The sequence below is a fragment of the Streptomyces sp. NPDC043996 genome (assembly GCF_056435225.1).
On sequence record NZ_JBWKEY010000009.1, the window covers coordinates 114,076 to 318,163 of the forward strand.

General features: G+C 72.1%; 185 protein-coding genes, 7 tRNA genes and 3 pseudogenes (1 of these 195 cut by a window edge). 43 read left to right on the top strand and 152 right to left on the bottom strand.

Annotated features, from left to right (window positions below; all coding sequences use genetic code 11):
• The 4 genes from AC07A4_RS23695 to rpe form a co-directional block, all read right to left on the bottom strand.
• Window positions 1–47, bottom strand: the 5' end (the start) of a protein-coding gene (locus tag AC07A4_RS23695) for a barstar family protein (protein WP_478601930.1). Its footprint begins 391 nt before the window's first position; the window shows 47 of its 438 coding nt (coding positions 1–47); the start codon lies at window positions 45–47; its stop codon lies off the left edge, out of view.
• Between the two features lie 28 nt (window positions 48–75).
• A complete protein-coding gene (locus AC07A4_RS23700; RefSeq protein ID WP_478601933.1) occupies window positions 76–492 on the bottom strand; it encodes a guanyl-specific ribonuclease in 417 nt (138 codons plus the stop codon).
• A 58-nt stretch (window positions 493–550) separates the two neighbouring features.
• Window positions 551–1,603 carry a sugar-binding transcriptional regulator gene (locus AC07A4_RS23705; protein WP_478601936.1) on the bottom strand — a complete coding sequence of 351 codons (1,053 nt, stop codon included), beginning with the start codon at window positions 1,601–1,603 and terminating at the stop codon, window positions 551–553.
• Window positions 1,604–1,714: 111 nt separating this feature from the next.
• Window positions 1,715–2,401 (bottom strand): ribulose-phosphate 3-epimerase, encoded by a 687-nt coding sequence (gene rpe / locus AC07A4_RS23710; RefSeq protein WP_478602444.1) that lies wholly within the window; start codon window positions 2,399–2,401, stop codon window positions 1,715–1,717.
• Window positions 2,402–2,564: 163 nt separating this feature from the next.
• Here rpe and AC07A4_RS23715 point away from each other — a divergent pair, with 163 nt between their 5' ends.
• On the top strand, window positions 2,565–4,718 hold the full coding sequence (locus AC07A4_RS23715; RefSeq protein ID WP_478601939.1) for an MMPL family transporter: 2,154 nt from the start codon (window positions 2,565–2,567) through the stop codon (window positions 4,716–4,718).
• 58 nt (window positions 4,719–4,776) lie between these two features.
• Here the strand turns inward: AC07A4_RS23715 and AC07A4_RS23720 are convergent, their stop codons facing one another.
• Window positions 4,777–6,234, bottom strand: a complete 1,458-nt coding sequence (locus tag AC07A4_RS23720) for an RsmB/NOP family class I SAM-dependent RNA methyltransferase (protein ID WP_478601942.1) — start codon at window positions 6,232–6,234, stop codon at window positions 4,777–4,779.
• Window positions 6,235–6,307: 73 nt separating this feature from the next.
• A complete protein-coding gene (gene fmt, locus AC07A4_RS23725) occupies window positions 6,308–7,252 on the bottom strand; it encodes a methionyl-tRNA formyltransferase (protein ID WP_478601944.1) in 945 nt (314 codons plus the stop codon).
• A 542-nt stretch (window positions 7,253–7,794) separates the two neighbouring features.
• Here fmt and AC07A4_RS23730 point away from each other — a divergent pair.
• Window positions 7,795–8,340: a hypothetical protein gene (locus tag AC07A4_RS23730; protein ID WP_478601947.1), complete on the top strand. Its 546-nt coding sequence runs from the start codon at window positions 7,795–7,797 to the stop codon at window positions 8,338–8,340.
• A gap of 151 nt (window positions 8,341–8,491) precedes the next feature.
• On the opposite strand, the gene AC07A4_RS23735 is transcribed toward AC07A4_RS23730, so the two are convergent.
• The 14 genes from AC07A4_RS23735 to pyrR all read right to left on the bottom strand — a co-directional run bounded on the left by AC07A4_RS23735 (window position 8,492) and on the right by pyrR (window position 25,488).
• Window positions 8,492–10,642, bottom strand: coding sequence for a primosomal protein N' (locus tag AC07A4_RS23735; protein ID WP_478601948.1), 2,151 nt, complete (start codon window positions 10,640–10,642; stop codon window positions 8,492–8,494).
• Window positions 10,643–10,765: 123 nt separating this feature from the next.
• Window positions 10,766–11,974 (bottom strand): methionine adenosyltransferase, encoded by a 1,209-nt coding sequence (gene metK / locus AC07A4_RS23740; RefSeq protein WP_478601950.1) that lies wholly within the window; start codon window positions 11,972–11,974, stop codon window positions 10,766–10,768.
• Between the two features lie 539 nt (window positions 11,975–12,513).
• On the bottom strand, window positions 12,514–13,719 hold the full coding sequence (coaBC, locus tag AC07A4_RS23745; protein ID WP_478601951.1) for a bifunctional phosphopantothenoylcysteine decarboxylase/phosphopantothenate--cysteine ligase CoaBC: 1,206 nt from the start codon (window positions 13,717–13,719) through the stop codon (window positions 12,514–12,516).
• Between the two features lie 110 nt (window positions 13,720–13,829).
• On the bottom strand, window positions 13,830–14,102 hold the full coding sequence (gene rpoZ, locus AC07A4_RS23750; protein WP_005319902.1) for a DNA-directed RNA polymerase subunit omega: 273 nt from the start codon (window positions 14,100–14,102) through the stop codon (window positions 13,830–13,832).
• 38 nt (window positions 14,103–14,140) lie between these two features.
• Window positions 14,141–14,698: a guanylate kinase gene (gene gmk, locus AC07A4_RS23755; protein WP_478601955.1), complete on the bottom strand. Its 558-nt coding sequence runs from the start codon at window positions 14,696–14,698 to the stop codon at window positions 14,141–14,143.
• A 61-nt stretch (window positions 14,699–14,759) separates the two neighbouring features.
• Window positions 14,760–15,083: an integration host factor gene (locus tag AC07A4_RS23760; RefSeq protein ID WP_016638838.1), complete on the bottom strand. Its 324-nt coding sequence runs from the start codon at window positions 15,081–15,083 to the stop codon at window positions 14,760–14,762.
• A 364-nt stretch (window positions 15,084–15,447) separates the two neighbouring features.
• Window positions 15,448–16,293: an orotidine-5'-phosphate decarboxylase gene (gene pyrF / locus AC07A4_RS23765; RefSeq protein WP_478601957.1), complete on the bottom strand. Its 846-nt coding sequence runs from the start codon at window positions 16,291–16,293 to the stop codon at window positions 15,448–15,450.
• Entirely contained in the window at window positions 16,290–17,402 is a 1,113-nt protein-coding gene (locus tag AC07A4_RS23770) for a quinone-dependent dihydroorotate dehydrogenase (protein WP_478601959.1), read from the bottom strand. The genes pyrF and AC07A4_RS23770 overlap by 4 nt, the downstream gene beginning before the upstream one ends.
• A 56-nt stretch (window positions 17,403–17,458) precedes the next feature.
• On the bottom strand, window positions 17,459–20,767 hold the full coding sequence (gene carB / locus AC07A4_RS23775) for a carbamoyl-phosphate synthase large subunit (protein ID WP_478601961.1): 3,309 nt from the start codon (window positions 20,765–20,767) through the stop codon (window positions 17,459–17,461).
• The gene (gene carA, locus AC07A4_RS23780; protein ID WP_478601962.1) at window positions 20,760–21,917 is read right to left on the bottom strand and encodes a glutamine-hydrolyzing carbamoyl-phosphate synthase small subunit; all 1,158 of its coding nucleotides are present in this window, start codon (window positions 21,915–21,917) and stop codon (window positions 20,760–20,762) included. The genes carB and carA overlap by 8 nt, the downstream gene beginning before the upstream one ends.
• Window positions 21,914–22,507 (bottom strand): PH-like domain-containing protein, encoded by a 594-nt coding sequence (locus AC07A4_RS23785; RefSeq protein ID WP_478601964.1) that lies wholly within the window; start codon window positions 22,505–22,507, stop codon window positions 21,914–21,916. Before AC07A4_RS23785 ends, carA begins: the two co-directional genes overlap by 4 nt.
• Entirely contained in the window at window positions 22,504–23,790 is a 1,287-nt protein-coding gene (locus AC07A4_RS23790; protein ID WP_478601966.1) for a dihydroorotase, read from the bottom strand. Before AC07A4_RS23790 ends, AC07A4_RS23785 begins: the two co-directional genes overlap by 4 nt.
• 3 nt (window positions 23,791–23,793) lie before the next feature.
• On the bottom strand, window positions 23,794–24,771 hold the full coding sequence (locus tag AC07A4_RS23795) for an aspartate carbamoyltransferase catalytic subunit (protein WP_478601968.1): 978 nt from the start codon (window positions 24,769–24,771) through the stop codon (window positions 23,794–23,796).
• 147 nt (window positions 24,772–24,918) lie between these two features.
• Window positions 24,919–25,488, bottom strand: coding sequence for a bifunctional pyr operon transcriptional regulator/uracil phosphoribosyltransferase PyrR (pyrR, locus tag AC07A4_RS23800; RefSeq protein ID WP_478601970.1), 570 nt, complete (start codon window positions 25,486–25,488; stop codon window positions 24,919–24,921).
• 240 nt (window positions 25,489–25,728) lie between these two features.
• Between pyrR and bldD the strand changes: the two genes are divergently transcribed.
• Entirely contained in the window at window positions 25,729–26,229 is a 501-nt protein-coding gene (gene bldD / locus AC07A4_RS23805) for a transcriptional regulator BldD (protein WP_016638847.1), read from the top strand.
• A 316-nt stretch (window positions 26,230–26,545) separates the two neighbouring features.
• On the opposite strand, the gene nusB is transcribed toward bldD, so the two are convergent.
• The 13 genes from nusB to AC07A4_RS23870 all read right to left on the bottom strand — a co-directional run bounded on the left by nusB (window position 26,546) and on the right by AC07A4_RS23870 (window position 39,649).
• The gene (gene nusB, locus AC07A4_RS23810) at window positions 26,546–26,977 is read right to left on the bottom strand and encodes a transcription antitermination factor NusB (RefSeq protein WP_478601972.1); all 432 of its coding nucleotides are present in this window, start codon (window positions 26,975–26,977) and stop codon (window positions 26,546–26,548) included.
• 2 nt (window positions 26,978–26,979) lie between these two features.
• Window positions 26,980–27,546, bottom strand: a complete 567-nt coding sequence (efp, locus tag AC07A4_RS23815; protein ID WP_138958567.1) for an elongation factor P — start codon at window positions 27,544–27,546, stop codon at window positions 26,980–26,982.
• 46 nt (window positions 27,547–27,592) lie between these two features.
• Window positions 27,593–28,717: an aminopeptidase P family protein gene (locus AC07A4_RS23820; protein WP_478601975.1), complete on the bottom strand. Its 1,125-nt coding sequence runs from the start codon at window positions 28,715–28,717 to the stop codon at window positions 27,593–27,595.
• Window positions 28,718–28,903: 186 nt separating this feature from the next.
• Window positions 28,904–29,890 carry an AAA family ATPase gene (locus tag AC07A4_RS23825; protein WP_478601977.1) on the bottom strand — a complete coding sequence of 329 codons (987 nt, stop codon included), beginning with the start codon at window positions 29,888–29,890 and terminating at the stop codon, window positions 28,904–28,906.
• A 158-nt stretch (window positions 29,891–30,048) separates the two neighbouring features.
• On the bottom strand, window positions 30,049–31,140 hold the full coding sequence (gene aroB / locus AC07A4_RS23830) for a 3-dehydroquinate synthase (protein WP_478601979.1): 1,092 nt from the start codon (window positions 31,138–31,140) through the stop codon (window positions 30,049–30,051).
• Window positions 31,137–31,619, bottom strand: coding sequence for a shikimate kinase (locus AC07A4_RS23835; protein ID WP_478602446.1), 483 nt, complete (start codon window positions 31,617–31,619; stop codon window positions 31,137–31,139). Before AC07A4_RS23835 ends, aroB begins: the two co-directional genes overlap by 4 nt.
• Window positions 31,620–31,669: 50 nt before the next feature.
• The gene (gene aroC, locus AC07A4_RS23840) at window positions 31,670–32,854 is read right to left on the bottom strand and encodes a chorismate synthase (protein ID WP_478601981.1); all 1,185 of its coding nucleotides are present in this window, start codon (window positions 32,852–32,854) and stop codon (window positions 31,670–31,672) included.
• 139 nt (window positions 32,855–32,993) lie between these two features.
• Window positions 32,994–33,836 (bottom strand): shikimate dehydrogenase, encoded by an 843-nt coding sequence (locus tag AC07A4_RS23845; protein WP_478601984.1) that lies wholly within the window; start codon window positions 33,834–33,836, stop codon window positions 32,994–32,996.
• A complete protein-coding gene (gene mltG / locus AC07A4_RS23850) occupies window positions 33,817–35,574 on the bottom strand; it encodes an endolytic transglycosylase MltG (RefSeq protein WP_478601987.1) in 1,758 nt (585 codons plus the stop codon). The genes AC07A4_RS23845 and mltG overlap by 20 nt, the downstream gene beginning before the upstream one ends.
• Window positions 35,575–35,699: 125 nt before the next feature.
• Window positions 35,700–36,173, bottom strand: coding sequence for a Holliday junction resolvase RuvX (gene ruvX / locus AC07A4_RS23855; RefSeq protein ID WP_478601989.1), 474 nt, complete (start codon window positions 36,171–36,173; stop codon window positions 35,700–35,702).
• Window positions 36,173–38,842, bottom strand: a complete 2,670-nt coding sequence (gene alaS / locus AC07A4_RS23860; RefSeq protein WP_478601991.1) for an alanine--tRNA ligase — start codon at window positions 38,840–38,842, stop codon at window positions 36,173–36,175. The genes ruvX and alaS overlap by 1 nt, the downstream gene beginning before the upstream one ends.
• Window positions 38,842–39,213 (bottom strand): DUF6167 family protein, encoded by a 372-nt coding sequence (locus AC07A4_RS23865; protein ID WP_478601993.1) that lies wholly within the window; start codon window positions 39,211–39,213, stop codon window positions 38,842–38,844. Before AC07A4_RS23865 ends, alaS begins: the two co-directional genes overlap by 1 nt.
• Window positions 39,214–39,220: 7 nt before the next feature.
• On the bottom strand, window positions 39,221–39,649 hold the full coding sequence (locus tag AC07A4_RS23870) for a DUF948 domain-containing protein (RefSeq protein WP_478601995.1): 429 nt from the start codon (window positions 39,647–39,649) through the stop codon (window positions 39,221–39,223).
• A 210-nt stretch (window positions 39,650–39,859) separates the two neighbouring features.
• On the opposite strand from AC07A4_RS23870, the gene AC07A4_RS23875 reads away from it, so the two are divergent.
• On the top strand, window positions 39,860–42,061 hold the full coding sequence (locus AC07A4_RS23875; RefSeq protein WP_478601996.1) for an ATP-binding protein: 2,202 nt from the start codon (window positions 39,860–39,862) through the stop codon (window positions 42,059–42,061).
• Window positions 42,062–42,083: 22 nt separating this feature from the next.
• On the opposite strand, the gene rpsD is transcribed toward AC07A4_RS23875, so the two are convergent.
• The 3 genes from rpsD to AC07A4_RS23890 all read right to left on the bottom strand — a co-directional run bounded on the left by rpsD (window position 42,084) and on the right by AC07A4_RS23890 (window position 45,082).
• Complete coding sequence (gene rpsD, locus AC07A4_RS23880) at window positions 42,084–42,698, bottom strand: 30S ribosomal protein S4 (RefSeq protein ID WP_478601998.1); 615 nt, start codon at window positions 42,696–42,698, stop codon at window positions 42,084–42,086.
• Between the two features lie 329 nt (window positions 42,699–43,027).
• Complete coding sequence (locus tag AC07A4_RS23885; protein ID WP_478602000.1) at window positions 43,028–44,383, bottom strand: replication-associated recombination protein A; 1,356 nt, start codon at window positions 44,381–44,383, stop codon at window positions 43,028–43,030.
• 57 nt (window positions 44,384–44,440) lie between these two features.
• On the bottom strand, window positions 44,441–45,082 hold the full coding sequence (locus tag AC07A4_RS23890; protein WP_478602002.1) for a vitamin K epoxide reductase family protein: 642 nt from the start codon (window positions 45,080–45,082) through the stop codon (window positions 44,441–44,443).
• A 150-nt stretch (window positions 45,083–45,232) separates the two neighbouring features.
• Here AC07A4_RS23890 and AC07A4_RS23895 point away from each other — a divergent pair.
• Together AC07A4_RS23895 and AC07A4_RS23900 are read left to right on the top strand one after the other, a co-directional pair.
• Window positions 45,233–45,478 (top strand): annotated as a pseudogene (locus tag AC07A4_RS23895) (ATP-binding cassette domain-containing protein); the annotation flags it as partial.
• A 164-nt stretch (window positions 45,479–45,642) separates the two neighbouring features.
• A pseudogene (locus AC07A4_RS23900) lies at window positions 45,643–46,090 on the top strand (ABC transporter permease); the annotation flags it as partial.
• Here AC07A4_RS23900 and AC07A4_RS23905 read toward each other — a convergent pair.
• From AC07A4_RS23905 to AC07A4_RS23920, 4 genes and pseudogenes are all read right to left on the bottom strand, one after another.
• Window positions 46,054–46,272, bottom strand: a pseudogene (locus AC07A4_RS23905) (protein kinase domain-containing protein); the annotation flags it as partial. The pseudogenes AC07A4_RS23900 and AC07A4_RS23905 sit on opposite strands and share 37 nt — an antisense overlap.
• On the bottom strand, window positions 46,269–46,427 hold the full coding sequence (locus AC07A4_RS23910) for a hypothetical protein (RefSeq protein ID WP_478602467.1): 159 nt from the start codon (window positions 46,425–46,427) through the stop codon (window positions 46,269–46,271). The gene AC07A4_RS23910 and the pseudogene AC07A4_RS23905, both read right to left, overlap by 4 nt.
• A gap of 228 nt (window positions 46,428–46,655) precedes the next feature.
• Window positions 46,656–47,918, bottom strand: a complete 1,263-nt coding sequence (gene hisS, locus AC07A4_RS23915) for a histidine--tRNA ligase (protein WP_478602004.1) — start codon at window positions 47,916–47,918, stop codon at window positions 46,656–46,658.
• Between the two features lie 14 nt (window positions 47,919–47,932).
• Complete coding sequence (locus AC07A4_RS23920) at window positions 47,933–48,646, bottom strand: MBL fold metallo-hydrolase (RefSeq protein ID WP_478602006.1); 714 nt, start codon at window positions 48,644–48,646, stop codon at window positions 47,933–47,935.
• Between the two features lie 203 nt (window positions 48,647–48,849).
• Here AC07A4_RS23920 and AC07A4_RS23925 point away from each other — a divergent pair, with 203 nt between their 5' ends.
• Both AC07A4_RS23925 and AC07A4_RS23930 read left to right on the top strand, forming a co-directional pair.
• Window positions 48,850–49,686, top strand: coding sequence for a peptidylprolyl isomerase (locus AC07A4_RS23925; RefSeq protein WP_478602008.1), 837 nt, complete (start codon window positions 48,850–48,852; stop codon window positions 49,684–49,686).
• A 132-nt stretch (window positions 49,687–49,818) separates the two neighbouring features.
• Window positions 49,819–51,051, top strand: a complete 1,233-nt coding sequence (locus AC07A4_RS23930; protein ID WP_478602010.1) for a DUF349 domain-containing protein — start codon at window positions 49,819–49,821, stop codon at window positions 51,049–51,051.
• A gap of 67 nt (window positions 51,052–51,118) precedes the next feature.
• Here AC07A4_RS23930 and AC07A4_RS23935 read toward each other — a convergent pair whose 3' ends face one another.
• The 12 genes from AC07A4_RS23935 to pdxS form a co-directional block, all read right to left on the bottom strand.
• Window positions 51,119–53,638, bottom strand: a complete 2,520-nt coding sequence (locus AC07A4_RS23935; protein WP_478602012.1) for a RelA/SpoT family protein — start codon at window positions 53,636–53,638, stop codon at window positions 51,119–51,121.
• A gap of 327 nt (window positions 53,639–53,965) precedes the next feature.
• Window positions 53,966–54,409: a hypothetical protein gene (locus AC07A4_RS23940; RefSeq protein ID WP_478602013.1), complete on the bottom strand. Its 444-nt coding sequence runs from the start codon at window positions 54,407–54,409 to the stop codon at window positions 53,966–53,968.
• Window positions 54,410–54,648: 239 nt separating this feature from the next.
• The gene (locus AC07A4_RS23945) at window positions 54,649–55,188 is read right to left on the bottom strand and encodes an adenine phosphoribosyltransferase (protein ID WP_478602015.1); all 540 of its coding nucleotides are present in this window, start codon (window positions 55,186–55,188) and stop codon (window positions 54,649–54,651) included.
• Window positions 55,185–56,330 carry a protein translocase subunit SecF gene (gene secF, locus AC07A4_RS23950; protein WP_478602016.1) on the bottom strand — a complete coding sequence of 382 codons (1,146 nt, stop codon included), beginning with the start codon at window positions 56,328–56,330 and terminating at the stop codon, window positions 55,185–55,187. Before secF ends, AC07A4_RS23945 begins: the two co-directional genes overlap by 4 nt.
• A gap of 1 nt (window position 56,331) precedes the next feature.
• Window positions 56,332–58,200, bottom strand: a complete 1,869-nt coding sequence (gene secD / locus AC07A4_RS23955) for a protein translocase subunit SecD (protein WP_478602018.1) — start codon at window positions 58,198–58,200, stop codon at window positions 56,332–56,334.
• Between the two features lie 171 nt (window positions 58,201–58,371).
• A complete protein-coding gene (gene yajC / locus AC07A4_RS23960) occupies window positions 58,372–58,839 on the bottom strand; it encodes a preprotein translocase subunit YajC (protein ID WP_478602020.1) in 468 nt (155 codons plus the stop codon).
• A gap of 177 nt (window positions 58,840–59,016) precedes the next feature.
• A complete protein-coding gene (ruvB, locus tag AC07A4_RS23965) occupies window positions 59,017–60,090 on the bottom strand; it encodes a Holliday junction branch migration DNA helicase RuvB (RefSeq protein WP_478602022.1) in 1,074 nt (357 codons plus the stop codon).
• 88 nt (window positions 60,091–60,178) lie between these two features.
• A complete protein-coding gene (gene ruvA / locus AC07A4_RS23970) occupies window positions 60,179–60,790 on the bottom strand; it encodes a Holliday junction branch migration protein RuvA (protein WP_478602024.1) in 612 nt (203 codons plus the stop codon).
• Window positions 60,787–61,371 (bottom strand): crossover junction endodeoxyribonuclease RuvC, encoded by a 585-nt coding sequence (ruvC, locus tag AC07A4_RS23975; RefSeq protein ID WP_478602026.1) that lies wholly within the window; start codon window positions 61,369–61,371, stop codon window positions 60,787–60,789. The genes ruvA and ruvC overlap by 4 nt, the downstream gene beginning before the upstream one ends.
• Before the next feature lie 104 nt (window positions 61,372–61,475).
• Entirely contained in the window at window positions 61,476–62,228 is a 753-nt protein-coding gene (locus AC07A4_RS23980) for a YebC/PmpR family DNA-binding transcriptional regulator (RefSeq protein WP_144002402.1), read from the bottom strand.
• Window positions 62,229–62,277: 49 nt separating this feature from the next.
• Window positions 62,278–62,889, bottom strand: a complete 612-nt coding sequence (gene pdxT, locus AC07A4_RS23985) for a pyridoxal 5'-phosphate synthase glutaminase subunit PdxT (RefSeq protein ID WP_478602029.1) — start codon at window positions 62,887–62,889, stop codon at window positions 62,278–62,280.
• Window positions 62,890–62,892: 3 nt separating this feature from the next.
• Window positions 62,893–63,816, bottom strand: coding sequence for a pyridoxal 5'-phosphate synthase lyase subunit PdxS (pdxS, locus tag AC07A4_RS23990; RefSeq protein ID WP_478602031.1), 924 nt, complete (start codon window positions 63,814–63,816; stop codon window positions 62,893–62,895).
• Between the two features lie 254 nt (window positions 63,817–64,070).
• Here pdxS and AC07A4_RS23995 point away from each other — a divergent pair, with 254 nt between their 5' ends.
• Entirely contained in the window at window positions 64,071–64,319 is a 249-nt protein-coding gene (locus AC07A4_RS23995) for a hypothetical protein (protein WP_478602032.1), read from the top strand.
• A gap of 33 nt (window positions 64,320–64,352) precedes the next feature.
• Here the strand turns inward: AC07A4_RS23995 and AC07A4_RS24000 are convergent, their stop codons facing one another.
• The 4 genes from AC07A4_RS24000 to pgsA all read right to left on the bottom strand — a co-directional run bounded on the left by AC07A4_RS24000 (window position 64,353) and on the right by pgsA (window position 67,955).
• Window positions 64,353–64,898: a LemA family protein gene (locus AC07A4_RS24000; RefSeq protein WP_478602034.1), complete on the bottom strand. Its 546-nt coding sequence runs from the start codon at window positions 64,896–64,898 to the stop codon at window positions 64,353–64,355.
• 245 nt (window positions 64,899–65,143) lie between these two features.
• Window positions 65,144–66,304 carry a glycosyltransferase family 4 protein gene (locus AC07A4_RS24005; RefSeq protein ID WP_478602036.1) on the bottom strand — a complete coding sequence of 387 codons (1,161 nt, stop codon included), beginning with the start codon at window positions 66,302–66,304 and terminating at the stop codon, window positions 65,144–65,146.
• Window positions 66,301–67,260, bottom strand: coding sequence for a phosphatidylinositol mannoside acyltransferase (locus AC07A4_RS24010; RefSeq protein WP_478602038.1), 960 nt, complete (start codon window positions 67,258–67,260; stop codon window positions 66,301–66,303). Before AC07A4_RS24010 ends, AC07A4_RS24005 begins: the two co-directional genes overlap by 4 nt.
• Window positions 67,257–67,955: a phosphatidylinositol phosphate synthase gene (gene pgsA / locus AC07A4_RS24015; RefSeq protein WP_478602040.1), complete on the bottom strand. Its 699-nt coding sequence runs from the start codon at window positions 67,953–67,955 to the stop codon at window positions 67,257–67,259. The genes AC07A4_RS24010 and pgsA overlap by 4 nt, the downstream gene beginning before the upstream one ends.
• A 260-nt stretch (window positions 67,956–68,215) precedes the next feature.
• On the opposite strand from pgsA, the gene AC07A4_RS24020 reads away from it, so the two are divergent.
• Window positions 68,216–70,432 (top strand): elongation factor G-like protein EF-G2, encoded by a 2,217-nt coding sequence (locus AC07A4_RS24020; RefSeq protein ID WP_478602042.1) that lies wholly within the window; start codon window positions 68,216–68,218, stop codon window positions 70,430–70,432.
• 225 nt (window positions 70,433–70,657) lie between these two features.
• A complete protein-coding gene (locus AC07A4_RS24025) occupies window positions 70,658–72,313 on the top strand; it encodes a hypothetical protein (protein ID WP_478602044.1) in 1,656 nt (551 codons plus the stop codon).
• A gap of 63 nt (window positions 72,314–72,376) precedes the next feature.
• Here the strand turns inward: AC07A4_RS24025 and AC07A4_RS24030 are convergent, their stop codons facing one another.
• From AC07A4_RS24030 to AC07A4_RS24045, 4 genes are all read right to left on the bottom strand, one after another.
• Window positions 72,377–72,937 (bottom strand): HIT family protein, encoded by a 561-nt coding sequence (locus AC07A4_RS24030; RefSeq protein WP_478602046.1) that lies wholly within the window; start codon window positions 72,935–72,937, stop codon window positions 72,377–72,379.
• Between the two features lie 138 nt (window positions 72,938–73,075).
• Window positions 73,076–75,055: a threonine--tRNA ligase gene (gene thrS / locus AC07A4_RS24035; protein ID WP_478602048.1), complete on the bottom strand. Its 1,980-nt coding sequence runs from the start codon at window positions 75,053–75,055 to the stop codon at window positions 73,076–73,078.
• A 120-nt stretch (window positions 75,056–75,175) separates the two neighbouring features.
• Complete coding sequence (locus AC07A4_RS24040; protein WP_478602049.1) at window positions 75,176–76,411, bottom strand: hypothetical protein; 1,236 nt, start codon at window positions 76,409–76,411, stop codon at window positions 75,176–75,178.
• Window positions 76,411–76,977 (bottom strand): DUF4365 domain-containing protein, encoded by a 567-nt coding sequence (locus AC07A4_RS24045; protein ID WP_478602051.1) that lies wholly within the window; start codon window positions 76,975–76,977, stop codon window positions 76,411–76,413. Before AC07A4_RS24045 ends, AC07A4_RS24040 begins: the two co-directional genes overlap by 1 nt.
• 167 nt (window positions 76,978–77,144) lie before the next feature.
• Between AC07A4_RS24045 and AC07A4_RS24050 the strand changes: the two genes are divergently transcribed.
• The gene (locus tag AC07A4_RS24050) at window positions 77,145–77,870 is read left to right on the top strand and encodes an exonuclease domain-containing protein (RefSeq protein WP_478602052.1); all 726 of its coding nucleotides are present in this window, start codon (window positions 77,145–77,147) and stop codon (window positions 77,868–77,870) included.
• Between the two features lie 75 nt (window positions 77,871–77,945).
• On the opposite strand, the gene AC07A4_RS24055 is transcribed toward AC07A4_RS24050, so the two are convergent.
• The 4 genes from AC07A4_RS24055 to AC07A4_RS24070 all read right to left on the bottom strand — a co-directional run bounded on the left by AC07A4_RS24055 (window position 77,946) and on the right by AC07A4_RS24070 (window position 79,356).
• Window positions 77,946–78,017 (bottom strand) — tRNA-Val (locus AC07A4_RS24055).
• Between the two features lie 73 nt (window positions 78,018–78,090).
• Window positions 78,091–78,561, bottom strand: coding sequence for an SRPBCC family protein (locus AC07A4_RS24060; protein ID WP_478602054.1), 471 nt, complete (start codon window positions 78,559–78,561; stop codon window positions 78,091–78,093).
• 180 nt (window positions 78,562–78,741) lie between these two features.
• Window positions 78,742–78,813 (bottom strand) — tRNA-Val (locus AC07A4_RS24065).
• Window positions 78,814–78,909: 96 nt separating this feature from the next.
• Window positions 78,910–79,356, bottom strand: a complete 447-nt coding sequence (locus AC07A4_RS24070; RefSeq protein ID WP_478602056.1) for a TIGR02611 family protein — start codon at window positions 79,354–79,356, stop codon at window positions 78,910–78,912.
• A 191-nt stretch (window positions 79,357–79,547) separates the two neighbouring features.
• On the opposite strand from AC07A4_RS24070, the gene AC07A4_RS24075 reads away from it, so the two are divergent.
• Both AC07A4_RS24075 and AC07A4_RS24080 read left to right on the top strand, forming a co-directional pair.
• Window positions 79,548–79,961, top strand: a complete 414-nt coding sequence (locus AC07A4_RS24075; RefSeq protein WP_003959770.1) for an SsgA family sporulation/cell division regulator — start codon at window positions 79,548–79,550, stop codon at window positions 79,959–79,961.
• Between the two features lie 206 nt (window positions 79,962–80,167).
• Window positions 80,168–80,758: a CGNR zinc finger domain-containing protein gene (locus AC07A4_RS24080; RefSeq protein ID WP_478602057.1), complete on the top strand. Its 591-nt coding sequence runs from the start codon at window positions 80,168–80,170 to the stop codon at window positions 80,756–80,758.
• Window positions 80,759–80,884: 126 nt separating this feature from the next.
• On the opposite strand, the gene AC07A4_RS24085 is transcribed toward AC07A4_RS24080, so the two are convergent.
• Window positions 80,885–81,055: a hypothetical protein gene (locus tag AC07A4_RS24085; RefSeq protein WP_478602059.1), complete on the bottom strand. Its 171-nt coding sequence runs from the start codon at window positions 81,053–81,055 to the stop codon at window positions 80,885–80,887.
• A gap of 232 nt (window positions 81,056–81,287) precedes the next feature.
• Entirely contained in the window at window positions 81,288–81,737 is a 450-nt protein-coding gene (locus AC07A4_RS24090) for a hypothetical protein (protein WP_478602061.1), read from the bottom strand.
• A gap of 168 nt (window positions 81,738–81,905) precedes the next feature.
• On the opposite strand from AC07A4_RS24090, the gene AC07A4_RS24095 reads away from it, so the two are divergent.
• Window positions 81,906–82,427, top strand: coding sequence for a DsbA family protein (locus tag AC07A4_RS24095; RefSeq protein ID WP_478602063.1), 522 nt, complete (start codon window positions 81,906–81,908; stop codon window positions 82,425–82,427).
• A gap of 109 nt (window positions 82,428–82,536) precedes the next feature.
• Here AC07A4_RS24095 and AC07A4_RS24100 read toward each other — a convergent pair whose 3' ends face one another.
• From AC07A4_RS24100 to AC07A4_RS24110, 3 genes are all read right to left on the bottom strand, one after another.
• The gene (locus AC07A4_RS24100; protein WP_478602065.1) at window positions 82,537–83,361 is read right to left on the bottom strand and encodes a GNAT family N-acetyltransferase; all 825 of its coding nucleotides are present in this window, start codon (window positions 83,359–83,361) and stop codon (window positions 82,537–82,539) included.
• A gap of 76 nt (window positions 83,362–83,437) precedes the next feature.
• Window positions 83,438–84,259 carry an aminotransferase class IV gene (locus AC07A4_RS24105; protein ID WP_478602066.1) on the bottom strand — a complete coding sequence of 274 codons (822 nt, stop codon included), beginning with the start codon at window positions 84,257–84,259 and terminating at the stop codon, window positions 83,438–83,440.
• A complete protein-coding gene (locus AC07A4_RS24110; protein ID WP_478602068.1) occupies window positions 84,256–85,308 on the bottom strand; it encodes a chorismate-binding protein in 1,053 nt (350 codons plus the stop codon). The genes AC07A4_RS24105 and AC07A4_RS24110 overlap by 4 nt, the downstream gene beginning before the upstream one ends.
• A gap of 156 nt (window positions 85,309–85,464) precedes the next feature.
• Here AC07A4_RS24110 and AC07A4_RS24115 point away from each other — a divergent pair.
• The 5 genes from AC07A4_RS24115 (at window position 85,465) to AC07A4_RS24135 (ending at window position 85,959) form a co-directional block, all read left to right on the top strand.
• Window positions 85,465–85,537 (top strand) — tRNA-Gly (locus AC07A4_RS24115).
• A 40-nt stretch (window positions 85,538–85,577) separates the two neighbouring features.
• A tRNA-Cys gene (locus AC07A4_RS24120) sits at window positions 85,578–85,651 on the top strand.
• Between the two features lies 1 nt (window position 85,652).
• Window positions 85,653–85,724, top strand: a tRNA-Val gene (locus AC07A4_RS24125).
• A 45-nt stretch (window positions 85,725–85,769) separates the two neighbouring features.
• Window positions 85,770–85,841: transfer RNA gene (locus AC07A4_RS24130), tRNA-Val, on the top strand.
• Between the two features lie 43 nt (window positions 85,842–85,884).
• A tRNA-Val gene (locus AC07A4_RS24135) sits at window positions 85,885–85,959 on the top strand.
• A gap of 71 nt (window positions 85,960–86,030) precedes the next feature.
• On the opposite strand, the gene AC07A4_RS24140 is transcribed toward AC07A4_RS24135, so the two are convergent.
• The 4 genes from AC07A4_RS24140 to AC07A4_RS24155 all read right to left on the bottom strand — a co-directional run bounded on the left by AC07A4_RS24140 (window position 86,031) and on the right by AC07A4_RS24155 (window position 88,406).
• A complete protein-coding gene (locus tag AC07A4_RS24140; protein ID WP_478602070.1) occupies window positions 86,031–86,336 on the bottom strand; it encodes a TFIIB-type zinc ribbon-containing protein in 306 nt (101 codons plus the stop codon).
• Between the two features lie 69 nt (window positions 86,337–86,405).
• The gene (locus tag AC07A4_RS24145; RefSeq protein WP_478602072.1) at window positions 86,406–87,368 is read right to left on the bottom strand and encodes a phosphotransferase; all 963 of its coding nucleotides are present in this window, start codon (window positions 87,366–87,368) and stop codon (window positions 86,406–86,408) included.
• A gap of 350 nt (window positions 87,369–87,718) precedes the next feature.
• Window positions 87,719–87,922: a hypothetical protein gene (locus tag AC07A4_RS24150; RefSeq protein ID WP_478602074.1), complete on the bottom strand. Its 204-nt coding sequence runs from the start codon at window positions 87,920–87,922 to the stop codon at window positions 87,719–87,721.
• Between the two features lie 217 nt (window positions 87,923–88,139).
• Window positions 88,140–88,406 (bottom strand): hypothetical protein, encoded by a 267-nt coding sequence (locus tag AC07A4_RS24155; RefSeq protein ID WP_478602076.1) that lies wholly within the window; start codon window positions 88,404–88,406, stop codon window positions 88,140–88,142.
• A 196-nt stretch (window positions 88,407–88,602) separates the two neighbouring features.
• Here AC07A4_RS24155 and AC07A4_RS24160 point away from each other — a divergent pair, with 196 nt between their 5' ends.
• Complete coding sequence (locus tag AC07A4_RS24160; protein ID WP_478602448.1) at window positions 88,603–89,946, top strand: serine/threonine-protein kinase; 1,344 nt, start codon at window positions 88,603–88,605, stop codon at window positions 89,944–89,946.
• An 89-nt stretch (window positions 89,947–90,035) separates the two neighbouring features.
• Here the strand turns inward: AC07A4_RS24160 and AC07A4_RS24165 are convergent, their stop codons facing one another.
• The 10 genes from AC07A4_RS24165 to AC07A4_RS24210 all read right to left on the bottom strand — a co-directional run bounded on the left by AC07A4_RS24165 (window position 90,036) and on the right by AC07A4_RS24210 (window position 104,007).
• Window positions 90,036–90,863 (bottom strand): TrmH family RNA methyltransferase, encoded by an 828-nt coding sequence (locus tag AC07A4_RS24165; RefSeq protein ID WP_478602078.1) that lies wholly within the window; start codon window positions 90,861–90,863, stop codon window positions 90,036–90,038.
• 111 nt (window positions 90,864–90,974) lie between these two features.
• Window positions 90,975–92,216: a uroporphyrinogen-III C-methyltransferase gene (gene cobA, locus AC07A4_RS24170; protein WP_478602080.1), complete on the bottom strand. Its 1,242-nt coding sequence runs from the start codon at window positions 92,214–92,216 to the stop codon at window positions 90,975–90,977.
• 190 nt (window positions 92,217–92,406) lie between these two features.
• Window positions 92,407–96,870: a nicotinate-nucleotide--dimethylbenzimidazole phosphoribosyltransferase gene (cobT, locus tag AC07A4_RS24175; RefSeq protein WP_478602082.1), complete on the bottom strand. Its 4,464-nt coding sequence runs from the start codon at window positions 96,868–96,870 to the stop codon at window positions 92,407–92,409.
• Between the two features lie 311 nt (window positions 96,871–97,181).
• Window positions 97,182–98,393, bottom strand: a complete 1,212-nt coding sequence (gene cbiE / locus AC07A4_RS24180; protein WP_478602084.1) for a precorrin-6y C5,15-methyltransferase (decarboxylating) subunit CbiE — start codon at window positions 98,391–98,393, stop codon at window positions 97,182–97,184.
• Between the two features lie 127 nt (window positions 98,394–98,520).
• Window positions 98,521–99,168, bottom strand: coding sequence for a GNAT family N-acetyltransferase (locus tag AC07A4_RS24185; protein WP_478602086.1), 648 nt, complete (start codon window positions 99,166–99,168; stop codon window positions 98,521–98,523).
• A gap of 173 nt (window positions 99,169–99,341) precedes the next feature.
• Window positions 99,342–100,169: a MetQ/NlpA family ABC transporter substrate-binding protein gene (locus tag AC07A4_RS24190; protein WP_478602088.1), complete on the bottom strand. Its 828-nt coding sequence runs from the start codon at window positions 100,167–100,169 to the stop codon at window positions 99,342–99,344.
• A 1-nt stretch (window position 100,170) separates the two neighbouring features.
• The gene (locus AC07A4_RS24195; RefSeq protein ID WP_478602090.1) at window positions 100,171–101,004 is read right to left on the bottom strand and encodes a MetQ/NlpA family ABC transporter substrate-binding protein; all 834 of its coding nucleotides are present in this window, start codon (window positions 101,002–101,004) and stop codon (window positions 100,171–100,173) included.
• A 124-nt stretch (window positions 101,005–101,128) separates the two neighbouring features.
• Window positions 101,129–101,911 carry a methionine ABC transporter permease gene (locus tag AC07A4_RS24200; protein ID WP_478602092.1) on the bottom strand — a complete coding sequence of 261 codons (783 nt, stop codon included), beginning with the start codon at window positions 101,909–101,911 and terminating at the stop codon, window positions 101,129–101,131.
• Window positions 101,908–102,960, bottom strand: a complete 1,053-nt coding sequence (locus AC07A4_RS24205) for a methionine ABC transporter ATP-binding protein (RefSeq protein ID WP_478602094.1) — start codon at window positions 102,958–102,960, stop codon at window positions 101,908–101,910. Before AC07A4_RS24205 ends, AC07A4_RS24200 begins: the two co-directional genes overlap by 4 nt.
• 399 nt (window positions 102,961–103,359) lie before the next feature.
• Window positions 103,360–104,007 (bottom strand): HAD-IA family hydrolase, encoded by a 648-nt coding sequence (locus AC07A4_RS24210; RefSeq protein ID WP_478602096.1) that lies wholly within the window; start codon window positions 104,005–104,007, stop codon window positions 103,360–103,362.
• A gap of 91 nt (window positions 104,008–104,098) precedes the next feature.
• Here AC07A4_RS24210 and AC07A4_RS24215 point away from each other — a divergent pair, with 91 nt between their 5' ends.
• Window positions 104,099–104,458 (top strand): hypothetical protein, encoded by a 360-nt coding sequence (locus tag AC07A4_RS24215; protein ID WP_478602098.1) that lies wholly within the window; start codon window positions 104,099–104,101, stop codon window positions 104,456–104,458.
• A gap of 1 nt (window position 104,459) precedes the next feature.
• Window positions 104,460–104,909: a hypothetical protein gene (locus AC07A4_RS24220; RefSeq protein ID WP_478602100.1), complete on the top strand. Its 450-nt coding sequence runs from the start codon at window positions 104,460–104,462 to the stop codon at window positions 104,907–104,909.
• A gap of 123 nt (window positions 104,910–105,032) precedes the next feature.
• Here AC07A4_RS24220 and AC07A4_RS24225 read toward each other — a convergent pair whose 3' ends face one another.
• From AC07A4_RS24225 to AC07A4_RS24235, 3 genes are all read right to left on the bottom strand, one after another.
• On the bottom strand, window positions 105,033–105,590 hold the full coding sequence (locus tag AC07A4_RS24225; RefSeq protein WP_478602102.1) for a GNAT family N-acetyltransferase: 558 nt from the start codon (window positions 105,588–105,590) through the stop codon (window positions 105,033–105,035).
• A gap of 40 nt (window positions 105,591–105,630) precedes the next feature.
• The gene (locus AC07A4_RS24230) at window positions 105,631–106,155 is read right to left on the bottom strand and encodes an RNA polymerase sigma factor (RefSeq protein WP_478602104.1); all 525 of its coding nucleotides are present in this window, start codon (window positions 106,153–106,155) and stop codon (window positions 105,631–105,633) included.
• A gap of 74 nt (window positions 106,156–106,229) precedes the next feature.
• Window positions 106,230–107,426, bottom strand: a complete 1,197-nt coding sequence (locus AC07A4_RS24235; RefSeq protein WP_478602106.1) for a glycerophosphodiester phosphodiesterase — start codon at window positions 107,424–107,426, stop codon at window positions 106,230–106,232.
• A 509-nt stretch (window positions 107,427–107,935) separates the two neighbouring features.
• Here AC07A4_RS24235 and AC07A4_RS24240 point away from each other — a divergent pair.
• Window positions 107,936–108,541, top strand: a complete 606-nt coding sequence (locus tag AC07A4_RS24240) for a lysophospholipid acyltransferase family protein (RefSeq protein WP_478602108.1) — start codon at window positions 107,936–107,938, stop codon at window positions 108,539–108,541.
• Window positions 108,542–108,620: 79 nt separating this feature from the next.
• Here the strand turns inward: AC07A4_RS24240 and AC07A4_RS24245 are convergent, their stop codons facing one another.
• From AC07A4_RS24245 to AC07A4_RS24265, 5 genes are all read right to left on the bottom strand, one after another.
• Window positions 108,621–110,165 (bottom strand): MFS transporter, encoded by a 1,545-nt coding sequence (locus AC07A4_RS24245; protein WP_478602110.1) that lies wholly within the window; start codon window positions 110,163–110,165, stop codon window positions 108,621–108,623.
• Window positions 110,162–110,713, bottom strand: coding sequence for a TetR/AcrR family transcriptional regulator (locus tag AC07A4_RS24250; protein ID WP_478602111.1), 552 nt, complete (start codon window positions 110,711–110,713; stop codon window positions 110,162–110,164). The genes AC07A4_RS24245 and AC07A4_RS24250 overlap by 4 nt, the downstream gene beginning before the upstream one ends.
• A 126-nt stretch (window positions 110,714–110,839) precedes the next feature.
• On the bottom strand, window positions 110,840–111,811 hold the full coding sequence (locus AC07A4_RS24255; protein ID WP_478602113.1) for an aldo/keto reductase: 972 nt from the start codon (window positions 111,809–111,811) through the stop codon (window positions 110,840–110,842).
• Between the two features lie 124 nt (window positions 111,812–111,935).
• Window positions 111,936–113,366, bottom strand: a complete 1,431-nt coding sequence (gene argH, locus AC07A4_RS24260) for an argininosuccinate lyase (protein WP_478602115.1) — start codon at window positions 113,364–113,366, stop codon at window positions 111,936–111,938.
• Between the two features lie 94 nt (window positions 113,367–113,460).
• Window positions 113,461–114,654 carry an argininosuccinate synthase gene (locus AC07A4_RS24265; protein WP_478602116.1) on the bottom strand — a complete coding sequence of 398 codons (1,194 nt, stop codon included), beginning with the start codon at window positions 114,652–114,654 and terminating at the stop codon, window positions 113,461–113,463.
• 192 nt (window positions 114,655–114,846) lie between these two features.
• Here AC07A4_RS24265 and AC07A4_RS24270 point away from each other — a divergent pair, with 192 nt between their 5' ends.
• The gene (locus tag AC07A4_RS24270; RefSeq protein WP_478602118.1) at window positions 114,847–115,797 is read left to right on the top strand and encodes a bile acid:sodium symporter family protein; all 951 of its coding nucleotides are present in this window, start codon (window positions 114,847–114,849) and stop codon (window positions 115,795–115,797) included.
• A 151-nt stretch (window positions 115,798–115,948) separates the two neighbouring features.
• On the opposite strand, the gene AC07A4_RS24275 is transcribed toward AC07A4_RS24270, so the two are convergent.
• The 6 genes from AC07A4_RS24275 to AC07A4_RS24300 form a co-directional block, all read right to left on the bottom strand.
• A complete protein-coding gene (locus tag AC07A4_RS24275) occupies window positions 115,949–116,494 on the bottom strand; it encodes an arginine repressor (RefSeq protein ID WP_478602120.1) in 546 nt (181 codons plus the stop codon).
• 7 nt (window positions 116,495–116,501) lie between these two features.
• Window positions 116,502–117,668 (bottom strand): acetylornithine transaminase, encoded by a 1,167-nt coding sequence (locus AC07A4_RS24280; RefSeq protein ID WP_478602450.1) that lies wholly within the window; start codon window positions 117,666–117,668, stop codon window positions 116,502–116,504.
• 98 nt (window positions 117,669–117,766) lie between these two features.
• Window positions 117,767–118,684, bottom strand: coding sequence for an acetylglutamate kinase (gene argB, locus AC07A4_RS24285; protein WP_478602122.1), 918 nt, complete (start codon window positions 118,682–118,684; stop codon window positions 117,767–117,769).
• 89 nt (window positions 118,685–118,773) lie between these two features.
• A complete protein-coding gene (gene argJ, locus AC07A4_RS24290; RefSeq protein WP_478602124.1) occupies window positions 118,774–119,925 on the bottom strand; it encodes a bifunctional glutamate N-acetyltransferase/amino-acid acetyltransferase ArgJ in 1,152 nt (383 codons plus the stop codon).
• 136 nt (window positions 119,926–120,061) lie between these two features.
• Entirely contained in the window at window positions 120,062–121,090 is a 1,029-nt protein-coding gene (gene argC, locus AC07A4_RS24295; protein ID WP_478602126.1) for an N-acetyl-gamma-glutamyl-phosphate reductase, read from the bottom strand.
• Between the two features lie 276 nt (window positions 121,091–121,366).
• Complete coding sequence (locus AC07A4_RS24300) at window positions 121,367–123,586, bottom strand: NADP-dependent isocitrate dehydrogenase (protein ID WP_478602128.1); 2,220 nt, start codon at window positions 123,584–123,586, stop codon at window positions 121,367–121,369.
• Between the two features lie 311 nt (window positions 123,587–123,897).
• On the opposite strand from AC07A4_RS24300, the gene AC07A4_RS24305 reads away from it, so the two are divergent.
• On the top strand, window positions 123,898–124,860 hold the full coding sequence (locus AC07A4_RS24305) for an SDR family NAD(P)-dependent oxidoreductase (RefSeq protein ID WP_478602130.1): 963 nt from the start codon (window positions 123,898–123,900) through the stop codon (window positions 124,858–124,860).
• Window positions 124,861–124,899: 39 nt separating this feature from the next.
• On the opposite strand, the gene AC07A4_RS24310 is transcribed toward AC07A4_RS24305, so the two are convergent.
• Window positions 124,900–126,450, bottom strand: coding sequence for an alpha/beta hydrolase (locus tag AC07A4_RS24310; protein WP_478602132.1), 1,551 nt, complete (start codon window positions 126,448–126,450; stop codon window positions 124,900–124,902).
• A 299-nt stretch (window positions 126,451–126,749) separates the two neighbouring features.
• Between AC07A4_RS24310 and AC07A4_RS24315 the strand changes: the two genes are divergently transcribed.
• Both AC07A4_RS24315 and AC07A4_RS24320 read left to right on the top strand, forming a co-directional pair.
• Window positions 126,750–127,739, top strand: a complete 990-nt coding sequence (locus AC07A4_RS24315; protein ID WP_478602134.1) for an aldo/keto reductase — start codon at window positions 126,750–126,752, stop codon at window positions 127,737–127,739.
• A gap of 43 nt (window positions 127,740–127,782) precedes the next feature.
• On the top strand, window positions 127,783–128,292 hold the full coding sequence (locus AC07A4_RS24320) for a DUF6314 family protein (protein WP_478602136.1): 510 nt from the start codon (window positions 127,783–127,785) through the stop codon (window positions 128,290–128,292).
• On the opposite strand, the gene AC07A4_RS24325 is transcribed toward AC07A4_RS24320, so the two are convergent.
• Together AC07A4_RS24325 and AC07A4_RS24330 are read right to left on the bottom strand one after the other, a co-directional pair.
• Window positions 128,243–128,764, bottom strand: coding sequence for a GNAT family N-acetyltransferase (locus AC07A4_RS24325; RefSeq protein WP_478602138.1), 522 nt, complete (start codon window positions 128,762–128,764; stop codon window positions 128,243–128,245). The two genes, AC07A4_RS24320 and AC07A4_RS24325, sit on opposite strands and share 50 nt — an antisense overlap.
• Window positions 128,761–130,197, bottom strand: a complete 1,437-nt coding sequence (locus AC07A4_RS24330; protein ID WP_478602139.1) for an aminotransferase-like domain-containing protein — start codon at window positions 130,195–130,197, stop codon at window positions 128,761–128,763. The genes AC07A4_RS24325 and AC07A4_RS24330 overlap by 4 nt, the downstream gene beginning before the upstream one ends.
• On the opposite strand from AC07A4_RS24330, the gene AC07A4_RS24335 reads away from it, so the two are divergent.
• A complete protein-coding gene (locus AC07A4_RS24335; RefSeq protein ID WP_478602141.1) occupies window positions 130,196–131,212 on the top strand; it encodes a DMT family transporter in 1,017 nt (338 codons plus the stop codon). The genes AC07A4_RS24330 and AC07A4_RS24335 overlap by 2 nt on opposite strands.
• An 80-nt stretch (window positions 131,213–131,292) precedes the next feature.
• The gene (locus AC07A4_RS24340) at window positions 131,293–131,487 is read left to right on the top strand and encodes a DUF1918 domain-containing protein (protein WP_478602143.1); all 195 of its coding nucleotides are present in this window, start codon (window positions 131,293–131,295) and stop codon (window positions 131,485–131,487) included.
• Window positions 131,488–131,516: 29 nt separating this feature from the next.
• Here AC07A4_RS24340 and AC07A4_RS24345 read toward each other — a convergent pair whose 3' ends face one another.
• Entirely contained in the window at window positions 131,517–132,740 is a 1,224-nt protein-coding gene (locus AC07A4_RS24345; protein WP_478602145.1) for a glycoside hydrolase family 10-like protein, read from the bottom strand.
• A gap of 184 nt (window positions 132,741–132,924) precedes the next feature.
• Between AC07A4_RS24345 and AC07A4_RS24350 the strand changes: the two genes are divergently transcribed.
• Window positions 132,925–133,785 carry a 3-hydroxybutyryl-CoA dehydrogenase gene (locus AC07A4_RS24350; protein WP_478602147.1) on the top strand — a complete coding sequence of 287 codons (861 nt, stop codon included), beginning with the start codon at window positions 132,925–132,927 and terminating at the stop codon, window positions 133,783–133,785.
• Between the two features lie 273 nt (window positions 133,786–134,058).
• Window positions 134,059–134,316, top strand: coding sequence for a hypothetical protein (locus AC07A4_RS24355; protein ID WP_478602149.1), 258 nt, complete (start codon window positions 134,059–134,061; stop codon window positions 134,314–134,316).
• Between the two features lie 20 nt (window positions 134,317–134,336).
• On the opposite strand, the gene AC07A4_RS24360 is transcribed toward AC07A4_RS24355, so the two are convergent.
• The 10 genes from AC07A4_RS24360 to infC all read right to left on the bottom strand — a co-directional run bounded on the left by AC07A4_RS24360 (window position 134,337) and on the right by infC (window position 145,626).
• Window positions 134,337–134,879, bottom strand: a complete 543-nt coding sequence (locus AC07A4_RS24360; protein WP_478602151.1) for an NUDIX hydrolase — start codon at window positions 134,877–134,879, stop codon at window positions 134,337–134,339.
• Window positions 134,880–135,032: 153 nt separating this feature from the next.
• Window positions 135,033–136,382, bottom strand: coding sequence for a transcriptional regulator (locus AC07A4_RS24365; RefSeq protein WP_478602153.1), 1,350 nt, complete (start codon window positions 136,380–136,382; stop codon window positions 135,033–135,035).
• A 270-nt stretch (window positions 136,383–136,652) separates the two neighbouring features.
• On the bottom strand, window positions 136,653–137,798 hold the full coding sequence (locus AC07A4_RS24370; RefSeq protein WP_478602155.1) for a PP2C family protein-serine/threonine phosphatase: 1,146 nt from the start codon (window positions 137,796–137,798) through the stop codon (window positions 136,653–136,655).
• A gap of 231 nt (window positions 137,799–138,029) precedes the next feature.
• On the bottom strand, window positions 138,030–140,576 hold the full coding sequence (gene pheT, locus AC07A4_RS24375; protein ID WP_478602156.1) for a phenylalanine--tRNA ligase subunit beta: 2,547 nt from the start codon (window positions 140,574–140,576) through the stop codon (window positions 138,030–138,032).
• Entirely contained in the window at window positions 140,576–141,700 is a 1,125-nt protein-coding gene (gene pheS, locus AC07A4_RS24380) for a phenylalanine--tRNA ligase subunit alpha (RefSeq protein WP_478602158.1), read from the bottom strand. The genes pheT and pheS overlap by 1 nt, the downstream gene beginning before the upstream one ends.
• A 160-nt stretch (window positions 141,701–141,860) precedes the next feature.
• On the bottom strand, window positions 141,861–143,009 hold the full coding sequence (locus AC07A4_RS24385; protein WP_478602160.1) for a sensor histidine kinase: 1,149 nt from the start codon (window positions 143,007–143,009) through the stop codon (window positions 141,861–141,863).
• 76 nt (window positions 143,010–143,085) lie between these two features.
• The gene (locus tag AC07A4_RS24390) at window positions 143,086–143,943 is read right to left on the bottom strand and encodes a TrmH family RNA methyltransferase (RefSeq protein ID WP_478602162.1); all 858 of its coding nucleotides are present in this window, start codon (window positions 143,941–143,943) and stop codon (window positions 143,086–143,088) included.
• Window positions 143,944–144,147: 204 nt separating this feature from the next.
• Entirely contained in the window at window positions 144,148–144,531 is a 384-nt protein-coding gene (gene rplT, locus AC07A4_RS24395) for a 50S ribosomal protein L20 (protein WP_478602164.1), read from the bottom strand.
• 109 nt (window positions 144,532–144,640) lie between these two features.
• Window positions 144,641–144,835 (bottom strand): 50S ribosomal protein L35, encoded by a 195-nt coding sequence (gene rpmI / locus AC07A4_RS24400; RefSeq protein WP_004944288.1) that lies wholly within the window; start codon window positions 144,833–144,835, stop codon window positions 144,641–144,643.
• 107 nt (window positions 144,836–144,942) lie between these two features.
• On the bottom strand, window positions 144,943–145,626 hold the full coding sequence (gene infC, locus AC07A4_RS24405; RefSeq protein ID WP_478602452.1) for a translation initiation factor IF-3: 684 nt from the start codon (window positions 145,624–145,626) through the stop codon (window positions 144,943–144,945).
• Between the two features lie 333 nt (window positions 145,627–145,959).
• On the opposite strand from infC, the gene AC07A4_RS24410 reads away from it, so the two are divergent.
• Window positions 145,960–146,349 (top strand): DUF1844 domain-containing protein, encoded by a 390-nt coding sequence (locus AC07A4_RS24410; RefSeq protein ID WP_478602168.1) that lies wholly within the window; start codon window positions 145,960–145,962, stop codon window positions 146,347–146,349.
• Between the two features lie 3 nt (window positions 146,350–146,352).
• On the opposite strand, the gene AC07A4_RS24415 is transcribed toward AC07A4_RS24410, so the two are convergent.
• From AC07A4_RS24415 to AC07A4_RS24425, 3 genes are all read right to left on the bottom strand, one after another.
• A complete protein-coding gene (locus AC07A4_RS24415) occupies window positions 146,353–147,081 on the bottom strand; it encodes an SseB family protein (RefSeq protein WP_478602170.1) in 729 nt (242 codons plus the stop codon).
• Window positions 147,082–147,130: 49 nt separating this feature from the next.
• Window positions 147,131–148,189, bottom strand: a complete 1,059-nt coding sequence (gene mycP / locus AC07A4_RS24420) for a type VII secretion-associated serine protease mycosin (protein ID WP_478602171.1) — start codon at window positions 148,187–148,189, stop codon at window positions 147,131–147,133.
• A 314-nt stretch (window positions 148,190–148,503) separates the two neighbouring features.
• Window positions 148,504–149,814 carry a hypothetical protein gene (locus AC07A4_RS24425; RefSeq protein ID WP_478602173.1) on the bottom strand — a complete coding sequence of 437 codons (1,311 nt, stop codon included), beginning with the start codon at window positions 149,812–149,814 and terminating at the stop codon, window positions 148,504–148,506.
• Between the two features lie 1,030 nt (window positions 149,815–150,844).
• On the opposite strand from AC07A4_RS24425, the gene AC07A4_RS24430 reads away from it, so the two are divergent.
• On the top strand, window positions 150,845–152,059 hold the full coding sequence (locus AC07A4_RS24430) for an amino acid deaminase/aldolase (RefSeq protein WP_478602175.1): 1,215 nt from the start codon (window positions 150,845–150,847) through the stop codon (window positions 152,057–152,059).
• 59 nt (window positions 152,060–152,118) lie between these two features.
• On the opposite strand, the gene AC07A4_RS24435 is transcribed toward AC07A4_RS24430, so the two are convergent.
• From AC07A4_RS24435 to AC07A4_RS24460, 6 genes are all read right to left on the bottom strand, one after another.
• On the bottom strand, window positions 152,119–153,057 hold the full coding sequence (locus AC07A4_RS24435) for a DUF2510 domain-containing protein (RefSeq protein ID WP_478602177.1): 939 nt from the start codon (window positions 153,055–153,057) through the stop codon (window positions 152,119–152,121).
• Window positions 153,058–153,111: 54 nt separating this feature from the next.
• Window positions 153,112–154,410 carry an HAD family hydrolase gene (locus AC07A4_RS24440; RefSeq protein WP_478602179.1) on the bottom strand — a complete coding sequence of 433 codons (1,299 nt, stop codon included), beginning with the start codon at window positions 154,408–154,410 and terminating at the stop codon, window positions 153,112–153,114.
• 22 nt (window positions 154,411–154,432) lie between these two features.
• On the bottom strand, window positions 154,433–155,737 hold the full coding sequence (locus AC07A4_RS24445; RefSeq protein ID WP_478602181.1) for an HAD family hydrolase: 1,305 nt from the start codon (window positions 155,735–155,737) through the stop codon (window positions 154,433–154,435).
• Window positions 155,738–155,814: 77 nt separating this feature from the next.
• Complete coding sequence (locus AC07A4_RS24450; protein WP_478602183.1) at window positions 155,815–156,603, bottom strand: 3-oxoacyl-ACP reductase; 789 nt, start codon at window positions 156,601–156,603, stop codon at window positions 155,815–155,817.
• Entirely contained in the window at window positions 156,600–157,997 is a 1,398-nt protein-coding gene (locus AC07A4_RS24455) for an aldehyde dehydrogenase family protein (protein ID WP_478602185.1), read from the bottom strand. The genes AC07A4_RS24450 and AC07A4_RS24455 overlap by 4 nt, the downstream gene beginning before the upstream one ends.
• 8 nt (window positions 157,998–158,005) lie before the next feature.
• The gene (locus tag AC07A4_RS24460) at window positions 158,006–159,370 is read right to left on the bottom strand and encodes a glutamine synthetase family protein (RefSeq protein ID WP_478602187.1); all 1,365 of its coding nucleotides are present in this window, start codon (window positions 159,368–159,370) and stop codon (window positions 158,006–158,008) included.
• A gap of 78 nt (window positions 159,371–159,448) precedes the next feature.
• Here AC07A4_RS24460 and AC07A4_RS24465 point away from each other — a divergent pair, with 78 nt between their 5' ends.
• The 3 genes from AC07A4_RS24465 to AC07A4_RS24475 all read left to right on the top strand — a co-directional run bounded on the left by AC07A4_RS24465 (window position 159,449) and on the right by AC07A4_RS24475 (window position 162,536).
• Entirely contained in the window at window positions 159,449–160,174 is a 726-nt protein-coding gene (locus AC07A4_RS24465; protein WP_478602189.1) for a FadR/GntR family transcriptional regulator, read from the top strand.
• A gap of 184 nt (window positions 160,175–160,358) precedes the next feature.
• The gene (eat, locus tag AC07A4_RS24470; RefSeq protein WP_478602191.1) at window positions 160,359–161,813 is read left to right on the top strand and encodes an ethanolamine permease; all 1,455 of its coding nucleotides are present in this window, start codon (window positions 160,359–160,361) and stop codon (window positions 161,811–161,813) included.
• A 24-nt stretch (window positions 161,814–161,837) separates the two neighbouring features.
• A complete protein-coding gene (locus AC07A4_RS24475; protein WP_478602193.1) occupies window positions 161,838–162,536 on the top strand; it encodes a gamma-glutamyl-gamma-aminobutyrate hydrolase family protein in 699 nt (232 codons plus the stop codon).
• A 61-nt stretch (window positions 162,537–162,597) separates the two neighbouring features.
• Here the strand turns inward: AC07A4_RS24475 and AC07A4_RS24480 are convergent, their stop codons facing one another.
• Window positions 162,598–163,554: a LysR family transcriptional regulator gene (locus tag AC07A4_RS24480; protein ID WP_478602195.1), complete on the bottom strand. Its 957-nt coding sequence runs from the start codon at window positions 163,552–163,554 to the stop codon at window positions 162,598–162,600.
• Between the two features lie 70 nt (window positions 163,555–163,624).
• Between AC07A4_RS24480 and AC07A4_RS24485 the strand changes: the two genes are divergently transcribed.
• On the top strand, window positions 163,625–164,737 hold the full coding sequence (locus tag AC07A4_RS24485) for a TDT family transporter (RefSeq protein WP_478602197.1): 1,113 nt from the start codon (window positions 163,625–163,627) through the stop codon (window positions 164,735–164,737).
• Here AC07A4_RS24485 and AC07A4_RS24490 read toward each other — a convergent pair.
• The 4 genes from AC07A4_RS24490 to AC07A4_RS24505 form a co-directional block, all read right to left on the bottom strand.
• Window positions 164,706–165,434, bottom strand: coding sequence for a helical backbone metal receptor (locus AC07A4_RS24490; protein WP_478602198.1), 729 nt, complete (start codon window positions 165,432–165,434; stop codon window positions 164,706–164,708). The two genes, AC07A4_RS24485 and AC07A4_RS24490, sit on opposite strands and share 32 nt — an antisense overlap.
• Window positions 165,435–166,010 carry a helix-turn-helix domain-containing protein gene (locus tag AC07A4_RS24495; RefSeq protein WP_478602200.1) on the bottom strand — a complete coding sequence of 192 codons (576 nt, stop codon included), beginning with the start codon at window positions 166,008–166,010 and terminating at the stop codon, window positions 165,435–165,437. It lies immediately after the preceding gene.
• A gap of 245 nt (window positions 166,011–166,255) precedes the next feature.
• Entirely contained in the window at window positions 166,256–168,871 is a 2,616-nt protein-coding gene (locus AC07A4_RS24500) for an ABC transporter permease/substrate binding protein (protein WP_478602202.1), read from the bottom strand.
• Window positions 168,864–170,057 carry a quaternary amine ABC transporter ATP-binding protein gene (locus AC07A4_RS24505; RefSeq protein ID WP_478602204.1) on the bottom strand — a complete coding sequence of 398 codons (1,194 nt, stop codon included), beginning with the start codon at window positions 170,055–170,057 and terminating at the stop codon, window positions 168,864–168,866. Before AC07A4_RS24505 ends, AC07A4_RS24500 begins: the two co-directional genes overlap by 8 nt.
• A gap of 442 nt (window positions 170,058–170,499) precedes the next feature.
• On the opposite strand from AC07A4_RS24505, the gene AC07A4_RS24510 reads away from it, so the two are divergent.
• Together AC07A4_RS24510 and AC07A4_RS24515 are read left to right on the top strand one after the other, a co-directional pair.
• Window positions 170,500–171,414, top strand: a complete 915-nt coding sequence (locus AC07A4_RS24510) for a 5'-3' exonuclease (RefSeq protein ID WP_478602454.1) — start codon at window positions 170,500–170,502, stop codon at window positions 171,412–171,414.
• Window positions 171,415–171,464: 50 nt separating this feature from the next.
• Entirely contained in the window at window positions 171,465–172,301 is an 837-nt protein-coding gene (locus AC07A4_RS24515; protein ID WP_478602206.1) for a siderophore-interacting protein, read from the top strand.
• Window positions 172,302–172,395: 94 nt separating this feature from the next.
• Here AC07A4_RS24515 and AC07A4_RS24520 read toward each other — a convergent pair whose 3' ends face one another.
• Window positions 172,396–172,995, bottom strand: coding sequence for a GNAT family N-acetyltransferase (locus AC07A4_RS24520; RefSeq protein WP_478602208.1), 600 nt, complete (start codon window positions 172,993–172,995; stop codon window positions 172,396–172,398).
• 81 nt (window positions 172,996–173,076) lie between these two features.
• On the opposite strand from AC07A4_RS24520, the gene AC07A4_RS24525 reads away from it, so the two are divergent.
• Window positions 173,077–174,057 carry a pseudouridine synthase gene (locus tag AC07A4_RS24525; RefSeq protein ID WP_478602210.1) on the top strand — a complete coding sequence of 327 codons (981 nt, stop codon included), beginning with the start codon at window positions 173,077–173,079 and terminating at the stop codon, window positions 174,055–174,057.
• On the opposite strand, the gene AC07A4_RS24530 is transcribed toward AC07A4_RS24525, so the two are convergent.
• From AC07A4_RS24530 to AC07A4_RS24610, 17 genes are all read right to left on the bottom strand, one after another.
• Window positions 174,051–175,571, bottom strand: a complete 1,521-nt coding sequence (locus AC07A4_RS24530; RefSeq protein ID WP_478602212.1) for a cytochrome P450 — start codon at window positions 175,569–175,571, stop codon at window positions 174,051–174,053. The genes AC07A4_RS24525 and AC07A4_RS24530 overlap by 7 nt on opposite strands.
• Window positions 175,572–175,606: 35 nt before the next feature.
• Entirely contained in the window at window positions 175,607–176,236 is a 630-nt protein-coding gene (locus AC07A4_RS24535; RefSeq protein ID WP_478602214.1) for a GTP-binding protein, read from the bottom strand.
• On the bottom strand, window positions 176,217–176,645 hold the full coding sequence (locus AC07A4_RS24540; protein WP_478602215.1) for a DUF742 domain-containing protein: 429 nt from the start codon (window positions 176,643–176,645) through the stop codon (window positions 176,217–176,219). The genes AC07A4_RS24535 and AC07A4_RS24540 overlap by 20 nt, the downstream gene beginning before the upstream one ends.
• Window positions 176,642–177,049, bottom strand: a complete 408-nt coding sequence (locus tag AC07A4_RS24545) for a roadblock/LC7 domain-containing protein (RefSeq protein WP_478602217.1) — start codon at window positions 177,047–177,049, stop codon at window positions 176,642–176,644. The genes AC07A4_RS24540 and AC07A4_RS24545 overlap by 4 nt, the downstream gene beginning before the upstream one ends.
• Complete coding sequence (locus AC07A4_RS24550; protein ID WP_478602219.1) at window positions 177,046–178,683, bottom strand: ATP-binding protein; 1,638 nt, start codon at window positions 178,681–178,683, stop codon at window positions 177,046–177,048. Before AC07A4_RS24550 ends, AC07A4_RS24545 begins: the two co-directional genes overlap by 4 nt.
• A gap of 621 nt (window positions 178,684–179,304) precedes the next feature.
• Window positions 179,305–182,112 carry a DEAD/DEAH box helicase gene (locus AC07A4_RS24555; protein WP_478602221.1) on the bottom strand — a complete coding sequence of 936 codons (2,808 nt, stop codon included), beginning with the start codon at window positions 182,110–182,112 and terminating at the stop codon, window positions 179,305–179,307.
• A 72-nt stretch (window positions 182,113–182,184) separates the two neighbouring features.
• Entirely contained in the window at window positions 182,185–183,075 is an 891-nt protein-coding gene (locus tag AC07A4_RS24560; protein ID WP_478602222.1) for a diacylglycerol kinase, read from the bottom strand.
• Window positions 183,076–183,167: 92 nt separating this feature from the next.
• On the bottom strand, window positions 183,168–184,064 hold the full coding sequence (tatC, locus tag AC07A4_RS24565) for a twin-arginine translocase subunit TatC (protein WP_478602456.1): 897 nt from the start codon (window positions 184,062–184,064) through the stop codon (window positions 183,168–183,170).
• Between the two features lie 96 nt (window positions 184,065–184,160).
• Complete coding sequence (gene tatA, locus AC07A4_RS24570; RefSeq protein WP_478602224.1) at window positions 184,161–184,451, bottom strand: Sec-independent protein translocase subunit TatA; 291 nt, start codon at window positions 184,449–184,451, stop codon at window positions 184,161–184,163.
• Window positions 184,452–184,709: 258 nt separating this feature from the next.
• A complete protein-coding gene (locus AC07A4_RS24575) occupies window positions 184,710–184,907 on the bottom strand; it encodes a hypothetical protein (protein WP_478602226.1) in 198 nt (65 codons plus the stop codon).
• Window positions 184,908–184,916: 9 nt separating this feature from the next.
• The gene (locus tag AC07A4_RS24580; RefSeq protein WP_478602228.1) at window positions 184,917–185,171 is read right to left on the bottom strand and encodes a hypothetical protein; all 255 of its coding nucleotides are present in this window, start codon (window positions 185,169–185,171) and stop codon (window positions 184,917–184,919) included.
• A gap of 484 nt (window positions 185,172–185,655) precedes the next feature.
• Entirely contained in the window at window positions 185,656–186,807 is a 1,152-nt protein-coding gene (locus AC07A4_RS24585) for a helix-turn-helix transcriptional regulator (RefSeq protein WP_478602230.1), read from the bottom strand.
• A gap of 17 nt (window positions 186,808–186,824) precedes the next feature.
• Window positions 186,825–187,850 (bottom strand): helix-turn-helix transcriptional regulator, encoded by a 1,026-nt coding sequence (locus tag AC07A4_RS24590; protein WP_478602232.1) that lies wholly within the window; start codon window positions 187,848–187,850, stop codon window positions 186,825–186,827.
• 260 nt (window positions 187,851–188,110) lie between these two features.
• A complete protein-coding gene (locus AC07A4_RS24595) occupies window positions 188,111–188,485 on the bottom strand; it encodes an FKBP-type peptidyl-prolyl cis-trans isomerase (protein WP_478602234.1) in 375 nt (124 codons plus the stop codon).
• A 58-nt stretch (window positions 188,486–188,543) separates the two neighbouring features.
• Entirely contained in the window at window positions 188,544–189,539 is a 996-nt protein-coding gene (locus AC07A4_RS24600) for an FKBP-type peptidyl-prolyl cis-trans isomerase (RefSeq protein WP_478602236.1), read from the bottom strand.
• A 173-nt stretch (window positions 189,540–189,712) separates the two neighbouring features.
• Window positions 189,713–191,074, bottom strand: a complete 1,362-nt coding sequence (gene pafA / locus AC07A4_RS24605; RefSeq protein ID WP_478602238.1) for a Pup--protein ligase — start codon at window positions 191,072–191,074, stop codon at window positions 189,713–189,715.
• 9 nt (window positions 191,075–191,083) lie between these two features.
• Entirely contained in the window at window positions 191,084–192,358 is a 1,275-nt protein-coding gene (locus AC07A4_RS24610) for an MFS transporter (protein ID WP_478602240.1), read from the bottom strand.
• Between the two features lie 153 nt (window positions 192,359–192,511).
• Here AC07A4_RS24610 and AC07A4_RS24615 point away from each other — a divergent pair, with 153 nt between their 5' ends.
• Window positions 192,512–193,573, top strand: a complete 1,062-nt coding sequence (locus tag AC07A4_RS24615; RefSeq protein ID WP_478602242.1) for a LacI family DNA-binding transcriptional regulator — start codon at window positions 192,512–192,514, stop codon at window positions 193,571–193,573.
• Window positions 193,574–193,611: 38 nt separating this feature from the next.
• On the opposite strand, the gene prcA is transcribed toward AC07A4_RS24615, so the two are convergent.
• From prcA to arc, 6 genes are all read right to left on the bottom strand, one after another.
• A complete protein-coding gene (gene prcA / locus AC07A4_RS24620; RefSeq protein ID WP_478602244.1) occupies window positions 193,612–194,427 on the bottom strand; it encodes a proteasome subunit alpha in 816 nt (271 codons plus the stop codon).
• 60 nt (window positions 194,428–194,487) lie between these two features.
• Window positions 194,488–195,333: a proteasome subunit beta gene (gene prcB / locus AC07A4_RS24625; RefSeq protein WP_478602246.1), complete on the bottom strand. Its 846-nt coding sequence runs from the start codon at window positions 195,331–195,333 to the stop codon at window positions 194,488–194,490.
• Complete coding sequence (locus AC07A4_RS24630; RefSeq protein ID WP_478602248.1) at window positions 195,285–195,797, bottom strand: endonuclease VII domain-containing protein; 513 nt, start codon at window positions 195,795–195,797, stop codon at window positions 195,285–195,287. Before AC07A4_RS24630 ends, prcB begins: the two co-directional genes overlap by 49 nt.
• A gap of 113 nt (window positions 195,798–195,910) precedes the next feature.
• Window positions 195,911–196,129 (bottom strand): ubiquitin-like protein Pup, encoded by a 219-nt coding sequence (locus AC07A4_RS24635; RefSeq protein ID WP_006350198.1) that lies wholly within the window; start codon window positions 196,127–196,129, stop codon window positions 195,911–195,913.
• A 131-nt stretch (window positions 196,130–196,260) separates the two neighbouring features.
• Window positions 196,261–197,772: a depupylase/deamidase Dop gene (gene dop / locus AC07A4_RS24640; protein WP_478602251.1), complete on the bottom strand. Its 1,512-nt coding sequence runs from the start codon at window positions 197,770–197,772 to the stop codon at window positions 196,261–196,263.
• Window positions 197,773–198,031: 259 nt separating this feature from the next.
• Window positions 198,032–199,798 (bottom strand): proteasome ATPase, encoded by a 1,767-nt coding sequence (arc, locus tag AC07A4_RS24645; protein ID WP_478602253.1) that lies wholly within the window; start codon window positions 199,796–199,798, stop codon window positions 198,032–198,034.
• 255 nt (window positions 199,799–200,053) lie between these two features.
• Between arc and AC07A4_RS24650 the strand changes: the two genes are divergently transcribed.
• Window positions 200,054–200,368: a ferredoxin gene (locus tag AC07A4_RS24650; RefSeq protein ID WP_478602255.1), complete on the top strand. Its 315-nt coding sequence runs from the start codon at window positions 200,054–200,056 to the stop codon at window positions 200,366–200,368.
• Window positions 200,369–200,540: 172 nt separating this feature from the next.
• Here AC07A4_RS24650 and AC07A4_RS24655 read toward each other — a convergent pair whose 3' ends face one another.
• From AC07A4_RS24655 to AC07A4_RS24665, 3 genes are all read right to left on the bottom strand, one after another.
• The gene (locus AC07A4_RS24655; protein ID WP_478602257.1) at window positions 200,541–201,122 is read right to left on the bottom strand and encodes a hypothetical protein; all 582 of its coding nucleotides are present in this window, start codon (window positions 201,120–201,122) and stop codon (window positions 200,541–200,543) included.
• A gap of 317 nt (window positions 201,123–201,439) precedes the next feature.
• Window positions 201,440–202,342: a tRNA (adenine-N1)-methyltransferase gene (locus AC07A4_RS24660; protein ID WP_478602259.1), complete on the bottom strand. Its 903-nt coding sequence runs from the start codon at window positions 202,340–202,342 to the stop codon at window positions 201,440–201,442.
• Window positions 202,343–202,396: 54 nt separating this feature from the next.
• Window positions 202,397–204,079, bottom strand: coding sequence for a site-2 protease family protein (locus tag AC07A4_RS24665; RefSeq protein WP_478602458.1), 1,683 nt, complete (start codon window positions 204,077–204,079; stop codon window positions 202,397–202,399).
• Window positions 204,080–204,088 lie beyond the last annotated feature (9 nt).

Consider the following 204,088-nt stretch of genomic DNA (forward strand, 5'->3'; position numbering starts at 1 on the left):
TCCGGCGCGTCCCGGCCCTCTCGTCCCTCCCGGTCAGGCGTGGTCACGTGGGAGCCTCCGTCCTCTCGCGCCGCGTCATCGCAGCACCGCCCTGAACGACGCGTAGTGGTCGTCCGTGTAGTACGTCTCGCCCTCGCGTCCGGTGACGAGACGGCGGGCGCCGCGGTCGCGTTCGCCCGGGGTGCGGACGGTGTACTCGCGGTAGTAGCCGCGGCGCTCGCGCGGCAGCTCGCCCTCGAAGTTGCCGAAGACGGAGCCGTCCTTGGCGTACGGGAAGGGCCCGCCCCGGTCGATGAGGCGCAGCGTGCCGCGGGCCTCGGCGGGCAGCTGGTCGACGGTGACGGTCCGCATGCCGCGCGCCCACGCGGGGGTGGAGACGCCCGCGGCGGGGCTCCGCTCCGTCGTGTCCGTCGTGCCGCCGCAGCCCGTCACGAGGACCGCGAGGCAGACGAGGAGCGCGCACAGCAGGCGCCCGGCGGGCCTGAGGATCATGGAACCGATGCTGCCACAGGGTCCGCGCCCCCGCCGCCGGGGCCTCAGTCAGCCGCCGTCAGCCGCCGTCGGGGTCCGCGCGGTCGAGGGCGGGCCGGGGAGCGGACCCGGCGGCCAGCAGGTGGTCGGCCGCCGCCGTGTCCGTGACCAGGCTCGTCACCAGGCCGGAGCGGAGCACCGCGTCGATCGCGGCCGCCTTGCGGGCGCCCCCGGCGATCGCCACGACCTCCGGGATGCGGCGCAGCCGGTCCGCCTCGACGGTGATGCAGCGCTCGCCGAGGTCACGGCCGACGCGGCGGCCCTCCGCGTCGAAGAGGTGCGCGGACATCTCCGCGGCGACGCCGAGCGAGGCGTAGTGCGCGCGCTCCTCGTCCGTGAGCATGTCGTGCACCGTGGAGATGCCGGGTTCCCAGGAGCCGATGGACACCGCCGCGACGGTCACCTTGTCGAAGTACTCGAAGGCCCGCGCGATCCCGGTCTGGTGGCGCAGCGCGGCCGCCGTCGCCGCGTCCGGCAGGAGCATCGGCGCGTAGATGGGGTGGGCGTCGCCGCCGGAGACCTGGGCGGCGCGGCGCACCGCCTCGACCGAGCCGCGCTCGGCGGTCCCGGCGTCGTACACGCCCGTGAGCTGGACGACCGTGCACGGCGGCAGCGACTCCAGGGCCGCCGCCATGGTGATGGTCGAGCGGCCCCAGGCGAGGCCGAGCACATCGCCCTCGGCGACGAGCTCGCCGAGCAGGCCCGCCGCGACCTCGCCGAGGTTCTCCGGGTCGGGCGACTCCTCGCCCTCGTCCGTGGAGGTCGGCGACTCGACGACGACCGCGTGCCGGAGGCCGTAGCGGGCGCGCAGCGCGTCGGAGCGCTCGGCGTCCAGCTCCGCGGGCACCCGGATCTCGATCCGTACCAGATCACGTTCGAGAGCCGTCTCCAGGACCCGGGCCACCTTGAAGCGGCTGACGCCGAACTCCTCGGCGATCTGGATCTTGGACTTGCCCTCGAGATAGAAGCGGCGGGCCATGGCCGCCGCCTGCACCAGCTCCGCGGGTCCCATCCGCATGGCTGACCGACCCGCCGACATGGCCGACACGGCGCTCTCCTCACTGCTGTTCACGACATTCGTACACCTGGGTGCGCTGTTCATCCTCGCAGATCCGGCGTACTTGATCAGCCTTGATGGACTGCGTTCACGTTCCCGTGGCCAAGCCGTCGGCCGCGGGGCGGCTCAGTGGCCGCACGCCCACCCGGCGGTCGCCGTGGCGGAGGCGGCCCGCTCCCGCAGCGCGGCGACCGCCCGTGCCGGGTCCTCGGCGCCGTAGACGGCGGACCCGGCGACGAAGACGTCGGCGCCCGCTTCGGCGCACCGCTCGATGGTGGCGGCGGAGACTCCGCCGTCGACCTGGAGCCAGAGGTCGAGGCCGTGCTTGCTGATGAGGTCACGGGTGCGGCGGATCTTGGGGAGCATGACGTCGAGGAAGGCCTGCCCGCCGAAGCCGGGCTCGACCGTCATGATCAGCAGCATGTCGAGCTCGGGGAGCAGGTCCTCGTACGGCTCGATGGGCGTCGCGGGCTTCAGCGCCATGGCGGCGCGCGCGCCCTTGGCGCGGATCTCGCGCGCGAGCCGGACGGGCGCCGCGGCCGCCTCCGCGTGGAAGGTGACCGAACCCGCACCCGCTTCGACGTACTGCGGGGCCCAGCGATCCGGGTCCGCCATCATCAGATGGCAGTCCAGCGGGGTGTCCGTCGCCCGGGCCAGGGACTCTACGACCGGCACCCCGAGGGTGAGGTTCGGTACGAAGTGGTTGTCCATGACGTCGACATGGAGCCAATCTGCGCCGTCCACGGCCTTCGCCTCCTCGGCGAGGCGGGCGAAGTCGGCGGACAGGATGCTGGGGTTGATCTGCACGGCCATGCCCCAAGCCTGCCATGCCCCGCGGCACTGCCCCGCCCCGGTCCCGCCATGCTCGGCGAGGAGCGCCGAAGCGGCCTCCCGCAGCCGTACCACGCGTGCCATGCTGGCCGTCCACCGGCAGCGCGCGGGGCGGCAGGGGGCGGCTATGCCAAGGACGCCGGGCATGCGTACGGGCCGCGAGCGGCAGGCACACCAGGGGGTGGCGCGGCTCGTCTGCGGGCCGCGGACCAAATGGCTGGTGCTCGTGTTCTGGCTGGTGGTCCTGGTGCTCGCGGCGCCGTTCGCGCAGAAGCTCTCCGACGTACAGGACAACACCACCTCCTCCTGGGTGCCGCGCTCGGCGGAGTCCACCCAAGTCCTCGACGCCTCCGAGGGGTTCAGGCCCGAGACGCTGCCCCTGGTGGTCCTGTACGCGCGCGAGGACGGCCCGCTGACGGCCGCGGACCGCGAGCGGATCGACGACGGCGTGGCCGGGATCAGACAGCTGCGTTCGCACTGGATCCGCGGCGACGAGACCCGCGGTCCCGTCTTCGACGCGAAGTTCGAGGAGCCGGAAGAGGCGCGGGCCGCGCAGGTGTACGTGCCGCTGACGATGAGCCACGACACCTGGAACGACCTCCCGGACGCCGTCGACGACGTCGAGGACGAGGTGGGCGGGAGCGGCGGCGGCCTCGATGTGTACATCACGGGCACGGTCGGGGTGTCCGCCGACTTCGCGGAGGCCTTCGCCGACATCGACTCGACGCTGCTGCTCGCGGCGGGCGGCGTCGTCGTGGTCGCCCTGCTCATCACGTACCGCAGTCCGGTCCTGATCCTGATCCCCCTGTTCTCCGTGTTCGTCTCGCTGTACGGCGCGCAGGCGCTGATCTATCTCCTCGCCCGCCACGCCGACCTGACGCTCAACGGCCAGAGCGCGGGCATCCTGACGGTGCTCGTCTTCGGCGCGGGCACGGACTACGCGCTGCTGCTCGTGGCCCGCTACCGCGAGGAGCTGCGCCGCCACGAGGACCGGCACGAGGCGATGGCGCTCGCCCTGCACCGGGCCGGGCCCGCGGTCATCGCCTCCAGCGCGACCGTCGGACTGAGCATGCTGGTGCTGCTCGCGGCGGAGATGAACTCCACCCGGGGCCTCGGTCCTGTCGCCGCGATCGGCGTCGCCGTGGCCCTGCTCGCCATGCTGTCGCTGTTCCCGGCCCTCCTGGTGATCCTCGGCCGCTGGCTGTTCTGGCCGCGGATCCCGCACCTGGGGTCCGCCGATCCCGCGGAGACCGGCGTCTGGGCGCGCACCGGCCGCCGCATCGCCCGGCGCCCCCGGCTGACCTGGTCCGTCACCGCCGTGGCCCTGGCCGCCCTGTCCTTCGGCCTGGTCCAGCTGCACGCGGAGGGCGTGAGCAACGAGGACGCCTTCCTCGACAAGCCCGCCTCCGTGGTCGGCCAGGAGGTGAAGGCCGACTACTTCCCCGCGGGCGCCGGGGACCCGATGGTCGTGGTCGTGGACAAGGAGCGGGCCGCGGACGTCACCCGCGCCGTCGAGGGGATCCGCGGCGTGGACCGCGCCAGCGTCGGCGTTCCGCCGGGCACGAAGCCCGAGCACGAAGGCAAGGTCCTGTTCGAGGCGACCCTCACCGACCCTTCCGACAGCGAGGCGGCCAAGGACACCATCGAGCGCGTCCGCACCGCGGTGCACGACGTGCCGGACGCGGACGCCGTCGTCGGCGGCAGCACGGCGACGCTGCTCGACATGGACAAGGCGACCGTGCACGACGACAAACTGGTCATCCCCCTGGTCCTGCTCGTGGTCCTGCTGATCCTCGCCGCCCTGCTGCGCGCGATCCTCGCGCCGCTGCTGCTGATCGCCACGGTCATCCTGCCGTTCACGGCGGCCCTCGGCGCGAGCGCGCTCGTCTTCCGCCACGTCTTCGACTTCCCCGGCGTGACCACGGACTTCCCGCTGTTCGTCTTCGTGTTCCTGGTGGCGCTCGGCATCGACTACAACATCTTCCTCGCGACCCGTATCCGCGAGGAGGCGGCCCTCCAGGGCTCCCGCCCCGGCGTCCTGACGGGCCTCGCCGCGACGGGAGCGGTCATCACCTCGGCGGGCCTGGTCCTCGCGGGCACCTTCGCCGTCCTCGGCACGATCCCGATGGTCGCCTTCGTGGAAATCGGCTTCACGGTCGCCCTGGGCGTCCTCCTGGACACGTTCATCGTCCGCTCGATCCTGGTGACGGGCCTGTTCCTGGACGTGGGGAAGAGGGTGTGGTGGCCCCACGCCTTGTCCAGGAAAGGCGAGCCGGAAAAAAGCCCGTCCGGCGTTTGAGGACGAGCCGCGAAGCGGCAACAATCGGGGACCAGGGCCCAGGGGCGAAGCCCCAGGCTCACCCCGTCCGCCGCATGACCGCCAAGTACATCGCGTCGGTGCCGTGCACATGCGGCCACAGCTGCACGTCGGGCCCGTCCCCGAGCGCCGGTACCCCGGGCAGCAGCGGCCGCGCGTCGATGAGTTCGACGCCGTCGCGCTGCTTGAGCACGTCGTCCACGACGGCCCGCGTCTCCGCGAGGTGGGGCGAGCACGTGGCGTACCCGACGACGCCGCCCACGCGCACGGACTCCAACGCCGTGTGCAGCAGCGCACGTTGCAGCGGTGCGAAGCCCTCCAGGTCATCGGGCCGTCGCCGCCAGCGCGCCTCGGGCCGTCGGCGCAGGGCGCCGAGTCCCGTGCAGGGCACGTCCATCAGGACGCGGTCGAAGCTGCCGGGCCGCCACGGCGGGCGGGTGCCGTCGGCGGCGATGACCTGGTACGGGCCGGGGTTCCCCGCCAGTGCCTTGGCCACGAGACCGGCGCGGTGCGGCTGCTTCTCGGAGGCGAGGAGGACCGCGCCGCGCTCGGCGGCGAGCCCGGCGAGCAGCGCGGCCTTGCCGCCGGGGCCCGCGCAGCCGTCGAGCCACTTCGTGTCCGGGCCCTCCAGGGGAGCGTTCGCGAACGCGAGCGCCACCAGCTGGCTGCCCTCGTCCTGCACCCCGGCCCGGCCCTCGCGCACCGCGTCGATCCGCCCGGGCTCACCGCCGTCGGTGAGCCGCGCCGCGTACGGCGACCAGCGGCCCGCGAGCGCGGCCTCAGGGCCGAGCGTGTCCAGGAGCTCGGCGGCCGTGGAGCGGCCCGGCCTGGCCACGAGCGTGACCTCGGGCCGCTCGTTGTCCGCTTCGAGGAGGTCCTCGATGCCCGCGCGCCCGCCCCCGAGCGAGTCCCACAGCGCGGAGACGACCCAGCGCGGGTGCGAGTGCACCACCGCGAGATGGTCCTCGGGGTCGTCGTCGTAGGGCGGCGCCACCTTCTCCAGCCAGCCGTCGAGGTCGTCGCCCGCGACCTTCCGCAGCACCGCGTTGACGAACTTGGCCCGCCCGTCACCGAGCACCACGCGCGCCAGCTCCACGGAGGCGGACACGGCGGCGTGCGGCGGGATGCGCGTGCCGAGCAGCTGGTGCACGCCCAGGTTCAGCACGTCGAGCACCGGCGGGTCGACCTCGCGCAGCGGCCGGTCGATACAGGCCGCGACGATCGCGTCGTACGTGCCCTGCCTGCGCAGCGTGCCGTACACCAGCTCGGTGGCGAGGGCCGCGTCCCGGGCGTCGAAGTCGCCCTTCTCGCGGGCCTTGCGCAGCAGCGGGGGCAGCACGAGGTTCGCGTACGCGTCGCGTTCGTCCACGGCCCGCAGCGCCTCGAAGGCCAGCATCCGGACGGGGTCCTTCTCCGGACGGCGGTAGGGCTTGCCAGACCTGCCCGGCTTCCCGGACTTGCCCTGGGTGCGGGGACGTCGGCTCGGCTGGTCGTTCAAAGGTGCTCCGCTGCTCACAGTTCTGACGTCCGCCAAGGCCAGGGGCCCGCTGCGGGCCCGAGGGCGGACCAGTTCAGCGTACGTCGCCCGCGCCCAAGGTCTCACCCGGGGCGATCCGCACGCCGCGCGCCCAGTCGGCGGCCGCCATCGGCTTCTTGCCCTGCGCCTGCACCCACAGAAGCTCCACGGCGTACGAGCCCGTGCCGACGTACAGGTTCTTCTTGCCGACGGACAGCTCGCCCGGGGCGAGGTCGGTGCGGTCGGGCACCGGCACGGCCTGGACCAGCTTCAGGCGCTCGCCGCGGAAGACGGTCCACGCGCCGGGCGCGGGCGTGCAGCCGCGCACGACGCGGTCCACGCGGAGCGCCGGGGCCGCCCAGTCCACGCGCGCGTCCTCGACCGTGATCTTCGGGGCGAGGCTGACGCCGTCGGCGGGCTGCGGCACGGCGGTGAGCGCGCCGTCCTCGATGCCGTCCATCGTCGCCGCGAGCAGCCCGGAGCCCGCGAGCGCGAGCCGCGTGAGCAGGTCGCCGCTGGTGTCGGTGGCCCGGATCTCCTCGGTGACCGTGCCGTAGACGGGGCCCGAGTCCAGGCCCTGCTCGATCAGGAAGGTGGAGGCACCGGTGATCTCGTCCCCGGCCATGATCGAGTGCTGCACGGGGGCCGCGCCGCGCCACGCGGGCAGCAGCGAGAAGTGCAGGTTGACCCAGCCGTGGGCCGGGATGTCCAGGGCCACCTTGGGCAGCAGCGCGCCATAGGCGACCACCGGGCAGCAGTCCGGCGCGATCTCCCGCAGCCGCTCCAGGAACGCCTCGTCCCGGGGCTTCGCGGGCTTGAGCACCTCGATCCCGGCCTCCTCCGCGCGCTCGGCCACCGGGCTCGCGACCAGCCTGCGGCCCCGGCCCGCGGGGGCGTCGGGACGCGTGACGACGGCGGCCACCTCGTGCCGGCCGGAAGCGATCAGGGCGTCCAGGGCGGGGACGGCGACCTCGGGGGTGCCTGCGAAGACCAGCTTCACTGGGTGCTACCTCGGTTCTCTCGGGGGCGGCGACGCACCAGTCTATGGGGCCAGGGCCCTGACCTCCCCCGGGCCTTGGCCAGGCCCTCGCGGGGCCAGCGCCGGGCCGTCGCCAGGCATTCTCCGGGCGCGCGACCGGCACGCCACCGGCACGCGGCGGACACACGGCGAGCACGTCGAGGAAGAAGCTCGGGGGCGTACGCACCCCCGCGCGCCCTGCGCATATGCGGATACGCCCTGGGACCGTGACCCCTTACGACGTAGCGCGTTGGTCAAGAAAAGGTTGACCAGAACGGGCCGCCCACGCGGCCCGCTCCTCATTCCCGCAGTTCCCGCAGCACCCGTACTCCTCATAGTTCCCGCAGTACCCGCAGCTCCCCGTCGCTCTTGACGCTCCTGACCCTTCCTTCCCTCCTCCACCCCTCCTCCACCCCTCCTCCACTCCCCCGTCCCCGCACCGCCTCACCCCCTCCCCAGCCCTCCCCACCCCTCCCCGACTACTCCGATCCCGATCCCTCAACGCCGGTTCGAGAGGCTTGTTCATGGCCGACCACGCAACCCACGACGCCCAGGCACGGGCCAGCCTGCACCTGCTGGTGCGGGACATCGAGCGGGTCCGCCGGCAGGTGGACGCACTGCGCACCCTCACCGCCCAGCTCGGCAACGTCTACCGCCCGCGCCGCTCCAGCCCCTCCGCGGGCTTCGTCGTGTACGGACGGGCACCCGCTCCGACCGTCCGCCTCGCCCAGGAACTGCGGGACAGCGTCGAGACGCTGGTGACCGCCGCCGTCGACTTCGACCGCTCACTGGGCTTCTCGTGGGACGCGGTGGGCTCCGCGCTCGGCGTCACCAAGCAGGCGGTCCACCGCCGCTACGGCGCCCGCAGGACCACGGCCCAGACCCCCGCCGCGACCGCCGAAACGGACCGCGCCACCGAGCCGACCGCCACCACCCGCACGGTCCCCGTGGGCGCCCCCCTCCCCTCGGTCCCCGCGGCCCGCACCATGCCGACCCAGCCGACAGCGGGCAGCCCCGGCCTCCGCGACGACGTCCGGCCCGGCGCCTTCCCCGGCCCGCGCAACGGCTGACCCGGCGAGTGCCCCCTGGCCCGCAGAGGGCAGGGGGCACTCGTGCGTCGAGGACGGGAGGCACTCGTGCGCCACACGGACGAGCACGCCCACCCGCCGCCTCAGCCGACGTCAGGCGATGTCAGCTGACGTCGGCCCATGTCAGCTGACGTCAGCCGATGTCCGCCGGGTCGATCCGCACCCGCACCCCCTGAGCCGCCCCCACCCCCCGCGCCATCCGCGCTGCCTGCGCCGTCTTCAGGGCCCGGGCCAGGGCCGCGCCGCTGCCGGGGCGGACGCGCACAAGGACCCGCTCCCAGTGCTCGCCGGGCGGCACGTCGCCCGCGCGGCGCGGACGGCCCGGGTCCGCGGCGGGCACCGGCACCGGGCCAAGGACCTCGGCGTCCGCGGGCAGCTCGGTCTGGCCCAGGAACTCGGCGAGCGCCTCCGGCGCACCCGTGACGGACGCCATCCGGGACACCGGCGGGAACCCGAGCTCCGCCCGCTCCGACAGCTCCCGGACGGCGTGGCCCACCGGATCCCACCGCACCAGCGCCTGCACCGGGCGCAGCGTCGGCTCCGCGACCACCACCACCGTGCCGCCCGCGCCCTGGTCACGGACCAGGGCCGCCGCCCCGATCCACCGCCGCAGCGCGTCCTCACCCGCCCGCAGATCAGGGCGCCCGAGCATGGCCCAGCCGTCAAGCAGCAGCGCCGCGGCATAACCGCCCTCCGCCACCGGCTCCGCCCCCGGCGTACTGACCACCAGGGCGGGCGCGCCCCCCACCGTGTCCAGGACCTGCTCGCGCCCGGACGTGCGCACCGGCACCGCCGGAAACGCCCGCCCCAGCTCCTCGGCGGTCCGCCGCGCCCCCACGACCCGCGCGCGCAGCCGGAAGCCGCCGCACTCCTGACAGTGCCAGGCGGCCTCGTCACGCCCGCACCAGCCGCACACCAGGGCACCGGCGTCCCGGGCCTCCAGCGGCCCCGCGCAGTGCCGGCACCGGGCGGGCTCCCGGCACCGCTCACAGGCGAGCCGGGGCACATACCCGCGCCGGGGCACCTGCACGAGCACCGGGCCGTGCTTCAGCCCCTCGCGGGCGACCCGCCAGGCCAGGGTCGGCAGGCGGGCGGCGCGGGCCGCCTCGTCCCGCGCGAGATCGCCATCGCCCACCGTGCGCACCAGCGCGGCGGCGGCCCGCACCTGCTCCCGGTCGGCACCGACGGGCACCGCCCAGCCGCTCTCCACGAGCTGCGCGGCCTCCACCGTGCAGCTCCAACTACCCAGCAAAAAGGCGCACTTGTCGCGCGAGGCCCGCAGTTCGAGCACTTCGCGGACGTGCGGGAAGGGGGCGTTGTCGTCGGCGTGGCTGGCGTCGCCGTCGTCCCAGACCACGACCAGCCCAAGGTTCCTGACCGGCGCGAACATCGCGGCCCTGGTCCCCACCACCGCCCGCACCGCGCCACGCCGCACGGCGAGCCACTCCCGGTACCGCCGCTCCTGCCCGGCGTCGGCGGTCAGCAGGGCGTGCTGCCCCTCGCCGAGCAGGGCGCGCAGGGCGGCGTCCACGCGCGCGGCCGGACGCCCGGCGGGGACGACGACGAGGGCGCCGCGCCCCGAGGCGAGCGTCGCCGCCACGGCACGGGCGATCTCCTCGGCCCACAGCGGCCCCGGCAGCGCGGTCCACACGGCCCGCGGGGACGCGCCCGCCGCCAGCGCGCCGATGAACTCGGCGCCCCGCGCATACCGCCGCCACGTCCCCGCGTCCGGCGCCGGGGGCGGCGCGGGGGCGGGCGGCGAAGGCCGCGACTCGGCCCGCCCGTGCCGGGGCGGCACGGCCAGCTGCAGCACGTCCGCGAGGCTGCCCGCGTACCGGTCCGCCACGGCGCGGGCGAGCCCGAGCAGCTCCGGGTCGAGCACCGGCTCCGGCGAGACGACCTGGGCGAGCGCGGCCAGCGGGCCGCTGTAGTCCGACTCGGCGACGCGCTCGACCAGGAACCCGTCGATCAGGCCGCCGCCCTCGCGCCGCCCGCCCCGCACCGTGCGCGCCCCGGCCCCGAACCGCACCCGCACCCGCACGCCCGGCTGGGCCTGCGCGTCCAGCTCCCGCGGCACCGCGTAGTCGAAGTACCGGTCGAGGTGCAGCACGCCCTTGTCCACGACGACCCGCGCCACCGGCAGCTCCTCGGCAAGCGCGGCCCCCCGCCACGTACGCGGCTTGGCCTTGGGCTCCTTCGCCTTCCGCACGCTCTCCCTGATGAGCGCGAGCTGCTCGTGCTCCGCCCCGCCACCCGGCCCGGCCCCCTCGTTCTCGCTGCTCACAGCAGCATTCCTACCAGACGGGTCAGACACTCCACCCGCACGGGACGTGCCCCTGGACGCACCGAGGCCCGGCGCCCCCTCCAGGGACACCGGGCCTCGGTGGCGAAGCGTGGGGCAGGCCGGTTACAGGCCGGCCGCCTTGCGCAGGGCCTCGACGCGGTCCGTCCGCTCCCAGGTGAAGTCCGGCAGCGCGCGGCCGAAGTGGCCGTACGCGGCGGTCTGGGAGTAGATCGGGCGGAGCAGGTCGAGGTCGCGGATGATCGCGGCCGGGCGGAGGTCGAAGACCTGGGCGATGGCCGTCTCGATCTTGTCCGTGTCGACGGTGTTGGTGCCGAAGGTCTCCACGAACAGACCGACCGGCTCGGCCTTGCCGATGGCGTAGGCGACCTGGACCTCGCAGCGCGAGGCGAGGCCCGCGGCGACCACGTTCTTGGCGACCCAGCGCATCGCGTACGCGGCGGAGCGGTCGACCTTGGACGGGTCCTTGCCGGAGAAGGCGCCGCCGCCGTGGCGGGCCATGCCGCCGTACGTGTCGATGATGATCTTGCGGCCGGTCAGTCCGGCGTCGCCCATCGGGCCGCCGATCTCGAAGCGGCCTGTGGGGTTGACCAGGAGGCGGTAGCCCTCGGTCTCCAGCTTGATGCCGTCGTCGAGGAGGGCCTTCAGCTCCGGCTCCACGACGAACTCGCGGATGTCCGGGGCGAGCAGGGACTCCAGGTCGATGTCCGACGCGTGCTGCGAGGAGACGACGACCGTGTCGAGGCGGACGGCCTTGTCGCCGTCGTACTCGATGGTGACCTGGGTCTTGCCGTCCGGGCGGAGGTAGGGGATGGTGCCGTTCTTGCGGACCTCGGACAGGCGGCGCGAGAGGCGGTGCGCGAGGTGGATCGGGAGCGGCATGAGCTCCGGGGTCTCGTCGCAGGCGTAGCCGAACATCAGGCCCTGGTCGCCCGCGCCCTGCTTGTCGAGCTCGTCCTCATCACCCTCGACACGGCTCTCGTACGCCGTGTCGACGCCCTGCGCGATGTCAGGGGACTGCGCGCCGATGGACACCGAGACGCCGCAGGAGGCGCCGTCGAAGCCCTTCTTCGAGGAGTCGTAGCCGATCTCGAGGATCTTCTCGCGCACCAGCTGCGCGATCGGCGCGTACGCCTTGGTCGTGACCTCACCGGCGACGTGCACGAGGCCGGTCGTGATGAGCGTTTCGACGGCGACCCGGGACGTCGGGTCCTCGCGCAGAAGCGCGTCGAGAATGGTGTCGCTGATCTGGTCAGCGATCTTGTCGGGGTGACCCTCGGTCACGGACTCCGAGGTGAAGAGACGGCGGGACACATCGCTCCCTGTGGTTGCAGCGGCTGCTGGCTGATCATTGGCGGACGGGCCGAGAGCTGCGCTCGACGTCGTCCGAGACCAGTTTATCGGTCACACTCGGCCGCGCGGTCACGTGTCTCGCCACATGGGAGGCCTGTGACCTGCGGCACTGCATTGTGCGATACGACGATCACTCTCCACCAGAGGGCCCTGGGCCCGATTTCGACGGGTTTGGGGCGTCCGGCGAGGTGAACGTCGCCGTTCAGACTAGTTCAGCGACCACCCGGTTCCGGCCCGTTTGCTTCAACGTTCCGTCCGTCTTTGCCGCGCCGCTGTCGCGCCGCGGTCGCGGCGCCGCGGCGGCCCCGCGTGTCCTGCGGCCAGGACGGCCGCGTTCCGAATGAAGGACTCCCTGTTCCAGATGACGGACGCCTCCGTTCCGGATAGTGGACGGCCCCGTTCCTGATCAGGAACGGGGCCGGGAAGGGCTCATCGGGGCCGCGCCGAGGTGTCCACATGCCGGACATGCGGCAGACGCATGCCGGGCGCGGGGGGGGGCGTCAGCCCAGGCGGGGCACCACCAGGTCCCAGACCGTGTCCGCGAGGTCGTCCTTCGGGCCGTAGGGCACGGGGGTCTCGCTGCCGTCGGAGCCGAGCACCACGGCCTCGTTGCGCTCGGAGCCGAAGGTCTTGCGCTCGCCGACCTCGTTCACGACGAGGAGGTCGCAGCCCTTGCGGGCGAGCTTGGCGCGGCCGTTGGCCAGCACGTCGTCCGTCTCGGCCGCGAAGCCCACGACCACCTGGCCCGCGCGCGGGCGCGTCCCCGCGACCTCGGCCAGGATGTCGGGGTTGCGGACGAGGGCGATGGGCGCGGGCTCCTCGCCGTCCTTCTTCTTGATCTTCCCGGCCGCGTACACGGCCGGGCGGAAGTCGGCCACGGCGGCCGCCATCACCACGGCGTCGGCGTCCGCGGCCGCCTTCAGGACGGCCTCGCGCAGCTGGACGGCGGTGCCCACCGGCACGATGTCGACGCCCGCCGGGTCCGGCAGCGCGGTGTTCGCCGCGATGAGCGTGACGCGGGCGCCGCGCGCGGCGGCGCTGCGGGCGAGCGCGTAGCCCTGCTTGCCGGAGGAGCGGTTGCCGAGGAAGCGCACGGGGTCGAGGGGCTCGCGGGTGCCGCCCGCGCTGACGACGACGTGGCGCCCGGCCAGGTCCTGGGCGGCGCGCTCGCCGCGCGCGAGGACGCGGCGGACGACCTCGAAGAGCTCCGTGGGCTCCGGGAAGCGGCCCTTGCCGGTGTCGACGCCGGTGAGGCGGCCGACGGCGGGCTCGACCACGAGGGCGCCCCGGCGGCGCAGGGTGGCGACGTTCTCCTGGGTGGCCGGGTGCTCCCACATCTCCGTGTGCATGGCCGGGGCGAAGACGACCGGGCAGCGGGCGGTGAGGAGCGTGTTCGTCAGGAGGTCGTCGGCCAGGCCGTGGGCGGCCTTGGCGAGGATGTCGGCGGTGGCGGGCGCCACGATCACGAGGTCGGCGCCCTGGCCGATGCGCACGTGGGGCACCTCGTGGACGTCGGACCAGACCTCGGTGGAGACGGGGTGGCCGGACAGCGCGGACCAGGTGGCGGCGCCGACGAAGTGCAGCGCCGACTCCGTCGGCACGACGCGGACGTCGTGGCCGGATTCCGTCAGCCGCCGCAGCAGCTCGCACGCCTTGTAGGCGGCGATTCCGCCACTGACCCCCAGAACGACCTTCGGCTTGTCCACCGTGCCTCCCCGCACTCCGTTGTGTGCGCGCTGTCGCGCGCGCAGGACTCCATGACACACCACAGGCCCGGCAGCTGCTCTGCCGGGCCTGTGGTGAACGTATGACGTGCTTACTGCGCCGGGCCCTCGATGGCCTCGGACGTCAGCAGGCCCGCGTTGATCTCGCGGAGCGCGATCGACAGCGGCTTCTCGTGCACGTGGGTGTCCACGAGCGGGCCGACGTACTCAAGAAGGCCCTCGCCGAGCTGCGAGTAGTACGCGTTGATCTGACGGGCGCGCTTGGCGGCGTAGATCACGAGGCTGTACTTCGAGTCGGTGGCCTCGAGCAGCTCATCAATCGGCGGGTTGATGATGCCCTCGGGCGCGGTGATGGAAGAGGACACTCTCTGCCTTCCGAAGGGGGTGAAGAAAGGGGTGAAGATCAAACAACTTTCATCAAGGCTAGCAGCTCGCGCGCTACGTCCTCGACCGAGGTGTTGACCAGGGTGGTGTCGAATTCGGGCTCGGCGGCCAGCTCCACGCGCGCGGCCTTGAGCCTGCGCTCGATGACCTCGGCGGCCTCGGTGCCCCGCCCGGTGAGGCGGCGCACCAGCTCGTCCCAGCTCGGCGGGGCCAGGAAGACCAGCTGGGCGTCGGACATCGACTCGCGGACCTGTCGCGCGCCCTGGAGGTCGATCTCCAGGAGGACGGGCTCGCCCGCCTCCAGGCGCTCCATGACCGCGCGGCGGGGCGTCCCGTACCGGTTGCCCGCGAATTCCGCCCACTCCAGGAGCTCGCCATTGGCGATGAGCTTGTCCATCTCCTCGTCCGAGACGAAGAAATAGTGCACACCGTGGCGCTCGCCGGGGCGCGGCTTGCGGGTCGTCGCCGAGACCGAGAGCCAGACCTCGGGGTGTTCCTTGCGCATATGGGCGACGACCGTGCTCTTACCGACCCCGGAGGGGCCGGAGAGCACGGTCAGCCGCGGACGTTCACTCATGCAGCGATTATCCAGGATCTCAGGGGTGCCCGAGACCAGGTCCGCGCGACGGCCGGGGCCGTCAGGCGCCGCTGCCGCCGAACTCGCGCTCCAGGGACGCGATCTGGTTGGAGCCGAGCCCGCGGACGCGGCGGCTCTCGGAGATGCCGAGGCGCTCCATGATCTGCTTGGCGCGGACCTTACCCACGCCGGGCAGGGACTCCAGGAGGGCGGAGACCTTCATCTTGCCGATGACGTCGTTCTCCTGGCCCTGCTTGATGACCTCGTGAAGGGAGGCGCCGGAGTGCTTGAGTCGATTCTTGACCTCGGCCCGCTCCCGGCGAGCCGCGGCGGCCTTTTCGAGCGCGGCTGCGCGCTGTTCAGGGGTAAGGGGCGGAAGAGCCACGCCTACGTCACCTCGAAGATCGAACTGTCGGATACGGACCGGTGAGGAACCTAGTCGCCCCACACCAGGGGAGCAACGTGCAACGCGCTTGCCCGTTGGCTCTCGTCGGAGACTAGCGGCCATGGCCGCTGGAGTCAGCGAGAACAAGCGAAAAGTCCTGGTCAGCCTCCGTTGAGCCGGGCATATAGGGCAATTCACCCCTGTTTTGGCCGGGTGTCGCGTAAGCAACGCATCAGTTCTGCGGCCCGATGCCCTCGGTGCGGGACTTGCGCGAGGTCGCGCGCGGTGCCGAAGCACACATGCAACCGCCCCGGCACCGGCTCTCCGGTACCGGGGCGGACACGGCGGGTCCGAGGGCGGCGCGCTACCCGCCGACCGCCTCCCGCACCTCGTCGGCGAAGCGCGCCGCGGCCGCCCGCAGCGCGGCGGCGTCGGGCCCCGCCTTGAGCACCGCGCGGCTCACGTTCGGCACCACGTTGCGCACGGCGGTGCCGAAGACGCGGGGCAGGTCGGCGGGCGTCGCGCCCTGCGCCCCGATGCCCGGCGCGAGCAGCGGGCCGTTGATGTCGAGGGCGAAGGAGGACAGGTCGCCGAGCGTGGCGCCGACCACCGCGCCGAAGGAGCCCATGGGCGCGGCGTCGGCGTTCTCGCGCGCCAGGTGGGCGAGCATGGTGGCGCCGATGGTGGCGCCGCCGTCGGCGCGGACGGCGCGCTGCACCTCGGCGCCCTCCGGGTTGGACGTCAGGGCAAGCACGAAGAGCCCGGCGCCGCTCTGGCGGGCCAGTTCCACGGCGGGGCGCAGGGACTCGTAGCCAAGGTACGGCGAGACCGTTAGGGCGTCCGAGAACAGGGGCGCGTCCGGGTGCAGGAAGGCCTCCGCGTACGCGGCCATGGTGGAGCCGATGTCACCGCGCTTGGCGTCCATGACGACGAGCCCGCCCGCCTGCCGCAGGTCGGCGACGGCCCGCTCCAGGACGGCGACGCCGCGCGAGCCGAAGCGCTCGAAGAACGCCGCCTGCGGCTTGAAGACGGCGACCTGGTCGGCGAGGGCGTCGACGACGGTGCGGGTGAAGGCCTCCAGGCCCTTGATGTCGTCGTTCAGGCCCCACGCCGACAGGAGAGCGGCGTGCGGGTCGATGCCCACGCAGAGCGGGCCTCGGGTGTCCATGGCGTGGCGCAGGCGCGCGCCGAACGGTTCCGGGGTGCTCATGCGGCGGGAGCCTTTCGGGTGTCGGCGCCGATCGCTTCGGCGAGCGTGGCGTAGGGGGAGGTGGCGAGCCGGGCGGCGAGCCCCTTGTGGATCGCGCGCTGCCAGAACGGGCCTTCGTAGATGAACGCGCTGTAGCCCTGCACCAGCGTGGCGCCCGCGAGGATGCGCTGCCAGGCGTCCTCGGCGTTCTCGACGCCGCCGACGCCCACCAGGGTGATCCGGTCGCCCACGCGCGCGTAGAGGCGGCGCAGGACCTCCAGGGAGCGCTCCTTCAGGGGCGCGCCGGAAAGGCCGCCGGTCTCCTTGACGAGCTCGGGGTCGGAGGCGAGCCCGAGGCCCTCGCGCGCGATGGTGGTGTTCGTGGCGATGATGCCGTCCAGGCCGAGCTCCACGGCGAGGTCGGCGACCGCGTCGACGTCGGCGTCGGCCAGGTCGGGGGCGATCTTCACGAGCAGCGGGACGCGGCGGCCCTCGACGCTGCGGTCGGCGGCCTCGCGCACGGCCGTGAGCAGCGGCCGCAGCGACTCGGTGGCCTGGAGGTTGCGCAGACCGGGCGTGTTCGGCGAGGACACGTTCACGACGAGGTAGTCGGCGTGGCGGGCCAGGCGCTCGGTGGACTTCACGTAGTCGGCGACGGCGTCGGCCTCCGGCACGGCCTTGGTCTTGCCGATGTTGACGCCGACGACGGTCCTGAAGACCTCGTCGCGGGCCGCGAGGCGCTCGGCGACGGCCGCCGAGCCATCGTTGTTGAAGCCCATGCGGTTGATCAGGGCCCGGTCCTCGACGAGGCGGAACAGGCGCTTCTTGGGGTTGCCGGGCTGCGGTTCGCCGGTGACGGTGCCGATCTCGACGTGGTCGAAGCCGAGCATGGCCATGCCGTCGACCGCGGCGGCGTTCTTGTCGAACCCGGCGGCGAGCCCGAAGGGTCCGTGCATGCGCAGGCCGAGGGCCTCGGTGCGCAGCTCCTTGTGGCGGGGGGCGAGGGCGGCGGCGACGAAGGTGCGCAGGACCGGGATCCGCGCGATGAGGCGGATCCAGCCGAAGGCGAGGTGGTGGGCGCGCTCGGGGTCCATGCGCCTGAAGACGAGCCGGAAGAAGAATGCGTACATGCTGGTGTCCTCATGAGGAGGGGGACACCGTTTCCGGTGTCCCCCTCGTGGGCTGTCTAGTCGCGGGCCGCGGTCAGGTGCTGTGCGTGTTCCTGGAGCGAGCGGACGCCCACTCCCCCGTGGTGGAGCGCGTCGATGCCCTGGACGGCGGCGGCGAGGCCCTGGACCGTCGTCAGGCAGGGCACGGAGCGGGCGACGGCCGCGGTGCGGATGTCGTAGCCGTCGAGGCGGCCGCCGGTGCCGTACGGGGTGTTGACGATGAGGTCGACCTGGCCGTCGTGGATCAGCTGGACGATGGTCTTCTCACCGTTCGGGCCCTCGCCCTCGGACTGCTTGCGCACGACCGTGGCGTTGATGCCGTTGCGCTTGAGCACCTCGGCCGTGCCGGAGGTGGCGAGCAGCTCGAAGCCGTGCGCGACGAGCTCGCGCGCCGGGAAGATCATCGAGCGCTTGTCGCGGTTGGCGACGGAGATGAACGCGCGGCCCTTGGTCGGCAGCGGCCCGTAGGCGCCCGCCTGCGACTTGGCGTACGCCGTGCCGAAGACGGAGTCGATGCCCATGACCTCGCCGGTGGAGCGCATCTCCGGGCCGAGCACGGTGTCGACGCCGCGGCCCTGGATGTCGCGGAAGCGCGACCAGGGCATGACGGCCTCCTTGACGGAGATCGGCGCGTCGAGCGGCAGCTCGCCGCCGTCGCCGACCGCCGGGAGCAGCCCCTCCGCGCGCAGCTCGGCGATGGTCGAGCCGAGCGAGATCCGGGCGGCGGCCTTGGCCAGCGGCACCGCGGTCGCCTTCGAGGTGAAGGGGACGGTGCGCGAGGCGCGCGGGTTGGCCTCAAGGACGTACAGGATGTCCCCGGCCATCGCGAACTGGATGTTGATCAGGCCGCGCACGCCGACGCCCTTGGCGATGGCCTCCGTGGAGGTGCGCAGGCGCTTGATGTCGTGGCCGCCGAGCGTGATCGGGGGCAGCGCGCACGCCGAGTCGCCGGAGTGGATGCCGGCCTCCTCGATGTGCTCCATGACGCCGCCCAGGTACAGCTCGTGGCCGTCGTAGAGCGCGTCCACGTCGATCTCGATGGCGTCGTCGAGGAAGCGGTCGACGAGGACCGGGCGGTCGGCGCTGATCTCGGTGGACTCGGCGATGTACGACTGGAGGCGGGCCTCCTCGTACACGATCTCCATGCCGCGGCCGCCGAGGACGTACGAGGGCCGTACGAGGACGGGGTAGCCGATCTCGTCGGCGATGGCCTTGGCCTCGGCGAAGGTGGTGGCGGTGCCGTGCTTGGGCGCGGGCAGGCCGGCCTCGTCGAGCACGCGGCCGAAGGCGCCGCGGTCCTCGGCGGCGTGGATGGCCTCCGGCGAGGTGCCGACGACAGGCACGCCGTTGTCCTTCAGAGCCTGGGAGAGGCCGAGCGGGGTCTGGCCGCCGAGCTGGACGACGACGCCCGCGACCGGGCCCGCGAGGGACTCGGCGTGCACGATCTCCAGGACGTCCTCCAGGGTGAGCGGCTCGAAGTAGAGCCGGTCGGAGGTGTCGTAGTCGGTGGAGACGGTCTCCGGGTTGCAGTTGACCATGACGGTCTCGTAGCCCGCGTCGCTGAGCGCGAACGACGCATGGACGCACGAGTAGTCAAATTCGATGCCCTGGCCAATACGGTTGGGTCCCGAGCCCAGAATGATCACCGCGGGCTTCTCGCGCGGCGCGACCTCGGTCTCCTCGTCGTAGGAGGAGTAGAAGTACGGCGTCTTCGCGGCGAACTCGGCGGCGCAGGTGTCGACCGTCTTGTAGACGGGACGGACGCCGAGCGCGTGCCGCACCTCGCGGACCACGTCCTCGCGCAGGCCGCGGATCTCGGCGATCTGCGCGTCGGAGAAGCCGTGCCGCTTGGCCTCGGCGAGCAGCTCCGGGGTGAGGTCGGCGGCCTCGGTCAGCTCGTCGGCGATCTCCTTGATCAGGAAGAGCTGGTCGACGAACCACGGGTCGATCTTCGTGGCGTCGAAGACCTCCTGCGGGGTCGCGCCCGCGCGGATGGCCTGCATGACGGTGTTGATGCGCCCGTCGGTGGGCCGCACGGCCGCGCGCAGGAGCGTGTACTTGTCACCGGGCTTGCCGGTGAAGGAGAACTGGCTGCCCTTCTTCTCCAGGGAGCGCAGCGCCTTCTGCAGGGCCTCGGTGAAGTTGCGGCCGATGGCCATGGCCTCACCGACCGACTTCATGGTCGTGGTCAGCGTGGAGTCCGCCTGCGGGAACTTCTCGAACGCGAAGCGCGGGGCCTTGACGACGACATAGTCGAGGGTCGGCTCGAACGAGGCCGGGGTCTTCTCGGTGATGTCGTTGGGGATCTCATCGAGGGTGTAGCCCACGGCCAGCTTCGCGGCGATCTTGGCGATCGGGAAGCCGGTGGCCTTCGACGCGAGCGCGGAGGACCGCGAGACGCGCGGGTTCATCTCGATGACGATGACGCGGCCGTCGACCGGGTTCACCGCGAACTGGATGTTGCAGCCGCCGGTGTCGACGCCGACCTCACGGATGATCGCGATGCCGACGTCCCGCAGGATCTGGTACTCGCGGTCGGTGAGCGTCATCGAGGGCGCCACCGTGATGGAGTCGCCGGTGTGCACGCCCATCGGGTCGAAGTTCTCGATGGAGCACACGACCACGACGTTGTCGTGCTTGTCGCGCATCAGCTCCAGCTCGTACTCCTTCCAGCCGAGGATGGACTCCTCCAGGAGCACCTCGGTGGTCGGCGAGAGCGTGAGGCCCTGGCCCGCGATGCGGCGCAGCTCGTCCTCGTTGTGCGCGAAGCCGGAGCCCGCGCCGCCCATGGTGAAGGACGGGCGGACGACGACCGGGTAGCCGCCGAGCTCGTCGACGCCCTTGAGGACGTCGTCCATGGAGTGGCAGATCACCGAGCGCGCGGACTCGCCGTGGCCGATCTTGGCGTTGACGGCCTCGACGACGCCCTTGAACAGGTCGCGGTCCTCGCCCTTGTTGATGGCCTCGACGTTGGCGCCGATCAGTTCGACGCCGTACTTCTCCAGGACGCCCTGCTCGTGCATGGAGATGGCCGTGTTGAGGGCCGTCTGACCGCCGAGGGTGGGCAGGAGCGCGTCGGGGCGCTCCTTGGCGATGATCTTCTCGACGAACTCCGGGGTGATCGGCTCGACGTACGTGGCGTCGGCGATCTCCGGGTCGGTCATGATCGTCGCGGGGTTCGAGTTGACGAGGATGACGCGCAGGCCTTCGGCCTTGAGGACGCGGCACGCCTGGGTGCCGGAGTAGTCGAACTCCGCGGCCTGGCCGATGACGATCGGGCCTGAGCCGATGACCAGGACGGACTGGATATCGGTGCGCTTAGGCACGCTGGCCCTCCATCAGGGTGGTGAAGCGGTCGAAGAGGTACGCGGCGTCGTGCGGGCCGGCGGCCGCCTCGGGGTGGTACTGGACGCTGAACGCGGGCTGGTCGAGGAGCTGGAGGCCCTCGACGACCTGGTCGTTGAGGCACACGTGGGAGACCTCGGCGCGGCCGTAGGGGGTGTCGGAGACGCGGTCGAGCGGCGCGTCGACGGCGAAGCCGTGGTTGTGCGCGGTGACCTCGACCTTGCCCGTGGTGCGGTCCTGCACCGGCTGGTTGATGCCGCGGTGGCCGTACTTCAGCTTGTACGTGCCGAAGCCGAGCGCGCGGCCGAGGATCTGGTTGCCGAAGCAGATGCCGAACAGCGGCGTCTTGCGCTTGAGGACCTCCTGCATGACGGCGACGGGGCCGTCGGCGGTCGCCGGGTCACCGGGGCCGTTGGAGAAGAACACGCCGTCCGGGTTGACCGCGTACACGTCCTCGGCGGTGGCGGTGGCGGGAAGGACGTACACCTCGATGCCGCGCTCGGCCATGCGGTGCGGGGTCATGCCCTTGATGCCGAGGTCCACGGCGGCCACGGTGAACTTCTTCTCACCGATCGCCGGGACGACGTACGCCTCCTTGGTGGCGACCTCGGCGGACAGGTTCGCGCCCTTCATCTGCGGCTGCGCCCGCACCTTGGCGAGCAGCTCGGCGTCGGCGGCGACCGCGTCACCGGAGAAGACGCCGACGCGCATCGCGCCGCGCTCGCGCAGGTGGCGGGTCAGGGCGCGGGTGTCGACGCCGCTGATGCCGACGACGCCCTGGCTCCCCAGCTCCTCGTCGAGGGAGCGCCGGGAGCGCCAGTTGGAGGGCGTCCGGGCGGGGTCTCGGACCACGTAGCCCGCGACCCAGATGCGCGCCGACTCGGGGTCCTCGTCGTTGACGCCCGTGTTCCCGACGTGCGGGGCGGTCATCACCACGACCTGGCGGTGGTACGACGGGTCGGTGAGGGTCTCCTGGTAGCCGGTCATGCCGGTGGAGAAGACGGCTTCGCCGAAGGTCTCCCCCACCGCTCCGTAGGCGCGGCCGCGGAAGACGCGGCCGTCCTCCAGGACGAGTACGGCGGGAGGCGCCACCTTCCTCTGCGAGGCGGTCTCCTGGCTGGAGGTGGTCATCGTGCGCCTTCCGTTTCCGTCGTGCTGTTGATCATTTTGTTCAGGGTGTCGACCCATTCGGCCTGCTCGGCGGCGTGGTCGGAGCGGAAGCCGGAGTCGATCAGCTTCTCGCCGTGCGCCCAGGTGACGATCAGCAGACCGCCCTCGGCGAGGACCTTGCCCGCGATGCCCTTGTCGAGCCGGGCCTCGCGCAGGGCCGCCTTCGGGACGAAGAAGTCCCGCGCTCCGGGGCGTACGACGTCCAGGCCCGCGTCGCTGAGGGTGAGCTCCACGCGGCTGCGGGTGCCGAGGCCGTGCGCCACGATGCGGTCCAGCCACTGGCCCGCGGTGGTCGAGCCGTGGTAGCGGCCGGTCAGCTCAAGTCTCGTCGCACCGGGGTCGGACGGCGCGCTGGGGAGCTCCGGCAGGTCGCCCTGGAGCGTGCCGCGCCACTTCCAGCCCTCGCGCATCAGCCAGTAGACGAGCGCGATGAAGAGCAGGAGGCCGACGACCCAGCCGGCGCGCGCGGCCCAGTCGGTGACCTGCGCCGACTTCTCCTCCGCTGCGAGCGGGGTCAGGGCGGGGTGGGCGAGGAGGTGTGTAGCAGTCACTGAAGCTTCCCGTCGACGAGCGTGGCCCGGCCCCGGAGCCACGTGTGCGTGACGCGTCCCGGCAGCTCACGACCCTCATACGGGGTGTTGCGGCTCCGGGAGGCGAAGCCCGCGGGGTCCACCGCTCCACGGTATGCCGGATCGACGAGGGTGAGGTTCGCGGGCTCGCCGGGCGCGACGGGGCGGCCCTGGCCCGCGGCCTGCCCGATCTCGGCGGGCTTGACCGACATCCGCTCGGCGACCCCGGCCCAGGTGAGCAGGCCGGTGTCGACCATCGTGTGCTGGACGACGGACAGGGCGGTCTCCAGGCCCACCATGCCCATGGCGGCCGCGGCCCACTCGCAGTCCTTGTCCTCGTGCGGGTGCGGGGCGTGGTCGGTGGCGACGATGTCGATGGTGCCGTCGGCGAGGGCCTCGCGCAGGGCCATGACGTCGGCCTCCGTGCGCAGCGGCGGGTTGACCTTGTAGACCGGGTTGTAGGAGCGCACCAGCTCGTCGGTGAGGAGCAGGTGGTGCGGGGTGACCTCGGCGGTCACGTCGATGCCGCGGGACTTGGCCCAGCGGACGATCTCGACGGACCCGGCCGTGGACAGGTGGCAGATGTGCACCCGCGAACCGACGTGCTCGGCGAGAAGCACGTCCCTGGCGATGATCGACTCCTCGGCGACGGCGGGCCAGCCGCCGAGGCCGAGCTCGGCGGAGACGACGCCCTCGTTCATCTGGGCGCCCTCGGTGAGCCGCGGCTCCTGGGCGTGCTGGGCGACGACGCCGCCGAACGCCTTCACGTACTCCAGGGCGCGCCGCATGATCACGGCGTCGTCGACGCACTTGCCGTCGTCGGAGAAGACCGTGACGCCGGCCGCCGACTCGTGCATGGCGCCGAGCTCGGCGAGCTTCTTACCCTCGAGGCCGACGGTGACGGCGCCGATGGGCTGCACGTCGCAGTAGCCGGACTCCTTGCCGAGCCGGTAGACCTGCTCGACGACGCCCGCGGTGTCGGCCACCGGGAAGGTGTTGGCCATCGCGAACACGGTGGTGTAGCCGCCGCTGGCGGCCGCGCGGGTGCCGGTGAGGACGGTCTCGGAGTCCTCGCGGCCGGGCTCGCGCAGATGGGTGTGCAGGTCGACCAGGCCGGGCAGCAGCACCTTGCCGTCGGCCTCGACGACGGTGGCGCCCTCGGCGCTCAGGCCCGCGCCCACGGCCTCGATGACCGCGCCGTCGATGAGGACGTCCTGCGGCTCGCCGCCGAGCACCTTCGCACCGCGGATCAGGATCTTGCTCATGTGTTACTTCTCCTCGGTACGAGAGTGGGTGACGGCGGGCTCGTTGCCGCCCAGAAGCAGGTAGAGGACGGCCATGCGGATGGAGACGCCGTTGGCGACCTGCTCGATCACCGTGCAGCGGTCGGAGTCGGCGACCTCGGCGGTGATCTCCATGCCGCGGACCATCGGTCCGGGGTGCATCACGATGGCGTGCTCGGGCATCTTCGCCATGCGCTCGCCGTCGAGGCCGTAGCGGCGGGAGTACTCGCGCTCGGTGGGGAAGAACGCGGCGTTCATGCGCTCGCGCTGCACCCGCAGCATCATCACGGCATCGGACTTCGGCAGGGTGGAGTCCAGGTCGTAGCTCACCTCGCACGGCCAGTTCTCGACGCCGACCGGGATCAGCGTGGGCGGCGCGACCAGCGTGACCTCGGCGCCCAGGGTGTGCAGCAGGTCGACGTTGGAGCGGGCGACGCGGCTGTGCAGGACGTCGCCGACGACCGTGACGCGCTTGCCGTCCAGGCCCTGGCCGAGGCCCGCGTCGGGGCCGGTCAGGCGGCGGCGCATGGTGAACGCGTCGAGCAGGGCCTGCGTCGGGTGCTGGTGGGTGCCGTCACCGGCGTTGATGACGGGGGCGTCGATCCAGCCGGAGGTGGCGAGCCGGTAGGGGGCGCCGGAGGCGCCGTGCCGGATGACGACGGCGTCGACGCCCATGGCCTCAAGGGTCTGGGCGGTGTCCTTCAGGGACTCGCCCTTGGAGACGCTCGATCCCTTGGCGGCGAAGTTGATGACGTCCGCCGACAGGCGCTTCTCGGCGGCCTCGAAGGAGATCCGGGTGCGGGTCGAGTCCTCGAAGAAGAGGTTGCAGACCGTGCGGCCGCGCAGCGCGGGCAGCTTCTTGATCGGCCGGTCCGCGACGCGGGCCATCTCCTCCGCGGTGTCGAGGATCAGGACGGCTTCGTCGCGGGTGAGGTCGGCGGCCGAGATGAGGTGTCGCATCATCTGGTGGGCTCCGTAGGGGATTTCAGGTGTGCGGGGCCTGGGCCGGTCCCGAAGCGGGCAGGCGGGGGCGCGGCGCGCACGGACGCGCGTCGGCCCGCGCACGGACCTGAGGGGCCGGAGGGGGCAGTCGTACGAGGGGAGCCAGCGTCAGCCGGCCGTGGGCTCCGGCTTGGCACCGAGCAGCACGGCGTCGCGGCCGTCCTCCTCGGCGAGCTGGACCTTGACCGTCTCCCGCAGCGACGTGGGGAGGTTCTTGCCGACGTAGTCGGCGCGGATCGGCAGTTCCCGGTGGCCGCGGTCGACGAGGACGGCGAGCTGCACCGCGCGCGGGCGCCCGATGTCGTTCAGGGCGTCGAGGGCGGCGCGGATGGTGCGGCCCGAGAAGAGCACGTCGTCGACGAGGACGACCAGGCGGCCGTCGATGCCGTCACCGGGGATCTCGGTGCGGGCGAGCGCGCGCGGCGGGTGCATGCGCAGGTCGTCGCGGTACATCGTGATGTCGAGGGAGCCGACGGGGATCTTGCGCCCGGTGATCTCCTCGAGCTTGGCGCCTAGGCGCTGGCCGAGGAAGACGCCGCGGGTCGGAATGCCGAGCAGAACGACGTCGTCGGCGCCCTTGGCGCGCTCCACGATTTCGTGGGCGATACGGGTCAACACCCGTGCGATGTCCGGGCCTTCGAGAACGGGCCGCGGCACACCGGAGGCATGCGTGTCCATGTAAACGGACCTCCTTCTCCGCCTCACGGGACGGACTTTAAAGGACGTCTAATTTGCGCCATCTGGCGCCTACAGCGTCATTCACGGTACCAGCAACGGCAACGTGGCTCTTCGCCTCCCCCTCGGAAGGGGCCCTCGGACCCATTCGGCTTGACGCAGCCAAGTAACGCTGCGTAACCTCACAGTGAGTCACCAGCCGCGCGGCGGAGCCGCACGTTGTCACAGCGTCCGGGGAGCTATATGTCCAGCGAATACGCCAAACAGCTCGGGGCCAAGCTCCGCGCCATCCGTACCCAGCAGGGCCTTTCCCTCCACGGCGTCGAGGAGAAGTCCCAGGGGCGCTGGAAGGCGGTCGTGGTCGGGTCGTACGAGCGCGGCGACCGCGCCGTGACCGTGCAGCGCCTCGCCGAGCTGGCGGACTTCTACGGCGTTCCGGTGCAGGAACTGCTTCCGGGCACCCCGCCCGGCGGCGCCGCCGAGCCGCCGCCCAAGCTGGTCCTGGACCTGGAGCGCCTCGCGCACGTCCCGGCCGAGAAGGCGGGCCCGCTGCAGCGTTACGCGGCCACGATCCAGTCCCAGCGCGGCGACTACAACGGCAAGGTGCTCTCGATCCGCCAGGACGACCTGCGCACCCTCGCCGTGATCTACGACCAGTCGCCCTCGGTGCTGACCGAGCAGCTGATCAGCTGGGGCGTCCTGGACGCCGACGCGCGGCGTGCGGTCGCCCACGAAGAGGTCTGATCCCGTCTGGGGACCTTTCCGCAGAAACGTGCCGCCGGGGTGGCCGGAAACCAAGAGGGTTTCCGGCCACCCCGGCGGCTTTTCCGTACGTGCCCTCTAGCGGTCGCCACGACGGCCCGGAACTCCGCCCGAGCGGACCTTTCCCCATGGCTTCGCCGGGAACTTCCCGGACGGCTTCGGACGGTCCTGAGGCCGGTCCTGAGGCCGGTCCTGAGAGCGATCCTGAGTCCGATCCTGAGGCCGGTCTTGAAAAACCCGGAGGGCCCGCGGCCAAAACGGCCGCGGGCCCTCCGGGAACCGCCGAACGGCGGACGCGCTATGCGTCTCGGCGAAGGCTCGGCTTAAGGTCCTTGAACCGGCCGAGGAGCCCATTCACGAACGCGGGCGAATCGTCGGTCGAGAACTCCTTGGCGAGCTGGACGGCCTCGTCGAGCACGACGGCGTCGGGCGTGCCGTCCACCCAGACGAGCTCGTACGTGCCAAGGCGCAGGATGTTGCGGTCCACGACCGGCATCCGGTCGAGCGTCCACCCGACGGCGTACTGCGAGATCAGCTCGTCGATGCGCGGCGCGTGCTCCTGATAGCCCTCGACGAGTTCCATCGTGTACTCGCTCACCGGCGGCTGCCGGGTGTCCGAGCGCGAGTGGCGCACCCAGTCCGCGAGCACGGTGAGCGCGTCGACGCCGCGCTGGTCGGCCTCGAAGAGGATCTGGAAAGCGCGCTTGCGGGCCGTGTTACGGGCGGCCACGGTTAGCTGTTCACCCGGCCGAGGTAGCCGCTGTCGCGGGTGTCGACCTTGATCTTCTCGCCGGTGGTGATGAAGAGCGGCACGTTGATCTGGTGGCCGGTCTCCAGGATGGCCGGCTTGGTGCCGCCGGTGGAGCGGTCGCCCTGGACGCCCGGCTCGGTCTCCTGGATGGTCAGCTCGACGGCGGCGGGCAGCTCGACGAAGAGGACCTCGCCCTCGTGCTGCGCGACCGTGGCGGTGAAGCCCTCGATCAGGAAGTTCGCGGCGTCGCCGACGGCCTTCTTGTCGATGTGCAGCTGGTCGTAGGTCTCCATGTCCATGAAGACGAAGTACTCGCCGTCCATGTACGAGAACTGCATGTCGCGCTTGTCGACAGTGGCCGTCTCGACCTTGACGCCGGCGTTGAACGTCTTGTCGACGACCTTGCCGGAGAGCACGTTCTTCAGCTTGGTGCGCACGAAGGCAGGGCCCTTGCCGGGCTTGACGTGCTGGAACTCGACGACGGACCAGAGCTGGCCCCCGTCGAGCTTGAGCACCATGCCGTTCTTGAGGTCGTTCGTGGAAGCCACGGTTGCGGAATCTCCTGGACTGACGTGGACGACCCCGGCGCACGCGCTACAGCGCGAGCAGCTCCTTGGTCGTAATGGTGAGTAGCTCGGGTCCGCCGTCCGCTTCGCAGCGGACGACGAGCGTGTCATCGATCCGGACGCCGCCCCGGCCCGGAAGGTGGACCCCGGGTTCGACGGTGACCGGCACGCAAGCGTCCAGTTTACCCATGGCCGCGGGAGCCAACTGCGGGTCCTCACTGATTTCGAGCCCCACGCCGTGTCCGGTGCGCGGAGCGAGGGCGTCCGCGTACCCGGCGGCGTCCAGTACGTGCCGGGCCGCGCGGTCGACGTCACGGCAGGCGGCGCCGGGTGCGAGGGCCTCACGCCCGGCCCGCTGGGCGGCGAAAACGACGTCGTACAGCTCGATCTGCCAGTCCGCGGGCGAGGTGCCGATCACGAAGGTCCGCCCGATCTCGCAGCGGTAACCGCGGTAGCGGGCGCCGAGGCACACCGAAAGGAAGTCGCCCTCCTCGACACGCCGGTCGGTCGGGCGATGGCCGCCGCGCCCGGAGTGCGGGCCGGTGGCGACGGAGGTCGGGAAGGCCGGGCCGTCAGCGCCGTGGTCGACCAGACGGCGTTCGAGCTCCAGGGCGAGATGGCGCTCGGTGCGCCCCACCAGGATCGACTCCAGGAGCTCCCCCAGGGCCTGGTCGGCGATCTCGGCGGCGATGCGCAGACAGGCGATCTCCTCCTCGTCCTTGACCAGGCGCAGCTGCTCGACGCCGCGCGCGAGGTCGGCCAGGCGCAGCCGGGGGGCCACGGAGGTGAGCGCGCGGTGCCGGGCCACGGTCAGGTGGTGCTCCTCGACGGCGAGGGACTCCGCGCCCTGCGCGGCGGCCTGTCCCGCGCCCGCGACGGCCGGGTCACCGCCCGAGGCGTCCAGGACGTGCGTGCGCAGCCCGTCGTCGCCGCGCCCGGGCCCGCTGCCGCGTCCCGTCTCGGCCGTCTCGCCCGGCTCCCCCTGCGCGCGCGGACACAGCAGCACGTCCTCGGTCCGGCCGAGCAGGAGGACCGCTCCGCTCGGTGCGACGCCCGCGAGATAGCGCACGTTCGCGGGGCGGGACACGAGCACCGCCCCCGCCGCACACCGCTCCCTGAGCCGCTCCCGCCGGGCCGCGTACACCTCTGACATGGGGCCGAGCCTAAGAGCGCGACCCCCTCGGGGCCGGTTCAGCGCGTCCGACCGGGCGTCAGGGCCGCGCGGACGGGGGGTGGGGGCCGGACGGGTTGACGGGTCGCTCCGCCGCCCGGACCGGCCGCTCGGCTGCCGCGGCCCACCCCGTACCGGAGCGCGCGCCCGTCGGCTACCGGCGGCCGCCTACCACTGCGGCGGGCTCGTGATGGCGCGGGCCAGGACCTCGTCCAGGAAGCGGGCCGTGGCGGGGACGTCGAGCTGGGAGTTGTCGATGATGGGCAGGCCCGATCCGTACCAGCCGGCCATGCGGCCGTGGATGCGGGCGACCTCCTCGTCCGTGAGGCGGCGGTTGCCGCTGCGCTGGGCGTTGCGCTCCAGGACGATCTCCAGGCCCGGCAGCAGCACGACGGGCAGCAGGCCGGGGCCCACGTGGCGCTTCCAGCCGCCGAGGCCGACGACAGGGCGGTCGGGGAAGACGGCGTCGTCCAGGACGCAGGAGATGCCGTTGGCCAGGAAGTTCCGCGCGGCGAAGCCGCAGGTGCGGCGGGCCAGGCGGTACTGCGCCTCGGAGTGGTCGTTCCAGCCCGACTGCGGGTCGGCGAAGCCCGAGCGCACCCATTCGCGCACGTCGTCCAGGCTGATGTGGGCCGTGGGGACGCGGCGGTGCTCGGCCCAGTGCTTGGCGACGCTGGTCTTGCCCGCGCCCGCGGGGCCGATGAGCAGGACGGCGAGCGTCGTGGAGCCGGTGTCGACGGGGGCCGCGCCGAGCGGCGGGCTCGGCACGGCGACCGGGCCGCCGGGCGGCAGCTGGATGTGGCTGGTGGTGTCCCGGGCGGGCGGCGCCGGGGCGGGTGGGCCCGGGGCGTGGTGGCCGCCGTGCGGGGCCGTGGGGGCCTGGGGGCCGCCGCCGGGGGCGTGCGGGGCTCCCGGGGCGTGTGTGCCCCCTGGAGCGTGCGGGGCGGGCGGCATGGGGGCCTGGCCCTGGGCGTGCGGCACGGGGCCGGGCACCGCGCCCTGGAAGCCCGGCGCGGGCGCGGTGAGCGGTGGGCCGCCGTGCGCGGCGGAGGGGGGCGGGGCGCTCGCGTGGTGCGCGGTCGGTGGCCAGCCGGTGGCCGGTCCGTGCCCCGGCTGAGGGGGCGGCGGCAGCGGAGACCCCACTACGTGTTGCATCCGGTGCCACTCCGTCTCGTGCGACTGACCTGGGTACGGGCAGCCGGGCCACCCTTACCGAACGGTACCGTCCCCGGCCTGCGTTGTGTGAACGGCCGGAGCGGCCCCGAAGTGCCCGTGGCTTGTTCGGGCCGCCCGCGCGCGGGCGGCCCGAACCGTCAGTCGGCGACTTCGCCGTACGCGGCGAGCAGCACCGCCGGGTCAGGCCCTTCCAGGACGGTGGGCTTGGCGAGGCCGTCCAGGACGATGAAGCGCAGCAGGTCGCCGCGGGACTTCTTGTCGACCTTCATCGTCTCCAGGAGCTTGGGCCACTGGTCGTAGCGGTAGCTCAGCGGCAGGCCCACGGATGCGAGGATCGTGCGGTGCCGGTCCGCCGTCTTGTCGTCCAGGCGTCCGGCCAGTCGGCCGAGTTCGGCCGCGAAGTGCATGCCGACCGCGACGGCCGCGCCGTGCCGCCACTTGTAGCGCTCGTTCTTCTCGATGGCGTGCGCGAGGGTGTGGCCGTAGTTGAGGATCTCGCGCAGGCCGGACTCCTTCAGATCGCCGGAGACGACCTCCGCCTTGACCTGGATGGAACGTTCGATCAACTCGGCGGTGTGCGGTCCGGCGGGCGTGCGGGCCGCCTCCGGGTCGGCCTCGATGAGGTCGAGGATGGCCGGGTCGGCGATGAAGCCCGCCTTGATGATCTCCGCGAGCCCGGAGACGTAGTCGTGGACGGGCAGCGAGTCCAGCGCCGCCAGGTCGCAGAGCACGCCCGCGGGCGGGTGGAAGGCGCCCACCAGGTTCTTGCCCTCGGCGGTGTTGATGCCGGTCTTGCCGCCGACCGCGGCGTCCACCATGCCGAGCACGGTGGTCGGCACGGCGATCCAGCGCACCCCGCGCAGCCAGGACGCGGCCACGAACCCGGCCAGGTCGGTGGTGGCGCCGCCGCCGACGCCGACGATCACGTCGGTGCGGGTGAATCCGGACTGGCCGAGCGCCTTCCAGCAGTAGGCGGCGACCTCGGCGGTCTTGGCCTCCTCGGCGTTGGGCACCTGGATGGCCACGGCGTCGAAGCCCTGGTCCACGAGGTCCTGCCGCAGCGCGTCCCCGGTCTCGGCGAGCGCCTCGGGGTGGATGACGGCCACGCGCTTGGCCGCGTCGCCGATCAGACCGCCGAGCTCGCCGAGCAGCTGCCGCCCGACGAGCACCTCGTAGGGCTCCGTGCCCGCGGTGCCGCCGACGTGGATGCGGGTCACTGCCTCGCTCATGCTTCCTTCAACTCCAGTGCGTCAAGGACCGCCCGGGCGACCTCTTCGGGGGTGCGGCCGTCGGTGGCCACGACGGCGCGGGCGACTTCTTCGTACAGGTGACGGCGTGCGTCCATCAGCTCGCGCCACTGCTTGCGCGGGTTCACGGCGAGCAGCGGCCGCGCGGTGTTCAGGCCGACGCGGCGCACGGCCTCCTCGACCTCCATCGAGAGGTAGACCACGGGCAGCCCGCGCAGCAGGGCGCGGGTGCCCTCGTCGAGGATGGCGCCGCCGCCGAGGGAGAGGACCCCGTCGTGCCCGGCGACGGCGGCGCGCACCGCGGCGCGCTCCAGGTCGCGGAAGTACGGCTCGCCCTCGTCGACGAAGATGTCGGCGATGGCGCGGCCCTGCGCGGCCACGATGTCGGCGTCGGTGTCGCGGTAGGCGGCGCCGAGGCGCTCGGCGAGCAGCGCGCCGACGGTGGACTTGCCGGAGCCCATGGGCCCGACGAGCACGACGCGCGGGCCGCCGGTCGTTGCGTCCTGGCCGGTCACCGGATCTGGAGGTGGTCGAGGTACGACTCGACGTTGCGCCGGGTCTCCGGCACGCTGTCGCCGCCGAACTTCTCCGCGACCGCGTCCGCGAGGACCAGCGCGACCATGGCCTCGGCCACGATCCCGGCGGCCGGGACCGCGCACACGTCGGAGCGCTGGTGGTGGGCCTTGGTGGCCTCGCCGGTGACGACGTCGACCGTGGCGAGCGCGCGCGGCACCGTCGCGATCGGCTTCATCGCGGCGCGCACGCGCAGGAGCTCGCCGGTGGTCAGGCCGCCCTCGGTGCCGCCGGAGCGGCCGGTGACGCGCCGCAGGCCCTCGTCCGTGGCGACGATCTCGTCGTGCGCCTTCGAACCGGGCACGCGGGCGAGCTCGAAGCCGTCGCCGACCTCGACGCCCTTGATGGCCTGGATGCCCATGAGCGCGGCGGCGAGCCGCGCGTCGAGGCGGCGGTCCCAGTGGACGTGCGAGCCGAGCCCGACGGGCACGCCGTAGGCGAGCACCTCGACGACGCCGCCGAGGGTGTCACCGTCCTTGTGGGCCTGGTCGATCTCGGCGACCATCGCCTTCGACGCGTCGGCGTCCAGGCAGCGCACCGGGTCGGCGTCGAGCTTCTCGACGTCGGCGGGGGTCGGGTAGACGCCGTAGGGGGCCTTGGCGGCGGCCAGCTCCACGACGTGCGAGACGATCTCGATCCCGGCCGTCTCCTTCAGGTACGAGCGGGCGACCGCGCCGAGCGCGACCCGGGCCGCGGTCTCGCGGGCGGAGGCGCGCTCCAGGATGGGCCGGGCCTCGTCGAAACCGTACTTCTGCATGCCCGCCAGGTCGGCGTGACCGGGCCGGGGCCGGGTCAGGGGCGCGTTGCGGGCGAGCTCGGCCAGCTCCGCGGGATCCACCGGATCCGCGGCCATGACCTGCTCCCACTTGGGCCACTCGGTGTTGCCGACCATGATCGCGACGGGTGAGCCCATGGTGAGACCGTGCCGGACGCCGCCGAGGAAGGTGATCTCGTCGCGCTCGAACTTCATCCGCGCGCCGCGTCCATAGCCGAGGCGCCGCCGGGCCAGGTGGTCCGCCACCATCTCCGTGGTGATCGGAACGCCGGCGGGAAGTCCCTCCAGCGTCGCGACAAGTGCGGGTCCGTGGGACTCCCCAGCGGTCAGCCAGCGCAACCTGCTCAACGGTGCTCCTCATGCTCGCGCCTGGAACTGCGACGGCGCGACCGGGTGCGCGGCCCTGGCCCGCCTCCCCTGATCCTCCCACGTCCGCGGGGCTCCCCCGCGCCCCGGTCCACTGGGCGGACGGGCCCGTGGACGGGCCTCAGCGCTCCGCGAGCGCCTTCTCCCCCGCCGCGCGCATCGCGTCAAGCGGCCCGGGCGCCCGTCCCGTCATCTGCTCGACCTGGAGCACGGCCTGGTGCACGAGCAGGTCGAGGCCGCTGACGACGGCGCCGCCGTAGGCCGACCAGCGGGCGGCGAGCGCGGTGGGCCAGGGGTCGTAGAGCACGTCGAAGAGCGTGGCCGGCCGCTCGGGGACGGCGTGGGAGAGGGCGTCGGTGCTGCCCGCGGGGGTGGTGGCGATCACCAGAGGCGCGCGCAGCGCCCGCTCGGCGTCCGCCCAGTCGGCGGTGCGCACCTCGACGTCGAGCCGCTCGCCCCACTGCCGCATCTCGGCGGCGCGGGCCTCGCTGCGGACGTACGCGACGACCTCACCGGTGCAGATCCGCGCGAGCGCGGCGAGCGCGGAGGAGGCGGTGGCGCCCGCGCCGAGGATCGCGGCCGACGCGACCTGCTCGACGCCGCGCTCGCGCAGCGCGGCGACCATGCCGGGGATGTCGGTGTTGTCGCCGACGAGGCGCCCGTCGTCGGTCCGTACGACCGTGTTGACGGCCTCCACGGACGCGGCGGTCTCGCTGACCTCGTCGAGCAGCGGCATCACCGCGCGCTTCAGCGGCATCGTGAGCGAGAGCCCCGCCCACTCGGGCCCCAGCTCCGCGACGAACGCGGGCAGCGCCGCCTCGTCGACCTCGAAGCGGTCGTAGGACCACTCGGTGAGGCCGAGCTCACGGTAGGCGGCGCGGTGCAGCACCGGGGAGAGGGAGTGGGCGATGGGCGATCCGAGTACCGCCGCCCGGTGCCGGGCCTCAGCCGCCTGTGCTCGCATTGAACTTTTCCTTCAGCTTCAAGAATTCGGCGTGGTTCTTGGCGAATTCGGTCTTGTTCATGCCGTCGGTGGCGACGAAGTAGAGCCAGCCGTCCGACGACGGGTCGACCGCCGCCTTCAGAGCGACCGCGCCCGGATTGCCGATGGGGCCAGGCGGCAGTCCGGTGTGCTTGTACGTGTTGTACGGGTCGGGGTTGGTCTTGATCTCGCTCTCGCTGATCTTGATCTTGCTCTGGCCCTTCAGGTAATTGAAGGTCGAGTCGAACTGCAGCAGACCGACGGTCTCCATGTTGCCGGGCTTGAGCCGGTTGTAGATGACCTCGGCCATCTTGCGGAAGTCCTCGTGGGTCTTGCCCTCGGCCTGCACCAGGCTCGCGACCGTGATCAGCTCGTACGGGTTCTTGAGCTTCAGCTCCTTGGCCTTGGCCTCGACGCCCAACTCGTCGTATTCCTCGGTGGCTTGGGCGACCATCTTCTTCAGGACGTCCTCGGGCTTCTGACCCTTGGCGACCGGATAGCTGGCGGGGTAGAGGAAGCCTTCCAGGGGGTCCTTGACCTTGTCGCCGATGTTGGCGACGGCCCACTGGGGAAGTCCGAGCTGCTTCCAGTCCTTCTGCGCGATGTTCTTCGTGGTGCCCTTGTCGAGCTGCAGGCGCGTGTCGATCTCCGCGTATACCCATGCATTCCGCTTGCCTTCGGGAATGATGAGATTGTTGCGGCTTTTCGGGCTGAGCATCAATTCGACGGCGGACGCGGCCGACATCTGTTTCTTCAGCGCGTAGACGCCCGCCTGGATTTGCTGGCCCTTGGGGTTCTTGCCCTGCGCGGAGACGAACGCGTCGACGCTCTTGACGACTCCGGCGTCCTTGAGCTTCTGGCCGATGGCATAGCCACCGGAGTCCTTGGGGATGTCGACGGTGACCCGTCCGGAACCCTCGCCCGCGAAGTCCGGGGCCGTGCCGAAACGATCCTGGTAGAACTGGTAGCCGAAGTAACCGACCCCGCCGAGGCCGCCCGCGAAGACCACGGCCACGACCAGGCAGGCGCAGCCGCTGCGCCGCTTCTTGGGTTTCTTGCCGCCACGGCCGCGCCGCTCGCCGCGGCCGCCGCCGCGCCCCGGCTCGTCGTGGTCGTCGTCCTCGTCGTCTCCGCCGCCCGCGAAGAAGGCGTGCTCGCCCTGGTCGGGCCCGGGGTCCCAGCCGGTCTCCTGATCGGGCTCGGGCTCGGGGGCGGGGCGGCGACGGCCGGGCGGCTCCGGCGGCGGGTAGGCGTCGGGCGTGCCGTAGAAGTCCGGGCGCTCCTCGCCGTACGCGGCGGACTGCTGCCCGTAGGGGTCGGCGGGGTCGCCGCCGTAGGGGACCTGGCCCTGCTGGCCGGTGCCCCAGCCGCCGTCGTGCGGCTGGGGGGCACCGTTGTACTGCGCCTGCTGGGCGTCGCCCTGGTACTGCCCCTGCTGGGGGTCACCGCTGTACTGACCCTGCTGGGGATCTCCGTTGTACTGCGCCCGCAGGGGGTCGTACCCCTGCGGGTGACCGTAAGGCTGCTGCCCGGTGTCCCAGTCGCCGTACGGCGGCTGCTGGGGGTGGGCCTGCTGCGGCTGCTGCGGGTGGTACTGCCCCTGGCCGCCGTAGGGGGACTGGCCGTGCTCGGCCTGCTGTCCTCCCCATCCGCCGTCCCCGTACAACGGGTCCTCGGGATGCCACGGTTCGGAGCCTGGGCCCCGGCCATACTCAGTCATCGATCCCCTACGAGCCGCGAGGCGGGGGCCGCGGCCTGGATCCCAGGGCAACCGTTCCGCCTCTTGATGCTGTGCGGCGGCTGTTCGAACGCCGCCACACCGCGCGGAACGTTACCGTATCGCGATCAGATGACCACTTCGACGCCCTCGCCCGGAGCCGCCCCTGACGCCCGTTCGGACTCCAGGGCCTGCTGCAGGATGATGACGGCCGCGGCCTGGTCGATGACGGAGCGGCCCTTCTTGGACTTCACGCCGGAGGCGCGCAGTCCCTGACTGGCCGTCACTGTGGTCATCCTCTCGTCCACCAGTCTCACCGGAACGGGGGCGATGCCCGCCGCGAGGTCCTGGGCGAAGGCGCGGACCTTGACGGCGGCCGGGCCCTCGCCCCCCTTGAGGGAGCGCGGGAGCCCGACGACGACCTCGATCGGCTCGTACTCCTCGACGAGCTGCCTGAGCCGCCGGTGGGCGGCCGGGACGTCCCGGCCCGGCACCGTCTCCACCGGTGTGGCGAGGATCCCGTCGGGGTCGCAGGAAGCGACCCCGATGCGGGCGTCCCCGACGTCGATCGCCAGGCGGCGACCTCGTCTGACGGTGCTCATCAGGCGGTTTCGCCGACGAGGCGCTCGACGGCGGCGATGGCGTCGCCGATCGCGGCCACGTTCTGGCCGCCGCCCTGGGCCACGTCCGGCTTGCCGCCGCCTCCGCCACCGAGGGTCTTGGCGGCGGTGCGCACCAGATCACCGGCCTTGAGGCCGCGCTCGCGGGCGGCCTCGTTGGTGGCGATGACCGTGAGGGGCTTGCCGTTGGCCGAGGTGAACAGGGCGACCACGGCGGGGCGGTCACTCGGAATGCGGCCACGCACGTCGAGGACCAGCTTGCGCAGGTCGTCGGCGCCGGTGCCGTCCGGGACCTGGCCGGTGACCAGGGCGACGCCGTGGACGTCCGTGGCGCCCTGGGCGAGACCGGCGGCGGCCGCGAGGACCTTCTCCGCCCGGAACTTCTCGATCTCCTTCTCGGCGTCCTTCAGCTTGGCGAGCATGCCGGAGATCTTCTCGGGCAGCTCCTCGGGACGGCCCTTGACCAGCTCCTGGAGCTGGGCGACGACCGTGTGCTCCTTGGCCAGGAAGTTGTACGCGTCGACGCCGACCAGGGCCTCGATGCGCCGCACGCCCGAGCCGATGGAGGACTCGCCGAGCAGCTTGACCAGGCCGAGCTGGGCGGTGTTGTGCACATGGGTGCCGCCGCACAGCTCCTTGGAGAAGTCGCCGATGGTGACGACGCGCACGCGCTCGCCGTACTTCTCGCCGAACTCGGCGATGGCGCCCTGCTTCTTGGCCTCGTCGATCGACATGACCTCGGCCTGGACGTCCAGCTCCCGCGAGAGGACGTCGTTGATCCGCTGCTCGACGTCCGTCATCACGGTCGTGGGCACGGCGGAGGGCGAGCCGAAGTCGAAGCGGAAGCGGCCGGGCTGGTTCTCGGAGCCGGCCTGGGCGGCCGTCGGGCCGAGAGCGTCGCGCAGCGCCTGGTGGGTGAGGTGCGTGGCCGAGTGGGCGCGGGCGATGGCGCGGCGGCGGTGGGCGTCGATCGAGGCCCACACCGGGGCGCCGACGGTGACCTCGCCGACCTGCACGACGCCCTTGTGGACGTGCACGCCGGGGACCGGCTTCTGCACGTCGCGGACCTCGATGACGGCGCCGCTGTCCAGGCGGATGCGGCCAGTGTCGCCGATCTGGCCGCCGCCCTCGGCGTAGAACGGGGTGCGGTCGAGGACGACCTCGACCTCGTCGCCCTCGGTGGCGGCGGGCGAGGAGACGCCGTTGGCCAGCAGGCCGACGATCACGGCCTCGTTCTCGGTGAGGCTGTAGCCGGTGAAGTCGGTGGCGCCGGAGCTGTCCGCGATCTCGCGGTAGGCGCCGAGGTCGGCGTGGCCGGTCTTCTTGGCCTGGGCGTCGGCCTTGGCGCGCTCGCGCTGCTCCTTCATCAGGCGCCGGAAGCCGTCCTCGTCCACGGTCAGGCCCTGTTCGGCGGCCATCTCCAGGGTGAGGTCGATCGGGAAGCCCCAGGTGTCGTGGAGCAGGAACGCCTTGTCGCCGGGCAGCACGGTGGCACCGGCGGCCTTGGTCTCGGTGACGGCGGTGTCGAGGATGTTCGTGCCGCCCTTGAGGGCCTTGAGGAAGGCGGCCTCTTCGGCGAGGGCGACGGTCTCGATGCGCTTGCGCTCGGTGAGCAGCTCCGGGTACTGCTCGGCCATGGTCGTGATGACCGTGTCGACGAGCTCGGCGACGACCGGGCCCGTGGCACCGAGCAGGCGCATGTTGCGGATGGCGCGGCGCATGATGCGGCGCAGGACGTAGCCCCGGCCCTCGTTGCCGGGCGTAACGCCGTCGCCGATGAGCATCACGGAGGTGCGCATGTGGTCGGCGACCACGCGCAGCGAGACGTCCGAGCCGTGCTCGGCGCCGTAGCGCACGCCGGTCAGCTCGGTGGCCTTGTCGATGACGACGCGCAGGGTGTCCGTCTCGTACATGTTCTGGACGCCCTGGAGGATCATCGCCAGGCGCTCCAGGCCGAGGCCCGTGTCGATGTTCTTCGACGGCAGGTCGCCGAGGATCGGGAAGTCCTCCTTGCCCGTGCCCGCGCCGCGCTCGTACTGCATGAAGACCAGGTTCCAGATCTCCACGTAACGCTCGTCGTTGACGGCCGGGCCGCCCTCTTCGCCGAACTCGGGGCCGCGGTCGTAGTTGATCTCCGAGCACGGGCCGCAGGGTCCGGGGACGCCCATGGACCAGAAGTTGGGGCCCATGCCCAGGCGCTGGATGCGCTCGGCGGGGACGCCGACGACGTCGCGCCAGATGCGCTCGGCCTCGTCGTCCTCCTTGTAGACCGTGATCCAGAGCTTCTCCGGGTCGAGGCCGTAGCCACCGTCCGCCACGGAGCTGGTGAGCAGCTCCCAGGCGAGCTTGATGGCGCCTTCCTTGAAGTAGTCGCCGAAGGAGAAGTTGCCGCACATCTGGAAGAACGTGCCGTGCCGCGTGGTCTTGCCGACCTCTTCGATGTCCGGCGTGCGCACGCACTTCTGGACGCTCGTGACGCGCGGGGCGGGCGGCTTGGCCTCACCCAGGAAGTACGGCTTGAAGGGGACCATGCCCGCGGGGACGAGGAGCAGCGTCGGGTCGTCTGCGATCAGCGACGCCGACGGCACGACCTTGTGCCCACGCTCCTCGAAGAAGCTCAGCCAGCGGCGGCGGATTTCAGCCGACTCCATCAGTGGTCCTCATTCCGGTTGTACGAATACTTCGTGTCTGTCGCGTCTGTCGCGTCCGTCGTGTGCGCGAGGGACTTGGGGTGCTTCTTGGCTGCGGGGTCGACGAGCGCGAAGCGGCGCTGCGCGGGCAGTTCGGGGTCGACCGGGGCGTTCAGGCCGAGGACGTCGCCGAGCTCCGCCTCGCGCTCGGCCATGCCGTCGCGGACGTCGAGCGCGAAGTCCTTGAGCCGGTGGCCCGCTTCGAGCGCCTTGTCGGCGGCCCGGCCCGCGAGGCTCTCCGGGGTGAGCTGCTTCAGCTTGCGGTTGACCTTGGTGGTGGCCCAGACGCCGGCGGCCGCGCCCGCGGTGAACCAGAACGTACGTCGGAACATCGCTGCGTCAGTCCTTCTTCCGCTTGCCCCGCCGCGCGGACGGGAGGGTGCGGCCCACGATCACCGTACGACGGGACGGCTTGGCGGGCACTTCCTTACGGCCGAGCGCCTGGCGCACGCCGTAGCCGAACGCGGCGACCTTCACGAGGGGGCCGCCGAAGGTGGAGGCCACGGTCGTGGACAGCGCCGACGCGTTCGACGTGACTTCCTGGACGTCGGACGCGATGGCGTCCACGCGGTCGATCTGGGTCTGGGCGGAGCGCACCGCGCTCGACGCGTCCGCGAGCAGCGGCACCGCCTGCTCGGTCACGTCCGCGACGAGCTTGGTGGTCGCCCTGAGCGTCTGCGCCAGCCTCGCCAGCGCGACCGCCAGGAAGGAGACCAGAATCGCCCAGAAGACGGCCACCAGGATCCCGGCCACCTCTCCACCGGACACTGCGCACCGCTCCCTGAGACACCGCCCTGGATTCCCCGGTGGGTTCCAAGGTCGTCGAACGTCGAAAAGTCGTGCTCCGACCCTATCGCGCCGGGGCCCCGACTCCGTACCGCATTACCGCACACGGCACTTGCGATACGAGGGGGTGCGCGCATGGTCGGCGCGCACTGATTGTACGGACCGCGTACGCCTGAGTACGCTCCGTGCTTCATGCGACGCCCTCAGCGCCCGGCCGACCGTCGGAACGATTCAGCAAGCGCCTCCCCCGCGGCCGCCGCCCCCGGGAACCTGCCCGCCGAGCTCACCGCCTTCGTCGGGCGCGCGGACGAACTGCGCGCGGTGGCCGACGCGTTCACCGCGGGACGCCTGGTGACGGTGACCGGGGTCGGCGGGGTCGGCAAGTCGCGGCTCGCGGTGCGGGCGGCCGCCACCGCCGCCCCGCGCGACGGCGCCTGGCTGGTGGAGCTGGCGCCGGTGCGGGACGCGAGCCTGGTGGAACACGCCCTCGCCAGCGCCCTGGAGCTGACCGACCACACCCGGCGCGATCCGCGCCAGGTGCTGCTCGAGCGGCTCGCGGGGAGGGAGTTGCTGCTCGTGGTCGACGGGTTCGAGCACCTGGTGGACGCCACCGCCTCGCTCGTGCGGGACCTGCTGCTTCGCTGCCCGGACCTGCGGGTGCTCGCGGCGGGCCGCAGGCCGCTCGGCACGGTGGGCGAGCGGGTGCTGCCGCTGGCCCCGATGCCGGAGGAGGACGCGGCGGCCCTGTTCGCGGACCGGGCGGCGGCCTGCGTGCCCGGCTTCGCCCTGGACGGCGACCGCCGCACGGAGGTCCTGGAGCTGTGCCGCCGCCTGGACGGCATCCCGCTCGCCCTGGAGCTGGCGGCGGGGCGGCTGCGCGCGCTGGCGCCCGCGCAGCTGCTGGCCCGCCTGGACGACCGCTTCCGGGTGCTCGCCAGTGCCCGGCGCGACGCTCCGGCCCGGCACCAGACGCTGCGGACGGCCATCGGCTGGAGCCACGAGCTGTGCACGCCGAGGGAGCGGCTGCTGTGGGCGCGGCTCGCGGTGTTCTCCGGGCCCTTCGACCTGGAGGCGGTGGAGTACGTGTGCAGCGGCGACGGGCTGCCCGCGGACGACGTGCTCGACGTCGTGGACGAGTTGCTCGCACAGTCCGTCCTCACCCGCGAGGAGAGCCCCACGGGCGTGCGCTACCGCATGCTCGACACGGTCCGGGCCTATGGCGCGGACTGGCTGGCCGCCACGGGGGACACGGCGCTCCTTCGGCGTAGGCACCGCGACTGGTACATGGGGCTCGCCACCTGGTGCGAGCTCGACTGGTTCTCGCCCCGGCAGGAGGCGATCGCCACGCTCGTGGAGTGCGAGCTGCCCAATCTGCGGGCCGCTCTTGAGTTCTGTCTGACCGAGCCGGAGGAGACGCACCTCGGCCAGTACCTGGCGGGCACGCTGTGGTTCTGCTGGGTGGGCTGCGGGCGGCTCGCGGAGGGCAGGCACTGGCTGGACCGGGCCGTGGAGCTCGAGGGCAGCCACGAGGAGTCGCGGCAGAAGGCGCTGTGGGTGCTCGGCTACGTGGCGATCCTGCAGGGCGACACGATTCCGGCGCTGTGCGCGCTCCAGGAGTGCCAGGACTCGGCGGAGCACACGGGCAGCGCCGTCGCGGCGGCCTACGCGACGCACCGCCTGGGCTGTCTCGCCCTTGTCACGGACGACATGCCGCGCGCGGAGCGGCTGCTGCGAACGGCCCTGCGGGAGTACCAGCGGATCGGCGAGCTGAACAGCAACGTGCTGATGGGCCAGGTGGAACTGGCGATGACACTGGCCTTCCAGGGCTCCCTCGCGGACGCGGTGGAGCTGTGCGAGGACGTGCGGCGGGTCTGCGAGGACCACGGGGAGCGCTGGGCGCTTGCCTATGCCCTGTACGTCCTCGGGTACGCGGCGTGGACGCGCGGCGAGCGGGAGCTGGCCCGCGACCTGGTCTCCGAGTGCCTCGACCTCGACCACGCCTTCAACGATCTGCTGGGCACGGTCCTGGCGATGGAACTGCTCGCGCTGTTCACGGCCACCGAGGGCGACGCGGCGGAGGCGGCGCTGCTGCAGGGCGCGGCGTCGCGGATGTGGCCGTCGGTGGGGCTGCCGCTGTTCGGCTCCCGGTACTTCGGCGGCCCGCACGCGCTGTGCGAGGCGCGGGCGCGGGAGGTGCTCGGCGACGCGCGCTACGAGGCGCAGCTGCGGCTCGGCGCGGGGCTCGCGCCGGACGCCGCGGTGGCCCGCGCCCTGAGCCGCGGGCCCGCGGCGGCTCCCGGCGGGCCGTGGGCCCGGCGCGGGGGCGCACCGGTCCCACGAACGCGCGAACCCGCCGCCTCCCCGACCACGAAGGGAGGGGAGACGGCGGGCTGAAGCGAGGTGAGCTACGTCCGGGTCAGCGGGCGTAGTACTCGACGACGAGCTGCTCGTCGCAGATCACGGGGATCTCCTTGCGGTTCGGCTCGCGGTCCAGGCGGAAGGCCAGGGCCTTCAGGTTCACCTGGAGGTAGCGCGGGGTCTCGCCGTCGGCGGCGAAGCCACCCTCGCGCGCGACCTCGAACAGCGGCTTCTGGCGGCTGCGCTCGCGGACCATGACGACGTCGTCCGGCTTCACGCGGAAGGACGGCTTGTCGACCTTGTGGCCGTTGACCTCGATGTGGCCGTGGACGACCATCTGACGGGCCTGGTAGATCGTGCGGGCGATGCCCGAACGCAGGACCAGGGCGTCGAGACGGCGCTCGAGCTCCACGATCAGGGCCTCACCGGTCTTGCCCTGGACCTTGGAGGCACGCTCGTAGGCGCGGACGAGCTGGCGCTCGGACACGTCGTACTGCGCGCGCAGACGCTGCTTCTCGAGCAGACGGACCTTGTAGTCCGAGTTCTGCTTGCGGCCGCGGCCGTGCTCGCCCGGCGGGTAGGGGCGGGCCTCGAAGTACTTGACGGCCTTCGGGGTCAGCGCGATGCCGAGGGCACGCGACTTCTTGACCTTGGGGCGGGACTGGTTCGCCATGAACCAAACACCTCTGTTCTGTACGTGATCGGCTTCACCAGGGTTAGGGGAGGTCACATCCGCAGCCTGGGAAACCCGGCGGGTCCTGGGACTCGCCCGGCAGCCGCTCCCTGGTCTGGGCACATACGTGCAGCACGCGAGTGGCCCACCGACCGTTTCCCGGGATTCCGGGAGGGTGGTGGGCTGCCCGCGACACCTTCGACGGTGCGCGACGCTCCTGGAGACCCCTGCCCGGGGGCCGGGTCTCCGGCTGGATGTCCCGCTCTGGTGGTGCCGGTTACGGAGAACCGGACGCGGGACGCAGCGCTCCGAGGAATTGTACAGGCAGCTCAGGGGCGCTTGCGACCGAGGTGCTTCCTGGTCCACTCCACCGCGTCCGCGTACCTCGCCTCGGTGCCGTGGCGGGTGGGGGTGTAGTACTCGCGGTCCTTGAGCGCCTCAGGGGCGTACTCCTGGGCGGCGATGCCTTCGGGGAGGTCGTGGGGATACACGTATCCCTGGGCGTGGCCGAGCTTGGCCGCGCCCTTGTAGTGGCCGTCGCGCAGATGGGGCGGGACGGGGCCCGCGAAGCCCTTGCGGACGTCTTCCAGGGCGGCGCCGATCGCCGTCGTCGCGGCGTTCGACTTCGGGGCGAGGGCGAGGGCGATCGTGGCGTGGCTGAGGGTGAGCGCGGCCTCCGGGAAGCCGATCATGGCGACGGCCTGGGCGGCGGCGACGGCGATCGGCAGGGCGCCCGGGTCGGCGAGGCCGATGTCCTCGCTGGCGGAGATCATCAGGCGGCGGGCGATGAACCGGGGGTCCTCGCCCGCCTCGATCATCCGGGCCAGATAGTGCAGCGCGGCGTCCACGTCCGAGCCGCGGATGGACTTGATGAGGGCGCTCGCCACGTCGTAGTGCTGGTCGCCGGCGCGGTCGTACTTCACCGCCGCGCGGTCGACCGACTCCTCCAGGGTCTGGAGGGTGATCTCCCCCTCGCCCTTGGCGAGGGCCGCGCCCGCGCCCGCCTCCAGGGCGGTCAGGGCCCGGCGCGCGTCCCCGCCCGCGATGCGCAGCAGATGGGCCTCGGCGTCCTCGGGCAGGGTGACCGCGCCGCCGAGGCCGCGCTCCTCGGTGAGCGCCCGCCGCAGCAGGCCCCGCAGGTCGTCGTCCGTGAGCGGTTCGAGCGTCAGGAGCAGGGAGCGGGACAGGAGGGGGGAGATCACCGAGAAGTACGGATTCTCGGTGGTCGCCGCGATCAGCGTCACCCAGCGGTTCTCGACGGCCGGGAGCAGGGAGTCCTGCTGGGCCTTGCTGAAGCGGTGGATCTCGTCGAGGAAGAGCACCGTCTCCTTGCCGTGGCCGCCCATGGCCCGGCGGGCGCCGTCGATGACCGCGCGGACCTCCTTGACGCCCGCGGTGATCGCGGAGAGCTCCACGAACCGCTTGTTCGTGGCCTTGGAGACCACGTACGCGAGCGTCGTCTTGCCGATGCCGGGCGGGCCCCACAGGAACACCGAGGACGGCCCGGCGGGGCCGCCGCCGCCCTCGCCGACGAGGCGGCGCAAGGGCGATCCCGGGCGCAGCAGGTGCTGCTGGCCCACGACCTCGTCGATCGTGCGCGGGCGCATCCGGACGGCCAGCGGACTGCTCGCCGGGTCCTTCTCCTGGCGGTCCTCTGCGGCGGCGGTGAACAGGTCGGGCTCCACGTCCAGAACCCTATGTCACCCCACTGACAATCAGGCCGGGGCGGCCCTGGCGGGCGGTCAGGCCCAGAGGTCGGCGCCCCACCGGGTGAGGATCAGCACGGCGATGACGCCGAGGTGCATGACGGGCAGGGCCCAGGTGAAGTCCTCGAAGAACGTCTTCACCCAGCGCGGCGCGGGCAGGAAGCCGTTGCGGACGTTGAACGACGTGACGTACCAGAACATGAGGAGGGTGGCCGCCCAGGCGAGGCAGCACCACAGGCACAGCGCGTTGATGCGGTACAGCGACTGGAACATCAGCCAGGTGCAGAAGGCCACTCCGAAGGCCGTGCCCGCGTTGAACGTCAGCCAGTACCAGCGCGGGAACCGCGCCCGGCCAAGGAGGCTCATGCCGACGCCGATCACCACGGCGTAGGCGGCGAGGCCCAGCATCGGGTTCGGGAACCCGAAGGCCTCGGCCTGGTCGCTCTTCATGATGCTGCCGCAGGCGACGACGGGGTTGATGCTGCACCCCGGCGTGTAGTTCGGGTCCTTCAGGAGCTCGAACTTGTCCAGCGTGATCACCCAGGAGGCGAGCAGTCCCGCCGCACCCGTGATCACCAGCAGCAGCGCGAACGCCCGGCTCCCGCCGACGGATCCCGTCTCGCCCCCGCGGTCCTCGCCGGAGGCGGCGCCGTCCTTGACTGACACCTTTACTGACATCGGTTCGCTCATCACGCCGTTTCCGTCGCTCGTGGTGGCCTGCGGGCAGGGTCATTGTGCCGTACGTGGCTATGTGTCCATCGTTCGATGGACATGAGCCAGTACGGATGGGGGTCCCCGGGCGTTCGGGACGGCGGGAACCTCGACGGCATGACGAGCAACGAGCACCAACTGGCCGTCGCCGTGCGGGGGCTGCGCAAGGCCTACGGGGGCGTGAACGCCGTCGACGGACTCGACCTGTCCGTGAGGTACAGCGAGGTCTTCGGCGTCCTCGGCCCGAACGGCGCGGGCAAGAGCACCACCGTGGAGATCCTGCAGGGGCACCGCGCGCGGGACGCGGGCGAGGTGCGGGTGCTCGGCGCCGACGCCGCCGCGGCGGCGAGCCCGTCGTGGAGGGGACCGAACCCGGCGGCGGCCCGCGTGCCGTGCGCACGGCGACCCCGGCCCGCGCGGTGGGCCGAGCTCATGGCCCGCTTCGGCGGCGAGGTCCCCGGCCTGCGCGTGGGCCATCCGACCCTGGAGGACGCGTATCTGCGCCTGACCGGACGGGAGGACGCACGGTGACGACCGTACTCAAGAGTGACGCCACCGCCACGACCGAGCGGCCCCCGGGAGTGTGGAGCCTCGGTCTTAGCCGGGGCGCGCTGGAGCTGAAGCAGTTCTTCCGCCAGCGCGACCAGGTGGTCTTCACCTTCGCGTTCCCGATCATGTTCCTGTTCCGTCCGCGTCGGTCTTCAACGACGACGTGGCGGGCGCGGGCATCACGGCCTCGCAGCTGTACGTCCCCGCGATGATCGTGGCGGGCGTCATGTCGACGAGCTTCCAGTCCCTCGGCGTCTCCATCACTGTCGAGCGCGACGAGCAGGTGCTGCGCCGCCTGCGCGGGACGCGGGGGCCTGGTTCACCTTCGGCTGGGTCTTCGTGCTCGGCCTGACCGGGTGCGCGCTGCTCGGCATCGCGATCAGCACGGTGCCGACGTCCGCGCGGGCGTCGACGTCTGTGCCGGTGGCCTGCTCAGGAGCCAGGTACGGCACGGTCCCGAGCACGAGTCCGGTCCTGGTCAGATGGGTCGACGCGGCTTCCGTCGCGCGAGCGATCCCGAAGTCCATCACCTTGCACGCGCCGTCCGCGGTGAGCATCGCGTTGGCGGGCTTCACGTCCCGGTGGACGACGCCCTTGGCGTGGCTCACCGCGAATCCCCGTCCGGCACCTCGTGCTCGCCGATGTCATGCACCGCCACGACGTGCGGATGGCTGAGCGCGGCCACCGTGTGCGCCTCGCGCCGGAAGCGGCGCCGGAAGGCGGCGTCCTTGCTGAGGGTGCCGTCCATGACCTTGATCGCCACGGGGCGGTGCAGCGGTGTCGTCGGCGCGGAAGACGGTGGCCATGCCGCCCTCACCGAGCACGCCGCTCAACACCTAGCGCCCGTCCCGCAGTCGCGTTCCCACGCCCCATAACGCCATCGGTCCTCCCCCTCGGTCCCGTGGGACCCGGTGAACCGGACCGGTGGTGGACGCGTAAGGGCCCGGAGCGCCTTGGCGCTCCGGGCCCCCGAGCCGGTCGGCGGGGTGGTTCAGACGAGCTTCGCCCGCACCGTCTCGACCAGGCCGTCCAGCGCGATGGCCTCCTGCTCGCCGGACTCCATGTCCTTGAGCTGCACGACGCCGTCGGCGAGGTCGCGCTCGCCCGCGACGAGGGCGTACCGCGCGCCGGACCGGTTGGCGGCCTTCATCGCCGCCTTCAGGCCCTTGCCGCCGAAGGAGAAGTCGGTGGCGACCCCCGCCCGGCGCAGCTCGGTGACCTTGCCGAACAGGATCCGTCGCGCCTCCTCGCCGAGCGGCACCGCGAACACGCTGGTGGCCGCGGGCAGGTCGAGGGTGATGCCCTCGGCCTGGAGGGCGAGCACCGTGCGGTCGACGCCGAGGGCCCAGCCGACGGACGGCAGCGCGGGGCCGCCGATCATCTCGGAGAGGCCGTCGTAGCGGCCGCCGCCGCCGACGGCGGACTGCGAGCCGAGGCCGTCGTGCACGAACTCGAAGGTGGTGCGCGTGTAGTAGTCGAGGCCGCGGACCAGCTTCGGGTCGTCCTCGTAGGTGACGCCCGCGGCCGTCAGGAGCTCGCGCACCTCCTCGTGGTACGCCTTGCAGGCATCGCACAGGTAGTCGCGCAGGAGCGGGGCGCCGACGAGCTGCCGCTGCACGTCGGGACGCTTGTCGTCGAGGACGCGCAGCGGGTTGATCTCGATGCGGCGGCGCGTCTCCTCGTCCAGGTCGAGCGCGCGCAGGAAGTCCTGGAGCGCGGCCCGGTAGACGGGGCGGCACTCCTTGTCGCCGAGGGAGTTCAGCAGGATGCGGAACTCGCTGAGGCCGAGCGAGCGGTACGCCTGGTCGGCCAGGATGATCAGCTCGGCGTCGAGCGCCGGGTCCTCGGCGCCGATGGCCTCGGCACCGACCTGCGAGAAGTGGCGGTAGCGGCCCTTCTGCGGGCGCTCGTAGCGGTAGTACGAGCCCGAGTACCAGAGCTTGACCGGGAGGTTGCCCGCCTTGTGCAGGTTGGCCTCGAGGGCGGCGCGCAGCACGGAGGCGGTGCCTTCGGGGCGCAGGGCCAGCTTGTCGCCGCCCTTGGTCTCGAAGGCGTACATCTCCTTGGAGACGATGTCGGTGGACTCGCCCACGCCGCGCGAGAACAGCTCGACGTTCTCGAAGCCGGGCGTCTCCACATAGCCGTACCCGGAGTCGCGCAGCGGGGCGGCGATCGCCTCGCGCACCGCGAGGTAGGTCGCGGAGTCGGGCGGAAGGAGGTCGTACGTGCCCTTGGGGGCCTTGAAGGTGCTCACTGGGGGTTCTCTCGTCACATTCCTCGTCGAGGGGCGAACGGGCCGTCCGCGCCCAGGCCGGCGGCCACCTGCCGCAGATACGGGTTGGTGGCGCGCTCCTGGCCGATGGTCGTCTGCTGGTTGTGTCCGGGAAGCACCACGGTCGAGTCGTCGAGCGGCAGGACCACTCGGGCCAGCGACGCGCGCATGTCGTCCATGGAGCCACCGGGGAAGTCGGTGCGTCCGATGGAGCCGGCGAAGAGCAGGTCGCCCGAGAACAGGACCGGAGGGATGTCCTGCGCCTCGGGCATCCCGAAGGTCACCGACCCCTTGGTATGGCCGGGGGCGTGGGACACGGTCAGCTCCAGACCGGCGAGGTCCAGCTTCGCGCCGTCCGTGAGCTCCCGCACGTCGTCCGGCTCCCCCACGGTCAGCTCCCCCATGAGCTGGGCGCCGAAGGCGCGGCCGAGGGCCTTCTCCGGGTCGGCCATCATGTACCGGTCCTCGGGGTGGATCCAGGCGGGCACGTCGTGCGCGCCGCAGACCGGGACGACCGAGGCGACGTGGTCGATGTGGCCGTGCGTGAGGACCACGGCGACGGGCTTGAGCCGATGCTTCCTGAGCGCTTCCTCGACGCCCGCGGCGGCCTGGTGGCCCGGATCGATGATCACGCACTCCTCGCCTGCGGCGGGGGCGACCAGATAGCAGTTGGTGCCCCAGGCCCCGGCGGGAAACCCGGCAATGAGCACGATCGTCCTTCGTTTCGTCGTACGGCGGAGGTGGCTGCGGAGATTGCGGCGGTCCAGAGCCTACCGGCGCTGCCGATTCCACAGCTAACCCATATACGGTACGGGCACGCGCGGCCCCTCGTGCCGCGCGCCGACGACAGCAGATGACGTACGCGCGCGTACCCGGCGCATGAGACGTACGAGACGTTCGAGGAGTGGGCCCGGTGGTCAGCCAGCAGCAGCGGCGCAAGCAGCTCGCGCGGGAGAAGTTCCTGCGGCAGGAGGCACGGCGGGAGGCCGCGCGGCGGCGTCGGCGCCTGCGCAACGCGGTGATCGCGGGCGCGCTCGCCGTGGTGGTGGCCGGCGGCGCCGTCTCCTACGCGGCGGGTGCCTTCGACGACGGCGGCTCCACGCACGACGACGCGGCCGCGGACCCCACGCCGAGCAAGTCCAGCAAGCCCGCGGACCCGTGCCGCAAGGCCGCCCCGGGCAAGGTCAAGCCGCTGAGCTTCACGAAGGAGCCCGCGCTGACCATCGACAAGTCGGCCGCGTACACGATGAAGCTCGCCACGACGTGCGGTGACATCGATCTCGCCCTGGACGCGGCGAAGGCCCCGCGCACGGTCAACTCCTTCGACTTCCTGGTGAACAAGGGGTACTTGGACCACACCGCGTGCCACCGGCTCACCGCGGGCAACGTCAACGTGCTGCAGTGCGGCGACCCCAAGGGCACCGGCCAGGGCACCCCCGGCTACTCCATCCCGGACGAGAACCTCAAGGACGAGCGGCTGAAGGGCAAGGTGTACCCGGCGGGCACGGTGGCGATGGCCAACCGCTACGACGCCCAGAAGAAGAAGGGCCGCGACACCGGCGGCAGCCAGTTCTTCCTCGTCTACCAGGACAGTCAGCTGCCGCCCGACTACACACCGTTCGGGACCGTCTCCGCGTCCGGCATGAAGGTCCTGAAGAAGATCGCCGCCGCGGGCGAGAGTTCCGGGCAGGGCGACGGGGCGCCGAACGCGACCGTCGTCATCGACAAGGCCACCGTCCGCAAGTCCTGACCCGGAGCGGCGAATTTCGCTCGCGCTGGATGCGGACAGCCGCCCCGCCGTTCGCCTATGTTGGCGGTGACGAAACTGTGGACGATGCCGGAGGCCCGTGGCCTTGTGCAGGCATCATGTGGAGGAGGCGCTGTGAGCAGCGACCCGTGGGGCCGCGTCGATGAGACGGGGACCGTGTACGTGCGTACGGCCGACGGCGGCGAGCGAGTGGTCGGATCGTGGCAGGCAGGATCTCCCGATGAGGCCCTGGCCTATTTCGAGCGCAAGTACGACGGTCTGGTCGTCGAGATCGGACTTCTCGAGCGCCGGGTGCAGACGACCGACCTGTCGGCCAAGGACGCGACGGTCGCCATCGACCACCTGCGCCAGCAGGTCGACGAGGCACACGCCGTGGGCGACCTGGACGCCCTGAGCAAGCGGCTCGACAAGCTCGTCGCGTCGGTCGAGGCGCGCCGCGAGGAGCGCAAGGCGCAGAAGGCCAAGCAGTCGGACGAGGCGCGGCACGCCAAGGACGCGCTGGTCGCGGAGGCCGAGGAGCTCGCGCAGAGCGAGCAGTGGCGGGCCGCTGGGGAGCGCCTGCGGGCGCTCGTGGACACCTGGAAGGGCCTGCCGCGCCTGGACCGCAAGTCCGATGACGAACTGTGGCACCGCTTCTCGCACGCCCGCTCGGCGTTCTCCAAGCGCCGCAAGGCCCACTTCGCGCAGCTGGACGCGCAGCGCGAGGACGCCCGCAAGACCAAGGAGAAGCTGGTCGCGGAGGCCGAGGCGCTTTCGAACTCGGCGGACTGGGGCCCCACGGCCGCGCGCTACCGCGAGCTGATGGCCGACTGGAAGGCGGCGGGCCGCGCCCAGCGCGAGCACGAGGACGAGCTGTGGAACCGCTTCCGCGGCGCCCAGGACGTGTTCTTCGCGGCGCGCAGCGCGGTCTTCGCCGAGCGCGACGCCGAGCAGGGGGAGAACCTCAAGCTCAAGGAGGAGCTCGCCGACGAGGCCGAGAAGCTCGTCCCGGTGACGGATCTGAAGGCGGCCCGGGCCGCGTTCCGCTCCATCAACGAGCGCTGGGAGGCCATCGGCCACGTCCCGCGTGACGCCCGGCCGAAGGTCGAGGGCCGGATGCACGCCGTGGAGCGGGCCCTGCAGGAGTCCGAGGAGGCCGAGTGGCGCCGGACGAACCCGGAGGCGCGGGCGCGCGCCGCGGGTCTGACCGGCCAGCTCCAGGCCGCCGTGGACAAGCTGACGGGCCAGATCGAGGCCGCGCGCGCGGCGGGCAACAACGCCAAGGCCGACAAGCTCCAGAAGGAGCTCGACGGCCGCCAGGCGCTCCTCGACCAGGCCCTGAAGGGTCTGCACGAGTTCGGCGGCTGACGCCCACGCACGACATGGGTCCGCCCCCGGCGCACGGCGCCGGGGGCGGACCCGTGTGCGGGGCGGGTCAGGGCCTGCGCGCCGACGTCACCCGGTACACGTCGTAGACGCCCTCCACTCCCCTGACCGCCTTCAGGACGTGCCCCAGGTGCTTGGGGTCGCCCATCTCGAAGGTGAAGCGGGAGGTGGCGACGCGGTCGCGGGAGGTCTGCACGGCCGCCGACAGGATGTTCACGTGCTGGTCCGAGAGGATGCGCGTGACGTCCGAGAGCAGCCGCGAGCGGTCCAGGGCCTCGACCTGGATGGCGACAAGGAACACCGAGGACTGCGTGGGCGCCCACTCGACTTCGAGGATGCGCTCGGGCTCCCTCGACAGCGAGTCCACGTTCACGCAGTCGCTGCGGTGAACCGATACGCCACTGCCGCGCGTGACGAAGCCGATGATGGGGTCGCCGGGCACGGGCGTGCAGCAGCGGGCCAGCTTCACCCACACGTCGTCGACGCCCTTGACGACGACGCCCGGGTCGGCGCTGGAGCGGCGCTTGGTGCGGCCGCGCGAGGGCGGCGCGCTCTCGGCGATGTCCTCGTTGGCGGCCTCCTCGCCGCCGAGGGCCTGGACGAGCTTCTGCACGACGCTCTGCGCGGTGACGTGGCCCTCGCCGATCGCCGCGTACAGCGAGGAGATGTCGGGGTAGCGCATCTCGTGCGCGAGCGTGACGAGGGAGTCGCCGGTGAGGATGCGCTGGATCGGCAGGTTCTGCTTGCGCATGGCGCGCGCGATGGCGTCCTTGCCCTGCTCGATGGCCTCCTCGCGGCGCTCCTTGGAGAACCAGGCGCGGATCTTGTTGCGCGCGCGGGGCGACTTCACGAAGCCGAGCCAGTCGCGGCTCGGGCCCGCGCCCGCGGCCTTGGAGGTGAACACCTCCACCAGGTCGCCGTTGTCCAGGGTCGATTCGAGCGGCACGAGGCGGCCGTTGACGCGGGCGCCTATGGTGCGGTGGCCGACCTCGGTGTGCACGGCGTACGAGAAGTCCACGGGAGTGGCACCCGCCGGGAGCGCGATGACATCGCCCTTGGGGGTGAAGACGAAGACCTCGTTGCGCGACAGGTCGAAGCGCAGGGACTCCAGGAACTCGCCCGGGTCCTCGGTCTCCTTCTGCCAGTCGAGGAGCTGGCGCAGCCACGCCATGTCGTTGAGGTGGTCGTCCTTCTTGCCGGACGACTTGGGGGCGTCGGTGCGCACCTTGGAGGCGCCGGCGACGGCCTCCTGCTTGTACTTCCAGTGCGCGGCGATGCCGTACTCGGCGCGGCGGTGCATGTCGAAGGTACGAATCTGCAGTTCGACGGGCTTGCCGTTGGGGCCGATGACCGTCGTGTGCAGCGACTGGTACATGTTGAACTTGGGCATCGCGATGTAGTCCTTGAACCGGCCGGGGACCGGGTTCCAGCGCGCGTGCACGGTGCCGAGCGCGGCGTAGCAGTCACGCACGGTGTCGACAAGTACACGAATGCCCACCAGGTCGTAGATCTCGGCGAAGTCACGGCCCCGCACGATCATCTTCTGGTAGACGCTGTAGTAGTGCTTCGGCCGGCCGGTGACGGTGGCCTTGATGCGGGCGGCGCGCAGATCGGCCTGGACCTCGTCGGTCACTATGGCCAGGTACTCGTCGCGCTTGGGCGCCCGCTCGGCGACGAGCCGCACGATCTCGTCGTACATCTTGGGATAGAGGATCGCGAAGGCGAGGTCCTCCAGCTCCCACTTGATGGTGTTCATGCCCAGGCGATGCGCAAGGGGAGCGTAGATCTCCAGCGTCTCGCGGGCCTTCTTCTCCTGCTTCTCGCGCTTCAGATAGCGCATCGTGCGCATGTTGTGCAGGCGGTCGGCGAGCTTGATGACCAGGACGCGCGGGTCCTTGGCCATGGCGACGACCATCTTGCGCACGGTCTCGGCCTGCGCGGCCTCGCCGAACTTGACCTTGTCCAGCTTGGTGACGCCGTCGACGAGCAGGGCGACCTGGTCGCCGAAGTCGCGGCGCAGCTGCTCCAGGCCGTACTCGGTGTCCTCGACGGTGTCGTGGAGCAGGCCCGCCATGAGCGTGGCCGGGTCCATGCCGAGCTCGGCGAGGATCGTGGTGACGGCCAGCGGGTGCGTGATGTACGGATCGCCGCTCTTGCGCTTCTGGCCCCGGTGCCAGCGCTCGGCGACCTGGTAGGCCCGCTCGATCTGGCGCAGCGTCGCCGTCTCGATCTTGGGGTCGTTGCCGCGCACTATCCGCAGCAGGGGCTCAAGGACCGGGTTGTACGGGTTGGAGCGCTGCACGCCGAGGCGGGCCAGGCGGGCCCGGACCCGGTTGGAGGAGCCGGAGCGCTCGGGCTTGGCGGTGGCGGGGCGGGCCGGGGGCTGGGGGGCCGGGTGGCGCTCCGGCGGCTTGGGCCGGGGCTCCTCGGCGCTCCGCTCACCGCGCTCGGCGGCTTCGCCGGCGGCGGCACCTGGCTGCGGGTGCGCGGGCGCGGCGGCGGGAGCCGTGGCCCGCGGGGTCTGCTGCGCGGACTCGGCTGCGGCAAGTGGCTGGGACTCGTCTGGCAAGAGCGCTCCCTGTGCGCGATCGGGTCCCCCGGTCAGGTCCCGAAGTGCCCATGGTATCGATCCTGGGCCGACGGCTCGCCCTCGGCCGGTGAGACGGCTCCGTACTGGAGAAACACCAGAGGCGGGCACCGGATTCCACCGGGCCCGCCTCCAGCCTCCAGACCAAGGCCCGCGCACCTCAGGCCACGACCGACGCAGCGAGGTGACACCACTCAGGACTTGATTTGAGACAGCTCAGCCTGCAATAGAAGGTTGAATTCAGAATCAGATGCTGCAGCTCAAAATTAGCCGATCGATCTGGATTCCACCTCACCTAGCAGCGACAGCTCACTGCCACTTCAGCATCGCGAAACCCTTAATCTTGATCTCGCGCGTAGACGCCACGTAGCCCCACGGCACATTCTTGATGTACCCCGACTTGCCGCAGCCCGCGTTGTACCACTTCTCCCTGGCACCCTTCGGGCCACCCTTGACGTAGCCCCTGACCTTGATGCAGGGGGTCCCACGCTCAGCCACCCAGCGGTATCCCACCTTAAGACCAGGGCTGCCAATGAGATCGCAGTTCCACTTGGACTTGCTCCATCGGCCAGGGATGCCCACCGCGTTCTTCCAGCCACCGCACCCGCTCGCAACCATCGGCTTCGGGGTGGCCTTGATCGTGGTGCTTTCCACCGTGGGCTTGGAAGTTGCGTTCGCCGGAGCCGTGCTCGCAGCCATGGCGGCAACCGAAGCCAAAGCAATTGCCCCCGTAGCAATCTTGTGCGAAATCAAGTCCGATCCTCCAATTTAGATCCCCCTATGGGCAGTCAAGATCCATTTGATCATGAAATCCCAAGACTGCCAAGCGGCTTGAGTAAGATCTGAGGCTCGATCAGAAGGATATGAAACGTGCCACGTTGCCGCCTGGGCGGCCACGCACATCAGAGCGATGGAGAAAATGGATAGCACGAACAGCGACGGGCGCTCCGGAAGGAAACCGGAACGCCCGTGCGATCAGCTGGTGAATCCATTCAGACGGTAATCAGTGCCTCCAGGGGAGCTCCGTCCAAGGCAGGAACCAGCCGCTCCCTTCCACCCAGGAAGCCCAGCTCCATCAAGACGGCCACACCGGCCACCTCGGCGCCGGCACGGCGGATCAGCCGCAGCGAGGCCTCGGCGGTGCCGCCGGTGGCGAGGACGTCGTCGATGACCATGACGCGGTCGCCCGCGGCGAGGTCCTCGGCGTGCACCTCGATCTCGGCGCTGCCGTACTCCAGGTCGTAGGCCTGGCTGAGCGTCGCTCCGGGGAGCTTGCCCGCCTTGCGGACCGGGATGAAGCCGAGCCCGGCGCGCAGCGCGACGGGGGCGCCGAGGATGAAGCCGCGCGCCTCCAGGCCGACGACCTTCGTGGCGCCGGTACGCGCGCACAGGGCGGCGAGGGCGTCGGTGAGGGCCGTGAACGCCGCCGGGTCCGCGAGCAGCGGCGTGATGTCCTTGAACATCACACCGGGCGTCGGGTAGTCCGGCACGTCGCGGATGCGGCTGAGGAGCAGCTCCCTGGTCTCGGTCATCGGCGCTTGCCCGACGGGCGGCCGCGGCCGCGGTTGCGGGTGGGCTGGGTACGGCCGGAGCGCGGGCCGACGACCGCGGGTGCGGCGTCGTCGGTGTCCTCGTCCGTGCCGTCCTCGGCGTCCTCGATCGCGTCGGCGCCCGGGGCCGGGGCCTCAGTGGACTCGCCCTTGGCGGCTGCCGCGCGGCGCTTGGCGAGCACCCGCTTCTTCAGCGCCTTCATCTGCGGGTCGGTCTCCTTGAGATCGGCGACCAGCGGGGTCGCGATGAAGATCGAGGAGTACGCGCCCGCGGCGAGGCCGACGAACAGCGACAGCGAGATGTCGTTCAGCATGCCCGCGCCGAGGAAGCCGCCGCCGATGAACAGCAGACCGGCCACCGGAAGCAGCGCCACGACGGTCGTGTTGATCGACCGGACCAGCGTGCTGTTGATGGAGCGGTTGGCGACCTCGCTGTAGGTGAAGCGGGTCTGCTTCGCGAGGTCCTTCGACTGTTCCTTCAGGCTGTCGAAGACCACGACCGTGTCGTACAGCGAGTAACCGAGGATGGTGAGCAGACCGATCACCGTGCCCGGCGTCACCTCGAAGCCGACGAGCGCGTACACGCCCACGGTGATCGTGATGTCGTGGATCAGCGCGATGAGCGCGGCCAGGGCCATGCGCCACTCGAAGGCGATCGCCAGATAGACCACGACGAGGATCATGAAGATCGCCAGGCCCTGCCAGGCCTTGTTGGCGATCTGGTCACCCCAGCTGGGGCCCACCAGGTCGGCGTTGATGTCGTCCGCCTTCACGTCCAGCTCCTTGGCGAGCTCGGACTTGATGTGGTCGGACTTCTTGGTGTCCACGCCGCTGATCTGGATGCGCAGGGTGTCGTTGCCGAGGCGCTGCGCGATCGCCTGGTGGCCGGACACGTCCTCCGCGATCTCCTCGGCCTTGGCGGCCGAGACGCTGGTCTTGGGCGTGTTGAAGACGGCGCCGCCCTCGAACTCGATGCCCATGTGCAGGCCCCGCACCATCACGGCCACGAAGGCCGTGATGGTGATCAGGATCGAGATGCCGTACCAGATCTTGCGCTTGCCGACGAAGTCGTAGCCGACCTCGCCGCGGTAGAGCCGGGCGCCGAGATTGCCGAGCTTCGACATCTCACGCCTCCTTCGGGTCGACGGGGGCGGCGGGGGCGCTGGTGCGGCGCGAGCGGCGCAGCGGAGGCTGCGCGCCGAGCCGCTTCGGGTCGAGGCCGGACCACTTGTGGCCACTGGCGAAGAACTTCTTCCGCGCCATGATGGTCATCAGCGGCTTGGTGAAGAAGAACACCACCACGACGTCGAGCAGCGTCGTCAGACCCAGCGTGAACGCGAAGCCCTGCACCTTGCCGACGGTCACGACGAAGAGCACCGCGGCGGCGAGGAACGACACGAAGTCCGACACCAGGATGGTGCGCCGGGCCCGCGGCCAGGCACGCTCCACGGCGGGCCGCAGCGTACGGCCCTCGCGGACCTCGTCCCTTATGCGTTCGAAGTACACGATGAACGAGTCAGCGGTGATGCCGATGGCGACGATGGCGCCACAGACCGCGGGCAGGTTCAGCGCGAACTTAATGGTCGGGCCGAGCAGCGTCATGATCGTGTACGTCAGCGCCGCCGAGACACCGAGGCTCGCGATGGCGATGAGCGCCAGGCCGCGGTAGTACGCCACCAGGTAGATGATCACGAGTGCGAGGCCGATGGCACCCGCGATGAGACCGGCGCGCAGCTGCTCGCCACCGAGGGCCGCGCTGACGGTCTGGACGCTCTGCTCCTTGAAGGTCAGCGGGAGCGCGCCGTACGACAGGACGTTGGCCAGGTCCTTGGCCTCGTCCTGGTCGAAGCTGCCGGAGATCTCGGCCTGGCCGCCGGTCACAGCCTGGTTCACATACGGCCAGGAGACGACCTCGCCGTCCATGACGATGCCGAACTCATTCTGCGGCGAAGGCTTGCTGGCCAGCTTGCCTGTGATGTCGCCGAACTGCTTGCTCCCCTTGCCGGAGAAGTCCATCGTGACCTTCCAGCCAGCGGCGCTCTGGGTGTCGAAGACGGCCTTGGCGTCGTCGACCTCCTTGCCATCGACCTCGGACGGGCCAAGGATGAACTTGTTCCAGTTGTCGTCCTTGTCCTTGCCGCACGCCACGATCGCGTCGGTAGGCTTGACGCCCTTCTTGATCGCGGTGCGGGCCTTGGGGTCGGTGCAGTCGAGCTTGGCGAACTGCGCCTGGAGCTGAGCGGAGGGCTCGTCGCCCGTGGGCGGCGGCGTCGGCTGCTGGTCCTTCTTGCCGTCGTCCTTCTTGTCGCCCTTGTCGCCCTTGTCGGCGTCGTCGCCCTTGTTGGAAGGCGCTCCGGACGGCGTGGCGTCGGCCTTCAGGGCGTCGGTCACCGAGCGGCCCTGGGTCGTGGGGGACGACGTGGGAGAGGACGACTCGCCGCTGGGCTTGTCGTCGGACTTGCCGTCACCCTTGTCACCGGCGTCCGAGGACTTCGGGGAGGGGGTCGAGCTCGGCTTGTCCTTCTTGTCCTGGTCGCCCTTGCCCTTGTCGCCCTTGCCCTGCTCCTTGCCGCCGTCCACGGGGACGCTGGGCTGACGGGCGATGACGGGCCGGAAGTACAGCTGAGCGGTCGTGCCGACCTGTGCTCGCGCCTGCTTGGCGTTGGTGCCCTTGGGGATGTTGACGATGATGTTCTCGGAGCCCTGGGTCTGGACCTCGGCCTCGGAGACACCCAGACCATTGACACGCTTGTTGATGATGTCAACAGCCGTGTTCATGTTGGTCTCGTTGATCGCGTTCTTCTGGCCCGGCTCGTTCTTCGCCTGGAGCGTGATGCTCGTGCCACCGGCGAGGTCGATGCCGAGGCGGGGCGTCGTGTGCCCGGAGAGGAACATCCCCCCGGTGAGCGCCACCAAGGCGATCAGGATGAAGACCAGGGTGCGACCCGGTTTCCCCTGGGTGCCCTGCCTTCGGCCCTTCTTGGGTGCTGCCACCTTCTCGTTCTCCCTGTCCAACCGCCGGCCTGCGGGGCGCTCCCCTGGCCTTCGCTGAGCGGAGGGGGCCCCGGGCGGGCGGCCATGAAGTTGTGTCGAGACGCGGCGCGAAATCACCGTCGGCGGGGGCCGCGATGCGCGAGCGGGCGCACGTCCAGCCCCCGGCGGTGACTACTTCGCGCCGGACTCGCCGTCGGTCTTCTTCGGCTCTGCGTCTGCGGCCTCGGGGGCCTCGTCGGCCGCGTCCTTCTTGCCGAGGTCGATGCGCGAGTCGTCGGACACCGGCTCGTCGGTCTCGTCGGTCTCGGTGAGGGAGGAGGCGTCGTCCGGCACCACCGGCGTGTCGTCCTCAGGCTCCGTGCCGTGCACGATGCGGTTGTACTCGTCGTCGTCCAGGACGGCGCCGATGGCGTTCTTCGCGTAAACCGCGTGGACGCCCGGGGCCACCTCAAGGAGGACCGCGTCGTCGTGGACCTCCTTGACGGTGGCGTACATGCCTCCGATCGTGCGGACGCCGGTGCCGGGCGTCATGTCGTTGCGCATCTGGGCCGCCGCCTGCTGCTTCTTCTTGGCGGACCGGGTCATCAGGAACATGGCCCCGATGAGCACGATGAAGGGGAGGAGGGTCACGATATTCACGGGACGGAGTTTCCTTCGCACGACCGCGTGGTGGAGCGGCCTGATGGATGGGGGTGGGCGGCGCTGCCTATAAAGGCGGCATCGGCGGAGTCTAAGCGAGTCCGCGCCTAACGAACAACGCTCAGCATGGCACCGCAGTTCCTGACCGTGCGACTCTCCGCGCCGTCGTCGCCCCCGTCACGTCCCGAACAAGTCCTGTTGGCCGTTTCCCGTCCCCTGCCGGGGCGGCGTGAGGCCGAGGTGGGCCCAGGCCGCGGGCGTCGCGACCCTGCCGCGGGGGGTCCGGGCCAGCAGTCCCTCGCGCACCAGGAAGGGCTCGGCGACCTCCTCGACCGTCTCGCGCTCCTCCCCCACCGCGACGGCGAGGGTGGACAGGCCGACGGGGCCGCCGCCGAAGAGCTTCAGGAGCGCCTCGAGGACCGCGCGGTCCAGGCGGTCCAGGCCGCGGCTGTCGACCTCGTACACCCCAAGGGCCGCGCCCGCGATGTCGCGGTTGATCACGCCGTCGGCCTTGACCTGCGCGTAGTCCCGTACGCGGCGCAGCAGGCGGTTGGCGATGCGCGGGGTGCCGCGGGAGCGGCCCGCGATCTCGGCGGCGCCTTCGGTGTCGATCTCCACGTCCAGGAGGTGCGCGGAGCGGTGGATCACGCGCTGCAGCTCGGCCGGTTCGTAGAACTCCATGTGCGCGGTGAAGCCGAAGCGGTCGCGCAGCGGCGGGGGCAGCAGGCCCGCGCGCGTGGTGGCGCCGACCAGGGTGAAGGGCGGCAGCTCCAGGGGGATGGCGGTGGCGCCGGGCCCCTTGCCGACGATCACGTCGACGCGGAAGTCCTCCATCGCCATGTACAGCATCTCCTCGGCGGGCCGGGACATGCGGTGGATCTCGTCGAGGAAGAGGACCTCGCCCTCCTGGAGCGAGGACAGGATCGCCGCGAGGTCGCCCGCGTGCTGGATGGCCGGGCCGCTGGTGATGCGGATCGGGGCGCCCATCTCGGCGGCGATGATCATCGACAGGGTGGTCTTGCCGAGGCCGGGGGCGCCGGACAGCAGCACGTGGTCGGCGGTGGCGCCCCGCGCGCGTGCGGCGCGCAGGACCAGGTCGAGCTGCTCCCTGACCTTCTCCTGGCCGATGAACTCGCCCAGGTCCTTCGGGCGCAGGGCGGCCTCGACGGCCTGGTCCTCGCCGTCGGCGACGGCTCCCACAAGGCGCTCCGCGGCGGTCGCGGCCTCGTCGGTCGGGTCGTCCCAGTTCATGCGGTGTGCCTCGCGTAGCTCGTCGAAGGTCGTGCGTCCGTGGCCCGCGCCGGGGCGCGGAGCGCCGCGCCGGTGGCGCGGGGCGTGGTCAGCGGGTGCGGTTCAGCGTCTGCAGGGCGGCCTTCAGGAGCTGGCCCACCTGCGGGCTGCCCCCGGCCGCCTCGGCCTGCGGGGTGACGGCGGTGACCGCCTCGTCGGCCTCCCGCGTCGCGTACCCGAGGCCGATGAGCGCGGCGTGCAGCTGCTCGCGCCAGCCGTGGGTGACGGGGGTGCCGATGGCGGGGCCGCCGGTGCCGAGCGGCTCGCCGAGGCGGTCCTTCAGCTCGAGGAGCAGCTTCTGGGCGCCCTTCTTGCCGATGCCGGGCACGGCGGTGAGCGCCTTCTCGTCGCCGGTGGCGACCGCGCGGCGCAGTGCGTCCGGGCCGTGCACGGCGAGCATGGCCTGGGCCAGGCGGGGGCCGACGCCGCTGGCGGTCTGGAGCAGTTCGAAGGTCCCCCGCTCGTCGTCGTCGGCGAAGCCGTACAGGGTGAGCGAGTCCTCCCGTACGACGAGGGAGGTGGCGAGCTTGGCGTGCTGGCCGACGCGGAGCGTGGACAGCGTGTTCGGCGTGCACTGGAGGGCCATGCCGACGCCGCCCACTTCGACCACGGCGGTGTCCGGGGCGAGGGCGGCGACCGGGCCGCTGACGAAGGCGATCATGCCGTACGGCCTTTCCTTGCGTGCAGGGCTTGGGCCTGCTGGAGTCGGTTCTGCGCGGGGGCCTGCTGGGGGCCGCCGCGCGCGTGGGCCTGCTGGAGCCTGTGCTGCGCGGGGGCGCGCCAGATGTGGCAGATGGCGAGCGCGAGGGCGTCGGCGGCGTCGGCCGGCTTGGGTGGTGCGTCGAGCCGGAGCAGCCGGGTCACCATCGCTCCGACCTGGGCCTTGTCGGCCCGGCCCGAGCCGGTGACGGCGGCCTTGACCTCGCTGGGGGTGTGCAGGGCGACCGGGATGCCGCGCCGGGACGCGCAGAGCATGGCGACGGCGCTGGCCTGGGCGGTGCCCATGACCGTACGCACGTTGTGCTGGCTGAACACGCGCTCCACGGCGAGGACTTCGGGCCGGTGCTCGTCGAGCCAGTGCTCGATGCCCGCTTCGATGGCGACGAGGCGGCTGCCGAGCTCCGCGTCGGCCGGGGTGCGGACGACGCCGACGCCGCGCATCGTCAGCGGGCGGCCCGCGGTGCCCTCGACGACGCCGACACCGCACCGGGTCAGACCCGGGTCAACGCCCAGTACCCGCACCGCATCCCCCTTGGTCGATCGCCTGTTTGTGCAGGCTATCGGGTGCCACTGACAAAGCGACGGGCCGACGGGGTGTGTCCCGTCGGCCCGTGTGCCTCGTCCGGTCAGGCGTCGACCTTCTCCATGACCTCGTCGGAGACGTCGAAGTTGGCGAAGACGTTCTGCACGTCGTCGCTGTCCTCGAGCGCGTCGATCAGCTTGAAGATCTTGCGCGCGCCGTCCTCGTCCAGCTCGATCTGCATGGTCGGGACGAAGTTGGCGTCCGCCGAGTCGTAGTCGATCCCGGCCTCCTGGAGGGCGGTGCGGACCGCGACCAGGTCGGTGGCCTCGCTGAGCACCTCGAAGGACTCGCCCAGGTCGTTCACTTCCTCGGCGCCCGCGTCCAGGACGGCGCCCAGGACGTCGTCCTCGGACAGCTCGCCCTTGGGGACGATCACGACGCCCTTGCGGTGGAACAGGTACGACACGGAGCCCGGGTCGGCCATGGAGCCGCCGTTGCGGGTCATGGCGACGCGGACCTCGGAGGCGGCGCGGTTGCGGTTGTCCGTCAGACACTCGATGAGCACCGCGACGCCGTTCGGGCCGTAGCCCTCGTACATGATCGTCTCGTAGTCGGCGCCACCGGCCTCAAGGCCGGCGCCGCGCTTGAGCGCGGAGTCGATGTTCTTGTTGGGCACCGACTGCTTCTTGGCCTTCTGCACGGCGTCGAAGAGCGTCGGGTTGCCGTCCAGGTCGGCGCCGCCGGTGCGGGCCGCGACCTCGATGTTCTTGATCAGCTTCGCGAAGAGCTTGCCGCGCTTGGCGTCGATCACGGCCTTCTTGTGCTTCGTCGTAGCCCATTTAGAGTGGCCGGACATCTGCCTGTCTCCTTCGCGTAACCAACCTCGATAACGAACGTCAGAGATCCTACAAGGACCGCCGCCCCCGCTCGGCCCGCACCATCTCCACGAACAGGCCGTGGACCCTGTGGTCGCCCGTCAGCTCCGGGTGGAAGGACGTGGCGAGCGCGTTCCCCTGGCGTACGGCGACGATGTGACCGCCGTGCTCGGCGAGCACCTCGACCTCCGCGCCGACCGACTCCACCCAGGGGGCGCGGATGAACACGCCCTCTACAGGGTCGCCCTCGACACCCTTCATGTCGACCGCGCTCTCGAAGGACTCGTTCTGCCGTCCGAAGGCGTTGCGCCGCACGATCATGTCGATGCCGCCGACCGTCTCCTGGCCCGAGCGCGGGTCGAGGATCTTGTCGGCGAGCATGATCATGCCCGCGCAGGTGCCGTAGACCGGCATTCCGGCGCGCACGCGCGCGCGAAGGGGCTCGAGGAGGCCGAAGAGCGCGGCCAGCTTGGAGATGGTGGTGGACTCGCCGCCGGGGAGGACGAGTCCGTCGACCTCGGCGAGCTCCTCGGGGCGCCGGACCGGCCTGGCCACGGCGTCCGCCGCGGCCAGGGCGACCAGATGCTCCCGGACGTCGCCCTGGAGGGCCAGGACGCCGACCACGGGTACGTCGTCGATCATGGGTTACCAGCCGCGGTTGGCGTAGCGCTCGGCCTCGGGCAGGGTGTCGCAGTTGATGCCGACCATGGCCTCGCCGAGGTTGCGGGACGCGTCCGCGATGACCTTGGGGTCGTCGTAGAAGGTGGTGGCCTTCACGATGGCGGCGGCGCGCTTGGCCGGGTCGCCGGACTTGAAGATGCCGGAGCCGACGAAGACGCCCTCGGCGCCGAGCTGACGCATCAGGGCGGCGTCGGCCGGGGTGGCCACGCCACCGGCGGAGAACAGCACGACCGGCAGCTTGCCGAGCTCGGCGGTCTCCTTGACCAGCTCGTAGGGGGCGCGCAGCTCCTTGGCGGCGGCGTACAGCTCGTTGTTGTCGAAGCCGCGCAGCTTGGCGATCTCGTTCTTGATCTGGCGCAGGTGGCGCACGGCCTCGACCACGTTGCCGGTGCCGGCCTCGCCCTTGGAGCGGATCATGGCCGCGCCCTCGGCGATGCGGCGCAGGGCCTCGCCCAGGTTGGTGGCGCCGCACACGAAGGGGGTCGTGAACGCGAACTTGTCGCTGTGGTTGACCTCGTCGGCCGGGGTCAGGACCTCGGACTCGTCGATGTAGTCGACGCCGAGGGACTGCAGGACCTGGGCCTCCACGAAGTGGCCGATGCGGGACTTGGCCATCACCGGGATGGACACGGCCTCGATGATCTCTTCGATCATGTTCGGGTCCGACATCCGGGCCACGCCGCCGTCCTTGCGGATGTCGGCGGGGACCCGCTCCAGGGCCATGACGGCGACGGCACCCGCGTCCTCGGCGATCTTCGCCTGCTCGGCGTTGACCACGTCCATGATCACGCCGCCCTTGAGCTGCTCGGCCATGCCGCGCTTCACGCGGGCGGTGCCGGTCGCGGGGGTGGCATCGGCCTGGTTGGTGCTGGGGAGCGTGCTGGACACGGGTTGACCTCACTCGGTGAACTCGGCGAACTCAGTGATAGAGAGCTGCTCGGTGAAAGAGAGCTACGGGTGGCGTTTCCGCCGTCTAGAGCAAACGCCGGGCGACCAGGCCACAGCAAGGGCCAATGGTGACGCGGTGGATCATTTTGCGGACCCCTGGTCCGCTCCTGTGAGGGCCGTACGACGCTCTGTGACCCGTTTCGGAGGCCGGTGGTCCTCTCCCCAACGGCCACCGCGTGCTTCATCCTGGGGCCATGCGGGGAATTCTTGCGGGGGCGCGGGCGCTGCTGGCGCCGATCAGGAACTGCGCGCAGCGCCTGGATCAGTGGTGGGACAGGTACGAGGTGGTGACGTTGCTCGTCCTGCCCGCGTACGTCCCCTGGCAGCTGGCGGTCAGCGGATTCCGCTGGTGGATCGTGCCGTTCGCGCTGCTCGCGGCGGTGTCCCTGGTGATGTGGGCCGAGGCGGTGGCCAAGCTGGTCAGCCGGGCGCGCCGGAAGTAGGCCCTAGGGTCCTTCTGGTGGATCAGAAGGACCCTAGGCCGCGGACCGGTCCGCGAGCGCCATCGGAGGCTCGTCGTCCATCTCCACGGCCATCGGGAACGGGGCGTGCCCGGCCAGCCGGAACCAGCGCACCTTGCGGTGGCGGCGCAGCGCGCGGGCCGCGCGGACGGCGTCGTTGTGGAAGCGCCGGGCCATCGGCACCCGGCGCACGGCGGCGGCGAGTTCGGTCGCGGCCTCGTCGCCGCCGGGTGCCTCGCGGACCGCCTCCACCTGCTGTGCCTCGCCGAAGACCGCGCGCAGCGCCTGGCTCAGCTCGCTCTCGGCGACCTCCCGCTGCTCTTCCTCCGCCTGCCGCGCCGCGTGCGCGGCCTCGTACAGGACGATCGAGGCGGCCGGATCGAGCACTCCGGAGGTGGCCAGCTCCTGCGCGACCGAGGCGCGGCGCAGCAACTGCGCGTCGAGGGCGGCGCGGGCCGCGTCGATGCGCGCGTGCAGGCGGTCCAGGCGTCCCGCGGTCCAGCTCAGGTACAGGCCGATCGCGAACAGGGCTACCGCGATCCAGATCAACGTGGAGGTCACGGACGCCAAGGCTACCGCCCGGGCTTGTCTGGGGGCCGGGGCGCTGGGCGCCCCGGCGGGCCCCGGGCTGGGGCGTGCCGCCCCTGCCGTGCCCCCGATGATCGGCCTTCGGCCTTGTCCTCAAACGCCGGACGGGCTGACATCTGCCGGTTGCGGCGCGATCCAGCCCGTCCGGCGCTTGAGGACAAGCGCGCAAGCGCGATGGGGGGCGGGTGGGCGGGGAGAAATAGCCCGGCCGCGGGGCCCTAGTCCCTGGCGAGCCCGAACCGGGCGCGCAGGCCCGTGCGTTCGTCCGTCGCGACCGCCGCGGCCCCGTCCGTGACCGTCTCGTACACCGACAGGATGTCCGCCCCGACCGTCGACCAGTCGAAGCGGCGCACATGCTTGCTGCCCCGCTCGCGCAGCTCCTCGCGCCGCTTGGGGTCGCCGAGCAGACGCACGGCGGCCTCGGCGAGGGAGTCCGCGTCCTCGTTCGCGAACAGGTCGCCCGCCCCGCCCTGGTCCAGGACCTGCGCGAACGCGTCCAGGTCGCTGGCGAGGACGGGCGCGCCCGCGGACATCGCCTCGACCAGGATGATGCCGAAGCTCTCGCCGCCGGTGTTCGGGGCGACGTACAGGTCGACGCTGCGCAGCAGCCGCGCCTTGTCCTCGTCGCTGACCATGCCGAGGAACTCCACCCGCTCGCGCAGCGCGGCGGGCAGCGAGGCCACGGCCTCCTCCTCGTCACCGCGCCCGGCGACCAGGAGCCGCGCCTCCGGGCACTCCGCGAAGATCCGCGGCAGCGCCCGCATGAGGACCGGCAGGCCCTTGCGGGGCTCGTCGATGCGGCCGATGAAGCCGATGGTCTGGCCCTGCCACGCAGGCTGGGGCTCGGCGTCGGCGAAGAAGTCGACGTCCACGCCGTTCGGGATGACGACCGCGTCCCCGCCGAGGTGCTCCACCAGCGTGCGGCGGGCGTACTCGCTCACCGCGATCCGCGCGCTGATCTTCTCCAGGGCGGGCTGCAGGATCGGATACGCCGCGATCATGGCCCGCGAGCGCGGGTTGGACGTGTGGAACGTGGCCACGATCGGGCCCTGCGCCGCCCAGCAGGTCAGCAGGCCGAGCGAGGGCGACGTCGGCTCATGGATGTGGATCACGTCGAACGTGCCGTCGTGCAGCCAGCGGCGTACGCGCGCGGCCGAGAGGAACCCGAAGTTAAGCCGGGCCACCGAGCCGTTGTACGGCACCGGCACGGCCCGGCCCGCCGACACCACGTACGGCGGCAGGGGGGTCTCGTCATCCGCGGGGGCGAGGACGGAGACCTCATGCCCCAGGCGGATGAGGTGCTCCGCCAGATCGCGGATGTGGAACTGGACGCCGCCGGGCACGTCCCACGAGTACGGGCAGACGATGCCGATCCTCACGGCGTCGTCCCCTCGCCGCGCGGCTCGGGCCCCGCGTCGGCGGCGCGCGGCGGCGCCTTGGCCGGGTCGAGGTCAGCGAGCCACAGGCGCTGCAGCATGTGCCAGTCCTCCGGGTGGTCGGCGATGCCCGTGGCGAAGGCGTCGGCCAGGGCCTGGGTCATGGCGGCCGTCTTCTCCGCGCGGGTGCCCGTCTCGGGCACCTCGATGGGCGCATGGACGCGGCCCTTCATGACCGGCGACGCGTCGTACCAGAGCGTCACCGGAAGCAGCAGCGCCCCGGTCTGCTGGGCGAGCGCGGCGGGCCCCGCGGGCATCCGCGCGGTCTCGCCGAAGAACTTCACCTCGACGCCGGACGCCGACAGGTCGCGGTCGGCGACCAGGCACACCAGGCCCCCCGCGCGCAGCCGGCGGGCGAGCGTGCCGAAGGCCGAGCCTCCGGTGTGCGGAAGGACCTCCATGCCCAGGCCGCTGCGGTAGGCGACGAAGCGGTCGTACAGGGACTCCGGCTTCTGCCGCTCCTGCACGGTCGTGAACGGGGTCTGAAGCTTCGTGGTGACCCAGGCGCCCGCGAGGTCCCAGTTGCCCAGGTGCGGCAACGCGAGGATGACGCCCCTGCCGCTCTCCAGGCCGTCGGTCAGATGGTGCAGGTCCTGGGGCTCAAAGCCGTTCCTGACGCGGTCCCGGCTCCAGGCGGGCAGCCGGAAGGACTCCATCCAGTAGCGCATGTACGAGCGCATGCCCGCCTTGGACAGCTGCGCGAGGCGCTGCGGCGTGGCATCGGGCACCACGCGCGCGTAGTTGGCCTCAAGGCGCAGCACGCCCTTGCCGCGCCGCTTCCAGGCGGCGTCGGCGATGGTGCGCCCCAGGCGCACCGCGGCGGGCTCGGGAAGCTTCTTGACCGTGCTCCAGGCCACCCCGTAGAGCGCGTCCGTCAGCTTCTCCGCCGTCCGGCTCATGAGGCCGTCCCGGTGGCCGACCCCGTGGCCGACCCGCTCTGGCCCGCGGCCTCCCGCGCGGCCTCCGCGTCCGCCTCGGCCGACTCACGGCGCACCGTCACCACGCGCTGGACCAGCGTGACGAGGCTGCCGACGGCCACGATCCACAGCGCCACCGGAAGGAGTACGTCGATGCCGGGCACCCCGAACTTGTGCAGCCCGGCGAAGCCCGCCGCGACCAGCGAGATCACCAGGCGCTCGGCGCGCTCGACCAGGCCGTTGACCGCGACTGGCAGGCCGATCGCCTCGCCGCGGGCCTTGGTGTAGGACACCACCTGGCCGCTGGCCAGGCAGAAGATCGACACCGCGCACAGGATGTTGTCGTCGCCGGAGCCCGCGTACCAGAGCGCGAACCCACCGAAGATCGCGCCGTCGGCGACCCGGTCGAGCGTGGAGTCGAGGAACGCCCCCCACCGGCTGGAGCGGCCGAGCTGGCGCGCCATGTTGCCGTCGACGAGGTCGGAGAACACGAACAGCGTGATGACGACCGTGCCCCAGAAGAACTCCCCGCGAGGGTAGAAGACCAGCGCTCCCGCCATCACCCCGGCCGTGCCGATGAACGTGACCGTGTCGGGGCTGACCCCGCGGCGGATGAGAAACGCGGCGAACGGCGTGAGGACACGCGTGAAAAACGCACGCGCGTACTTGTTCAGCATGGCCTTCCCGAGGGTCGGTGCGCGCGGCGGCCCCGTTGGCCACCGGCTGGCCCATCGTAGTCACGCCCCGGACGAGGCGGCTCGCCCCCTCACGATCGCGTACGACGTATGGACGCACAGTGACGCAAGTGGAAAGCTCGGAAGCACCGCGGGCGTCGCCGGAGCCGCCCCCGCACGCGGCTGTCGCGTGTCCGCGCTGAAGCCAGCATCCCTGAGGGGGCTGAGCCTCCTCACCATGCGCGTAACCGGGAGGCCAAGGCATGGGCGACAAGGCGAACGCACACCCCGGAGCCGCCGGCAGGGCAGCGACGGCCGACCATCCCGCGTCCGTACGGAATGTGGTGCTGGTCGGCCACAGCGGATCGGGCAAGACGACTCTGGTGGAAGCCCTCGCGCTGACCGCGGGGGCGGTGAACCGGGCGGGCCGCGTGGAGGACGGCACGGCGGTCTCCGACTACGACGAGATCGAGCACCGCCAGCAACGCTCGGTCCAGCTGTCCCTCGTCCCCGTCGAATGGGGCGGCTACAAGATCAATATCCTGGACACCCCGGGATACGCCGACTTCGTCGGTGAACTCAGGGCCGGTCTGCGTGCGGCGGACGCGGCCCTTTTCGTCGTCTCGGCCGCCGAGGGCGTCGAGGGCATCACCGGCGCGACCCGCATGGTGTGGGAGGAGTGCGCGGCCGTCGGCATGCCCAGAGCCATCGTCATCACCCACCTGGAGTCCGCCCGCGCCGACTTCGCACAGATGACACGGACCTGCGCCGAGACCTTCGGCGCCGACGACCCCGACGCCGTACTGCCGCTGTACCTGCCGCTCCACGGCGAGCAGGGGGCCGACGGCCACGCACCCGTCACCGGCCTGATCGGGCTGCTCTCCCAGCGCGTGTACGACTACACATCCGGCGAGCGCAAGGAGTCCGAACCGGGCCCCGACCAGCTGCCCGCCATCGAGGAAGCGCGCAACAAACTCATCGAGGGCATCATCGCCGAGAGCGAGGACGAGTCCCTCATGGACCGCTACCTCGGCGGCGAGGACATCGACTCCCAGACCCTCGTCGACGACCTGGAACGCGCCGTCGCACGCGGCATCTTCCACCCCGTGCTCGCCGCCGCCCCGGCCGCCGACGGCGCCCGCCAGGGCATCGGCACCGTCGAACTCCTCGAACTCATCACCGGCGGCTTCCCGACCCCCCTTGAACATCCCGCACCGGCCGTCACCACCCCCGACGGCACACCCCGGCCCGCCCTCAGCTGCGACCCCGAGGGACCACTGGCCGCCGAGGTCGTCAAGACCGCGTCCGACCCCTACGTCGGCCGCATCTCCCTGGTCCGCGTCTTCTCCGGCACCCTGCGCCCCGACGAGACCGTCCACGTCTCCGGGCACGGACTCGTCGACCACGGCCACGAGAGCCGCGACCTCCACGAGGCCGACGAACGGGTCGGCGCCCTGTCCGCCCCCTTCGGCAAACAGCAGCGCACCCTCTCCCAGGCCATAGCGGGCGACCTCGCCTGCGTCGCCAAGCTCCACCGCGCCGAGACCGGCGACACCCTCTCCGCCAAGGACGACCCGCTCCTCATGGAGCCCTGGGACATGCCCGACCCCCTGCTGCCGCTCGCCATCCAGGCCCACAGCAAGGCCGACGAGGACAAGCTCTCCCAAGGCCTGTCCCGGCTCGTCGCCGAAGACCCCACCATGCGGCTCGAACAGAACCAGGACACCCACCAGGTCGTCCTGTGGTGCCTCGGCGAGGCCCACGCCGACGTGGCCCTCGAACGGCTCCGCAGCCGCTACGGCGTCCAGGTCGACGTCGTCCCGCACAAGGTGTCCCTGCGCGAGACGTTCGCGGGCAGGTCCGCGGGCCGCGGCCGCCACGTCAAACAGTCCGGCGGCCACGGCCAGTACGCCATCTGCGAGATCGAGGTCGAGCCGCTGCCCGGCGGCAGCGGCATCGAATTCGTCGACAAGGTCGTCGGCGGCGCCGTGCCCCGGCAGTTCATCCCCTCCGTCGAGAAGGGCGTCCGCGCCCAGGCCGCCAAGGGCGTCGCCGCCGGCTACGCCCTCATCGACGTCCGCGTCACCCTCCTCGACGGCAAGGCGCACTCGGTGGACTCCTCCGACGCCGCCTTCCAGACCGCGGGCGCGCTCGCCCTGCGCGAGGCCGCCGCGGGCACCACCATCCACCTCCTCGAACCCGTCGCCGAGGTGCGGGTCCTCATCTCCGACGAATACGTGGGCGCCGTCATGAGCGACCTCTCCGGCCGCCGCGGCCGCGTCGTCGGCACCGAACAGGCCCCCGGCGGACGCACCCTGGTCCGCGCCGAGGTCCCCGAGATCGAGATCGGCCGGTACGCCATCGACCTCCGCTCCCTGTCCCAGGGCACCGCGCGATTCAGCCGCGCGTACGCCCGCCACGAACCGATGCCCCCACAAGTCTCACAGAAGATCCGCGAACAGGCCCAGGACAGCGCCTAGTTGGGCCGCACGCCCACCGGCCGCCCCCTCTCCTCACCTCCGAGGGGGCGGCATTCAGCCGTCCACTGACGGATGTCGGTGCGCCCCGATACGCTGATGACCTGATCAACAGCTGTACCGGCCTGCTCAACAGGTGTGCCAGGTCACGCAGTCGGGAAGTTCGGGAACAACGCAGTCGGGACGGGAACGGCCGCGGCGACAGGCGGCGCGGCGAGGGGGCGGCAGGTGGCGGACGACGCATTCGACTTCAGGCCAGGGGCTCAGGTGCCGCTGTCCGGCGCCGCCGGACAGACGGCGGCCACCCACGCCCTGGCCTCCGCGGCCTACCGCGACGGCGAGGTCGACGACATCCTCAAGGCCAACAGCGACTGGCACAAGTCCGTGGTGAAACCCGGCGTCTGGTCCCTGTTCAAGCCCAGCCTCGGCGAGGCCTTCGCCAGAACCGTCCAGGTCAGGATGCTCGGCGGCGCCCGCAGCCCCCTCATCCAGTCCTTCGGCCTCGACCCCCAGGCCGTCGTCGAGCACTGCCTCGCCGCCAGCGGCATCCGCCGCCACCGCGACAGCTGGCTCACCCTCGTCATGGCCGTGTGCGGACTGCTCTTCCCGCCCGGCCTCGTCGCCTGGCTCCTGGTCTTCACCGCACGCCGCTGGATCTCCAAGCAGAAGGACAAGCGCACCCAGGCCATCGCCACGGCCATCCTCGTCGCCGTCGGCGTCCTCGCCGTCATCCTCCTGGTCAAACTGCCCTTCGGCGGCTTCTGGGCCTGGTATCTGCGCCTGTCCCCCGTCGTCCCCGTCATCGGCTGGTTCTGGGCCAAGCACATAGCCGAAGGCACCGCCAAGGACCTGCGCGAGCGCTGGTCCGCGCTGCTCTCCGGCGGCGGCATCGGCGCCAAGATCCCCGAGGCCGTCCCCGGCAGCCCCGGCGAGACCTCCGCCGAACGGCTCCGCCAGGGCCTCGCCCGCCTCTCCGCCGAGCAGCAGAGCAACTCCGTCTTCTACGCCGGACCCAAGGGCATACTGGGCATGGGCACCCGCTGGGGCAGCTGGCAGCTCGCCGAGGAGCTCACCTCGCGCGAGGACGGCAAGGAGATCAACCCCTTCCGCAGCTGGGACGTCATAAGGGCGGTGCACGACCAGCTCCGCCTCCTGGAGCGCGGCCCCCTGCACACCGGCGGCTTCCCCACCCCGCAGATAAAGCACTGGATCGTCACCCCCGTCGGGGAGAACGCGGGAGGCGTCTCCCGCCCCTCCGGCACCGACGTCGACGCGTTCCAGATCAAGGGCCACGAAATACAGCGCATCTGCAACGAGCAGCAGTTCGGCAGCGGCGACCGCCACTACCTGGGCGTGCAGTTCACCCTCTGGGACGGCCAGCTCGTCATCACCATGCTCATCACGGTGACGGTGCTGCACGAGACCCTGCGCATCGAGGTCACCGGCCACGCCCTCGGCCCCGTGCACTCGCTGTTCACCAGCAAGCCCTCCCCCAAGACGAAGACGGTCAGCAAGACCATCAAGTTCTGGGAGACCACCACCCGCAGCCTCCCCCTCGTCGACGCCCAGGAAGTGGTGCGCCTCGCCGTCCGCGCCCCCTTCACCTGGTATCCGCCGATCCTTGACTACCTCGGCGGCAAGCTCGTCCTGCCCGAGCCCTTCGGCCTGCGCCACGCCTGGGCCGACAAGCCCTGGCGGCACCGCTTCATGGCCGACGACGCCCTGCGCGCCGCCACACCGGTCCTGCGCGTCGTCCACTCCGCCGCCATCAAGGTCCTGGAGGAGAACGGCGTGAACACCGACCGCTTCAACGGCCGCGCCACGTTCCTCAGCGGGGCCATCCAGGACCCGATGCCACGCCAGGCGGACGTCTACGGCGCCTAGGCACCGAGCACGGCGAAGGGCGGCGCGATCCGATCGCGCCGCCCTTCGCCGCACCCTGACGCGCTAAGCCGCAGGCCACGCCCGCGCGAGCATCTCGCGCGTGTCCGCGAGGAGTTGCGGCAGCACCTTGGTGTGCGCCGTGACGGGCATGAAGTTGGTATCGCCGCCCCAGCGCGGCACGATGTGCTGGTGCAGATGGGCCGCGATGCCCGCGCCCGCGACCGTGCCCTGGTTCATCCCCAGGTTGAAGCCGTGCGCCCCGGACGCCGCCCGCAGCGCCGTCATCGCCTGCTTGGTCAGCTCGGCCAGCTCCAGCGTCTCCGGCCCCGTCAGCTCCGTGTAGTCCGCGACGTGCCGGTAGGGGACCGTCATCAGATGCCCGCCGTTGTACGGGTACAGATTGAGCACCGCGTACACGTGCTCGCCCCGCCTGAGGACAAGACCGTCCTCATCCGATTTCGCCGGGATGGAGCAGAACGGGCAGCCGTCCTCGGCCCCCGCACCGGTCGGCTTGTTCTCCCCTTGGATGTACGCCATCCGGTGGGGCGTCCACAGGCGCTGGAAGGCGTCCTGCGTCCCGACTCCGATCTGCTGCTCCGGCTCAGTCGTCATGGTGGCCAGCATATTCGCCGCCGGAGACACGGCGAGGGGCGGCCCCGAACGGGACCGCCCCTTAGAGCCCCGCTTACGCAGGGAGCACTCCTACCGGGAGCTACCGCTTCGCCTTTTCGACGGATCACCCCCGCCTATGCGGGGAACTGGTCACACCTGAACCCGGCGCTCCACCACATCAACGAGCTTCGCGATCGCCTGGTCACGGGGAATCCCGTTCTCCTGCGAACCGTCCCGATACCGGAAGGACACCGAACCCCCGTTCATGTCGTCGTCGCCGACGATCACCATGAACGGCACCTTGCTGCGCTGAGCGTTGCGGATCTTCTTCTGCATCCGGTCCGAAGAGGCGTCCACCTCGACCCGCAGGCCGCGCTTCCTCGCCTCCTCCGCGAATTCCTGGAGGTACGGCACGTGCGCGTCCCCGACCGGGATGCCGACGGCCTGCACCGGAGCCAGCCACGCCGGGAAGGCACCCGCGTAGTGCTCCAGGAGCACCCCGAAGAACCGCTCGATACTCCCGAACAAGGCCCTGTGCAGCATGACCGGCTGCTGCTTGGAGCCGTCAGCGGAGGTGTACTCAAGCCCGAACCGCTTCGGCTGGTTGAAGTCCACCTGGAGGGTCGACATCTGCCAGGACCGGCCGATCGCGTCCTTCGCCTGGACCGAGATCTTCGGCCCGTAGTACGCGGCCCCGCCCGGGTCCGGCACCAGCGGCAGGCCCTGCTTCTCGGCGGCCTGGCGCAGCGCCTCGGTGGCCTCGGCCCAGTCCTCGTCCGAGCCGATGAACTTGTCGGAGTCGTCGCGGGTGGACAGCTCCAGCTCGAACTCGTTCAGACCGTAGTCACGCAGCAGGTCAAGGACGAAGGTGAGGAGCTTGTCGAGCTCCTCCGCCATCTGCTCCTTGGTGCAGTAGATGTGCGCGTCGTCCTGGGTGAAGCCGCGCGAGCGGGTCAGGCCGTGCACGACGCCCGACTTCTCATAGCGGTAGACCGTGCCGAACTCGAACAACCTCAAAGGCAATTCGCGGTAGGACCGGCCGCGCGACTTGAAGATCAGGTTGTGCATCGGGCAGTTCATCGCCTTGAGGCGGTAGTTCTGCTCGTCGAACTCGATGGCCGGGAACATGCCGTCCGCGTAGTGCGGCAGGTGCCCCGAGGTCTCGAAGAGCTTCTCCTTCGAGATGTGCGGGGTGTTCACGAACTCGTAGCCCGTGTCCTCGTGCCGCTTGCGGGAGTAGTCCTCCATCACCTTGCGGATGACGCCGCCCTTGGGGTGGAAGACCGCGAGGCCGGGGCCGAGCTCCTCCGGGAAGGAGAACAGGTCAAGCTCCGCGCCGAGCTTGCGGTGGTCGCGCTTCTCAGCCTCGGCGAGGAACTCCAGGTGCGCCTTCAGCTCGTCCTTGGACGGCCAGGCGGTGCCGTAGATGCGCTGGAGCTGCGGGTTGCGCTCGCTGCCGCGCCAGTAGGCGGCGGCGGAGCGCATCAGCTTGAACGCCGGGATGACACGGGTGCTCGGCAGGTGCGGACCGCGGCAGAGGTCCTTCCAGCACAGCTCGCCGGTCTTGGCGTCCAGGTTGTCGTAGATGGTCAGCTCGCCCGCGCCCACCTCGGCGTCGGCGCCGTCGGCGGCCTGGGCGGCGTTGCCCTTGAGGCCGATGAGCTCCAGCTTGTACGGCTCGTCGGCGAGCTCGACGCGGGCGTCCTCGTCGGTGGTGACCCGGCGCGAGAACTTCTGCCCGCGCTTCTGGATCTCCTGCATCCGCTTCTCGACGCGCTTGAGGTCCTCCGGGGTGAAGGGCTCCTTGACGTCGAAGTCGTAGTAGAAGCCGTCCCGGATGGGCGGGCCGATGCCGAGCTTGGCCTCGGGGAAGAGCTCCTGCACGGCCTGGGCCATGACGTGGGCGGTGGAGTGGCGCAGGATGTTCAAGCCGTCCTCGGAGGAGATCTCGACGGGCTCGACCTCCTCGCCGTCCTTCACCTCGTACGCGAGGTCCTTGAGCTCGCCCGCGACGCGCGCGGCCACGATGGTGCGCTGGCCCTCGAAGAGCTCGGCGGCCGTGGTGCCCGTGGTCACCACGCGCTCTTCCCGCTCGGAATCGCGTTGGATGATCACACGGACGTCTGACACCGGTCTCTCCTGACTGAGGGGGCTGCGGCAGATCCTCGCCTGCGCGCGCAACGAATCGTACCGAGCCCCGAGGGTCGACCGCGAAACGGTTATCCACAGGTGGCGCCCGCTCCCCCGCCCTCAGTCGGTGCCGCACGCCTCCTCGAAGAAGCCCATGATCTCCGCGTGCTCCTGGATCGACTTCATCAGGCGGTCCCGCTCGGCGTCGTCGACCTGTACGGGGACCACCTGGGCGGCCCCGGTGAGCCTGCGGAAGCCGCCGCGGCTCTCCAGGCGCCCGTGCACCCGGATCGGCAGGCCGAGCAGGTGGGCCTGGCCCGCGACCCGGTACGAGTCCTCGTCCAGGGCCATGCGGATGTGCGGGATCTCCGCGCCCGCGAGGACCCGTACCCGCACGGTGCCCGCCCCGCCGGGACCTGAGCGCCGCATGCGGACCACGGTTCCGGTGATCCGTACCGGCACCGACGGCTCGTCGCGCAGATAGCGGGCGCCCGCCTCGCGCAGGACGGTGAGGTCGCCGGGCGAGAACTCGACGGGTTCGGCGGCGGCCGCGCAGCCCTCGGGGACGCCCGCGGCGGGCGACCACTCGACGTGCACGCGGGCGCCCTCGGTGCCGCGGACGAGGGCGACGATCGCCTCGACCAGCTCATGGCTGACGCCCGCCTGGACGGCGCTGTCGAAGGCGTCCATGCCGCCGGTGGCCCGCTGGTAGTCGACGGCCTCGCGGGCGGCGTACAGCGCCTGGTGCAGCCGTACGGCGAGCGTCCGCCCGGCGGGGACGGGCACGAAGGCGGCCAGGTGGCGGCCGCCGGTCGCGGGCCCCACCAGGACGTTCGCGAGGGCCGCGGCGGCGGGGCGGCGGTAGCGCGCGCCGTAGTACCCGGCGCGTTCGCGGGCGGCGAGCGCTCCGGCGAGGAGCATGCGGCGGGCGGCGGCGCGCAGGTGTTCCTCGACGGTCCAGGGGGCGGCACCCGCGGGCCCGCCGGGCACATCGCGCCACCAGCGGATCTCGTCGCTGGGGACGGCGAGCGACACGAGCAGGTCGCGGGCCGAGGGCGCGGAGCTGCGGGCGAGGGCGGTGAGCGCCTCGCCGATGAGGTCGTCGCTGTCGGGGAAGGCGCGGCTCTCGGGGACGAGGAGGCTGGTGCCGCCCGTGCCGGGTCCTGGCGGGGTCCAGCGGGAGTAGCGTCCAACGGCGCCGCCGCGGCGCCGCCAGCCGTGGCGGTGGAGGAGGGCGACGAGGACGGCGGGGTCGACCTGGCCGGGGTCTGGCGGGTCGGGCCAGGGGCCGGGGCTCTCGCCGGGGTGGGGGCGCACGCCCCGTAGGGGGGCGGGGTCGTCGATCGGGCGGTGCATCAGGGTCTCCCTCCCGCGCCGACGCGCGTCATGATCTCGCAGAGGGCGTTGTCGTCGAAGATCCGCGCGGTCGGCACGCGGACCGTGGTCCGGCGCCTGCCCGTCACGGGGTGTCCGGCGAGGTTCGTCCAGTAGCAGCAGTGGCGCAGGTCGAGGCGGTCGTGGCCGGCGCGCAGCCAGTCGTCGCGCGAGCGGGGCACGATCATGACGACCAGTATTTTGTGCACCGATACCGGGGTGCGGGCGAGCTTCTCCAGGTGGGCGTTGTCCAGGGTGAAGGAGAAGGCGGGGCCCCTGGGGCGGGGCGGGATCTGGTAGGTGCACTTGAGCTGGACCTTGATCGTGACTTCGTCGTCGATGGCGTGCCCGGGGGCGCTGTGGCTGACGTGCCAGTCGATGCCGTTGTCCGGGAACGGCTGGGAGAGCGAGCACCCGGCGGCCGCGGCGACCGCGTGCAGATAGCCCACCTGAAGGGTCTCCATACAGGCGGTGGTGGCGAGTGTGCCGCGCGGCGGTGCGATCCGCTCGGGCAGCAGCCCGCCCTGTTCGGGCTGCGCGAGCGCCATGTCGATGAGGCCTTCCGAACCGGTGAAATCCCCGCTTGAGCCGTCAATGTCCCGACTCCGTACCTGTGTTGTCTCCTGGGCGGGTTCGGCGCAAACGGCCCGGGTATCACCTGCGTGTGGCAGGAGCGGAGGTCAACTGCCGAAGCTGAACGAGGAGTTGCGTCGGGATGGCGTGCTGGTATGAGGGGCCTTTGGCCGCATTCGACACGGAGACCACGGGTGTCGACGTGGAGACCGACCGCATCGTGTCGGCCGCCGTCGTCGTCCAGAACGGCGCGGGGGCCCGGCCGCGCGTGACGCGCTGGCTGGTGAATCCGGGCGTGCCGGTGCCACAGGCGGCGACGGAGGTGCACGGTCTCACGCAGGAGCACCTGGAGCGCAATGGCCGCTGGCCCGCGCCGGTGATGGAGGAGATAGGGCGGGAGCTCGCGGAGCAGGGCGCGGCGGGGCGGCCGCTGGTGGTGATGAACGCGCCGTTCGATCTGACGCTCCTGGACCGGGAGTTGCGCAGGCACCGCGCGTCGTCGCTGTCGCGTTATCTGGAGAGCTATCCGCTGTGCGTGCTCGACCCAAGGGTGCTCGACCGGCATCTGGACCGGTACCGCAAGGGTCGGCGCACGCTGTCGGACCTGTGCGAGCAGTACGGCGTGGAGCTGGGCGGCGCGCATGACGCGGCGGCGGACGCGCAGGCGGCGCTGGATGTCGTGCGGGCGGTGGGGCGTCGCTTCGCGGCGCGCCTTGACCGTCTTTCCCCGGCGGAGCTGCACACGTTGCAGGCGGTGTGGCACGCGGCGCAGGCGCGGGGGCTGCAGGCGTGGTTCGCGCGCAGCGGGTCTCCGGAGGCGGTGGATCCGGCGTGGCCGCTGCGTCCCGAACTGCCCGCGGCGGCCTGACGGGGCTCGGCGGCACGGGGCGTGTGCGGGGCATGAAAAAACCGGCCCGTCGAGGACGGACCGGCATTCTCCGGGTGGGCGATACTGGGTTCGAACCAGTGACCTCTTCGGTGTGAACGAAGCGCTCTCCCACTGAGCTAATCGCCCGGGAACGCACTGAACAATACAGGTCCGGACGGCGTTCGTTCAAACCGCGTCCGGGCCTCGGGGCCGATGCCCCTCACCGGCGCCCGGCGCGCGGCCCCCGGGGGTCGAGGCGGGCGGCGAGGCCGCGCCGCCCGGCGCGCATCATCGCGGCGTGGTTGAGGACGAGCAGGGGTCTGCCGGGTGCCGCGAGGCGCCGCAGGAGCGGCTTGCGCACCTCGACCTCCTGGTCGTAGCGGGCCCGGGTGCCGCCGTCGGGCGTGGCGGTCAGGGTCCAGCGGGCCCAGCCGTCGAGGTCGCCGGTCATGGCGATCTCAAGGACGCCGCGCTCGGGGTCCCGGCGGCGTTCTTCGGCGGTGACGACGAGGTCGTACGGCAGGAGGGACCGGAACCGGGCGGTGCCGCGGTGCTCGTCGAGCGGCGTGACGTCGCGCACCTGGGGCCACCACGCGGGGTAGTCCTGGACCCGTTCGAGCACCTCGTAGACGACGGCGGGATCCGCGCTCAGATTCCACACGGCACGGAAGCGGAATTGGCACCAGTCCATGGCTCAAGTGTGCGGCCGTACGCCTCGATCCGGGCGGTCGTTGCCGACGGCGCGTCAACTCGGCCGAAATAGGAGGAAGTTATTCCGGGCGACTTGGCGGGTGCGCGCAATTTCGTGAAAGGCCGTCACATACGACTGTGGCCCGGAGACCATTTCCGGTCTCCGGGCCACAATCCCGGGTGGGCGATACTGGGTTCGAACCAGTGACCTCTTCGGTGTGAACGAAGCGCTCTCCCACTGAGCTAATCGCCCGGGCGCAGAGAGAACATTACCCCATGTCAGAGGGTGCCTCTGACCACCCGTCCGACCGGGCCCCGACGGCCTCGGGGCGGTCCGCCGGGGCACGGCTCACTGGTTGTCGATCTTCCAGGGCATCTGCATGCCGTACTTCCAGAGGTAGACGCCGGCCAGGACGCCGACGATCACGAGGGCGATCGTCGTGAGGATGATGTTGCGGCGGCGCACCTTCGGGTCGAGGGCGCGCTGTGCGGCCTCGGTGACCTTCCGTTTCGTCCAGCGCAGCACCAGCTGGGCCCAGACGAACTCGGTCGCCCAGATCGCCATGCCGCCGAAGATCACGACCCAGCCGGGTCCCGGCAGCGGCAGCATGATGATGCCGATGATCACGACCGCGAGGCCCACGATGAAGACGCCGACCTGCCAGCTCAGGTGCAGGGCGCGGCGCGCTTTGATGAACTGCGGCGCGCGCGATCCGAAGGGCTTCTCGGGCTTGGTCTGGCCGTCCGCCCCCTCGGCCGCCTCGGCCACCGCAGGTTCGTTACTCCCCGTATTCATGCCGCCAAACCCTACCGGACGGAAACCCGTCACCGGAATGGCCGTACGAACCAAACCGGCAGTCCGCCATACGAGCCCCCTAAAGACACCCAAAACCCTCAGAGGGGTTTACAACGGCACCGTAGGTGGCATGTCGATTTCGCCGACGTGCGAATCCCCGAGCGCACACTGAGCGAAAGGCCTTGGCGCTTATGAACACCACGGTCAGCTGCGAGCTGCACCTGCGCCTCGTTGTGTCGAGCGAGTCCTCACTGCCTGTACCCGCAGGACTGCGGTATGACACGGCCGATCCCTATGCCGTGCACGCCACCTTCCACACCGGAGCCGAGGAGACCGTCGAGTGGGTGTTCGCCCGCGACCTCCTCGCCGAGGGCCTGCACCGGCCCACCGGTACCGGCGACGTCCGAGTCTGGCCGTCCCGGAGCCACGGTCAGGGCGTCGTCTGCATCGCCCTGAGCTCCCCTGAGGGGGAGGCTCTGCTCGAGGCCCCGGCGCGGGCCCTGGAATCGTTCCTGAAGCGGACCGACGCGGCTGTGCCGCCCGGCACCGAACACCGCCACTTCGATCTGGACACGGAGCTCTCGCACATCTTGGCCGAAAGCTAGTCCGGCCCGTCCGGGAGCCGCTCGACGCCGTCCGACTCGGGGAGACGGCGCGGGTACGACAACGACATAGCAGGCACTCCAGACACCGGCGCCGGTGCCGCGGATTTCCGCGGCGTCGGCGCCGTGGCGTGCGCGGCACGAGCCGCTAGCATCGGCCAGCACCGGGCGGGCGCCCGTCCGACCCCCAGCAGGCCAGGGAGCGAATCGTGCTGATCACCCACGACACCCGGTGCGCGCTCGACGCCGTGGTCGATCTGGTGAATTCCGCGCCGGACGACGAAGGCGGCGGCGACGCCGTCGAGGGGCTCGCGGACGTCGCGGCCCTACGTGAGTTCGTCCAGAGCCACTCGATCAGTGACGTCGGGGTGCTCACGGAGCGGGACCTGGCGGGCGTGCACCGCGTCCGCGGCCGTTTCGCCGAGGTCTTCGCGGCCGCGGAGCCGCATCGGGCGGCGGCGCTGCTCAACGAGCTCGTGGCCGCCGCGGGCACCACGCCGCGCCTGACCGACCACGACGGCTACGACTGGCACGTGCACTACTTCGCGCCGGGTGCGTCGGTCGCCGACCACCTCGCGGCCGACGGCGGGATGGCGCTGGCCTTCTTCGTGGTCGCGGGCGAGCAGGAGCGGCTGCGGCGCTGCGAGGCGCCGGACTGCCGCCGGGCCTTCATCGACCTGTCCCGGAACCGCTCGCGCCGCTACTGCGACAGCCGCACCTGCGGCAACCGCCTGCACGTGGCCGCCTACCGGGCCCGGCGCCGGGAGGCGGCGGGCGTGGGGCGGGAGGGCGCGGTCTAGCCCCCGTGAGCGGGAGCGGGCCCTGGAAGGGGTGCTGGAAGGGGCCCTGGAAGGGGCGCTGGAGGAGGAACGCGGCCGATGCGGGCCCAGGGGCCTCCAGCGCGGGAAGAGTCCCTGGAGGAAGCCCTAGAGCAGGAAGAGGTCGTGCAGCGCGGCCATCAGCAACAGGCAACCGATCACCGCCAGGAAGATCATCAGCGGGGGCTGGGAGAGGGCGAAGAGGCAGCCTCGCGGCTCGTCGGCGGTTCCGTGCCCGTCTGGCCGGGCGGGGTCGCTCTGTGTGGTGGTGTCCAGCATCTCGCCGTGATGATGGCGCAGCGCGAGCGCCCGCGCTGACCAACACGCCCGGCGCGCGGGGCAGTTCGCCGCATTCCGTGCCCTTGCCGGGCCCGGCGATGCGCACCTGCGAGCGGCATCCGAGGATACGCTCGAACCAGTGACGCGCGGGGGTGACGCGGACCGCCGGGAGCCGCCCGCGGCGAGGGGCGGCGAGGTCCACTCGCTCCCCCGGCACGCCCTTGAGTACGGATCAGATGCCGTGCTTCTTCAGGATGGCCTCGATGTCGCTGAAGTCCTCCGCGGGGGCCGCCGCCTTCTTCGACTTGGCGGTGGGCTTGGCCGCGGGCTTGGCGCCGCCGCCGAAGGACGGCGCGGAGGCGGCCGGGGCGATCGCGTCGCGCTGCGCGGCCTTCACGGCCTCCTTGCGCTCCTTGCGGGTGCCGCCGGAGCGGCGCTCGGCGGAACGCGTCGACATGAAGAGCAGCCAGGACGTGCCGAGGACGCCGAAGCCCGCCCAGGCGACCGGGCTGAAGGCCGTCTCGGCCGCCCATTCGACGGCGCCCGTCATCACCAGGCCCAGGGGGATCAGCGCATAGGCGGCGAGGCGGGCCGCCGCGAGGAAACGCTTGCGATACGCCGTGACGGCGGCTATGCCGAGGCCGGCCGCGGCGACGGCGGAACAGATGGTCTCGGCAATCATCCCGGTCCTCCAGGCGTGCGGGCGCGGTGCGGTGTCGCTTGTCTTCCTTCCATCCTGCACCGGTCCAGGCCCTCGCGACCACGTCCCCGAGGGACATCAGGGAGATATCCGGGTAGGGCCTCCTCCCCAGGTGCCGGTCGGCGGGCCCGAGGCTGGGAGACTGTGCGCATGAACGACTCTGTCACCACAGGCCCCGCCAGCCCCGTCGTCATCGACTTCTGGTGCGAGCTGCAGTGCCCCGACTGCCGCACCGCCCTTGACGACGTGCGCGCGCTGCGGGCCCGCTACGGCGACCGCGCCGAGCTGCGCCTGCGCCACTTCCCCCTGGAGAAGCACCGGCACTCCTTCGCCGCCGCGCAGGCCGCCGAGGAGGCCCTGGCGCAGGGCAAGGGCTGGGAGTACGTGGAGGCCGTGCTTGACCGCGTCGAGGACCTGGACCGCAAGGGGGAACCCCTCCTGGTCGAGGTGGCGCGGGAACTCGGCCTGGACGCGGAGGAGTTCGACACCGCCCTGGTGGACGGGCGGCACATCCTGATCGTCGACGCCGACCAGGCCGAGGGCAAGGCGATCCGCGTCACCGGCACACCGACGTACGTCGTCGACGGGGAGCGCCTGGACGGCGGCAAGAGCCAGGACGGCCTGCGCGAGCGCGTCGAGGAGATCGTCGACCGGCTGCTCGCGCGGGACTAGCCCGCGGAACGCACGGGGCCAGGAAGCGGAACCAGCAAACCCGGCTGGACCGCGGCCGCGCGCCTCAGAGCGGCGGTTCTCCGAGCAGCGGTTTTCCCAGCAGCGGCTTTCACAGCAGCGGTTTGTAGACGAAGTACGAGACCGGTTCGTAGCCGAGCGACTCGTACAGGCGCAGGGCCGGGGTGTTGCCCGCGAAGACGTTCAGGCCGATGTGGTCCTTGCCCGTGTCCAGGCACTGTGCCTCGGCGAGGAGCATCAGGGTGCGGCCGTGGCCCCGGCCCCGGTGTTCCTCCCCGACCTCGACGTCGTACACGAAGGCGTCGCCTTCGCGCTCGGCGACCCACAGCGTGCCCACGGTCGCCCCGTCCTCGACCAGGACGCTGAGCGTGGCCCCGGGGCTGGCGACACCTTCGGGCAGGGAGCGGTCGTAGTCCCGGTCGGCCTTGGCGCGTGCCTCGTCCTCGGGGATGCCGCGCTCGATCCAGTCGCGGGCGTAGCTGACCTTCGCGGCCGCCGACCACGGCCCGAACTCGTCCGCCGTCATCGGCCGGACCGCCACGCCCTCGGGAAGGGCTGGCGGTTCGGCCGGGAGCGGCTTGGTCATGTGGCGGTTGCGCTCCGCATAGCCGAGCGCGGTGGCCAGCTTGAGGGCGCCGGGGCTGGCGGCGGGCACGGCCGCCTCGATCTGGGCGCAGCCCCAGGAGCGCGCCACCTCCTCGGCGGCGAGGGCCGCGACGGTGGCGCGGCCGCGGCGGCGGTCCGGCTCGTCGACGCGCAGCTCCATGATCTCCGCCACCCACGTGCCGGACACCTGGCGCGCGGCCAGCTTGATCGTGCCGACGGGGCGGCTGTTCACGCACACGTCGTAGGTGCGTGACTTCTCGCCGTCAGTGCCCTGCTGAAGCGGCCCGGACGGCCGCAGAGTCGTGGTCATCACGGGAGTTGTACCCGCCCCGCGCCCCCGCGTCATCCGGATTTACGCACCGAACTGTGCCCGCGCCGCCGGGTCCTCACGGGTCCAGGTCGTCGGCGGCGCGCTCGGTGAAGATCCGCATGGCCTTGGCCGTCACCGGTCCCGCCGCGCCCGGCAGGTCCCTGCCGTCGACGCGGTGCACGGCCTGCACGTCCCGCAGCGTCGAGGTCAGGAAGACCTCGTCGGCCCGGTTCAGGACGTCGAAGGGCAGGTCGGTCTCGCGCGCTCCGGTCCACTCGGCGGCCAGCGCGCGCGTGATGCCCGCGAGGCAGCCGGAGGCCACCGGCGGGGTGTGGATCTCGCCGTCGATGACGACGAAGACGTTGGATCCCGTGCCCTCGCACAGCCGGCCCACGGTGTTGGCGAACAGCGCCTCGGTCGCGCCCTGTTCGGTGGCGCGGGCCAGGGCGAGGACGTTCTCCGCGTACGAGGTGGTCTTCAGGCCGGTGAGGGCGCCGCGCTCGTTGCGGGTCCACGGGACGGTGATCACGGCGGTGGAGTCGGGCCTGCGCCGCGTGGCGCCGAGGGCGACGACGAGGGTGGCGCCCTGGTCGCCGCGGTCGGAGCCGAGCGGCGAGAGGCCGCCGGTGTAGGTGATGCGCAGGCGGCCGAGGTCCAGGGGGTTGGCCTCCAGGACGGCGGCGCAGGCGCGGCGCACCTCGTCCAGGTCCGGCTCGGGCAGGCCGAGGCCGCGCGCGGAGCGGGCGAGCCGGTCGAGGTGGCGGGTGAGCGCGAAGGGGCGTCCGGCGGCCGCCTTGACCGTCTCGAAGACGCCGTCGCCGACGGTCAGGCCGTGGTCGAGGACGGAGACGCGTGCGGACTCGAGGTCGCGCAGGCCGCCGTTGAGCCAGATCTTCACGAAGGGGTCCCTCCCGTTGGTTCGTACGTTCCCGACGCTACCGCCAGCAGGCGCTCGGCCTTCAGCTCGGTCTCGCGCCACTCCCCCTCGGGGTCGGAGCCCCAGGTGATGCCCGCTCCCGTGCCGAACCGCAGGGTGCCGTCGGAGCGGTCGATCCAGAAGGTACGGATGCCGACCGCGAGCTCGCCTATTCGCCGGTCGGCGTCCACCCAGCCGACGCCGCCGCAGTACGGGCCCCGGGGCGCCGTCTCCAGGGCGTCGATGACACGCAGGGCGCTGGACTTCGGGGCGCCGGTGACGGAGCCGGGCGGGAAAGCCGCGGCGAGGAGCTCGGGCCAGCCCGTGGTGGCGCGCAGCTCGCCGCGGACGGTGGACACCAGGTGGACCAGGCCCGGGTGCTTCTCGACGACGCACAGGTCGGGCACGGTGACGGTGCCGGTGGCGCAGACGCGGCCGAGGTCATTGCGGACGAGGTCCACGATCATGACGTTCTCGGCGTAGTCCTTCTCCAGGAGGTCGGCCTCGGTCCGTCCGGTGCCCTTGATGGGGCCCGACTCCACGACGCTCCCGGTGCGCCGCAGGAACAGCTCGGGCGAGGCGGTGGCGACCTCCACGCCGTGCGCGGGCAGGCGGATCGTTCCGGCGTACGGAGCGGGGTTCCCGCGCGCGAGGAGGGCGGTGAGGGCGTCGATGTCGACGGGGCCGGGGCCGTCGGGGACGGGCGCGGACAGGACCCGGCAGAGGTTCGCCTGGTAGACGTCCCCGGCCGCGATGTGCGCGCGCACCCGGCGCACGCCGTCCGTGTACGCGGCGCGGTCGAGCGACGACGTCCAGTCACCGGCCGCCGGGCCGCGCCAGGCGCCGGGCACGGGCGCGGGCACCGGCTCCTCGCGCACGCGGCCGAAGCGGGCGCACACCAGAGCGCCCTCGAAGTCCGCGCAGACGGCCCAGAAGCCGCTGCTGTCCAGGGCCGAAGGGTCGCTGGTCACGTCGAGGAGGTCGGTCGCGACGAGGCCGCCGAAGCGCGCCAGGGGAGACAGGTCGTGCACGGCTGTGAGTCTATGACCGGTGCCCCGGCGGCGCCCCGGGCCCGCCGATCGGAGGCGACAGCGCAGCACGCTGCGCAAACGCGTTTTTGTACTGGCCCAGGAATCCGCTAGAGTTCAACACGTCGCCGGGACGCGGAAGCGGACCGGGAAAGACAAGCGGACGTAGCTCAGTTGGTAGAGCGCAACCTTGCCAAGGTTGAGGTCGCCAGTTCGAACCTGGTCGTCCGCTCGCAGGAACACGGGGGATCTTCCCGAATCCCCGTACTCCTGGTGGAGTGGCCGAGAGGCGAGGCAACGGCCTGCAAAGCCGTCTACACGGGTTCAAATCCCGTCTCCACCTCCAAGGACGATTAGCTCAGCGGGAGAGCGCTTCCCTGACACGGAAGAGGTCACTGGTTCAATCCCAGTATCGTCCACTGGAATCTCTGATCATGAGTTTTTGATCATGCAGAGGTTTCCCCGCGCGATTAGCTCAGCGGGAGAGCGCTTCCCTGACACGGAAGAGGTCACTGGTTCAATCCCAGTATCGCGCACGCAGCACCACCCACCCTCGGGTCTCGGCCCGTGGCTGGTCCCGCGCGATTAGCTCAGCGGGAGAGCGCTTCCCTGACACGGAAGAGGTCACTGGTTCAATCCCAGTATCGCGCACCAGCTCCACGAAGCCCCCGGCCGCCTCTCGGCCGGGGGCTTCGTCGTGTCCGCGGCCGGAGCCGCGGGGTGGCTCAGGACGAGAACAGCATGTGCCCGAAGCTCTTGTGCCGCTTGTGGCCGTGGTGCCCGTGGCCGTGGTGCCCGGCGTGCGGGGCGCCCCAGGCGGGGGCGGGCGCGGCCGGGTAGCCCTGCGGCGGGGCAGGCGGCGCGGGCGGCGCGGGCGGGCCCTGGTGGCCGCTCCACTGGCTCTCCAGGCGGGTCAGGGACTCCAGCTCGCCGTAGTCGAGGAATATCCCCCGGCAGCCGCCGCACTGCTCGATCTGGACGCCGTTGCGGTTGTACGTGTGCATCGCTGCGTGGCACTTGGGACAGTGCATGGGCGGCTCAACTCCTCGCCGTTCGTGACGCTTTCGCCGGATGTCTGCCCGGCTTTGGTGCTTTGCACCCTACTTCGTGGGGGTGGACCCCAGACCTGGCGGAACGGCGCTCATCCGGCGGCAGGCGGCGGTGAACTCCCGCTCGACCTCGTCCAGGGGGCGGTCGGCGGCCGTCGCCTTGGCGATGGCCAGGGCCGCGGTCTGCACGGTCAGCGCGCGGGCCGGGACGTCGAGGGCGGGCCACGGGTCGCCGCCGTCGGCGGGCACGGCGGGGCCGCCCGCGGCGCGGTAGGCGCCCAGGAACCGCGTCCACTCCCGCGCGGTGAGCAGGCCGCAGGCGTACCAGGCGGCCGGGCGGGCCAGGTCCCAGGCCGGGTCGCCGGTGCCGAGGTCGTCGACGTCGATGAGCAGCCAGTCGCCGCCGGGGCCGCGGACGAGCTGGCCCAGGTGCAGGTCGCCGTGGCACAGCCGGCCCTGCCCCGGGGGCGGCGTCTCGTGGCGGGCCCACGGGGGCAGGGCCGCCCAGGCGCTCTCGACGGCGGGCGCGTCGGGGTGCGGGGCCCTCGCCGTGGCCGCGCGGAGGCGGGCGACGGCGCGGGCCGCCTTCTCCGGGCCCCGCATCGCGGGCAGGGGGTGCGGGAGCCGCTCCGGCGGGGTGCGGTGCAGGCGGGCCAGGAGGGTGGCGGCAGCCTCCCAGGGGGCGGTGTCCGGGTCGTCCCGGTCCACGGGGGTGCCGTGCGGCCAGAGCGTGACCAGGCGGTCGTGCAGGAGGGCGGGGCGGTCGCGCAGGGGGGCGAGGAGGGTGTGCGCGAGGGCCGGGTGAGCGGCGGCGGCGAGGCGGGCGCTCAGGGCGGGTTCCGGGGTGCCGGGGGCGTGGGCCTTCGCCACGACGGGGCCGTGGCGGACGACCAGGGCGTCGGGGCGGTCCGCGAGGGTCGCGTCGGGGGGTGCGGGGCAGGGGCAGGCCGTGGGGGTGGGGTGGGCGTGGTGCTTGGCGGCTGCGGTGAGGGCGGGCAGGAGGGGGTGGGTCACGGGGGTCCTGGCGGGGTGGGCGGGGGCGGGCCGGGGGGTGGGCGTGTGGTGAGGGTACGTGGTGCTGGGGGTGTGCCCGCGCGGGGCGCCCCAGGCCCGCCCCTTCCCGAACCGGGGGCTGCCGCCCCCGTCCCCCCGCCCAACCGCGTTGGCGCTTCGCGCCTCGTCCTCAAACGCCGGACGGGCTGAAACTCCGCGTCCGGTGTCGAGAGAACAACACGTGAAAAGAAACAGCCCGCGCAGCTCCCCAGCTGCGCGGGCTGTCGTGCCGTCCGCCGCACCCCCGTCCCCACGGGGTTTCATGGCCGGATGTCCCCGCCCGGACCGCTCTTCCGGGCCTGGGGCGCCGCTCAGCGCCCCAGCATCACGCCCACGGACGACGCTTGTGTGACCACTGCTTCCCAGCCGCCGAAGACGACGATCAGCAGGGCTGCCAGGGGGAGGACCATGAGCGTGGCCACCAGCGGGTGGCGGGTTCCGGAGGGCCGGACGCCCAGGGTGGAGAGCTTTCGTCCCTGTGTCCGGATCATCGTCCGCGGCGCGGTGTCCGCCATGGTCACTCTCCCTTCCTGACGTGCTTCAGATGGTTCGTTTGGCAGCGGCGGGTGTCTGACCTCGGGGGACGAGTGCTGCACCCGCCGCTTGACCTCAAATCTAGGCGCGTGGGGGGCGCCGCACGTCATGCCCTCGTACCGATTGGCTGGCCTCCCGGAGGATGAGCGCCCGTCACACAAGTACTCCCGTGGGTGGAGACGGGGTCCTAGGACCCGCCTAGGACTCAGGGTCTTCCCGGAGGGGGCGGGTGGTGCGCTCGGAGGCGTCCTCCCTGGGCACTGGCTGCTCGACCAGGGCCAGGACGCGGGTCGCCATGAAGCGGGCGGTGCGGACCACGGAGCCGCTGCGGGTGACTTCGCTCACTTCCACCACTCCCCTGCGGACGGCGGTCTCCACGCGGCGGCCCGCCCGGCTCGCCACCACTTCGTACGTACGCGTCGTGTCCCCGGCGTCGACGACTATCTCCACTCGGTCACCCTTCACGGGATCAATCCCCCTTTGATGGTGGGTGGTTGGGAGTGCGGGTGGACACGAAGGCCCCTGGGCGCGCGCCACCTGACCACTTTTCAAGTTTCGCACCGGGCACTGACAATCGATCGGCTCGTGAGGGCGCGGCCTCTGCACGTGCCCGGCCGTGGAAACGTAAGCTGTGGCTCGTCAGACGGACCGGGCAGCGGGGATGAACATGGCGATGATGCGCCTGAGGCGCGAGGACCCGCGTGTCGTCGGCTCGTTCAGGCTGCACAGGCGGCTGGGTGCCGGCGGGATGGGTGTCGTCTATCTGGGCTCCGACCGCCGTGGCCAGCGCGTGGCGCTGAAGGTGATCCGGCCCGATCTCGCCGAGGACCAGGAGTTCCGTTCGCGCTTCGCGCGGGAGGTGTCGGCGGCCCGGCGCATCCGGGGCGGGTGCACCGCCCGGCTCGTGGCCGCCGATCTGGAGGCCGAGCGGCCGTGGTTCGCCACGCAGTACGTGCCCGGACCCTCCCTGCACGACAAGGTCGCGGCGGAGGGCCCGCTGGCCGCCGCCGACGTCGCCGTCATCGGCGCCGCGCTCTCGGAGGGGCTCGTCGCCGTGCACGAGGCCGGTGTGGTGCACCGCGACCTCAAGCCGTCGAACATCCTGCTGTCCCCCAAGGGGCCCCGGATCATCGACTTCGGGATCGCCTGGGCGACCGGCGCCTCGACGCTGACACACGTCGGCACCGCCGTCGGATCGCCCGGCTTCCTCGCCCCCGAGCAGGTGCGCGGAGCCGCCGTCACGCCCGCCACAGACGTGTTCGCGCTCGGCGCCACCCTCGCCTACGCGGCGATGGCCGACTCGCCCTTCGGGCACGGCAGTTCCGAAGTGATGCTGTACCGGGTGGTGCACGAGGAGGCCCAGCTGCAGGGCGTACCCGACGCGCTGGCGCCGCTGCTGCGGGCCTGTCTCGCGAAGGACCCGGAGGAACGTCCCAGCACGCTCCAACTGTCGCTGCGGCTCAAGGAGATCGCGGCCCGCGAGGCACAGGGGCTCGGTGACGTCCGCCCGCCCGCGCCCCGCCACGACCCCCACGACCAGCCCACGGGGCGCCTTGAGGAGTACGCCGATCAGCGCACCCTGCGCCGCCCGGCACCCGGCACTCCCCCACCGCGCACCGGCGGTTCGCGGACCGGCGGCCCCCGGACCGGGGAGTCCCGCACCGGCGGCGCGCGCACCGGCGGCTCCCGGTCGGGCTCGCGTCCGGCCGCGCCGCGCGGCACCCGGGGTTCCGGCAGCAGGCCCGCGCCGCGCAGCGGCACCGGGCGGCAGGGGCCGCGCACGACGGGCACCCGGCTGCGGCCGGCCAACCCCCGGCTGCTGCGCCAGCGGCTCTTCGTGTTCGTGGTCGTGACGCTGCTCGTGGCCCTCGGCATCGCGGCCGCACAGGGGTGCCAGGGGCCTTCGCGCGGGCTCGGTGACGTACGCCAGGAGCAGGGCATCAGCGATGCGCGGCAGCGGTCCGCGGACGTCGGCGAGCGTCCGGAGTTCCCGCTTCCGCGCTAGTCCCCGCTAGTCCCCGCTGCCGCGTTCGTTCCCAGTCCCGCGTTCGTTTCCGCTCCCGCGTTGGTTCCCGCTGCCGCGTTCGTGACGCGTCAGGTGCCGGGGCGGCCCGTCGCCACGGCGTAGAACGCCACCGCGGCGGCCGCGCCCACGTTCAGGGAGTCGACGCCGTGCGCCATCGGGATGCGCACCCATTCGTCGGCGGCGACCAGAGCCTGGCGGGACAGTCCCTCGCCCTCGGCGCCGAGCATCAGGGCGACGCGCTCCATGCGGTGGGGCGCCGTCTCGTCGAGGGTCTTCGCCTTCGCGTCGGGGGTCAGGGCGAGCAGGTCGTACCCGGCCTCGCGCACTTCCTCCAGGCCCTTCGGCCACGACTCCAGGCGGGCGTACGGCACGGAGAAGACGGCGCCCATGGAGACCTTCACCGAGCGGCGGTAGAGCGGGTCCGCGCAGTCCGGGGAGAGCAGGACCGCGTCCATGCCGAGCGCGGCCGCCGAGCGGAAGATGGCGCCGATGTTCGTGTGGTCGTTGACGGCTTCCATCACGGCGACGCGGCGGTGCGCCCGCAGCAGTTCGCCCGCCGTGGGCAGCGGCTTGCGCTGCATGGAGGCGAGGGCGCCGCGGTGCACGTGGTAGCCGGTGACGCGCTCGGCGAGCTCGGGGCTGACGGCGTAGACCGGGGCGGGGACCTCGTCGATGACGTCGCGCATGACGTCGACCCACTTGGCGGAGAGCAGCATCGACCGCATCTCGTAGCCCGCGAGCCGGGCGCGCCGGATCACCTTCTCGCCCTCGGCGATGAACAGGCCCTCGGCGGGTTCGCGCCTGCGGCGCAGCTCGACGTCGGTCAGGCCGGTGTAGTCGCGCAGGCGCGGGTCGGCGGGGTCCTCGATGGTTTCGATGCTGCTGAGAGGGGCCACAGGGTGATACTGCCTTGTCCGGGATGAGGTGCCAACGCCTGGGGGCCCGGCGCGTTACCGGTGGTTACGCGGGGGCCCCGTAGGCGTGCGGTCGTCGGGAGGGGTGCGGGATCAGGCGGGGGTGTCGGGGGCGAGGCGCGCCACCGCGCCGATCACGATGACCGCCGGGGGCTTCACCTCGTGGGTGCGGACGGCTTCGGCGACCGTCGCCAACGTCGCGTCGACCCTGCGCTGGGTGGCCGTAGTGCCTTCCTGGACGAGGGCGACGGGCGTGTCGGCGGGCTTGCCGTGGGCGGTCAGGGCCTCGGCGATCCTGCCGATCTTGTCGACGCCCATGAGGATGACGAGCGTGCCGCGCAGCTTGGCGAGGGCGGCCCAGTCGACCAGGGAGCGCTCGTCGTCGGGTGCCACATGGCCGCTGACCACGGTGAACTCATGGGCCACCCCCCGGTGCGTGACCGGGATGCCCGCGGCGCCGGGCACCGAGATCGAGCTGGAGATGCCGGGGACGACGGTGCAGGGGATGCCCACGTCGGCGAGGGCCTGGAGCTCCTCCATGCCGCGTCCGAAGACGTACGGGTCGCCGCCCTTGAGGCGCACCACCGACTTGCCCTGCTTCGCGTGCTCGATCAGGGCGTTGTTGATGGCTTCCTGCGCCATGAAGCGGCCGTACGGGATCTTCGCCGCGTCGATCACCTCGACGTGCGGGGGCAGCTCGGCGAGCAGGTCGCGCGGGCCGAGGCGGTCGGCGATGACCACGTCCGCCTCGGCGAGGAGCCTGCGGCCGCGGACCGTGATCAGGTCCGGGTCGCCGGGGCCGCCGCCGACGAGGGCGACGGTGCCGGTGGCGGGGCGCGAGCGGTGGTGCGGGGCCACCAGGGTGCCGTCGCGCAGGCCCTCCACCACGGCGTCGCGAATGGCGGCGGTGTGGCGGGGGTCGCGCTCCTTGGCGTCCGTGGTGAGGACGGCGACGGTCACGCCCGCGCTGTGGCCGGTGGCCGGGGTCCAGGCGGTGGCCTCGTCGGCGTCGTCGGAGCGGACGCACCAGACGCGGCTTCGCTCCCCCTCGGCCGAGGCCCTGGCGTTGGCCTCGGGGTCGCTGGTGGCGATCAGGGCGTACCAGGTGTCGGTGAGGTCGCCGTCGGTGTACCTGCGGCGGTGCCAGGTGATCTCCCCGGCGGTCGCCATCGCCTCCACCGAGGCGGTGGCCGACGGGGACACGAGGTGGACGTCCGCGCCCGCCGCGATGAGCGCGGGCAGGCGGCGCTGGGCCACCTGCCCGCCGCCGAGGACCACCACGCGGCGGCCGGTGAGGCGGAGGCCTACGGGGTAGGCGGGGTGTTCGGTGGCCATGGGGTGCGCCTTTCCTTGGGGCGGGGGTGGGGGCGGAGTGGGTGGGGTGGGCCCTGCCGGGGGCTCCCCAAGCCCACCCCTTCCCGGCTGCGACACTTTGCGGCTCCGCCGCGGGAAGGGCTCCGCCCCCTGGACCCCCGTTTGTCGCGCTTCGCGCTCGTCCTCAAACGCCGGACGGGCTTGAAGGGGTCTACTTCTCTGTTACGCCTGCGGAGTCGAAGGTAGCCACCTCGTGCATCGCCCGCGCCGCGCTCTGCACCACCGGCAGGGCCAGGAGGGCGCCGGTGCCCTCGCCGAGGCGCAGGTCGAGGTCGACCAGCGGGCGCAGGCCCAGCTTGTTCAGGGCCGCCACGTGGCCCGGCTCCGCGCTGCGGTGGCCCGCGATGCAGGCCGCGAGGACCTCGGGGGCGATGGCGCGGGCCACCAGGGCGGCAGCGCCCGCGCTGACGCCGTCCAGGATGACGGGGGTGCGCAGGGACGCGCCGCCGAGGAGCAGGCCGACCATGGCCGCGTGTTCCAGGCCGCCGATCGCGGCGAGGACGCCGATGGGGTCGGCCGGGTCCGGCTGGTGCAGTTCGAGGGCGCGGCGTACGACCTCGACCTTGCGGGCGTGCATCTCGTCGTTGATGCCGGTGCCGCGGCCGGTGACCTCGGCGGCGTCGGTGTCCGTGTACACGGAGATCAGCGCGGCGGATGCGGTGGTGTTGGCGATGCCCATCTCACCGGTCAGGAGGGCCTTGTTGCCCGCCGCCACCAGGTCGCGCGCGGTCTCGATGCCGACCTCGATGGCGGCCTTGACCTCCTCGCGGGTGAGGGCGGGTCCGGTGGTCATGTCGGCCGTACCGGCACGGATCTTGCGCGGCAGCAGGCCCGGGGTCGCGGGCAGTTCACCGGCGACGCCGACGTCGATGACGCAGACCTCGGCGCCCACCTGGGTGGCGAAGGCGTTGCAGACGGCGCCGCCGCCGAGGAAGTTCGCGACCATCTGGGCCGTCACCTCCTGGGGCCAGGCCGTGACGCCCTGGGCGTGCACGCCGTGGTCCCCGGCGAAGATCGCGACGGCCGCGGGCTCCGGGATCGGCGGCGGGCACACCCGGGACAGGCCGGAAAGCTGCGCGGAGATGATCTCCAGCATGCCGAGCGCCCCCGCGGGCTTCGTCATGCGCTTCTGCCGGTCCCAGGCCTCGCCGAGCGCCTTGGCGTCCAGCGGGCGGATGTTGCCGACGGTCTCGGCGAGCAGGTCGTGCGGGTCCTCGCCGGGCAGCGCGCGACGGCCGTACGTCTCCTCGTGGACGACCCAGGACAGCGGGCGGCGCTTGGACCAGCCCGCCTGCATCAGCTCGGGCTCGTCCGGGAACTCGTCGACGTACCCGACGCACAGGTAGGCGACGACTTCGAGGTGCTCGGGCAGGCCGAGCGCGCGGACCATCTCGCGCTCGTCGAAGAAGCTGACCCAGCCGACGCCGAGGCCCTCGGCGCGGGCCGCGAGCCACAGGTTCTCGACGGCGAGCGCCGAGGAATACGGGGCCATCTGCGGCTGCGTGTGGCGGCCGAGGGTGTGGCGGCCGCCGCGCGTGGGGTCGGCGGTGACGACGATGTTCACCGGGGTGTCGAGGATGGCCTCGATCTTCAGTTCCTTGAACTGTTTCGCGCGGCCCTTGGGCAGCGACTTCGCGTACGCCTCCCGCTGGCGCTGGGCCAGTTCGTGCATGGTGCGGCGGGTCTCCGCGGAGCGGATGACCACGAAGTCCCAGGGCTGGGAGTGGCCCACCGACGGCGCCGTGTGGGCCGCCTCCAGGACGCGCAGGAGCACCTCGTGCGGGATCGGGTCGGAGCGGAAGCCGTTGCGGATGTCGCGGCGCTCGCGCATGACGCGCAGGACGGCCTCGCGCTCGGCGTCCGCGTAGCCCGGCGCGGGCGGGTCGAGGGGGGTCACGGGCTCGACCGGCGCCGCGGCGTCGGCCGCGAGGGGTTCGGCGAGATCAGCCTCGGCCGCCTCGGCGTCCTCGCCCTGCGTGGCCGCGGTGGGCGGCAGCGGCTCGGGGTGGCCGGTCGCCTCGGCGGGCGGTTCCTCGGCGCCGGTGGGGGCGGCGAGGCCTGGGGCCGTCGGCGGGAGGGGGTGCGCGGTCTCGTCGGAGGGGTGCGCGGGGTCGGTCGGCTCGGCCGGGTGAGGTGCTTGCATCGGCTCGTTGGGGTCGGTCGTCCCGGGGGCGGACGGCGTCGGGCCGTCCGTCACGGCGACGGGTGCGGGTGGATCGGTGACGGCGGGCGCGGCCTCGGGCCAGTCGCCGTCGCGGGGTGCGGGCACGGTGACCGCGGGCTGCTCGCCCGGGTCGGCGGAACCCGCGTCCGGGAACTCGGCCGCCGGTGCCTGGTCGCCGGGCCGCTGGCCCGCCGGGTCCTCCGCCTTGGCGGGAACGGCGAACTCCGGGGGTACGGAGAGCGGTCGCGGCGGCGTCGGCGCCAGGTGCGGGGTGGTCGGCACCGAGCCCTCGACCGGCACGAACTGGCCGAGGGGTACGGGCGTCTGGACCTCCGGGGGCAGCTGCGGCCCCTGCGCGCCGGGCCACGGCTGGGCGCCGTCGGGGGCCTGCGGCATGACCGCGGCGGCCTCGGCCTTACCGGCCGCGGGGGCCAGCGGGGGCTCGTCGGCGAACGGCGCTCCCCCGGCCTCCGGGGTGAAGGCGTCCCCGGAGGCGGGAACGGCGGCGGGACCGGGCGCGGGCGCCGGGACGCCGTCCGCGGTCGGGGCGTCCGCCGTCGGGCCCTCGGCGCCGGCCGTGCCCTCCGCGCCGGTCGGCAACTCGGCACCCGGCACGGCTTCGGCGGCGCCCGGCTCGGGGGCGTGCGCCTCGGGAGCGCCCGGCTCGGGGGCGTGCGGGAGCGCCGGGTCGGCGGCGGCGACAGCGTCCGGGGCATCGGAGGCAGCCGCGGCGGACTCCGCGCCCGACGGCTGCGCCGGGTCGACGATGTGCGCCGAAGGCACTTCCTGCGCCCCGGCGGGCGCGCTGGCCTCGCCGGGTGCGCCCAATGCCTCAGGTCCTCCGGGGGCGACGGGCGCGTCGGACGGCGGGAGGGGGTGCGATGCGGCTTCCGGGGCCGGGGGGGCGTCTGTGTTTTCTGCGTTGCTTGCGTTGCTTGCGTTGGCTGCGTCGCTTGCGTTGACTGCGTCGCTTGCGTTGCCGGCAATGCCTGCGTTGCTGGCGATGCCTGCGTTCTCGGGGTTGTCTGCGTTGTCTGCGTTGCCTGCGTTGCCTACGACGCCTGTGGCGTCCGCGATGCCCGTGGCAACTGGGGCTTCCGGGACTGCCTGGGCCACCGGGACCGCCGGGGTCACTGGGGTCGCCAGAGACTCGGGGGCCATCAGGGGCTCGGGGGCCATCGGCGGAACCGAGACCACTGGGGCTACTGGGACCACTGGGGAAACCGGGACCACTGGGGACACCGCGGACTCAGGGGCCAGAGGCGCCACCGGGGCCACCGGAACCTCCGGTGCGGCCGAGGTTTCGGTGCCCCCCGTGGGCACCGAGGCCTCAGCGACATCCGCTACCAGCGATGCTTCCGCCACCACTGATGCTTCCGGGGCCGCCGATGCTTCCGAGGCCACCGGCACCTCTGGGGCACCTGAGCCCTCCGGGGCCACCGACACCTCTGGGACGACCGTTTCTGCAGGTGTCCCCTGAGGAATCTGCGCCGGTACGCCCGTCGCGCTCTGGGGCGGCGCGGACCAGGGCGACGCGCCCTGCGGCGGGATCTCACCCAGCTGCGGGCCCGGCAGCGCGCCGGTGTCCTCGCGCGGGACGTCCAGGTACTCGGGGCCGCTGGTGGGCGGGCCCGCCTTGCGCACCGGCACGGCGTGCGGGGGGCCGCCCGCGGGGCCCCGGTCGGACAGGGACCGGACGGGGCTCGCGGCGCCGTCCGGGACGGCGGGCGCGGCGGGGCCGCGGTGCAGCGGGCGGCGGGCGGGGCCGTGGTGCGAGGCGGGGGTGTGGTGGGCGGGGCCCGCGGCCAGCGGCACGCCGTTCAGGTCCATGGAACCGCTGTCGCGGCCCGCGGTCTCATGCGGTCCGGGCTGGTGGGCGACCTGCTCCGGGCCGACGGCGGCGAAGGGCTCGGCGGCCGCGGGCTGACCGGCGCCCGGCTGGCCGGTGCCCGGCAGGCCGACGGCCGCGGGGGCCATCGGGGCGGCCTGCGACACCTGGCCGTCAGGGCCGGTCGGGCCCGTCGGACCGGTCAGGCCAGTCGGACCGGCCGGGCCAGTCGGACCGTTCGGGCCCGCGTGCGCGGCCAGCGCCTGGTCCGCGGGGAGTGCCTGGGCGTAGACCGCCTGGGCCGCCTGCGGCTGCGCGAACCGCGCGCCCACGACGCCCGGCTGCGCGGGCACACCCGGCGCGCCGCCCTGCTGCGGGGCCCCCTGGGGTCCGGCCGGGAACGGGCCCGGAGCCGCGACCGGCTGGCCGGTGCCCGGCTGCGCGGCCTGCGCCTCGCTCCACGCGCCCTGGGCACCCGGCATCAGCAGCAGGTCGTCGTCCTCGGCGGGATGCTCGGAGGGATCGAGGAAGGTGTAGGGGTCCGGCGCGGGGACGCCCGACTGCTCCACCATGCCTGCGCTCTCCGGCAGTCCCTCGCCCGGGATCTGGCCGGTGTCGGTCATGCGTACCCCTCGCCCATTGGTTAGTCCTTCTGTGACCGCCCGTCATCCGCAACGAGCGCGGGTGCCGCGCGGCACGCGCCGCGTACGGACCACAAGGCATTGTCGCGGTTGCTCCGCCGCCGCGGCAGCGTGATCGGCCACGGTCCGCTGTGGACTGCGCCACGTCGCGCGTCCAGCGGTCCGCCGTACCACACACACCCCCCAAAACGGGCGGGCTTTCCGGACCTTGACCAAGGAATCGCCGGGCATCCGGGTGCGGTACAACGATCGGCCAGCCTACCGCGCACGGCGCGATGACAGGGGCGGCAGGGTCACGCGCTGCGGTCGAGCAACAGCCCCGCGACCAGGAAGACGACGGTCCGCTTCCGCTCTGTCCAGGCGCGGGTGTCGAGTTCGACGGACTGCAGCAGGGCGCACTCGACGGCGTAGCCGTGCTCCGACAGGTTCCTGCCGAGGAGTTCGGCGGCGTCGCGGGTCGCGGCGTGCGTGACGATGCGCTCCGGGCGCCGGTCGGCGACGGCGGACACGACGGCGGCGCCCCCGCCCCCGACGCGGACGACGTCCGGCTCGGGCAGGCTCTCCAGGATGTGCGGCGCGGTGCCGCGCACGATGTGCGCCTGTACGCCGAAGCGGCGGGCGGCCGCCGTGGCGCGAGCGCAGGCGTCCGGGTCGCGGTCGACGGCGATGACGGCGGCGCCGAACCGCGCCGCCTCCGCGGCGAAGGCGCCGCTGCCGCAGCCGATGTCCCAGACCAGGTCGCCCACGCGGGGGCCGAGGCGGGCGAGTTGGGCGGCGCGGATGCGGTCGGTCTCGCCCTCGCCGAGTTCGTGCTCACCGCCGTACGCGGCGGCGGGCAGGGCCCAGCCGCGGGGCTCCGTGCCGGGGGCGCGGCCGGAGATCCAGCCGCTGTCGTGGGTGGCCGAGCCGCCGATGACGATGACGACGTTCGGGTCGCGCCAGGTGTGGTCGGCGGCCTTGTCCGAGGTGACGACGCTGACCCGCTCCCGCTCGGTGCCGAGTTCCTCGCAGATCACGAAGGTGCGGTGGACGCCCTCCAGGAGCAGCCCGAGTTCGGCGGGACCGGCGCCGGGCGAGGTGAGCACGGCGACCTTGCCGTGCGCGCGGCAGACGTTGACGGCCCGGCGCAGGGTGCGCGGGTGGGCGACGACGACCTGGGTGTCGTCCCAGGGCATCCCGGCGCGGGCGAAGGCCTGGGCGACGGAGGAGACGGCGGGGACGACCTCGACCTCAAGGCCGAACTCCGGGGCGCGCAGGGTGCGGACGACGCCGAAGTAGCCGGGGTCGCCGTCGGCGAGGACGACGGCGGTGCCGCGGTGGGCGGCGATGCGGCGGGCGGCGAGGGCGACGCTGCCGAGGCGGACGCGTTCGGCGGCCGGGGGAACCTCAGGAAGAGCCAGGTGGTGCGCGGCGCCCGCCACGAGGGTGGCGGCGCTCAGGGCCGAGCGTGCCGCGGTGGTCAGCGGCGAGCCGTCCCAGCCGATCACCGTGACCCGGTCGGCCATCGTCGTCTGTCTCCTGGGGTGTCGTGGGTCGCGGGTCGTCGGGTGGGTCCTGTGGGTGCGGCCCGGTGGGAGCGTACCTGGTGGCGGCCCGCCGGGTGGTCCCCGATCCCGCCCCTGTGGGCCCGGGTCAGTTCCAGTCGGAGAACGTCGTCAGCTGGTCCGTGACGCCTTCGAGGTCCTCCGGCAGGAGGCTCCAGACGATGAGGTCCGTGCGGAGGTCGAGCCAGCCGCCGAGCGGGTCGCCGCCGTTTCTGACACGTGCTATCCACGCGCCGCGCAGCACTCCCTCGCTGATGCAGCCGATCTTCTGGGCGACCTGCTGGGCGGCGGTGTTGTCGGCGGCGGTGCGCAGCTCGATGCGCTCGAACTTCTGGTCGTGGAACAGCCACTGGGCGGTGGCGAGGGCGGCCTCCGAGGCGTAGCCCTCGCCGCGGGCCCAGGGCGCGGTCACGTAGGAGAGCTCGCTGGAGCGCACCCGCCAGTCGGTGCGGCGCAGCTGGACGGCGCCCACGAGGCGCTGGGTGAGGAACTCGGTGACGGCCAGGCAGAGGCCGTGGCCCGCGGTCCGCTCGGCGGGCGCGCGTGCGGTGATCCAGGTACGGGCGTCGGCCTCGGTGTAGGGCTGGGGCACGGCGGTCCAGGCGGTGACGAGCTCGTCGTTCATCATCTCCGCGTACGCGGGGACGTCCGCTTCCTCGAAAGGGCGCAGCACAAGGCGCTCCGTGCTGAGGGAGATGTCGGGGAACTCCGAGGAGCCTGAGGAGGCTGTGGTCATGCGCCGCTCCGTAACCTTCATGGGCCTGTCGCTCCGTGATTCTCCATGGCCCTCAAGGACCTTCAGGCCTGCTGAAGTGTTCAGCATGCAGCATGCTGACCGGAAGTCACACCACGGGGTCCCGCCCGCGTCGCGGACGGGACCCCGTGGTGTGGCCAGGGCTTCGGCGCCGGTCAGCCCGCCGCGACGGGCAGCACCGATCCCTTGTACTCGTCCTCGATGAACTTCTTCACCTCGGGCGACGTCAGGAGCTTGGCGAGCTTCTTGACGTTGGGGTCGTCCTCGTGGCCCTTCTTCACGGCGAGGACGTTGTTGTACGGGTTGTCCTTCACCGACTCCAGGAGGACGGCGTCCTTCTTGGGGCTCAGGCCCGCGTCGAGCGCGAAGTTGTTGTTGATGACGGCCGCGTCGACGTCTTGCAGGGAGCGCGGCAGCTGCGCGGGCTCCAGGGGCTTGATGGTGAGCTTCTTGGGGTTGGCCGCGATGTCCTCGGGGGTGGCGTTCGCGCCCGCGCCCTTCTTGAGCTCGATCACGCCCTTGGAGGCGAGCAGCTGGAGCGCCCGGCCCTCGTTGGTGGTGTCGTTCGGGACGGCGACGGTGGCTCCGGAACGCAGCTGGCTGACGTCCTTGAGGTGCTTGCCGCTGTCCGCGTACACGCCCATCGGCGGCAGGTAGACCTCGGTGACCGGCACCAGGTCCGTCTTCTTGGACTTGTTGAAGTCCTCGAGGTACGGGGTGTGCTGGTAGAGGTTGGCGTCGAGGGAGCCCTCCTGGAGGGCGGTGTTCGGCGCGACGTAGTCGGTGAACTCGCGGATCTGGAGGTCGAGTCCCTCCTTGTCCGCCAGGTTCTTCTGGATGTACTCCAGGACCTCACCGGCCGGGGTCGGGGTGGCCCCGACGACGAGCTTGTCGCCGTCGGAGCCGGAGCCCGAGCCGCAGGCGGTCAGGCCGAGCGCCAGGGCCAGGGCCCCGGCCGCCACGGCTGTGCCCGGCGTCCGCATGTCAGAAGGCCGCGACGATGGAGCCGTCGTACTTCTCGTCGATGAACTTCTTGACCTCGGGCGAGGTGAGGAGCTTGGCGAGCTTCTTCACGCGCGGGTCGTTCTCGTTGCCCTTCTTCACGGCGAGGAAGTTGCCGTACGGGTTGCCCGCGGCCTTCTCGGCGACGAGGGCGTCCTTGGCGGGGCTGAGGTCGGCCTCCAGGGCGTAGTTGCCGTTGATGACCGCGGCGTCGACGTCCTTGATGGTGCGCGGCAGGGTCGCGGCCTCCAGCTCCTTGAACTTCAGGCCCTTGGGGTTGGACGCGATGTCCTTGGGGGTGGCCTCGAAGCCGACGCCTTCCTTGAGCTTGATGACGCCGTTGTCCGCGAGGAGCTTCAGGGCGCGCGCCTCGTTGGTGGTGTCGTTGGGGACGGCGACCGTCGCGCCCTTCTCCAGGTCGGCGAGCTTCTTGATCTTCTTCGAGTAGACGCCCAGCGGCTCCAGGTGCACCGTGCCGTTCGGGACGGGGACGATGTCCGTCTTGTTCTTCTTGTTGAAGTCGTCCAGGTACGGCTTGTGCTGGAAGTAGTTGGCGAAGACCTCGCCCTGCTGCGTCGCCGTGTTCGGCGTGACGTAGTCGGTGAACTCCTTGACCTCGAGCTCCAGGCCCGCCTTCTTCGCCAGCTTCTTCTGGACGAAGTCGAGGATCTGGCCCTGCGGGGTGGGGGTCGCGGCGACGACGAGCGGTCCGTCCTTGTCGCCCGCGGAGTTCTTGTCCGAGCCGCAGGCGGTGAGCCCGAGGGTGAGGGCTCCGGCGGTCAGGACAGCAGCGGTGATCTTGGTGGTGTTACGCACGAAAAGTGCCTTTCTCCATGGGTGGTGCACACCCGCGGCCCTGCCGCGGGGTGGCGCTGGGTGAACTCGGAAGTTCGGTGTCCGGGGGTGCTCCCCCGGGTCCCGCTCCCGGCCGGGGCCGGGCTCAGGAAACCTTCGCGGGCTCCTGCTCCGCGGCGACGAGCTCGGCCGTCTTCAGCGGTTCGGCGGTCGCGGTGCCCGGGGTCATGCCGCGCAGCAGCCGCAGCTTGGGCGCGGCGCCGGAGTGACTGCCGCGCCGGTGCAGCCTGCGGGCCGCGTAGTCGCCGACGAACTGGATGACCGAGATGACCACGGCGAGGATGCCGACGGTGATCCACATCAGTTCGGTCTCGAAGCGCTGGTAGCCGTAGCGGACCGCGAGGTCGCCGAGGCCGCCCGCGCCGACGGTGCCGGTGATCGCCGAGTAGCCGATGAGGGCGACGACGGTCGTGGTGGCGCTGGAGATCAGCGACGGCAGCGACTCGGGCACCAGGACCTTGCGGACGATCGTCCAGGTGTTGCCGCCCATCGACTGCACGGCCTCGACCAGGCCGTGGTCGACCTCGCGCACGGCCGTCTCGACCAGGCGCGCGAAGAACGGGATGGCGCTGATCGCGAGCGGCACGATCGCGGCGTCACGGCCGATGGTGGTGCCGACGATGGAGCGCGTGAAGCCCATCAGGGCGACCATGAGGATGATGAAGGGCATCGACCGGCCGATGTTGACGATCTGGCCGAGCACCTTGTTCACGAGCGTGTTCTGCAGCAGCCCGCCGCGGTCGGTGAGGACCAGGAGCAGGCCGAGCGGCAGTCCGGCGGCGACGGCGATGAGCGCCGACCAGCCGACCATGTAGAGGGTGTCCCAACAGGCCTGCTCCAGCAGGGGCCGCATCTCGTCCCAGGTCACTTGGCACCTTCCTTCACCAGCGCGGAGTCCTGCGGCGCGGGCGCCTCGTGCCCGGCGATGTCGACCTGGAGGCCCTGCTCGCGCAGGAAGCCGATGGGGACGACGTTCTCCTCGAAGCCACCGGGCAGTTCGATGCGCATGCGGCCGACCTGCTTGCCGCCGACGGTGTCCATCGCGGCGCCGAGGATCGAGATGTCGATGTTGTACGTGCGCGACAGCTGGGAGATGACCGGCTGGGTCGCGGCCTCGCCGTGGAAGGTGACGTCCACGACGGTGCGCCGGTCGCCGGAGACCTCGCCGCTGAGCGGGAACAGCGCGGCGGCGAGCTGCGAGCCGGGGGTGGCCAGGAGTTCGCTGACGGTGCCGGACTCCACGATCTGGCCGCGCTCCATCAGGGCGGCGGAGTCGCAGACGGTCTTGACGACGTCCATCTCGTGCGTGATGAGCAGGACGGTCAGGCCGAGCTGCTTGTTGAGGTCGCGCAGGAGCTGGAGGATGGAGCGGGTGGTCTCCGGGTCCAGGGCGCTGGTGGCCTCGTCGGAGAGCAGCACCTTCGGCTCGCCCGCCAGGGCGCGGGCGATGCCGACGCGCTGCTTCTGGCCGCCGGACAGCTGCGCCGGGTAGGCCTTGGCCTTGTCGGCGAGGCCGACCAGGTCGAGGAGTTCGAGCGCCTTGCGGGAGCGCTCCTTGCCGGACAGGCCGAGGATTTCGAGCGGCAGCTCGACGTTGGCCTGCACGGTGCGCGAGGACAGCAGGTTGAAGTGCTGGAAGACCATGCCGATGCGGCTGCGGGCGGCGCGCAGTTCCTTGCCCGCGCGCGGGCCGCGGCCCGCGAGTGCGGTGAGGTCCTGGCCCGCCACGGTGACGGTGCCGGAGGTGGGTCGCTCCAGGAGGTTGACGCAGCGGATGAGCGAGGACTTGCCGGCGCCGGACTGGCCGATGACGCCGTACACCTCGCCTTCGCGCACATGGAGGTCGACTCCGTCGAGGGCGGTTACTTCACGACCGCGTGAGCGGTAGACCTTGGTCAGGCCGGAAGTGGTGATCACTGGGTTTCCGTCACTGTCGAGTGCGCGGCGCGTGGTGTCGCCGGGGCACGGGGCATTCGTTCGGAACGCGGCACGGCTCTCGCGATGTCGGAAGAACCGGAGGACGTGTGCGCGGGGCGGGCTCGCTACTCCCGGGTCGGCGGCGACGCGGGGGCGCGGGGCACGGCGGCTTCGCTTCGGGGCGCGAGGCTCAGTGGAACAGGGGCCCTCAGAAGGCGCACATTCGACACATACAACGAGCACCGGGCGTCGTCATCGCCTCGGTCGCAAGGGTGCGGCTGCTCGTCGTGGTCATGCGGACAGTAAAACACGCGGGCGGCGCCGCACCGCCACCACTGTCCGAATAGCGGACAGCCGAAGCCCATCAGGCGGACGGTCGGCGGCGCCTCCCTGGCCCCTTCAGACGCGGGTGGCGATCTCCACCCCACCGGCCGTGGCCTGCGCGGACACCTCCGAGAGGTCCCGCACGAGCACATCGGCGGACAGCTCGGCTGCGGGGTGCGTTGTGGTCAACGCCACGGTGGTCATGCCCGCGGCCCGGCCCGCCGCCAGGCCCGCGGGGGCGTCCTCGAAGACCACGCAGCGCGCGGGGTCGACGCCGAGCGTCCGCGCGGCGAGCAGGAAGGGCTCCGGGTCGGGCTTGCCGCGGGTGATGTCGTCGGCGGCGATCAGCGTCTTGGGGCGGATGCCCGCCTCCGCGAGCCGGGCCTCGGCCAGGCGCCGGGTGGCGGAGGTGACCACCGCCCAGCGCTCGGGCGGCAGCGAGGCGAGCAGTTCACGGGTGCCGGGCAGCGCCACCACCCCGCCTACGACGTCCGAGACCTCAAGCTCCTCGATGCGGGCCACGGCCTGAGCGACGACCTCGGCGGGCAGCAGGTCGGCGACGATCTCGGCGGCGGGGCGGCCGTGCAGCTCGACGCGCGCGAAGTCCTCGGCGGTGATCCCGTACTCGCCCGCCCAGCGCGTCCAGCACCGCGTGACCGACTCCATCGAGGAGATGAGGGTGCCGTCGTTGTCGAACAGGAGCGCGTCAGCCTGGATCTTCATGCTGATCGACGATACGTGCGCCGCCCCCGGCCGCGCCCGGGGCCCCGGGGCCGAGCGCATCGGGACCTTTGGCCCGTAATAGGGTCTCCGCATGCTTGTTGCCCTGACCGTCGCGACCTCCGTGGCCGCGCTCGCGCTCGCGGCCTGGTGCGGCTTCGCCGCCTACCGGGACCAGCCGACGAAGGACTGGCACTTCATCGGCATGGGCGTGGTCACCCTCCTCGCCCTGGTCCAGCTGGTCGTCGGCATCGTGCAGCTGGCCCGCGGGGAGCACCCCGAACAGGGCACGACGATCTTCGTGGCGTATCTGATCGGGTCCTTCGCCTGCGTTCCCGCGGCGGGCTTCATGTCGCTCGCCGAGCGCACCCGCTGGGGCTCGGCGACCGTCGCGGCGGGCGCCGTGGTCCTCGCCGTGCTCGAAGTGCGCCTGTACGACATCTGGGGAGGCTGAGGTGACCGTGACCGACGAACCCGGCACCGCGCCCGAGCGCCAGCGGCCGAAGCGCCAGAAGCTCATCACCGGCCCCGGCATCCTGCTGGTCTGGCTGTACGGCGTGATGGTGGTCGGCGCCGTGTCCCGCTCGGCGGTGCAGATCTCCACCGACTTCGACAAGGCCCCGCTCGCCTACACCCTGTCGGCGCTCGCCGGGGTGGTCTACGGCTTCATCACGTACTCGCTCGTGCGCGGCGGCGAGAGGGCCCGCAGGGCGGCGCTGGTGTGCTGCGCCGCCGAGCTGGTCGGCGTGCTCGGAGTCGGGGCCTGGACCCTCGCGGAGCCGTCCGCGTTCCCGGACGCCACGGTGTGGTCGGACTTCGGCATGGGCTATCTGTTCATCCCGGTGCTGCTGCCGCTGACCGCCCTGTACTGGCTGCGCAGGTCCCGCGCGGCCACGGCTGCCTAAGCGCTCCGCTGGTTCTGCGGCGCCCTTGCCGTCAGCCGACTGCGGGTTCGTCGTGGCTGGTCGCGCAGTTCCCCGCGCCCCTTCGGGGCGCGGCCGAACCGCAACGGACTTCACCAAGTCCGCTTAGGCGCTCGTCGCCAGCGCCTGCGCCCCGGCGCCCGCGCCGGGGCCGCCGGGCCCCGCCGCGCCCCCGGCCTCGGCGTCCTTGGCGAACGTCACCAGCGTCAGCCGGTCGTCCACGCGCCGGGTGCTCACCGGCTGGTAGCCGTGCTTGCGGTACAGCTGGAGGTTGGTCTCGCTGCGGTGCCCGGTGAACAGCTCGAAGCGCCGGACCGCCGCGCCCTCGCGCAGGCGCCGCTCGATGGCCTCGATGAGCCGCCCGCCGAGGCCGTGGCGCTGCATCCGCGGGTGGACGATGAGCTTGCCGACGCGGGCGGTGCCCGAGGCGTCCACGCTGCCGCGCACGGAGGCCACGACCTCCTCGCCGAGGCGCGCGACCAGGACGCTGCCCGCCGCGAGCTCCTCCTTGAGGGAGGCGAGGGTCTGCGTCAGCGGCTCCATCGAGTAGTCGCCGTAGAGCTCGGCCTCGCTCTGGTAGCAGAGGTACTGCAGTTTGAGGATCTGTTCGGCGGCGTCCTGGTCGTCGGCCGCCGCCGCCGAGATGGTCACGCTCATGCCCATGTGCGCATGCCTCCCGCTCACCTGCTCCACCGGTTGTCCCTCACTCCTTTCCCCATGGGTCGGGAGTCGCAACCTCTTGCGCGAGCATTCTGCGCAGGCATCCCAGGCATCGGGAACGTTCCGGCCCCAAAGATCCTTGTGACATTCCCAACTCTCCTGCGATTTCACGGTAGGTGAGGTCCTTGGGCGACAGAAGCGCAGCCAGGAGGCGGGGGCAGCGGCCGGGGAGCCTGCGCACGGCCGCGTGCAGGATGCGGCGCCGGTCGGCCCGCAGGGCGCGCTGCTCGGGTCCGCCGTGGGGGTCGTCGGCCGGTTCGGTGACGTAGGGCCGCTCGCGGCGGGCGGTGTGGCGGCTGCGGTGGGCCTCGTCGCGGACCGCGACGCGCAGCCAGGCGGCGGGGTCGGCGAGCGGACCCTTGGCGTCGATGTGTTCGAGCAGGCGCAGCCAGACGGCCTGTTCCAGGTCGCCGGGCTCGGCGCCGCTGCCGTGCGCCTCGGCCAGGGCCTCGGCGGCGAGCAGCGGGCGCAGGGTGGTGACGAGGTCGGTCGGGAGCGTGGGCGTCATACCGGCGACGACGCGGCCGTTTCGGTGCCGGGTTTCCGAAACGGCCGCGGCTCACCCCAACCGGGAGTCGCCCGTCAGCCGTTGACAGCGCCGCCAGCGCGGAAGTCGGCGGCCGCGAGGAGCGCCGTGTCCGGGTTGTCGGAGAAGATCCCGTCGATGCCGGTCTCGAAGTACTTCTTGAACGCGCCGAAGACGTCGCCGTAGGCGTTCGCGTCCGTGCCCTTCTTGAAGTCGGCGGGCAGGAAGGTGTTCTCGTTGCGCATCGTGTACGGGTGCAGGATCAGGTCCGCGGCGTGGGCGTCGCGCACCAGCGTGGTCGGCTCCAGGAGCTTGCCGTCGGGGCCCTTGGGGATGATCAGGTCGAGGGTGGGGCCGATGCCCTTGGCGAAGGCGGCCATCCAGCGCAGGCCCGCGGGCTTGACGAGGTCGGCGACGGTGCGCGGGTCGCCCGCCTCGACGAAGTCCCAGGGCCGCGAGTTCGCGGACGAGAGCAGGACCACGCCGGGCGCGTCGACGAGCTTGCGCAGGCGCTGGATGCTGCTCGGCTCGAAGGACTGCAGGAAGTTCGGGGAGTGCCTGCGGTGGCGGTTGTAGCGGCGCAGGAGCTTGGCGAGCGGCTCCTCAAGGCCGAGGCCCAGCTTGCGGAAGTAGGTGGGGTGCTTGGTCTCGATGTGCAGCCAGACGCGGCGGCCGCGCTCGCGCCCCTGCTTGTCGGCCCAGCGGAAGACCTCTTCGAGGGTCGGGATCTGCCAGCGGCCGTCGTAGGGGGTGTTGCGCTGGCGGGTGCCGGGGATGCGCTCCTTGGCGCGCAGGGTCTTCAGCTCGGCGAGCGTGAAGTCCTCGGTGAACCAGCCGGTGAGCTGGACGCCGTCCACGGACTTGGTCGTCTTGCGGCTCGCGAACTCGGGGTGCGCGGCGACGTCCGTGGTCCCGGTGATGTCGTTCTCGTGACGGCATACGAGATGGCCGTCCTTGGTGGGCACGACGTCCTGCTCGATGACGTCCGCGCCCATGTCCAGGGCGAGTTGGTACGAGCCGAGCGTGTGCTCGGGCCGGTAGCCGCTGGCGCCGCGGTGCGCGATGACCGTCGGCACCGGCAGATCCCGGCCGTGGCCGTGGCCCTTGCCGCGCCGCTCGTCGGCTCTGGCCACGCCGGGCACGCCCACGACGGCCGTGCCCGCTCCGAGGACCGCCGCCCCGAGGACGGTGCGCCGTCCGGGGCTCACCGCCGCCTGCCGCCGACCCGTCGCGCCGTGTTCCTCGTTCGCCATGGAGGGCTCCCTCTTTATCTGCTGGTACTGCCGTATGCCGCCTTGCACCTGACAAAGCGGCACGATCGTAGGTGGCGCGGGGTGACGTACGGGAGTCCTGTGGCCGAACGTCCGGGTGACGCGCGATGGCCGACGGCCGTGCGGGGCGTGCGGGCGCGTGCGCCCGGCGCGGCCCCACGGGCGGGCTCCAAGACGTTTCGGGCCCCCGGGAGAGTTCCGGCCGTGCGGGCGCGGGCGCGTGAGAAGCGCCACTCGGACAAGCCGCGCAGTTCGTACGGGGTTACGGTCGTGCAGGTGAGGGGCGCACGCGGGCAAGGGGCGGGCAAGAGCGGGTCAACTCTGCGTATCGGTCGCGTGAACCCGATGTGCGTTCAGCGGCGAGCCGCGAGTATCGTCCTCACCTGCACGGATTTGCCGTCGACCCGTTGACACCGGAGGAACCGTTGTCCCGTCTAGCGCTCCTGAAGGCAGTGCTCGGACCGATCTTGCGCCTGACGTTCCGCACGCGAGTGGAAGGTGCCGAGAACATCCCCGGGACCGGTCCCGTCATCCTGGCCGGAAACCATCTGACGTTCATCGACTCGATGATCCTGCCCGTGGTCTGCGACCGCCCGGTCTTCTTCATCGGCAAGGACGAGTACGTCACGGGCAAGGGCCTCAAGGGCCGCGCGATGGCCTGGTTCTTCACCGGCGTCGGCATGATCCCGGTGGACCGCGACGGCGGCCGGGGCGGCGTGGCCGCGCTGATGACCGGCAAGCGGGTCCTGGACGACGGCCAGATCTTCGGCATCTACCCCGAGGGCACCCGCTCCCCCGACGGCCGTCTCTACCGCGGCCGCACGGGCATCGCGCGCCTGACGCTGATGACGGGCGCGCCGGTGGTGCCGTTCGCGATGATCGGCACGGACAAGCTGCAGCCGGGCGGCAAGGGCCTGCCGCGCCCGGGCCGGGTGACGGTCCGCTTCGGCGAGGCGATGGAGTTCTCACGCTACGACGGCATGGACCGCGACCGCTATGTGCTGCGCGCGGTGACGGACTCGGTGATGACGGAGGTCATGCGCCTGTCCGGGCAGGAGTACGTGGACATGTACGCCACGAAGGCGAAGGCGGCCTGAGCCGGGCCGCCCACGGCGACGGCGAAGGGCCGCACCCCGCGCGGGGTGCGGCCCTTCGCCGTCGCCGTGGGCGGTGGCGTCAGGGGTGCTCGACGCCGTCCTCCAGCTTCTGCCCCTTGAGCAGGAACCAGGCCGCGACCGCCGTGGCGAGAAGGACCGCGGCGCCGACGCCCGCGGCCAGGCGCAGACCGTCCACGAAGGCGTCCTGTGCCGCCGACAGGAGCGGGCCCGCCGTGTGCTCCGGCAGCCCGGCGCTCGCCTCGACGGCGCCGCCGAGGGATTCGTGCGCCGCCTTGGCCGTGTCGGCGGGGGTGCCGGCCGGGGCCGTGAAGTCGCGGTAGACGCCGGTGACGATGGAGCCGAGCAGGGCGATGCCGAGGGCCGCGCCGAGTTCGTACGCCGTCTCCGAGACCGCGGAGGCCGCGCCCGCCTGCTCCTTGGGCACGCTGGAGAGGATCACGTCGGCGGTCACCGTGAAGGCGAAGCCCGCGCCGATGCCGACCACCAGGAGCGCGGCGCCGAGCAGCGGATAGCCCGTCTGCTGGCTCAGGGTGGTGAGCGCGGCGAGGGCGAGGCCCACCGCCGCGAGTCCGCCCGCGACCACCGCGCGCACCGAGAAGCGGCGCGCCACCACGCCCGCGATCAGACCCGCCGTCACCGCGCCGAGCGCCGCGGGCAGTTCCGCGAGGCCCGCTTCGAACGGCTGCCTGCCCTGGACCAGTTGCAGGAACTGGGACAGGAAGAAGACGAGTCCGGACAGGCCGAGGATGGTGAGCAGGTCCGCGAGGACGGCGGCGGAGAAGCCGCGGTTGCGGAACAGGCGCATGTCGAGCAGCGGCGCGGGCAGGGTCAGCTGGCGGCGTACGAACCAGGTGAGCGCGGCGGCACCGAGCGCGCCCGCGGCCACGGCGTCCCAGCGAAGGCCGTGCGTCGCCGACTCCTTGATCGCGTACACCACGCCGATCATGCCGATGAGCGACAGGACGACGCTGATCAGGTCCCAGGGTCCCGGGGCCGGGTTCTTCGACTCGGGCAGCAGCTTGACGCCGACGATGACGAGCACGGCCATCACGGGCAGGTTGATCAGGAAGACCGAGCCCCACCAGAAGTGTTCGAGCAGGAAGCCGCCGACAACGGGGCCGATGGCCGCGCCCGCCGACGCCATCGCGCCCCACACGCCGACGGCGATGCTGCGCTCGCGCGGGTCGTGGAAGATGTTCCGGATCAGCGCGAGGGTCGAGGGCATCAGGGTGGCGCCCGCGACGCCGAGCAGGGCCCGGGCCAGGATCATCAGTTCCGGCGTGGTGGCGTAGGCGTTGAGCACGGAGACGGCGCCGAAGGCGACGGCTCCGACGAGGAGCAGCTTCTTGCGGCCGATGCGGTCGCCGAGGCTGCCCATGGAGACGAGCAGACCGGCGATGACGAACGAGTACACGTCGCCGATCCACAGCAGCTGGGTGCCGGACGGCTTGAGGTCCTCGCTGATGTACGGCGTCGCGAGGCCGAGGACGGTCGCGTCCACGGCGACGAGGAGCACGGCGAGGACCAGCACGGCCAGGGCGAGCCACCGGCCGGGCGGCCGGGCCACCTCGGTCGTCGGGGTGCGCTGTGCGGTCCTGGTCATGCTTCCACTCTCCGTTGCGCGCCGCCGATCAGCAGCTCGGCGATCATGTAGCTGAAGTCCTTGGTCGCGACGCGGCCGTCGAGGACGGCCCAGGCGCAGGAGCTCACGAGGCCGTAGAAGGCCTCGGTGAGCCAGACCGGGGTCAGGTCGATGCGGAACTCGCCGCCCTCCTGGCCGCGCCGGAACAGCTCGGCCACGCGGGCGTCGATGCGGGCCCAGCCCTCGTGCTGGGACTCGCCCTCGAACAGGGCGTTCTCCGTGACGAGGAAGGCGACGAGCCCGGCGGCGGGCTGCACCTCCTTGACCAGGCGGCGCAGGGCGTCCGTGGCGGGGCCCTCCTGGAGGCGGGCGGCGTCCAGACACGCCTCGCACTCCCTCAGGCCGAGGTCCTCCAGCGCGCGGACGAGCGCCTCGCGGCCGGGGAAGTGGCGGTGCAGGGTGGCGCGGCTGATGCCCGCGGCCTTCGCGACCTCGTCCATGGTCGCGGATCCCTTGCGGGTGAGCAGGGCGGCGGCGTTGTGCAGCACCTGGTCTCGATCGACTGACATGAGACGACACTAGCCCACGTGAGACATTTTTGTCTCATCAGAGGCGTGCACGTCTTACGGCAGGGGCGTCGGCGTCTTACGGCAGGAGTAGCGGCGCCATACGGCAGGAGTGTCTGCGCCGGGGCCTCAGTGCCAGGGCAGCGCGGCCCGCGTGCTCCAGTACGCGGCGGGCTCCTCGGCGAGGGCCCCGAAGCGCTCCAGGTCCGCCTCGTCCAGGTCGGCGGCCGTGGCGCGCAGGTTCGACGCCAGCTGTACGGAGGTGGCGGCGCCGGAGAGCACGACGCCCGCCCAGGGCTCGCGCAGGACCAGGGCGAGGGCGAGGGCGTCGCAGCCGACGCCGGTCCGCTCGGCGGCGGCGCGCAGGGCGGCGGGCGCGCGCTCCCCGGCCAGGCGGCCGTTGGCCATGCCCTCCTTGACCAGGACGGTCAGGCCCGCCTCATGGGCCTCCGCGAGCGCGGGCCCGGCCGAGGTCTCCAGGGCGTTGTAGGTGGCCTGGACGGTGCGGAAGAGCCGCTCGCCGCCGACGGTCACGTCCAGGGCGGCGCGGATCGCGGCGGCCTGCTCGGGGCCGCTCACGGAAAGGCCGACGGTGACGCCGGAGGCGGCGAGGTCGGCGAGCCGGGCGTGCAGCTCCTTGTCGGTCAGCGCCGGACTGCCGGGCGTGACCGAGTGGATCTGGTAGAGGTCGAGCCGCTCGCCGAGCAGCGCGGCGGTCTCGGCGCGCTGGCGGTCGTACGCGGCGACGCTGTGGTCCTTGACCTCGTGCGCGGTGGCGTCGGTGCGCCAGTCGGCCGTGTAGGTGTAGCCCCACTTGCTGCCGACGACGACGTCGGCGATGTCCGCCCTGCTCGCGAGCCAGTCGGCGAGGAACTCCTCGGAGCGGCCGTAGGAGCGGGCCGCGTCGACGTAGCGCACGCCGAGCGCGTAGGCGGCGTCGAGGAGTTCGAAGGCGCGCTCGTGCAGGGCCTCGACGCTGCGGGACGGCGGCAGGTCGGCCTCGCGGCCCAGGGTGATGTAGCCGGGCCTGCCGACGGCGGCCAGGCCGAGCCCGATGCGGGCGGTGGGGGTGGTGGCTTCGGCCAGGCGGGCGAAGGACATGCGGGGCTCCACGCTTCGGGGGGTGACACGGCGGAGGGGAGCACGCGGGTCGCGCGCTCCCCTCCGCTCAACGTAGCCCTCCGGCGGCGGGCGGGCCCTGGCGGGGCGCCCCGGGGCCCGCCCGCTAGGCGGTCCGGCCCTTCGCCCACTGGAGCTGGGCGGCGACGTCCGTCTTGATCTCGGCGAGCTGGACGGCGACCGCCGAGGGGGCGGTGCCGCCACGGCCGTCGCGGGACGCGAGGGCGCCCGGCACGTTCAGGACGGTGCGGACCTCCGGGGTCAGCTGCGGGGAGATCTTCGCGAACTGCTCGTCGGTGAGCTGGTCGAGCTCGATGCCGTGCGCCTCGCACTCCTTGACGCACTCCCCCGCGACCTCGTGCGCGACGCGGAACGGAACGCCCCGCTTGACCAGCCACTCGGCGATGTCCGTGGCGAGCGAGAACCCGGCCGGGGCCAGTTCCTCCATGCGCTCGCGGTGGACGGTGAGCGTCGCCATCATGCCGGTGAAGGCGGGCAGCAGGACCTCCAGCTGGTCGCAGGAGTCGAAGACGGGCTCCTTGTCCTCCTGGAGGTCGCGGTTGTACGCGAGCGGGAGCGCCTTGAGCGTCGCGAGCAGGCCCGTGAGGTTGCCGATGAGACGGCCTGACTTGCCCCGCGCCAGCTCGGCGATGTCCGGGTTCTTCTTCTGCGGCATGATCGACGAGCCGGTCGAGAAGGCGTCGTGGAGGGTGACGAAGGAGAACTCCTTCGTGTTCCAGATGATGACCTCCTCCGCGATCCGGGAGAGGTTGACGCCGATCATCGCGGTGATGAAGGCGAACTCGGCCACGAAGTCCCGCGAGGCGGTGCCGTCGATGGAGTTGGCGGCCGAGCCGTGCTCGAAGCCGAGGTCCCGGGCGACGGCCTCCGGGTCGAGGCCGAGCGAGGAACCCGCGAGCGCGCCGGAGCCGTACGGGGAGACGGCCGTGCGCGCGTCCCACTGCCGCAGCCGCTCCGCGTCCCGGGACAGGGACTGGACGTGGGCCAGGACGTGGTGCGCGAAGAGGACGGGCTGGGCGTGCTGGAGGTGGGTGCGGCCCGGCATGGCGACGTCGGGGTGCGCCTCCGCGAGGCCGATGAGCGCCTCCTGGAGGTCGGCGATCAGGCCGCCGACGATCCGGGCGTGGTCGCGCAGGTACATCTTGAAGAGCGTGGCGACCTGGTCGTTGCGGGACCGTCCGGCGCGCAGCTTGCCGCCGAGGTCCGCGCCGAGCCGCTCGAGCAGGCCGCGCTCCAGGGCCGTGTGGACGTCCTCGTCGGCGATGGTGCCGGTGAACGAGCCGTCGGCGACGTCGGCTTCGAGCTGGTCGAGCCCGGCGAGCATGCGCTCCAGCTCGTCGGCGGTGAGCAGCCCCGCCGTGTGCAGCACGCGCGCGTGGGCGCGGGAACCGGCGATGTCATACGGCGCCAGGCGCCAGTCGAAGTGCACCGAGGCGGAGAGTTGCGCCAGCGCCTCCGCGGGGCCGTCGGCGAACCTGCCGCCCCAGAGGCGGACTTCGCCGGTGTTGCTGCTCACGGTTGCTCCTTGGTGTGCGAGTGGCGGGGCGGGGATTCCTCCCCCACCCCGCCCCTTCCCGAAACTGGGGGACCCCCTGGAGGGGCTGATTCCCTTACGCCAGGTCCCGCTTGGCGGCGATCTTCGACGACAGGGCGAAGATGTCGATGAAGCCCTGCGCCTTGGACTGGTCGAAGGTGTCACCCGTGTCGTACGTCGCGAGGTTGAAGTCGTACAGCGACTCCTGCGACTTGCGGCCGGTGACGACGGCGCGGCCGCCGTGCAGCGTCATCCGGATGTCTCCGCTGACGTGCTGGTTGGCCTCGTTGATGAAGCCGTCGAGGGCCCGCTTCAGCGGGGAGAACCACAGGCCGTCGTAGACCAGCTCGCCCCAGCGCTGCTCGACCTGCCGCTTGTACCGGGCGAGCTCGCGCTCGACCGTGACGTTCTCCAGCTCCTGGTGCGCGGTGATCAGGGCGATCGCGCCCGGCGCCTCGTACACCTCACGGGACTTGATGCCGACGAGCCGGTCCTCGACCATGTCGATCCGGCCGATGCCCTGGGCGCCCGCCCGCTCGTTGAGCTGCTGGATCGCCTGGAGGACCGTGACGGGCCTGCCGTCGATGGCGACCGGGACGCCCTCCTTGAAGGTGATGACGACCTCGTCGGCCTCGCGGGGCGTCGCCGGGTTCGAGGTGTACTCGTAGACGTCCTCGATCGGGGCGTTCCAGATGTCCTCGAGGAAGCCCGTCTCGACGGCCCGTCCGAAGACGTTCTGGTCGATGGAGTACGGCGACTTCTTGGTGGTGGCGATGGGCAGGCCCTTGGCCTCGCAGAAGGCGATGGCCTTGTCCCGCGTCATCGCGTAGTCCCGGACGGGGGCGATGCACTTCAGGTCCGGGCCGAGGGCCTGGATGCCGGCCTCGAACCGCACCTGGTCGTTGCCCTTGCCGGTGCAGCCGTGGGCGACCGTGCCCGCGCCGTGCTTCTCGGCGGCGGCGACGAGGTGCTTGACGATGGTGGGCCGGGACAGGGCCGACACCAGCGGATACCGGTCCATGTAGAGGGCGTTGGCCTTGATCGCCGGGAGGCAGTAGCCCTCGGCGAACTCGTCCTTGGCGTCCGCGACCTCGGCCTCGACGGCACCGCAGGCGAGCGCGCGCTTGCGGATGACGTCCAGGTCCTCGCCGCCCTGGCCGACGTCCACGGCGACGGCGATGACCTCGGCGCCCGTCTCCTCGGCGATCCAGCCGATGGCGACGGAGGTGTCCAGGCCGCCCGAGTAGGCGAGTACGACGCGCTCGGTCACGGGTTTCTCCTCACAGTGCATTCGCTCGCTCAGTGCTGTGCAGTCACTGATATGCATGAGTATGCAGTCTTCCGCATGCTTCGTCAATTCACCTCTCGGGCGACCACCGGCCCGCGCCCCCGGGGACACGTGTAGCGACCACATATCGAGACGGTGTTGCGCGGAGGGCGCCCGCGGACGTTGCATCGCCGGGTGCGCGACGAACAGTCACTGACCCCCGCGGATCCGGCCGGCCGGGCGGCGCGGCGTGCCGTGACCGTCTTCCCCGTCCTGGTGCTCGCCGCGGGCGCCATTGGCCTCGCGGCGCCGGACGGACTCGCGGGCTGGAAGCCGAGCGTGCCGTATCTACTCGGCGTGGTGATGTTCTGCATGGGCCTGACGATGACCCCGGCGGACTTCAAGGGGGTCGCGAGGCGCCCTTGGGCCGTGGGCCTCGGCCTCGTCGCGCACTACGTCATCATGCCGGGCCTCGGCTGGCTCATCGCCCACGCCCTCGGCCTGTCGCCGCAGCTGGCGGCCGGGGTGATCCTGGTCGGATGCGCGCCGAGCGGCACCGCGTCGAACGTCGTGACGTATCTGGCGCGCGGCGACGTGGCCCTCTCGGTGTCCGTCGCCACCGTCTCCACGGTGCTCGCGCCGCTCGTCACACCGCCGTTGACGCTGCTGCTCGCGGGCGAGTTCCTGCCGGTGGACGCGGGCTCGATGGTGGTGGACATCCTCAAGACGGTGCTGCTGCCCGTCGTCGCGGGGCTGCTCGCGCGGCTGTTCCTCGGTCGCTACGTGGACCGCGCGCTCGGCGCGCTGCCGTGGCTCTCGGCCCTGACCATCGCGGTCATCGTGGCGGTGGTCGTCGCGGGCAGCGCGGCGGCCATCAAGTCAGCCGCCGCGCTCGTCCTGCTCGCGGTGGTCCTGCACAACGGCCTGGGCCTGGCCCTCGGCTACGGCGCGGGCCGCCTGGCCCGCCTGGGCGCCCCCGCGTCCCGCGCCATGGCCTTCGAGGTCGGCATGCAGAACTCAGGCCTGGCCGCGTCCCTGGCCACCGCCCACTTCAGCCCCCTGGCCGCCCTCCCCGCGGCGGTCTTCTCGGTCTGGCACAACGTGTCGGGCGCGGCGGTGGCCGCCTGGATGGCCCGCAGGTCATAAAGCCTGTCCGGCGCTTGAGGACAAGGCCGAAGGCCGGGCAGTAACCCGCAGACACACGCCGGACAGCAGCAGAACCCCCAGCCCGTCCGGCGCTTGAGGACGAGGCCGCAGGCCGATCAAGCCGCGCCAAGGCCAGGGGCCAGGGGCGGCCTCAATGCTCGTTGGACGCCAGCCGCAGCAGATGGTCCGCCAACGCCTGACCCCCCGTCGCATCCCTGCTGATAAGCATCACCGTGTCGTCGCCCGCGATCGTCCCCAGGATGTCGTGCAGCTCGGCCTGGTCGATCGCCGAGGCGAGGAACTGCGCGGCGCCGGGCGGGGTGCGCAGAACCACCAGGTTCGCCGACGCCTCCGCGGAGATGAGCAGCTCCCCGGAGAGGCGCCGCATCCGCTCCTCCTTCGCCGACTCCCCGAGAGGGGCCCGCGGCGTGCGGAAGCCGCCCTCGCTCGGCACGGCGTAGATGAGGTCGCCCTCGGCGTTGCGGATCTTGACGGCGTTCAGCTCGTCCAGATCGCGGGAGAGCGTCGCCTGGGTGACGTTCAGGCCGTCGTCGGCGAGGAGCTTCGCCAGCTGGCTCTGGGAGCGCACCGGCTGCCGGTTGAGAATGTCCACGATCCGGCGGTGCCGTGCGGTGCGGGTCTGCGGCACGGCGGGCCCGGCCTGCTCCCCTCGCTCATTGCGCTGCGCGTGGCTCATCGTCGTCTCATTCTCCGGATCGTCCGTCCCCGTTCGCCGCTGCCGCGGCCTGGTCGAGGACGCCGGGCAGGGCCTGGAGGAACGCCTGCACCTCGGTGTCGCGCACGTTCAGCGGGGGCATCAGCCGTACGACATCGGGGGCGGGCGCGTTGACCAGGAAGCCGGCGTCCTGAGCCGCCCGCTGCACGTGCGCGGCCAGCGGCTCGGTGAGCACCATACCCAGCAGCAGGCCCGCACCCCTGACATGGGCGACCAACGGGTGCCCCGCTGACTCGATTCCGTCGCGGAGCCGTTCGCTCGCGCGCTTGGTGTGCTCCAGGAGACCCTCGGCGACGATCGTGTCCAGGACGGCGAGTCCGGCGGCGCAGGCGACGGGGTTGCCGCCGAAGGTCGTGCCGTGGTGGCCGGGCTTCAGGAGCTCGGCGGCCGCGCCGAAGGCGACGGTCGCGCCGAGCGGCAGGCCGCCGCCGAGCCCCTTGGCGAGGGTGACGACGTCGGGCCGTACGCCGTCGTCCGCGAAGTGCGCGAACCAGTGGCCGGTGCGGCCGATACCGGTCTGCACCTCGTCGAGGACGAGGAGGGTGCCGGTGGCGCGGGTGATGTCGCGGGCCGCCTTGAGATAACCGGCGGGCGGCACGACGACGCCGTTCTCGCCCTGCATCGGCTCGATGATCACGAAGGCGGTGTCCTCGGTGACCGCCGCGCGCAGGGCGTCCACGTCGCCGTACGGGACATGGGTCACCTCGCCGGGCAGCGGCAGGAACGGCTCCTGCTTGCCGGGCTGGCCGGTGAGGGCGAGCGCGCCCATGGTGCGGCCGTGGAAGCCGCCCTGGGTGGCGACCATGTGCGGGCGCCCGGTGAGGCGGCCGATCTTGAAGGCGCCCTCGTTGGCCTCGGCGCCCGAGTTGCAGAAGAACACCCGGCCCTCGCGCCCGAAGAGCTGGAGCAGCCGCTCGGCGAGCGCGACGGGCGGCTCGGCGACGAAGAGGTTCGAGACGTGGCCGAGGGAGGCGATCTGCCGCGATACGGCGTCCACGACGGCCGGGTGGCCGTGGCCGAGCGCGTTCACCGCGATGCCGCCGACGAAGTCGACGTACTCCCTGCCGTCGGCGTCCCAGAGCCTGCTGCCCGCGCCGCGCACCAGGGGCAGGCTCGGCGTGCCGTAGTTGTCCATGAGCGCGCCCTGCCAGCGCTCGGTCAGCGCCTGGTTGAACCCGGTGGGCTCGGTGGGCTCGGTGGGCTCCGTGGACGGGGTGGACGCGGTGGCGGGCGTCATGCCGGTGCTCCCTCGGTCAGCTCGTCGGGCACGACCATCGTGCCGATTCCTTCATCCGTGAAAATCTCAAGCAGGATCGAGTGCTGGACGCGCCCGTCGATGACGCGGGCCGTCTGTACGCCGTTGCGGACGGCGTACAGGCAGCCCCGCATCTTGGGCACCATGCCGCTGGACAGGTCGGGCAGCAGCTTCTCCAGTTCGGTGGCGGTGAGGCGGCTGATCACCTCGTCGCTGTGCGGCCAGTCCTCGTAGAGGCCCTCGACGTCGGTGAGGACCATCAGCGTTTCGGCACCAAGCGCCGCAGCGAGTGCCGCAGCCGCCGTATCAGCATTGACGTTGTAGACATGTCCCTTTGTTTCGAGGTCCTCGGATCGTGCGATGGAGGAGACCACCGGGATCCGGCCGTCGGCGAGCAGCGCCTCGATGGCTCCGGTGTCGATCCCGGTGACCTCGCCGACCAGGCCGATGTCGACCAGTTCGCCCTCGATCAGCGGGCGGTGCCGGGTCGCGGTGATGGTGTGCGCGTCCTCGCCGGTCAGGCCCACGGCCAGCGGGCCGTGCTCGTTGAGCAGCCCCACGAGCTCGCGCTGCACCTGCCCGGCGAGGACCATCCGGACGACGTCCATGGCCTCGGGCGTGGTGACGCGAAGGCCCGCCTTGAACTCGCTGGTCAGGCCCTGTTTGTCGAGCTGGGCGCTGATCTGGGGGCCGCCGCCGTGCACCACGACGGGCTTCAGGCCCGCGTGGTGCAGGAAGACGACGTCCTGGGCGAAGGCGGCCTTCAGTTCGGCGTCCACCATGGCGTTGCCACCGAACTTGATGACGACAGTGCGGCCCCGGTGCCGGGTCAGCCAGGGCAGCGCCTCGATGAGGGTCTGCGCCTTGGGCAGTGCGGTGTGCTTGCGGGTGCTCATGGGGTGTTCAGGGTCCTCGGGTTCAGGACGAGCGGGGCGGTCGGGCCGTCCAGGGCGGGCGGTCGGGGCGGGGCCGTCGGGGGCGGCGGTCAGGACGAGTAGGCGCTGTTCTCGTGGACGTAGTCGGCGGTGAGGTCGTTGGCCCAGATGACCGCGGACTCCGAGCCCGCGGCCAGGTCGGCGGTGATCCGCACCTCTCGGTAGCGCATGTCGACCAGGTCGCGGTCCTCGCCCACGGAGCCGTTCTTGCACACCCATACGTCGTTGATGGCGACGTTCAGCAGGTCGGGCCGGAACGCGGCGCGGGTGGTGCCGATGGCGGACAGGACGCGGCCCCAGTTGGGGTCCTCGCCGTGGATCGCGCACTTGAGGAGGTTGTTGCGGGCGATGGAGCGGCCCACCTCGACCGCGTCGTCCTCGCTGGCCGCGTTGACGACCTCGATCCGGATGTCCTTGGAGGCGCCCTCGGCGTCGCCGATGAGCTGCCGGGCGAGGTCGTCGCAGACCGCGCGCACGGCCTCGGCGAACTCGGCCTGGCCGGGGGCGAGCCCGGAGGCGCCGGAGGCGAGCAGGAGCACGGTGTCGTTGGTGGACATGCAGCCGTCGGAGTCGACCCGGTCGAAGGTGAGCCGGGTCGCCTCGCGCAGCGCCTTGTCCAGGTCGGCGGCGGGCAGGTCGGCGTCCGTGGTGAGGACGACCAACATGGTGGCGAGGCCGGGGGCGAGCATGCCCGCGCCCTTGGCCATGCCGCCGACGGTCCAGCCCGCGCCCTCGTACACGGCCGTCTTGTGCACGCTGTCGGTCGTCTTGATGGCGATGGCGGCCTTCTCGCCGCCGTGCGCGGACAGGGCGGCCGCGGCCGTCTCGACGCCCGGCAGGAGCTTGTCCATGGGGAGCGTGACGCCGATGAGGCCCGTGGAGGCGACCGCGACCTCGGCCGCGTTCACGCCGAGCGCCTCGGCCGCCTTCTCGGCGGTGGCGTGCGTGTCCTGGAAGCCCTTGGGGCCCGTACAGGCGTTGGCGCCGCCGGAGTTGAGGACGACCGCCGCCACCTGACCGGCCTTCAGGACCTGCTCGGACCAGAGCACGGGGGCGGCCTTCACGCGGTTGGAGGTGAAGACGCCCGCGGCGGCCAGGCGGGGGCCTCGGTTGACCACGAGGGCCAGGTCCGGGTTGCCGTTCTCCTTGATTCCGGCGGCGATGCCCGCCGCCTCGAATCCCTTGGCTGCCGTGACGCTCACTGCATCTCCTCGTTCGCTGCTGTGCCCGCGCGGTCGGCCTCGGCGCCGGTGCGGCGCGCGGGCGCGGGGCTCGTGGTCACGCGCGGCCCGGCGGCCGCGCGCGGGTCGCTCACCGGGGCTCCTGGTCCGCTGTCGCTCACGGTGCGACGCCGACCGTGGAGAGCCCCAGCTCCTCGGGGAGCCCGAGCGCGATGTTCATGCTCTGCACGGCGCCGCCCGCGGTGCCCTTGGTCAGGTTGTCGATGGCGGTGATCACGATCACGCGCCCGGAACCGGGGTCGTGGGTGGCCTGGACGTGCACGGCGTTCGAGCCGTACACGGACGCCGTGGCGGGCCACTGGCCCTCCGGGAGCAGCCGTACGAACGGCTCGTCGGCGAACGCCTTCTCGTAGACGGCGCGCACGCTCTCCGCGGTGACGCCCGGCAGCGCCTTGGCGCTGCACGTGGCGAGGATGCCGCGCGACATGGGCGCGAGGGTCGGCGTGAAGGAGACGGACACGCGGGTGCCCGCCGCCGCGCTGAGGTTCTGGATCATCTCCGGCGTGTGCCGGTGCGCTCCGCCCACGCCGTACGGCGACATGGAGCCCATCACCTCCGAGCCCAGCAGGTGCGGCTTGGCGGCCTTGCCCGCGCCGGAGGTGCCGGACGCGGCGACGATCACCGCCTCGTCCTCGACGAGCCCGGCCGCGTACGCCGGGAAGAGGGCGAGCGAGACCGCCGTCGGGTAGCAGCCGGGCACCGCGATGCGCTGGGTGCCCTCCAGGGCGGCCCGGCCGCCGGGGAGCTCCGGCAGGCCGTACGGCCAGGTGCCGGCGTGCTCGCTGCCGTAGAACCGCTCCCAGTCCGCCGCGTCCTTCAGCCGGAAGTCGGCGCCCATGTCCACGACGAGGACGTCCTCGCCGAGCTGCTCGGCGACGGCGGCGGACTGCCCGTGGGGCAGCGCGAGGAAGACGACGTCGTGCCCGGCCAGGTTCTCGGGGCTGGTGGCCGCGAGGACGCGGTCGGCGAGCGGCACCAGGTGCGGCTGGAGCGCGCCGAGCCGCTCGCCCGCGTTCGAGTGGGCCGTGAGCGTGCCGATCTCGACCTCGGGGTGGCCAAGGAGCACGCGCAGCAGTTCCCCGCCCGCGTATCCGCTCGCCCCCGCCACCGCAGCGCGTACCGTCATGGACTCCTCCTCGTGAATGGCATGAATATACAAGCTGTCGCACGTTTATGCAATGCGGATCTCGCTCCGCCCGGAGCCCGCCGTGACCGCCCCCCGGAGGCGGCGAACAGGGGAAAGCGTGGCACCGGCCGGGCCCTCCTGCCAGCGTTGGCGGCCCTCAACCAGGCCGCCAGCCGCTGTCCGGTGGCCGAGACACGACCGCCCCGGTCGGCGGGTGCCGACCGGGGCGGAGGGTACGCGTGCCCTGAAGGCCCGGCGGACCGGCTGAGCGGTGCGTCAGGCGAGCGTGGCGAGGGCCTCGTTGAGCGTCGCGGACGGACGCATCACGGCCGCCGCCTTGGTGACGTCGGGCTGGTAGTAGCCGCCGATGTCGGCCGGGGAGCCCTGGACGGCGATCAGCTCGTCGACGATCTTCTGCTCCTGCTCGGCCAGGGTCTTGGCCAGCGGGCCGAAGGCCTCGGCGAGCTGCGCGTCGTCGGTCTGCTTGGCCAGCTCCTGGGCCCAGTACAGGGCCAGGTAGAAGTGGCTGCCGCGGTTGTCGATGCCGCCGAGCCTGCGGCTCGGGGACTTGTTCTCGTTCAGGAACGAGGCCGTGGCGCGGTCCAGGGTGTCCGCGAGGACCTGGGCGCGGGCGTTGCCGGTGGTCTGCGCCAGGTGCTCGAAGGACACCGCGAGGGCGAGGAACTCACCCAGGCTGTCCCAGCGCAGGTAGTTCTCCTTGACCAGCTGCTGGACGTGCTTCGGGGCGGAGCCGCCGGCGCCCGTCTCGAACAGGCCGCCGCCGTTCATCAGCGGCACCACCGAGAGCATCTTGGCGCTGGTGCCGAGCTCCAGGATCGGGAACAGGTCGGTCAGGTAGTCACGCAGGACGTTGCCCGTGGCGGAGATCGTGTTGAGGCCCTCGCGGATGCGCTCCACGGACAGCTTGGTGGCCTCCACCGGGGACAGAATGCGCAGGTCCAGGCCCTCGGTGTCGAACTCCGGCAGGTACGCGTTCACCTTGGCGATCAGGTTGGCGTCGTGCGCGCGGGTCTCGTCCAGCCAGAACACGGTCGGGTCGCCGGTGGCGCGGGCGCGGCTGACGGCCAGCTTCACCCAGTCCTTGATCGGGGCGTCCTTGGTCTGGCAGGCGCGGAAGATGTCGCCCTCGGCGACCGGCTGCTCGATGAGCGCGTTGCCCTCGGCGTCGACCACGCGAACCGTACCGGCGGCCGGGATCTCGAAGGTCTTGTCGTGGGAGCCGTACTCCTCGGCCTTCTGCGCCATCAGGCCGACGTTCGGGACCGAGCCCATAGTGGCCGGGTCGTAGGCGCCGTTGGCCCGGCAGTCGTCGATGACGACCTGGTAGACGCCCGCGTAGGAGGAGTCCGGGATGACGGCGAGGGTGTCGGCCTCGGCGCCGTCCTTGTCCCACATGTGGCCCGACGTGCGGATCATGGCCGGCATGGAGGCGTCGACGATGACGTCCGAGGGCACGTGCAGGTTGGTGATGCCGCGGTCGGAGTCGACCATCGCCAGGTCCGGGCCCTCGACCAGCTCGGCCTCGAAGGACGCCTTGATCTCGGCGCCGTTCGCAAGCGCCTCCAGGCCCTTGTAGATGCCGCCGAGGCCGTCGTTCGGGGACAGGCCCGCGGCCGTGAGGTCGGCGCCGAAGGCCGCGAAGGTCTTCGGGAAGAAGGCGCGGACCACGTGGCCGAAGACGATCGGGTCGGAGACCTTCATCATCGTGGCCTTCAGGTGCACCGAGAACAGCACGCCCTCGGCCTTGGCACGCGCGACCTGCGCGGTCAGGAACTCGCGCAGCGCGGCGACGCGCAGCACGGAGGCGTCGACGACCTCGCCCGCGAGGACGGGGACGGACGCGCGCAGGACAGTGGTGGAACCGTCGGCGGCGACCAGCTCGATCGTGAGGGCGCCGTCCTTCTCGATCACGACGGACTTCTCCGTCGAGCGGAAGTCGTCCTGGCCCATGGTGGCGACGTTCGTCTTGGAGTCACCGGTCCAGGCGCCCATGCGGTGCGGGTGCGCCTTGGCGTAGTTCTTGACCGACGCGGGGGCGCGGCGGTCGGAGTTGCCCTCGCGCAGGACCGGGTTGACGGCCGAGCCCTTGACCTTGTCGTAGCGGGCGCGGATGTCGCGCTCCTCGTCGGTCTTGGGGTCGTCCGGGTAGTCCGGCAGCGCGTAGCCCTGCTCCTGCAGCTCGGCGACGGCGGCCTTCAGCTGCGGGATGGAAGCCGAGATGTTCGGCAGCTTGATGATGTTCGCCTGCGGCGTCTTGGCCAGCTCGCCGAGCTCGGCCAGCGCGTCGTCGATGCGCTGGCTCGGCTCCAGGCGCTCCGGGAAGCTCGCGATGATCCGGCCCGCCAGGGAGATGTCACGGGTCTCGACGCGGACACCGGCCGTCGAGGCGTACGCCTGGATCACGGGCAGGAACGAATGCGTCGCGAGGGCGGGGGCCTCGTCAGTGTGCGTGTAGATGATGGTCGAGTCAGTCACCGGGTGCTCCGCTCCACGTCTGCAACATTGCTCGACATCAAGATATCTCGTGGGCGGGGTGGTCCGGACAGGGCCCTGTCCGAGGGGCGGATACCGGACACGCGCGAGGGCGGGGGCGGCGGCGCGGTTCCGGCCCGGCGGTGGCCCGGCGGTGGCCTGGCAGCGGCCCGGCGGTAGCCCAGCCGTAGCCCGGCCGTGGCCGCGGCGGGGCGTCCGGTCACCGGGACGGGCCGGGCGCCCGCCCCTCGTCGGCGGCCCGCGCGAGCCCTTCGCTTGAGCTAGATCGCGGTCTAGGTCCTACGGTCCCGCCCATGACGCACACGACAGCTGATCAGCGCGCGCTCGGTTCCGGATTCGGCGCGTGGAGCACCGCCGACGACGTCCTGGCGGGCATCTCCCTGGAGGGCCGCACCGCGATCGTGACCGGCGGCTACTCCGGCCTCGGCCTGGAGACGACCCGGGCCCTCGTCCGCGCCGGTGCCCGGGTGATCGCCCCGGCGCGCAGGCCCGACACCGCCCGCGCGGCCCTGGACGGCGTGGACCGCACGGAGGTCGCCGCCCTGGACCTCGCCGACCTGGCGAGCGTCGCCGCCTTCGCCGCCCGCGTCCTGGACGACGGCCGCCCCGTGGACCTCCTCATCGCGGGCGCGGGCATCATGGCCTGCCCCGAGACCCGGGTAGGGCCCGGCTGGGAGGCCCACTTCGCGGTCAACCACCTGGGGCACTACGCCCTGGTCAACCACCTGGCCCCGGCGCTCGGCCCCGGCTCCCGCGTGGTGGCGGTGGCCTCGTCGGGGCACTTCCTCTCCGGCATCCGCTGGGACGACCCGCACTTCTCCGGCGGCTATGACCGCTGGCTGGCCTACGCCCAGTCCAAGACCGCCAACGCGCTCTTCGCCCGGCACCTGGACCGCCTCGCGGGAGGCCGGGGACCGCGCGCGTTCGCCGTGCACCCGGGCAGCATCCTCACCCCGCTCCAGCGCCACATCCCCCGCGCCGAGCAGGTCGCGCAGGGCTGGATCGGGCCGGACGGAAGGCCCGCCGAGGGCTTCAAGACCCCGGCGCGGGGCGCGGCGACGGCCGTGTGGGCCGCCACCTCGCCGCTGCTCGCGGAGCACGGCGGCGCCTACTGCCAGGACTGCGACATCGCCGGGCCCGCAAGGACCGACGACATGCTCATCGGCGGGGTGAAGCCCTGGGCGGTGGACCCGCGCGCGGCGGCCCGGCTGTGGCAGCTGTCGGCGGAGCTCACCGGCGTCGACCGGTTCTCGTGACCGCCGCCGCGGTTCCCGCCGCCGACCGGCTCCCGCGGCTCACGAGGTGGGGCAGGTGAGGTCCTCGGCGGGCAGGCCGCCGCCCGCCAGGTAGGCGTTGACCGCCCGGTCGGCGCAGGGCACCGGCGTGAGGCCGTCCGCTGCGCGGCCGTACACGCCGTGCCCGCGCAGGTCCGCCGTGACCAGGCGCGAGCCGCGCAGCGCCCGGTGCATGGCGAGCGCGTCGCGGTAGCGCGTGTGGTCCCGCTTCGCCTGGAGCATCAGGACGGGCACGTCGTTGCCGATGGTGACGGCGGGCTCGCGCGGCGGGGTGCGGTAGTACGCGCAGGGCGCGGTCATGCCGTTCACGAGCGGCCCGAAGACGGGCTCGGCGGCCCGGCTGCGCTGGGCGTTGCGCCAGTACGTCTCCGGTGCCAGCGGCCAGCCTCCGGCGGGCCAGCCGCCGTCGCCGCACATGAAGACCGTGCCGCCGAGCATGCCGTCGGCGAGCTCGGGCGACTTCAACAGGGCGATCATACGGGCGAGTTCGGGTCCGGGGTCGGTGAGCTCGCCGCGCGACGCGGCGTCCAGATCGCGCACGACGGCCGCGAGCGACGGGTCGTTCTCCCCCTGCACCAGGAGCTGTTTGAGCAGCATGCGCAGCAACGGGGCGTTCAGGCGCAGCCCTTCGATCCGCAGCGGGCGCCGCTCGGCGCCGCTGAGCAGCGCCTCCACCCGGTGGCGCACGGCGGCCGCGGTGCGGCCCAGGTGGTAGGCGGAGTCACGCCGGGCGGTCCACACCGCCCACGCGTCGAGGCCCGCCTCCGCGGGGGCGCCGGAGCGCTGGAACTGCTCGTACTGCGTGGCCCGCGGATCGGTGACGGAGTCGATGACGAGGCGGTCCACGCGGCGCGGGAACAGCTGCGCGTAGGCGGCGCCCAGGTCGGCGCCGTAGGACACGCCGTAGTACGAGAGGCGTCGCTCGCCGAGGACGGCCCGGATCAGGTCCATGTCCCGGGCGACGTTGCGGGACGAGGCGTGCGGAAGGAGCCGGGCGTTGTCGCCGCGCTCGTGGCAGCGGCGCGCGTCCTCGCGGCCCGCGGCCAGGGACTCCTCGAAGTCCCGGCGGGGCGTCGTGGTGGGCCCGGGGTCGGGCCGTTTACGGGCGGGGTCGCAGGTCAGCGGGGTGCTCTCGCCGAGGAAGCGCGGGTCGAAGCCGATCAGGTCGTAGGCGTCGGCGGTGGCCTCCAGGGTGGGGCGCAGGGCGAGGGTGGAGGCGAGTCCGGGGCCGCCGGGGCCGCCCGGATTGGACAGCAGGACGCCGCGCCGCTGGCCCGCCGGGGCCGTGGCCCTGATCCGGGAGACCGCGATCCGCAGGGTGCGCCCGGCGGGGTCTGCGTAGTCGAGCGGCACGGTGACGTCGGCACACCGGGCGCCCGCCGCTCTCAGCTCCTTGTGCCCGGGCGGGCAGGCGCCCCACCGTAAGGGCTGGTTCCGGTACGCGGCGAGGGCGGCCGCGTCCACGGCCTTGGACGGCTCGGCGGCGGGCACGCCGCCCGCGAGCAGGGCGGCGAGCCCGAGGCCCGCCGTGGTGAAGGTGACGGCACGCATGGCGCTCCGGGGTGCACGGGAAACGGGCGGACGGGGCGGACGGGGCGGTGCGGGAGGGTCCGCGAACGCCGCTCACGCTACGAACGCGCGTGCCGGACGGCCATCCGGCCAGCCACCGGCCCCGGCCTCCCGCTAGCCGCACCGGCCGCGCTGGGGCCAGCCCCCTCCACAGGCCTCTCCCAGCCGCCTCCCAGCCCCCGCCCGCGCTTGCGTTGGAGCGCGCTCCAACTCCTAAGGTCACGGCCGTGATCACCGCTCCGCGGGGTCACGGACACCGCCGCACCACCAGGAGGTACGACATGACCGGCCTGCCCACGCGCGAGCTCGGCGCGCTGACGGTCTCGGCGCAGGGACTCGGCTGCATGGGGATGAGCCACGCCTACGGCTCGTCCGACGACGCCGAGTCGACCGCCACCATCCACCGCGCGCTCGACCTCGGCGTCACACTGTTCGACACCGCCGACTTCTACGGCGGCGGCCACAACGAGGAGCTGCTCGGCCGCGCCCTGTCCGGCGCGCGCCGCGAACGCGCTGTGATCGCCACGAAGTTCGGCTTCGCCAACCGGCTCGGGGAACCGCCTCTGATCCGCGGGGACGCCGCGTACGTGCGCCAGGCCTGCGACGCCTCGCTCCAGCGGCTCGGCGTCGACCACATCGACCTGTACTACCAGCACCGCGTGGACCCGGAGGTGCCGATCGAGGAGACCGTCGGGGCGATGGCGGAGCTCGTCGCGGCGGGCAAGGTGCGCCACCTCGGCCTGTCCGAGGCGAGCGCCCGCACGCTCCGGCGCGCGCACGCCGTGCACCCGATCGCGGCGCTGCAGAGCGAGTGGTCGCTGTGGACGCGGGACCTGGAGCGGGAGATCGCGCCGGTGTGCCGGGAGCTCGGCATCGGCCTCGTGCCGTTCTCGCCGCTGGGCCGCGGCTTCCTCACCGGCCGCGTCACCTCGGTCGACGGCCTGGCCGCTGACGACATCCGCCGCACCCAGCCGCGCTTCGCCGACGGCAACCTGGAGCGGAACCTCGCCATCGTCGGCACGTTGAACGCGCTCGCCGCCGAGAAGGGCGTCACGGCGGGCCAGCTGGCCCTCGCCTGGGTGCAGCACCGCGGCGCGGACGTGGTGCCGATCCCGGGCACGCGCCGCGAGACGTATCTGCGGGAGAACCTCGCCGCCGTCACTCTCGAGCTGTCCGCCGCCGAGCTCGCCGCGATCGACGCGGCGGCGCCCGCCGACGGGGTGGCGGGGACGCGGTACGACGAGAAGAGCCTCGCGATCGTCGACCAGTAGCGGGGGCGGCCGTGGGCGGGCGGCGGCCGCGTACGCTGCGGGCATGTCCTTTCCCGTGCCCGACGCGCTCGCCTACCTCGCCGGGGACTGGCGCCTGGAGCGGACCGTGCGGGACTTCGGCGCGGGCCAGGCCGGGCCGGTGGAGGGCCGCTTCGACGGCACCACCCGGTTCACGCCGCTGCCCGGCGGGCCCGCGCCCCGGGCCGGTCTGCTGCACCACGAGTCCGGCACGTTCACCTGGCGGGGCACCGGGCGGCCCGCCGAGCGCACCCTGCGGTTCCTGCCGGGCGAGCCCGCGGGCACGGCGGTCGTGCACTTCGCCGACGGGCGCTTCTTCCACGCCCTCGACCTGCGCACCGGCCGCCACACGGCGGACCACCCGTGCGCGGCGGACCTGTACCGGGGCACGTTCGAGGTGGCCGACGCCGACCACTGGCGCATGAGCTGGCGGGTCCGGGGCCCGGCGAAGGACCTGCTCCTGACGTCGGACTACGTACGCGCGCTCACTGCTCCCCGTACACCATCCAGTCCCACGGGCTCCGCAGGGCACTGAAACCGAGCCGTTCGTAGACGCCGTGCGCGTCCGCGGTGGCGAGCATGATCCTGCGCAGCCCGAACGGGGCGAGGTGGTCGCGCACGCCCGCCACCAGCGCGGTGCCGAGCCCCTTGCCGCGCGCGGAGCGGTCCACGTACACGTCGCAGAGCAGGGCGAAGGTGGCGTGGTCGGTGACCACGCGGGCGTACGCGACCTGGCCGCCGGAGGCCGTCTCGTACACACCGAAGTTGAGCGACCCGGCGATCGCCCCGTCGTGCTTCTCGCGGGAGCGCCCCCGCGCCCAGTAGCTGTCCGTGGACAGCCAGGCGTGGACACGGGCGGCGTCGATGCGCCGGGGGTCGGTGGACAGCTCGTATCCGGCGGGGAGTTCGTATCGGCCGGGCCGTTCAGATCCGCCGGCGGACGCGCGTCCGTCGGTTCGTTCGTCCGCGCCGGTGGGTTCGTTGGCGCGCTCCCTGTGCGTCGTCATGCCCGTACCTCATCACACGCCGCGCGCAGCCGTCGTACGCCTTCGGTGATCTCCCCGGCGCCCGCGAGCGCCGCGAAGCTGAGGCGTACGTGCCCGGCCGGAGGCTCGGCGGCGAAGTAGGGGCGCCCCGGGGCGACCGCGACCCCGGCGCGCGACGCGGCCGCCGCCAGGGCCAATTCACCGGTGCCGTCGGGAAGGCGCAGCCACAGGTGGTAGCCGCCCGCCGGGACGTGCGGCAGGGCGAGCTCGGGCAGGCGCAGCCGCAGCGCCGCCGCCATCGCGTCCCTGCGCTCCTTCAACTCCCGGGCCATGGACCGCAGATGGCGCGGCCACGCCGGGGAGCCGACGAGTTCGAGGGCGGCCTCCTGGAGCGGTCGCGGGACGAAGAAGTGGTCGACGACCTGGATGGCGCGCAGCCGCTCGAGGACGGGCCCGCGCGCGGCGAGCGCGCTGACCCTGAAGCTCGGCGAGGTGGCCTTGGTCAGCGAGCAGACGTGCACGACGACGCCGTCGCGGTCGTCGGCGGCCAGGGGCCTCGGCAGCGGCCCCGCGTCCTCGTGCACGAGCCTGCGGACGAAGTCGTCCTCGACGACGAACGCCCCGGCCTCGCGGGCGATGCGCAGCACCTCGGGGCGGCGCCCCGCGGACAGCACGGCGCCGGTGGGGTTCTGGAACAGGGGCTGGCAGACGAACACGCGGGCGCCGGTCGCCTCGAACGCGGCGGCGAGGAGGTCGGGCCGCACCCCGTCGGTGTCCACGGGCACCGGCACGGGGCGCAGCCCGGCGGCGCGCGCGATCGCGAGGAGGCCGGGGTAGGTGGGCGACTCCATCAGCACCGGCGCCCCGGGCGGCGCGAGCGCCCGCAGCGTCGTCGTCAGGGCGCTCTGGCCGCCCGCGCTGATCAGGACCTCGGCCGCGCTGATGGCGCCGCCGATGCCGCGCGCGAACCACTCGCGCAGCTCGGGCAGGCCGTCGACGGGGGGCCGCTCCCAGGCGCCGGGGCGCCGTCCGGCCCGCGCGAGCGCGGCGGCCATGGCGCGCTCCGGCTGGAGCGAGGGGTGCAGATAGCCGCCGTTGAACTCGATGACGCCGGGCGCGGGCGCGGCCAGGGTGGCGAGGACCCCGGAGGCGTCGACGGAGCGCGGCACGACCTCGGCGGCGGCGTCCGCGCTCAGGGACACCTCCTGCCACGAGGTGTCCCCCGCGGGGGCCGGGGCGCCCGCCGCCTGTGCGCGGAAGGCCCCGGCGCCGGGCCGCGTCACCACGAGGCCCTCCGCGGCGAGCCGCGCCAGCGCCCGCGACACGGTCACCGGGCTCACCCGGAACCGCTCGACCAGCACACGACTCGATGGCAGCTTTCCGCCTGGAGAGTAGCGGTTCAGCTCGTCTCGCAGCTGTCCCGCCAGTTCACTCACACTGCTACGCTCATGCATGAAGGCACAGAGTAGCGCTACTGAACGACAGCGGATAGCGGTCGCACACGGCCCCCGAAGCACCGCGGGCCCCCGGACCACACCAGGCGGCCCCCCGGCCCTGGCCCCGACCACGGCCACATCCGCATCCGCATCCGCATCCGCAGGTCGCCGTTCCCCGCACCGCGCGGGCGCGCTCCAGGCCGCCCTCGGTGTCGTCGCCTTCTCCCTCACCTTCCCCGCCACCGCCTGGGGCCTTGAGGGCATCGGCCCCTGGAGCTTCGTCGCGCTGCGCTGCGTGCTCGCGGCGTTCGTCGCGGGCGGCTGTCTGCTGGCCCTGCGCGTGCCGGTGCCGTCGCGCGCCCACTGGGGCGGACTCGCCGTCGTCGCGGGCGGCGTGGTCGTGGGCTTCCCCCTCCTGACGTCCCTCGCCCTGCAGACGTCGAGCACCGCGCACGCGGCCGTCGTCGTCGGGCTGCTGCCGCTGACCACCGCCGTGTTCTCCGCGCTGCGCACCGGCGCCCGCCCCTCGCGCGCCTTCTGGGCGGCCGCGCTCGCCGGAGCGGCCGCGGTGATCGCGTTCACCGTGGCGCAGAGCGGCGGCGCCCTGTCGAGCGCGGACCTCTATCTGTTCGGCGCGCTCCTGGTGTGCGCCGCCGGATACACCGAGGGCGGCCGCCTGGCCCGGCACCTGCCCGGGTGGCAGGTCATCGGCTGGGCCCTGGTCCTCGCCCTGCCGCTCGGCCTCACCGGCGCGCTGCTCGCCCTGCCGCACGAGCCGTTCCAGCTCACCGCGCACAGCACGGCGGGCCTGCTGTACACGGCGATCGGCTCGCAGTTCCTCGGCCTGCTCGTCTGGTACCGGGGCATGGCCGCCATCGGCATCCCCAAGGCCAGCCAGCTGCAGCTCGCCCAGCCGCTGCTGACCCTGGTCTGGTCGGTGCTCCTGCTCGGCGAGACGCTCACCCCCGCCGCGCCGCTCACGGCGGTGGCCGTCCTCGTGTGCATCGCGGTCACCCAACGGGCGCGCGGGTAGGCGCCAACAGCCGCCACGGGTCGTACACTGACGGCCACGCACCGCCACCTACCGCGAAGCGGACAAGGAGGTCACTGCCCATGCAAGCATCCGTGGGTGACCGGCTGCTGATCCACGGCAGGATCGTCGGACAGCACGACCGGACTGCGGAAGTCATCGAGGTCCTCGGCTCGGACGGCGGCCCGCCGTACCGCGTGCGGTTCGAGGACGGCCACGAGACGGTGATGTCACCGGGCCCCGACACCGTCGTACGCCCCTTCGCCAGCGACGGCTGAGCCAAGGGGACGCGTACGGCGGCGCCGACTCACCCGGCCCGGAACGCGTAGTGGTCGTCGACGACGCGCTGCATCGCGCCGATCCTGTCGGCGACCACGTGCTTGGCCGAGTAGAAGACGTGCCCGCGCACCCGCGGGAAGTCCTTGGCGTAGGTCAGGTGCCGGGACAGCTCGGTCGGGTCCTGCCACGGCGCGGGCTGGGCCGGGTCCCCCGCCTTGTACAGGGCCTCGCCCACGTACAGGCGCACGCCGGTGCCCTTGGCCACGTCGTCCCACCAGGGCACCAGCTTGGCGTAGTCGGCCGCGGCCAGGCCGATGTGCCAGTAGAGCTGGGGACAGATGTAGTCGATCCAGCCCTTCTTCACCCAGCCCCGGGTGTCCGCGTACAGGTCGTCGTAGGTCTGCACGCCCGCCCGTGTGTCCGATCCCGTCGGGTCGGTGGACGCGTTGCGCCACACCCCGAAGGGGCTGATCCCGAAGCGCGTCGTCGGGCGGGTCTGCTTGATCCGCACGCCCATCTCCCGCACCAGGCGGTCGATGTTGTCCCGCCGCCACGAGGCCCGGTCGGGGAAGCCGCCGCCGTAGCGGGCGAAGGCGTCGTCGTCGTCGAAGACCTGGCCCGCGACCGGATACGGGTAGAAGTAGTCGTCCCAGTGCACCGCGTCGATGCGGTAGCGCCGCACCGCGTCGAGCATCGCGTTCTGCATGAAGCGCCGCACCTCGGGAAGGCCCGGGTTGTAGTACAGCTTCCCGCCGTACGGCACGACCCACTCGGGGTGCACGCGCGCGGGGTGCGTGGGCAGCAGCCGCCCGGGGTCGGTGTGCATGGCGATCCGGAACGGGTTGAACCAGGCGTGCAGTTCCAGGCCCCTGCGGTGCGCCTCGCGCACGGCGGTGCCCAGCGGGTCCCAGCCGGGGTCCTTGCCCTGGGTGCCGGTCAGCCACTCCGACCACGGCTCGTACGGCGACGGCCAGAACGCGTCGGCCGTCGGGCGCACCTGGAGGACCACCGCGTTCAGCTTGCGGCGCACCGCCGTGTCCAGATAGGCGATCAGCTCGGCGCGCTGCCGCTCCGCGGGCAGGCCCGGCTTCGACGGCCAGTCGATGTTGACGACCGTCGCCACCCACATGCCCCTCATCTCGCGGCCCCGGTGTCTTGGCCCCGGCCGCGCCGCCGCGTCCCCGGCTGTCGCGAGCCCCGCGGCCACCGATGCCGCCGCCGCGGTGAAGGCCCGACGTGACATACGCCTCATGTTCCCGTCCCCTGATCTTCGAGTTCCGCCGACTATCCCTGGACGTTCGGGGACAGCATGCCCGACCCGGACCGCCCCGCACCGCGACGCGCGGAGTAACGTTCACCGGCGGGGCAGGCGCCGGTACCGCACGGGGGGCCTGTCGACACAGTTGATGAGCGAAAGGCACGAGGTGACCGACTCTATGGCCGACATTGCGCGCGTCGGAGTGGTGGGCTGTGGCCAGATGGGCGCCGGGATCGCGGAGGTCTGCGCCCGCTCCGGCCTGGACGTGATGGTCGCGGAGACCACCGGAGAGGCCCTGGAGATCGGCCGCACGCGGCTGCACAACTCCCTGACCAAGGCCGCCGAGCGCGGCAAGATCTCCCCGGAGGAGCGGGACGCGACGATCGCGCGGCTCAGCTTCACCACGGACCTCGGCGAGTTCGCCGACCGCGACCTCGTGATCGAGGCCGTCGTGGAGAACGAGCAGGTCAAGACGGAGATCTTCCAGGTGCTCGACCAGGTGGTGACCCGGCAGGACGCGATCCTCGCCTCGAACACCTCCTCCATCCCGCTGGTGAAGCTGGCCGTGGCCACGTCCCGGCCCGACCAGGTCATCGGCATCCACTTCTTCAACCCCGCTCCCGTGCAGCACCTCGTGGAGCTGATCCCGGCGCTGACCACGTCGGAGGGCACGCTCAGCCGGGCGCAGCTGTTCACCGAGAAGGTGCTCGGCAAGCACGCGATCCGCGCCCAGGACCGCTCCGGGTTCGTGGTGAACGCGCTGCTCATCCCGTATCTGCTGTCCGCGATCCGGATGTTCGAGTCGGGCATCGCGAGCCGCGAGGACATCGACAACGGCATGGAGATGGGCTGCGCCCACCCGATGGGCCCGCTGAAGCTGGCCGACCTCATCGGCCTGGACACGGTCGCCTCGGTCGCCGACTCGATGTACGCCGAGTACAAGGAGCCGCTGTACGCCGCTCCCCCGCTGCTCCAGCGGATGGTCGACGCGGGCCGCCTCGGCCGCAAGAGCGGGTCGGGCTTCTACCCGTACGGATAAGACCGGATGCGGATCAGACCGGATGCGGCTGAGACCGGATACGGCTAAGGCCGGATGCGGCGCCGATGGCTACGCTCCGTATCTGAATTCAAGTCAATTTCCGGCCAGTTCATGGACCCGGCACTCGCTGAGTGCCGGGTCCGCGCAGTTCACACACCGTGTGCGAGGGGGGCTCGCATATGCCCTGCGCACACGCTCCCGCCGCGACCACCAGGCGAGTTGACTTTCCGTGCGCACAGGGGGGATGTGACCACTACCGAAAGGAGCGGACTCGTGACCACCGACCCCGAGCGTCTCGTGGTCCCGGAAGAACTCGCCGAGTTACGTCGCAGCCTGGACGTGGGCCTCGCCCGCGTCGACGGACAGCTCGCGTTGCTCACCCAGCGAGACGCGCAGCACACCAAGGACCAGGACGATATGTCGGTCCGGATCACCGCCCTGGAACACACCCGCTGGCCACTGCCCGCCCTGGCCGCGCTCACCGCGGTCGGTGCGCTCGCCGTGGCGGTCTGGCAGGCCCTCGGGCACTGACCCAGGGCGGCTCCGGGCGGTCAGCGCCTGTCCTGGCCGAGCCGCAGATGGTGCAGCAGGAGGAGTGCCGCCGCCATGTTGGCGGCCGGGACCTCACCGCGGGCCACCATGTCGGGGACCAGCTTCAGCGGTACCCACTCACGGCGGTCCGACTCGAAGTCGTCCACGGGGTGACCGATGTAGGTCCCCTCGTCCGACCAGTAGATGTGATGCTGGGCGTCCGTCAGACCGTTGGACGGCTCGACACTCATCAGGTGCCGTAGGGGCCCCGGCCGCCAGCCGGTCTCCTCCTCCATCTCACGGGCCGCCGCGCACGCGATGTCCTCGCCGTCCTCGACGACCCCCGCCGCGAGCTCCCAGCCCCAGCTGTCGGTGATGAAGCGGTGCCGCCACAGGAGCAGGACCTCGTTGGCCTCGTTGACGACCGTGGCGATCGCCACCGGGCGCAGCCGTATGAGGAAGTGGTCGAGGTGTCGGCCGTCCGGCAGTTCGACGTCCGCGAGATTGACGCTGAACCATCGGTTTTCATACACAGTTTGTTCGCTCTGTTTCGTCCACTGCACGGTTCTGCCACCTTCCGCCGAATAGATGGCAATATCGCAGCAGGAGACGGGGAGGGCACTCGGCGCACGACGGAGCGAGGCAGCACGTGTCAGGCGGCGGCCCGCATCCGTACCCGGTGTCGAGGGGAACCGCGCTTCACTGCGCCGGGCGCCTCACAGCGGCACCCGCAGCGCCCCGTCGATGAGTTCGGCGGCCTCGGCCGTGCCCGCGCAGTCGCTGCGGACCAGGTGTTCGCGCACCGCCCGCAGCCGGTCGCGCAGCCGCTGGGACTCCATCCCCCGCGCCTGTTCTGCCATTTCCACCGCCGTGGCCACCGCCTCGTCGGTGTTGCCCTGGCGCAGCTCGATCTGGCTGAGCATGGCGAGGCGGTGCACCCGGCCCCGGTCGTGCGCCGGGGTGTCCACCGCGGCCGCGGCGTGCTCGTGCGCGGCCGTGAGATCGCCGAGGCTGAGCAGCGCCTCCGCCACCTGCACATTCACCAGGCCCGGCTGGACATAGCCGGTCTCGTCCGGCTCCCGGCCGCGCCGGATGCGGTCGGCCGCGGCCTCGGCACGCCGGATGCACGACAGCGCGCTGCCCCCGTCGCCCAGGTGGGCGTACGCCTTGGCCTGCATCGCGTACAGGTCGGAGGCGAGCGCGGGCGTGATGTCCCGGCCCGCGGCGCGCAGCGCGGCCTCCGCGAAGGCGACGGCCTGACGGAACTCGCGCATGAACAGGGACTGGTTGACGAGCAGCGCGATCACATACGCGCCGAGCCCCCGGTCGCCGCTGGCCTTCGCCAGGCGCAGCGCCTGGTGGAAGTAGCGCTGGGCGAGCCCGTGCGCGTCCGAGTCGTACGCGCAGATGCCCGCTATCGCCACCAGACCGCCGGTGGCCCGGTGCAGCTGACGCCCCATCGCGTCGGTGTAGCTGCCGCGAAGCAGCGGGGCCGCCTCGGCGTTGAGGAAGCCGACGATGCGGGTGCGGGTCGCGATGCCACCGGTCTTGCGGTACATCTGCTCGTAGTGCGCGCGGGCCGAGCGCAGCATCTCCAGGTCCGACAGGCTCACGGGGTGGCGTCCGCCGCGCGAGACGTCGGTGTCCTCGGGCGGGTTCTCCCACTCCCACACCGGCATCACGGCGGGCGTTCCGGTGACCGCGGGCGCGCCGAGGAGATGCGGCCGCTGCTGCTCGTCGGAGCGCCACAGCGCCGTCGCCCGCTCCACGAACCCGGAGAGCGTGGAGGCCATCGAGGCGCCGCGGGCGGGCGCGCCCCCGGGCACCCCGAGGCCGATGTCGTCAAGCGTGACCGTGCGCCGCAGCCGGGCCGCGAGCACCTCGCAGATCAGGTCGGGCACCTGGCCGCGCGGGCGCTGGCCCTTCAACCACCGGGCCACGGCGGTGTGTTCGTATCTCAGGGCGAGCCCGCGGGTCTTGCCCACCTGGTTGACGTGGGCGGCGAGACCCGCGTGCGAGATGCCGGCTTCGTCGAGGATCGCGTCGAGCAGGGTATTGGGCTGCATGGAGGGCCCTTCGATGGCTCGGTACGGCCCAGACTAATGGAGCGCCCTTCACACGGGGTGTGAACGGAGTGCCCGCATCCGGAGGGTGTGCGCTCTGCCGCGCCGGGCGCCGGGTCGCTTGACTGAGGGCCTCACCAGGAGGCGGCCGGGCCGTCGGGCTCCCCTCACTCAGTGCGACGGCCCCTCGTCGGCGCCGTCCGTGTGACCGTCGTCTGCCCGGCAGTTCCACGACGGCACGGACGGCGCGGGCCGCACCACGCCGGGCGGCGTTCAGCTCATGGTGCGGGCGCGCCGCCCGGTCTCCGTCTGCTGCCGGGGCACGCGCTTGCGGTCGTTGCGCAGCACCAGGAGCGCCGCGTCGTCGGCGGGCAGGCGGCCGATGTGGCGCAGGAGGCGGGCGTAGACGCTCTGGATCACCCGCTGCGGGGACACCGGCTGGCTCCGGGCGGCCTCGCCGAGCACCTCAGACAGCGGGAAGAACTGGCCCGCGGCGTTGCGCGCGTCCTCCACGCCGTCCGTGTGCAGCACGAGCGCGTCCCCGGGCAGCAGCGTGCCGCAGTGGTGCAGGGGCAGCTCCGCGGGGAGCGGGAAGGGGCCGAGCGGCGGCAGCGGCTCGCCGCCGGGCAGTTGCCGGGCGTGGCCGCGCAGCCGGTAGGGCCAGGGGTGGCCGCAGTTGAGGGCCCACACCTCGCCCTCGGGGCCGATCTCCACCAGCAGGACGGTGACGAACTCCTCGGCGAGCGGGTTGTCCGGCGCTTGGGCGCCGCTCGCGGGGTGCTCGGCGCGGGAGCGCTCCCGCAGGTGCCGGGCCAGGGCCCGCTCCAACCGGCGCAGGACATCGGGCAGTTCGGGCTCGTCGTGGGCGGCCTCGCGGAAGCTGCCGAGCACCGCGGCGACGGTGGCGATCGCGGCGAGGCCGTGGCCGCGCACATCGCCCATCACGACGCGGACGCCGTGGTCGGTGGCCGCGACCTCGTACAGGTCCCCGCCGACGGAGGCGCCGTGCGAGGCGGAGAGCCGCCCCGCGGCCAGGGCGAAGCCGTCGATGCGCGGCGGCAGCGGCCTGAGCAGGACGTTCTGCGCGGCGCCCGCGACCTCGCGGATCTGCCGCAACTCCCGGATCAGCGCGTGCCGCACCTGGAATATCAGCCCGGTGCCGACGGCGAAGAAGACCGCGCTGGTGACGATCCGCGCGCCGAGACCGTTCTGCTGGGCGAGCGGGCAGGTCAGTTTGTACGTGATGGCGACGGCGCCCCACACCGTCGGCAGACCGAGCGTCAGCGCGCGGCGCAGCCGGCGTCGGCAGGGCCGCTCGATGGCGGCCGGGTTCCGCTCCTGTGCCGGTCCGCGCGTGGGCGGCCGACGCCGGACCCGCGCGCCGTGACGGCGGGGCGTTCGAGGCTTGATTCGGATCATGCCGACGGCCCCCCTAAGGCCCGGTTCAGCGTGCGGGCCGTGTCCGGGACCGGCCCCTACGGCCGGATTGATTCTGTCGACCGGGTGGGCCTATCGGGTCAGATCACCGGAAGTTGTCACTCAAACGAGTGAGCAGCGCCCCGCCCTCGCCCACCACGCCGGAGGGGGCGCGTCCGCTTTCGCGGACACGCCCCCTCATCAGCGCCTTCGTGCGCCGGGCGGGCGCCGGGGCTACGCCCCGCGCAGCACCGCCCCGGTCGTCTCGGCGGCGCGCGCCACCGCCGCGTCACGGGCGGCCGAGGCCTCCTCGACCGTCAGCGTGCGGTCGGGGGCGCGGAAGCGCAGCGCGTACGCGAGCGACTTCTTGCCCTCGCCGAGCTGTTCGCCGGTGAAGACGTCGAACAGCCGGATGTCCTCGAGGAGTTCACCCGCGCCGTCGCGCAGGAAGTCCTCGACGACGACCGCGGGGACGTCCTGGTCGACGACGAGCGCGACGTCCTGCGTGGCCACCGGGAAGGACGAGATGCGCGGCGCCTGGAGGGTGCCCTCACCGGCCTTCTGGAGCAGGTCGAGGTCGAGCTCCATCGCGCAGGTGCGGGCGGGCAGGCCGAGCGCCTTGGTGACGCGCGGGTGCAGCTCACCGGCGTGGCCGATGGGGACGATGTTGCCCTCGACGCCCTGGGGGACGTCCGCGTCCTCCAGGTACACGGACAGCTCCGCGCAGCGGCCCGGGTGCCAGGGGCCGTACTGGCCCTGCTGGACGATGAGCTCGGCACCGGCCTCGCGGGCCAGGGCGCGCGCCGCCTCGATGGCGTCCGCCCAGTCGGCCGGGCGGCCGCCGCCCCACCATCCGGCGCGCTCGCGGGCGCCCGCGAGGACGGCCGCGGCGTGCCGGGGCTGCTCGGGCAGGGCGCTGTTGAGCGCGGCGATCTCCTCGTCCGTGGGGCGCCGGTCGACGGGCAGGCGCCCGGGGACGCTCGCGCCGGCCACCGGGTGGAAGACCAGGCCGGTCTCGAAGAGGGCCAGGTCGTGGCTGCCGCGGCCGTCGTTGCGGCGCAGCGCGGCGAGGAGGCCGGGGAGCAGCGTCGTACGGAGGGCGGGCTCCTCGTCCGAGAGCGGGTTGACGAGCTTGACCACGCGGCGGTTCGGGTCGTCCGCCTCCAGGCCGAGCTGGTCGAAGACCTGCTCGTTCACGAACGGGTAGTTCGGCGCCTCGACGTAGCCTGCGGCCGCGAGGGCGCGCCCGGCACGGCGGTGCAGCCGCTGCCGCTCGGTCAGACCGCGCCCGGCCGGGGGCTTGGGCAGCGTCGAGGGCAGGTTCTCGTACCCCTCGAGGCGGATGACCTCCTCGGCGAGGTCGTTGACCTCGGCGAGGTCGGGCCGCCAGGACGGCACGGTGACGGTCAGGGAGTCCTGGCCGTACACGTCGCAGCCGACCTGCTGGAGGCGGCGTACGACCGTCTCGCGGCCGTAAGCGACACCGGCGACCTGGTCCGGGTGGTCGGCGGGCATGGTGATCGTGCGCGGCGCGGACGGCGCGATGACCTCGGTGACGCCCGCCTCGGCGGTGCCGCCCGCGAGCAGCACGAGCAGGTCGACGGTGCGCTGCGCGGCGGCGGACGCGGCCTGCGGGTCGACGCCGCGCTCGAAGCGGCGGGCCGCCTCGGAGGACAGCTTGTGGCGGCGCGCGGTGCGGGCCACGGAGACCGCGTCGAAGTGCGCGGCCTCGATGACGACGTCGGTCGTGCCCTCTTCCTCCGCGTGGTCGGCGATCTCCGTGTTGGCGCCGCCCATGACGCCCGCGAGGCCGATGGGGCCGCGCTCGTCGATGATCACCAGGTCCTCGGCGTCGAGGACGCGCTGGGCGCCGTCGAGGGTGGTGAACTTCTCGCCCTGCTCGGCGCGGCGGACGCCGATGGTGCCCTGGACGCGGGAGCGGTCGTAGGCGTGCAGCGGCTGGCCGAGCTCCAGCATCACGTAGTTGGTGACGTCGACGGCCAGCGAGATCGGGCGCATGCCCGCCTTCTGGAGGCGGCGCATGAGCCAGATCGGCGAGCGGGCGTCGGGGCGCAGGCCGGTGACCGTGCGGGCGGTGAAGCGGTCGCAGCCGACCGGGTCGCTGACGCGCACCGGGTAGCCGAAGGAGTTCGGCGCCGGGACGTCGAGCAGCGCCGGGTCGCGCAGCGGCAGGCCGTAGGCGGTGGCCGTCTCGCGGGCGACGCCGCGCAGCGAGAGGCAGTAGCCGCGGTCGGGCGTGACGGCGATGTCCAGGACCTCGTCGACGAGTTCCAGCAGCTCGATGGCGTCGGTGCCGACCTCGTGCTCGGGCGGCAGGACGATGATGCCGTCGCCGCCCATCGCGGTGGAGTCGCCCATGCCCAGCTCGTCGCCGGAGCAGATCATGCCGTGCGAGGTCTTGCCGTACGTCTTGCGCGCGGCGATGGCGAAGTCGCCGGGGAGCACGGCGCCGGGCAGGACCACGACGACCTTGTCGCCGACGGCGAAGTTGCGGGCGCCGCAGACGATCTCCTGCGGCTCGCCGGTGCCGTTGGCGGAGCCGACGTCGACGGTGCAGAAGCGGATGGGCTTCTTGAAGCCCTCCAGCTCCTCGATGGTGAGGACCTTGCCGACGACGAGGGGGCCCTTCAGGCCCCCGCCGAGCTGTTCGACGGACTCGACCTCGAGGCCCGCCGCGATCAGCTTGGCCTGGACGTCACGGCCGGTCTCGGTGGCGGGGAGGTCAACGTACTCCCGCAGCCAGGAAAGCGGGATGCGCATCAGATCTCCGTCCCGAACGGCCGGGTGAAGCGGACGTCACCCTCGACCATGTCTCGCATGTCTTCGACGTTGTGGCGGAACATCAGCATGCGCTCGATGCCGAACCCGAAGGCGAATCCGCTGTACTTCTCGGGGTCCACACCGCAGGCGGTGAGCACCTTGGGGTTGACCATGCCGCAGCCGCCGAGCTCGATCCAGCCCTCGGAGGAGCAGGTGCGGCAGGGGCGGTCGGGGTTGCCGACGGACTCGCCGCGGCACACGTAGCACACCATGTCCATCTCGGCGGACGGCTCGGTGAAGGGGAAGAAGTTCGGCCGGAGCCGGGTCTTCATGCCCTCGCCGCCGAAGAGCGCCTGCACCATGTGGTCCAGGGTGCCCTTGAGGTCGGCCATGGTCAGGCCCTCGTCCACGGCGAGCAGCTCGACCTGGTGGAAGACCGGGGTGTGGGTGGCGTCCAGCTCGTCGGTGCGGTAGACGCGGCCGGGGCAGATCACATAGACCGGCGGCTCGCGGTCGATGAGCGAGCGGATCTGCACGGGCGAGGTGTGCGTGCGCAGGACCACGCCGGAGTCGGCAGAGCCGTCGGCGCCTTCGACGAAGAACGTGTCCTGCTCACCGCGCGCCGGGTGGTCCGGGCCGATGTTCAGGGCGTCGAAGTTGAACCACTCGGTCTCGACTTCGGGGCCCTCGGCGACCGCGTAGCCCATCGCGACGAAGATGTCCTCGATGCGCTCGGACAGCGTGGTCAGCGGGTGCCGGGCGCCGGCCGCGACGCGGTCGTAGGGCAGCGATACGTCCACCGCCTCCTCGACCAGGACGCGGGCGTCGCGCTCGGCCTCGAGCTCGGCCTGGCGGGCGGCGAGCGCCTTGTTCACGGCGCCGCGGGCCATGCCCACGCGCTTGCCCGCATCGGCCTTGGCCTGCGGGGGCAGCGCGCCGATCTCGCGGTTGGCGAGCGCGAGCGGCGACGTACCGCCGGTGTGCGCGGTCTTCGCCTCCTGGAGCTGGCCGAGGTCGGCGGCGGCCGTGAAGGCGGCGAGCGCCTCGTCCCGCATGCGCTCGATCTCTTCAGGTTTCAGTGCCTCGACCTCGACAGGGTCGTACGACTTGTTCGGTGCCGACATCTCTTCCCGTGCTTCCGGTTGGCTGGCGGATGGTCCCCGTCGACGAGTCGGAGACGACTGGTCCTGAGAACGTCCCGAGAATGGGGACACAAAGGTGCCAACGACCGAGTCTAACGGGGGTGCGGTGAACGAATGCGCCCGCGGGCTGCTCGGACGGTGATCACTGAAGATACGCCGGAGCCCCCACGGGCAACGTAAATCGGAACTGGGCGCCGCCGCTCGCCGCGCGGCCGACGGTGATCGCGCCGCCGTGCGCCTCGACGATGCCCTTGACGATGTACAACCCCAGTCCCGTTCCGCCGCGCTTGCTGCCCCGCCAGAAGCGGGTGAAGACGCGGCCCATCGACTCTTCCGGAATGCCGGATCCCTCGTCGCTGACGGTGACCGCGGTGTCGGTCGCTCCCCGCACGCGCAGGGACGGCGAGGGCGCCACGTCGATGGTGACAGTCCCCTCGCCGTGGCGCACCGCGTTTTCCAGGAGGTTGCTGAGCACCTGGTCGATCTTGTCCGGGTCGGCCCACAGGTCGGGCAGGGGCTGCTGGAGGCGGAGCAGGAAGCGGTCGGCGTCCTGTCCGGCGGCGACGTGGGCCTGGATGTGGCGGCCGACGGCGGCGCCGATGTCCACGGGCTGGCGGCGCAGCTCCAGGCGCCCGGAGTCGATGCGCGAGATGTCGAGGAGCTCGGCGATGAGGCGGGTGACGCGGTTGGCGTCGGCGTCGACGGTCTCCAGCATCAGCCGCTTCTGGTCGTCGGTGAACCGCTCCCACTTGGCGAGCAGCGTCGCGGTGAAGCCCTTGACGGACGTCAGCGGGGAGCGCAGTTCATGGGCGACCGTGGCGATCAGCTCGGCGTGGCTGCGCTCCATGCGCCGCCGCGCGTCGGTGTCGCGCAGGGAGACGACGAGGCGGCGCAGCGGGCCCGTCGGCCGTGACCGTACGTAGCGGGCGGAGACGAGGACTTCGCGGCCGCCCGGAAGGAGCAGGTTCTGCTCGGGCTGGGCGACGCGCGTGGCCAGGCCGCGGTAGGGGTCGGTCAGCTGCCACCAGCGGCGGCCCTCGAGGTCCTCCAGGGGCAGGGCGCGCTCGATGGGGGCGCCGAGGGCGTCGGCGGCGCGCACGGCGGTGATGCGGGCCGCCGCGGCGTTGAAGCAGATGACGCGCCCGGTCTCGTCGGCGACGACGAGGCCGTCGGGCAGGTCGTCCGGGTGGATGCCGAGCTCGCCGAGGCCGGGGCCCGCCGGGTCCGTGTGCTCCTCGGGAGGGCACAGGAGGTCCCGCACTCCCGGTGGTCTGCTCGTGCCGACGCTCATTCCCCGTATCCCCGCCTCTCGAAAACCGGCTGCGTGGGCCCCCGAGGCTGAGTGGGTCCCCGAGCCCGACACACTACTAGCCGGGGGTGACGGAGCGGCACCCTCCGGAGGCACGCTGTGCACGGGCGGAGGCATAGAGGCACACGGCTGCCGCCGTCGCGAGGTTCAGGCTCTCCGCGCTGCCGTGGATCGGAACGCGCACCACCGCGTCGGCGAGTGCGCGGGTCTCCTCCGGCAGCCCCCAGGCCTCGTTGCCGAAGATCCACGCGGTCTCGGTGCCCATGGTGCCCTGGTCGAGCTCGGCGTCCAGGTCGTCCTGGCCCGCCCCGTCCGCGGCGAGCACCCGCACACCGGCCGCCTTCAGGCCGCGTACGGCCTGCTCGACGGGTACGCCGACGGCCACCGGCAGATGGAAGTGGGAGCCGACCGAGGCGCGGACCGCCTTGGGGTTGTAGAGGTCGACCGAGGCGTCGGTGAGGATCACGGCGTCGGCTCCCGCGGCGTCGGCGCACCGCAGCACGGTCCCGGCGTTGCCGGGGTCGCGCACATGGGCGAGCACGGCGACGAGCTTGGGCCGCCCGGCGAGGATCTCCTCGAACGGCACGTCGAGGAAGCGGCACACCCCGACGAGGCCCTGCGGGGTGACGGTGGTGGAGATGTCGGCGATGACGCTCTCGTCGGCGAGGTGCACCCGCGCTCCGGCGGCGCGCGCGTCCGCCACGATGTCCGCGTACCGCTCGGCGGCCTCGACGGTCGTGAACAGCTCGACGAGCGTGGGCTCACCCCCGACGCGGTGCCCGGCCGCCTCCCGCACCGCCTGCGGCCCCTCCGCGAGGAACAGCCGCTCCTTCCCCCGGAAGTTCCGCTTGCCAAGCCGCCGCGCGCCAGTGACGCGCGGCGAACGCGGGGAGATCAGTTCGGGACCGTGTGCCATCGAGTCGCTTTCAGGTGTACGGGTTCGACGAGGGGATCGGGGTTCTTCACCGCCGCGACGGCGCTCAGCCCAATGATCGCTGTCCGGCGGTGCCGAACGGCCGCACCACCCGCGCGGCGAGTGACCGGCCGTCGGGCCGAACGCGACTGGACCCGCAGGCTCAACGGCCTGCGGGTCCAGTCACGGCTCAAGCTCAGTGCAACGTCACGCGGCCTTGGGGGCGTTGACGTCGGACGGCAGCGCCTTCTGCGCGACCTCGACGAGGGCGGCGAACGCGTTGGCGTCGTTCACGGCCAGCTCGGCCAGGATCTTGCGGTCCACCTCGATGTTGGCGGCCTTCAGACCCTGGATGAAGCGGTTGTAGGTGATGCCGTTCAGGCGGGCAGCGGCGTTGATGCGCTGGATCCACAGCTGACGGAAGTCGCCCTTGCGCTTCTTGCGGTCGTTGTAGTTGTAGACGAGGGAGTGGGTGACCTGCTCCTTCGCCTTGCGGTACAGACGCGACCGCTGGCCGCGGTAACCGCTGGCCTGCTCGAGGATCGCCCGGCGCTTCTTGTGGGCGTTCACTGCCCGCTTGACGCGTGCCACTTGTTAACTCCTTGTAGCGGGGCCGTGGTGGTCGTCACACGGCCCGGTTTCGACTGATGTCCCGGTCCTGGCGTCGCGTGGCCCTCGTACTCGACGAAGGGCCGCGACGTCACTTGCCGAGAAGCTTCTTGATCTTCTTGGCGTCGCCCGGGGCCATCTCGGCGTTGCCGGTGAGGCGACGCGTCAGACGGGACGACTTGTGCTCGAGCAGGTGGCGCTTGCCGGCGCGCTCGCGGAGCACCTTGCCGGAGCCGGTGACCTTGAAGCGCTTGCTGGCACCGCTGTGCGTCTTGTTCTTCGGCATAGCGCCGTTCTCTCCTCGTCAGTGGCACTCCGATGCCCGGTCGTGAAACCGGGCATCCGGGAGCGTCATCGTGTGTCGGTGGTGATCCCTGGACTCGCGTCCGGGGATCAGGCCTCGGCGGAAGCCTCGGCCGGGGCCTCGACGGGGGCTTCGGAAAGCTCCTCCTCGGCGGCGTTCTGCGACTTGCCGGGGTTGGCCTTCGCATCCGCCTTGCGAGCCGCCTGGGCCTCACGGGCCTCGGCCATGGCCTCGGTCTTCTTCTTGTGCGGACCGAGAACCATGATCATGTTGCGGCCGTCCTGCTTCGGGTTCGACTCGATGAACCCGAGGTCCTGGACGTCCTCCGCGAGGCGCTGCAGCAGCCGGAAGCCAAGCTCCGGACGGGACTGCTCGCGACCACGGAACATGATCGTGATCTTGACCTTGTCGCCCTGCTTGAGGAACCGGACGACGTGACCCTTCTTGGTGTCGTAGTCGTGCGGGTCGATCTTCGGCCGGAGCTTCATCTCCTTGATGACCGTGTGCGCCTGGTTCTTGCGCGCCTCACGGGCCTTCATGGCCGACTCGTACTTGAACTTCCCGTAGTCCATGAGCTTGCACACGGGCGGACGGGCGTTCGCCGCGACCTCGACCAGGTCCAGGTCGTACTCCTGCGCAAGCTCCAGGGCCTTGGCAAGCGGGACAATCCCGACCTGCTCGCCGCTGGGACCGACAAGTCGCACCTCGGGAACGCGAATCCGGTCGTTGATGCGGGGCTCGGCGCTGATGGATCCTCCTCGGTAGCACCACACGGCGGTCTGGCGGACAGCCGCGTAACGTCTGTTTTCTCGACCAACCCGTCGGAGGCATGAAAAAATGCCCCGGCCGATCACAGCAGGGGCTCCACACAGCTACCGGAGCACCGCCACGGTGACCGCGGGGCGCATCGGGCGGACCGTCACACTCAGTGCGGACCGCCTGACCGGTGACCCGCCGCTCGGGGAGCGGCAAGGTGGGAGATCGGAGCCTCCACTTGTGGGCCGGATCCTGCGTCGATGAACGCGTGTCCGGCCGGTCGTCACCCAAGGTTAGCAGGTCCTGGGGGGTGGGGCTAACGGGCCGCGGGCGGCTCTAGGGTGTGGGGCATGAGTGACACAAGCCCCGCGGCCGCCTCGCCCGCGCATCCCGACTCGCCCGCGAACCCCGACTTCGACGCCCTGACCCGCGACATCGCGGACGTTCCCGCGGTCGAGGTGATCACGACGGTCGCGGTGCACCTGATGAGCGCGGCGGCGGTGAACCTGGGCCTCGCCGAGGAGGGCGAGGCCCACAAGGACCTGGACGAGGCCCGCAAGCTGATCCAGGCCCTGGCCGGGCTGCTCGACGCGAGCGCGACGGAGGTCAGCTCCTTCCACGCCGCGCCCCTGCGTGACGGTCTGAAGTCGCTCCAGCTCGCGTTCCGCGAGTCGTCCCTGGTGCCGGACGAGCCGGGCCAGGGCCCCGGCGAGAAGTACACGGGGCCGGTCTTCGGCTGAGCGTCAGCGTACGTAGAGGGGCTCGCCCGGTGGCGTCGCCTCGGCGGGCAGCAGTGCCAGGTCGAGGCCGCGCACCAGGCGGGCCCTCAGTGTTTCGTCGGCCGCGAGGGCCCCGGCCACGCGCTGGGCGGCACCGGCCGGGTCGGCTCCCGGGGCGAGGACGAGGGCGAGGGTGCCGTCGGCCGGGCCGGGGCCGAGGTGGGCGCGCAGCACGTCGGGCTCGGCGGCGAGGGCGGCCCGCACGGCCTCGTGGACGGCCGGGTCGGTGAGCGGGTCCGCGCTGCCGCGGCCCTCGGCGAGGGCGATGAGCGCGGCGCGGTTCAGCTCGTAGGGGACGGGGCCCGCGAGGTCGAGCACGATCGTGTCGGCCTTCTCGTGGGCGGCGGCCTGGAGGGCCTGGTGCAGTGGTACGGCGACGGGGCGGGCCGCGGGGTCCCAGAGCGCGAGCGCCTCGGTGGAGGTGAAGGCGGGCAGCGCGGTGCGGTGGCCCGCCTTGAGGGTGGGCACGGCCATGTCGCTGGTCTTCTCGCGCCGCAGGCCGTTCTCGTCCTCCTCGACCTCGCCGAGGACGGCGACGACGGGGACGAGCAGCCTCGCCGCGGCGAGCGCCTCAAGGACCGGACCGTGGGCGGTCCGGTCCTGGGACCAGGCCTCCAGCGCTACGCGGAGCCTTGGGTCGGCGGAGCCGTCGTCGTCGGAGAAGCCGGGGTCGGGGATGTTCTTCGTCTGCACGTCGTCGACACTAGCCCGCCGGGGTTCCCGCCCGGTTGCCCGGCCAGGGTCACCGTCGCCGGACCGGGCGCCCCCGCCAGAGGTAGGCACCGGTTGCCAGGAGGGCCAGGCCCAGGGTTCCGGCCACCGGGCCCAGCCAGGTCTCGGACGTGTCGTCGTCCGACTGCTTCTCGGGGCCCGGGCCGAAGTACTGCTTGGCGTACGACGTGGCGCCCGTCGTCGTCCGGGGGGAGTCCGGCTTCAGCTTGGCCACGCGGCGGAGCGCGGCGACGGGGTCGATGAGGCCGAAGCCGCGCGAGTCGTCGCGGCCTCCGGCGGGGGCGTCCTGGGCGGTGTCCCGCAGGAGCCGCTTGACGCGGGCGGGCCCGAGGTGGGGGTGGGCGGCGCGGATCAGGGCGACCGCGCCGGAGACGAAGGCGGCGGCGGCGCTGGTGCCCCAGCCCTCGTAGTACTTGCGGTCGGGGTCGGCGATGACGATGTCGTCGCCGGGCGCGCTGACGGTGGCGTACCAGCGGCGGGTGGAGAAGGAGGCGCGGGCGCCGTTCTCGTCGACGGCCGTGGCGACGATCACTCCGGGGTAGGCGGCGGGGTAGGAGACGTGGTCGCCGCGTTCGCCGCCGTTGCCCGCGGAGGCGACGACGACGGCGCCCTTCTTGAGGGCGTACTGGACGGCGCTGTCCTCGGCGGGTTCGGGGTGGGCGGACTTGGAGTCGTCGCCGAGGGAGAGGTTGATGACGTCGGCGCCGTGGTCGGCGGCCCAGCGGATGCCTTCGGCGAGGGCGTTGCCGCGGGTCTGGCGGGCCTTGCCGCGGGCCGGGTCGCCGTCTTCGAGGATCACGCGCACGGGCAGGATCTTCGCCTCCGGGGCGATGCCGAGGACGCCGTCGCCGCGGCCCGCGCCGTGGCCGTGCCCGGCGACGATCCCGGCCATGGCGGTGCCGTGCCGGGCCCAGGTGCGGTCGCCGCGGCGGGCGCCGAAGCCGACCATGTCCTTGCCGGTCAGTACGTTGCCCCGCAGGTCGGGGTGGGTGGCGTCGACGCCGGTGTCGAGGACGGCGACGGTGACGCCCTCGCCGCGCGTGGTGCGCCAGGCCTCGGCGGTGCCCATGGTGTTCAGGGCCCACTGCTGGGCGCGGATGCCGTCGTCGGCGCGGGCGGGGGTGGCGGGCAGCAGCGCGAGGGTCGCGGCTAGGGCGGCGACCAGGGCCCTTCTGGTGGGTCTCCGTGGGTGAGGGAGCGGCGTTCGGTGCGTGCTCTCGGCGTGCCGGGCGGGAGTCCTCGTAGCGGCGCTACTTGGGCTTTTCGTCCGGTGCGGCGAAGGGGGTCCCCCCTGCTCGAAGAGCTTGGGGGAGCGTGCCGGGCGTCGCGGCGCCACGGAGATCCACCAGCGGGGCCCTAGCGGCCGCCGCGGCCTCGGCGGCTTCATCGGGACCCCTCCGGTGCGGTGGTGGCGGTCTTGCGCAGGCTCCGCTCGACGCGGTCGGCGATGCCCTTGGCGTCGTTGCCGAGGCCCGCCTGGGCGGGGGCGGAAGTGGCGCCCGCCTTCATGGCGTCGGCGGCCGGTTCGGGCTCGGTGACGCGGCGGCCGTCGGCGAATCCGGACACGGCGTAGGCGACGACGGGCGCGTCGGGCAGCACCGAGAGCGTCCAGGTGGCCCGCTGGGCGTCGCCGAACACGGTCGCGGGGGTGCGGGGGGCGGCGTAGGGCCGGGGCATGAGGTCGGTGCGCCGGTCCAGGCCCTCTTCGGTGAAGCGGGTGCGCAGGGCGCGCATGGCGGCGGCGTCGGCCCGGGTGAACAGCAGTCCCACGGTGGTGAGATGGCTCCTGGTGGCGTCCGTGTAGGTGGCGCGCAGCAGGCGCGCGCAGCCGACGGGGGCGAGCGCCCGCCGCAGCAGCGGGTCGAAGGCGCCCGCGCAGCCGCTGTCGGGGGCGACGGCGACGCGGTTCCAGGTGCGGTCGGCGCCGCCGGGGCCCGCGCCCTCGCCCTTGATGGTCAGCGGGAACAGCTCGTTGACGGGCAGGCTGTGCCAGAGTTCGGCGGCCGCCGCGTAGGTGCCGCGTCCTTCGCCCGCCGCGTCGGACTCGCCGGTCAGCCAACTGCCGGTGACGGCACCGCCGATGAGCCCGAGCCCGAGCACCGCGCAGGCCACGGCGGCGGCCGCGCGGGGCCGGACCCAGGCGGCGATCGGGTGCGGCCGGGTGGCGGTGCCGTCGTCCAGGACGGGCCGCGCGAGGAACACGAAGGGGCGGTGCCCGTCGGGGGCGACGGCGCCGGTGTCCCTGCGGGGAGCGCGAGTTGACGGGGGCGCGGGGGCGGCCGCCGGGGCGGGAGGCGTGTCGGGCAGCCGTGCGGACGCGGGGGGTGGCGGCGGTGCGTCGGGGGCTCGGGGCACTGGGGGTGCCCCTGCGGGAGCCGGGCTTTCGGTGGTGGGGGCTTGGGCGGTGCGCTGCTTGCCTTCGGTGGCGCGAGATCCGGCGGTACGGCGGCCGTGGGGACGGCTCTTGGCGGGGGCGTCGCCCTCGTCGGCGTCCGGGGCGAAGGTGCCCTCGACGCCGCGCTCGCCCCCGGCGGAGACACCGCCCTCCTCCTCGGCGGCGCCCCTCTCCCCCGCGCTCTTCTCGCCGCGCGCGGGCCGGGCCCGGTCGAACGGGGCCAGCAGGTCGGCGACCGCGGCCTCGCGGGAGGCGTACGCGGTGGTGTCCTCGGCGGCCGGGCGCGGGCTCCGGAGCACCCAGTCGCGGTCCACGGGGGGCCGGACGTCGGGGAAGCGGGCGCTCGCGGGCGGAGGGGGCGGCTCCGAGGCGGGTCCGCGGGTGCCGGGGGCGAATCCGTCGGTGCCAGGGGGGAATCCGCCGGTATCCGAGGCAAGTCCCTCGGCGTCCGGGCCAGATCCATCGGTGCCCGAGACGACTCCATCGGCGGCCGGGACGAGGCCATCGGCGCCCGAGGCGGGGCCGTCCGCGTCCGAGGCACGCCCCTCGACGTCCGCACCAGACCCAACGGCGCCCGAACCGACTCCATCAACAGCCGAGCCAAGGCCGTCCGCACCCGAGGCGAGGCCATCAGCGCCCAAGGCACGCCCCTCAACGTCCAGGCCAGACCCAACGGCGCCCGAGACAACTCCATCGGCGGCCGAGGCGAGACCGTCGGCGCCCGAACCGAGGCCACCGGTGCCCGAACCGAAGCCACCGGCACCCGAGCCAAGCCCGTCCATGTCCGAGCCGATTCCACCGGAGCCCACGCCGAGACCGCCGACGTCCAAGGCAAGGCCATCGGCGCCCAAGCCGAAGCCACCGGAACCCGAACCGAGGCCATCGGCGCCCGAGCCAAGGCCACCGGCGTCCAACGCGAGACCGTCGACGTCCGAGCCGATTCCACCAGCGTCCAAAGCAAGACCGTCGGCGCCCGAGACGATTCGGTCGATGTCCGAAGCGGAGCCGCCCGTGTCCGAAACGGAGCCGTCGGCGTCCGCGACGGAGTTCTCCGCGGCACGGGCCGGGGCGGTGGTCTTCGGGGGCGGAGAGCCGGGGGCGCCTTCGGGTTGGGCCGGTACGCGCGGTGGCGTTCCGGGAGGTGGGGGGACGGGGGGCCGTCGCGCCTCCGTGCTCATGCACCCCCCGTTCCGTCGCGTCGCGCGCTCCCTGGCGTGCGGTCACTTTACGGGTTGACATGAGCCCCACGGGAACCGAGTCCGGGACGCCGGGTGATCTGCCCGGATCGTCCCCCTACCCCGCGGTAGCCGGGTCTGGCAGGCTGCGCGCATGACAGGCCGAGCCGCTGACCGTGCCAGGGACCGGGCCCGCTACGACCGGGCCACCGCGCACCTCGACGCGCCGCTCGCGATCGTCGACGTGGCGGCGTTCGACGCCAACGCCGACGACCTGCGGCGCCGGGCGGGCGGCAAGCCGATCCGGGTCGCGAGCAAATCCGTGCGGTGCCGGGCGCTGCTCGAACGGGTGCTCGCGCGCGACGGGTTCGCCGGGATCATGTCGTTCACCCTCGCGGAGTCGCTCTGGCTGGCCCGCTCCGGCTTCGACGACGTGCTGCTCGCGTACCCGTCGGCGGACCGCGCCGCGTTCGCGGAGCTCGCGGCCGACCCGAAGCTCGCGGCGGCCGTGACGGTGACGGTCGACGACCCGGCGCAGCTGCGCCTGATCGACCAGGCGCGCGGCGGCGGCCGCGAAGAGGTCCGGGTCTGCCTGGAGCTGGACACGTCGCTGCGGCTGCTCGGCGGGCGGGTGCGGGTCGGGGCGCGGCGCTCGCCGCTGCACGGGCCCGCCCAGGTCGCGGCCCTCGCGCGGGCGATCGCGCGGCGCCCTGGCTTCCGGCTGGTGGGCGTCATGGCGTACGAGGGCCATGTGGCCGGGGTCGGGGACGCGGTCGCCGGGCATCCGGCCAGGTCGCAGGCGGTGCGGATGATGCAGAGCGCCGCGCGCCGGGAGCTGGCGGGGCGGCGCGCGGCCACCATCCGGGCGGTGCGCGAGGCCGTGCCAGAGCTGGAGTTCGTGAACGGCGGCGGCACCGGCAGCGTGCAGCACACGGCGGCCGAGGAGTCGGTGACGGAGATCGCCGCCGGGTCGGGCCTGTACCTGCCGCGGCTCTTCGACAACTACACGTCGTTCAGCGGGCGTCCGGCGGCGCTGTTCTCGCAGCCGGTGGTGCGCAGGCCGGGACCGGGCGTGGTGACGGTCCTCGGCGGCGGGTATCCGGCGTCGGGCGCCGCGGGCGCCGACCGCTCGCCGGTGCCCTATCTGCCGCAGGGGCTGCGCTACGACCCGCAGGAGGGCGCGGGCGAGGTGCAGACGCCGCTGCTCGGGCCGCCCGCGGACGATCTGCGGATCGGCGACAAGGTGTGGTTCCGGCACGCGAAGGCCGGTGAGCTGTGCGAGCGGTTCGCGGCGCTGCACCTGGTCGAGGACGACCGGGTGACGGCGACCGTCCCGACGTACCGGGGCGAGGGCCACACCTTCCTGTGACACCTTCCTGTGACACCCGGTCCCGGGGCGCCGCCCGATGCCGCTGACGCCCGTACGGGCTACGGCGTGGGCTCCACGCTGCTGCCCACTCCCCCGCCGGTCGCGCTGTCGCCGACGGGCCGGATGCCGTCGATGACCTCGTCGATGTCCGAAAGCGGCGGCGCGCCCGCGCCCGCGTCGAACTGGAAGCGCACGATGACCATCGCCTCGGAGCCCGTGCTGGAGGGGAAGGCGAGGGACTGGACGTATCCGCCGGGGCCGTTCTTCGTGTGCACGCGCCAGCGGACGAAGTAGCCGCCGCGGCCCGCGACCGCGACCGTTCCGGCCTTCACGCGCTGGTGGCGGGTGATGCCCCCGTACGGCTGGCGGTCAAGGGCGTCCTCGTCATACGCGGCGTCGGCGGCGTCGTCGATGTCGGCGGTGGCGAGCTTCTGGGGGGAACGCTCGTCGGTGCCCGTCGCCGTCCGGGAGCTGATCTTGCCGTGGCGGCAGAAGCCGGGGTCGCCGGGGCAGTCGTAGGTGCCGGGGGTGCGCAGGGCCAGTTCGTCGAGGCCGTCGTCGGACGTCTCCCAGCCGTCGGGGATGGGCAGCGTGATGCCGTTGAGCTGGTCGACGAGCGTGTCCGGGTCGTTGGTCGAGGACGGCGACGCGGTGGGGGCCGAGGTGCTCGGGGCGGGTTCCTCCGGCTCCGAGGTGGCGGGCGCGGGCCCGGCCGTGGGGTCGCCCTCGTCGTCCTGGAGGACGAGGAAGCCGGTGACGATGGACGCGATGAGCACGGCACCGGCCGCGCCGAGCGCGAGCGCCTTGGCGCGGCGCCCGCCCGTGCGCGCGGGCAGCGGCCGCACGGCGGTGACACCGAGCCCCGGCCGCGCCTGCGCCAGGTGGACCGTGGCCTCGGGCGTCCGCCGGTGCGACGTCCACGCGGACCCGTCCCACCACCGCTCGACGGCGGGCTGGGACGGGTCCGGGTACCAGCCGGGAGGGGGCGACATGCTCATCCCGGCACTCTAGGACGTGGCGCGGCGGGCGGTACAACCACCCGGGTCACGCGGTCAGTAGATGCTGTCCAGCTGGTCGGGGACCACGGAGCCGTCCTCGCGCAGGACGGGGCCCTTGCGCCCGTCGGGCTCGTTGTAGGCGGCGGTCGAGCAGGGGTAGGTGCCCTGCTTCTGCGGCAGCGGCTCGATGAACATGGGGTTCACGACCCACCGGCCGTCGGCGTTGTCGTACGCCCGGCACATGAACTCGCCCTTGTTGCGGTTGAGCACGAGGTGCGCGCCGGTGGCGTCGCCGACGAACGTCACGTCGGTGTCGGCGTCGCCGCCGCCGATCGCGATGCGCTTGCTCCAGCGCTGCTTGTCCCAGGCCTTCTTGCCCTTGATCTGGTAGATCTCCTGGTTGACGAAGCAGCGCTTGCCGTCGATGTACGGGATGGCCTCGCCCTTGTTGACGCCGATGCCGCCGCAGCCCCGGTTCCAGGTGGTGATGCGGCCCTTGCCGTCGAGGACGGAGCGGATGGCGACGGTGTGCTTCCGGTCGATGCCCACGCCGCGCGACCACATCTCCGCGACCGGCTCGGAGCCCGCGGACACGATGTAGACGTCGAATCCGGCCTTCTTCAGGGTGCGGATCAGGTCGCGCTGCTGGTCGTAGTAGCGCACGTACCCCGGCACGGTGTGGCTGCCGATGGTGCGGGTGGTGCCGATCGGCGCGGCGAGGGCCTCCTTGCGGGCCTTCTTCGCGTACGACTCCAGTTCCTTGACGGTGTGTCCGGCGAACAGCTGGGGCACCCAGGCGTACTGCGGGACCGTGCGGCGGTGGTTCCAGGTGCCCTCGAAGGCGGCGGCGCCGCTCATCGTGGTGCCGTCCTCGCGGATCTGGAGGATCTCGTCGGCGCAGGCCCCGTTGGTGGCGGTGGGCAGCGGCTTGCCGACGGCCACCTTGGTGCCGCAGGCCTGGGTGAGGGCGCGGTGGCCGGCGTCCGTCATCCACTTGCTGGAGGACTTCCAGCTCTTGGGGCGCAGGATCTTGTCGTGACGGAGCGCCCAGCTGATGGTGGCGTCGGTGATGTCGTTCTTGGTGATGGTGTTGTCCCAGTCGAAGGCGGCGACCGGGCGCTTGGTGCCATGACCGAGGTGGGGGTTGGAGCAGGTGCCCCGCTCGTCGATGACCCGCTGGAGACGGGCGCGGTTGTCGCCGTACCAGGGGAGCTTCTTCGACAGCTGGGGGCAGTGGGCGCCGGGGTGCGACGCGGGCGCGGCCGTGGCGGCGGCAGCGGGAAGCGTGACGGGCCCGGCCACCAGGGCGGCGGCCGAGGCCAGCGTCAACGCCAGAACGTTTCTGTTACGCATGTGCGTGGACGGTACAGCAGTCCTAGGGAGCTGTTGAACCCCCGTACACCGTGTCCTGTTGGTCCTTGATGACCGATCCGTCCGCGCGGCGTACGGGGGCCTTCGCGCCGTCCCGTGCGGTGTAGCCGGTGGTGGCGCAGGGGTAGGGCGCGGACTGCTTGCCCTTGGGCTCGATGAACATGGGGTTGATCAGCCAGCGCCGGTCGCCGTTGTCGTAGGCGCGGCACATCAGCTCGGTCTTGTTGCGGTTCAGGACGAGCCTGAGGCCGGTGGCGTCGCGCAGGAAGGACACGTCGGTGTCGGAGTCGCCGGCGGCGAACACCTGGCGCTTAGCGGCCGGTTGGACCTGCTCGGCGGCCTTGCCGCGCACGCCGAGGATCCGCTCGTTGATGGCGCAGCGCTTGCCGTCGATGTACGTGATCATCGAGTCGGCGCCGTCCTTGACGGAGCCGCAGCCCTTGAGGCGGGCGGTGAGGCGTCCTTCGCGCTGGACGTTGCGGATGCCGATGGTGTGGCGGGCGTCGAGGCCGACGCCCTTGCCCCAGACCTCGGCGACCGGTTCGGGCGAGGCGGAGACGACGTACACGTCGAACCCGGCCTTCTTCAGGGTGCGGATGAGGTCGCGCTGCTGGTCGTAGTAGCGGGCCCAGCCGGTGACCTTGCCGGTGCCGACGGTCTGCTCGTACCCGATCGGCGCCTTGAGGTTGTCCTCGCGGGCGGCGGCCGCGAAGTCCTTGACGCGGGCGGTGCTCCAGCCGCGCAGGAGCTGGGCGAGCCAGGCGTACTGCGGCTCCATGCGGCGGTGGTCGAACCCGGCGAAGGCGTCCTTGCCGGTGGTGGTGGCGCCCTCGCCGTACACGGCGGCGATCTCGTCGGCGCAGGCCGCGTTCGTGCGCGTGGGCAGGGTGCGGCCGGTGGCCGGGCAGGCCTTCGCCAGGGCCTTGGCGGCGGGCGCGGTGAGGTAGCGGCTGGTGGTGCGCCAGTCGCCGCGCTCGGGGGTGCGTATCTTGCCGTGGCGCAGCATCCAGAACATGGTGGCGTCGCCGACGTCGTTCTTGATGACCGTGTTGTCCCAGTCGAACACGGCGAGGGGCTTGTGGCGCTTGTCGTAGCTGTCCCCGCAGCGGCCGTAGGCGTCGAGGAGCTCCTGGAGGCGGTCCTTGTTGTCGGCGTACCAGCCCTTGGAGACGGTGAGGGCGGGGCACTTCGCGGCGGCGGTCCCGTGCGCGGCCCGCGTGGTCGGGGCGGCCTGGGCGGTGGCGGTGAGGCCGGTCCCGGCGAGGGCGATGGCGGCGGCCGCTGCGGCCACGGGGCGCTTGATCTTCATGAACACGGTGCCTGTCTACGCAGGTCAGCCGGGCGCCTCACGACGCCCGGCTGACGGGTGGGTGGCCTCGGGGTGAACTACTGGGGCGTGACGTACGCCCCGGAGATGCCGCCGTCGACGAGGAAGTCCGTGGCGTTCACGAACGCGGAGTCGTCGCTGGCGAGGAAGGCGACCGCGGCGGCGATCTCCTCGGCCTCGGCGAAGCGGCCCACGGGGATGTGCACCAGGCGGCGCGCGGCGCGCTCGGGGTCCTTGGCGAACAGCTCCTGGAGCAGCGGGGTGTTCACCGGGCCCGGGCACAGCGCGTTCACGCGGATGCCCTCGCGGGCGAACTGCACGCCCAGCTCGCGGGACATCGCGAGCACGCCGCCCTTGGACGCGGTGTAGGAGATCTGCGAGGTGGCGGCGCCCATGCGGGCCACGAAGGAGGCGGTGTTGATGATGGAGCCCTTGCCCTGGCGCCGCATGTAGGGGATGGCGGCCTTGCAGCACAGGTACACGGAGGTGAGGTTGACCTCCTGGACGCGCTTCCAGGCCTCAAGACCGGTGTCCAGGATGGAGTCGTCGTCGGGCGGCGAGATGCCCGCGTTGTTGAAGGCGATGTCGACGGAGCCGTAGGTGTCGTACGCCGTCTTGAACAGCGCCTCGACCTGCTCGGCGTCGGTGACGTCGACCTTCACATACGTCCCGCCGACTGCCTCGGCGGCCTTCTTGCCCGCGGTGTCGTCGATGTCGCCGCACACCACGTTCGCGCCCTCGGAGGCGAGGCGGCGGGCGGTGGCGAGGCCGATGCCGCTGCCCGCGCCGGTGATGACGGCGGTGCGGCCGACGAGGCGGCGGCAGATGTTTTCCTGAGCCTGGGTCACTGGGCGGGCCCTTCCGTGCTGATGAAGACGTTCTTGGTTTCGGTGAAGGCGGCGAGCGCGTCCGGGCCGAGCTCGCGGCCGAGGCCGGACTGCTTGTAGCCCCCGAAGGGGGTCCAATAGCGCACGCTGGAGTGCGAGTTGACGGACAGGTTGCCCGCCCTGACGGCCGCGGAGACGCGCAGGGCGCGGCCCACGTCGCGGGTCCAGATCGAGCCGGACAGGCCGTACTCGGTGGCGTTGGCGAGCCGGACGGCGTCGGCCTCGTCCTCGAACGGCAGCACGACCGCGACCGGCCCGAAGACCTCCTCGACGGCGACCGGCGACGTGGGCCCGGCGTCGGTGAGGACGGTCGGCGGGAACCAGAAGCCCGGCCCCTCGGGGGCGCTGCCGTGGATGCCGGAGCCCGCGGGTACGTAGGAGCGCACCCGGTCCAGCTGGGCCCGGGAGATCAGCGGGCCCATCTGCGTCTTCTCGTCGGCCGGGTCGCCGACGACGTACGACTCGATCAGGGGCGTGAGCACCTCGACGAAGCGGTCGTAGACGGAGCGCTGCACGAGGACGCGGGTGCGGGCGCAGCAGTCCTGGCCGGAGTTGTCGAGGAAGGAGCCGGGCGCGGCGAGGGCGGCGGCCTCCACGTCGGCGTCGGCGAAGACGATGTTCGGGCTCTTGCCGCCGAGTTCGAGGGTCAGGCGCTTCACGCGGTCGGCGCACTTGGCCATGATCTGCTTGCCGACGCGGGTGGAGCCGGTGAACACGATCTTGGCGACGTCGGGGTGCTCGACGAGCGCGTTCCCGGCGACGGCGCCCTCGCCGGGAAGGACCTGGAACAGGCCCTCGGGAAGGCCCGCCTCCAGGGCGAGTTCGGCCAGGCGCAGGGCGGTCAGCGGGGTGGTCTCGGCGGGCTTGAGGACGACCGCGTTGCCCGCCGCGAGGGCCGGGGCGGTGCCCCAGGCGGCGATGGGCATCGGGAAGTTCCAGGGCGCGATGACGCCGATGACGCCGAGGGGTTCAAGGACCGTGACGTTCAGGCCGCCGGGCACCGGGATCTGGCGGCCGTTCAGGCGCTCGACGCCGCCCGCCGCGTAGTCGAACAGGTCGCGGGCGTTGCCCGCCTCCCAGCGCGCGTTGCCGATGACGTGTCCGGCCTCGCGCACCTCCAGCTGGGCGAGCTCCTCGAGGTGGCCGTCGATGACGGCGGCGAAGCGGCGCAGCAGGCGGGCCCGGTCGGCGGGGGCGACCGCGGCCCACTTGGCCTGTGCGGCGAGCGCCCGCGCGACGGCCGCGTCGACGTCGGCCGCGGTGGCGGCGGGGACGGTGGCGACGACGTCCTCCGTCGCCGGGTTCAGCACCTGAAGCGACTGAGGCGACTGGAGTGACTGGAGTGATTCGGGCAAGGCGTGCCTCACATGCGTTCGAAGGAGCGGCGGAGCTCCCAGTCGGTCACCGCGGAGTCGAAGGCGTCCAGCTCGACCCGCGCCATGTTGCGGTAGTGCGCCACGGCCTCGTCGCCGAACGCGGCCTTGGCGATGGGGCTGTTCTCCCACAGCTCGGCGGCCTCGCGCAGCGTCGTCGGGACGTGTTCGTAGTCGGCGGTGTAGGCGTTGCCCGCGCACGCCTCGGGCAGCTCAAGCTTCTGCTCGATGCCGTGCAGGCCCGCCGCGATGAGGCCCGCGACCGCCAGGTACGGGTTGACGTCCCCGCCGGGGAGGCGGTTCTCGAAGCGCATCGAGGGGCCGTGGCCGACCACGCGCAGGGAGCAGGTGCGGTTGTCGTACCCCCAGGCGGCGGCGGTGGGGGCGAAGGAGCCGGGCTGGAAGCGCTTGTACGAGTTGATGTTCGGCGCGTACAGGAGGCTGAAGTCGCGCAGCGCGGCCAGCTGGCCCGCGAGGAAGTGCCGCATGACGGGCGACATGCCCCCCGGCCCGTCCCCGGCCATGACGTTGGCGCCGTCGGCGTCCTGGAGCGAGAGGTGGATGTGGCAGGAGTTGCCCTCGCGCTCGTTGTACTTCGCCATGAAGGTGATCGACACGCCTTCCTGCGCGGCGATCTCCTTGGCTCCGGTCTTGTAGAGGGCGTGCTGGTCGCAGGTGACGAGGGCCTCGTCGTAGCGGAACACGATCTCGTGCTGGCCAGGGTTGCACTCGCCCTTGGCGGACTCCACGGTCAGGCCCGCGCCCGCCATCTCGTTGCGGATGCGGCGTAGCAGCGGCTCGATGCGGCCGGTGCCGAGGATGGAGTAGTCGATGTTGTACTGGTTCGCCGGGGTGAGGCCCCGGTAGTCCGCGTCCCAGGCCTGCTCGTAGGTGTCCTTGAAGACGATGAACTCGAGCTCCGTGCCGACGTGCGCGGTGTAGCCGTACTCGGCGAGCCGCTCCAGCTGGCGGCGCAGGATCTGGCGCGGCGCGGCGGTGACGGGCGAGCCGTCGTTCCAGGCGAGGTCCGCGACGAGCAGCGCGGTGCCCTCGTGCCAGGGCAGGCGGCGCAGGGTGGTGAGGTCGGGGCGCATGGCGAAGTCGCCGTAGCCGCGCTCCCAGGAGGACATGGCGTATCCGTCGACGGTGTTCATCTCCGTGTCGACGGCCAGGAGGTAGTTGCAGCCCTCCGTGCCGTGCTCCAGGACGTCGTCGAGGAAGAACGGGGCGGCGAACCGCTTGCCCTGGAGCCGCCCTTGCATATCGGGGAAGGCCAGGACGACAGTGTCGATCTCTCCGCTCGCCACGAGGGCACGCAGCTCCTCGACGCCGAGCGGGGGTGTGCGGTCTGCCACGGGAAAAGCCTCCTTGGGTCAGCCGAGTGGCCATAAGGTATGGCCAGGAACCATTGCTTGGGAAGGGGGTACGGGCAGATGTCCCACGTGCGGGGCGAGGACCGCCTCAATCAGGTGCTGCGACCGGTCCGGGCGGGCAACGGCTTCGAGGAGGCCCTCGAACAGATCCTCCAGGTCCTCCACCTCGGCCTGGTGCGCAGCGGCGAACGGCTGCCCGCCGAGCGCGAGTTGGCCGACCAGCTCGGCATCAGCCGGGTCACTTTGCGCGAGGTCCTGAAGGTGCTCCAGGACCAGGGCCTGGTGGAGTCACGGCGCGGCCGCTACGGCGGCACGTTCGTGCGCCCGCGCGCCGAGGCGCCGGGCGAGGACGAGCTGCGCCGCCGCGTCACGGACGTGGACGTGGAGGACGCGCTGCGCTTCCGCGAGGTCCTTGAGGTGGGGGCGGCGGGCCTGTGCGCGGCGCACGGGCTCACCGGGGAGCAGGCCGCGCGGCTGCGCGCCGCGCTCGCCCGCACGCACGACGCGCCGCTGGCCGAGTACCGCCGCCTGGACACGCTGCTGCACCTGACGATCGCCGAGCTCTCCGGCTCGCCCACGCTCACCGCGCAGTACGCGGCGGTCCGCGCCACCGTCAACGACCTGCTCGACTGCATCCCGCTGCTCGTGCGCAACCTGGAGCACTCCCAGCGCCAGCACACCGCCCTGGTGGAGGCCGTGCTCGACGGCGACGCGGACGGGGCGCGGGAGATGATGCGCGAGCACTGCGCGGGCACCGCGTCGCTGCTGCGGGGGTTTTTGGCCTGAGCCCTCGCCCTGCGGGGGGCTTGCGGGCGGCGTGCGGGCGGCTCGCCAGGCGGCTCGCGGGCGGCACGGTTAACCAGCACGTTACGCACGGGTCTTGCTTTCTGCCCGCCCGCACCGCGAGGGTATGCCTCCACACCGCAAAGGTATGCCCCCACTCCATTGAACGCCCGCAGGGAGCCCCGCCATGACGCTGGAGTCCGCAGAGCCGTCGAAGGCACGCGCCGACGACGAAGGCGACGACTATCTGAAGCGGCGCGCCCTGCGCCGCGGCAACGCCGGCTGGGTCCTGCTCACCGGCCTCGGCGTCGCCTACGTCGTCTCCGGCGACTACTCGGGCTGGAACTCGGGCCTGAAGGAGGGCGGCTTCGGCGGCCTGGCCATCGCCATGGTGCTGATGGGCCTGATGTACACGTGCATGGTGTTCGCGCTCGCCGAGCTGTCGTCCATCCTGCCGACGGCGGGCGGCGGCTACGGCTTCGCACGGCGCGCGCTCGGCCCCTGGGGCGGCTTCCTCACCGGCACGGCGATCCTCATCGAGTACGTGCTCGCGCCCGCCGCCATCTCCATCTTCATCGGCGACTACGTCGAGTCCCTCGGCCTGTTCGGCCTGGAGTCGGGCTGGCCGGTCTACCTCGCCTGCTTCGTGATCTTCATCGGGATCCACCTCTGGGGCGTCGGCGAGGCGCTGCGGTTCAGCTTCGTCGTCACGGGCATCGCGGTGGCCGCGCTCCTGGTGTTCGCGGTGGGCGCCTTCATGGACTTCGACGGCTCCAAGCTGAACGACATCCCCGTGGACCACGACGCGTTCGGCGCCAACTCCTGGCTGCCGCTCGGCATCCTGGGCATCTGGGCGGCGTTCCCCTTCGGCATGTGGTTCTTCCTCGGTGTGGAGGGCGTGCCGCTCGCGGCCGAGGAGACCAAGGACCCGGCGCGCACCCTGCCGCGGGCCATCCGCTGGTCGATGCTCATCCTGGTGGCGCTCGCGCTCCTCACCTTCTTCGCCTCGGCGGGCGCCCGCGGCTCCGCGGCGATCCAGTCGACCGGCAATCCGCTGGTGGACGCGCTGCAGCCGGACGGCGAGCGGACGGGTCTGAGCCGCGTCATCAACTACGCGGGCCTCGCGGGCCTGGTGGCGTCGTTCTTCTCACTGATCTACGCGGGCTCTCGCCAGCTCTTCGCCCTGTCCCGGGCGGGCTACCTGCCCCGCTTCCTGTCCCTGACGAGCAGCCGCAAGGCGCCCTACCTCGGGCTGCTCGTGCCGGGCGCGATCGGCTTCTCACTGGCCGCCGCGACCGGCGACGGGGCGCGCATGCTGAACGTCGCCGTCTTCGGCGCCACCATCTCGTACGCCCTGATGTCGCTCTCCCACATCGTGCTGCGCCGCCGCGAGCCCGGCCTCGAACGGCCCTACCGCACCCCCGGCGGCATCCTGACCTCATCGGTGGCGCTCGTCCTCGCCTGCGCGGCGCTGGTCGCGACGTTCCTGGTGGACGTCACGGCGGCGTTCATCGCGCTCGGCGTGTACGGGGTGGCGGTGGCGTACTTCGGCCTGTACAGCCGCAAGCACCTGGTGGCGCGGGCGCCCGAGGAGGAGTTCGCGGCGCTCGCCGCGGCAGAGGCCGAGCTGGACCGGAACTAACGTGGAAGCACAAGGGAGTCCAAGGTGAACGGGAACGTCAAGCGGCCGCTGATCGGCGTGAGCACCTATCTGGAGGCCGAGGCGCGCTGGGGCGTGTGGACACTGCCCGCGGCGCTGCTGCCCGCCGGGTACCCGCGCCTGGTGCAGGCGGCGGGCGGCCTCGCCTCGATGCTGCCGCCGGACGACCCCGCGCACGCGGCGGACGTCGTCGCCCGCCTGGACGGCGTCGTCGTCGCGGGCGGCCCGGACGTGGCACCGGAGCGCTACGGCGCGGCGCGCGAGGAGCGCACGGGCCCGCCCGCCGAGGCGCGCGACGCCTGGGAGCTCGCCCTGATCCACGCGGCCCTGGAGTCGGGCACGCCGCTGCTCGGGATCTGCCGCGGCATGCAGCTCCTCAACGTCGCCCTGGGCGGCACGCTGATCCAGCACCTGGACGGCCACGCCGCCGCGCCCGGCGTCTTCAGCACCCACACGGTGAAGCCGGTGCCCGGCACCCGCTACGCCGCCGCCGTGCCCGACGCGGCCACGGACGTCCCCACGTACCACCACCAGGCGGTGGACCGCGTCGGCCGGGGCCTTCTCCCCTGCGCCCACGCCGAGGACGGCACCGTCGAGGCGCTCGAACTGCCGGGCCCCGCCTGGGTCCTGGGCGTGCAGTGGCATCCTGAGGCGGGTACGGACAGCCGGGTGATGGAGGCGCTGGTGGCAGCCGCGCGCGGCTAGGGCCCTTCTGGTGGACCTCCGCGGCGTCGCGTCGCGGCTTCTCGCGCGGTTCCCCGCGCCCTTACGAGGCGCCCCCTCGCGTCAGCCCCAGCAACTCCCGCGCCGGGCCCGTCGGCACATGCCCCGTGGGCCACACGGCCCGCAGCTCCCTGCGCAGGCTCGCGCCCTCCACCGGCACCCGCACCAGGCGGCGGGCCGCGAGCTCCTCCCCCACCGCGAGCTCGCTGAGCACGGCGGGGCCCGCGCCGCTCACCGCCGCGGACTTCACCGCGGTCGTGGACGACAGCTCCATGAGCGGCGCCGCGAGCCCGCCGAGGGCGGCGTCGAGGACCTGCCGGGTGCCGGAGCCCTCCTCGCGCAGGATCAGCGCGGTGGCGGCGAGCTCCGCCGCCGCGAGCGGCGCGCGCCGCCGCGCCCAGGGGTGCCCCGGCGCCGCCACCACGATCAGCCGGTCGTGCCCGACCACGGCCGCGTCCAGGCCCGGCGGCACCCGCAGGCCCTCCACGAACCCCAGGTCGGCGTCCCCGGCGAGGAGCCGCCCCGCGACGTCGGCGGAGTTGCCCGCGAGCAGCGAGACCGCCGTGTCCGGCCGCTGGGCCCTGAGCGCGATCAGCCAGCCGGGCAGCAGGTACTCGGCGATGGTCATGCTGGCCGCGACCCGCAGCCGCGAGTCCCTGCGGCCCCGCAGCGCCTGCGCGCCCGCGTCGAAGGCCTCCGCCGCCTCCACGATCCGGCGCGCCCAGTCGGTGACGAGGGCGCCCGCCTCCGTCAGGCGCGAGCCGCGCGGCGAGCGGTCCACCAGGGCCACGCCCAGCTGCCGCTCCATGGAGCGGACGCGGCCGCTCGCGGCGGGCTGGGTGATGCCGAGCTCGCGGGCCGCCCGGCCGAGGCTGCCCAGGCGCGCCACGGCGAGGAGCAGCTCAAGGGCCGCGAGGTCGGGCACCCGGTGCGCGAGCGGCGCCCCGGTCGGCGGGGCCCCGGCAGAGGGCGTACCGGGCGGTGGCGCTGCGGGGGTCATAACGTCAGGTTATGCCCCCATAGCCCGGAGCTCCCTGGTGGGCCCGGCGCGCGCGGCGCACCGTGGAGTCATGGTCATCGCAGCACACCGTCACCACGGCGCACCCCCGCGCCCCGCTCTCGCCGCCGTCCGTCACCTCGGGCCCAACTGGTACGCGTCCGTCATGGGCACCGCGATCGTCGCCAACGCGGGCGTGACGCTGCCGTACGACATACCGGGCCTGCGCACGGCCTGCGCCGTGGTGTGGGCCCTTTCCCTGCTGATGCTGACCGCCCTGCTGCTGGCCCGCGGGGCGCACTGGCTGCACCACCGCGACCAGGCCCGCGCCCATCTCCTCGACCCGGCCATGGCGCCGTTCTACGGCTGTCTGTCGATGGCCCTGCTCGCGGTCGGCGCCGCCACCGTGCTCGTGGGCCGGGACTGGATCGGTCTCGACGCGGCCGTCGCGCTCGACGCCGTGCTGTTCACCGCGGGCACCGCGATCGGCCTCGCGGCGGCCGTCGCGATCCCGTACCTGATGGTGGTCCGGCACAAGATCACGGCCGACCAGGCCTCACCGGTGTGGCTGCTGCCCGTCGTGGCGCCCATGGTCGCCGCGGCCGTCGGCCCGCTGCTCGTACCGCACCTGCCGTCCGGACAGGCCCAGCGGACCCTGCTCTACGCCTGCTTCGCGATGTTCGGGATCAGTCTGCTCGCCACCCTGGTGATGCTGCCGCTGATCTTCGCCCGCCTGGTGACGGGACCGCCGCTGCCCCTCGCGCTCACCCCCACCGTGTTCCTGGTCCTCGGCCCGCTCGGGCAGTCCACGACCGCCGCCAACAAGTTCGCCGACGTGGCCCAGGGCGTGCTGCCCGCCCCCTACGACCAGGGCTTCGCCGTCTTCGCCGTGCTCTACGGCGTGCCCGTGCTCGGCTTCGCCCTGATGTGGCTGGCGCTCGCGACGGCGATGGTGGTGCGCGCCCGGCGCGCGGGCATGGGCTTCGCGATGACCTGGTGGGCGTTCACCTTCCCCGTCGGCACCTGCGTCACGGGCGCCGAGGGCCTGGCCGCCCACACCGGCCTCACCGCCTACGCCTGGCTGGCCGCGGCCCTCTTCGCCGTCCTCGTCACCGCCTGGTCGGTGGCCCTGATCCACACGGCCCGGGGCCTGCTCAGCGGACGGCTGCTCGCAGCGCCCCGCTGAGCACCCCAGGCGCCTCGCCCAGCGAAGGCCCGTACCAGGTGAGGTGGCGGCCGCTGACGAGGGCGGCGGGCAGGGCCGGGAAGGCCTCGGGGCCGTCATCGCGGGTGAAGCGGTAGGGCTCGTCCGGCAGGACCACCAGGTCGAGGGCGGCGGCGCGCAGGTCGTCGAGGGGCACGCGGGGGTAGCGCTCGGCGTGCCCCGCGTACGCGTTGTCGACGCCGAGGCGCCGCAGCAGGTCCCCCGCGAACGTGTCCCGGCCGAGCACCATCCAGGGCTTGCGCCAGACGGGGACCGCCGCCCGGAGCCGGACGGGCAAGGCCGCCGGGTCGCGCCAGGCGTCCTCGGCCCGCGCGAGCCAGGGCGGCCGGGCGGGCCCGCCGCACGCGACGAGCACCCGGGACAGCTCACGGAAGGCCTGCTCCAGGCCGCGCACCTCGGTGACCAGGACGTTCAGGCCCGCGGCGCGCAGGGCCACGAGGTCGGGCGCGCGGTTCTCCTCCTCGTTGGCGAGCACCAGGTCCGGGGCGAGCGCCACGATCGCGGGCACGTCCGGGTTCTTGGTGCCGCCGACGCGGGCCACCTCCAGGTCACCGGGGTGGCTGCACCAGTCGGTGGCGCCGACCAGGGCGCCCGGCACCGTCTCGGCGACCGCCTCGGTCAGCGACGGCACCAGGGAGACCACCCGGACGGGAGGCATCTAGCGCCGCCTCGCGTCCGTGGCCTCGATGTGGTCGCCCACGGCGACGACGAGGACCCGGGCGTCGGCGGCCGTGGCCCGCCAGCGGTGGCGCACCCCGCCGGTCAGATACAGGCTGTCGCCGCGCCCGAGGCGATAGGCGCGGCCCTCGGCCTCGACCTCGACGGCGCCGCCGATGACGTACATCAGCTCGTCGTTGCGGTGCTGGAACTCGCGGCCCTCGTCGTGGTCGCCGACGTATTCGAAGGCGTGCAGCTGGTGGTGGCCGCGGACCAGGTCCCGCACGTGCGTCTCGGGGGTGCCGCCCTCCAGGGCCACCTCGTCGTCGGCGCGGACCAGGTCGACCGTGCCGGTGGGGTCGGCGGCGGCGAGCAGTTCGACCGCGGTGGTGCCGAGCGCGTCGGCCACCCGCTCCAGGGAGCGCATGCTGGGCCGGGCCCGCTCGTTCTCGACCTGGCTCAGGAACGGCACCGAGAGGCCGCTGCGCCGCGCGACGACGGCGAGTGTGAGCTCAAGACGGCGGCGGCGCCGCCGTACGGCCGAGCCCACCCGGAGGTTTTCCTTGTGCTCGTCCATCGCCTCGGCTCCCTTCTTCACTTGCGCGCGTCATCACCCTGAAGGGTTTTCTGCACCCTACGCATGTTCGCCAAACGGTTTTACCCAGTTGGGCGGACCCGGCACGGAAGCCGAGGCGCGCGCCGTCGCGGACGGGCCGCGCCGCGCGCTCGTCCCGTCAACGCACGACGGGCTGGATACGTGCCGTACCGGCGCGTATCCAGCCCGTCGTCAGCGCTCCCGCACGCGGGAGCCGAGAGTTCCGGTTACTGCGGAGCCATGCGGTCCGGAACCTCCGGGTGCTCCTTCAGCCACGCGGCGACGGCCTCTTCCTCCTGGCCCTTGCCGCGCTTCTTGATCTCGTTCTCCAGGCCCGCGAGCTCGGCTTCGCTCATCGTGAACTTCTTGAACCACTTCGTGAGCTGCGGGTACTGCCCGGGGAACTTCTTGCTGGTGATCGTGCGGATCGTGTCGCCCTTGCCGAAGGCGCCCTTGGGGTCCTTCAGCTTGGTCAGGCCGTACTCGCTGTACGCCCAGTGCGGCGACCAGAGGAGCACGGCGACCGGCTCCTTCTTGGCGTAGGCGCGCTTCAGCTCCGCGAGCATCGCGGGCGTCGAACCGCTGGCGATCTTGTACTCGTCCTTCAGGCCGTAGCCGGGCAGGACCTCGTCCTTGAGCTTCTGCATCACACCGGTGCCCGGCTCGATGCCGACGATCTTGCCGCCGAAGGTGTCGCCCTTGCCCTTCAGGTCCGCCAGGGACTTCACGTCCTTCACGTACGACGGCACGGCGACCTCAAGGGACGTCGGGCTGTACCAGGTGCCCAGGTCGACGAGGTTGTCCTTGTGCTTGTCCCAGTAGTTCTTCTGCGTACTGGGCAGCCAGGCGTCGAAGTTCACATCGATGTCGCCCTGCGCGAGGCCGGTGTAGACCGGTCCCACGTCGGACTGCGACAGCTTCATCTTGTAGCCGCGCCGCTCCAGGACGTTCTTCCACAGGTAGGTGACGGCGACGTCCTCGTCCCAGGGGAACCAGGCGACGTTCAGCGTCCGCTTCGCCTCGGCCGGGGCGGCCGTGACGGAGGAGGCGACCGGGGCCCACTTGTCGACGAGGCCCGGGTTCCGCTTCAGCCAGGAGCGCACGGCTTCCTGCTGGCGGCCCTTGCCCGCCTTGTTGATCTCCGCTTCGAGGCCGGTGAGCTGCCGCTCGGTCATCTTGAAGTTCTTCAGCCACTTCGCGACCTCGGGGTGGTCGCCGCCGAAGCCCTTGCGGGAGAGCGTGTGCACGCCGTCGCCCTCGCCCCAGGCACCCTTGGGGTCCTTGAGCTTCTTCAGGCCGAAGTCGCTGTACGCCCAGTGCGGCGACCAGAGGGTCACGACGATGGGCTGCTTCTTGGCGTACGCGCGCTTCAGCTCGGCGAGCATCGCGGGCGTGGAGCCGTCGACGACCTCGAAGTCCTTCTCCAGGCCGTACTCCTTGAGGACCTTGTCCTTGAGCAGCTTCATCATCCCGGCACTGGACTCAATGCCGATGATCTTGCCCTTGAAAGTGCCCTTCTTGGCCTTCAGGTCGTCCAGCGAGTCGACGTCCTTCATGTACGAGGGAACGGTCAGCTCCAGCGACGTCGGACCGAACCAGGAGCCGAGGTCCTCAAGGTCGTCGCCGTACTTCTTCCAGTACGAGGCGTGCGTCGTCGGCAGCCAGGAGTCCGTCTGGAAGTCGATGCCGCCCTGGGCGAGCGAGGTGTACAGCGGGCCCGCGTCGAGCTGCTTGGCGTTCACCTTGAAGCCGCGCTGCTCCAGGATCTCCTTCCAGAGGAAGGTGGAGGCGACGCCCTCGTCCCAGGGGATGTAGCCGACGTTCAGCTCCTTGCCGTGGCCGACGTTCTTGCCGTCCGCGGCGGTGGTCGTCTCGTCGTCCGAGCCGAAGACGCCCATGCCGCCCGCGACGAGCGCGAGGACGACGACGCCGATCACGGCGAAGGCCGGACGGGGCCGGTAGTTCCACAGGTTCAGGCCGCGCGCGGCGCGCGCCTTGGCGGCGGCGCGGCGGCCGAGCGGCGACACCTGGGTGCCGAGCGAGGCGGTCATGCGGTCCAGGTAGATCGCGAGGATCACGATGGAAACGCCGGACTCGGCGCCCAGACCCACGTCGAGCTGGCCGATGGACTCGTTCACGTCGGCGCCGAGGCCGCCGGTGCCGACCATGCCCGCGATGGCGGCCATGGACAGGCCCAGCATGATGACCTGGTTGACGCCCGCCATGATCGTCGGCAGGGCCAGCGGCAGCTGGACGCGGAAGAGGATGTTGCGGGGCGTCGTGCCGAACGCGTCGGCCGCCTCGACCAGTTCCTTGTCGACCTGGCGGATGCCGAGCTCGGTCATGCGGACGCCGGGCGCCAGGGCGAAGATCAGCGTCGCGACGATGCCCGCGGGGCCGCCCATGCCGAAGAACAGGATCGCCGGGATGAGGTAGATCATCGCCGGGAGCGTCTGCATCAGGTCGAGCACGGGCCGGATCACGGCGCTGACGCGGTGCGAGCGCGCCGCCCAGATGCCGAGCGGCACGGAGACCACGAGGGCGATGACCGTCGCCACGAGCACCAGGGACAGCGTCACCATCGCGTTGTCCCACAACTCCAGGGAGTCGATGAACGCGAAGCCCACGAAGGAGAGCACACCGGCGGTCAGGCCGCGCAGCCAGAAGGCGATGACGGCGAAGATGCCCGCGAGCAGCAGCGGCTCGGGCGCCTGGAGGACGTCGACGAGCCGGTCGTTCATGCCGCTGAGCACGGTCTCGATGAACTCGAACAGCCAGTCGAGGTGGGTGGTGAGCCAGTCGACCGCGTCGTTGACCCAGTCGCCGAGATGAATCCTAGGCACCGCTGCTCACCTTGCCCACGCTCTTGCCGCCGTCGTCCTGCGCGTCCCCGTCGGCCCTCTTGGCGTCCTGGGCCGGGATGACCTTCTTCTCCGTGGCCACCGCCGGGGCGTCGTCGGACGCCATCGGCTCGCCGAGCACGGCCAGGAGCCGGGCCCTGGGGACGACGCCGACGAGGGCGCCGTCCGCGCCGGTCACGGCGACGGCGACACCGCTGGTCGAGCACGGCGTGAACAGCTCGATGATCGGGGTGTCCTCGGTGACGGTCGCGGGGGCCGCCGCGAGGACGTCGGCCGCGGTACGCAGCTCCGTGCCGTCCGGCGTCGTCGTCCCGTACGCGGTGTCGGGGTCGGCCATGATGGCGCCGGCGGTCAGCACCCGGGCGCGGTCGACGTCCTGCGTGAACGCGGCGACGTAGTCGTTGGCCGGGGTGACCAGGATGTCCTCGGCGCTGCCGGTCTGGACGATGCGGCCGTCGCGCATGACGGCGATCTGGTCGCCGAGGCGCATGGCCTCGTTCAGATCGTGGGTGATGAAGACGATGGTCTTCTTCAGGCGCTTCTGGAGCTCCAGGAGCTGGTCCTGCATATCGCGGCGGATCAGCGGGTCGAGCGCGCTGAACGACTCGTCCATGAGCAGCAGGTCGGCGTCCGTGGCGAGCGCGCGGGCCAGGCCCACGCGCTGCTGCATGCCGCCGGACAGCTCGTCGGGCCAGGACTTCTCCCAGCCCTTGAGCCCGGCGAGCTCAAGGGCCTCGGTGGCCCGCTGCTCGCGCTCCGCGCGCGGGAGGCCCTGCACCTCGAGCCCGTAGGCGGCGTTCTCCAGGACACTGCGGTGCGGGAACAGCGCGAAGTGCTGGAAGACCATGCTGATCTTGCGGGAGCGGACCTCGCGCAGCTCGCGCGGGCTGAGCTTGGTCAGGTCCTGACCGTCGAAGAGCACCTGCCCGGCCGTCGGGTCCGAGAGCCCGTTGAGCATGCGCAGCAACGTGGACTTGCCGGATCCGGAGAGACCCATCACGACGAAGATCTGGCCTGGTTCGACGGTGAAGGACGCGTCGATCACCGCGGCGGTGGTTCCCTCGGCGCGCAGTTCCTCGCGGTCGGCTCCGTTGTGGAGCCGCTCCACCGCGTCGGCGGGTCGTCTGCCGAACACTTTGTACAGGTGCTCGGCTTGCAGCCTGGACACATACACCTCTCTGGTCGAACGAAGACGGCCCGCCTCCCCCGCCGGCGGGCCGTGGTGCGACGCGGGATGCTCCCGCTGCCCCGACCGGTTGACGTCAAGAAGTTGAAAACGCGACCGGGTCCGCTCCGCGTCGCGCCTGCCCCCGCCGCCGCGGGCCAAACCAGACGTGTCCCAGGTCACAGGGGTTGCCCCCTGTTGCCCGCCCCGCAGATCGCCGCTTCGCGGCTCGTCCTCAAACACCGGACGGGCTAGAACCTGCCGGTTTCAGCCCGTCCGGCGTTTGAGGACGAGGCGCGAAGCGCCAATAGCTGTGAGCGGGGGAACGGGGGCGGCGAGCACCCGGATCGGGAAGGGGCGGGCCTGGGGCGCCCCGCGAGGGCACCGCCCCGCTGTCACACCCGTGCGGCAAGATGCACTCGTGACCCACCAAACCCGACGGCTCATGCTGCTCGACACGGCGTCCCTGTACTTCCGGGCCTACTTCGGGGTACCCGAATCCGTCCGCGCCCCCGACGGCACCCCGGTGAACGCCGTCCGCGGCCTGCTCGAATTCATCACCCGCCTCGTCCACGACCACCACCCCGACGACCTGGTCGCCTGCATGGACGCGGACTGGCGCCCGCACTGGCGCGTGGAGCTGATCCCCTCGTACAAGGCGCACCGCGTCGCCGAAGAGTCCCCCCAGAGCTCCACGGCCCCGGACGTCGAGGAGACCCCGGACACCCTCTCCCCCCAGGTGCCGGTCATCGAGGACGTCCTGGACGCCCTCGGCATCGCCCGCGTGGGCGTCCCGGCGTACGAGGCGGACGACGTGATCGGCACGTACACGGCACACGCCAGGGGCCCGGTAGACATCGTCACGGGCGACCGCGACCTGTTCCAGCTGGTGGACGACGCGCGCGGCATCCGCGTGCTGTACCCACTGAAAGGCGTGGGCACCCTCCAGCTGACCGACGAGGCCCTGCTGCGCGAGAAGTACGGCGTGAACGGCCCCGGCTATGTGGACCTGGCCCTGCTGCGCGGCGACCCCAGCGACGGCCTGCCCGGCGTGCCGGGCATCGGCGAGAAGACCGCGGCCAAGCTGCTCGACGCCTTCGGCGACCTGGCCGGGATCATGGCGGCGGTCGACGACCCGAAGTCCAAGCTGACGCCGTCGCAGCGCAAGCGCCTGGACGAGGCCCGCCCGTACGTGGCGGTCGCGCCCAAGGTGGTGCGGGTCGCCGACGACGTCCCCCTGCCGGACGTCGACGTCGCGCTGCCCCGCGCGCCCCGCGATCCGGCCGCCCTGGAGGAGCTCGCCGCCCGCTGGGGCCTCGGGGGCTCCCTGGGGCGGCTCCTGGCCACACTCCAGGAATGAGGTGTTAGGTTAGGTAAACCTAACAAATAGTGGATCAGGGGAGGCACGCCATGGCAGAACGGCCCGCACGCAAAGTCCCGACGCCTCATGTCGCACAGGTCGTCCGCACCGAACGACTGACCCCCCACATGCAGCGCGTGGTCCTCGGCGGCGACGGCCTCGCGGAGTTCAGCGCCGGGGACTGCACGGACCATTACGTGAAGATCCTCTTCGCCCCCGCGGGCGTCACCTACCCCGAGCCCTTCGACCTGCAGCGCATCCGCGAGGAACTGCCGCGCGAACAGTGGCCCGTGACCCGCACCTACACGGTGCGCTGGTGGGACCCCAAGGCCAGGGAGCTCGCGCTCGACTTCGTGGTCCACGGCGACGAGGGGCTAGCCGGGCCCTGGGCGCTGCGCGTCAAGCCCGGAGAAACGGTGCGCCTGCTCGGCCCCGGCGGGGCGTACGCCCCGGACCCGGCCGCCGACTGGCACCTGATCGCCGGTGACGAGAGCGCGCTGCCCGCGATCGCCGCCGCCCTCGAAGCCCTGCCGGAGGGCGCGCGGGCGCACGCCTTCGTGGAGATCGACGCCCCCGAGGAGGAGCAGAAGATCGCCACGAGCGCGGAGGTCGTCTGGCTGCACCGCGAAGGCCGCCCCGTCGGCGAGGCCCTCGTCGAGGCCGTGCGCGCCCTCGACTTCCCCGCGGGCACCCCGCAGGCCTTCGTGCACGGCGAGGCGGGCTTCGTGAAGGAGCTCCGCCGCATCCTGCGCGTCGAGCACGAGATCCCGCGCGAGCGCCTGTCCATCTCCGGCTACTGGCGCCTCGGCCACAACGAGGACGGCTGGCAGGCCTCCAAGCGCGAGTGGAACGAGCGGGTGGAAGCCGAGCAGGAGCAGCCGGCCTGACCACCGCACCCGCCGCACGACACCGAGGGGCCGCCCCACACCCGTGGGGCGGCCCCTCGCGCGCGCACGGCCACCGGGCCAGGACCCGCGCCCGTCACCCCACCGGCGCCCCCTCGTCACCCTTGATCCGCGCGTGCAGATGCATGTCGTGCCAGCCGTCCTCGTGCAGGACCGCGCTGCGCTGGACGCCCTCGGCCGCGTACCCCGCCTTCAGGGCCACCCGGCAGGACGCCTCGTTCCGGGTGGAGTGGCGCAGTTCGAGGCGGTGCAGGCCCAGTTCGTCGAAGGCCCACGCGGTGAGCGCGGCGACCGCGCGCGGGGCCACACCGCGGCCCCGGGCGCGGGGCATCGTCCAGTACGCCATCTCCGCCTGACCGTCAGCGAGGACGATCATCCTGAGCGCGACGCGGCCGAGGACCTGGCCGGTGCGCGCGTCGGCTGCCGCCCACTGCGCGCTGCTCTCCTCCCGCCACTCCTCGTGCCAGGACGCGATCCACGCGCGCGCCTCGTCCTCGGAGTCGGCCACGCGCGCGTGCCACCGCTGGAGCACCGGGTCCTGGAACGCCTCGTACACAGCGGGCGCGTCCTGCCGGGTCCACGGGCGCAGGACCAGGCCGCCGGGCGCGGACAGCGTCGGCTGCTCCCGGCCCGCGAGGGCGCCGGACTCAAGGACGTTCGAGATCTTGAAAGGCATGCCCCCATGGTGCGGCCCGCGTCCCCGCGGGCCCAGCGCTTTTCGCCCGGCCCCCGCCACCTGCCCGTACGCTGGTCCGTCGTGACACGAAAGCCCCGCGTACCGCGCTCCCCCATCCCCCAGCGCGACGGCGTCGACCCGGTGCGGGTCCGCCTCCCCCAGGGTGAGGCGTGGGCGACCGTGCGGGACCACCTCGTGGCGCGGCTCGCGGTGGAGCCCGCCGTCGTCGACGGGATGCTGCGGGCGGGCCGCGTCGTCGGCGCGGACGGCAAGGCGCTCGCGCCGGACACGCCGTACGCGGCGGGCCTGTACGTGTGGTTCCACCGGGACCTGCCCGAGGAGCCCCCGGTGCCCGGCGACCTCGTCGTCGTCCACCGCGACGAGCACATCGTCGTCGTCGACAAGCCGCACTTCCTCGCGACGATGCCGCGCGGCAGCCATGTCACGCAGACGGCGCTCGCCAGGCTGCGCACCGCACTCGGCATCCCCGCGCTCAGCGCGGCGCACCGCCTGGACCGCCTCACCGCCGGGCTGCTCCTGTTCACGGTGCGCCCCGAGGAACGCGGCGCCTACCAGACCCTGTTCGGCGACCGCAGGGTCCGCAAGGAGTACGAGGCCGTGGCCCCGTACGACCCGGATCTCGCGTTGCCCCGCACCGTGCGCAGCCACCTCGTCAAGGAGCGCGGGGTGCTCGCCGCCTACGAGGTGCCGGGCGCCGAGCCGAACAGCGAGAGCCGCGTCGAACTGCTCGCGCACGAGGGCCCCCTGGGGCGCTACCGGCTCCTGCCGCACACCGGCCGCACCCACCAGCTCCGCGTCCATATGAACGCCCTCGGCCTTCCCCTGCTCGGCGATCCGCTCTACCCCGAGGTGCTGCCGCCGGTGGCCCCCGGCGACTTCCGGCGGCCGCTGCAACTCCTGGCCCGCTCCCTGGAGTTCACGGACCCGCTCACCGGCGTCGCGCACCGCTTCGTCAGCGAACGGGTCCTCGAGGCGTGGGCGTCGTACGGGACGTGGGCCGGTGACGCGCCGCCCGCGCCCCCCGGGCCCGTGCGTCAGTAGCCGCGCCACCACTGGAGGAACCGCCGCCACGCGCCCTTGCGCCGGACGGGGGCGGGGACGGGGGCGGGCTCCACCGGGGCGGCCGCCACCGGCTGCGGCTGCGCGGCCGGGGTGACCGCCTGCGGCAGCGGCGAGGAGACCTCCCACTGCGGGCGCGGCGTCGGCACGTGCGACATGGGCCGGGCGGTGACGTCCTGCGGCGGCCGCTTGCCGAAGGTCACCGGCAGCTCCACCAGATGCCGGGACAGGATCGACGAGCGCCAGCGCAACGTGTCCTCGTCCACGGAGAGTTCGACGTCGGGGAACCGCATGAGGAGCGCGTCCACGCCGGTGTCCGCGATGGCGCGGCCGATGTCCTGCCCCGGGCACTCGTGCGGCCCGCCGCTGAAGGCGAGGTGGGACCGGTTGCCCTGCATGTTGGCGGCCAGGTCGGGACGGACGACGGGGTCGACGTTCCCCGGCTGGATGCCGAGCAGCAGCCCGTCACCGGCCTTGATCTGCTGGCCGCCGAGCTGGGTGTCCTGCTTGGCGAAGTAGCCGACCATCGCGCTGAACGGCGGCTCGTCCCACAGCGACTGCTCCACCGCCTCCGGCACGGTCATCTGGCCGCCGCTGAGCTGGGCGCGGAAGCGCGGGTCGGTGAGCACCATCCGCAGCACGTTGGCGATGAGGTTCGCCGTCGCCTCGTACGCGGCGATGAGCACCAGGCGCAGGTGCTGCGCCATCTCGTCGTCGGTGAGCCGCTGCGGCTGGGCGATGAGGGCGCTGGTGAAGTCCTCCTCGGGCTGGGCGCGGCGGCGCACCACGTGCCGGGTGAGGGCCTCCATCACGTACGCGTTGCTGGCGATGGCCGTCTCGGTGCCCTTGATCATGTCGCGGGCGGCCTGCACCATGCGGTCGCTGTAGTCCTCGGGCATGCCGAGCACGTGCAGCATCACCATCATCGGCAGGTGCTCCGCGAACTGGCTGACCAGGTCGGCCTCGCCGCTCTCGCAGATGCCGTTGAGGAGTTTGTTGCTGTACCGGTTGATGTGGCGGCGGATGCCGCGGTGGTCGAGGCCCGCCATGGCGCCGGTGACCGCGCCGCGCAGCCTCTGGTGTTCGGCGCCCTCGGCGAAGCTGCACATCGGCTGCCAGGTGAACACGGGCGCGAGCGGGTGGTCGGGGCCCGCGAGGCCCTCCTTGACGGCGCTCCACACGCGGGAGTCGCGGGTGTACTGCGAGGGCGTGCGGACCATGTGGAGGTTCTCGCTGTGGCCGAGCACGGCCCATACGCGCACGTCGTTGTGGATCAGCGCGGGGGCCACCGGGCCGTGTTCGGCGCGCAGCTTCTCGTACACGCCCGCGAGGTCCTCGTCGGCCTCGGGCCCGAAAAGGCGGCGCAGACCGCCCGCGCCGACGCCCGCTGTCCGGTGGGCGGGACAGCCCTCGGGCGGGGCAGCGCCGGTGGCGGCGCGGCCTGGGGAGGCGGAAGACGCGGGAGAGGAAGGCGAGGAAGGTGAGGGGGTCGTCACGGTGATCGCTCCGGTGCGAAGGGCGTGCGGCCGGGTCAGGCCCGGGCCATGGCGAGGGAGTGCAGGTAGCGCATGAGGGTGAGGAGCGCGTCGCGGCTCGAGGTGCGGCGGCGGGCGTCGCAGTGCACGATCGGCACGTCGTCGTCCAGGTCGAGTGCCGCGCGCAGGGCCTCGACGGGGTGCCGGGGCGCGTCCGGGAAGTCGTTGACGGCGATGATGAACGGCACGCCGCGCTCCTCCAGGCGTCCTATGACGTCGAAGCTGACCTCGAGGCGCCGGGTGTCGATGAGGACGACCGCGCCGAGCGCGCCCTCGAAGAGGCCGTTCCACAGGAACCAGAACCGCTCCTGCCCGGGGGTGCCGAACAGGTACAGGACCAGTTCGTCGGAGACGCTGATCCGCCCGAAGTCCATGGCGACGGTGGTGGCGGTCTTGGTGTCGGAGCCGTAGTCGTCGTCGACGCCGATGCCCGCCTGCGTCATGGTCTCCTCGGTGGTGAGCGGGCGGATCTCGCTGACGGCGCCCACCATCGTGGTCTTGCCGACCCCGAAGCCGCCCACGATGACGATCTTCACGGCGGCGGCGGCCGTCGGGGGCAGGACGTCCTGCTCGCGCGGCCCGGTGACGGCACCGGAGGTGAGCGTGTCAGAGCTTTTGAAGTCCATGCATCACCGCTTCGAGGAGGGAACGGTCGGGGAGCGCGGAGCGCACGATGGGGGCGCGCGCCTGCACTAAGTCCGCCGCGAGCAGCTCCGTGAGGAGGACGGTCACCACGCTGAACGGCAGCACCAGATAGGCCGAGAGCTCCGCCACGGACAGCGGGGTCCGGCACAGCCGCACCACGGCGGAGTGCTCGGGCTGTGCCGTCGGGGCGGGCTCGCCCTTGGCGACGATCAGCGTGACCAGGTCCAGTGGCGCCCGTTCGGAGCCGTCGCCGGTGAGGATGTAGAGCCTCGCCGGGTTCTCTGGGTTCTCGGGGCTCTCCGGCCCACGGCGCTCTCGCCGTACCGGCACCTCGGCCTGGAAGCGGGGGTCGTGGGGATCGTCGTACGAGGGGTCTTGCGGATGCGTCATACGGCCTGCCCGTCTCGCCGCGGCGGGCTCGTGAGATGAGCGCCGATGCGGACGACGAGGTCGCGCATGCGGTTGCCGATCAGCCCGGCGTCGACGGTCTCGTCGGCGAGCACGGCCAGATAGGCCCCGGCTCCGGCGGCCATCATGTAGAAGTAGCCGCCGTTGACCTCGATGATGACCATGCGCATCTTGCCGTCGCTCTCCGGGATCTCGGTGGCGACGGCCGCGGCGAGGCTCTGCAGCCCCGCGCAGGCCGCGGCCAGGCGGTCGGCGCCGTCGGGGTCGCCGCCGTGGCGCGCGATGCGCAGGCCGTCGGCGGAGAGCACCACGATCTGCCGGGTCTGGGGCACGCCGTCGGCGAGCTCCTTGAGCATCCAGTCGAAGTTGGCCCGCTGCTGGATCACTTCCAGCCCCCCTCGTCGGCGTGGTCGGTGCTGCCGTGCTCGTTCTCGGTGCGGACCTGCTGCGGGGCCGCCGGGTCGCTGGAGCGGTCGCCCGCGGACGGGTCCTCGCCGTTCACGCCCTTCATGAAGGCCTCGATCCACAGACCGGGCTCGGGCTCCTCCTTCTTCCGCGCGGGCTGCCGCGCGGACTGCGGCGGCGCGGCGGACAGGGCCGCCTCCGCGCGCCGCTGGGCCTCGGCCTCCTGCGCGTAGCGCTGGCTGAGGGGCATCTTGACTCGACTCCTGCGCTGGGGAAGGCCGTTGGCCGTCCACTCGGTGACTTCGGGGATCTCGTCCTCCATGGACGCGGTCAGCGGCATGGAGGGGCGCGGCACCGTGGTGACCTTGCGCGGCTTCTTGCGCCGGATGTCACGGGCCTCTTCGATGATCTGGCCCTCGGCGTTGACGCGCGGCACCGCCGAGGCGCCGATGCCGTGCGCGAGGCCGGGCGCGGGCCCGGTGGTGAGCATGTCGCGCGGCACGATGAGCACGGCGCGGACACCGCCGTACGCGGACTGGCGCAGCGACACCTGCATGTCGTACATCTGCGAGAGCCTGCCGACGACCGCCATGCCGAGCCGGGGCGTCTCCCCGAGGTCGTTCAGGTCCAGGCCCTGCTGGGCCTTCTCCAGCATGCGCTCGGCCCGGGTGCGGGCCTCCTCGCTGAGGCTGACGCCGCCGTCCTCGATCTCGATGGCGATGCCCGTCTGCACCTCCACGGCGGTGACGTGGACGCGGGTCTGCGGCGGCGAGTAGCGGGTGGCGTTGTCGAGCAGCTCGGCGCAGGCGTGGATGAGCGGCTCCACCTTGGTGCCGTGGATGGCGACCTTGGCGATGGAGTGCAGGTCGACGCGCTGGTATTCGAGGATGCGGGACATGGCGCCGCGCAACACGCTGAACAGCGGTACGGGCTTGGGCCACTGGCGGCCGGGGCGGGCGCCGCCGAGCACCGTGATGGAGTCGGCGAGGCGGCCGATGAGGGCCGTGCCGTGGTCGATGCGCAGCAGGTCGTCGAAGACCTCGGGGTTGCGGCCGTGGAACTCCTCCATGTCGCGGAGTTCGGCGGCCTGCTGGTGGACGATGGACTGCACGCGCCGGGCGATGTTGACGAAGGCGCGCTGGGCGTTCTCGCGCATCGCCTCCTCGCGGTCCAGGATGTCCAGGATGGAGCGCAGCAGGACGCGCTGCGACTGCGGGAGCCGGCGGTTGGCCTCGTCGCCGTCGACGACGTGGCGGACGACCTCCGAGGGTGCCTCGCCCTGCCGGACCCGGTAGACGGTCTCGGGCAGCAGTTCGCGGCCCAGACGCTCGGTGTCCTCGTCGAGGGACGCGATGCGCCGCTCCAGGTGGGCGACCCGCTCCGTGTGACTCTTGCGCAGCTCCCGGATGGCGCGGCCGCGGCGGACGGCCTCGGCGCCGACGGCGATCACCACGAGCGTGGCGAAGGCGCCGCAGCAGGCGACGGCGGTCCTCGCCGGTTCCGCCACGACGGCGACGGCGGCTCCGGTCGCGGCCGCCATCAGCATGGCGGGCAGCAACAGCACGCGTGCGTAAGGGACTTCTCGGCCACCGGGAGGCGATTGAACACTCACCATGTATGCCCTCTGAAGACTCGTCTGGGGGAGATGGGGGGAGAGATTAGGGAGAGATAGGGAGAGAACTGGGGGATGCGTCGCTTTGAGTGGGGGATGTGGGGGTAGTGCGGGATGTACGGGGTGGTGCGTGGGGGGTTCGGTGCTCGGGGGAGGTCGGTGCGTGGGAGTTCCGTGCGGGGGGCGGCGCGCGAGAGAACGAAATATTGAATAAGGGGAAATAAGAGCGAACGAGCGCGCGAATCTGTCGCAACTCGTTCAACTCGCCGCGCTCCGGGCGAGCTTAGTCCGCTCGCATCACCCTGGAGTCATCTTCGGCAACCCTCTGCGAGCGGCCGCCAACACCCCTACACTCAGCCCTATTTGCACGCACCGCGATCAATCGAACGCATGCGGTGAGATCATCGAACGGCGGTGTGCGACGCTCACCGCCCCGGGCGAGCCCCGCCTTTGGCCGCCCGGCGCTCCCCCGTACGACGAAGGACCGCCCCGCGCGCGTACGAAACCGGCGTCAACGCGGCGCTCCTCGACTCACCCTGAGCCGGTACCCGTGTGGCCCCCGCCGAGTCACCCGGCGGGGGCCACACACAAACGGTCGCGCGTCCGGCGGAGCGGACGCCGCGCTCAGCCGACGGAGCTGTACGCCACGACGCCGCGCAGCAGTTGGTCGACGGCCTTGCGGGCGTTCCTGCCGACCGTGCCGTCGCCGGGCGCCGCCGCGGCGATCTGCCCGAGCACGTCGATGACCTGCTTGCACCAGCGCACGAAGTCACCGGCGGGCATCTCCGCCTCGCGAAGCACCTCGTCCAGGCCCTTGTCGCTCGCCCACATGTAGGCGGCCCAGGCGAAGCCGAGGTCGGGCTCGCGCTGCCCGACGCCCTCGGTCTGGCTGATCCGGAACTCCTCCTCGACCCCGTCGAGACGGCCCCAGATGCGGACCATCTCACCGAGCGCCGCCTTGGCCTTGCCCGAGGGCAGCTTCGGCGCGATGGCGTCGTCGCTGACCCGGGCCTCGTACACCAACGCCGAGACGCACGCGGCCAGTTCGGCGGGGCTGAGGCCGTCCCAGACGCCCGCGCGCAGGCATTCGCTGGCCAGCAGGTCCAGCTCGCCGTACAGCCGGGCCAGGCGCTTGCCGTGCTCGGTGACCTCGTCCCCGCGCAGATAGTCCAGCTCGGTGAGCAGGGCCACGATCCGGTCGAAGGTGCGGGCGACGGTGTTGGTGCGGCCCTCGATGCGGCGCTCCAGCTGCGTGGTGTCGCGCAGCAGGCGGTGATACCGCTCGGCCCAGCGGGCGTGGTCCTCGCGCTCCTCGCAGCCGTGGCAGGGGTGCGCGCGCAGCGCGGCGCGCAGCCGGGCGATCTCGCGGTCGTCGGCGGCGGCCGCGCGGCCCTTGCGGTGCCGCTCGGGCGTGATGTGCCCGGCCTTGGTGCGCAGCGCGGACGCCAGGTCGCGGCGCGACTGCGGGGAGCGCGCGTTGAACGACTTGGGGATGCGCATCCGCTCCAGCGGCTCCACCGGCACCGGGAAGTCCATCGCCGCGAGCCGCTTGACCTGCCGCTCGGCGGTGAGCACCAGCGGGCGGGGCCCGTCCTGGTGGTCGAAGCCCCGGTGGCCGTTGGCCCGCCCCGCGGGCAGTCCCGGGTCGAGGACGAGGGCGAGGCCCGCGTACTTGCCCGTCGGCACGTGGATCACGTCACCCGGCTTGAGTTTCTCCAGGGCGGCCGCGGCGGCGGCCCGGCGCTGCACGGCGCCCTGCTTGGCCAGATCCGTCTCGCGGTCCTTGAGCTCGCGGCGCAGCCGCGCGTACTCCTCGAAGTCGCCCAGGTGGCAGGTCATGGAGGCCTTGTAGCCCGCCAGGCCCTCTTCGTTGCGCTGGACCTGGCGGGAGATGCCGACGACCGAGCGGTCCGCCTGGAACTGCGCGAAGGACGTCTCGAGGAGCTCGCGCGAGCGGTGCCTGCCGAACTGGGCGACCAGGTTCACCGCCATGTTGTACGACGGCTTGAAGCTGGAGCGCAGCGGGTAGGTGCGCGTGCCCGCGAGGCCCGCCAGGTGCTCGGGGCTCATGGCGCGCTGCCAGAGCACCACCGCGTGCCCCTCGACGTCGATGCCGCGGCGCCCGGCGCGTCCGGTCAGCTGCGTGTACTCGCCCGGGGTGATGTCGGCGTGCTGCTCGCCGTTCCACTTCACCAGCTTCTCCAGGACCACGCTGCGCGCGGGCATGTTGATGCCGAGGGCGAGGGTCTCCGTCGCGAAGACGGCCTTGACCAGGCCGCGGACGAACAGTTCCTCCACGACCTCCTTGAAGGTGGGCAGCATGCCCGCGTGGTGGGCGGCGATGCCGCGCTCCAGGCCCTCCAGCCACTCGTAGTACCCAAGGACGTGCAGGTCCTCGTTGGGGATGGAGGCGGTGCGCTCCTCGACGAGTTCGCGCACCCGCAGCCGGGCCGCGTCGTCGTTCAGGCGCAGCCCCGCGTACAGGCACTGCTGGACGGCGGCCTCGCAGCCGGCGCGGCTGAAGATGAACGTGATGGCGGGCAGCAGGCCCTCGGCGTCGAGCCGCTCGATGACTTCGGGGCGCGCGGGCGTCCAGATCCGGGAGCGCTGGCGGCGCTCGCGCTCGCGGTCGGCCTCGCGGACCATCTTGCCCTTGCGGCGCTCGCGCGGGTTGTACCCGCGGCTGGCCTCCATGCGGGCCATCCGCGTCAGGTCGGGGTTGACCGCCTTCCTGCGGCCCTCGCCCTCCTCGAAGAGGTCGTACATCCGCCGTCCGGCGAGGACGTGCTGGAACAGCGGCACCGGGCGGTGCTCGGAGACGATCACTTCGGTGTCGCCTCTGACGGTGTCCAGCCAGTCGCCGAACTCCTCGGCGTTGGACACCGTGGCCGAGAGGGAGACCAGGGTGACCGACTCCGGGAGGTGGATGATCACTTCCTCCCAGACGGCGCCGCGGAAGCGGTCGGAGAGGTAGTGCACCTCGTCCATGACCACATAGCCGAGGCCGAGGAGCGACTGGGAGCCCGCGTACAGCATGTTCCGCAGGACCTCGGTGGTCATCACGACCACGGGCGCCTCGGAGTTGACGCTGTTGTCGCCGGTGAGCAGGCCCACCTGGTCCGCGCCGTACCGCTTGGCGAGGTCGGCGTACTTCTGGTTGGAGAGCGCCTTGATCGGCGTGGTGTAGAAGCACTTCTTGCCCTGCTGGAGCGCGAGGTGCACGGCGAACTCGCCGACGATCGTCTTGCCGGAGCCCGTGGGCGCGGCGACCAGCACGCCCTTGCCCGCCTCAAGGGCACGGCAGGCCTCGATCTGGAAGGGGTCGAGACCGAATTCGTACATCTCGCGGAAGGAGGCGAGCGCGGTGGCCTGCTCGACAGCGCGCCGCCGCGCTGCCGCATATCGCTCGGCCGGTGAGAGGTCCTCTGTCATCGTGCTTTCGAGCCTACCGGCCACCGCTGACATCGGACGATCATTATCCAGACCAGCGCATATGCCCGCCGCTCAGGGCACGAGGACCCGTACCGCGCCGCGCACGCACCGCGCGCTGAGCGGCAGCGCCCCCAGGCGCTCCCCGTCGGCGTACCCGGTGACGCCCGCCGCGGCGATGTCGACCTTCGCGGCGCGGTGCACGGTGACCTGGGGGTGGTCCAGGTGCGTGCCCCGGTAGACGCGCGGGAACACCCGCAACAGCGTGCCGCGGCCGCAGGCGCCGACGACCGTGACGTCGAAGAGCCCGTCGCTCATGTCGGCCCCGGCGCAGATCTTCATGCCGCCGCCGTAGGAGGCGCCGTTGCCCACCGCGACCAGCGTCGCCTCGACCTCGCGCACGGCGCCGTCATCGAGCGTGATCCGGTACGGGATGGGCCGGAAGGCGGCCAGTTCCGCGAGCATCGCCAGGTCGTACTTGACGCGTCCGGCGGGCCAGCGCATGCGGTTGCCCCGGTCGTTGACCCGGGAGTCGAAGCCGGAGGCCAGCACGGTGCCGAACCAGGTGGCGCCGACGCGGCCGAGGTCGACGTCCCTGGTGCGGGCGCCCTTCAGCGCGTCCGCGACCAGCGCCCCGGCGGCCGCGGGCTCGCGCACGGGAAGGCCGAGGGCGCGGGCGAAGTCGTTGCCGGTGCCGACCGCGATCACACCGAGCGGGGTGCGGGTCCCGGCGACCGCCTGCAGGGCGAGGCTCGCCATGCCGTCGCCGCCGACGGCTATCAGCGCGCCGGTGCCCCCGTCGACGGCGGCGCGGGCCCGGCGCAGCGCGTCCCCGGCGTCCTCGCCGATCACGGTGCGCACGAGGAACCCGGCCGCGCGCAGCGCCGCCGCGGCGGGCTGAGCCGCGTGCGCGCCCCGGCCCCGGCCCGCGGTGGGATTGACGAAGAGAGTGATCTCGCTGGTCACGGGCCGGACCCTACAAGGCGCCGGGCCCGGCCAACCAGCAGGGGCCGGACGCGGTGCGCGTCCGGCCCCTGGTGCCTGTGGTGTCGCCTCGGTCAGGTGACGTCGTCGTAGCCGTTGTGCCGGGCCGAGCGGGAGCCGTCGCCGTTGACCTGCTCGGGCACGGACCGGGTGGCCGGGACGGGCTCGGTGTCGCCGATCGACGACGGCGTGAGGTCCAGGTCGGAGGCCTCGTCGTCGTCCAGTTCGGCGTCCGGGTCGTTCCGGTGGCGGCGCTTGTCGTTCAGGATGGAGAAGCCGACGGCGAAGAAGTACAGGACGACGATGGGGCCCGCGAGGGCGATCATGCCGAACGGGTCCGTCGTCGGGGTCGCGACCGCGCCGAAGACGAACACGCCCATCACGACGCCGCGCCACCAGCCGAGCATGCGGCGCCCGGTGACCATGCCGGTCATGTTCAGCATCACGAGCAGCAGCGGCAGTTCGAAGGAGACGCCGAAGACCAGGACCATCCGGACGCTGAAGTCCAGGATCTTGTCCATGGGCAGGATGTTCTCGGACCCGCCGGGGGTGATGCTGAGCAGCACGCGGATGCTGATCGGCATGATCTCGTACGCCAGCCAGGCACCGCCGAAGAACAGCGGCACGGCCGCGCCCACGAAGGCGTAGGTGTACTTGCGCTCGTGCTTGTGCAGTCCGGGCGCGACGAAGGCCCAGAGCTGGTAGAGCCAGACCGGGCTGGCCACGATGACGCCGACCATGAGGGACACCTTCACCGTGGTGGTGAAGGGCGACAGCAGGTCCATGTAGGCGACCTGGGCGCAGACGCCGCCGGTGGTCGGCCCGTCCTCCTTGCAGCGCGGCACGGGGTCGGCGAGGAACTCCATGAGTTGCTCGCTGTAGAACGCCGCGACGATCGACACGACGACGATCGCCAGCATTCCCTTCGCGAGCCGGTTGCGGAGCTCGCGCAGGTGGTCCGCGAGCGGCATCCGCCCCTCGGGATCCCGCTCCTTCTTGCGGGCAGACTTAAGCAACCCACGTCCTCATCTCGTGCGACAGGCCGACGCTTCGGCGTCGGCCTTGGGTCAGCGCTTCGTCGTGTCGGTCGGCTCGGCGACCGGACGGGAGCTGGTCACATCGCCGGGGGCGGCCTGGATGGTGCGCTGCTGGGGAGCGGCCTGGTCGGCGGGGGCGGGCGGGTCGGCCGGGGCGGCCTCGTCCTGCTTGCCTTCCGACTTCATCGCCTTGGCCTCGCTCTTGAGGATGCGCGCCGACTTGCCGAGGGACCGGGCCATGTCCGGGAGCTTCTTCGCACCGAAGAGCAGGACCAGGATGACGAGGATCAGAATGATCTCGGTGGGGCCGAGCCTACCCATAGCTGTCTACCTTCTTCACCGAGGCGTCGATTTCGGGACCGGCCGTCGGACAGTCGTCCGAACCACCGGGCTTGGCTGCGATCGTAACCCCCTGGAGTAAACGCGGGGCAATCCCCGTGCATACTCCCAGTTGCGCCCCGCGCCTCACATTTCGGGCCGCTTCAGCAGCGTACCCGCCAGGTCGGCCGGGGCGGCAGGCCGCCTCACCCCGCGGCAGGCGACGCGCGACGGCGGCGCACCGGGCGAGCGCGGGCGGGCTCAGCCCGCCTGGCGGCCCGCGCGGGCCGCGCCCGCCGCCGCCCGCTCGAGATCCTCGGCGGCACGGCTGATCCGCTGTGTGGCCTCGGTCACTTGACGGCCGAGCCGCCGCGCCTCCACGAAGACCCTGGCCGCGAACACTCCCAGTACCGCGAGGCCGAGGAATCCCATGGCCACCGCCAGCATCGCCCAGAACATGCGTCGAGCCTAGACGGTGGAGTGCAGCCGCAGCGTCCGCACCCCGCCCCCGGTGAGGAGTTCGACGATGCGCTCCCCCGCGGGCTTGCGCACGGCGTTGCCGCACTCGGGGCAGGTGAAGGAGTAGAAGGTCGTACGGCGGCTGGCGCCGATCGCGAGCCGCAGCGCGCCCGCGGCCAGTTCGAAGTGCGCGCGGCAGTCGGGGCAGGCGGCCTTGAACAGGACCGCCGCCACCGGACGGGACGTAAGGGGCATCAGTGACATACTGTGCAACTCTCCTCGGCTCTGTTCTCCGCGCACCACCGCGCGAGCGCTCCGGCCACACCTCGATCCCCCGCGGCACCCCGCCCCAGCGCGCGGTCACACCCCGGCGCGGGGCGGCGACGCGCTCCGGCGTCGTGCCTCGGCACACGGTGGCATCCCGCCCCCGAGCCCCGCTTCGGCGCACGGACGCGCCGCGGCGCACAACGACCCCCGGGCACGCGGTCGCACACGACACCAGGGTCGCACTCTGCGTAACCGTCACGCCCCACCGCGACCAGGAACGACAGCACAGCGTCACACTCAGGGACGAACCACCCGAGGAACGCGGCGTCACGCTCTGGGAAAGGGTCAGGGGACGCCACCGCTCCCCGCTCGGCGGCCGCCGCCCGGCGGCACTCCACCGCGCCACGCGTCCGGCACCGCCCGGCCGCGCTACGCCCCGCGCCGCCGCGCATCCGGCGCCGCGCCCCCGCGCCCCGCGCCCTCACGCCCCACGCTCACCTGGCACGCCGTCGCCGGGCGCGCCCGCCGGGCGCGCGTCCGGACCGCTCCTGGCGCCCGCGTCACCGGCGTTGCCGACGGCACCCGTGTCACCGGCGCTGCCCTCAGCACCCAGGTCACCGGCGCCGCCCGCGGCACCCGCGGCGCTCCCGCCATCGCCGGGCGGCATCCCCTCGTACGCCGTCATGCCCTCGTACGCAGCCAGCGCCTCCCGAGCCGCCCGGCGGGCGCGGTCCGCGAGGTCCTGGGGCGCGACGATGCGGCCGTCGCCGCCCAGGCGCAGCGCCAAGCGGCGCAAAGACGCCGGGTCAGGCGTGCGCAGGGTGATGCGCAACCCGCCGTCGGGCAGCTCCTCCGCGCTGTCGTGCGGGTAGTACTCGGCGACCCAGCGGCCACCGGGCCCCACCTCCACGACCACCTCGGGATCCTCCGCCGCGGGCTGCACCAGCGCCTCCGACAGATCCCGCAGCTCGATCTCGGGCGGCGCCGACGGCTCCTCCAAGACCTTGATCTCGGCGACCCGGTCAAGGCGGAACGTGCGCCGCGCCTCGGAGCGGCGGCACCAGGCCTCCACATAGGTGTGGCCGACGCTCACCAGGCGGATCGGGTCGATCTCCCGCTCGCTGAGCTCGTCCCGCGCGGGCGAGTAGTAGCGGATCCACAGCCGGCGCCGCTCGGAGATGGCCCGGTCCACGTCGGCGAAGACCCCGCCCTCGGACTCGAACGTCACCGACAGGCGCGCACTGGCCCCGGCCGCCTCACCGGCCGCCGCCTCCAGCTTCGCCGTCGCCCGCAACAGGGCGAGCCGGTCACTCTCGCGCAGCCCCCGCAGCGTGGCCACCGCGCGCGCCGCCACAAGGAGCGCCGTGGCCTCGTCGGCGGCCAGGCGCAGCGGCTCGGCCACGTCGTCCGGGTTGTGCCACCAGATGCGGTCGCCGTCCGTGTCGATGTCAAGGAGATCACCGCCGCGGAAACTCGTCCCGCACAGCGGCAGCACGTCCAGGTCCGAGATCAGCTCGTCCTGACTGATGCCGAAGGCGCGGGCCACGTCCGCGACGCGCGCCCCGGGGCGCTCACGCAGATACGTCACCAGGGACAGCATCCGCCGGGTCTGGTCGATGGCGTTCGCGGCCATTGCTCGCTCTCGTCCCCTCAGCCCTTGGCCACGGCACGCAGCCGGTCCACCACATCGGCCCGCAGCTCCGCCGGCTCCACGACCACCACGTCCGGCCCGAACTCCACCAGCCAGGCATCGAGACCGTGCCCGTACGGAATCTCCAACTCGTCCCAGCCCCCGCCAAGCTCCCGCGACCCGACGGCCCGGGCGCGCAGCGGATAGCCCGCGCCCTCGCGCAGCCGGATCAGCGCCGTGCGGTCCGCCTTCTCGCCCGCCCAGCTCGCCACGGTCTCCCGTACGGTCACGACGTCGGGCACCTCCGCGCGGAACTTGCCCGCCCGGGAGCGCACCTTCCCGGTGATGCGGGAGAGCCGGAACACCCGCTCCGCCTCACGGTCCCGGTCGAAACCAGCCAGATACCAGTGACCACGCCAGCACTCCAGGGCCCACGGCTCGACGTGCCGCTGCTCGGGGCGGGCCGCGGTGGCCTTGCGGTAGTCGAAGACGACCGGCCTGCGGTCACGGCACGCCAGCATCAAAGGCTCGAACGCGGCCTCATGCACCGGAATCCGCGGCTCCAGCGCGCCATGCGCCTCGTACGGGTCGACGCCCTCGGGCAGACCCGCCGCCCGCAGCTTGTGCAGGGCGCCACTCGCGGCCCCGGCGAGCCGGGCCTGCTGCCACACCTTCGCGGCGAGCCCCAGCGCGGCCGCCTCCTCGGCGTCCAGAGTGATCGGCGGCAGCCGGTTGCTGTCCCGGCGCGCGAGATAACCCGTCTCACCGTCCAGGTTCTCCACCGTCTCGATGACGAGACCCAGCTCCCGCAGGTCGTCCTTGTCCCGCTCGAACATCCGGTTGAAGGAGTCCTCAGAGGCCGAACCCGCACCCCCCGACCCGGAGGCCGCACCCCTCCCCGGCCCGAAGGCCGCGCCTCTCCCCGGCCCGAACGCCTCGACGTAAGCCTCGATCGACTCCCTCAGCTCACGCTTGCTGAGCGGACGCCTCGTCCCAAGCAGGCACAGCGCCAGACTCATCAGCCGCTCGGCCTTGGCAATGGCCATCGACGCCCTTTCTCGGCCCTACCCGCCAGTGATCGGCCCCACCCACCAGTGAGTGGTCACCGGCACCCGCTCACCAGTACTTCCGAACGATGACCGTACCGCTCCGGCGTGTCGAGGCAAAAGCCGAGGGCAGAGCCGCCCCCGCCCAGGGACCACCGCAGCAGACGGACACAGACGGGAGGGCCCATGCCCGAGCAGGCATGGACCCTCCACGAACACACCCGGTCAGACGCGGACGCGCCCTCGCGGTGCGGCCGACGTCAGACGGACACCAGGTCACACACGAAGATCAGCGTCTCGCCCGGGGCGATACGGCCGCCACCGGCGCCACGGTCGCCGTACGCCAGGTGCGCCGGGATGGTCAGCTTGCGACGCCCGCCGACCTTCATGCCCTGCACGCCCTGGTCCCAGCCCGCGATGACCTGACCGGCACCGAGCTGGAACTCCAGCGGGTTGCCGCGGTTCCAGGAAGCGTCGAACTCCTCGCCGGTGGAGAAGGCCACACCCACATAGTGGACCTTGACGAAGTCGCCCGCCTTGGCCTCCGGGCCATCGCCCTCCCAGATCTCGTCGATCTGCAGCTCCGTGGGGACCGGACCGTCGGGGAAGTCGATCTCAGGCTTGTCGATGTTCACTTCAATAGCTCCTGCTCATGTGCGTTAAGGCAACCGGGACAGTCTGTCATCCCCGGCCTCACATCTTGGCGAGGATGTCCACGGAGAAGACCAGCGTGGAGTCCTTCTTGATGGGGCTGCCCTGCGGCGGCTTGTCCGCGTACCCGTCCTTCGGCGGGACCACGACCAGGACGCGGCTGCCGACCTTCTTGCCCGTCAGCCCCTTCCGCCAGCCCGGCACGACCTGCGCCAGCTGGAACTGCGCGAGCTGCTTGCGCTTGTACGAGGAGTCGAACTCCTTGCCGTCGGACCACAGCACGCCCTTGTACTGGCACAGGAGCGAGTCGCTCTCCTTGACCTCGTCACCATCGCCCTCGATGACATAGGTCGCCACGACCTTCTTCGGCGCGGCCGCCTTCGGGACGTCGACCGAGGGAGCCTTGCCGTCGGTGTTCGTGCCCACCTTCGGCAGGTCCTTGTTGTCCTGCGCGACGTCCTTGCCCTTGGCGGAGCTCTTCGGGCCGTACGTGTTCACGATGTCGACGACGAACACCAGGGTGTCCGTGCCCTTGATGCCCGCCTGCGCGTTGCCCTCCTTGCCGTACCCCAGGACCGGGGGGATGGCGAGCTCGACGCGGCTGTCGACCTTCTTGCCGACCAGGCCCTGGTCCCAGCCCGGGATGACCTGACCGACACCGATCGGGAAGATCGTGGGCGCCTTGCGGTCATAGGAATTGTCGAAGACCTTCGCGGAGTCCCAGATCTGCCCCAGGTAGTGAGCCTGGAGGTAGTCGCCCTTGGCGACCTCGACGCCCTTGCCCGCGATGATCGTCTTCACCGCGAGGTCGGAGGACGGCTTGCCCTTGCCCTTGGCGACGGTCGGCTTCTCGCCGAACTTCGTGCCCTTGGTGATCTCGGGCACAGGACCGTCGACGATCTTCGCCTTCGGCGGCGTGGAATTCTTCGGCGTATTGCTGTCCTTGGGCTTGGCCTTGTCGGACTTGTCGTCGTCACCACAGCCGGCCAGGGTCAGCAGGCCGGCCGGAACGGCCAGGAGAAGAGAGCGTCGGCGCACGGTGGGGGCCTCGTATCAATCGATCTTGTCAGTTGGCGTGCGCGCAACTCTACGCAGTGAGAAGGGCGCCGTACGAGGAACGTACGGCGCCCCGCGTTGCGTTCCCGCCACGCACTGACGTCCCACCGGCCTCACAGCACCCCTCCCCGGCACCGGGAAAAGGCACCGGAGGGCTACATTCCGGCGATGAGCTTCTCCACCCGGTCGTCCACCGAACGGAAGGGGTCCTTGCACAACACCGTCCGCTGCGCCTGGTCATTGAGCTTCAGGTGCACCCAGTCCACCGTGAAGTCCCGGCGCTGCTCCTGGGCCCGGCGGATGAAGTCCCCGCGCAGCCGCGCCCGGGTCGTCTGCGGCGGCACCGACTTGCCCTCGAAGATCTTCAAGTCATTGCAGATCCGGGCCGCTTGCCCCTTCCGCTCAAGCAGGTAGTACAGCCCCCGGCGGCGGTGGATGTCGTGATACGCCAGGTCTATCTGGGCGACCCTGGGGTGCGACATCGTCAGGTTGTTCTTCGCCCGATACCGCTCGATGAGGTTGTACTTCATCACCCAGTCGATCTCGGTCCCGATGCGATCCAGGTCCTCCGCCTCGATCGCCTCCAGCGTGCGCCCCCACAGCTCAAGGACGCGCTCGACAGTGCCCGTACGAATACCGCGGCGCTCGACGAAGTCCACCGCCTTCTCGAAGTACTCGCGCTGAACCTCAAGCGCCGAAGCCTCCCGGCCACTGGCCAGGCGGACCTTGCGGCGGCCCGTCGTGTCGTGGCTGACCTCACGGATCGCCCGGATCGGGTTCTCCAGCGTCAGGTCCCGCATCACCGTGCCCGCCTCGATCATGCGCAGCACCAGATCCGTCGCCCCGACCTTCAGGAGCATCGTCGTCTCGGACATGTTCGAGTCGCCGACGATCACATGCAGCCGGCGATACCGCTCGGCGTCCGCGTGCGGCTCGTCACGCGTGTTGATGATCGGCCGCGAGCGCGTCGTCGCCGACGACACACCCTCCCAAATGTGCTCCGCGCGCTGACTCACGCAGTACACGGCACCCCGCGGCGTCTGCAGCACCTTGCCCGCACCACACAGCAACTGCCGCGTGACAAGGAACGGAATCAGGATGTCCGCAAGCCGCGAGAACTCGCCATGGCGCGCCACGAGATAGTTCTCATGACAACCATAGGAGTTTCCCGCCGAGTCGGTGTTGTTCTTGAACAGATAGACGTCGCCCGCGATTCCCTCCTCGTGCAGGCGGCGCTCGGCGTCGACGAGCAGGCCCTCCAGAATGCGCTCGCCCGCCTTGTCGTGGGTGACCAGCTCCGTCACGTTGTCACACTCGGGTGTCGCGTATTCCGGGTGTGAGCCCACGTCGAGATACAGGCGGGCGCCGTTCCGCAGAAAGACGTTGCTGCTGCGGCCCCATGACACAACACGGCGGAAGAGGTAGCGCGCCACTTCGTCAGGCGACAGACGGCGCTGTCCCCTGAACGTGCACGTGACGCCGTACTCGTTCTCCAGCCCGAAAATGCGGCGGTCCATGCCAGAACATTACGCCCGATGCCCCGCACTGAAACCGGGTTCGACGGCACCGTTTCGATCATTTTCCGATGAACCCTCACCAGCCCCGCCCGCAACGGTCGTCCCCGCACCCCCGACCACAAGCGCCCGCCCCGCACACACCAGCACCACCACCGCCGCCGCCCCCGCCAGCGCCGGCACCGCGAACCCCCACGCCGTACCGCCCCACTCCACCACCGGACCCCCGGCCGCCGTACCCACCGCCGTACCCACCGTGAACGTCGTCACCAGCCAGGAGAACGCCTCCGTCACCGTGCCCCGCGGCGCGTGCCGGTCCACCACGATGAACGCACACGCGATCGCCGGCGCCAAGAACACCCCCGCCAGCGCCGTCAGGACCACCATCCCCACCGCACCCGGCGTCAGCACCAACGGCACATAGAACACCGCGAGCAACGCCACCAGCACCACCAGCCGCCGCTCCGGCACACCCGCCCACTGCCGCGCCCCATATACGACACCACCCGCCAGCGCGCCAAGACCAAGACCGGCCATCATCCAGCCGTACACCGCGTCCCCACCGTGCTCATCCGCGTACGACACACCCGACACCGTGATCGCCCCCAGCGCCGTCCCCACACACAGGAACGCGCCGAGCAGCACCAGCAGCCCCGGCGAACGCAGAGCACCCAGCCAGTGCGCCTCCCGCGGCGCCGAACACCACGCCCGCGAAGGCCGCGACACCACCACCGACAGCGCCCCCAGCACCCCCAGGGCGTTCACCACCAACAGCGCCGCCTGCGCCGACCACAGCGACACGATCCCCGTCACCAGCAACGGCCCGACCGTGAACATCACCTCTTGCGCCACCGCGTCCATCGCGTACGCCGTGTGAACCTGCTCCTGCCGGGGCAGCACATCGGGCCACAGCGCCCGCAGACCGCCCTCCAGTGGTGGCGTGAACACACCCGCCACCACCATCGCCGGATAGGCCGCCCCCGGCACATCAGGCCCGGTGAACGCGAACAGCGCCATCCCCAGCGCCGACACCACCGCCGACGGCAGCATCACCCGCGGCTGCCCGTACAGATCCACCAGGCGCCCGAGCAGCGGCTGGCCCACCGCCGTCGCCACCCCGTACACCGCCGCCAGCGCCCCCGCCAGGCTGTACGTCCCGCCCTCCGCGCGCACGAAAAGAACGATCGCGATCGCCGCCGTCGCGTTCGGCAACCGGCCCACCAGCGTGCCCGCCAGCAGCCGCGTCGCGTACCGCGCCCGCAGGATCTCCCCGTACCCCGTCGCCATGCCCGCGCTCCTCCCACCCGCCCGCGCGCCACGGCGCCCGAAGTTTTACGTATAACGTCGCGCGTCATACGTACCATGAGCGCTGTCCGCAGTCCACCACGCCAGCCCACCGCCCCGCACACCCAGCGACCCACCACCCACCAGGAGACGTCCGTGGCCGCACCTCACACCGACACCACGGCCCCCCGCCCCACCAGCCGCGACGTCGCCCGCGCCGCCGGAGTCTCCCAAGCCACCGTCTCCCTCGTCCTCGGCGACAAATGGCACGGCCGCGTCGCCGAACGCACCGCCGACCGCGTCCGCGCCGCCGCCAAAGACCTCGGCTACCGCCCCAACCTCGCCGCCCGCAACCTCCGCCTCGGCCGCACCCGCACCGCCCTCCTCGTCGTCCCCGCCCTCACCAACGAATTCTTCGCCCGCCTCCACACCGGCGCCGCCCGCATCGCCGCCAAAGACGGCTTCAGCGTCGTCCTCTACCCCTCCCCCGAAGGCGTCGGCCCCAGCGGCCCCACCACCCACACCCCCCGCGTCAACGACCCCTTCGACTCCGCCCGCGCCGCCCTCGACGGCGTCCTCGCCTCCTCCATGGCCTCCGACGCCCTCGCCACCCTCCGCGGCGACGCCCTCCCCCTCGTCATGCTCGACAGCGACCCCGCCCACAGCCTCGGCGCCGCCACCGTCAACCTCGACATCGCCGACGGCATGCGCCAAGTCGCCGCCCACCTCCTCACCCTCGGCCACCGCGACCTGCTCCACCTCACCGCCGACATCGACTCCTGGACCTTCGACGTACGCCGCGCCGCCCTCGCCACCGCCCTCCGCGGCACCAGCGCCACCCACCGCACCATCAAGGCCCCCCTCACCGTCGACGACGCCCGCACCGCCACCGAAGCCGCCCTCACCACCCCAGGCCCCCGCCCCACCGCACTCATCTGCGACGACGACGTCCTCGCCGCGGGCGCCTGCAAAGCCGCCCGCCGCCTCGGCCTCCACGTCCCCCAAGACCTCAGCGTCACCGGCTTCGACGACCTCACCCTCGCCACCGCCGTCGAACCCGAACTCACCACCGTCCGCCTCCCCGCCGAAGACTTCGGCGAACAAGGCATGGCCACCCTCCTCGCCGTCCTCGCCGGCCGCACCCCCGAGCCCACCCCCCTGCCCGTCCAGCTCATCGTCCGCGGCTCCACAGCACAAAGCCCCGCACCCCGGCGCTGAACACGCCGAAGCACGGGGCACACCCCACGACTCCCGGACTACTCCCCGGACGAACCCTCCGCCGAACCGCCACCCGGCTCGGCGTCCGAACCGGCGCCCGCATCGGCGTCCGACTCCCCGCCCGCAGACTCCTCCGCAGACTCCTCCGCCACGGACTGCCCAGCCAGCAACCGCTCCAGCTGACCACCCACGATCCGCTTGAACTTCCGCTGCTGCGGACGCGTCCGGTCAAGCGCCGCCACCTCAAGGCGCTCCGCCGGAATCTCCCGCTCACTGCCGTTCGTATCCCGCGAAAGCGACTGCACCGCCAGCTTCAAAGCCTCCGCCAGCGTCATCCCATCACGATGCCGCTGATCCAAATACGAACTGATCTGCTCCGCATTACCCCCGACCGCGACCGAACCGTGCTCATCCACGATCGACCCGTCATGCGGCAAACGGTAGATCTGATCCCCATCCGGAGTCGCACCGACCTCCGCGACAACCAACTCCACCTCATACGGCTTCTCCGCGTTACTGGAGAAAATCGTGCCCAACGTCTGCGCGTACACGTTCGCCAGACCGCGCGCCGTCACATCGTCACGGTCATACGTATACCCCCGCAGATCCGCATAACGGACACCAGCGATACGGAGATTCTCGTACTCGTTGTACTTACCAGCCGCCGCGAAACCGATCCGGTCATAGATCTCGCTGAACTTGTGCAGCGCACGGGACGGGTTCTCACCGACGAACACAATGCCATCGGCGTACTGCAGCACGACCAGACTGCGACCCCGAGCGATGCCCTTACGGGCATACTCCGCCCGGTCGGCCATGGCCTGCTGGGGTGAGACATAGAACGGCGTCGACACCGGCTATCCGTCCCTTTCTATCAAGACTTCACAACAACAACGGAGCACACGAAGCAGACTTCAGAGCAACGCGGCCCGCGGACCGTCCGGCTGCTCAAGACGCCGCTCCAGGATCGAGCGCGCGATCGCCGACGTCTCCTCCTCCGACAGCCTCCGGAACCCCTCATCAGAGATCACCGTCACGATCGGATAGATCCGCCGCGCCACATCAGGACCACCCGTCGCCGAGTCGTCGTCCGCGGCGTCATACAACGCCTGCACGACCAGCGTCGTCGCCTGCTCCTCCGTCAGGTCGTCGCGGTACAGCTTCTTCATCGAACCCCGCGCGAACACCGAACCGGAACCCGTCGCCGCGAAGCCCTGCTCCTCGCTCCGGCCACCCGTCACGTCGTACGAGAAGATCCGGCCCTTCGCGCGGTCCACGTCATACCCCGCGAACAGCGGCACCACGGCCAGGCCCTGCATCGCCATGCCCAGGTTGCTCCGGATCATCGTCGAGAGCCGGTTGGCCTTGCCCTCCAGGGAGAGCGTCGTCCCCTCGACCTTCTCGAAGTGCTCCAACTCCAGCTGGAACAGCTTCACCATCTCCACGGCCAGACCCGCCGTACCGGCGATGCCCACCGCGGAGTGCTCGTCCGCCGGGAAGACCTTCTCGATGTCCCGCTGCGCGATCACATTGCCCATCGTCGCCCGGCGGTCACCGGCGAGCACCACGCCCCCGGGGAACGTCGTCGCCACGATGGTGGTGCCGTGCGGCGCCTCGATCACGCCTTGCACCGGCGGCAACTGCCGCTTGCCGGGCAGCAGTTCCGGCTGGTGCGCGGAGAGGAAGTCCACGAAGGAGGACGACCCCGGGGTCAGGAAGGCAGCCGGTAGACGCCCGGTGCTACGAGTGTTGGCTTCCACGGGTTTCCTTCCAGGTAGCTAATGGCCCGACGGAGAGCGTCGGGATCGTCTCCCAACTTGCCGATGGCCGAATTGCAGTTGAAGCACAGTACGCCACGGACCCTACCCGTCTCATGGCAGTGATCCACATGCACGGGCGGAGCCTTGAGACAGATCACGCAGAGCCACTTCTGCTCGGCGATCATCTCGTCGCGCTGGGCTTCGGTGAGGCCGTACTGGCGCTTGAGATGGCCAGCACGCCCCTGGGCCGCCTTGCATGGCTTGCAGAGCGTAGCCAGGCCATCCGAAGCGCTGCTGTTTCGATCCCATTCGGCATGCGGTTTGATCTCGCCGCAGGTGCGACAGAACTTGTGCCCTTCAGGAGTTTCCACCTTCGGCCGGACGTTCTTGCCGCGAGCGAGCTGGCGCGCCTGGTGATAAGCAGCGGCGCACTCGCGGCAATAGACCTGACGGCCGTCCTTCATGGATCTGTTACTGGCGAACGCCTCACGCGGCTTCCGCTCCTCGCATCGCGGGCACCGCTTTGATTCACTCACCTGAACCCCCAGCCAGCCTCAGATTCGAAGGTAAAGTGACCTCACTCCCCGCCCTTCTGAACGAAGGAGCGCACGAAGTCCTCTGCGTTCTCCTCTAGGACATCGTCAATTTCGTCAAGTACCGAATCGACGTCGTCGCTCAGCTTCTCCTGGCGTTCCTTGAGGTCTTCCGAAGCCTGCGCGTCCTGGGTCTGCTCCTCGACCTCCTCGGTGGAGCGCGTCGCCTTCTGCTGTCCGCCGCCGGTGTCCTTGGTCGCCATCTACCTCACCCCGCTCGGTTAGACGTTCTTGATCAGACCCTACAATCCGGGTCCGACATCGGCCCCGCACTTCGTGGAACGTGCGGGGCCCACCTGTGTGATTCCCCGGCCGTCGGGCTTTCAGCCGCGATTCAGCCGCCGGAGAGGACCCTGACCAGATCCTCCGCCGTGCGGCACCGGTCGAGCAGTTCCTTGACGTGATTACGCGTTCCGCGAAGCGGCTCCAGGGTCGGGACCCGCTGGAGGGAGTCCCGGCCGGGCAGGTCGAAGATCACCGAGTCCCAGGAGGCGGCCGCGACGTCGTCCGCGTACTGCTCCAGGCAGCGGCCCCGGAAGTAGGCCCGGGTGTCCTCGGGGGGCTTGGTGCGGGCGCGCTCGACGTCGGTCTCGTCGACGAGCCGCTTCATCTTGCCGCGCGCCACGAGGCGGTTGTAGAGGCCCTTCTCGGCGCGTACGTCGGCGTACTGGAGGTCGACGAGGTGCAGCCGGGCGGCGTCCCAGTCGAGGCCGTCGCGGCGGCGGTAGCCCTCCATGAGTTCTCGTTTGGCGACCCAGTCGAGCTCTCCGGAGAGGCTCATGGGGTCGTTCTCGAGGCGGTTGAGGACGTCTTCCCAGCGGGTGAGGACGTCCTTGGTCTGGGCGTCGGCGTCGGCTCCGTAGCGCTCTTCCACGTACTTGCGGGCCAGCTCGAAGTACTCCATCTGGAGTTGTACGGCGGTGAGTGTGCGGCCGCTGCGGAGCGTGATCAGGCGTTGGAGCGTCGGGTCGTGGGAGACGTGGTGGAGGGTGCGGACGGGCTGGTCGACGGCGAGGTCCACGGCGATGAAGCCGTCCTCGATCATGGCGAGGACCAGGGAGGTGGTGCCGAGCTTCAGGTAGGTGGAGATCTCCGAGAGGTTGGCGTCGCCGATGATCACGTGGAGGCGGCGGTACTTCTCGGCGTCGGCGTGGGGCTCGTCGCGGGTGTTGATGATGGGCCGTTTGAGGGTGGTCTCCAGGCCGACCTCGACTTCGAAGTAGTCGGCGCGCTGGCTGATCTGGAAGCCGTGTTCGTGGCCGTCCTGGCCGATGCCGACGCGGCCCGCGCCGGTGACGACCTGGCGGGAGACGAAGAACGGGGTGAGGTGGCGCACGATGTCCGAGAAGGGGGTCTCCCGCTTCATCAGGTAGTTCTCGTGCGTGCCGTAGGAGGCGCCCTTGTTGTCGGTGTTGTTCTTGTAGAGGTGGATCGGCTGGGCGCCGGGCAGCTGGGCGGCCCGTTCGGCGGCCTCGGCCATGATGCGTTCGCCGGCCTTGTCCCAGAGGACGGCGTCGCGGGGGTTGGTGACCTCTGGGGCGCTGTATTCGGGGTGTGCGTGGTCGACGTAGAGGCGTGCCCCGTTGGTGAGGATGACGTTGGCGAGGCCGATGTCCTCGTCGGTGAGCTGGCTGGCGTCGGCGGCTTCGCGGGCGAGGTCGAAGCCCCGTGCGTCCCGCAGCGGGTTCTCCTCCTCGAAGTCCCAGCGGGCGCGTCGCGCCCGGTGCATCGCCGCGGCGTAGGCGTTGACGATCTGGGACGAGGTGAGCATGGCATTGGCGTTGGGGTGGCCGGGGACGGAGATTCCGTACTCCGTCTCGATGCCCATTACTCGCCGTACGGTCATGCGGCCCTCCTTGCCCGGCTGCGTCCTCGGTCGGGGGCGCAGCTCAAGTACCGCTGGTGCTCCGGTGCGTGTGCGGTGCCCGTCCCCGCACTGCGCGACTCGGCGGTACGGAAGAGCCTAGAACGCCTCTGCGCTGGTGGGGAGATCATTTTCTGCTTTGCTCTCGCTGGGTTGGTGACGCGGCTGCGAGGTGTCCGCGTGCGGCGGAAAACAGTCGGCTGCGGGTACCCGTGGAGGGCACCCGCAGCCGCCCTTTTGCCTAGAGGTACTGACCGGTGTTGGCCACCGTGTCGATGGAGCGTCCGGTGTCGGCGCCTTGCTTTCCGGTGACGAGGGTGCGGATGTATACGATCCGTTCGCCCTTCTTTCCGGAGATGCGGGCCCAGTCGTCCGGGTTGGTGGTGTTGGGCAGGTCTTCGTTCTCCTTGAACTCGTCGATGCAAGCCTGGAGGAGGTGGGCGACCCTGAGGCCCTTTTGGTTCATTTCGAGGAAGGCCTTGATGGCCATCTTCTTGGCGCGGCCGACGATGTTTTCGATCATGGCGCCGGAGTTGAAGTCCTTGAAGTAGAGGACTTCCTTGTCGCCGTTGGCGTAGGTGACTTCGAGGAAGCGGTTTTCCTCGGATTCGGCGTACATCTGCTCGACGACGGACTGGATCATCGCCTGCACTGTGGCGCTCTTGTCGCTGCCGTGTTCGGCGAGGTCGTCGCCGTGGAGCGGGAGGCGTTCGGTGAGGTACTTGGCGAAGATGTCCTTGGCCGCTTCGGCGTCGGGGCGCTCGATCTTGATCTTCACGTCGAGTCGGCCGGGGCGCAGGATGGCGGGGTCGATCATGTCTTCGCGGTTGGAGGCGCCGATGACGATGACGTTCTCCAGGCCTTCCACGCCGTCGATCTCGGCGAGCAGCTGGGGGACGATGGTGTTTTCCACGTCGGAGCTGACGCCGCTGCCGCGGGTGCGGAAGAGGGATTCCATCTCGTCGAAGAAGACGATGACGGGGGTGCCTTCGCTGGCCTTTTCGCGGGCGCGTTGGAAGACGAGGCGGATGTGGCGTTCGGTTTCGCCTACGTATTTGTTGAGGAGTTCGGGGCCCTTGATGTTCAGGAAGTAGCTCTTGCCCGCGGGTTGCCCTGTGACTTCGGCGACCTTTTTGGCGAGGGAGTTGGCGACGGCTTTGGCGATGAGTGTCTTGCCGCAGCCGGGGGGGCCGTAGAGCAGGACGCCCTTGGGCGGCCTGAGTTCGTGCTCTTTGAAGAGGTCTGGGTAGAGGTAGGGGAGCTCGACCGCGTCGCGGATCATCTCGATCTGGCCGCCGAGGCCGCCGATCTTGTCGTAGCTGATGTCCGGGACTTCTTCGAGGACGAGTTCTTCGACCTCGCTCTTCGGTACGACTTCGTAGACGTAGCCGGAGCGGGGTTCGAGCAGGAGGGCGTCTCCGGGGCGGATGGTGACGTCCAGGAGTGGCTCGGCGAGCCTGACTACCCGTTCTTCGTCGGTGTGTCCGAGCACGAGGGCTCGTTCGCCGTCCTCGAGGATTTCCTTGAGGGTGACGATGTCTCCGACGCGCTCGTACTCCATGGCTTCGACCACGTTGAGCGCTTCGTTGAGCATGACTTCCTGGCCGCGCCTGAGGTCGTCGAGTTCGACGCTTGGGCTGACGTTCACCCGGAGTTTGCGGCCGCCGGTGAAGATGTCGGCGGTGCCGTCCTCGTTCGCCGTGAGGAAGACTCCGAAGCCGGCCGGGGGCTGTGCGAGCCGGTCGACTTCCTCTTTGAGGGCCACGATCTGGTCGCGGGCCTCGCGGAGGGTGTTCGCGAGGCGTTCGTTCTGTGCGGATACGCCTGCCAGGTTGGTCTGCAGCTCGACGATCCGCTCTTCGAGAATCCTCGTATGACGCGGAGAGTCGGCGAGCTTGCGTCGCAGGACGGCGATTTCCTGCTCGAGATAGGCAACCTGACCGGCTGGGTCTTCAGACCCTCGCCCCGGCCGGATGCCGCGGTTGATGTCGTCGTCGTGGGCTGCCACGGTCCTCACCTCCTCCAAGGGGAGCTGGACGCTTCCTGACCCTACCTGGGTGGGTGCTGATTGAAACCCCTAGATCACAAAGACGGTGGGGGTGTGTCCGATCTTCACCCTTGCGCTCTCCCTCACGCCAGGGGGATACCCACCGAACAAGATTGGAAAGCTGCCGGTTGTAGGGTCGAACTGTTCAACACCCGCCAGGGGTGGCCGGACTTGCGGCACTTTCCGGCCGGGTCTGGCGCAGTTTCGGCAGGAGAGATGACCGTGGGGCACGACGTTCGGACTGTCGGTGAGGGGCAGGATCCGCTTGAGGTGTGGATCGATCAGGATCTGTGTACGGGGGACGGGATCTGTGCCCAGTACGCGCCTGAGGTCTTCGAGCTGGACATTGACGGTCTGGCGTATGTGAAGGGCGCGGACGACGAGCTGTTGCAGGCTCCGGGGGCGTCGACGCGGGTTCCGCTTCCGCTGTTGCGGGATGTGGTGGACTCGGCGAAGGAGTGTCCGGGCGACTGTATTCATGTACGTCGAGTTTCGGACAAGGTCGAAGTCTATGGACCCGACGCAGAGTGACCGAATAGTTTCGCTGTGTTAGCGAGTGGGGCTCGTTTCCGTCGTCTGAGGCGGGTGCGGGCCCTTCTTGCTGTCCCGTTGCTGTCCTCTTGCTGTCGTCTTGCCGTCGGGCTGTCGTCGTGTCGGTGGTGGCGCTCGGGGCGGGCGGGTCGCGCGGGTTCGTGCGGGGGTGTCAGACGCTGCGTGACTCGGCGTTTGTCGAGCGGGTGAACGCGCCGTTCTTCCACTGCCACTTGGCTTCGTCGCGCTGGTCGGGGCAGCAGCGCGGCACCTTGGGTGTGGAGTAGCCGAGGAGGGTGGCGGTGACGGTGGTGCCGCTGATGCCGAGGGCGGGGACGGTGTGGCCGTCCTTGGGGTCGACGAGGGTGGCGACGACGCGGGGGGTGCCGTGGCGGCCGCGGGTGAGGACGTAGACGCCGTCGGGCGGGGTGCCGGAGCCGGCCTGGCAGTGGACGGCGGCGACGGTTTCGGGGCGGCCGTCGCCGTCGAGGTCGCCGGTGGCCTTGCGGGCGACGACGGAGTCGACGGGGCCGCAGTCGAGGGGGTAGTCGACGGCCTTGGGGTCGGGGGCGGGGGCGGCCTTGGGTTCCGGTTTGGGGTCCGTCTGGGCGGCCGTGGCGTCGTCGGGCTGGAGGAAGGCGGCGGTCGCGACGACGGCGGCCAGGGCGGCCGCGGTGGCGATCCAGTGGAGGGGGCGGGTGGCCCACGGCCGGTTCGCCGTGGGCGCCGGTTCCGGGACGGCGGGGTGCTGCACGAGGAGTGTCTCCTGTGAGGGCTGTGCCGGTGGAGGTGGGGTGGCCAGCATCGTGCCATACGTCGCGGGAGGGCGGAACACCGGGGGTGCCGGGTGGTGACGTGCCGTCAAAAAAGCGGGGGCGGGGGGGGGGGGGGGGGGTGGGGGGGGGGGGGGGGGGGGGGGGGGGGGGGGGGGGGGGGGGGGGTGGGGAGGTCCCCCAACAACAACAACCCCCCCCCCTCCCTTTTTTTTTTTTTCCCCCCCCCCCCCCCCCCCCCCCCCCCCGCTGCGTTGGTGAGGTGCCGTGACCTGGGGTCTTGGCGGGTGTGTGGCCGTTAGCTGGGGTTGCCGCCGTCGGCGTTGGGGCCGGTGTAGTCGTCGCCGTAGGCGCCCTTGGCGGGGCGGCGGCGGCGCATGGGCGGCTCGACGCCGTCCGCGAGGCGGCGGGCGGTGAGCAGGAAGCCGGTGTGCCCGATCATGCGGTGGTCGGGGCGGACGGCGAGGCCTTCGATGTGCCAGTTGCGGATCATCGATTCCCAGGCGGTCGGCTCGTTGAAGCCGCCGAGTTCACGGATGGACTCGACGGTGCGGGCCAGCTGCGTGGTGGTGGCGACGTACGCGCACAGGATGCCGCCGGGCACGAGGGCCTTGGAGACGGCTTCCAGGCACTCCCAGGGGGCGAGCATGTCGAGGATGACGCGGTCGACCTCGGTGTCGGACAGGTTGTCCTGGAGGTCGCCGACGGTGAGCTGCCAGGCGGGGTGGGGGCCGCCGAAGTAGCGCTCCACGTTCTGCTGGGCGATCTCGGCGAAGTCCTCGCGGCGCTCGTAGGAGTGCAGCATGCCCTGGTCGCCGACGGCGCGCAGGAGGAAGGAGCTGAGCGAGCCGGAGCCCACGCCCGCCTCGACGACGCGGGCGCCGGGGAAGATGTCGGCGAAGGCCAGGATCTGCCCCGCGTCCTTGGGGTAGACCACGGCGGCGCCGCGGGGCATGGACAGGACGTAGTCGGGGAGCAGGGGGCGCAGCGCGAGGTACGCGACGTTCCCCGTGGTGCGGACAACACTGCCCTCGGGTGCGCCGATCAGCTCGTCGTGCGGGAAGGAACCCTTGTGGGTGTGGAAGTTCTTCCCGGCTTCGAGCGTGAACGTGTAGTGGCGTCCCTTGGGGTCGGTGAGCTGGACCTGGTCCCCGACCTTGAAGGGCCCGCGACGGCGGGCGGCACCGGTCGGTTCGGACATGTGACCAGCCTACCGGCCGTGGGGAGTGCCGCCGACCATGCGGGGCGCGGGGTGTCAGCTGGGGCGGGCCATGGCCTTGACGAAGGCGCGCTCGACGTCGGCGGCGGACAGGACGCCGTAGATCTCGCCGGAGGTCTCGATGACGAGGTATTCGGTGGCGGGCGTGGCGCGCAGGCGGTCGAGGAGTTCCTCGCCCGCGAGGTCGGCGGGGACGCGCATGCCGTCGGTGATGTCCTGGGCGAGGCCGCTGACGGTGACCCAGGGGCGGCGGTGTTCGGGGACGCCGACGATGGCGGCTTCGCGGACGACGGAGAGGGGGTCGCCGTCGGTGTCGACGACGACGAGGGCGCGGGCTCCGGCGGCGTTGGCGCGGCGCAGGGCCTCGGACAGCGGGGTGTCGGTCTCGACGGGGACGGCGCGGCGGGTGAGGGTGCGGGCGCGCAGTTCGGGCAGGTGTTCGCGCAGGCGGGCCATGCGGAGGCTGTTGCCGGCGCCGGTCCAGATGATGGCGGCGAGGATGGCGGCGAGCAGGGCGTCCAGGACGGTGTCCATGCCGCCGATGTCCTGGGAGTCGCCGCCGAGGGCGCCGGACTGGTTGAGCAGGGGCAGGCCGATGAGGACGGAGATGGCGAGGGCGCGGCCGACCCAGGCGGCGGCGATGGTGCCGCTCATGGGTTTGCCGGTGATCTTCCAGACGACGGCGCGGAGCATGCGGCCGCCGTCGAGGGGCAGGCCGGGCAGCAGGTTGAAGGCGGCGACGATGAGGTTGGAGATCATCAGTCCGGCGAGCAGGACGCCGGGGACGGTGTCGGGTTCGACGGCGCGCATGGACGCGTAGAAGACGCCCGCGAGGACCAGGGAGAGCAGGGGGCCGACGAAGGCGAGGACGAATTCGCGGCCGGGGGTCTCGGATTCCTTCTCGATCTCGCTGACGCCGCCGAAGAACTGGAGCTGGATGCGGCGCACCGGGAGTTTGAAGCGGAGGGCGGCGACGGTGTGGGCGAGTTCGTGGACGAGTACGGAGGCGTAGAAGGCGACGGCGAAGAAGAGGGAGACCAGGTAGCGGGCGCCGCCGAGCTCGGGCAGGACGCGGTCGAGCTGGCCGCCGAAGACCCAGGTGATGAGGGCGGCGACGAGGAACCAGCTGGGGGCGACGTATACGGGTACGCCGAAGGGGCGGCCCATGAGCAGTCCGCCGCCGGGGTTCTTGGGCTCGTCCTTGGCGGGGCCGCGGTCGGGGGTGCGGGGCGCGGCGTTTCGGGGGGCTGGGGGGCGGGGCTTGGTGAGGGGCACGCGGGTGTCGTCGCGGTCGGGGGTGCGGGGGGTGGGCGTGGCCGGGGGTGTCGGGGTGGTGGGGGCCGGGCCGGGGTCAGGGGTGGCGGCTTCGGGGGGCGTGGCTGCCGGTGGGGTGGCTGCGGGCGGGGTGGCTGCGGGGGGCGTGATTGCGGCGGGGGCGGCGCGCGGGGCTTCGTCGCGCTTCCCGTTCTCGGTGCCGGTGTCAGTCCGGGGGGGCCGGGCGGCCTGGTCGGCCCGGTCGGCTCGGTCAGGCCGGTCCGTCCCGTCAGGCTGGTCCGTCCCGTCAGGCCGGTCGGCCCGGTCCGTCCGGTCGGCCCGGTCCGCCTGGGCCGTCCCGTCCGCCTGGGCCATCCCGTCCGCCTGGGCCATCCCGTCCGCCTGGGCCATCCCGTCCGCCTGGGCCATCCCGTCCGCCTGGGCCATCCCGTCCGCCTGGGCCATCCCGTCCGC

Coding starts and splice junctions, on each gene's coding strand:
- AC07A4_RS24385 (WP_478602160.1), bottom strand. CDS start 143,009: ATGAGCGTCGGCACGAGCAGACCACCGGGAGTGCGGGACCTCCTGTGC.
- AC07A4_RS24070 (WP_478602056.1), bottom strand. CDS start 79,356: ATGAATACGGGGAGTAACGAACCTGCGGTGGCCGAGGCGGCCGAGGGG.
- AC07A4_RS23835 (WP_478602446.1), bottom strand. CDS start 31,619: ATGGGCTCCGGCAAGTCCACCGTCGGCGCGCTGCTCGCCGAGCGCCTC.
- AC07A4_RS24150 (WP_478602074.1), bottom strand. CDS start 87,922: ATGGCGGACACCGCGCCGCGGACGATGATCCGGACACAGGGACGAAAG.
- AC07A4_RS24305 (WP_478602130.1), top strand. CDS start 123,898: ATGACGCACACGACAGCTGATCAGCGCGCGCTCGGTTCCGGATTCGGC.
- AC07A4_RS23795 (WP_478601968.1), bottom strand. CDS start 24,771: ATGATGCGACACCTCATCTCGGCCGCCGACCTCACCCGCGACGAAGCC.
- rpsD (WP_478601998.1), bottom strand. CDS start 42,698: ATGGCGAACCAGTCCCGCCCCAAGGTCAAGAAGTCGCGTGCCCTCGGC.
- AC07A4_RS24555 (WP_478602221.1), bottom strand. CDS start 182,112: ATGACAGAGGACCTCTCACCGGCCGAGCGATATGCGGCAGCGCGGCGG.
- AC07A4_RS24010 (WP_478602038.1), bottom strand. CDS start 67,260: ATGAGCCGGACGGCGGAGAAGCTGACGGACGCGCTCTACGGGGTGGCC.
- AC07A4_RS24510 (WP_478602454.1), top strand. CDS start 170,500: ATGCTGCTCGACACGGCGTCCCTGTACTTCCGGGCCTACTTCGGGGTA.
- AC07A4_RS24325 (WP_478602138.1), bottom strand. CDS start 128,764: ATGACGACGCACAGGGAGCGCGCCAACGAACCCACCGGCGCGGACGAA.
- AC07A4_RS24280 (WP_478602450.1), bottom strand. CDS start 117,668: ATGGACAACTACGGCACGCCGAGCCTGCCCCTGGTGCGCGGCGCGGGC.
- AC07A4_RS24210 (WP_478602096.1), bottom strand. CDS start 104,007: ATGAAGATCCAGGCTGACGCGCTCCTGTTCGACAACGACGGCACCCTC.
- AC07A4_RS24320 (WP_478602136.1), top strand. CDS start 127,783: ATGTCCTTTCCCGTGCCCGACGCGCTCGCCTACCTCGCCGGGGACTGG.
- AC07A4_RS24045 (WP_478602051.1), bottom strand. CDS start 76,977: ATGGCGCTCGCGCAGCCCGAACAGGGCGGGCTGCTGCCCGAGCGGATC.
- AC07A4_RS24225 (WP_478602102.1), bottom strand. CDS start 105,590: ATGGGCATGAGCGTGACCATCTCGGCGGCGGCGGCCGACGACCAGGAC.
- AC07A4_RS24610 (WP_478602240.1), bottom strand. CDS start 192,358: ATGGCGACGGGGTACGGGGAGATCCTGCGGGCGCGGTACGCGACGCGG.
- AC07A4_RS24485 (WP_478602197.1), top strand. CDS start 163,625: ATGGTCATCGCAGCACACCGTCACCACGGCGCACCCCCGCGCCCCGCT.
- AC07A4_RS24365 (WP_478602153.1), bottom strand. CDS start 136,382: ATGCAGCCCAATACCCTGCTCGACGCGATCCTCGACGAAGCCGGCATC.
- AC07A4_RS24495 (WP_478602200.1), bottom strand. CDS start 166,010: ATGGACGAGCACAAGGAAAACCTCCGGGTGGGCTCGGCCGTACGGCGG.
- AC07A4_RS24515 (WP_478602206.1), top strand. CDS start 171,465: ATGGCAGAACGGCCCGCACGCAAAGTCCCGACGCCTCATGTCGCACAG.
- AC07A4_RS23790 (WP_478601966.1), bottom strand. CDS start 23,790: ATGAGCAAGATCCTGATCCGCGGTGCGAAGGTGCTCGGCGGCGAGCCG.
- pyrF (WP_478601957.1), bottom strand. CDS start 16,293: ATGAGCACCCCGGAACCGTTCGGCGCGCGCCTGCGCCACGCCATGGAC.
- AC07A4_RS23890 (WP_478602002.1), bottom strand. CDS start 45,082: ATGTCAGTAAAGGTGTCAGTCAAGGACGGCGCCGCCTCCGGCGAGGAC.
- cbiE (WP_478602084.1), bottom strand. CDS start 98,393: ATGGCCGACCGGGTCACGGTGATCGGCTGGGACGGCTCGCCGCTGACC.
- dop (WP_478602251.1), bottom strand. CDS start 197,772: ATGACCGTACGGCGAGTAATGGGCATCGAGACGGAGTACGGAATCTCC.
- carA (WP_478601962.1), bottom strand. CDS start 21,917: ATGACCACCTCCAGCCAGGAGACCGCCTCGCAGAGGAAGGTGGCGCCT.
- AC07A4_RS24445 (WP_478602181.1), bottom strand. CDS start 155,737: ATGAAGATCAAGCGCCCCGTGGCCGCAGCGGCCGCCGCCATCGCCCTC.
- AC07A4_RS24040 (WP_478602049.1), bottom strand. CDS start 76,411: ATGCACCGCCCGATCGACGACCCCGCCCCCCTACGGGGCGTGCGCCCC.
- AC07A4_RS24635 (WP_006350198.1), bottom strand. CDS start 196,129: ATGGCGACCAAGGACACCGGCGGCGGACAGCAGAAGGCGACGCGCTCC.
- AC07A4_RS24465 (WP_478602189.1), top strand. CDS start 159,449: ATGTCCCACGTGCGGGGCGAGGACCGCCTCAATCAGGTGCTGCGACCG.
- pafA (WP_478602238.1), bottom strand. CDS start 191,074: ATGGACCGCCGCATTTTCGGGCTGGAGAACGAGTACGGCGTCACGTGC.
- AC07A4_RS24665 (WP_478602458.1), bottom strand. CDS start 204,079: ATGGCCCAGGCGGACGGGATGGCCCAGGCGGACGGGATGGCCCAGGCG.
- AC07A4_RS24250 (WP_478602111.1), bottom strand. CDS start 110,713: ATGTCAGTCGATCGAGACCAGGTGCTGCACAACGCCGCCGCCCTGCTC.
- bldD (WP_016638847.1), top strand. CDS start 25,729: ATGTCCAGCGAATACGCCAAACAGCTCGGGGCCAAGCTCCGCGCCATC.
- AC07A4_RS23770 (WP_478601959.1), bottom strand. CDS start 17,402: ATGTACGCATTCTTCTTCCGGCTCGTCTTCAGGCGCATGGACCCCGAG.
- pheS (WP_478602158.1), bottom strand. CDS start 141,700: ATGTCGGCACCGAACAAGTCGTACGACCCTGTCGAGGTCGAGGCACTG.
- ruvB (WP_478602022.1), bottom strand. CDS start 60,090: ATGAACTGGGACGACCCGACCGACGAGGCCGCGACCGCCGCGGAGCGC.
- AC07A4_RS24060 (WP_478602054.1), bottom strand. CDS start 78,561: ATGGACTGGTGCCAATTCCGCTTCCGTGCCGTGTGGAATCTGAGCGCG.
- rpmI (WP_004944288.1), bottom strand. CDS start 144,835: ATGCCGAAGAACAAGACGCACAGCGGTGCCAGCAAGCGCTTCAAGGTC.
- AC07A4_RS24650 (WP_478602255.1), top strand. CDS start 200,054: ATGACCGTGGGGCACGACGTTCGGACTGTCGGTGAGGGGCAGGATCCG.
- AC07A4_RS24230 (WP_478602104.1), bottom strand. CDS start 106,155: ATGACGCCCACGCTCCCGACCGACCTCGTCACCACCCTGCGCCCGCTG.
- tatC (WP_478602456.1), bottom strand. CDS start 184,064: ATGCCGCTCGCGGACCACCTGCGCGAGCTCCGCAACCGGCTCGCGAAG.
- mltG (WP_478601987.1), bottom strand. CDS start 35,574: ATGACTGAGTATGGCCGGGGCCCAGGCTCCGAACCGTGGCATCCCGAG.
- AC07A4_RS24235 (WP_478602106.1), bottom strand. CDS start 107,426: ATGGCGAACGAGGAACACGGCGCGACGGGTCGGCGGCAGGCGGCGGTG.
- AC07A4_RS24435 (WP_478602177.1), bottom strand. CDS start 153,057: ATGAGCATGTCGCCCCCTCCCGGCTGGTACCCGGACCCGTCCCAGCCC.
- AC07A4_RS24520 (WP_478602208.1), bottom strand. CDS start 172,995: ATGCCTTTCAAGATCTCGAACGTCCTTGAGTCCGGCGCCCTCGCGGGC.
- AC07A4_RS24310 (WP_478602132.1), bottom strand. CDS start 126,450: ATGCGTGCCGTCACCTTCACCACGGCGGGCCTCGGGCTCGCCGCCCTG.
- AC07A4_RS23820 (WP_478601975.1), bottom strand. CDS start 28,717: ATGTCAGAGGTGTACGCGGCCCGGCGGGAGCGGCTCAGGGAGCGGTGT.
- AC07A4_RS24160 (WP_478602448.1), top strand. CDS start 88,603: ATGAACATGGCGATGATGCGCCTGAGGCGCGAGGACCCGCGTGTCGTC.
- AC07A4_RS23875 (WP_478601996.1), top strand. CDS start 39,860: ATGCGACGCCCTCAGCGCCCGGCCGACCGTCGGAACGATTCAGCAAGC.
- AC07A4_RS24185 (WP_478602086.1), bottom strand. CDS start 99,168: ATGACCACAGCCTCCTCAGGCTCCTCGGAGTTCCCCGACATCTCCCTC.
- AC07A4_RS24330 (WP_478602139.1), bottom strand. CDS start 130,197: ATGCATGAGCGTAGCAGTGTGAGTGAACTGGCGGGACAGCTGCGAGAC.
- secF (WP_478602016.1), bottom strand. CDS start 56,330: ATGTCGAAGCTCGGCAATCTCGGCGCCCGGCTCTACCGCGGCGAGGTC.
- mycP (WP_478602171.1), bottom strand. CDS start 148,189: ATGGGCACCGCCGAGGCCTGGCGCACCACGCGCGGCGAGGGCGTCACC.
- cobT (WP_478602082.1), bottom strand. CDS start 96,870: ATGACCGACACCGGCCAGATCCCGGGCGAGGGACTGCCGGAGAGCGCA.
- AC07A4_RS24335 (WP_478602141.1), top strand. CDS start 130,196: ATGAAGGCACAGAGTAGCGCTACTGAACGACAGCGGATAGCGGTCGCA.
- AC07A4_RS24580 (WP_478602228.1), bottom strand. CDS start 185,171: ATGTCACTGATGCCCCTTACGTCCCGTCCGGTGGCGGCGGTCCTGTTC.
- AC07A4_RS24440 (WP_478602179.1), bottom strand. CDS start 154,410: ATGCGTAACAGAAACGTTCTGGCGTTGACGCTGGCCTCGGCCGCCGCC.
- AC07A4_RS24315 (WP_478602134.1), top strand. CDS start 126,750: ATGACCGGCCTGCCCACGCGCGAGCTCGGCGCGCTGACGGTCTCGGCG.
- AC07A4_RS23730 (WP_478601947.1), top strand. CDS start 7,795: ATGGCCGACCACGCAACCCACGACGCCCAGGCACGGGCCAGCCTGCAC.
- argB (WP_478602122.1), bottom strand. CDS start 118,684: ATGAGCACCCGCAAGCACACCGCACTGCCCAAGGCGCAGACCCTCATC.
- pgsA (WP_478602040.1), bottom strand. CDS start 67,955: ATGCTGAACAAGTACGCGCGTGCGTTTTTCACGCGTGTCCTCACGCCG.
- AC07A4_RS24020 (WP_478602042.1), top strand. CDS start 68,216: ATGGGCGACAAGGCGAACGCACACCCCGGAGCCGCCGGCAGGGCAGCG.
- cobA (WP_478602080.1), bottom strand. CDS start 92,216: ATGGCCACCGAACACCCCGCCTACCCCGTAGGCCTCCGCCTCACCGGC.
- AC07A4_RS23865 (WP_478601993.1), bottom strand. CDS start 39,213: ATGTTCCGACGTACGTTCTGGTTCACCGCGGGCGCGGCCGCCGGCGTC.
- pheT (WP_478602156.1), bottom strand. CDS start 140,576: ATGCGCATCCCGCTTTCCTGGCTGCGGGAGTACGTTGACCTCCCCGCC.
- AC07A4_RS23845 (WP_478601984.1), bottom strand. CDS start 33,836: ATGCGAGCACAGGCGGCTGAGGCCCGGCACCGGGCGGCGGTACTCGGA.
- AC07A4_RS24660 (WP_478602259.1), bottom strand. CDS start 202,342: ATGTCCGAACCGACCGGTGCCGCCCGCCGTCGCGGGCCCTTCAAGGTC.
- AC07A4_RS24345 (WP_478602145.1), bottom strand. CDS start 132,740: ATGAGGCGTATGTCACGTCGGGCCTTCACCGCGGCGGCGGCATCGGTG.
- AC07A4_RS23945 (WP_478602015.1), bottom strand. CDS start 55,188: ATGACCGAGACCAGGGAGCTGCTCCTCAGCCGCATCCGCGACGTGCCG.
- AC07A4_RS23995 (WP_478602032.1), top strand. CDS start 64,071: ATGCGGGGAATTCTTGCGGGGGCGCGGGCGCTGCTGGCGCCGATCAGG.
- AC07A4_RS24370 (WP_478602155.1), bottom strand. CDS start 137,798: ATGATCCGAATCAAGCCTCGAACGCCCCGCCGTCACGGCGCGCGGGTC.
- AC07A4_RS24430 (WP_478602175.1), top strand. CDS start 150,845: ATGACAGGCCGAGCCGCTGACCGTGCCAGGGACCGGGCCCGCTACGAC.
- AC07A4_RS24095 (WP_478602063.1), top strand. CDS start 81,906: ATGAACGACTCTGTCACCACAGGCCCCGCCAGCCCCGTCGTCATCGAC.
- AC07A4_RS24410 (WP_478602168.1), top strand. CDS start 145,960: ATGAGTGACACAAGCCCCGCGGCCGCCTCGCCCGCGCATCCCGACTCG.
- AC07A4_RS24550 (WP_478602219.1), bottom strand. CDS start 178,683: ATGGTGAGTGTTCAATCGCCTCCCGGTGGCCGAGAAGTCCCTTACGCA.
- AC07A4_RS24215 (WP_478602098.1), top strand. CDS start 104,099: ATGCTTGTTGCCCTGACCGTCGCGACCTCCGTGGCCGCGCTCGCGCTC.
- AC07A4_RS24630 (WP_478602248.1), bottom strand. CDS start 195,797: ATGAAGGACGGCCGTCAGGTCTATTGCCGCGAGTGCGCCGCTGCTTAT.
- AC07A4_RS24255 (WP_478602113.1), bottom strand. CDS start 111,811: ATGTCCTTCGCCCGCCTGGCCGAAGCCACCACCCCCACCGCCCGCATC.
- ruvA (WP_478602024.1), bottom strand. CDS start 60,790: ATGATCGCCTTCGTCAGCGGCCCGGTCGCCGCCCTCGCCCCGGACACC.
- AC07A4_RS24245 (WP_478602110.1), bottom strand. CDS start 110,165: ATGACCAGGACCGCACAGCGCACCCCGACGACCGAGGTGGCCCGGCCG.
- pdxT (WP_478602029.1), bottom strand. CDS start 62,889: ATGATCGACGACGTACCCGTGGTCGGCGTCCTGGCCCTCCAGGGCGAC.
- AC07A4_RS24535 (WP_478602214.1), bottom strand. CDS start 176,236: ATGGACTTCAAAAGCTCTGACACGCTCACCTCCGGTGCCGTCACCGGG.
- AC07A4_RS24190 (WP_478602088.1), bottom strand. CDS start 100,169: ATGCGGACGCCGGGCACAGCCGTGGCGGCCGGGGCCCTGGCCCTGGCG.
- AC07A4_RS24490 (WP_478602198.1), bottom strand. CDS start 165,434: ATGCCTCCCGTCCGGGTGGTCTCCCTGGTGCCGTCGCTGACCGAGGCG.
- AC07A4_RS24030 (WP_478602046.1), bottom strand. CDS start 72,937: ATGCTGGCCACCATGACGACTGAGCCGGAGCAGCAGATCGGAGTCGGG.
- AC07A4_RS24390 (WP_478602162.1), bottom strand. CDS start 143,943: ATGGCACACGGTCCCGAACTGATCTCCCCGCGTTCGCCGCGCGTCACT.
- AC07A4_RS24350 (WP_478602147.1), top strand. CDS start 132,925: ATGGCCGACATTGCGCGCGTCGGAGTGGTGGGCTGTGGCCAGATGGGC.
- AC07A4_RS24085 (WP_478602059.1), bottom strand. CDS start 81,055: ATGCTGGACACCACCACACAGAGCGACCCCGCCCGGCCAGACGGGCAC.
- AC07A4_RS24140 (WP_478602070.1), bottom strand. CDS start 86,336: ATGCACTGTCCCAAGTGCCACGCAGCGATGCACACGTACAACCGCAAC.
- AC07A4_RS24275 (WP_478602120.1), bottom strand. CDS start 116,494: ATGAGCCACGCGCAGCGCAATGAGCGAGGGGAGCAGGCCGGGCCCGCC.
- AC07A4_RS24575 (WP_478602226.1), bottom strand. CDS start 184,907: ATGTTCTGGGCGATGCTGGCGGTGGCCATGGGATTCCTCGGCCTCGCG.
- argC (WP_478602126.1), bottom strand. CDS start 121,090: ATGACGGTACGCGCTGCGGTGGCGGGGGCGAGCGGATACGCGGGCGGG.
- ruvX (WP_478601989.1), bottom strand. CDS start 36,173: ATGAGCACCGTCAGACGAGGTCGCCGCCTGGCGATCGACGTCGGGGAC.
- AC07A4_RS24075 (WP_003959770.1), top strand. CDS start 79,548: ATGAACACCACGGTCAGCTGCGAGCTGCACCTGCGCCTCGTTGTGTCG.
- AC07A4_RS24090 (WP_478602061.1), bottom strand. CDS start 81,737: ATGATTGCCGAGACCATCTGTTCCGCCGTCGCCGCGGCCGGCCTCGGC.
- eat (WP_478602191.1), top strand. CDS start 160,359: ATGACGCTGGAGTCCGCAGAGCCGTCGAAGGCACGCGCCGACGACGAA.
- AC07A4_RS23715 (WP_478601939.1), top strand. CDS start 2,565: ATGCGTACGGGCCGCGAGCGGCAGGCACACCAGGGGGTGGCGCGGCTC.
- AC07A4_RS24590 (WP_478602232.1), bottom strand. CDS start 187,850: ATGGCCATTGCCAAGGCCGAGCGGCTGATGAGTCTGGCGCTGTGCCTG.
- AC07A4_RS23700 (WP_478601933.1), bottom strand. CDS start 492: ATGATCCTCAGGCCCGCCGGGCGCCTGCTGTGCGCGCTCCTCGTCTGC.
- pyrR (WP_478601970.1), bottom strand. CDS start 25,488: ATGGACACGCATGCCTCCGGTGTGCCGCGGCCCGTTCTCGAAGGCCCG.
- AC07A4_RS24480 (WP_478602195.1), bottom strand. CDS start 163,554: ATGACCCCCGCAGCGCCACCGCCCGGTACGCCCTCTGCCGGGGCCCCG.
- AC07A4_RS23980 (WP_144002402.1), bottom strand. CDS start 62,228: ATGTCCGGCCACTCTAAATGGGCTACGACGAAGCACAAGAAGGCCGTG.
- rpe (WP_478602444.1), bottom strand. CDS start 2,401: ATGGCCGTGCAGATCAACCCCAGCATCCTGTCCGCCGACTTCGCCCGC.
- aroB (WP_478601979.1), bottom strand. CDS start 31,140: ATGAGCGAGGCAGTGACCCGCATCCACGTCGGCGGCACCGCGGGCACG.
- AC07A4_RS24540 (WP_478602215.1), bottom strand. CDS start 176,645: ATGACGCATCCGCAAGACCCCTCGTACGACGATCCCCACGACCCCCGC.
- AC07A4_RS24340 (WP_478602143.1), top strand. CDS start 131,293: ATGCAAGCATCCGTGGGTGACCGGCTGCTGATCCACGGCAGGATCGTC.
- AC07A4_RS24100 (WP_478602065.1), bottom strand. CDS start 83,361: ATGACCACGACTCTGCGGCCGTCCGGGCCGCTTCAGCAGGGCACTGAC.
- AC07A4_RS23825 (WP_478601977.1), bottom strand. CDS start 29,890: ATGCAACACGTAGTGGGGTCTCCGCTGCCGCCGCCCCCTCAGCCGGGG.
- tatA (WP_478602224.1), bottom strand. CDS start 184,451: ATGGGTAGGCTCGGCCCCACCGAGATCATTCTGATCCTCGTCATCCTG.
- AC07A4_RS24585 (WP_478602230.1), bottom strand. CDS start 186,807: ATGGCCGCGAACGCCATCGACCAGACCCGGCGGATGCTGTCCCTGGTG.
- gmk (WP_478601955.1), bottom strand. CDS start 14,698: ATGAGTGAACGTCCGCGGCTGACCGTGCTCTCCGGCCCCTCCGGGGTC.
- alaS (WP_478601991.1), bottom strand. CDS start 38,842: ATGGAGTCGGCTGAAATCCGCCGCCGCTGGCTGAGCTTCTTCGAGGAG.
- AC07A4_RS24050 (WP_478602052.1), top strand. CDS start 77,145: ATGGCGTGCTGGTATGAGGGGCCTTTGGCCGCATTCGACACGGAGACC.